This is a genomic window from Leptolyngbya sp. FACHB-671, assembly GCF_014695745.1.
In the GTDB taxonomy this organism is placed as follows: domain Bacteria; phylum Cyanobacteriota; class Cyanobacteriia; order Elainellales; family Elainellaceae; genus JAAUTN01.
Genome location: NZ_JACJOV010000153.1, coordinates 1 through 228,004 on the forward strand (window position 1 = coordinate 1; position 228,004 = coordinate 228,004).

Here is a 228,004-nt window from a genome sequence, read left to right on the forward strand (position 1 = left end):
TTGCAAAAGACCTCTCCGTTACCAGAAACGCCCTTGGAGATTGGGGATAGGATTTGAACACTATCCTAGAGAAGTTGGCTTCTCACTCAAGTCGTGCAACTTCGTGTCGCACTACGGAAAATTTCTACCTATCCACCTCTCTGAGGGATCTTAGATAGCAATTTTCATTCTATTAATAGTTGTGCTGCTTGCGCCCAGTTTATTGAGTACTCGTACTGAAGGACATGAAAGACATCACAGAAAGACTCAATGACTATCGGGAATGCAGCCGACATATTTGGAACACTTACTTCCGTTTTCTGAAAGAAGGTGATTCGTTGTTTTGGTCCGTGGAAGAAGAATTGTTCAATCAGATGGTGCTGTCCCAGATCAGTGAGCCACCTGTTCGTCTCAGACCAACATGGAGAAACAAAGAGCCGATACCATATCTTCGCATTGTTCCAACTTCACACTGCGGCTCGCCAGTAATGATAAACCGAGTGGGAGATGGGGGGTATTGGGATGATCCAGTAAACATGGTTAACCCCGAAGAAGTTGATCTAAGATTCCTTGAGTTCTTCGACTTTGCTGCCCCGCAAGGTTATCGCGATTGGAAACACTATCGAGCACGAATTCAGCGTTTTACAACACAGAAACACCTTGAAGGACGTGACTTGCTTATTGACGCTTCGTATGTGAATGTTTTCTATACAGGTGAATGAAGCAAGCGAAACATATCAAAAGCATCACAACAACGCTGTTGCAGTGGACTAATAAGATGGCTCAATATTACGACAGAAGTTGTCAGCCGCCGCTGAACAGCAACGTTATACCGCTCGGTTTCCTGGCGCGAAAAGTATCAAAGCTACTTGTAGAATATTGAGAATTATTCTAAATATGGATATCGCCACAAATATTGCATTCATAGGCGCGCTGTTTACATTTTTTGCTGCAATCCTCACAGCACTTGTTAGCTTTTTTCGTGAGCGATCTGAGAGAGAGAAATGGAGGAGAAGTTTAGAGTTTGAAAGAGTTAAATGGGAAAGGACTATAGAATTAGAACGCGAAAAGTGGCAAAAGACTATCGAACTTGAGGAACGACATATCAGGCATGAAGAAAATAAATGGGTCTTAGAACTCAATAGTCAGCGAGAACTGGAGCTGTATAAGATGAGACTTCGTACATATCCTGAAATCTTTGTGATGCTTGAACAAATATCCCACTATCGCATCAACGAAATCGATGAAACTGAAGCTAGAGAACTTGCAGAAAAATTAAATAAGTGGGGATATAGTGATGCGGGTCTTTGCATGTCACCGGATACAAGAGAAGCTGTCTTCGCTCTTCGAAGGAGAATCGGTAAGTACTTGCAGAAGGAAATAAGTGCTAAAGATTTAACCAAAGGACCACGCACAGATCTAATTGAGTTGATGAGACTCGATTTAAATCATGGTTCGCTATGGCGAGAATTTGAGACATTAACAGGTAGAAACCTTGCGGAAATGCAAAAATTTATTGAGAAAGAGGCTTGATCTGTAGGGACATCATAACAATTCCGTTGCACACCGACCGAATCAAGGTTTTTAATGAATCAGAGAGGTTGCTCGCAGCAGGTGAACGGGGTCGTTAGCTTGCTTGGGTCGTTGGCTGGGGTAGAGCAGTCAACTTGTCTTACTAGTTTTTAGGATTAAGTAGCTGTAACTCTTCTGTGGCGCGGCAATATATCTCATCCAGTTTAGAAATAGAATGGAGCTTAGTTTCTGATCTGGCAGATGGAGAGGTAAACCCAAATGGTACAAACACCATCTAAAACACTGACATTGGCAGAGTTTTTACAGTTACCAGAAACGAAACCTGCGAGTGAATATATTGATGGTCAAGTTATTCAGAAACCAATGCCCCAAGGGAAACATAGTGTTATTCAAGGGGAGCTTGTACCTGCTATCAACGGAGTAGTTAAGTCTAAGCGTATTGCTCGTGCATTTCCTGAGCTACGCTGTACCTTTAGCGGCCGTTCAACTGTTCCTGATATTGCAGTTTTTCTTTGGAACCGAATTCCTCGTGATGAGAATGGAGAGGTTGCTAACACGTTTTCTGCTGCACCAGATTGGACAATTGAAATCTTGTCTCCTGATCAAAGCCAAACAAAAGTAACGAAGAATATTCTTCATTGTCTGCGGCATGGAACCCAAGCAGGTTGGTTGATCGATCCAGATGAACAAACCGTGTTTGTCTATCGTCCCAAGCAAGAACCTGAAGTGTTGGATGAGGCAGATGAGGTTGTTCCTGTACCATCGTTTGCAAGTGAGTTACAGCTTACAGTCAAAGGTTTGTTTGCTTGGTTATTGGAATAAAACTTGAGTAGTTGCCAGTCAGCTAACACCTGCTGGAGCAGACTAACAAAACTTGGTCAGCCTGAGGCTCGACTGCTAGAGCGATCGCCTCAGTTTCTCCAATATCCAAGTTCATTGTTTAGTGCTTCAACAGGGATGCGCTTACGATAATACGGTTAAGAATTCCTGCTTTGTCCGTGTTGACTCAAGAGGCTAATCTGGAAACGTCGAGTCTTCGCTATAGGAAGTAGAAGTATGGGACTTTTTGATCAGATTGTGAGTGCGATCGATAATCCTAATCAACAGGCTAATCCGTCACAGCTTGGCAGCATTATCAATACAGTGCAGCAACTGTCGAATAATCAGGGCGTTGATTCATCGCAGACTCAAACCTTGTTGTCTACTGTGGGCGGGTATGTCCGTTCAGCACTCCAACAGCAGCAGGCAGCAGGCGGACGGTCAAATGCTGAAGCGATTGTGAATCAATATAGCGGCACTTCTCCCAATGCAGCAGCGGTTCAAGCACTGTTTTCACCGGCCCAACAGCAGCAGGTAGCTCAAGCTATTTCCCAAAAAACAGGGATTAACGCTGAGACAATTTTGGCAATGCTGCCGACGCTGATTCCGATTGTGCTTCAGCTTCTGCAAAGTGGAGCAAATAAGCAGGGTTCCCAGGCAAGTGGCGGGGGTGCTAACTCGGTTTTGAGTACGTTTTTAGATAGTGATGGCGATCGCGACGTAGACATTGGCGATGCCATCTCACTAGCAAGCCAATTCCTCAATCGTCGTTGAAGAAACTGACCTGAAGAGGTGCTTTAGTCAGGCAATGGAAAAGGTTTCCAGGGAATCCATTTTGACCAGAGGCTAGCCAGAGTGCCGTCGTGGAGCAGAGTTGTCAGGGTTTGGGCGATCGCCCCATGCAGTCCAGGTTGCCTTGGACGAACGGCAATGCCAAACGGCACCTGGGTTGGAATGCTAAAGGCAATTCGCAGCGATAGGTCTTCTTCAGCAGCAACGAGTAGCACCAGTTCATCATCGATCAGGGCATCAATTTTGCCCTGACGTAATGCCTCTAGCATTTCGGGCAGAACTTTGTCGCTGCCAGGAAAAGGAACAATCTGAACATTGGGAAAGGTTTCGGCTAGAGCCAAATTTGTGCTGTCTGCCAAACCGCCAACACGCAGCCCTGCCAGATCTGTTGGAGAAGTGGCGGCACTGTCGGCTCTGACAATCACTGCTTCGTCAAAGATGCCGTAGGGCTGAGTGAAATCTGCCCAAGCTTTGCGTTCTGGCGTGACTGCCTGGTTAAACCAGACAACATCGTATTTTCCGGTTTGCAGGCTGGGATAAAAGTCTGCCATTGGTAAATTAAACCAGACAGGTTCTAGCCCGAGCTTTTGGCAAACGGCACGAGCGACATCCGGTTCATATCCTAAGCGCTGATCGCCGTTCACACAGCTCATCGGACGAGCATCAAAATTACTGGCGGCGATCGCCAACTGCCCCGGTCGAACCGTACTGAAACCCATCTGCTCACCCCACTGCTTACTAGATCAGAATTCTTGCCTGTTGCTCTGAAGGGAAGCGTGACTGAAGCTACAATCCCTCAATTCGCATCTTGTTATAACAGGCTTCTGAAGATTTTCATCCAGGGGTAGCGCTAATGAGCCGTGAACCGATTCAGATCAGTCAGGAGCAAATCGATCGCTTTCAAGAAGACGGTTTTTTGGTGGTCGAAAATCTAATTGACGCGGATTTGGTCAAGCGGCTGGGCGATCGCCTTGATCCTCTATTTCATGGCAACTTTGAGACGGGTATTTATCCCGACGAGTGGCACTGGCGACCGGGTCTGAGCCTACCTGACGTGACTCGTGAAATCTGTAATGCCTGGAAAAGCGATCTGGCGATCGCCAGCGTTGCCCTCTCTGTCGAAATTGGGCGACTCGCCGCAACTTTAGCGGGTTGGTCTGGTGCCCGCATCGGTCAAGATAGCGTCTGGGTCAAGCCTCCCGGAGCCAAAGAAGTTTCTCTGCATCAAGACGCGACTTACATCAGCTACATTGAGCCAACCGAGATGATCACCTGCTGGATTGCGCTAGACGACACCAGCGCCGATATTGGCACGATTGAGTACGTGCCTGGTTCTCACAAATGGGGCTCAGTGACTGAGCTAGGAGAATTTCACGCACCCACAAGTCACTATCGCTCGGCAATGGAACGGGCAGCGGCAGCGGTAGGGGTGAGCAATCCTCAAGTTGTGCCGATTGAAATTTCAGCAGGAAGCTGCGTGATTCATCACGGCAAAATCTGGCACGGGTCTGGCAAAAACTATCGCAGCGATCGCGTCAGACGCAGCTTGGGCGTTCACACGCTTAGCTCTGAGGCACGGTTTCAGCCGACGGGTGCGGGCTACATTTACGGACGCTACAAGCGAGTCGGGGAAACCACGATGGATGAAAACTTCTTCCCTATTCTTTGGACTCGTGACGGTTACCGCACTGCTTTCTTATCTGACTACTGCGAAGATGCGATCGCCGCTTCTAGAACTCCCTCAGTTGTCGGTGCCCTCTTGTAGAACATCAATCAGAGGGGGAAAGAGTTCACTCCGCAAGCTGAGGGCAGTGATGCTGGGGCTACGGAGGCTAACCCAGACACTACAGTCTGCATCCGATGCGGTGACGATAACTGCATCGTGACGCGCTAACCTGCAAGCGTAATGATATAGTCGCGCTCGATGCTCAATCCCTACGGTGTGCAGCCGATAAAACAATTCGCTCCGGAAGTACATCCCGTGCTGAATCTTATCGTTAAACCAAAACTTGAAGGGAGAGATAGCTCCTTCGTCTAAAACTGGAGGCAACACAATAGAGATTTTCTGTTTTTTCTAGCGGTGTAATCTGTGAAAGCAAAACCCGACGAGACAGTCAACCAACAGGTGAAATACTCTGACTTATGCTTGAGCAAATCCGATAGAACACAGCTTTTGCAATGAATTATTCTTATTAGTAAATGATTGTTAACAGATGTACATGTTCAGTATAAATGCCTAGTTAGGGTTTTGGGTGAAATTTTCAAATAGCTAGAAGGGATTCCTTTAAAGTTGTCGCTGTTGCCAAAGCTGATCAACGGTAACAAAGCGATAACCTGCTTGCAATAAGCGAGGAATAATTTGAGCGGCGATCGCTGCCACATCCACTCCTCCATGATGCCCATCGTGCAGCACGATTACCGATCCGTTGCAAGTTTGTTGTAACACTCGCTGAATCACAACTTCAACTCCGGGCTGCACCCAATCTTCTGGCACAACGCTCCACATCACGGGGCGGTAGTTCCATTGCCGCAGGTATGTCAGCGTTTGGGGGGTAAACAGCCCATTCGGCGGGCGAACATCTCGAATCTGCCGCTGTACGTAGGACATTTCCAGCTGGCAGGCATGGGCGATCGCCATCTGGGTTTGTTCCAGGCTTTGTTTCAGTTCAAGCGCAGATAAGCGGGGAAAGGAACGATGCGTATAGCCATGCAGACCGAGCCAGTGACCGCGCTGATAAGTGGCTCGTGCAATCTCAGGGGAATGATTGACACAAACCCCTAACCAAAAGAAACTTGCAGGAATTTGATAATGATCCAACACCTCAAGCAGTTGTGGCGTGTGTTGAGGGTGAGGGCCATCGTCAAAACTGAGGGCGATCGCTGGAGAAGTCGCGCTTCCAGCCCACAGACAACCTGGAAAAGTTGGACTTAAAACCTGATAGATAAAGGGTAAGAATGGGGCAAGAGGCATAAACCTTAGCTTACACCGCCTCAGCTTGCATAGCTGGTAGAACAGTAAGTCTGACGTGCCCAAGCAGATTGAACAAGTGAAGTCAAAACATCTCTGCTGATCGGCTTGACTAGAAACCCATCGACTCCCGGATTTTCTTCTTGGTGCACCCAGCTTGGCGCATTGCAGTCTGTCAGCGCCACAATGGTAGTTTCGCAAGTGTTGGCGGCATCTCGCAGGTCTTTCACCAAAGCCTGTGACCAGTTTTGTCCATCTCCTGCCAAAATGACCAGGTAAGGAGACATCTGGCTAACTTTTGCGACAACCTGATCTATAGAACTTGCAAAGACCATAGGACAACTTAGATGCTCCAGTAACGCCTGTAGCATCTGAAGATCATCAGAGGGCCGACCTAATATTAGGACATAATTTTGTGATGATTTCATACTAAATCCGGTACGCTACAAAAAATATAGCTGGCAGTCCGGTCATCGATTTCCTTCTAGTAAATGCATAGAAATCCCTCGGTTAATCTGTTATAGCCAAATATTCCATACTTCACAGCTTTTGTTTTTTTTAGCTATTGAGAAGATCATTTTCAAGCTATTTTTCAAAATATTTCAACGAAGAAATATTTTTTAGAATTTAGTTCAGATAAATACATCAATTGCCACATATCAGGAGTTCGAAAGTATCGAATGTTTCTGTGAGGACGCAGTATTTGAGCAAAACCTCCGGTCCATTCGGACCTATCTGCTGAATGTTAGCCTCCTGAAACTGTTGGGGCGACAATTTGAACTTTTCATACCTCTTCATAACCGCCACGTTACAAAAATTCTGCTTGGCGTTTAAGAAACTCTTCAAAGGATAAAATCCAAACCTGCAACTATCTATTAGGGTTATTAGGATTTCATTAAATTTACCTTTTGGAACTCATCCCATTATTAGAAGTTACATAAATATAGCGATGAATTTCCGTATTTCCTCCTAAAGGCATACGCGATAATTAGGATTGCTGATGTTTTATTTGGAGCGAAACTACTGCCATCAGAACCAATATTCCTCCCCAAATTTGCAAGACTGATAGCGTTTGCCCTAGTCCAATCCAGGCAAAAATAGCAGCGGCTAGAGGCTCCAGGGTAGCAGCGATCGCCCCTCGCTCTGACTGCACCTGTTCAATTCCCCAGCAGTAGAGGGAAAAGGGAATTAGGGTGCCACCAATGCCAACGAATAAAACACTCCATAAATGGTCTGGGACAAAAAGCGCTTCTGGCACTCCTTGGGTGAACTGAAACGCAATCCAAAATAAGCTCGAAACCGTGAAGGCTCGAAACATCACGCCTACAGCACCGTAGGTGGCAACAACAGATTCGCTCAGCAGAGTGTAGGAAGCAAAGAACAGCGCACTCAGACAAGCCATGAATAGCCCCAATCCGTCTAGCTCAAAGTCTCCGGCTGGCAGTTCTGAAATTAGGACAACCCCGGCGATCGCTGCAATCAACGCGATTGTCACAGATAGAGCAGGCGCTTTTCGGTTCTTAAGCATTGCCCAAACTACAATCAGCGCTGGGGCCGTGTATTGAATCACCACGGCGATCGCCACTGCTAAGCGCTCAATTGCAATGTAATAAGCAAGCGTAACCAAAGCTAACGATATCCCTAACGCCAAAATCTGCCAGTTGCCTAACTTGGGTCGAGGTTGCCATTGATGGACAATTCCCAAACCGATAGCGGCGATGACAGACCGCAACATGGCTAGCTCAAGCGGGCTGACTCCTGCTTGAAACAAACTACTAGCAACAGTTGCAGCGATCGCTCAAAGCACTGCCGCCAAAGCAATTGCCGCGAAACCAACCGTAGCCTGAGACAGCTTAAAAGCGAGAGAAGATTTTGGCATGAGCCCTAGAAGTAACAGAGAAATAACCGAGTGAACCAGAATCACTCTGGTGGGTGATACAGCGGTGGGAGGTGCGATCGCCCCTTGGCACACTAGGCTGAAGCAAATTAAAGAACAGTCAGGAATCCGCCCCTATGAAGAGCGATCGGTGAATCTCCTGGCAAATAGCCCCGTGTCAAGGAATTTCTGCAATGACCTATTCAATCAGTCAGTTCAAGACGATGCTCCACAATCTTGGCTATAGCCTCGGTCCAGACGGACTTAACGGCAATCACGGCAATCTGCTTGATTTGTATACCGAAGCAGCCGTTCGAGAATTTCAGGCTCAGTTTGGCTTACCGATTACCGGAAAGGTCGATCAGCCAACTTGTGAAAGAGCCAGACAGCTGATCCGCAACTTACAGCACAGCCTTAATCTGACCATCAATGCCCAACTTCCAATCAACGAATTTTATGGTCCCCGAATGATTCGAGCAGTGATGCAATTTCAGCAGGCACATGATATGCCGATGACAGGTATTGCTGGGTCAACGGTTCGCCAAAAGCTAAACGAAGAGGTGAAGAAACTGCTGCGACAACGAGTCTGTGTTGTAGAGGGGTGGGTGAGTGAAGGGGTAACAGGGTAAGTAGCTCTTGTAGTCTGGGTTAGCAAAGCACAATCCATACTGCTAGCAAGTCTTAGTCCCTGGAGCTAACCGAGAAACTAAGCTGTACCTTCCGCCAGCTTTGCCAGCGTTTCTAAATTCGGTATTTCTAAATCTGGCTGACTGCTGGCTGGCAGCGTTGCACCAAACCCTGCTTGGTCATTGCGACGATTGACCCAGACGGTTGATAATCCCAACGCTTTGGCAGGCACGATATCGTGATAAATGCTTTGCGCGACGTGCAAAATCTTGTCACGCGGAATGCCTGTTTTCTCAAACGCAAATTCAAAATTGTGCGTTGAAGGCTTATAGCTTTTGGCTTGAAAAGCCGTAATCACAAAATCAAACGGGACGCCTAAACGTTTTGCCGTGAAGGCAAACAGATCGTCATCAATATTAGAAATAATTACCAATTTAAACTGTTGCTTTAAACGTTTTAGTGCATCAATGCTATCTGGGAAAGGCTGCCAGTTTTGAATAGAATCAGCCAAACAATTAAGCTGGTCTGAAGTCGGAGCAAAGCCCAACTTCTCGCCAAACTGCTGCATCACCTGTCCAAGAACACTGCGGTAGGACTGATATTCTCCTGCTTCAATTTCTCCTTCTAACTGAGCAAAAAGCTCCAGAATTTGAGAGTCATCTATCTCAAATTGGTATGCAGCTAGAACAGGCTTGATTGCCTCCAAAATTCCCTGTTCCCAATTAATAATAGTTCCGTAGCAATCAAACGTTAATGCTTCATACTGGCTAAAATCCAGCATCGTGACACCCCCATTATTTTGAATTCTTGGCTTCCAGTTCTTGCAGGTATTTAACTAAAGTTTCGCCATCGGCAGTACTGTGATCTTGAGCAATCTGCTGGGCTAAAGCCGCATCTCCACAATAAATTGCTTTCACCATCGATTGGTGCTGGTCGGCGATCTCTGACAGATCAAATTTCAGCAGCGTATTGCAGGCGGTAATGTAAAGCCGGATCTGCTGCTCAATAATTTTGTATTGCTCTTGCAAACGTCGATGTTCTGTTAACTGAATGATGGTTTTATGAATTGCAAAATCAAATTCATTAACTGCGTTGCGATCGCCCCGTTGAGCCGCATCCACTAACTGTTGAAAAGACCGATTGAGCAGAATTGCTTTCTCTGGTGTGATCGCCAGAGCCGCCAGACGTGCCGCCAACCCTTCTAGCCCACTTCGCAGCGTGTAAAGCTCCCAGGCATCTTGCGATCGCAGTGGTGGTACCAGCCAACCCTTGTAAGGAAGCTGTACCACCAAATTTTCGTAAGTAAGCTGCTGTAGCGCCGATCGCACCGTTCCTCGACTCAGGTCAAGCGCTTCAGCTAGTTGAGTTTCGATTAGCCGATGCCCGGGTGGAAAGGAACCACTGAGAATCTGCTGACGAATCACATCCGCAGCTTGGTGATCAAGGCTGCGTGGAGTCACGGTCAAGGAGGAGGACGATTTGGCTTCCACAAACAAAGTCTTAAATGGGTTCATCACAGAATAAAAGACTGAGTTACAGATTGTCAATTGTATATTGTTAACAATCTACAATTGAAGAAGTAATTAGATGTTTTGGCGATCGCCGTCTAAATTTAGAACCTAGAGCCAATTTGGAGACATCTAGTTTGTTGTCCAGCTAGCGTAGGGGCTTAGCATTCGGCAGATGAACCCCGGAATAGACCCGGAGACTTTGCCCGAATGCTAAGCCCCCACAGGGGGACTCTCCACTGTTACCAAATTAGAGATTAGGAACGAGAAATCCGTAAGGCTCAGGAAACACTAACTATCCTTCTCGCACTTGGCTTTGCGCGATCTGCTGCTGTAATTGTGCTTCACTCAGAGCTGGTTCCTTGCAACTCAAGCCCTGACACACCAGTCCTACTGCCTGTTGAGGCAAATTGGTTTCCAACATGTAAACCACCGTAGGGCTGTACTGCCTGATCAGCGCCTCAATTTGCTCATCAGTAGTACGAACCAGAGTGTAATTGCGATACCAGTCAAGCGCTGTGAACAGGGTCGGACAAGCCTGGGGCGAACGGCTCATGATGCCACCAAATGCTTGAAGTGCCTGTTCAGCCCGATCGAGATACTGCAAGTCTTCGGTTCGCAGGGCAAGTCGTACCAGGTTGGCGATCGCCACTCCATTGGCAGACGGGGTAGCGTTATCGTCAAAGCTGCGTTCTCGCACAACTAAATCACTGCTAGCATCCGTGTTGTAATACCCTCCTAGTTCAACGCTCCAGAGGAAGCTGTCAAATTCTGTTTGGAGTTTAACGGCGTGGGTGAGGTAGGAGGATTGCGGGTTAGGGAGGGCTTGGGTGGCTTGATCAAGGTCGAGTAGAGCTTTGATGAATAGGGCGTAGTCTTCGGACTGAGCTAAGACTGCTGGTTTGCCGTTGTAGTTGAGCCGCTGGAAGCGATCGCCCACCCGTTGATGATTCAAAATAAAATTGGCTGCTTGACTCGCCAATTTCAAGTAATCCGGCTTTTGTAAAACCGCTGCGGCTCTTGCCAGTCCTGAGATCATCAGGCTGTTCCAGGCAACGATCATTTTGGTATCTGTCACTGAGGGAATGCGTCCTGCCCAGTTTTGGGATTTGGCTTCCTGGTTGTTTTGAGCAGGCGGGAAGGTAATTACGGTTTCCGGCAGTGCGCCATAGCGGACGGCAAACAGCTTCTTCAGAATTAGCTCTGTCGTGTCGCTGAGTTGTCCCGGTTGGCGACGTTGCAATACATTTTGTCCTTCGAAGTTGCCATCGGCAGTGACGGTGAACTGCTCTGCTAGTTCATTCAGTTCTGCTTCAACGAGCAATTCTGATAGGTCCTGGTAGTGCCAGACGTAAAACGCGCCTTCCTCTGGTTCTACATCAGAGGGAGTGACGAAGCTGTCAGCATCCTGAGCAGCGTAGAAATAGCCTTGAGGGGAAGTCATTTCTCGCTTCAGCCATTCAACGGTTTGGGCGATCGCCCGTTCAAAAGCGGGTTCCTCAAACCCAGCCCTCCAAAGGTTTGCTAGATACTCAACAATCTGCCCATTGTCGTAGAGCATCTTTTCAAAATGGGGCACTGTCCAGGTCGAGTCAACGGTATAGCGATGAAATCCGCCCGCAACGTGATCAAAAATTCCACCTAGGGCCAGGTCTAGCCCACGCTGCTGACAGGCTGTGGCTGCATCATATCTAGAGTTAGCAAAATGAAACCGCACGACCCGCAAAGCTGCTTCGGCATAGGGAACCATTGGAAAACTGTTACCCATACCTCTAGAGCTAAGAATTCCAGCGCTGTACTCCAACCCTAGCCGCAGCAAATCTTTTCCGAGTTCACCTGCCGCTGACTGCACCGCCGCACTCTGTAGATTCGCCAGAATTTCTGCTTTAACAGACTCTACTTTCTCCGTCTCGCTGTCATAAAAGCGGCGGATGGCTTGAAGCACCTGAAGGAATCCCGGTCGCCCGTACTTTGCCTCTAGTGGAAAGTAAGTGCCCCCATAAAAAGGCACGAGATCGCCTGGAGTGAGAAATATATTTAACGGCCAGCCACCTTGCCCAACCATCATTTGCAGTGCTTGCATGTAGATGCTGTCGAGGTCGGGACGCTCTTCCCGGTCTACCTTGATTGGTAGAAAGTTGGCATTCATATAGTCAGCGATCGCCTCATCCGAAAACGCCTCGCCCTCCATCACCGTGCACCAGTGGCAGCTAGAGTAGCCAATGGACAAGAAGATCGGTTTGTTTTCTCCCTTTGCCGTCTCTAGGGCTTCATCGTCCCAAGACCACCAGTTAATTGGATTTTCGGCATGTTTGCGAAGGTAGAGGCTCTGTGCCTGAGCAAGACGATTTGGCATGGGGGCAGTTAGAACTCGTCAGGGGTATCTTTTCCGAGTCTAAGGAATTTGACCCAATTCAACATGCATCCAACTTTGCTTGACACTATCCCTTTAAATTAGGCATTATGGTTAACTGGTTGTTTACTTGCTCGGATCAGGTTCTTCAAAGCTTTAAAACTGGTGTTTAGCTGAGAGATATAAGCCAGTTACCTGTACGGCATCCATTAGGACGAATTTTATGGCTTACGCAATTATCGAGACGGGCGGCAAACAGTTACGGGTTGAGCCGGGTCGCTTTTACGATGTCGAACGGCTTGCAGTTGACGAAGACGAGCAGGTCACGATTGAGCAAGTTCTGTTTATTGATCAGGACGGAGATGCTTCGGTGGGTCAGCCTCTAGTTGAGGGTGCCACAGTAGAAGCAACTGTGCTACGTCATCTTCGGGATCGCAAAATCATCGTTTACAAGATGCGTCCCAAGAAGAAAACCCGCAAAAAGCAAGGACATCGTCAAGAACTAACCCGCTTGATGATTCACTCCATCAGCTTGAATGGTTCTGTCATCGCAGGTGACAGTCCAAAGGCAACTTCTTCTAAAGAGACTGCTTCTAAGAGCGCTGAAGTTGAAGCAGATGCAGCAGAGGAAGAGGCACAGGATTCAGAATCCTGATCGCCCTTTAGTCTCTGATTTGCTTCACGGGAAACTGGTTCGCCAGTTAAGCTTAAGTTAGATAAATACGTGTAGATAGCGATCGCAGGAACGATTATGGCTCATAAGAAAGGAACAGGTAGTACCCGTAACGGTCGTGACTCTAATGCTCAACGCCTGGGGGTCAAGCGCTATGGCGGACAGGTTGTCAGAGCAGGAAACATCTTAGTGCGCCAACGGGGCACTAAAGTTCATCCGGGTTCAAACGTAGGTCGAGGCAACGACGACACGCTGTTTGCTTTGATTGATGGAGTCGTCACATTTGAGCGTCGGGGTAAGAACCGCAAGAAGGTAAGCGTTTACCCAGTTGCAGTTTCCGAACCCGCAGCAGTATCAGCATAGGCTCGCGTAGTAAATACACTCGCGTAGCAAATACAATTTGATCAGGTCCGAGTCTGTCATGTCCTTTCATGGCGGACTCGGACTTTTTTATAGGTTGATGGCGATCGCTAAAATTCATTACATTTATGCAAACTATCCGGATGGGAAAGTGAAGGGCAAGAATTCAGGAATTTATGGGTGAAATCCTGAATCTTCATTTACCTCTACCCGAACAAAAATGTTTGCAAACTTTGTCAGCAGCGCTTTGCGGAACGACCTAGATGCCAATCTTGAATTTTGTGTACGCAATGCCCTAGCAACCGGAAAACTGTCTCCTGCTACCCATGCTTACATTCAGCAAGTAAGTGGCACAGCCAATTTGACAAGGCGCGATCGCACACTTCTAGCTATCTTGAAAGATGCAATCCGAGACGGTTGTGTGCAGCAGGTAGAACCAAATACTCAACCTTAATACTCAGCCCTAGTGTTTCACTTTCCACATACAGCTTGAAATCAAATTCGTAGTGATATGAGCCACAATGGGAACCAGCAAGTTTCCTGTTTCTAGAGCGCTGATTCCCAGTACGCCCCCAATAACTGCCGCCCAAATGACGTAAGCCCACTGCTGTGAACCGCTGTAGTGAAGCACTCCAAAACAAATGCTAGAAACAAAAACCCCAAAAGAATTTAGCCCGATCGCAGGCAACATCACTCCACGAAACAGCAATTCCTCGCTTAAACCGGGCAGCAACCCCAGCCAGATCAAATCAAACCAAATTAATGGTTTAAGCACCAATTCTAGATAATAATCGGCACTCTTTTGATAGCTAGACCAGAGGCGATAAACAATCGCACTAGCGGTCGTGATCCCCAATCCTATCCCCAATCCTATCAGTAAGGCATTGACAGATAGATTTACCGCTAACAGGGAAACAGAGTCAAATAGTAGCCACAGTCGGGCGACAAGCAACAAAATGATAGCTGTCACCGCCATTGCTACCAGGATTTGCACACGGGTTAGAGACTCTACAGTTGGCTCTTGAGGAAGCTGCTCAGTCACAATAGATAGAAAAATTAAGAAAGTTGAGTGCTTACAAAGATAGAGTTTGCGAAGAACGTCTTTTCTATTTCAAATCTATTTCAAACGAAATCTATTTGAAGCAAAATCGCTCAACCCAATGACTTTACTCGCAGTACTCGCAAGATAGCGCAAGATCAGCCAGTTGGGACTCAAAACCAGGATTCAGAAAGTTTTCTTCTTAGCAATTTTTCGATCTGTTACGGGTATCTGTTACGGGTAATAGACCTACTTTTCAAAGCAGCTCTATTGAGCCCATTTGAGGTTGTAAGGCAGCGGGGCTGATGCCAGCTCGATGGGACACCAGTACACCTAATGCTTCCAGATAAGAATTGACCTGAAGGGCTGAAATTCCTAAAGCGTCTGGATAAGACTGCATTCGAGTTTTGTTATCGTGAACTGCAATGATCTGGGCAGTGTGACTCAGACTGAGAACAGCGCTGCCACCACAGGCACTCGACGGAACAATCAGTGCATCCACCTGATCTGCCCACAGGTGATCGGGTTGAGCTAACGATTGGGCTGAAGATTTCACAAACTGTGGGGCACGACTCAGACCCACTAAAACGCAAGGTAGGAAGGTGTAACCCAACTCCTCGGCGGCTGAGCGCGGAGATAGCTTTGGGTCAAGCGGCAGAGGAGAAAGGGCCGGAGCATGGGCACAAGGGATTTGAAAGGTTCGTACTACCAGATGACTAATCACTGCCTCTGCACCTGCCAGGGGATCAACGCCCTGACCGTGACGATAGGCTTGCAGGGCTTCACTTCCTGTGTCATCGGGAAACCGAGCAACGACGGCGATCGCCTCTGCACCTGCCTGTTTGATCAACTTCTCGGTCGCCCGCAGCAGGCTATCTGGACGCTGAATTGTGCCCCAAGTTGCACCAGAGGCAGCCTGACGTAGCTCAACCCCCAATGGCATATCAGTCACAACATAATCAGTCAGAGATAGACCCAGTGTGGCTCTAGCGGCATCCGCAACCTGGAGGTGCCTTAGCCGCAATTCTGGTTCAATTTCCTGATCCAAAACCAACCCTACTCGGTTTTGATGGACGGGTCGCAATCCCCAGTTGCCTGCTGCAAATTGATCTAGCCCATATCCTTCTACATAGAAGGCGTTGGGTAATGGATAGTAAAGCTGTGCGCCATTGAGGACGTTAGGGTGAGTGATCAGGCGATCGCTGACCTGGGCGATCGCCCGAGCCACGGGCAGCGCATCCCCTGCGTATCCCCCAATAGATGCCCCGATCCCCGTCGGAACAATTAAAACAGTCGTATACAAACGCTGGCTCAAACAATCAGCCCTGTTGCGCTAGAGTTACATCCTCTGTCGTGACAACTGCTTCAACCCGTACCTTTTGGGTTTCTACATCTACAGCCGTCACAGCCCAACGCAGCGGCTCTCCCCGCCTTTGCAGCTCAGCCTCAATAGCTCGATGCATTTCAACAGGCGATTCTTGAATCGCAACCTCGGCGTCAATAAAATGAGTCGTCATATAGCTAGATCAACTGAATGAACTGAATTGAAAGATGAGTGAGTCAGCCGAGCCAATTATTGTCGAACGGTTACTCACTGTCAAATGTCGTTTACCGTCCGTGTGCCATCAAGTAGCGATCAAACAGTCGGTCTACGACTGGTGATAGCAACTTATAGCAGCTACTTGCGCTGTTGAAACTGGCCAAACTGGAGGTGATAGACGACCTCTTCTTTTTCGGTCTCAATTTTTAGATCAGAACGAGGATAAGCTACACACAGCAGCGCATAGCCCTGCTCTCGGATCTCAGGACTGATGCCCATGCCGTCGCTTTGGTCTACCATTCCTTCCAAAATTTGAGCTGCGCAGGTCGTACAGACTCCTGCACTGCAAGAATAGGGCAAATCTAGCCCTGAAGCCTGAGCAGCTTCCAAAATAGTTTGATTTTCGGGCACTGTCAGGGTTTTAGTTGCGCCTTGGTGGTGAATCTCGACAGTATGCGTCTTAGTCATAAATCATTAAATGGTCAGATTGAATCTTGCCTGTTGGTTGCGTCTTTAAACTGCGGCTTCTCTATTCTTTCACGGAATTTCCAAGACTTGTCTTTATAATCCGTCCGTTAGGGTTTTAGACCTGGGGTTTTAGACTCGCATAAGCCAAGAATAGGCTGACTTAAATTTCAGCTCTTATGAACTTATAAATCTTGATTTTTTTGATAAAGAGTTCCACCAAAGAGTAGTCAAGAACGATTTGGCAGGCATATAATTCGGGCAAGTCGTAAGTAACTTTAGAGCGATTAACAGCCTATATTCTTGCTTTTTTCTCTAGAAGCAGGCTTTTTTTCGCGAATTATCTCGCATTTCAGCCAGGACTCAATACCGTGAAAGGATGAAGCCGACTTGGCTTGGTTCGCTCGAACGGTAGAGGGAGTTAGAGCTTTATTCTGCTTAAACTAATAGTTAAGTTATAAGCTCCAGCCGAGGTAGTTTAACGTCCTTCGAGTCCATTCATTCTATCGTGATGCTGCCCTACAAACATTCTAAGCTTCGTGTTCTTGTTGCTGATGACCATGAACTTGTGCGTTTTAGCCTAAAGCTGGCGCTACAAAGACAGCCTCATATTGAGTTAGTCGGTCTGGCTAGCAATGGTCAGGAGGCGATCGAGATGGTACAACAGCATCGACCCAATGTGGTAATTCTCGATCTCCAAATGCCGATTATGGATGGTCTAAGTGCCTCTAACCACATTAAAAGTCTGTATCCCAATGTCCAGATCCTTGCTTATTCATCAGTGAAAGATCCACAGGTGGAGGTGATGATTCAAACTGCTAAAATTGATGCCTTTTGTGAGAAGGCAGTACCGATTCAAGAGCTAGTTGATGTTGTTAATCAACTGGGTGAACGCGCTATTAATCGTTAACGCAGGGTCAAAAATATTAGAAAAGCACCATACTCTGCTTAAATCTTTCAGCCTAAGGTTTGAAGGCTAAACTTCTTCAAATTTTAAGGTAGTGTCCTTGAAGCATCAGGCGCGATCGCATTACAAGGCAGAAGTTATTTTGCTTGCTCTCTATATACCTGCGCTAATTCGTTAATTGATTCAAATTGATACTGTTCCTAGCAAAGCTGCATATTTTGGAGCCTAACTCGCGTAAACGGGTTAACCTCCAAAATATGCGGCTTTAAGCTTTAAGGGGAATTGAAATAACCTGAATTACGTTAATTAAGCTCACTTTCAGGAAAAGTTCGTTTGAATTCGTCAATCAGGTCGTCGATCTCTTCAAGTGCCTGATTAACGTCAATTCTCAACGTGCCTAAGTCTGGCTGTTCTAACAATCTCAGCAGAGATTCACGCTTACTTTCAATTAGCTTGATTCTTTCACGAAGGGTTTGGGGGTCTAACATCGATACTATTCTCCGCTGATGCTGTTCTGGGAATAAGTTGGATGCTTCTTTGAAAGAAGAACCTTTGGTAAAGGGCGATCGCCACATCAGGTTCCTAAGAAATCACATCCAGTGGTCATTGTAGCTGGGTTGCATTCATCCCGTCATTCAGAGACGATGAACAAGTGCATGGCAAACAACCGCTGAATTTATCTTAGGCTGCGAACTTACTAATTATGTTGCGTCAAGTTTCTCTAGGAACGTTAGGTTTAATTGTGGGCGGTATTTTATCTGTTACGGGGTTTGTGGCCTATTTCTCAGCCAATGCCACTCTAAATCTAGTTGGCTTCTTTTACGGCATTCCAATTTTGTTAGGCGGACTGGCGCTCAAAGCTGCTGAGCTAAAGCCTGTGCCGCTTGTTACTGCCTCACCGTCCGTTGTGGCATTACGAGAACAGCAGGCTACCTCGACTCAAAATCAGATTCGCAAAGATGTGACTCGCTTTCGCTATGGGCAAGAAGCGCATCTAGATAGCTCTCTGGAGCATTTAGGACTCAGTCCCACGGATGAAGAACGGCCTGTTCTCGAACGTTTGCGAGAGGAAGACATGGCAGGAGCCTATGCGCTGATTCTAGAGTTTGAGTCGCCGCTGATTTCGTTTGAAACTTGGCAGAAAAAGCAAGACAAGATGGAGCGTTTTTTTGGGCCGGGCTTACGGGTTGAGCTAACCCAGCCAGAGGAGGAACGGGTCGATGTAGCGCTCGTTGCTGCGACAGCCGAGCCCCCCACCCAGGCATAGTCTACTTCTCTAGACGCACTACGTACCATTGGAGAAATTCGTCTGGGCCGACATCCAGTTCACAAGAGGTTTCCATCAGGTATTGAGCCTGCGCGTCTACGCTATCGAACCGCTGTAAGTCTCTAGGCAAGTCGTCCTGCCGCTGTGCCAAAACTCCTTTGAGTTTTTCAAGTAGCTCTGCTGGCGTAAAAAACTGTTCAGGCTGGTTGGTTTCCAGTACGACATATGCGTCTTCCTGATACATGATTGGGTCTGGCATCTTGGCTCCTCTAAACTTCGAGGGTGTTCTTTAAAAATTTTGAGACGTGAAAACGAATCTTTCACGTCTCAAAATTTTTGTGGCTTCATCAATGCCTACTCATCTTCTGCAAAGACGTAGCGGTAGAGATCTTTGGGGTCAGGTTCGGGGCTATCCAATCCAAACTGCACCGCCTCTTCGATCGTTGCTTGAATGCGGCGATCGATTTCCTTTAGCTCGTCCTGATTAACCAAATTTTGCTCGATCAGGTGTGCAGCAAGTTTCTTGATCGGGTCGCGCGAAAACCAAAACTCTTTCTCGGCTTTAGAGCGCAGTTCGTCTGGATCTGCCAGGGAGTGTCCGCGAAAACGGTAGGTGAGCGCTTCGATCAGCGTCGGCCCTTCGCCAGCACGGGCACGAGCAACCGCCTCTTGAGCGACAGCCCGCACCGCCAAAACATCCATACCGTCTACTTCCACCCCGTGCATTCCAAACACGCTAGCTTTTTTGTAGATCTCTGGCTGGGAAGTGGCTCGTTCGTGAGCCATGCCGATCGCCCACTTGTTGTTTTCCACCACGTATAAGATCGGCAACTTCCACAAAGCCGCCATATTCAGGCATTCAAAAAATTGACCGTTGTTGGCTGCACCGTCGCCAAAAAAGCAAGCTGTTACCTGATCAGCCGTGCGATCGCCCAACGCCTCTTTTCTATATTTAGATTGAAAAGCTGCGCCTGTAGCGACAGGAATTCCCTCAGCCACAAAAGCGTAGCCGCCTAGCAGGTTGTGTTCAGCAGAAAACAGGTGCATCGACCCGCCCCGACCTTTACTACAACCCGTCACTTTGCCAAATAGCTCAGCCATGATCTCACGGGGCGGAACTCCAGCACTGAGAGCATGAACGTGTTCTCGGTAGGTGCCGCAGACGTAATCATCTGAGCGCATCGACTTGATTACACCCGTCGAGACTGCTTCCTGCCCGTTGTACAAGTGGACGAACCCAAACATTTTGCCCCGATAGTACATTTCGGCGCACTTATCCTCAAAGGTGCGCCCTAAAACCATATCTTCGTAGAGCCGCAGTCCTTCGTCACGGGTTACAGAGGTTGAAGCAGCCGAAATAACTGGTAATGTTCGTTCTTGAACCATTGATTTACAGTATCCTCGCGGAATAGCGCATTAATTCTTTATACCCTGACGGGTGGCTGATTTTAGAATGGGGATTAGAGGCTGAGGATTTAGGTGAAGAGTTGCGTGACCATCCTTCATTCGCGACATTTCTCTATCTTTCTCGATGTGCAATCTTCGTTTATATGCAATCCTCATTTATGTGCAATTTTAACTAGCCCTGCTCCCTAACCCCAAACCCCCAAGCCCCAAAAATCCAAGTTAACATCCCAACTGGGTAAAACTTATGTTAAATTTAGCCGTTTTTTGACTATGCTGAGGAGTAAATTTCTGCAAACGATGCCAGTTATGATAGTGACACTATCCTGATGGCACGTGATGCCCGTTTTAAAGGCATGTAGTGGTTGCTGATGGCTTGGATGCGATACCTTTATCTGATCGAGTTGCTCGTTGCTGGGGAAGTGGACTGTGCGAATTCCGCTCGACTATTACCGAATACTAGGCTTACCGATTCAGGCCACTGCTGAACAGTTGCGGCAGGCTCACCGCGATCGCGCGCTCCAGCTTCCTCGCCGGGAATATTCAGAGGCGGCGATCGCTGCCCGCAAGCAGCTTTTGGATGAGGCTTATGCCGTCTTGTCTGACTCCGACCAGCGGCGCGATTATGATGCAGGCTTTTTGGCAAAATCCTACGATTTGGAAGCGGGCAGAGTTGATGCGGCTGATGGGAATGTCGGGGGAACAGCGATCGCCACTGACCCTACTGCTGACCCTTACACTCCCAGCATTGAGATTCAAGACAGTGAACTGGTTGGCGCTCTGCTCATCTTGCTTGAGCTAGGCGAATATGAATTGGTGCTAAAGCTAGGTCGTCCTTACCTTAGCAGCGGCAGCGTTCCCCTTAAGAATGGACGGTTTGGCGAGCCCGATATCGTTTTAGCTGACATTGTGTTGACGGTTGCCTTCGCTTGCCTGGAACTAGGGCGAGAACAGTGGCAGCAAGGGCAATACGAAAATGCTGCAGAGTCACTTGAAACGGGACAGGAACTTTTGCTGCGAGAGGGCGTTTTTGCCAGCGTCCGGGGGGAAATGCAGTCTGACTTATTCAAGTTGCGCCCCTATCGCATCTTAGAGTTGTTAGCCCTGCCAGAGCATCACGAAACCGAGCGACGACAGGGGCTGAAGCTGCTGCGCGACATGCTGCAAGATCGAGGCGGCATTGATGGCACGGGTGACGACCAGTCAGGGCTAAACATTGACGACTTCCTGCGGTTTGTCCAGCAGTTGCGCGGCTATCTGACGGCAACTGAGCAGCAAACGCTATTTGAAGCCGAAGCACGTCGTCCTTCCGCAGTAGCCACCTACTTAGCAGTCTACGCATTGCTAGCAAGAGGATTTGCCCAACGTCAGCCCGCTTTGATTCGTCGAGCCAAGCTGATGCTCATTCGCCTGGGTGCCCGACAGGATGTGCATCTAGAGCAAGCGGTCTGTGCGCTGCTGCTGGGGCAAACTGAAGAAGCTAGCCGCGCTCTAGAACTGAGCCAGGAATATGAGTCGCTAGCCTTCATTCGCGAACATTCTCAAGGGTCCCCTGACTTACTGCCAGGGCTGTGTCTGTACGGCGAACGCTGGCTACAAAACGAAGTCTTTCCCCACTTTCGTGACCTGGCACGACAGCAAGCCTCCTTAAAGGATTACTTTGCCGATGAGCAGGTGCAGGCTTACCTGGAGGAATTGCCCAATGAGCCAGAACCCGCAAACCAGTGGACATCGGTTAAGACGGCTACTGTACCTTCCTATAGACAAACACCTGTCGGGCAGGCAGGCAGTATCTCTGATATTCGGACACGCACTGTTGGGCAAACAGTAGGGCAAACGGTAGGGCAGAATAGCATTTCGACTGCTACACCTGCGGCGACTGCGACCATCGACTCTAAAGCAGCCTACGCGGAGACAGGTACGAATGGGACAACGATGCCAGCAGCAGAGCGGGTTTCACAACTCTCACCAGACGCAAAAAACGGAAACGCCACTGCGAATGGGGGCAAGGGAGGGCGACCCCTTACGGGCATTGCTTCGCGATCGCCTTCTACCCCTAACCCTGCTGAGCGGAAGCGAGGGCTAATTTCAAATGGACTTTCATCCACTGAAGCAGAACTAACTCCAGCCCGCCGGATAGGAGGTAATCGCCGTCCCAAACTCGATCGCCTGCTATTCATCGCCGCGATTGGGCTGTTGAGTTTTGTTATTCTGGGATTTTTGCTTAGCCGAGTTTATGGCTTGCTGTTCAACCGAGGTCCCTCATTACAGGGAGAGCAGCTTCAAATCCAGATCAGTCAGCCACCCGTACCCATTCCAGAAGTAACGGCTGAAGCGCAAACGCCGAATGATCCGAATGCGCCGATGACTGAGGAAGTCGCCCAACAGGTGATTGCGACTTGGCTATCCACCAAGTCGCAGGCTCGTGGCTCAGACTATGCGATTGATCAACTCAGTCAGATCCTGACGGGAGAAGCGCTATCTCAACAGCAATACTTTGCGGAGGAACTACGGCAAACTAGCTCATATTGGGAATATGAGCATGAGATTGTCTCAGTACAGGTTGAGGGAGCCGAACAGAGTGGAGTCGGAAGCGCAACCGAAGGCGCAACCGAAGGAGAATCTAGTGCTACACCTGATGCATCCGCGGTCGGCAGCGCCAGCCCAACCGACACCGTTCCAGCGAGTAGTGCCAGTTCAGCCGAAGCTCAGATCGTGGCAGAGGTGTCTGAGGTCGGCGAGCTTTATCAGAACGGTCGGGTTAACCTCAGCCAATCCTATGACAGCACGGTGCGGGTACGTTATGACCTGGTACGCCAGCCAGAAGGATGGCGGATCGAAAGTATTGAGCAGCTTTGATTCGCGGGGCTTTTCTGAGTAAGCTACTTTGTAGCTGATATTCTGTATCTTTTACACGGCATGACAGATACCCTGTTTCAGGCTTACGTTCCGCTGCTGTTTTGGACTGGACTAGGGTTACTGTTATTTCGCTTTTTGCCTGATTCGCTGCCCCGTTTTTTGGGACGCAGCCTTTATTGGGTTGGTATTCCACTAGAAATTCTGGCTCTAGCACGGCAGACCAACTTTGCCGATCAGATTGGCTTAGCACCCCTGGCAACGATCGCCATTCTAATCTGCGGGTTAGTTTTAGCCTGGACTAGTCTTCAGATTGTCAGAAAAACTGCCTCTAACACGCGTTTGAATAGCGGTGAAACGGATGCTCCTGTACAGGAGGCGATCGCAGAAAAATCTCTACACGCGATCGCCACTTCCTCTATTACTGAACAACCCGCCGTCAATTTTTGGGAAGCGCGATCGCGTCAAGGCAGCTTCATTCTGTCATCCATGTTTGGTAATACAGGCTTTGTGGGACTGGCGATCGCCCCTGCTTTTGTCTCAGAGGATTATTTGGGCTGGATTGTGTTTTACAGCATTACCCACAATGTAGTCGGCACCTATGGAATCGGCGTGTTTCTGGCAAGCTATTTTGGGCGATCGGTGCATCAAATTAGTTGGCGCACCCTGGTTCGAGATATCTTAACCGTGCCGTCGCTCTGGGCATTCACAGTGGGATATCTGACTCGTGCGGTCGAGTTACCTTCCATCCTGGAGTCAGGGCTGCATTCCTGTATTTGGGTAATTATTCCAACCGCGCTGCTGCTGATGGGGATGCGGCTAAGCCAGCTTCAGGGGTGGAACAGTTTACGGCTAGCACTGGTGCCAGCCGTTCTTAAAGTGTTTGTAGTTCCGAGTTTAGTCGGTTTAGTCGCTACGCTAGCTGGATTGCCAGCCGAGCCACGACTCGCACTGGTGCTGATGTCAGGAATGCCAACAGCCTTTGCCGGTTTAATCTTGGCTGAGGAATATGAACTCAATCGCGATCTGATTGCGAGCAGCATTGTTCTAACAACAATTATGCTGTTTGTGACGATCCCCATTTGGCTATTTTTATTTGGCGATCGCCCTATTTTCTAAAGCAATCGAAACCTTAAACGTAACGATCTATGACAGAAGTTTATCGTGATCCCGTTCAGATAAACTTTCCTAACTAAGCGATTATGCCAAGTTAGGGTCGGGTTAATCTGAAGGTATAGCAGGAGACAGAAACTCCATTTATCAAGCTACAGACCAAACACAGATCTATTTCATGCATTAGCGCTTCAGCACCATTTTGCTGAGATTAGGTTTCTGTCAGGCTATTTAATTTGCAGTTAGGTTTGCTTCGTTTCAAATAGGCAGTGAAATAAATTCCTGCCTCACTTTCTGTACCCATTTTATTTAGAACGGGAGTGAGCATCCTATGAACCAAAGAGTATTTTCTGGCTCACGAAATGTGGCGATCGTCGGTCCCTATCTCAGCGGTAAAACCACACTATTAGAGAGTTTGCTATCAGTAACGGGAGCAATTTCTCGCAAAGGCAGGGTGGTTGATGGCAACACCGTCGGAGATAGCACTGCTGAAGCCCGCGATCGCCAGATGACTGTAGAAATTAATGCCGCCAGTACTGAGTACGGCGGCATTCGTTTTACGTTCCTCGATTGTCCAGGTTCGGTTGAATTTGCTCAAGAAACTTACAATGCTTTGATTGGTGTGGATGCAGCAGTCGTTGTGTGTGAACCCGATTGCGATCGCGTTCTCAACCTTTCCCCCCTATTTCAATTTTTAGACGATTGGGAAATCCCCCACCTGATTTTCCTCAACAAAATGGATCGCGCCCACTCCAACATTGCCGAAGTGCTTCAGGCATTGCAGTCAGTTTCCAGCCGTCCATTGGTGCTGCACCAGTATCCAATCAAGCAGGGTGAGCAGATTACGGGCTTCATTGATTTGGTGAGCGAACAGGCTTACCAATATCATCCCGGTGCCCCTGCCGATCCAGTGCCGTTACCCGATGCCCTTAAAGAGCAGGAACGGGCAGCCCGTACTGAAATGCTGGAGACTCTGGCAAACTTTGACGATCACCTCTTAGAAGAACTCTTAGAAGAAATTGACCCACCCCAGGAAGAAATCTGGCAAGACCTGAAGATGGAACTGGGCGCAGACCTGATCGTGCCTGTGTTTGTCGGCATGGCAGAGCAAGATTTTGGCGTGCGGCCACTACTGGATGCCCTACTGCGTGAAGCCCCTGCCCCCGAAGCAACCACTAAACGGCGGGGCATCACGATCGCTGGAGCCAATCCATTAGCACAAGTGCTCAAAACCTACTGCACTCCCCAGGGCGGCAAGCTCTCTCTCGTCCGAGTTTGGCAGGGCACTATCAGTGATGGGGCAGTTCTTAACGGGGTACGAGTTGGCGGCATCTATCAGTTGATGGGACAGCAGCAACAAAGCCTAACCGAAGCAGCAGCAGGGGCGATCGTGGCGCTGGGTCGTTTGGAAGGCATTAAAACTGGGGATACGATCAGTACTGAGGCTCAACTAGCCAATGCTTTGCCTAAAGCAGAACGAATTGACCCGGTCTATGCTCTAGCGCTGACTCCAGAAAAACGCAGCGACGAGGTAAAGCTGAGCAGTGCGATCAACAAACTGGTGGAGGAAGATCCCTCTCTGGTGTGGGAGCAGCACGGCGATACGCATGAGGTGATTCTCTGGGGACAAGGTGACATTCACCTGCTGGTGGCGCTCGATCGGCTACGGCGCAAGTATGGCTTGCCGCTCTCAACCCATCTGCCTCAGGTGCCCTACAAGGAAACGATTCGGCGATCGGCTGCCTCGGTGCATGGTCGCTATAAGCACCAAACGGGCGGTCACGGGCAATTTGGCGATGTCTACTTGGAAATCAAGCCGCTGGAAAGAGGTGAAGGGTTTAATTTTAATGAAACGATTGTTGGTGGAGTCGTGCCTAGACAGTACATTCCTGGGGTGGAAATGGGAGTGCGGGAATATTTGGCGCACGGTCCACTAGGCTTCCCAGTGGTGGATGTAGCAGTGACGTTGACGAATGGTTCCTATCACTCGGTAGACAGTTCTGAGCAGGCGTTTAAGCAGGCGGCTCGAATTGCTATGCAGGAAGGATTGCGACGGTGTGAACCCGCTTTGTTAGAACCTGTGGTGGCGATCGCCATCTCCGTTCCTACCGACTTCACCTCCAACGTGCTGCGCCTGATCACCACCCGCCGGGGACAAATTTTAGGCTACGAGGCTAAACCCAACTGGCTCAGTTGGGATGAAGTATCTGCCTACCTGCCCCAAGCTGAAATGCATGACCTGATTGTAGAATTGCGATCGCTCACCCAGGGCGTTGGTTCTTTCCGCTGGCAGTTTGCCCACCTCCAGGAAGTACCCGATAAATTGATGGATCGAGTACTAGCAAAGAGTGGCAACGGCAACGGTAAGACAAATGGGAATGACAACGGTAACCACTAGTAAGGTTCAAGAGTCTTGTGGGATGGACATCCTGCTCATCCAAATCGAGCAGTTACCTTCTTATTTCTCTCGTTACCAGCCCGGAGCTTGGTAACCCAATTCAGAAGCTCCAGATTCCTTTGACTAAGAGAAACTGGAGCTTCCTCCATTAATCGGCAAGGGTTCATTCGGGCTGCGATGCTCCAACGAGCGATCGCCAAGGCAATTCAAGAAAGGAACCATTGTACAACCGTTAATGCTTGGTAGGGGCGAACGGCCGTTCGCCCTTGAATTAGGGCTGCAATGTTTTCTGAAAAAGCTGTTGCACTTTTTCCCAGGCATCAGCAGCGGCTTCAGGATTGTAGCTACCCCGCTGATCGCAAAAGAAACCATGATCAGCACCCGGATAGCGAAACACCTGATGAGCAATGCCGTGCTTCTGTAGCTCTACCTCAACCTGATCGACCTGCTCAACCGGAATGCTGGCATCTTCCATGCCAAAAAAGGCGTAAAGGGTGCCATTGATTTCAGCAGTGCGACTGACTGTCGGAGCACCCCCACCTGGGGTAATTGTGGTCACCCCTGCCCCATAAAAGGAAGCTGTTGCTTTAATATCGGGCAGCGTTGCTGCCAAGTAAGCCACATGCCCACCAAAGCAAAACCCGATACAGCCGATCGCCTCCGACTTAACTTGAGGCAGCGTTTTCAAATAATCGATCGTTGCCTGAATGTCTGCCAGTAACTCTGTCGCTTTGGTCTTGTCTTTATATCCTCTACCGACTTGAATCGCTTCGGCGGTGTAGCCCGTTTCAAAATTGGGTTTGAGGCGTTGATAGAGAGCGGGGGCGATCGCCACATATCCTAATCGAGCAAACCGCTCCGTCACATCGCGAATGTGGCTGTTTACCCCAAAAATCTCCTGCAATACAATCACCGCCGGAAACGAACCCATTCCAACTGGCTCAGCCTGATGTGCTGAAATCTTTAAACCTTGACTTTGGACTTCCGTGTGAGAAGTCCGAATTTCTACACTGGTCATGGCATCTCCTACCTGCGTCATGGGAATCTAGAATAGAAGTGGCTCCACGTCTGCTCTCCTTGAAACAGGCGCTACTGCCTCAAAAATGAACATCCCAACCAGCAGGAATTGAGCATTACCCAAAACCACCTGTTTAGGGGGCTCAACTGGATGAGGTATTTATTCAACAACAGAGGTACGCTGGTTTACAAATCCCTTGTTCATTAGCTGCATTTTGCCGTAAATAGCTTTTGCAGCTTGAATCCACTCCTAAAATAAACCCCTTCTTACTCACAAGAATAGTAAGAAGTTAAGTAAGAATTACGATATCAAGCTTGCAGTGGTAGGGCGTTTCACTCTACTTCCCAAGCTCCTCGGAGGCTCTGCGATGGTTCAATTTCACATTCAGCCCGACAGCGAAATTCCGGCATCAACCCAACTCTACAACCAGATTCGGTTTGCGATCGCCTCACGGCAGTTTCCGCCTGGTCATCGTTTGCCTAGCACCCGCCAGTTGGCAATGCAAACCGGGCTACACCGCAACACAATCAGCAAAGTCTATCGCCAGCTTGAAGAATCAGGCGTAGTCGATGCTCAGGCAGGCTCAGGAATTTACGTGCGGGCACAAGGAGACGAGGGTGGCGCAAAATCCCGCTCTCCCATCTTGGAGCAACATCCACAAGCCCACAAGCTAGTGCAAAAAAGCCTGGATGATCTATTGACTCAAGGTTGCTCTTTGAGCCAGGCAAGAGAGTTATTTTTGGCAGAAATTGATTGGCGGCTGCGCTGTAGCGCCAGAGTGCTAGTCACAGCTCCCAGCCAAGACATCGGCGCAGGGGAACTGATGGTTAGAGAACTAGAGCAAGCCCTGAAGATTCCAGTGCAGCTTGTTCCCCTAGAGGAGTTGGGTCAGATTCTAGACCAGGCACGATCGGGGACAGTCGTCACCAGTCGCTATTTCATCGGAGAAGCAGAGGCGATCGCTGCCCCCAAGTCAGTCCGGGTCATTCCGGTAGATATTTACGATTACGGCAAAGAGCTGCACCTGCTGAGAGGCTTACCCAAAGATAGCTGCATCGGTCTGGTAAGTCTCAGTTCAGGTATTTTACGGGCAGCAGAGGTGATCCTCTACAGTCTACGAGGCGATGAATTGCTGGTCATGACTGCCCAGGCAGAAGATGCCTACAAGCTAAAAGCAGTGGTTCGCAGTGCCCAAGTCATCATCAGTGACCAGGCAAGCTTTGAGACGGTGAAAGCGGCTGTCCAGTCAAGCCGAGAGGATATCATCCGACCACCTCAGCTAATCTGCTGCGACAACTACATCGGCACAAAATCCATCAACCTGCTGAAGCGAGAGCTAGGTCTAGAGTGAAGCAAACTTGGGTGGGAGTGAGGGCGATCGCCACGCTTATCGTAGTCCTGACATTTACAGTTGCTCAGGCTCAGCAATCCTGCGACTCTAGCTATCCAAGTGTCTGCATTGCGCCTGCACCACCCGACCTGGACTGTAGCGATATTCCCCATCGTCGCTTTGAGGTACGCCTCCCGGCTCCACACAGGTTTGACAGCGACCTGGATGGAATCGGCTGTGAGCAAGACTAGGTAGGGGCGAACGGCTGTTCGCCCTCCCAAGCTAGAGAATAATTCCCTTCCTAAAAATGTCCTAAGCAGGTGTTGCCGAGCTATTGGGCAGTTTCAGAAACTCTCTCACATGACGTAAGTAAGTTTCTGGATCTTCCAGCATCGGAAAGTGGGAAGTCTCAGGCATAACAATCTGCTCTACCTTGTTGCTCAGAGCAGCCGCCTGTCTACCCATTTCTGCTGGAATAATCTGGTCATATTGCCCTGAGATAATTAGCGTCGGTACGGTTAAACGAGCAAACTCTTGAGGCATTACCTCAGTCGCCTTTTTGCTCACCGCCGTGTAGACTGTCCCGATCGCTGCCTCGTAGTCTGCCATCAGAAAGTCTTCCAAGAAAGCGCGGCTAACTACATCAGGCAAAGAGCGATGCAGGAAACGCGCCATAAACAGGCGGTTCACAAATGGAATTTTAGCTAGCCAAGACGGGCGAAAACTAACAACATATCCGCCGAATTTATAGAAAGCGTTAAACGCTTTTTCGTCATACTCAAAGATACCGCTACAAGTCAGAATGGCTCGCTCAACCCGCTCTGGATAAAGGTTGAGGAAGAAAACGGCAACCGATGAACCCGTTGAATGAGCGTTGAGAAAAACTCGCTCAAGCCCCAAAGCATCCAGCAACAAAGCCAGGTCTTCTGCGTAACTTTCTAGCTCATAGCCCAGATCTGTCACTGATGGAACAGAGGGAGAAGGCAGGCGCGATCGCCCAAACCCTCGCATGTCGTACAGTAAGCAGTCAAACTGTTCGACCAACTTTTGGGCTGTACTTTCCCAATAGCGCCCCGAACCCGCCCAGCCGTGAATAAAAACCATCACAGGCTTAGTCGAAGCAGCAGTCCGTTCTGATTTGGTAATCCACTCGTAGTAGTGTGCAACCCCACGAATCTCGATATAAGACATTTTGAAATTTTGAACTGATCCTCATCCTCTATTCAAACAGGTTTGAGGCTCAGTATGACGTTCTAATGAGGTTCTATGCTGACTCTGGTTTGGGCAGAGAGGAAGGATGCAGCAACAGCTCAGCGGTGGAGCGTTTTTCGACCATCTCGCGAGTGATCGTACATCGAGTTACGTCCTTGCGAGAGGGCAGTTCGTACATCACTTCCAGCATCAGTTCTTCGACGATGCCGCGTAGCGCTCTGGCTCCGGTTTTACGACGATAGGCTTCTTTGGCGATCGCCTTCACCGCTTCAATCTTAAACTCCAGATGCACATTGTCCATCTTCAGCAGCTTTTGATACTGCTTCACCAGAGCATTTCGGGGCTCAGTCAAGATTGCAGCCAAAGCTTCCTCATCCAGCGGATCAACTACCGCTACGACGGGGACTCGTCCAATAAACTCTGGGATCATGCCAAACTTAACCAGATCTTCCGGTTCAAGATGCTGAAGCACATCTGCCGCTCGTTTCTCTTTGGGCTGGCTTTCACCCGGCTGAATAAAGCCCATCGACTTTTTGCCGATCCGCTGTTCAACGGCTTTGTCTAATCCAACAAAGGCACCGCCACAGATAAACAGAATGTTACTCGTATCAATCTGAATGCAGTCCTGATAAGGATGCTTGCGTCCACCTTGAGGAGGCACATTGGCGATCGTGCCTTCCAGCATCTTCAGCAACGCCTGCTGTACCCCTTCACCAGAGACATCACGAGTAATTGAAGGATTCTCACTCTTGCGGGCAATCTTATCAATTTCATCAATGTAGATAATGCCACGCTGCGCTTCTTCCACGTCCAGATCAGCGACCTGTAGCAGACGCAGGAGAATATTTTCTACATCTTCACCGACATATCCAGCTTCGGTCAGCGTTGTAGCATCTGCAACCGCAAAAGGAACATCGAGAATTTCTGCCAACGTCTGCGCCAAAAGCGTCTTTCCGCAGCCCGTCGGACCAATCAATAAAATGTTAGATTTTTGCAGCTCTACAGAATCATCTGCTTTGCTGCTGCCCTTTGCTTGAACAAAGCTAAGCCGTTTGTAATGGTTGTAAACTGCAACGGATAAAACCTTCTTAGCTTCATCCTGACCAATTACATGCTCGTCTAAATGCTTTTTGATCTCTCTGGGCTTAGGAATTTGATTGAGAGAAATGTTAGCTGAACGGGCCTGCCGCTTTTCGGGCTGCTGTTCCCTTCGCGGAGTAGGTTGAGGAACCGCTGAACTGGAGTCAAACAGTTCCTCATCCAGAATCTCGTTACAGAGATCTACGCACTCATCGCAAATGTAGACTCCTGGACCAGCAATCAATTTGCGGACTTGCTCCTGCGACTTACCACAGAAGGAACATTTGAGATGAGAGTCGTATTTAGACATAGTCGCCTCTTATTTCAATGCAGTAACAGTCTCTCTCGCTGCAGGCAGGTTCTGCCGAGAGATAACTTGATCGATTAGACCGTAGTCTTTAGCCTCTGCTGCTGACATGAAAAAGTCGCGTTCCGTATCAGCCTCAATTTTGTCGAAGGGTTGACCCGTGTGATGAGCCAACAACTCATTGAGCTTGCGCTTATGGTAAAGGATTTCCCTTGCCTGGATCTCGATGTCAACTGCTTGCCCCTGTGCTCCACCAAGAGGTTGGTGAATCATAATGCGAGAACTGGGAAGCGATAGACGCTTGCCTGCTGCACCGCCTGTCAGGAGAAATGCGCCCATACTGGCAGCCAGACCAAAACAGATCGTAACAACGTCAGGGCGAACTTGCTGCATCGTGTCATAAATCGCCATACCTGCAGTTACAGAACCACCCGGAGAGTTGATATAGAGTTGAATATCTTTCTCGGGATCTTCAGCATCCAGGAACAGCAGTTGCGCCACGATGGAATCAGCAACCTCGTCATTGACCTGAGTTCCTAGAAACACGATGCGCTCTCGCAGCAGTCGTGAATAGATGTCAAACGCCCGTTCACCTCGACCAGATTGCTCGACCACCATCGGAATCACAGAATCGATTTCTGGTGATCGAGTGCTGGTTAAAAGAGGATCGGAGAACTGAGATACAAGCATATAGAAGTAAGGCAGCGGTAGGTGATGTGATCAACACTAGGCAAATGAACGAGCAGAAATCGGACTTAGAGGGGTTCGATCGCCAGGTCGCCTATATTCGCCATTATGCCTCAACTAACCTGGGACTGACTGGAAAATCGGCAGAGGCGATTCAAAGGCTATTTAGATTTTGCTTTAGAAGCCTTGCCTGTCTTACCTGCTGCACCTTCGTCCTCAGCTGCTGAGTCAGTATTTGTTGCGGCTTCTTCCGCTTCTGCCTCGTCTGTTACGACTTCAGCAGTTGTATCCACGGTTGTCGGACTGCCTGAAACAGCTCTTTCTTCAGACTGCTCATCAGATGATTCTGCATCTGATTCTAGTGCGGTTTGCGCTGCTTCTAGGGTATCCGCATCTGCATCTGATTCAAGCGTCTCAGGAGGCGTTAATGACCCTTCTGGAACCAGCTCAACGGTAGCATTCTCTTCTAGCCAGGACAGAATCTTCTCTCTCAGCAAGTCATCTTCGACCGACTGCCGAAGCCGATCCATATCAATGTCTTGAGTCTGGTCAGCATATTGCTCCAGGATCTCATCGACCTTTGCTACTACCTCTGCTTCCTCAACCTTAATAGACTCGCGCTTGGCGACTTCTCCCAAAGCAAGCGTTCGCTGAATGCGAGCGATCGCATCAGGGCGCGATCGCTCCCGTAACTGCGGAATCACTTCCTTCGTCATCAGTCGCTTAACGTCTAATCCCTGATTGCTCAACTGCATCGCAGTCTGAGTGATCATGTAATCCACTTCCTGCTTCGTCAGAGTTTCAGGAATTTCAACTTCAATGTGCTTGACTAACTCATCAAGCAACGCCTGCTCTTTGTTTGCCTTGGTCTTTTGCTCAGCTTCCTGCTTGAACCGAGATTCCAGAGATTCTCGCCACTCAGTCAGGGTTTCAAAATCGCTTACATCCTGAGCAAAATCATCATCTAGCTCGGGCAATTCTTTCTCTTTCAGTTCCTTCAAGGTGATAGTAAACACCGCTGCTTTACCCGCCAAATCTTGCTGCGGATAGTCGTCAGGGAAGGTAACAGAAACATCCTTTGTCTCTTCCAGGCTCATACCAATGATGCCATCTACAAAGCCTGCAATGAATTTGCCTTCCACAAGCTCAATTTGGAAATCTTCAGCACTGCCACCCGGAATTTCAGCAGATTCGGCTTCGACTTCCTCGCCCGTCAGCCGCCCTTTGAAATCAACAACTGCTACGTCTCCGGTTTGCGCTGCCCGTCCATCTACAGGCACTAGCGTTGCAGATTGGTTACGGTAATTTTCTAGTACCTCATCAACCCGCTCTGAGGCATAAGTTACTTCTTCTGCCTTGACTTGCAGCCCTTTGTACTGGCTAAGTGTCACTTCTGGCGGTACATCTACCACTGCAGAGAAAACGAGAGCAGAACCTGGCTCAAATTGGCTGACCAACTCTTCAAACGAGGAACGAAGTTGGAAATTGCCGAGCGCCTCAATTTTTTCCTGCTCGATTGCCTGCTTGAGGCTATTTTCAATCAACTCCTCAATTGCAGCGGCTTTGAGTCGGCTAGAGCCAAATCGTTGAACTAAGACCTGGCGCGGCACTTTACCTTTACGGAACCCAGGAATGTTTGCAGCACGGGTGAACTCTTGCAGGGTTTTTTCGTAAGCCTGCTTTGACATTTCGGGGGGAATTTCAATCTCTAGACCAACCTGGCTAGCGGGAAGCTTTTCCTGAGTAACTTTCATCGAACCTCTTATGGCACAGTTGCAAGGATGCTGAAAACAGTTCAGCGCTGCTGCAATTAGCTATGTTAGCTGATCCTGAACAGACATAAATGTCGCAGGGACAAATCTCATTAACTCATTACACCTTAACTCTAGTAGCATCCTCACTTCTGTCATCAGGGTACTCTGCCAAAAAATTTCAATTACCAGGGAAATCCACTTACATTTATTCACATTTGTTAAGACTGATGCTCGATCCGCTATGATTCAGAAAATATTTTACTTTCTGATGCCCTTTCAAAGGGTTGATTTTTAGAAATAAAATTTTACAAAAGCCTTCTTCAGCTTGAATCGCTTCTACCTTGTCAAAAATTTTTATCTTTAAGAATCTTGCGGGTTACTTACTGTCGGTCTACAAAGCAGTAAAGCTTTTTCTCAGAATTTGTACAGGTACCTGCAATTCAGTAAGCACTTCGAGATCTAGACCGTTCGCATCATTTCGCCTTGAACAGGCTTGAACTGCAGATTCTTTTCTAAAAGCTTGGAATTACAGCTACATCACTTGGAGGAAGTTAACTTGCCACAAACTTATCGAGTTGCAATTTTGGGGGCAACTGGAGCGGTCGGAACTGAACTGTTGCAACTATTGGAAAGCCGCAACTTTCCGATCGCCCACCTGAAACTATTAGCCTCTCCCCGCTCTGCCGGACAAAAACTGTCCTTTAAGGGAGAAGAGCTAGAGGTTGAGGCAGTAAGCGATCGCGCTTTTGATGGCGTTGATCTAGTTTTGGCCTCAGCCGGAGGCTCTATTTCTAAAGCTTGGGCAGAGAAGGCGATCGCCGCTGGAGCAGTAATGATCGACAACTCTAGTGCCTTTCGGATGCAGCCTGACGTACCCCTGGTTGTGCCAGAGGTCAACCCAGCAGCAGTTGCCTCCCATCAGGGCATTATTGCCAACCCCAATTGCAGCACCATTTTGATGAACGTCGCCGTCTACCCGCTACATCAGGTTCAACCTGTGCGGCGAATTGTTGTCTCGACCTACCAGTCCGCAAGTGGAGCCGGCGCACGCGCCATGGAGGAGGTCAAGCAGCAAGCTCAAGCAATCTTGCGGGGAGAGGAGCCTGTTACCGAAATTTTTCCGTATCCTCTCGCTTTCAACTTGTTTCCTCACAATACGCCGATTAACCAGCAGGGCTATTGTGAAGAAGAGATGAAGATGGTCAACGAAACTCGAAAAATCTTCGATGCCCCAGATTTACGGGTGACTGCTACCTGCATTCGGGTACCCGTTTTGCGAGCCCATTCGGAAGCGATTAATCTAGAATTTGACCAACCTTTTAGCGTTGCTGAGGCAAGAGAAATTCTGAGCCAAGCACCAGGTGTCAAACTAGTAGAAGATTGGCAGGCAAATTACTTCCCGATGCCAGCAGAAGCATCAGGGAAAGATGACGTTTTGGTCGGACGTATCCGGCAAGATATCTCCCATCCCTGTGCATTAGAGCTTTGGCTCAGCGGCGACCAGATCCGCAAAGGAGCAGCGCTCAATGCAGTGCAAATTGCCGAACTTTTAGTCGCTCAAAACCTGCTGCCGTCGGTGCAGCGCGAATTTGTAGGGTTTAGGGGATAGGAGTTGGGGTTTGGAGATGTTTCTACTTGAGTTCCCTTGTAAATCTCCTGCCCTGAATACCCCAATAGTTGAGGAGTGAGTCTGAGTGTGAGCAATTTTGGTAGGGTTTTGACGGCGATGATTACGCCGTTTAAGGCAGATGGCAGCGTGGACTATGCTGTAGCTGAAGCGTTGGCAGCGCATCTGGTAAACCACGGCACAGATAGTTTAGTGATATGTGGCACCACGGGCGAGTCACCTACGCTAAGCTGGGACGAAGAGTATGAGTTGTTTAAGGTTGTTCAACAAGCAACCGCAGGAAAAGCTAAGATAATAGCAGGGACGGGTTCAAATTCTACTCAAGAAGCGATCGCAGCTACCCAAAAAGCAGATAAGCTAGGTCTGGATGGGTCATTGCAAGTTGTTCCTTACTACAACAAGCCACCGCAAGCTGGGCTATATCAACACTTTCGGGCGATCGCTGAGGCAACCCCTGATTTGCCAATTATTTTGTACAACATCCCCGGTCGAACTGGACAAAATCTCCTTCCTGAAACCGTCGCTCGTCTGGCTGAAATCCCAAATATCATTGCAGTCAAGGAAGCGAGCGGAAATCTCGACCAGGTTAGCCAGGTACGGCGATTGACACCCGCAGAATTTAGCATTTACAGTGGCGATGACTCCCTTACCTTGCCGATGTTGGCAGTTGGCGGACAAGGGGTGATCAGTGTTGCTAGCCACTTGGTGGGCGACCTACTCCAGCAGATGATCCAATCCTTCGCAAACGGTCAAAGTCAAACTGCAATTCAAATTCATCTGCAACTTTTCCCTCTGTTTAAGGTTCTCTTTGCTACGACCAATCCCATTCCTGTAAAAGCTGCACTGAGGCTACAGGGCTGGCAGGTTGGCACTACCCGTCTACCGTTAGACGATGATTCGAATGAGATTGAGTCGCTGCTTCAGCCGGTGATGCATGAGCTGGCTCTATTGCAGGCTGATCGACGAACTAGTCAAATTGCCTAATCAAGTTTTCCGACAACTAAATAGCCCCGCTTAATTGTCATAGATACAGAGACTAGCTCATCATCCGGCTTGTCTACACCACTGTTGAACCTTAGCAACTGAGTCGTTTTGTGCAACTTAATGCACCGTCAGTATCGCTAATTCCTATACAAACTTCAGCGCCATACAAATTCTTCAAAACCTGTTCTTAAGGACCTACATGAGTCAAACCGAATCTTCAACAGCCCTTAAAATTATTCCTCTGGGCGGCCTACATGAAATTGGCAAAAATACCTGCGTATTTGAAATCAACGATGAAATCGTTTTGCTCGATGCAGGGCTCGCATTTCCGACAGATGGAATGCATGGGGTGAACATTGTTCTGCCTGACATGACCTATTTGCGTGAAAATCGCCACAAGATTAAGGGCATGATTGTCACCCACGGTCATGAGGACCACATTGGTGGTATTCCGTTTCACCTCAAGCAGTTTGACGTGCCGGTGATCTATGGACCTCGGCTAGCAATGGCTTTGCTAGAAGGCAAGTTAGAAGAAGCAGGAGTCAGCGATCGCACCGAGCTAAGAACAGTTCGCCCACGCGACATGGTGCGAATTGGTAATTCCTTCTTTGTTGAGTACATTCGCAACACTCACTCGATCGCCGACAGCTTCACGGTCGCTCTACACACCCCCGTCGGTGTAGTCATTCACACAGGAGACTTTAAGATTGACCACACCCCCGTTGATGGCGAGTTTTTCGACTTTCAAAGGCTCGCCGAGCATGGTGAAAAGGGTGTCCTTTGCCTAATCAGCGACTCAACTAACTCTGAAATACCCGGCAGCACTCCTTCTGAGCGATCGGTATTTCCCAACCTCGATCGTGTCTTTAATCAAGCAAAGGGACGGCTGCTGGTCACGACCTTTGCCTCATCCGTGCATCGCGTCAACATGATTTTGGAATTGGCGAAGAAGCATAAGCGGGTCGTCTCTGTCATCGGTCGCTCGATGCTGAATGTGATTGCTCATGCCCGCAACCTTGGCTATATCAAGTGTGAAGATGACCTGTTTGTGCCGCTCAACATGGTCAACAAGCTGCCTGACGATCAGGTGCTAATCCTCACGACTGGCTCTCAAGGTGAGCCAATGGCTGCGATGACGCGCATCGCTAATCAGGAGCACCGTCAGGTGAAGATCCGTAAGGGCGACACGGTTGTCTTCTCTGCTAACCCAATTCCTGGCAACACAATCGCAGTAGTCAACACTATTGACAAGCTGATGATGCAGGGAGCCAACGTTGTCTATGGTCGCGACAAAGGCATTCACGTCTCTGGTCATGGTGCGCAGGAAGACCAGAAGCTGATGATTGCGCTCACCCGTCCTAAATTCTTCTTGCCAGTTCACGGTGAGCATCGGATGCTGGTCAAGCATTCGGAGACCGCTCAGAGCATGGGCATTCCAGCAGAGAATATGGTCATTATCAACAACGGCGACGTTGTTGAGCTAACTCCTGAGAGCATTGGCATTGGTGGCAAGGTTCCCTCTGGCATCGAATTGGTAGATGCTTCCCGCTCTGGTGTGGTGCATGAGCGTGTTCTTAAAGAGCGTCAGCAGCTAGCCGAAGATGGGATCGTCACCGTAGCGGCGGCTGTCGGCTGGGAAGGTAAGCTAATTGCGAGACCGGAAGTTCACCTACGGGGCGTGGTTACGTCTGTAGAAAAGTCCCGACTGGAGAAGGCGATCGTGCAGACGATTGAGGCTCTGTTGAGCGATCGCTGGAAAGAATTTATTCACAGTTTTGGCGATGGCGAAATCGACGTAGACTGGACAAAACTTCAGGCTCAGATCGAAACTGAACTGCGGCGACTGCTTCGCAAAGAGCTTCAGAGCAACCCACTTCTGGTATTTTTGATGCAAAGCCCAACCGCATCCTCTAGACCAGCCAAACGAGAAAGAGAAACCGCCAAAGTCGCTTCATAGCGAACCTAATACCGGACAAATACAAATACTAGATAAAAAAAGGAGGTGGGGCAAAGCTCCACCTCCTTTTTTTATCCTAATCTGGAGTGATTGGCACTATACCTACTAGGCAATACTCTATCAAGCCTTCGTGAACTTCCTGAGATTCCCTTCTTCAGTCAGTAAAAGATGGGTGATATCACTCACTCAAAATCAGTTTGAGTTGGGCATGATGATCGCGTCACCCACAGGAATCCCAATTCCGTCTCTCCATTGGAATTAAGGAAGGCACAATGAAGGAATCAAACTCTTCTACTCAAAGCAGTCCTGAGCAAAGCATTTTTCTTCCAGGTTGGGTTTGGCTACCCGAAGCCGATTCTAGTCAGTCACAACACTCTACTCATGCAATCGAGATCTCCGCTCCTACTACAGAACTACTGCCAAACGCCAACAATAAGATTGACCTGTTCAAACCACTGAGGCAGTGGCTCGACCAGATCGAAATTCAGAACTCTAAACTAGCGCACCTGATTTGCAAACTGATCCCCGCCCAGTGCCCTTTTGAACGTGATGTTGTGTTGTTTGGGCGTAAGCTCCTACATATTCCACCCATGTGCAAACTCAACCCAGTTTATGAGCAGGTGGTGAGTCTGCGCTTCCGTGCGTTGTGCTATCTAGCTGACGAATGTGGTGAAGACGTAACACCGTATTGCTGAAATAGGGTTGAGTTAAAGGACGCTTGAAGATTCTGTATCACCGCTGGTTTGCTCTGCACTAGGTAGCTCTAAACAGTAACCCGCCCCGTAAACCGTTTTGATGTAGCGGGGATGGCGGGGATCAGGCTCCAATTTTGTTCTTAGATGTCGAACATGAACTCGAATGGTTTCAATATCATCATCTGGGTCATAGCCCCAAACTTCCCTCAGAATTTCGCTAGGAGACACCGTTTGTCCATGGCGCTGAAGCAAGCAGTGTAACAGTTCAAATTCTAGGTGCGTTAGCTTGACAGTTTTGTCAAACCAAATCGCTTCAAGTCTTTCAGGTACTAAGGTAAGAGAACCATAGCTGAGAATCTCACTGTGCTTAGCAGCCTGGGGAATGCGATCGGTTCGTCGCAGCAGCGCTCTGACCCGTGCCAGCATCTCTTCAACTTCAAAAGGCTTGGTCAAGTAGTCATCTGCGCCCGCATTAAACCCTTCAACTTTATCTCGGGTCTGTCCTAGCGCAGTCAACATTAATACAGGGATGTCAGCAGTACGCTCATCACGACGGAGACGTTGGCAGACTGTGAAACCATCTACTTTAGGCAGCATTAGATCTAGCATGATCAGGTCTGGCAGGAGCTGTAGCGCCAAGGCCTGACCTTTAATGCCATCTGATGCTTGACTGACATCATAACCAGCCATTTCCAGGTTGACTGCGACTAATTCTGAAATTGCAGGGTCATCGTCGATGACGAGTATCCGAGGCATCATTAAATAATTGCGATGGGTGGTTTTTTGTAAACTGATCCAGAGACTTATGTAGGAAAAAGAAGATTCCTGTACAGATTATAAGCAAGGATTCTAAATTCTTTCTGAGGAATATGGACCTAACTTAAAAGTTTTGATTTTCTAATAGAAGGATCTTGCTTCACTGTGCTTTTAGTTCCTGAGAGTGGTAACGATGGTAGTGTAGGCGATCAGATTTGAAGAAGCGACACCTCAGACAAATCTGAGGTGAGACAGCAGCAAATTCTAGACTCAGGCAGAGACCTCGTCAACTCGTATACAGATAAGCTAGAAACTGGAACACCAAACTCCAGACGATGTTGAGGTAAGTTTTTGATCCTATTGATTGCATCTGCTTTGGCTCTAATGGGAGCGCTAGCCTACTGGTCTAAGCTGCGCCATGCAATTCATGAAGCTCCTCAACTTCATAAGCAATTTAGAAGTGATGACAGAGAACTGGAGATTGTACAGAATGATCCTGTTCAGGCTGATCTACTTGCACAACCTGAACAGACAGGGGGCACTGTCGTTTCTGTCATCGTTCCAGCTTACAACGAGGTTGAGAATATTCAGGACTGCCTCACCTCTATTTTAGACAGTACGGTACTCTCGGCTGAAGCTTTGGATGTTTGGGTTGTAGATGACCAGTCTACAGATGAGACGTTTGCGATCGCTCATTCTCTCCAACAGCAGCGCCAAGATCCCCGACTCAAGGTGCTAGCCGGACAGCCTAAACCAGAAGGGGAAGTATGGGTAGGGAAAAACTGGGCTTGCACTCAGGCAGCAGAGCAATCCAAGGGGAAGTTTTTACTGTTTTTAGATGCAGATGTTCGGCTCAAGTCAGGAGCGATTGAAACGGCCCTTTATGCAGCTCAGCAGGAAGAAATTGATCTGTTGAGCTGTGGTCCCGCAATTATTTGCGGCTGTCTAGCGGAGTGGTTGGTGCAACCGCTAATTATCAGCACGATTCTGGTTGGATTTAACTTTCAGGCAGTCAATGCTCCCGAAACTGAGACAGCTTTTGCGGCTGGGCCATTCATGTTTTTTCGGCGCTCTGCCTACGAGAAAATTGGTGGACATCGAGCTGTTGCAGGTGAGGTAGTCGAAGATGTGGAGCTATCGCGGCGGGTTAAATCAAGCGGACTGAAACTGCGCTATCTATTGGGATCAGAGCTAGCTGCTGTGCGAATGTATCGCTCCTGGAATGCGCTGTGGGAGGGCTGGACGAAAAATCTGTATGCGGGTTCTGGGCGTAATTTGGGCGCAATGCTTTCCTTTATTGCCCTAATTTTGTTGGTTTGCACAGTGCCTTGGGCAGTGCTGCTGGTTGCGCTGGTGAAGTTTCTTTGGGTAGGTTTGAGTATTAGGGAAGGACTGGCGATCGCCCTCTCTGTCATCACGATCGGTTTGCAGTACGATGTGCGACGACGCAGTGCGACGGTTTCTCAAATTCCGCCACGTTACTGGTGGTTGACTGGGGTGGGAGGAGCGCTGGTGGGGGCGATCGCCCTCGGCTCTATCATCAAAACTGAAACAGGATGGGGATGGACTTGGCGAGGCAGGTCTTTGAAGCAAATTTAGGAGATCGGATCTAAATTCAACTCCTCATTCATAGAGTGAACCCAATTCGGCGATCGGATTCAACGCCTTGAGCCCTTCTTGAATCGCCCTCAGCACGTCCACGTCTGGAATTTTGTAGATTTCCGGCAGAAGCTTTAGTTCCTAAACCTGTTCTTTTTGAGCTTGGGCATTTAGCGCATATTCCTTAAAACGCTCTAAATCTGCCTGAATGGTGGACTCGACAACGCGTCCCAAAAAGAGGTTGTCCATCAGTCGCCCTAGCCAACCCGGAATTGCGTAGGCGACGGTTAGCTTCACGATGCTGCTGTCGCCCCGGTCATAAAAGCGGATTGCGCCTCGGTTGGGCAAGCCATCAACTGATTCCCACTCGATGATCTGGTGGGGTATGACTTTGAGAATTCGCGAAAGCCAGCTGAATTCCAAACCACCTGTGGCGAGTTTCCAGCGTGACAATTCGGGATTATCATCCAGTACTTTGACGGAATCGATCCATTTCATCCAGCGGGGCATTTGCTCCAGGTCAGACCAGAGACTCCACACCAATTCCATCGGTGTTTCTACTTCAACCTGGACGCTGTGTTCTAACCATTCAGGCATAGGGGGGAGGGAATGAAGGATGGGGGATGAAGGATGAAAGGCAACTGAAGATTCGGAACTAGAAGCTGTCGGCAGCGGGGAATTTTCAGTTCGGCACTTTCAAATTTTATGGTTCCAGAATTGCTTTTGCGGCTTGCCGACCTGAAATCGTTGCCCCTTCCATGCTATCGATGTAGTCTTGCTGGGTGTAACTGCCCGCAAGGAAGAAGTTAGAGATGGGAGTTTTTTGGGCTGGGCGATAAGGGTCCATACCGGGTGCTTCGCGGTAGAGCGATTGGGCTAGCTTGACGACACTATACCAGGTCATGTTTAGCTCGCGGGAGGAGGGGAAGAGGTCATGCACCTGTTTAAGGACGTGTTGGGCGATCGCTTCATTATTCTGCTTGATGAAGGGGTCACCCGGAGTTAATACCACCTGCAACAAGGAACCCTGACCTTCGCGGTAGTAATCTCCGGGGCTGGTCAGTGCCATATCTGCAAAGCAGGAAAAATCTGCGTCCGGCGTGTACAGCAAGTTGTCCATCCCAGCGGCATGGTCAAGCTGCTTGCGTTCAGCGTCGTTGTGCAGTTCTGTCACCCAGCCGTCAAAGCGAAGCTGCACTGTCGCGACTGGCACAGCATCTAATTTATAAATGTTGTCAAACTCAGACCACTGTCGCCACTCAGAAGGCAAAAGCCGTTGAATCCCAGGTACATCACAGGCGCAAACATATTTGTCGGCGGTGATTGTTTCCTGTTCTTCTCCTTTGGCAATAACCAAACCAGTCACTCGCGTCTGTGCGCCTTCTCCTTCAAATAAAATCTGTCGTACACTTCGGCGGGTATGGATTTTGGTGCCTCGTGCTTCTAAATAGTCAATGATGGGTTTGTGCAAATATTCGTAGGGTGACCCTTCCAGCATTCGCAAGATTGAGGCTTCCGTCTTGGCAGCAAAGAACTGGAAGATGGTCAGCATACAGCGAGCAGAAATGTTTTCGGTGTCGATGAAGCCCAGCGCATAGGCGATCGGATTCCACATGCGCTTGAGGCTGCCGTTAGAGCCACCGTGACTGCGAAACCAGTCGGCAAAACTGACTCTGTCGAGGTCACGAATGGTTTTCATTGCGCCATCAAAGTCAATCAAGCCGCGCACGAGGGGACTGGTACCGAGGGCGATCGCATTCTGAGCCTTGTCTTGAAGCGAAAGCTGGGAGGTCGTGAAAAATGCCTTTAACCCGTTGAACGGTGCCCCGGTGATGAAGCGAAAGTCTAACGCTCCGGTTTGCCCGCCCCGGTTTACAAAGGTATGGGTATGTTCTTTGAGGCGTAAGTTGGCGATCGCCCCTACCTTTTCCATCAGCGCAAACAGGTTGTAATAGCAGCCAAAGAAGACATGCAGCCCCATTTCAATATGGTTGCCGTCTGAGTCCACCCAGCTTCCGACTTTGCCGCCAACAAAGGGGCGTGATTCAAAAATTTCTACCTCATGCCCGGCATCTACTAAATCAATGGCAGTCGCCATGCCTGCCAGACCTGCTCCAACGATCGCAACTCGCATTCTGTTCATCTTTAAGATTCCTTTACATAGTGTAGTGGAAATGGGGATTAGGGATTAGGGCTTGGGAGGCGGGTCAGGAAAGAGGGGGTGCAGGTAGCGGGTTAGTAGGGTTTTGGTTTCGGACATGACTTGTTGGCGAAAGGCTTCGGTTTGGGTAAGGGAGAGAATTTGAAGTGACCCAGCAGTTTCGACGCTAATCAAGGCTACTAGTCTGATCTGTTCGGGGGAAAGGGTGGATTGCCTTGCAGCCAGAAACTTCTCCAGGTGTAGGGCAATTTCGGAGTCGAGCCGTTTGTCTAACTTCTGCAAGTCTGGTGATAGGCGCGTTTGAGCGAATACGACCTGATACCCTGGCTGAGTAATGTAAAACTGCTCGAAATCGTCAACTGCCTCGTTAATTACTTGAGTTAAGGGCAAATGCGACAGAGCGGGATCAAACGCTTCTGCCAAAACTTTTCGTAGCTGCTCAGCGTAGGATTCGGCTAGGGCGTAGAGAATGGCGGACTTGTCTGGGAAGAAGCGGTAAAGGGAGCCGATTGAGGTGCTAGCTCGGGTGGCGATCGCCTCCGTAGAGGCTTTCTCATAGCCCACTTCGGCAAAGACCTGCGCCGCTGCTTCTAAAATACGGTTAAACCGTTCCTGACTGCGAGTTTGCCGAGGTAAATGGCGCAAGGATTCGGAGCCAGGTGACGGCGGAGTGGTCATGCCAAAATTTTGTGCTCATAAAAATCGTGAGGATTTTTCACGTTCTCAGCATATCACAAACATGAGAAATCCTCACGATCTAATTCTCGCTCCTCTAGTTCTCAGCCAATCCCTTTACGGGTAAGCCTAAGAACTAGGGGAACGGTATTTCTACACGAAAAATTTATTCTGAAAGCTACCCAGGTTCAATTTTAATAAGCCAAACTAGGGGCGATCTATACCTATATTTTGGTGCTCACTTGTCACTATGAAGAAAAGCCAACCTGCACGTTACAGCACACCCGATCGCCAAGCTGCAACTCGCTCTCGGCAAAATATTACTGCGTTTGCTTATCTTGCCGGTGTATTTGTAGTGGGCGTAGTTGTGATTTTATTTGTTCAAGGGCGATTGGTAATTGGGGGCGTGCCCTCGGGCATCATTATGGAATTTTTACAGGATGACCTTGCTCGTTCGGCTTACTTCAGCGGCAACAGCACAGCACTCCACGATCGCTTGGATGAGATAGGCATCGAGGAAGCAATGAAAGATTATTACCGTCCCCAAATTTCCGATGAGGTGGTACTAGATCAACATATCCACCAAATTTTGTATGACCGCACGGGCTATGTCGGTGAAGACTATCAGGTCAATGGCGGAGTTTTGGTGTTAAAGGACGATTAGAGACACGTGGGCGCTAACCACACGCCAGCCCTCAGGAGTTCTGAGCCAGGTTTGGCTTTGTCGCCCAATTTTGTCGGAGCCTTGCCGTTGAAATTCAGTGTTTGCAGTTGCAAAGTCTCGTCCGTATGTGGTGATCACCGTGTTTTTTAAGGTGCGACTAAGATTAGCATCAGGGCGATTAGCGCGGAAGGTGGCGATCGCCTCATAACCATACAAATTCTCAGCTACACCATAGCGAATAGTGTGAGCGCTATTCCAAAACAACTCATCTAATACAGCTACATTATTGCTAACAAGAGCAGCTTCATAGCGTTGAAAGGCTGCCGTCACTTCTGCAACCACTTCAGGGAGATTGATTTGCATGAATCCTTAAGGGTGAAAGTGATGACTAAAATATCATCATTCCTGTTTATAGATAGAACTGTGTGAACCGATTTTGATTAGTCAGAATCGATTCACGCAGGAAGTGTTCTCAGAAAGTGTTCTAACGGTGCACAGTGCTCATGTCAGAGTAGCGATCGCCCGCTGCCACACCTTTTGGCGCAACTGCATCTATTCGCTTTAAATCATCAGCAGTGAGTGTAATCTCTGTAGCTCCGGCATTCTCTTCCAGATATTGCCGCCGTTTTGTGCCCGGAATGGGAACAATATCATCGCCTTGCGCCAGCAGCCATGCCAGGGCAAGCTGGCTGGGGGTGACACCTTTTTCCTGAGCGATCGCCTTCACCTGCTCCACCACTTGCAGATTTTTCTGGAAATTCTCGCCTTGAAAGCGAGGTGCTTGTCTGCGGTAATCATCTTCTGCCAGATCTTCAAGACGACTGATTTGCCCTGAGAGAAAACCGCGACCGAGCGGGCTGTAGGGCACAAAGCCTATACCTAACTCACGAATGGTTGGTAAGATCTCATCTTCAGGGTCACGGCTCCAAAGTGAGTATTCAGTTTGCAATGCGCTGATCGGATGCACTGTTTGAGCACGTCGAATTGTAGCTGGAGCGGCTTCAGAGAGTCCCAAATATCTCACTTTGCCTTGCTTCACCAGTTCTGCCATTGCGCCAACCGTATCTTCAATGGGAACCGTTGAGTCAACCCGGTGCTGATAATAAAGGTCAATCACATCTACGCCCAGTCGCTTTAATGAAGCATCACACGCCTGACGCACATACTCTGGCTTGCCGCTAATGCCTCCCCAACCACCGTCTTCAGTGCGAACATTACCAAACTTGGTTGCGAGGATAACCTGATCGCGGCGGTCTTGGAGAGCTCTACCCACAAGCTTTTCATTGGTGAACGGGCCATACATATCGGCAGTGTCAATGAAAGTGACACCCAGGTCAATCGCACGATGAAGAGTGGCGATCGCTTCTTCTTCATCGCGTCCGCTATAAAACTCTGACATGCCCATGCAGCCGAGTCCGAGTTCTGAAACAGTGAGTCCTTGATTACCTAATTTGCGAGTTTTCATTGTTATGTTCCTATTATTTTCCTAATCGTTATGTTCCTAACTGACTCAACAACTGACTCAATTAATTAGTGCAGTACCACTAGTCCAGTTAACGTTTCACTCAGTTGCCAAAGTTTAGTTTGAGCTTCGCAATCATAGGCTTGAGCGATCGCTTGCTCCATATCTTTCTGGTCAAAATATTTGCCTGTCATGCCTTCCAATTCTGGTGCAGTCGCAACGTAGACCACAGCATCTGCACCTGACTGTACGGTGCCCCAAGCTGAGTCAAACATCTCACGCACCATTTTGGTATCGAGACGTGATCCGGGATGTAGGCTATTGACTGTAACTTGTTCAGGCTTAAGCTGTTCAGCTAGATCAACAGTAAACATGATGAGTGCAAGTTTGCTCTGACAATAGGCTCGCATCGGGTCATACTGTCGCACCATCATGACATCATCAAAGTTGATAGGGCTTTGCCCTACAGAGGCAACATTGACAATTCGAGCAGGTGTTGTGCGGCGTAAACTGGGCAACAGCAAATGAGTCAGCAGGAAAGGGGCGAGATAATTCACTGCAAAGCGCAACTCATGACTATCCTAGCTTAATTCACGAGTGATATCTGTGCGTTTACCTGCACCTATTCCAGCGTTGTTGATGAGAACATCTAGCTGCTCATGATCAGACTGTACTGCTTCTGATAGCTGTCTCACTTCGGCAAGGGAGGACAAATCTGCCGCGTAATATTTCAGTTTGTTGTTTCCTGTTGCCGACTGAATCTCATGAAGTACAGATTCTGCCCGTTCTTGGTTGCGCCCGTGAAGCAGAACAGTTGCACCCATTTGGGCTAAATCATGAGCGGTTTGTTTACCAATGCCATCCGTTGCTCCAGTAATCAGAATTGTTTGATCGGCGATCGCCTTCATCTTTTATCCTCTTCTACAAACGTATTCAGCATATTCAGGCGTTAGGTAGTTCGCTGTTTCAATGGTGAATCCAGCATCAGTCAACATACGTTCAAGAATCCAGCCAAAGGTGGTGTATTCTTCACGAACGTGAGTGGCAAAATCTTGAGCAGTCCAACCTTCACCTGGAGGCTTTGCAACACGTTGAATCCAAGCATCAATGTGGATTTGATATTCCGCTGGATGAAATGAAAACACAGTGTCCCACAGATAAAAGGTGCCATTCTGTTTGAGCATGTTAGCCATGCGGAGAAATGCCACCATCTTCCAAAAATCTGGCAAGTGGTGTAAAGCGGCTTGGGTGACGATGACATCTACTGGAGCAGCGTGTTCGTAAGTTAAAAACCCACCATGATGAAATTCGATGCGGCTCAAAACGTTTGCCAGTTGTGCTTTTTGTCGAGCGAAGGTGAGCATTGAATGAGAAACATCAATTGCATAAACATGGGCACCTGCGACGCCGCTTGAATTGCAAAAGTCCCCGTTCCACAACCAAAGTCAATTACAGTTTGCCCTGTTGAAATGCCTAACTGCGTGACTAACTGTTGTTCCTCCTCCACACTTGAAGAAGTTTGATTGCGGTCATAGGTTGCAACTTGAGTCATATCCTCAAAGTCAGTACCGGCCTGCTGTATGTCGTTGTAATACCAAGCGGGATGGTCTGTCATGGGAATTTATTGAGTGAATTAACGTTCTTGCTCTGTAGGACGAATCAAGATCTCATTTACGTTAACGTGGGGTGGTTGCGTTACGGCATAGGCGATCGCCGCTGCAATATCCTCACTTTCTAGGGTTCTCACTGAACCGTAAAACTGGCGTGCCCGCTCCTTTGCGCTCGGATTAGTAATATGTTGTGGTAGTTCCGTTGCCACCAGTCCAGGTTCAATGATTGTGACCCGAATGTTGTTCTGATAAACTTCCTTTCGCAATGATTCTGAAAATGCTCCAACCGCCCATTTGGTAGCGTTATAGACACCCGTCCCGGCATTGGCAAATCGACCTGCTACGGATGAGATATTTACAATATGTCCTGCCCCCTGCGCTTTCATGATTGGCAAAACAGCATGAGTGGCATACATCAACCCCAGCACATTGATGTTGATCATGCGTCGCCAGTCTTCGGTGTTTGCTCCATCAATCATGCCTAGCAGCATTACCCCTGCATTGTTAACGAGGATATCAACCCTGCCATATTCGGCATGAATTTTTTGCACCATTGCTTTCACCTGTGCTTCGTCTGATACATCTGCGGTGATGGATAAAACTTCTCCACCCTGGTCAAGAATACGCTTCGCTAAAGCTTCCAGGCGATCGCTTCGTCGGGCGGCGATCGCCACCGTTGCTCCCACATCGGCTAATGCCAGTGCCGTTGCCTCACCAATTCCCGAAGAAGCACCAGTCACGATCGCAACTTTACCCGCTAGTTTGTCGGACATCTATTTCTCCTAATGGCTCTATTAATGAATGGGTAACCAAGTTAATGGCTTGTGAACAGCTAGTTGTGAGGTTCCTCTTTATCCCGTTCAGCAAATACTTCTCCCGCTGCAGCAATCCCACTTAGAGCAGCAGGAAATCCGGCGTACACTGCCATTTGCATCAGCACTTCAATCACTTCTTCGCGGCTGCATCCTACATTCAAAGCGCCATGAATGTGAACTTTGAGTTGAGGATGGGCATTGCCTAGCGCAGCCAGAGCAGCGATCGCAGCAATTTCTCTGGACTTCAAATCTAATCCCGGACGGGAGTAAATATCCCCAAACGGAAACTCAATAATGTAACGCCCTAGATCGGGAGCAATCTGCTGCAAGCTCTCAATCACGCAATCGCCTGCTGTCCCATCTATCTCTTTGAGCTTACTTAAACCTCGCTCAAATCGACTAGCTTCTGATGACGGTTGAGGTGATTGCTGAGACAACTGTTGAAAAGACACCATAGCTGGATACCCCAATAAAGTGTTCACCCTTTCACAAGCACTGAAAAGCTCGCGATTTATCTCTTTGCCGTTCTACAACGCTTACGTTAACGTCATACTTTGGGTACAAGACAAACCCTGAAAAATTCAACAGGAAAAGTTCGGCGAAAAGACTTCTCTACGTCAAGTTAGACTAACAGGTGAAAAACCTACTGACTCTCACTATGCTCATCGATCCATTTTTGGATACGAGTGATGTTGGTCTGTAGCTCAGAGCGAAAACGGGTCAAGCCTTCCATCTTTTCATCCGTTTCCCGCAGATGGGCATTGAGAATTTCCACAATCTTGCGTTTGCCGCTCAGCCGAGTAGGATCTTCAAAGTAAAGTGGAATCACTGTACTGATTTCTTCCAGGCTCAGCCCCAAACCCTTGAGGTTGTGAATCGTTTGCAGTCGAGATAGCTCAGCTTCGGTGTAATATCGAAACCCCGTCCCTTCGCGCTCACTTGGCCCAAGTAACCCCAGGCTTTCGTAATAGCGAATCGTGCGAGGCGTAACGCCAGCCCGTTCTGCAAGTTCTCCTATCCGCATCTTTTCGTTCACGATTTATTTGTATCACAACCTTGACGTTAACGTCAACTTGCTGTCAGGATTGAATCCTATAGGGGTGCGATCGCTCAAGCAGCCAACCTAAGCAAATTTTATGTTTTAGCATTGCTAGGATAATGAACATACCTGCTCTCAGGAGGCATGGCTACGATGACCATCGCATCCCAAAAAATGACGCTTGAGGAATACCTCAACTACGACGATGGTACGGACACTCAGTATGAACTAGAGGATGGGGAACTAGTTGTAATGCCGCCAGAGAGCGATTTGAATCGACGAATTGCATCCTTGTTATTTGCTTTTTTCCTACAACAAAACATTCCTCCCTATCGGTTAAGGATTGGAACCGAGATTGTAGTTAGCGGTTCAAGAGCAACAACCCGTTTCCCCGATCTGATGATGCTGTCAGAAGAGTTAGCAGCAGCATTGGAGGACGCACGCCGATCGACTGTAATGCCCGATATGCCTCCCCCGACGTTAGTTGTCGAGGTAGTGAGTCCGGGACAGGGAAATCGAGACTACCGCTACAAGCGATCGGAGTATGCAGCACGAGGTATTTCAGAATATTGGATTGTTGACCCAGCGCAGCAACGAGTCACAATTTTGGAATGGGTAGAAGGGCTGTACGAAGAGAAGGTGTATGAAGGAAATGTTCCGATCGCCTCTCCTCTTCTGGGAACCTTGGAACTTACTGCTGCACAGGTTCTTCAAGGACGTTAAATTTGCGATCGCGATCGCTCCGCTTCATTTGGGAATACTGAGTGTGTTAAGGCATAGTAAATCTCCTGATAGTGTAGAGAACCCGGCACGTCCGGGTTTTTCATTGGAATGTAAGCTCGGCTAATCGCACCATTTAACTGCAGGTGAAGGATTACTGCCAGTCTGATTGTTTCGACTTCCCGCTCCTTAGAATAAGAAAAACCCCTTTGTATAGGGAGGAAGCTGGGATGAGTGTAGCGATCTCCAGATGGACCCTAGACGAGTACCACCGCATGATTGAGGTCGGACTTCTGGAGCACCGACAGGTAGAGTTATTAAACGGAGAAATCGTTGAAATGTCGATTATCAGTCGGAACGTGTGCTAACGGCTGGAACAATTAACCCGTTAACGTTTCTAGAAGTTGAAATTTCAGTCCAGCAGTTGTTAGAGGGATGACCTTTTTGGTATCAGGATCCCTTTTGGTTTTGCGATCGCAACCGTCCCACCAGAAAGTCCCGTTCCTTCAAATGTTTGGTTTTGCGACCACTCACTCGCTTACGCCACATCCTGAAACTTGACGCTTTCATCTTTTGCCGCATCAGTGCAATCACTTCTTTTTCTGATAGCCCAAACTGGTATTCGATCGCCTCAAATGGGGTGCGGTCTTCCCATGCCATCTCAATAATGCGATCAATCGTTTCAGAATCAAGACTGGGAAAATCCATATCAGTATCAACAGATGTTTGTATCTCTAGATTTAGCCTAACGCGGTTTAGATGGCGATCGCATTTACACTTTGTCTACTAAACAATCAAAAACTACCCCAATTCTTACAAAGCAATTTTTTGATTCTAGGTATATAAATTTACTTCATACTGAAAAACCGTAATTCCTCGCATAGCAAACTGAATCTATTAAAAGTAGAACTGAAGAACGTTTAGAGGACATTTTCATGAAAAAGCTACTTTTAATTGGCGGAATTGCTCTGTATAGTTTAACTCTAAGCCTACCCACCATGGCTCAAGATGTAGAAGTGTATGAGCATGAAGACGGAAGCGTAACAGCTGTAGATAGTGACGGTAATGCAGCTCATGTTGATGCAGAGGGTAGTACCACTGCTGTAGATGGCGAGGGGAATGTGGTTCACGAAGACGTAGACGGTAGCACCACCGTAATTGACAGCGAAGGTAACGCTGTCTATGTAGATGAAGAAGGCAACGCCGTTTACATGGACGAAGAAGGCAACTCGACAGTCTTTGTAGAAGAGTAATACCGTTTCTGCAAAAACAAGTTAAAGAAGGAAGGGCACCCCGCTTCATGGAGTGCCCTTCCTTCTTTAGCTCTAATTTTTGGAAGTGGTATGAGACAAAATCTCTAAATAGGCTTTCACGGTATCCGATAACCCCATCTCTAAAGCCTCTGCCATCAGCGCATGACCAATTGATACTTCTAACACATTGGGCACAAGTTCACAGAACTTGCCCAGATTCTCTAGGTTCAAATCATGTCCTGCATTAATGCCCAACCCAGCTTCTAGAGCGGCTTTAGCTGCATCGATGTATTTGGGCAGGATTGCATCTGCTTGCCCCTCTCGAAAGGCAGTGGCATACGGTTCGGTGTACAGTTCAACCCGATCAGCCCCAATTTTTTTAGCTTGCGCCATGGGTGCAGGGTCAGCATCCATGAACAAGCTGACGCGAATGTTATTGTCTTTCAATTGCTGAATGATAGGAATGAGGCGATCGCTATCTCGCGTTAGATCCCAACCATGATCCGACGTTGCCTGATCGGGTGAATCGGGCACGAGCGTACACTGATCTGGCTTAACGCGACGGACAATATCCATGAAGGGCGGTTCCAGCGGATTCCCTTCAATGTTGTATTCCGCCTGCGGATAGTGCTGGCTTAACAGTTCCGATAAATCATCCACATCCGAAGGACGAATATGGCGCTGGTCAGGACGGGGGTGCACCGTAACGCCATAGGCACCTGCATCCAACACAATTCTCGCCGCTTTCACAACGCTGGGAATACCAATGTTTCGTGAGTTTCGCAGTAGGGCAACTCGATTGAGGTTAACGCTGAGATCGGTCATGGATGTCCGCAAAGGTATTTTTTTTCATCATCATAGTTTTTTCAACTTTACTCAATCTTGTAGGAACGGGGAAGCGCCCCCAGTGGGGGCGCTTCCCCGTTTCATTTTTGACCATTCATCTCAGACGGTGGTTGAGGTTTTAGCAAGCTGATGTAGAGATATAATCCGAGTCCAATCAGGGTGACGCTACCAAATAGAAAAACTTGAAATGCGGTCGCTGCGGCAATTCCCTGGGCGGGTTCATAACCAAACAAGTTTAGCGTGAACGCATAAGCATACTGATAGGTGCCAACGTAACCCGGAGCCGAGGGAATTAGCGTACTCAGGCTGGTTACACCCAGGATGGTTAGAATTTGCTGCCACGCTAGCGAAACCTGAACGGACCTCAAGATTGACCACAATGCTAGCCCTTCTAATAGCCAAATCACTAGGGAGAGGCTGATTGCTTTGCTAAAGCTGGAGGTACGGCGAACGCTTAAGCCTTTGCGAAAGCTTTGAACGCGGCTGGTGATGGCAGGTGGGAATCGGGTTAGCCATTTCACTCCATAACCTCTGCCCAACAGCCAAAGCAAAAGGAAAATACTGCAAAAGGTCAACATACCTGTAATTGACAGGGTGTTAAGCAGAACAGGCTGGTTGGGAATGAAGGCTCGGCCTAAAATCAGGCAGGAGACAACGACTAACCCATCTAGCACGCGCTCCAAGAGAATGGAGGCAGCGATCGCTGATCGAGAAACCCGATGTCGCCTTCCAACAAAATCCGCCCGAAAAATTTCGCCTAATCGAGCAGGCAAAAGGTTGTTAGCGGCATAGCCAATCAGCAAGGCTGTTCCCACCTTGCGAAAGGAAAATGCCTTAACGTCTTGAAGGAGAGTTTGCCAGCGAACTATTCTCACAACCATGCTAATGCTGTAGCAGCCTAAAGCCACCATCAGCCACCCCTCGTGTGACTGGGAGAGAATCCTGCTAACTTCGGTTAAACTCGTCTGACGGAGGGCTAGCCACAAAAAGAGCGCTCCAAACAGAAGCCCCAATGTGCCCCGCACCCAGGTGCGCCAGTGTTTTTTGGTTGAGAAGGATTGCATTCTCACGCGAACCACAAAAATCCATTCTCAAAACCCTACCTTGCTGAGATGCAGGAAGTCTACTAATCACTCAGTTGATCTGCTCAAACGTGAATTTAGTATGGCGCTGTCGAACTGACTTGACCAAGCATCTGGCTACTTCAAATAAAAACAAATTTGAGTGTCACTACAAAGGCAAATGCCAGGAGAACTCCCCACAGTAAAAATAGAAAAATAGAGAGGGGGTATACCACATCGTCTTCTGCCTGCTGGCTGTAGGTAAACGGCAGAAATGCAAGGTGATTTAGATGTTCGAGATATTGTTCCTTATCTGGATGCTGAGTAGTGCAGGCTTTAGAGAAGGAGCCCTCCACTAAACAGACCAGGTTGCTGATTCGCTGAGCCAGACGAAATTCTAGACGAGAACCGGGCATTCCCACGTTCGTCTGATAAATCTCCAAATTCATGGGCATGGCAACTGAAGCTAGTTGAACCATGATGGCGATCGCCACCACAGTTTTCAGTAACCAGGCTTTCCAGGCTTTAGCCTGTCTCAACATTTGGATCAGAACTGCCACTAGCGGAATCAAAAGCAAGTGTACCGACGTGACGTGATATCTAGCAGCCCAGGCTGAGTCCCCGTGCCAGAAGACAAATCGGCTATAGGCTACCAGGTGCAAACCCAGATTGACGGTCACAGTAACTAGATACCACTGAATGTAAGGAGTCAGCTTCTTCCAAAACACCACTGCCAAAACCAAACAGGGCAGCAGCAGCGGGTCGTAGATAAAGATGCTTTTTGACAGGGAAATCAGGGGCCCGAGAATGCCGACATGCGGATCATTAATCAGTGGGTATCCGTCAGGCAAATCGGGTAGTCCGTTCCAGGCGGGGTCGGTCGTCAGTTGCTGTTGCTCAATGCTCTTGCCCGTAGCAAATAGGCTGCCATAGCGGAAGTAGTCCATGATGCGACCTAGCAGCACAAAGGGAATAAAGCCTGCCACCCACAGCCCTAACCCACGCAGCACTTTGGTAAAGTCACGTCGCCTGTAAGCCAAACATCCGGCAAGAAACAGAGCTACAGTTAACCCGTGAATGATGCTGGTAATGCGGATGAGAACTGTGCCGCCCAGAGCCAAACCACTGAGAAAGGCGAGCAGAGGGCGATCGCGCAAAACATAAGACAGAGCCGCGCCATACCCCAACGTCACCAGCAATAACACCTGATTGTTGTGCTGATGCACCTGAGCATAGTGCAATATCGTGGTACCTAGAAACCAGGCGATCGCAGCCAAAGCCGCTGTGCGTTGCTTAAAGCCAAACAGTTTGATCAGCCAGTAGCAGGCAGCAACAGCAGCGACGTTCAGAGGCACAAAAATCAGGAAATTGACCGCCCAATCTCGCATCGTCTTCTGATCGACGATGGGCAACAAATGGTGTAACTGCGTTCCCACCCAATCACCGGGCAACATCAGGATGGATTGCCCTTCCTCATAAGCGATATACCGCTTGCCATCAACCCCCATGACCCCAAACCGGATGTCACCCCGCACACTAGGCGTATCGTCTGGAGATACTTGAATCTCCTCCGTACCCGTCCACCAGGCATGAGCCATCTGAAGCCGCAGGTCGGTGTCCAAGGTGCCGAGAGTGCCGGAATTAACCACCGCCGTCCACAGCAAAGCGATCAAAAGAATGCTGCTAATTGTTTCTTTGAGAAATTTCATGAAATGGTGCCCCCAATCGTGAGAACTGTTCATGCTTTATGGAGAAATGCCAGGTAGGAATCTTGCATCCCTAGCTAACTTCCGTATCGTTTAACAGGTTTATTAATTGACAGATAAGTATAGATTCCCAGCCCCACCAGCGTGACCAAACCAAACAAAAACACCTGAAAGGCGGTTGCCGCTGCAATTCCCTGAGCCGGATCGTAGCCAAATAGCCCCAGAGTAAAGGAATAGGAATATTGATAGGTGCCGACAAACCCAGGAGCCGAGGGAATCAGCGTACTCAGGCTCGTCACTCCAATCATCAAAAGCATTGCCTGCCATCCCAAGGAGACATTGACCGACTTCAGCACGCACCATAGCGTGATTCCTTCTAGCAACCACACCAGGAGCGATAGCCGGACTGCTCGCCCAAAGCTAGAGCCTGGTCGAACGCTTAATCCCTGACGGAAACTTTGGAGCCGAGTAGCGATCGCCGACGGCAAGGGCAACCGCCCCACTCCTTCACCGCGTCCCACCACCCAAATCACGGCAAAAATGCCGCCAAAGAGCAGTCCCCCTGCGATCGTCAGCGTATCTAGCAAGACTACCGATTGAGCAAACAGGACTCTTCCCAGTAGCATACACAGCACTACGACCAGCCCATCTAGAACGCGCTCAACCAGGATGGAGCCAGCGATCGCCGTTCGCGACAGTTGATAGCGTCGTCCTACAAAGTTGGCTCGAAAGATTTCTCCCAGCCGAGCCGGAAAGATATTGTTTGCTGCATACCCAACTAGAAGGGCAATTCCCACAGCGGCAAACGGCAGGACTTTTACCTCACGTAGGAGCGATCGCCACCGCATAATTCTCACGACCATATTCATCGCGTAGAAGGTCACGGCAGCGATTAACCAATTCCCATGTGACTGAGCAAAAACGGTCGCCACTTTTTCCAGGCTGGTTTGGCGAAACGCTAACCACAGAAAAACAGCTCCAAACAAGAGTCCTACGACCCCCCGAATCCAGCTACGCCACTGTTGGACTTGTTGCTTAGCCATGATGAAACTGTTCCAAAATCTGTCTCGCCTGAATCAGCGGGTAAGCGAGATAAACCATCCGCTTGGCTTCACGACGACCCCGTGCTACCGAGTCAAGAATTAACCCACAGGTCAAGCTCAGAAATGCCAGCAGCATAATCGAAGCCGCCAAAATCGCGGTCGGGAAGCGAGGCACCAGCCCAGTTTCCAGGAATGTTTTGACAATGGGAATAGCCAGGATTAAAGACAGGACTGCTAGTCCCAGAAAGATCAGCGTAAAAAATAGAAAGGGGTGGACCTCTTTAAACAACAGCAACGCCGTGCCCAAAATTCGCCACCCGTCGGTAAAGGTCTTAAGTTTGCTGGTCGAACCTGGAGGACGAGAGCCATAGCGAGTCGGCACTTCAGCAAACGGCATTTTCAATTCCAGGGCATGAATCGTAAATTCTGTTTCAATCTCAAACCCACTCGATAAAGCCGGGAACGACTTAACGTAGCGTCTGGAAAAGACTCGATAGCCAGACAGCATATCGGTAAACTTTGCCCCAAATAGCATTCGCACGAAAGAGGTCAAAAACAGATTGCCACCCCGGTGTCCGCGCCGGTAAGCCGCTACATCTTCAGGCGCAATCCGACGCGCCCCAACAACCATATCCAGGTTTTCGGTCAGCAATCGATCCACCAAATGCCTTATCGCTGCCGCCTCATAGGTATTGTCTCCGTCAGCAATCACGTAAATATCGGCATCAATATCCGCAAACATGCGGCGAACCACATTGCCCTTACCCGGCTGTGGCTCATAGCGGACAAAGGCTCCTGCTTTTGAGGCTTGCTCTGCCGTATCGTCGGTTGAACGATTGTCGTACACATAAACCTCAGATTCGGGCAGGGCTGCCTGAAATTCTGAAACGACGCGAGCAATGGTCAGGGTTTCGTTTCGACAGGGTAATAAAACAGCGATTCTGTAGCCTTTTAGCGAAGACGTTTGGGCTTCAGCAATTTGGTCTAGCATGGCTTTGAATTCCTTCAGGTGAAAGTCATTTAGAACAGGTCTGTTGCCAACCCAATTCCTGCTCTAGGGTTTGGGTTTCCCCTGGAGGAACAGTGCGTTCATTCATGAAGTAGACTTCCAGGGTTTGAATTTGTTGGGAAGCGCTGTGGTTGGCATTCCAGCTTTGGCAGAGGTACTGACCGTAACCGGGATAAAGCTTTTCACCGATCGCCCGATTGAGATTAATGAAATAGGTACGCCACTGCATGTTTTGGTAAATCTCACTGCGAGTGGCAAGGCTCGGTTTTTCCCAATTCACGGGTGCGTTTCTAAAAATATCGACCTCGCTACCGTCGGCTAATTGAGCTGGAATCACATGCCAGCCATCATCTCTGGGCGGACTGGGCGCAAAGATACTCCACGACTGGTCAAGGCGAGTGATGCGTCCTACGATTTCGGTTCTGTGCCAGGTTCTCCGTTTGAAGGCATCAGGCGCGTAGCTGCTGAGGTTCCATAAGAAGGTGTAAAACAGCAGCACCAGCACAATCGCACTGATCGCTCGTGAGGGACGCAGCGTCAGCGGGCGAAACTTGAAGGGTTTGGTGAAATTGCCTGCAAATTTGCGGTTGGTGGCGATCGCCTCATAAAACCTATTTCCCGCAGCCTTTAATGGACTTAGAGAAAGAACAGGCGCAAGCCAACCCAACACCGGAGACAGGCTAACCACATAGATAATGCCTTCAAACTTAAAGCGGCGATTGCCCATCCAGTCCACGATTACCCAGGAGTTTTGCGCCTGCATATCAGCGTGAATGCTAGGGTCATCTTGTGCCATTAGCAGAGGCGTGCCTGGCAGCACCAAAAAGGTGCGAAGCAGATAAACCACCTTTTTGCAGAAACCACAGTCTGCGTCGTAATAAATCTGTAGCCCCTGGCGTTCTGGAGTAGAAATGCGCTTCTGCCAGCGGTTCCAGGTTTCGCTGGGAATGAATGCTAGCCAGCTAAAGCAACTGAGGAAGGGAAAAATTCCCAGATTCAGGGTTAGCCCAAAGCCGATGTGCAATGAGATGAAGGTGATAATGGCAAGATTGCGAAAGAAGTTGGTGCGAAAGGGAAAGAAAATCAGCAGTGGCCCGAACCATTCCAAAATCATCGTGGAATGGGTAAACAGGCTCAGCAGCGGACGAAAGTTGAGCAAAAATGCGCCAAACGGGGTGACGTATTGGTCATAGCTGAGCGCATAGTAAACCGCGCTGCCATCCAGCCAAACGGAACTTTTTGCCTTAATCAGCGCCGAGAAGATGTAAATGAAACACTGCTGCACAATCAGGGCAACAGTTGCTCCTGTGAGAATGCGTTCTGGTAGCCGTTCTTTTGAAGTGTTGAGGGCGCTGTCAATGGAGTAGCAAGCACCGAGCGGCAAAAACATTGCCCAAAACATCAGGGCCCGGAGGACATCATCGGCGGCAAAAATCAGAGCAGGGTTGCGGTTGTGCAGCGAGATCAACAGCACCCAGGAGGCGATTGCGGCGATGCGAGTGCGGTAGCCGACCAGCATCAGCAGGGCAAAGAAACCCGCTAGCAAAAACAGAAATCCTTGAAACAGAGGCGCGCCGCTAAGTGCATGAATTGACCAGTAGCCAGTTCGGGCAACTTCCTGAAGGAGCGATCGCGGCAGCACACCCGCGTCTGAGTAGTGAGCCGCCAGATCACCCGCTCGAATCGCCAAATCTGCCAGCAGAATTACCGCTAAACCCATGCGAAACAGGGCAAGCGATCGCAAATCCAACCCAAACATTTCCTCAAGCTTTTTATAAAAAACAGGTTTAGATTTAGGTGAGCTAAAGGTCATAAACATTGCACCTCAATCAAGGATGTTTTAGGGATTTGCAAAAGGAAGCGAAATTAACGATTAATCTGTTTTTTGTCTGGCGATCGCCAAGCTGACTTTTCTAAATCAATCGGCTCTGAGCGGACGGATGCTGTGCCCCTTTGAGTCGAATGGGTCTGTCCCACACCCGTTGGAGAAGAATTCGCAGCTCTCTGCAAGCTCTTAGATTTTTTTCCTGGCAGCCATCGGGTCAACTGATGCTTAATTACTCGCAGGCGATGACGTAGCGTCGGCAACCGTTGCAGATACACCAGGCGACGCACCATACACGCCAGTCGTCCTCTCAAGCTCATGCCAAAACTGAAAACCGCTGCCGCATCTGTGCCGAGCGTGATCATTTCGCCTAAATGCAGATAGCGGAACAGCTTAGGGCGACGATTTTGCAGGATTGCCCAGAGGTTTTTAGCAGCGCAGTCTGCCTGCTGGTATGCCACCTGTGCAGTCGCGGGCACCTGCTGCCCTCGCGCATTTCGCACATCTGCCAGGTCGCCCAGGACAAACACTTCGGGATAACCCTGAAGCTGAAGGGTAGGATGCGCGATTAACTGATCTTGTGAGTTGCGATCGCACTCCAGGTTGCGAATCCACTCAATTGGCTGATTTCCGGTTGTCCAAAGCACCAGATCTATCCCTATCCGGCTCGCCTCACCTTGCGTCTTGACAGCAATCCAATCTGCACCAATTTCAGCAATGGAAGTGTGCAAATCAACCTGAACTCCCTTTGCACCAAGAGTCCGATAGGCGGTGATGCGGCTGGCGCGTGAAAAAGATTTGAGAATGTCATCGCCGCGATCGATCAGGCGAATTTGCCCCCGTTTTTGCAAGCGATCGGCTAGCTTGCCTGCTAACTCCACACCGCTAGGTCCGCCACCCACGATCGCAATCCGAATTTGCTGTCGCTCAGAGGCTTCCAAAAATCGAAGCTGTTCCCGCAAATGTTGAGCATCAGCTAATGTGCGAAATGGATAGGCATGTTCTGCTGCACCAGGAATAGCTCCCAGGTCAGTCTCTTTGCCGACTGCCAGCACCAGATAGTCGTAAGTCAGTGATTTCCCCGATTGAAGCTTGACTCGCCGTTCCCCTAAATCAACCGTTTCCACCGTGTCTCGGCGATGTTTCACATGGGTTCCCTGCAACAGGCTGTGAAATGAGGGTGCAATTTCCCACTGTTGAAGTTCACCTGTAACTAGCTCATACATCAGCGGCGTAAACAGAAAGTGCTGTTTGGGGTCAACCAGCGTCACCCGACATTTCTTCAAACCTGAGAACCGTTGCAAATACAAAGCGGTATAAAGACCCCCAAAACCGCCTCCAAGGATGCAAATATGCGTATTTGGGTTGAGCATGGAGATCTCCTCGATTTCAAGTTTTAGAGATGTCTTTCAGCGATCGCATCCAGGACGGGTTCAAGTTGCTGCGCTAGCTCTTGCGATCGCAGGTTACGAGCATCCTGATTCAGGTGATAGTGCGTATCGGCAAACAGGCTAGAGTCAGTTTGCAGGTTCAAAGAGTCTGGGTTGTAAAGCACAGGAGCAATTTCAGCTAGCGCGGTGGCGGTTTCTTGGACGTTTTCAAGCGTTTCAGCATCTTGACTGGCGTAGATCCAGGGCAAACCCAACACTAGAGTTGCGTCCTTGCTTTCAACCTGCTGGCGAAATTGGGAAATCTGCTCCAGAGCATGATCGGAAACGGTGTCTTTGATCCGCATTTGCCACCAGGAGGAATTGGTGCGCTGCTTTAGCGCGGTGGGGTCACCATTCGCAGAAATCGGATCGGAGTAGTAGCCCCGCATTTCGCCGTACTGCGCCACATCCCAGGTCGATTTGGTGACGGCTCGCAGGGTGGGAACTCCCAACAGCAGGGCATCATGAGTCAGTTGTTTGAGCGGAATGTCTCCTAAACCGGGCTGTCCGATCGCCATGCCGAATGCACCAGAGCGATCGCCCAAACCGTCCTCATCCAGCAAAATCAGGTACTCAGGAATCAGCAGCACCACATCTCCAGGTTGAATTACATCCATCACACTGGGCAGCAGCACGTTCAAACCAATTGGCCCGTCTAAGCCCAGGTTGATCACCGGAATCCCCAATTCCTGCTGCATCAGTTCTGCATCGACGGTGTAGTGAGCGCCAGAGCCGCCCAGAATGATTACTCGTTGGGGAGCTTCGACTTCAGCAGCGATCGCCATTTTGCGCTCATACATCATCCGCAGCCAACTCAACTCGCCGCCATAGCGAACGTTGTAGAGATAGCCAATTGACCAGGCTAAACCCGCTGCTAAAATCCAGGTTGCAAAGCTAAGCTGCTTTCTCATGGGTTTAAAAGTCACTGTCTAAAAGTCAAAGTAGATGAATTCAGACGGAGCATTCGCTGCCAGCAAAATCGTCAAAGCCAGCAAAATTCTCGACATCCAAGGCGACAGCAGCAGGTCATATTCCCCTCGTTTTTGCCAGACGGCAACATGTTCAAACAGCAATACCCCAGTTGCCAAAGCCAGAGTCAGGAGTAACGCGCTGCCTTCGTTGAAACTGAAAGAGGCGATCGCCCCACCTAAATTGGAGAACGAATAAGTGAATGGATTAACCAGCGTTTGCAGCTTTTGCCCCAGTCGCCCGATATCAGTTTCCATGAAAAACAGACAGCCGAGAATCACAGAGCCGAAGGTCAGTGCCCAAGAGATAAACTGCGGCGTAGGAAAGTACTGTCCAACAAAGCGGTAGAAAGGACGACCGGCATACCTCAAAACCAGCAATAATAGCCCGTGATAAGCGCCCCAAATGATAAAGTTCCACGCTGCACCGTGCCAGAAGCCCGAAAGGGTAAAAGTGATAAACAGGAAAAATGCCGCCCAGTGTTTTTTAGAACCCATCAGCGGCAAAAACACATAGTCCCGAAACCAGGTACTCAAGGTAACGTGCCAGCGTCGCCAAAACTCATTAATGCTCTGTGAGGTATAGGGTGCAAGAAAGTTAATCGCCAGCCGCACGCCCACAATTCGAGCCAACCCCAGCGCAATAAAGCTATATCCAGCAAAGTCAAAGTAGATTCTGAGGGTAAATAAATAGGCAGAAAACCAGACGAGCCATGCGTTAGCGGTTTCTTCTAAGTTAATGAATGGGGAAATGTTATCTGCCAAAACAAACTTCATAAACAGACCTAACGCCAACCAGCGGAAGCCTGCCTCAAAATTGTCGGCGGTGAACTTAAACCGAAAAGACTCAATCTGAGGAAGCAGGTCTGACCGTCGCTCAATCGGACCAGCAACCACTTGCGGAAAGAATGAGACAAAGTTGACGTAGTCGATAAACCCTAATGACTGCTTGCGTTTGCTGGTGTAGGAATCGACGACAAACGCCACCATTTGAAAGGTGTAAAACGACAGCCCAGGCGGAATTGACCCTAATCCGGGAATGCTTTTGTCTTGCCAGGAAGACGCGATCGCCGGAGCCACCAGCCCAACCACATCTTCAACAAAGAAGTTGAGGTATTTGAAATACGCCAGAATGGCTATGTCAAACCCAATTACAGCAGTGGCGATCGCCTTTGCCTGCCATCCCTGACGGCTAAACATCAGCCGCACCATCAGATAGTTAAAGACAATCTCAAACGAAAAGATAACAAAGCTAGAGGTGCTGGCATTCACAAAAAGCGTAAGCGACAGCGCCATCAATCCAATGCTGTCAAACACCCCTCGCCAGAGGTTAAGCTGCTTGCCGACATAGCGCACTGCAAAGAATGCTGACCCAACCAGCAACAAAACCCACCAAAAGGAGAATTCAGAGAAGTTCAATCGACTTCCTCCCCAATCTCAAAAATTATCGGCTTACACTTATTTCAATCCAAATCTCTTCTGTAACTTGCGCTTAGAAACCACCGTGTAAACGCAAGTTATTCTGGTCCTCACGGACCTGCGCGTAACACAGCTACAGCTATTTCCCGCGTCCCCACAGACTCCATTTCCCAACAGTTTCTTTAGTGGGCTGAACGGGTGTTTCTGGTTCAGATGCGATCGCTCCTGGAGCAATGTTCATTTCCTGCACCAGATAGGTAGCGGCTTTCTGAATTGTGGGATAGTCCCAAAGCAGGGTTGAAGGCAGGTCTACACCGAGCCAATCCTCCATATCACCCACAATCGTCACGGAGTCGATCGAGTCCAGCCCATAACGGGTTAAAGGTTCCTCAACTTTGATCGACGGGGCGGAAAGTGAAAGCTGCTTTGCCAACTGATTGACGATCCAGGTTTGAATCGTCTCAATGGCGATCGCCTCACTATTCTCCTGAGCCAGATCCGCTTGAACCAATACATCACTGGGCTTGGAGCTGGAGTTCTGTAATTGCATGAATAGGATTCTCCTGAACTTCTGATTTAGCTAGTTGAAAAGGAACAATCGAAAACATCCGATCTTCGGCATAAAGCTTGAGCAACTCCTGGGCGATCGGCTCATCGTCCAGGCGGGGCGGCAAGTCTAGAGCGGGGTTAACCGCTACCAACAGCCTTCGCAAGCTCAGCACCAACCATCTGCCATTGGCAAAAAACTCACCTAACGTTTTGCGGTTATGCAACCACATGTGAACGCAGGCAGCAGCAGCATGGAGGGTGCAATACTTTTTCGCCAGTTCAAACGACTCCGGCGACTGGTCGTGACCATGTTCAAAGGCAGCAGTTCCCAGGAAATCATCCTGTGCGTTTAACTCTGCTAAAACAGCGTGAGTTAACGCTTCTATCTGCTCTAAAACTTCTGGTTCTAAGTCGGGCGGTTCGAGTGCCTGAAGCTGCTCCAAAGCGATTTCCAGTCCTTGAAGCACATCATCTGCACCTCGACTAAATAGCTCTAGCCGCTCTGGAGCAAATTGGGGAACAGGCTGATCGAGCGTGAATGTGGTTTGTAGGCGGGTGGCGATCGCCTCCATACTCTGAGCATCCCGCCGCGCACGGAATTTGGCTAAATGCCGTCGTTGCAGGATCAGAGAATGCAAATTCACAATGCTGCTGCCGTCAAATACGCTGATAATCGCGTTGTCCCGCATCACCTTTTGGAAAATGCCAAAGTCATGTTCCTCACGCATGTAATAGCGTGCGCCCAACACCACCGAGACATCCTGCACCATCTTCTCTAGCGTCACGGTGACAAAATACTTCACCACTGCCGACCAAACGCTGAACTGTTCTGGAACAACGTGAAACCCTCTGCCTGCGCCGATATTGGCACAGTCGCAAATCAAAATATCTAGAAAAGCGTCTACTAGAGTGCGGCGAGGATGGGGAATATCAAATACGGTTTTACCATACAGTTGCCGCCCTAATGTGAACTTCAGGGTTGTTCTGAGCGCAGTATCGGCTGCTCCTTGAGAGAATGCGGCACACAGAGCGCGAGTAATCTGAAACCCTTTAAGCGCCAGCTCTAGCCCGACTCCTTCTTTACCCAATCGCATCTTTTCGGGAATAAAGCAGTCATCAAAACAGATACCGCTCATGTCAGAGCCGCGAATTCCGTGAGTTTTAATCTTGGGTAAATTGCTATAGGTTGCTGGATCAAGCTCTGCTTTCTTCACCATGAACAAAGACAGGCTGCGGCTTCCTGCTTCTGCATCCGTTTTCGCCAATACGAAAGTGACTCCAGAAATAGTGGCGCGATTGATTGGCCACTTCTCACCATTCAACAAATAACCACCGGGAACTTTAGTTGCGGTTACATCGCCAGCGAGGAGATCACTCCCGTGTGCCCGCTCAGAATAGGAAAGACACATTGCCCCACTCATGTCTTTCATAAACTGGGCTAGCTCTTGCTTTTGCTCATCCGTCCCTGCCATCCAGGTGAGAAATGACCAAAACAGAGTGGTGAAAGAAATGGAAGTGGTCAAGTCACGCCGCGACATGACTCGCACAAAGGCGATGAATTCCTCAAAGGAGGTAAATTCTCCGCCACAGTTCGTTGGGATGTAGTAGTGATGCAGTTTCCAGTTATAAAGCCAGGTCAACTCGGCTTCAGGAAAGGCTTCGAGTTCGTCCAGCTCAATCACCTGCTTAAACGACATCACGCTTTCTGGATTACAGGGATCGCCCAGATCGCGCTCCAGTTCTTCAGCGAGCCAATATTGTTTGAGTGGATGCATTGATCTTTCCGGTGGATGCATTGATCTCTCCAACCCAGGATGAGGAGCAAAGGATGAGGAACAAAACTTCGAGAACTTGAGATTTCAGGTGAAACGTTGCCAGGGAGGTGACAGGATTTTGAAACTTTTAGGCCTTAGCAACTTGCACTTGCTCTAGCAGCGAACTGACATCGCCCTGCAAGTTTCTGAAGCTGGCTCGAATTTGCGGGTTTTCGCTCCAGTCTTCTAGCACGTCGAGCGTTCCGGCTAAGAAGCTAGTCCGGCAGGCACGACGCTGAATCTTGCCGCTGGAGGTTTTGAGAATATTTCCAGGCTTGGCTAGCACAACTGCATAAACCTGAAGCTCATGCTGTTCGGCGATCGCCTGTCGAATTTCGCCAATCACCTGATCAAAATCAATGTTTTGCTGCTGCCGTTCCACCTCTTGCACCACAACCAGCCGTTCTTCTCCGTCTATCTCAGTGGAGAATGCCGCACCGTAGTCAGGGCGCAAAGCCGGATGGAGTTGCTGAACCGTCCACTCAATATCCTGGGGATAGTGGTTTGTGCCCCGAATGATAATCAGGTCTTTGATCCGTCCCGTGACAAACAGTTCTCCGTCTTGAAGGAAGCCGAGGTCGCCCGTTCGTAAAAACGGACCTTCCTGGGAATCCGCAATCTGAGCGCGGAAGGTGCGATCGCTTTCCTCAGGACGCTGCCAGTAGCCCTTTGCCACACCAGCGTCAGCCACCCAAATTTCGCCCACCTCGTTTGGGGCACAGCGAGCCAGCGTATCGGGGTTCACAATCGCAATCTGAGTTTCACAGACCTGACGACCGCAGCCTGCAACGATTCGCACCACGTCCTGTTCATCTGAGGCTTCAACAATCCGATTGCGTTCCAGTGCGGCTGGGTCAAGCACACAAACCACAGGTTCCGAGGGGCGTGGACTGGTGGTCACAAGTAGAGTTGCCTCTGCCAATCCGTAGGCAGGCGCAAACGCATCCCATCGGAAGCCACTGGGTTCGAAATATTCAAAGAACTGCCGTAAAACCCTTGGGTTAATCGGTTCGGCTGCATTTCCTGCCGCTCGCCAACTGCTTAAATCTAAGGCATCTCGCTGTTCGAGCTTGACCCGTCGAATGCACTGCTCATAGGCAAAGTTTGGAGCCTGACTGTGAGTCGCCCGATACCGCGAAATCGCCTGAAGCCAGCGAACCGGTTGCTTAATAAAGGCAAACGGAGACATCACATAGCAGGGAGTGCCGTTGTAAAGCGGTTGGATCAACCCTTCGACCAAGCCATAGTCATGGAAGTAGGGCATCCAGGTGACTGAAACGCTGTCTGAGTCGTACCCACAGGCTCTCTGCAAATAAGCCGAATGATGCATCACATTCCTGTGCGTAATCATCACTCCTTTTGGCGTGGACGTTGAGCCAGAGGTGTATTGCAGGTAAGCAATATCATCGCTGTTAATCGCTGGCTCTTGCCAGGATGCGGCTAGCTGCAGATCAACCTGTTCAGTGTCGATCCAGCGTATTGTGGAAAATTCAGGAAACTCCAGCCCTGCTTCCTCGAAAATCGAAAGAATTCGGGCATTCGTCAGAACAACTGTCGCTTGAGCGTCTTGAACGATGGCTCGCAGTCGAGGCAAGGTTCGCTTCAGCCGACCCGCATCCGGCGGCGGCACCGGAATCGCAATTACGCCACCATAGAGGCATCCTAGAAATGCCGCCATTACTTCTAATCCTTGTGGGTAGAGCAATAGCGCCCTTTCTCCTGATGCATTTTGCTGTTGCAGGAGAGCCGCGATCGCCCTTGCCTGACGATCGAGATCGGCATAGCTCAAGGTGGAACTTTCAGTTTTTCCGTCCGTCAGAAAGGTGTAGGCTAGCCGTTCCGGTTGTTCAACAGACCTCCATCTAAGCAGTTGAACTAATGTATCAAGCTTGACTAAATGGTGAGGTAAACACTGAGTCATGTTTTCAACTCCGGGTCAGGAGAGGTGTAATTCTGAAAAGCTCAAGGTTGAATCCGTACAGGAAGTTACGAGTTCAGTCAGCAGCAGACCTGGAACTCGGCTATTGATCTAATGGGACCGAAAGAATTCTGAATCGCCTCTTAGCGAAGTGGCGAACTTTATTTGAATGTCAGAATAATTACATAGGTAGAATTATCCTGAAAAGTGTCAATCAGTATTTTTACTAAAACAACAAATTCGCATCTACCTAAAAATCAAACTTTGCTGTATTGCATCCTATTCAGTGATTGATGTAGAAGGCATCACGCAATTTTGATAAAGCTTCAGCTTCTATAAAGCTTTTGTGTAGTAGAAGTTAGTAGCCTTCTTTTACTTAAAAGTTCGGCTACATTGGTTAACCCCTATTTTTGAGAAATTTGTAGCGGTAGCAGACTTTCCCTATCTCAGGGCAGGAAATTTTCCTCTCGGATCAGGATAAGATTGGCAATAATCGTGATCCCCGCTGATCACCAATCATTTCTTGGAACTGATTGCAATTGTCTTAAGCTTTTCCTGACTCTGAGGTTTTATGAAGAAGTTTTTGTCTCGCTTTCTGGCTCTGGCTCTGGTGCTGGTAATTGGTTTGATGGGCTGCACCTCCGCTCCCGCTGGGTTGACCGGAAATTACCGTGAAGATACGCTGGCTCTGGTCAACAGCCTAAGAACAGCAATCGAACTACCCGATGGTTCTCCTAACAAGGCGATCGCCCAGACAGAAGCACGGCAAAGAATCAACGACTTCGCCTCCCGCTATCGCCGGGATAACTCCGTAACCAAGCTCAGTTCCTTTACAACCATGCGGACAGCGCTGAACTCCCTAGCTGGACACTACAGCTCCTACCCCAACCGTCCAGTTCCCGAAAAGTTAAGAAAGCGCTTGGAGCAAGAATTTGCTCAGGTAGAAGCTGCACTTCGCCGCGAATCATAGCGAAGCTATTTGATTGATTAACTCTTTGATTGATTAAACAGATAGAGCCTGAGGGAATATCCTTCAGGCTCTAATTTTTTGAGGTTGCTATCTGAACGTGTGAATTACGTAGGGGTGCACCGCAGCGCGCCCCTACAGAAAGAATGGATATCTGGTGAACCATCCCCACTCAGCAAAATCAAATTTCTTTAAATTGTTCGAGACCGTCTACTAAATCTTCAAGGGCTTTGAAAGCAATGAATCTTCGATCGCGCTAGATTCTGACTTTGATTCAGGCTGTAAAATTTCAGTCAAGATTGAGGCAGGGCGTTGACGATGAGGCCAGGCAAAAGCATGACGGAAAGCCGCTTCCTGGCAAGCCTGTAGCTGATCAAAGCCAATCACATCATGGGTCAGCAGGCTCTCATACTCAAACGGTAAACGCATGTTGTGCAATCCAGCGTTATCCGTACAGATAGCGATATCGACTCCGGCTTCAAAGCAGCGATCGAAAACCAACTTAAGTTGATGAATGCTCTCTAAAGTCCCCGTTTTTAAGTAGGTCGTGGGGCAAACTTCCAAGCATTGTCCTCGCTCAGCAATTTCACCTAATAGCTCGGGATGCAGCAGCGGAATCTGAATACCGTGCCCAATACGCATTAGGTAGGGCAAAAGTTCAGGGTAACAACCTTCGCTGGTTTCATAGAGATGTCCGGTGGTGTTTAGCCCAAGCGATCGCGCATAGTCATACAGTTCCACAAATTCACCGAGTCGATCGGCATAGTGGGCATCTCCACCCGCCAGGTCAATACCGCAAACGTATTGCTTCATCTGGGCAGCGAGATCGGCGATCGCCCGATTTACTTCATAGGGCAAGCGGGAGTGCATACACAAGATCTGGCTGGTCACGATCGGGTAATCGCCCAACTGACTTGCCCGCCCCACAATTTCCACAATTTGAGTCATTTGATCAATTCGCTCAGACTGACTCAACTGATCCGAGGTGCGGAGATAAGGCGTGTAGCGCAACTCCAGATAAGCCAAATTCTCAAAAATGTACGCTCCCCGCATTAACCGATAGACAAAATAAGGCAGCGTTTCGTCCGTCTGGACGCTCTCCACCAGCGTGTGCAGCTCCAGATATTCATCTAAAGTATTGCGAGGACGGGTGTAGAATTCCTCAAAAGCACCATATTCATCAAACTGTTGAGCCAGGTCAGGGCGGTTGCGCTGAAAATACCGCCACAACACGCGGGGCACAACAGAGCCACCTAAGTGGCGATGTAGCTCAGCATATAAAGCCACAGAAACCTCTCTTCGTGAAAGTTGACAGTAGTGACATCCACTGCTGATAATTGTAGTTTGTGTGAACTTTAGAAACTGATAGACCCTTGGCTAACGTCGTAGTAATCGGGGCCCAATGGGGCGATGAAGGAAAAGGCAAAATCACGGACTTGCTCAGTAAGTCCGCAGATGTCGTGGTTCGCTATCAAGGCGGTGTCAACGCTGGACACACCGTCGTGGTTAAAGATCAGACCTTTAAGCTGCACCTGATTCCCTCTGGCATCCTCTACCCCGACACGGAATGCATCATTGGTTCGGGTACGGTGATCGATCCGAGGGGGCTGATCGAGGAGCTAGATCAGCTAGAAGCGCTAAATATTTCTACAGAAAATCTACTGATTTCCGAAACAGCTCACGTCACGATGCCCTATCATCGACTGCTCGATCAGGCTTCTGAAGAGCGTCGCGGTAGTTACAGAATTGGCACAACGGGACGGGGAATTGGCCCTACCTATGCTGATAAGTCTGAGCGAACTGGCATTCGCGTGATTGACCTGATGGATTCAGAAGGTCTGAAAGAGCAGTTGCGCTGGACGATTAGCCACAAAAACGTCATTTTAGAAAAGCTCTATGAACTGCCGCCGCTGGATGCTGACGCGGTGATTGCAGAATATTTGGGCTATGCTGAACGACTGTGCCCTCACGTAGTTGATAGCTCTCTCAAAATCTACGACGCGGTACGAAAGCGTCGCAACATCTTGTTTGAAGGGGCACAGGGGACTTTGCTGGATCTAGATCACGGCACTTATCCCTATGTCACGTCTTCAAACCCGGTAGCCGGTGGAGCCTGCGTTGGGTCTGGCGTTGGGCCAACTATGATCGACCGCGTGATTGGCGTTGCCAAGGCCTACACAACACGAGTTGGAGAAGGACCCTTTCCCACAGAGCTAAATGGCAGAATGGGAGAGTTGCTGTGCGATCGCGGCGCAGAATTTGGCACTACCACCGGGCGCAAACGTCGCTGTGGCTGGTTTGATGCAGTTATTGGTCGCTACGCCGTCCGAATCAACGGTTTGGATTGTCTCGCAGTCACCAAATTGGATGTGCTGGACGAGCTAGAGGAAATTAATGTCTGCGTTGCTTACGAAATCGATGGGCAGCGCTGTCACGACTTTCCCAGCAATGCTCGCGACTTTGCCCGCTGCCAGCCGATCTACAAAACGCTTCCAGGTTGGAAACAGTCAACCGACCACTGCCGATCGCTGGATGACTTGCCGCGTCAAGCGCTTGACTACCTCAAGTTTCTAGCGGAACTGATGGAAGTACCGATCGCCATTGTGTCTCTGGGAGCCAGTCGCGATCAGACGATCATCGTCGAAGATCCGATCCACGGGCCCAAGCGGGCACTGCTTTACAGCAATGGTACCGTTCAAACAGCCCAAGTCTAAAGTTGGTGTCAGGCAGGAACTAGACCAGAATTAGTCTTGTTTTGGCTGCTCAAGTTTCCAGTTCGGATTGCCCAGTGTTCGGATTGCTAGTGTTCGGATTGCCCAGTTTCAGATTGCCAGTGTTCGGATTGCTCAATTTACAGTCATAGACCCAGTTAGGTTACTCGTATGGAACTCACAATTGAATGTCAAAAGCGTGCCCCCGGTAGCAAAGCAGGGGCACTTCGGCGCGAGGGACGGATGCCAGCCGTGCTTTACGGTCATCAAGGGGCAGAATCCGTTTCGCTAACCCTCGATGCCAAAGATGCCGAAACGCTGGTCAGAAAAGCTTCTCTCAACAACACCTTGATTCAAGTGAAGATCCCTGACCTGCCCTGGAGCGGTAAGGCGCTGCTGCGGGAAGTACAAACTCACCCCTGGCGCAGATCGATCTATCACATTAGCTTCTTCTCCATTGCGGCTCAGTCCAGTGTTGAAGTTACCGTACCCATCAACTTTGTGGGCGAAGCCGTTGGCGTGAGAATGGGCGGTGGCGCTTTGGATACAGTTTTAACTGAATTGCAGGTGCAGTGTGACCCCGAGGCCATTCCAGAAACGATTGAAGTAGATGTAACTGACTTTCAGGTTGGTGATTCAATCCATGTGAATGAATTAAAGCTGCCCAAAGGGGTTGAGGCCGTGGGTGAGCCAGATCGAGTTGTTGTTTCCGTGTTAGCTGGACGTACCTCGTCTGATGACGATGCAGATGAGACTGCTTCAGCTTCCGAATAGGATGACAAGCGATCGCCAATTGACCTAAATTAGTCACTTAGCCAGGGAATTGTCCCTGGCTTTTTAGTTGCAGCCCATTTTTCAACTTCAACTTCTAAACTACCTGCCAACCCTATGTCCGATTCCAAGCTCCCGCCCGTGATTCAGCAGATGATGCAGCCCAGTTTTTACCCGCATTCGGTGCAGGAGCCAATTCAACTCATCCAAACGCACATTTCCTATGTGCTGCTGACGGGAGAATATGCCTACAAGCTTAAAAAACCAATCAATTTTGGCTTTCTAGACTTTTCTACCCTCGAACAGCGCCACCACTTTTGCTTGGAGGAACAGCGGCTCAACCAGCGCGGCGCACCAGGGATCTACCTAGAAGTTCTACCTATTAGTCAGATTGGGGAAGAACTTCACTTAGGCAATGAACAGCAGCCTGTAGAGTACACCTTGAAAATGCGGCAGTTTCCCCAGGAGACGCTACTGAACTCCATGTTTGACCAGGGCAAGCTGACCGAGGAATTGTTGGTGGAGTTGGCAAAGGCGATCGCCACCTTTCACGCCAACTCGCCCACCAGCGACTACGTCCGTAAATTTGGTGAAGTTTCTCAGGTGCGGCAGGCCTTTGACGAAAACTACGAGCAAACCGAACGCTACATCGGCGTTGCTCAAACTCAGAAGCAGTTTGACGAAACCAAAACCTACACCGATCGCTTCTTCCAGGAGCAGCAAGATCTGTTTGTCAAACGAATGCAGCAGGACAAAATTCGCGAATGTCACGGTGATTTGCACCTGGGCAACATCAGCTTCTGGCAAAACAAACTCTTCTTATTTGACTGCATCGAATTCAACGAGCCATTTCGCTTCGTTGATGTGATGTATGACGTTGCTTACATTGTTATGGACCTGGCGGTCAGGCAGCGTCCCGACCTGGGCGCGCTATTCCTCAATACCTATGTTGAGCAAACAGGCGACTGGGAAGGACTGCGCGTGTTGCCCATCTACATCAGCCGTCAGACCTACGTGCGGGCAAAGATCACTTGCTTTTTGCTAGACGACCCCGCCGTTCCTGATGCAGCCAAGCAAAAAGCCAAAGAAACCGCAGCACTCTACTATCATCTGGCTTGGGAGAATGCCCACCCTCAGCAGGGTAAATTAATTCTGATGTCAGGTCTGTCAGGCTCCGGGAAGAGTACTACAGCTCGACTTCTGGCGCGTAAACTCGGTGCGGTCCACCTTCGCTCTGATGCAGTCCGAAAGCATCTAGGTGGCATTCCGCTGCACCAGAAGGGTAGCGATGACCTGTACACCGCAGAAATGACGCAAAAAACCTACGGGCGATTGCTGGAGTTGGGAGTTCAGCTTGCAGCTCAAGGCTATTCTGTGATTTTAGATGCCAAGTATGACCGTCAGACACTGAGGGCAGAGGCGATCGCCCAATCCGAGACGCATCAAATTCCCCTACAAATCTTTCACTGTGACGCTCCCCTGGAAGTGCTGCGAACCCGCCTTCAGCAGCGCACCGGAGATATCGCCGATGCCACAGCCGATTTACTAGCTCAACAGCAGCTAGAACCTTTTACCGAAGCTGAACACCCCTACGTGACGCGGTTGGACACAACCCAGGATGTTGAGAAACAGTTGGGGTTAGGGTCCGATACGAAATCCGTTTCGTAAAGAAGCACTATTTGGTGTACGGGCGAAGCATTCGGCAAAAGAATTGTGCTTCAATGGCAGGGATTGTGACCGAATGCTTCGCCCCTATCGCTACCGCTACTCTACAGACGGATTTGGTATGAGATCTAGAACTACTGGTAGAGGTTGTATTCCCTACTCTAACTTCTCCCCGCTCAAGACGAACATTGGATCAACCGCAGCAAAAACCTGGTGATTGCCCTTTGTTTCCAGGCGATTGACCGCAGACTGCACGACTTCGATATTTCGGACGTGCAGTTCTGCTAGGCTCTCTGAGATGGCGTAAAGAGTTTCAAAATTGGTTGCTGTTGCGACGATTCGACCCTGAGGGCGCAAATAATCCCAAGCAGCTTTCAAAATTTCTTTGACGGGGCGACCACCTTCTACGCAAACGCAATGGGGTGCATAAGCCAGATCTTTAAGGCATTCTGGGGCACTCCCTTCGATTACGTCTACGTTTTGGACGGCAAAGCGATCGCAATTTCGACGAATTAAATTGGCAACCTCCTCATCTCGCTCGATCGCAAGAATGCGCCCTTTGGGACACAGCAGCCCAACCTCTATGGGAATTGTCCCGGTTCCTGCTCCGATGTCCCACAGCACCGCATTGGGACGCAGACGCAAATGAGAAATCATCAGCAGTCGAATTTCTCGCTTGCTCATCGGAATTCCTGGCAGACGTTCAAATAAATCATCTGGAATGCCAGGAGTGCAGTAGGGCCAGGGGGATGGGGACATGCAAGTAGGGGAGGTTGAAGAACTTTGAGACGCTTCAAGGATAGCTTGCTGTGCCTCAAGCCATAGCCATCACAACTTCACGACTTTTAGGGTATCAAGATTGGGGTCAGCGCATCCGGTGATCACTCCCCCCGCCGCCATCACTTGCTGAAGATAGGCAATCGCCCCTTCTGTAATCTCTTCACCAGGCAGCAAGACGGGGATGCCGGGAGGATAAGGGCAGACAATTTCAGCGCTGATGTGACCGATCGTATGGGCGATCGCCAGGGTTTCAGTTGGGGCAAAGAAGGCTTGCCGGGGAGAAATCGGGGATTGGGAATTGGGGATTAAACTTTGCTTCAAAGGTTGATTTTTCGTTCGCGTCACGGACGAAAAATCAACCTTTTCAATCGGCTTTAAAACACGCCCTACAAGTTGGGCTGATGGGGAGGCGTGTTGAGAAGACAGTTGGTTGAATGCGTTTATCAACTGCTCGATGTCTGAGGCGGTGTTGCCCAGGCTGATAATGAAGGTGAGGTGCTGAAAGGAAGGTAGCTCTGCGGTAACGCCCAGCTGTTGATGCAAGATTTCGTCTGCTGCAAAGCCGGTTAGCCCTAAGCCTGTAGTCGTCACCGTGAGGCGAGTTGGATCAAGAGCAACAAAGCCAGGAGTCAGTCCTGCTGATTCTGCGCCTAAAACAGACAATCCAGAAATTTGACTCAGTTGCGTTCTGGCTTGGTGTGCCAGGGCTAGCGTCTGAGTCATCAGCTGCTTGCCCTGAGTCGCCATTTGCTGTCGAGCGGCATCGAGTGAGGCTAGCAAGAGATAACTGGGGCTGGTGGATTGGACAAGCTGTAGCGTTTGGCTGAGGCGATCGCCATCCACCCGCGTTCCCTGAACATGCAGCATTGCCGCCTGAGTCATCGCGCCCAACAGCTTATGGGTAGACTGCACGACCAGGTCTGCTCCGGCGGACAGGGCTGAAATCGGCAGGTCTGGGTGAAAGCCAAAATGAGCACCGTGTGCTTCATCAACTAATAGCGGAATGCCATGCTGACGAACCACTTGGGCGATCGCCCGAATATCTCCACAAACACCGTAGTACGTTGGGTAAACCACCAATACTGCTTTTACATCTGGATGTTGTTTGAGTGTATGAGCTACGGAATCGGGTGTGATGCTATGAGCGATCCCCAGTTGGGGATCATAATCTGGCTCCACAAAAATCGGGATTGCACCAGATAGAACCAGTGCGGCGATCGCCGAGCGATGCACGTTGCGAGGTAGCACAATCTTTTCGCCTGATTTGCACACAGCTAGAATGGCTGCCTCAAGTCCGCAAGTAGAACCGTTTGCCAAAAACCAGGTACGGTCTGCCCCAAACGCTTCAGCAGCCAGTTCTTGAGCCTGCCCGATTACGCCTTCTGGTGAAAACAAGTTGTCTAAATCTGGCAGCTCAGGTAAGTCGGCTTGAAATACTGCTGTTCCCAGTAAATCTGCAAGAGGCTGAGCGATGCCCTGTCCCCGTTTGTGTCCAGGTGTATAAAAGGGAGCGTGAGCCCGGTGAGCCTGGACGCGCAGCGCTTCAAGCAAAGGCATTGCAGTTTGATCGAGCATTTTACAGTTCAACAAATTTGAAATATAGCTTCACCCTAGAGGAGTGTTTTTGGAGGAGATTTGGGCGTTTTCCGTGATTTTCCCGAGGGCGTGAAAGCTGATCTGTTACTACCATATTTGCGATTCCCATATCTATTGGGCTCAAACAAGCTCAGTAAATTTGACCTTTGCAGAGGGCGATCGCAGTGACGAGGGATGGATGTTCGCAAACTTTATAATCCCGCGCCGATTAGTCGCCGTTTTGAATCCTCGTCGTAGCGTTAGAGCAAGGTTCGGATTAACAATCGCCGCGATCGCCCTAATTTTTTCGATGTTGGCTAGCCTAACCATTGGGCAAACTGCTACCCAGCAGATCGAACAGGATGCTGGACAAGATTTGGCATATTTGGCTTACCAGATGGCAGACCGACTTGATAGTGGCATGTTTGAGCGCTATCGAGATATTCAAATCGTTGCCACGATTGACACGATTCGGGATTCTAATTCCCCAATCACGGCAAAACGGTTACTCCTAGAAAAACTGCAAAGCACCTATCCTGCTTACTCCTGGATTGGACTGACCAACCCTCAAGGCACGGTTGAGGTCAGCACAGGTGGACTTCTAGAGGGTGCAGATGTCTCAGAACGACCCTGGTTCATCAGTGGGAAACTTGATACTTTCGTCGGCGATGTGCATGAAGCCGTACTTTTAGCGAGCTTGCTGCCGAACCCGACTAAAGATACGTTGCGTTTTGTTGATTTCGCCGTACCGGTTGATGATCTCCAAGGAAAACCCCTTGGCGTTCTTGCAGCTCACCTAAATTGGGCATGGGCAGAAGATTTAAAGAATGCTCTATCCCGCAATTTGCGAAGCCAAGAGCAGGATTTACTCGTACTCCGAGAGGATGGGGTCGTTTTGCTTGGCCCCACCGAATTGGTTGACCAGAAATTGGATTATTTGAAAAGCTTTCAAGAGGCGACTCTGGCGAAAACAGGCTACCTGAGCGAGGTTTGGCCCGACCATCAGTCTTACATTACTGGCTTTACCGCCAGCACCGGCTATCGCGAATATGAAGGGTTGAATTGGGTTGTGCTGGTACGGCAAAAGACCGACTTAGCATTCGCTCCAGCTCATCGGCTACAGCGTCAGATTCTATTTTGGAATTTGGGACTAGGTAGTTTAGTCGCTGTTTTAGGTTGGTTTATAGCAGATTACATTACTAAACCCATGTGGGCGATCGCCCATGCCGCTAACCGGATTCGGCGGGGTGACGCGAGAGTGCTTATTCCCGTTGTGCGGGGGCAAGACGAGATCGCAAATTTCTCTCAGTCGCTTAACCGATTGGTCTATGAACTGACTCAAAAAGAACGCGAACTGAAACTGAGCAATGAGCGACTAAAGCAGGAACTCGTTGAACGGCGACAGGTTGAAAAATCGCTGAGACTGAGTGAGGAAAAGTTTAGCCAACTTGCAGAAAATATCGACGAAGCTTTCTGGATCTGCTCGGCTGACGGCAGTGAGGTTATTTATGTCAGTCCTGCCTATGAACAGATTTGTGGTTACTCCTGTGAAATGGCATACCGAAACCCCAGAATTTGGTACGACAGCATTCATCCAGAAGATCGCGAAAAGGTAACGCCTGACTTTAGCCGTGAATCGCTGGGTAACTACGATGAGGAATATCGACTGATCCACCCGGACGGTTCGGTTGTGTGGATTCGAGATCAGGCTTTTCCGGTCTATGACGAGCAGGGCCAAGTCTACCGGGTTGTTGGAATTACCGAAAATATCACAGAGCGCAAGCGAGCCGCAGAAACTTGCCAACAGCTAGAGCAGGAACGGGAACTGAGCGAACTGAAATCTCACTTTATTGCGATCGCCTCCCATGAGCTGCGTACGCCTCTATCCGTCATATCCATGTCGTTAGACCTGTTGCAGCAACCCAGCCTAAACATGACCGAAGAGAAAAAACAGCGATATTGCGATCGCATGGATAATGCTGTCAAGCGGCTCACCCAAATTCTGGATGATGTTTTGTTGGTCGCTAGAGCTGAGGCAGGAAAGTTAGGATTTGCTCCGGCTTCCCTAAATCTGGTTCAGTTTTGCCACGACTTGACGGAGGAAATTCAACTGAATGCAGGCGGCCAACACGATCTGGTATTTGTCTGTCAGGAGCAGATGGATCAGGTCTGGATGGATCAAAACTTGCTGAATCACCTGTTGACTAACTTGCTGCTGAATGCGGTGAAGTACTCTCCTGAGGGAGGCAAGATTGACTTTGAACTGAGCCATCAGCAGGGAAACGCCATCTTTCAAATTCGAGATCAAGGCATTGGCATTCCCGAGGCAGATCAGGCAAGGCTATTTACAGCCTTCTACCGATGCAGCAATACGGGCAAGCTTCCCGGTACAGGGCTTGGACTGGCGATCGTGAAGGAAGCCGTTGAACTGCACGGAGGAAAGATTTCCGTCTCCAGTATGGTTGGCAAAGGAACAACCTTCACCGTTTCGATTCCCATCTTGCCGAGTGCAAGTTAGGAATGACTAAATCTCCTGCATAAATGGTGGTGGTGCGGCTAAGCCGTACCACCATTCATGCTTCAAAGAGTGATTCATCCAGGAAGTCTACTGAACCCTGTTTGAAATTTCCGATTGTTGGGTCTGGACAAGCCCCACAACTGCTTATCTGAGGTATGTTGGGTTGCTATAGGATGGCTTTAGTCCCAACCTATCGACCTACGTTACCAAGGACAAGACTTGTATGACTGGCTCTGTCAATCCTCCAGGTTCACCTGAGTTACTTAATGACAGTGGCGTTTTGCCAGAGAGTGAAGGAGTGATTTTACAGCGAGGCGGAGAAGAGTTGGCGCTCGAAAAAGTGGGCGATCGCTTCACCGTGCGTCCCATCCCAAACCGCTCTTTGACAGAATTGGCGCGTCAGGTCGGGGCAGTGGCAGCTTTACCTGTGCCATCTGGTCGGCTGATTGAGCTTCAGATTGCACCCGATCAGCTGGATCGAGCTATGCAAATCGCACGAACCTCAGAAGATGTTTCCTTTGCCAGCCACGTCTATCACGTCCAAAACAACCCAAGCACAAGAATTTATTTAACCGACCAAATCACAATTCAGTTTGCAACCCAGATGGATGGGGCGGGTGCACGGGCGATCGCCACCTCCTTAGGACTTGAGCTAGAACAGCCAGTCGCCGGAATTCCCAACACTTACGTCTTTCAGGTCACGCAGCAGGCTCCAGCCAATCCGGTAAAGCTAGCGAATCAACTGATGCGCCGCGCCGACGTACTGACCGCAGAGCCTAACGTCGTCATCAAGACCCAAAAGCTATATCGCCCTAGCGACAGCCAATACCCCAAACAGTGGTACTTGCAGAACAACGGTGGCTCCCGTGACCTCACCGCCAGCTCCCACATTGCAGCAGAAGCAGCCTGGGACATCACTCGCGGAGTCCGCTCGATTGTCGTCGCTGTTGCCGATGATGGCTTTGACCTGAACCATCCTGACTTTCAGGGCAAGGGCAAAATCGTTGCACCGAGAGACCTGAAGCGAAAAGACTTCCTGCCTATGCCCGAAGAGCAGCAGGAAAATCATGGGACTTCCTGTGCGGGGGTGGCGATCGCTGAAGAAAACGGAGAAGGCATCGTCGGTGTGGCTCCTGGCTGCGCCTTCATGCCCATTCGCACAACAGGTTTTTTGGATGACGACGCGGTCGAACAATTGTTTAACTGGGCCTTAAACAACGGAGCTTCGGTAATTTCCTGTAGCTGGGGTTCCAGTGCCGTCTACTTTCCCCTTTCTCTACGTCAGCGGGCGGCAATTACACGAGCTGCAACAGAAGGGCGCGACGGTAAAGGCTGTGTCATCGTCTTTGCGGCAGGAAATGCCAACCGCCCCGTTTCCGGTGAAATCAACGAGCAGGGCTGGACGCGAAATTTGCTGCGCGGGGTTACACCCTGGCTCAGCGGCTTCGCAGTGCATCCCGATGTGATTGCAGTTGCAGCCACCACCAGCACAGGCAAAAAAGCCGTCTACAGCAATTGGGGCACCAACATCTCAGTAGCTGCGCCTAGCAACAATGCTTCTCCCGTGATTTGGTTCCAGGAAGCCGGATTTGTCAATACTGCCCCTCCAGTCTCAGGCAATTTGCTGGGTAAAGGCGTATTTACCAGCGATCGCCTTGGCTCTGCAGGTTACGACCCTACTGGCTTCACCCAAACCTTTGGCGGCACCTCCAGCGCTTGTCCTGTCGTCGCTGGCGTAGCGGCCCTGGTACTGTCTGCAAACCCTAACCTGACCGCACGAGAAGTGAGGCAAATCTTACAGGAAACGGCTGATAAATTAGTTGATCCAGATCCAGACCCACAGCTTGGGTTGCAGAAGGGTACCTACGACACCAACGGGCATTCACAGTGGTTTGGCTACGGTAAAGTGAATGCTTTCAAAGCAGTACAGGCAGCCCAACGACGCGCAGCAGCACCGCTCACCGCTTCCCGTCGAATTCAGCAGCAAAATTCCAACGCTTTCAACATTCCTGACTTTAACCTACAGGGCATTGCCAGTCCCATTCAGGTTTCTGAGTCTGGTCTGGTTAGAGATGTCCAAGTTTATGTGGATGTTGAGCACACCTTCCTGGGCGACCTAGAAATCAGCCTAATTGCTCCCAGCGGTCAAACGGTGCTACTGCAAAACCGCACCCTGGGGCGTAGAACCCGCCTTCAAGCCACTTATTCACTTCAAACTACCGCAGCTTTGAGCCAACTCCTAAACCGCTCAGCAACGGGCCGCTGGCAGCTCCGAGTAGTCGATCATGCTCAACTCAATACAGGTCGATTGAACAGTTGGCAAATCACGCTGGGAGTCTAGGAAGAGAGACTAAGGGTTTAGACAATTGGCTCTTGTAGGATGGGCTAGCAAAGCGTAACCCATGCTATTGAAAGACTTAGCCCAAACCCAAAACTTACCTTCCTAGCCAAAAGCTGAAAGCATCTCTGCCTCGGCTTCCGTTGCTTCTCCAGCAAGGGCTCTGAGTGCAGCTTCCAGATCAGCCGTAAAACGCTTGGCACCTTGCTTTGCAGCACCCTGGACGTAATTAGCGACCTTCAGCGGCTTGCCAATCTGAATCTTCACATTACAGCCCCGGGTGGGAAAGGCTTCCCCGTAATCCAGGGCGATCGGAACGACCTGTACGCCCAGCCCAGGCTGACTCATTTCTGCCTGAATTGCTAATCTCCCTAAACCTGGCTTCAGCGGGTGAAGCTGACCGTCTCTAAAAATGCCACCCTCTGGAAAAATCACCAGCATTTCGCCGTTCTGTAAAACCTCTACGCCATGACGCAAGCTGGCGACGGTTGGACGCTTTGTATTAACTGGAAAGCCCCCTAACCGACGGATAAACCAACCCTGAATGCCTTTAACTTCGTCAGCGGTCACCATGAATCGTAGATCTCGTCCGGTTACAGTGCGACCCGTCGCGTAGGGCACCATAATTGCGTCCCACCGCGCCCGATGGGTCGGAGCTAGAATCACAGGGCCCGTTATCGGCAAGTTTTCTTGCCCAGTCACCTCGATTTTGCCGAAGTAGAAGGGCAGCACAATTCGACGCGCCAGCGGGTAGACCAGGGGGGTTAGCCAGGGTGAGAAGCGCGAATCAATCGCATTTTGGGGCGTTGCAGTATCTACGGCGGTGTCTACAGAGCTTTTGACGGATTCCAAGAAGGAGTTGAACAAAACCATAGAGATTAACAGGATGTCAGGGGCACTGGAAGTGTCGTTATGTACACCATAAGCCGCCCAAAATGGCTTGTCTTCTTGCTGAGGGACAGTTCTGAGGCTGTCCTGGAATAAGACCGCCGACAGAGCAGAATACACCTCTCACGTTGAGTATATAGAAATCTTGGCTATACCCTCCTATAGAGGGATGACAAAAGTACTTTTCTCTCTAAACAGTTTCTATCGACGTTGAGCAAACCAGGCTTGAAGCTGTTGCCGACAGGTCGATTCTAAAATTCCACCTAGTACGGGCAATCGGTGGTTGGAGCAGGCACTATCGGGTAGGTTTGCAACGGTGCGAACTGCCCCCGTTTTAGGATCGTCTGCGCCATAAACGAGCTTGCCTAAGCGGGCTTGCACGATCGCCCCGGCACACATAGGGCAAGGCTCCAGAGTGACATAGAGAGTACAGCGGTTCAGATGCCAGGTTTGCAATTGCTGTCCGGCAATTCGCAAAGCCAGAATTTCAGCGTGGGCAGTAGGGTCATGATCGCGTTCACGACGATTTTCTGCTTCGGCAATCAGGCGATCGCCCTCTACAATCACTGCCCCCACGGGTACTTCACCCGCATCTCCAGCAGCAGCAGCAAGGGCGATCGCCCGACTCATCCAGCGATAGTGAACCTGATATTCGGGATGATCAATCAGCGGCGGCGGAATCTCAAGCGCCATTTAGTTTTGTACTAGCAGCGGGTCTAGCTTTCCCTGAGTGTCTAGCTCATACAGGTCATCACAGCCGCCAACATGCTGGTCGTTGATGAAGATTTGGGGTACGGTGCGCCGTCCGTTGGCGCGTTCCCCCATTCTGACCCTGGCGGCTCCGTTGCCGTCAATTTTATATTCGGTGTAGTTAACTCCTTTCCACCAGAGCAGCATTTTGGCGCGAATGCAGTAGGGGCAGGTCTGCCAGGTGTAGATTTCGACGTGAGCCTTGACCCGTTCAGGATGGCGACCCAAAAGCGCGTTTAGAGAATCCAGCATATTGAGGGCATTAAAGGACGTTAAAAAGATTTAGCTTACTTCCATAGGATATCGGCATGGTGGCGAATATGGTCTTCCATAAACGTGCTGATGAAGTAGTAGCCGTGATCGTATCTTTCCTGCATCCGCAAAATTAGAGGTTGTCCGGCTTTGGCACAGGCTTGCTCAAAGACGTGGGGTAAAAGCTGCTTTTCCAAGAACGGATCGGCTGTGCCTTGGTCGATTAGGATAGGGCGATTTGACGCAGCAGTAAGGACAAGTTCACTGGCATCGTAAACCCGCCAGCCTTCCTGATCGGGACCGAGGTAGTTGGTGAATGCTTTTTGTCCCCAAGGGCACTGCATCGGCGCGGCAATTGGGGCAAAGGCAGAAACAGAACGGTAGCGATCGCCATTCCTCAACGCGCAAACCAGTGCGCCATGTCCACCCATCGAATGCCCAAAAATGCCCTGACGATCTTCTTGAACTGGAAAATGGGCGGCGATTAAAGCCGGAAGTTCGTCCACGACGTAACTATACATGCGGTAGTGCGATCGCCAGGGTTCCGTAGTTGCGTCTACATAAAAGCCTGCGCCTGTGCCAAAATCCCAATCGTCATCTTCACCAGGAATGTTTGCCCCACGTGGGCTGGTGTCGGGAGCAACGAGGAGCAGTCCATGTTTGGCGGCGAATTGCTGTGCGCCTGCCTTGACCATAAAGTTTTCCTCGGTGCAGGTAAGTCCTGACAGGAAATACAGCACCGGCACAAACTCAGTTTTTGCTTGAGGCGGCTGATAGACCGAAAATTTCATTTCCCCCTGACAAACTTCGGAGGGGTGGCTGTAAAAGCCGACGGTGCCGCCAAAACAGGTGTGCTGGCTAAGCAACTGAGGAGGGGTGGAAACTGGCATAGCTTAAGAGTGAAGTTGAGAGGGAATTGCAAGAACCGAAGTGAGGGCGATCGCAGCACTGGCATTCTAATATCAATTCACTCGTCAATTTACCGCTCGTTACAGCAAACTAGCCATAAGTTGCGCTAGATGCTAACTTTGTGTGCAAACGCATCGGGCGATCGCCATGAAATTCCACAACTTTGCCTCTCTGACGCTGTTTGCCGCGCTTTTTTGGGTCGTACCTGCCAAAGCCGAAAATCTGCAACACGTCCAGCAGTTGATGTCTACCCGCGAGTGTCAAAGCTGTGACCTGAGCCGAGCCGGATTGGTGTTTTCTAACCTATCAGCAGTAGATTTGAGCCAAGCGAACCTGAGTCTCGCTAACTTAAATCAGGCAAACTTGAGCGGCTCCAATCTGGCAAATACAGACTTGTCTGGGGCTGTTTTGGTCAGGGCAAATCTCAGCGGGGCTGACCTGAGCGGGGCAAATTTGGCAGGCGCGGATCTGCGAGAAGCTTACCTGTACGGAGCAAACCTGGAAGGAGCCAATCTGGAAGGCGCGATTTTGCAAGGGGCGATCGGGCTGCCTGAGGAATTAATTGGGGCCCAGCAGTTTTATAGCTGGGGCATTGCAGAATTTCAGCGGGGCAACTTTAGCGGAGCGATCGACTATTACAACCAGGCATTAACCAAAGAACCTGATTTCTCGGCAGTTTATCTAGCGCGAAGCCTTGCTCGCTATCGGTTAGGCGATGAAGAAGGAGCGATCGCCGATGCCAACCGAGCCGAACAGCTCTTTGCCACCGAAGGCAACGAAAGCGGCAGACTCGCCTCCGTGCAAGTAGCTGAAGGCATCGTAGAAGCGCAAGAAGCCCTCGAAGAAGCAAACAATCGCGGTCGCGGCGGTGGCGGTGGTTTCATCAGATTTATCGGAGGGCTGGCTAGTATGCTCCTCCAATTTGGCTTATAGCTGACCCTTCTCTCTTAGGTAAAGGGGATTATGCTGGAGTTTCTATCAACACCGCTGGAGTGATACTGCCAACACAACGGTATAGGCAGAGAAACTATTCACCAAAGATGCTTTGTAACAGCGGCTGTTATAAAACCTTCTGATGACAACTTAAGCGAATTAGGGCGCAAGACATAGCTCTTGCGCCCTAATTTGCTTTTTGGCCTGCCATGAGAAAATTTAGTGTCAAGGTTATTGCAACAATTGTTTGCATTATGTTACATTCCTTTACATAAGGTTAAGCAAACGGGGAATACGACATGGCTCCTGGACAAGTGATTGAAGAAGGCGGACGGGCAAACGTTTACGCAGTTGAACCCAAAATGTATGTCGATGACACGCAGCGGTTTGGCTTCAACGAATATGCAGAGAAGCTCAATGGACGGCTAGCCATGATTGGTTTTACCTCAGCGCTGATTATAGAAGCGACCACAGGACATGGTGTCCTTAGCTGGCTAACTAATTTCTAGTTGAGCCGCTGATATTTTTGAGACTAGGCAGGTAAACCGTAGTATTTTGGAGAACTATTCTGAAAACCGATTTTGATTTTCCTAACAAGTATTTAGTTGGACCTGTCGTATTTAGACCTGATTTCAACGCTCAAGCGGAAGTATTGGACATCAACCAGGCATGGTCACTGTTCTTTACGGCCGGGCAAGAGGACAAGGTATTGGGCTTCAATACCGAGGCAGGTCAATTCTTCACCAATCTATTGCTGGCGATCGCCACAGCTGGAATTTTGTGGGCTTCCTTGTTCAACAACGTGGTCTAAAGAATCGAGCAGCGCCTTCTGTTTAGTTGAAACTAACTTCCTTCGGTCAGCTTTTTGGGCAGAGACGCTGTATTCCAGCGCTTTTGCCCAAATTTTTTTAAGCAATGGGCTAGCAGTCAGCAACTAATCTTTGAGATAGAGCCACCTTTGTTGCAAGAATGCTGCGTCCCTAGACTTTGGATTTTTCTAGATCCTCTTGGTTGGAGCGAGAGGTCGTGGAGTTTTGCGGAGGCTGGCTGCTAGCGAATAACAAACCTTGCCAGTTGAAAGCACTCTTCACGTAACTGCTGCCAATGATGCTGAGAAACATCACATAGCCTACTGCTTGTGCCAAGTAAAGCTTTTGGGTGTAGCCCAGGAATGCTTTAAGCAGTACTCCCGGAAATTGGCGATCGGGCAAGACGTGTGAAGCGTCCCAAATCTGTGGACCTAGAATGCAAGATGGACCGGGGCTAAAGCAAAGCGGCACAAAGTTAGGATTGACCTGAACCAAATTCACTACTGCTGCATCTAAATGGCGGAGGACAGAGACAACCAGTCCAGACACGATTAACAGCAACATCACGCCTAAAATTTGGAAGAAGCGACGGAGGTTGATTTTGATGCCCAGGCTAAACAGCATTACACCGATCGCCACTGCGGTGACTAACCCTCCGATCGCCCCCAGCACTGCCATCCAACCTTGCTGAAACTGAGCATTAATAAACAGCGCAACTTCAAATCCTTCTTGCACAACGGCGATCGTCGTTAACCCAAAGACAGCCCAACCTGCATGATCTGTCTTTTGCAGTGCTTTTGTTACCGACTGCTCGACTTCTCCCTTCAGAGAACCGGATTGGCGGGTCATCCAGATTAGCATCCAGCTTAGGAGAGCGATCGCCCACAGCCCAAAAAAGCCTTCTAGCAGCGGCTTCACTACTGGAGCATAGGATTGATTGGCAGACTCAACCGCCAGCACCAGTCCGGTAAACAGCACACCCACTATGATGCTGGCGACGATTCCAAATCCCACGCCGCTATAGACCCAGGGATTGAGCCGCTCCTGGTTTGCTTTCCTTAAATAAGCCAGGACAATACCAATTACCAGGGCAGCTTCCACCCCTTCGCGTAAGGTAATGACAAAGGTAGGCAGAGCAGCACTAAAGTTCATAACTGATTTGTATTGATATCTATATCTGGATATTTAGTAATAGAGATGCGTTAAGTCATCCATTAAATGAGGTTAGCCACTCACTTTTCAAGCCTAGCCTATTGTTCACTGACATGAGTCATTCGTAGGAAGGACGCTAACTTCTTGGACTAGCCGAGTCCCCTCGTTACATCTGGCTAGCTTCGTCACTCGTTAGGCTAGCCTCGTCCGTCGCTAAGCTGGCCTCACTACTTACTAGACGGACTTCCCCCGCCACTAGGCTAGCCTCGCTGCCTACTAGGCTAGCCTCGCTGCCTACTAGGTCAGCCTGACTGCTCACCGGACTAGCTTCATTGCCCGCCAGGCTGGACTCACCCATCACCAGCTAGCCTCGCTACTCACCCAGGTCACCTCACTATTTGCTTTGCTGGGCTAGCTTGAGGCTGAGCAGTTCCAGGGAAAAGACATCACTGCTTTAGAGAATCTGTGGGTTAGAAGCGCGAATCTCGTAGCGGGCGTTTCGCGAAACGCCCCTACCGGGGAATAGCTATTTCTGAATCTCTACGCCAATGCCGGGATTATGAGAAGAGATTCTCAATGGCGAATTTCGACATTCATCACGTAATGTCCAAGCTGGACCTTGCCCGACCACAGCTCATATTCCACCCGCAAATGGTGGGGCAGTTCACCACCGATCAGCTTCAAACTGCGGGTAAAGTTTCGCAGGCGCAACTGTTCATTGCCACTCGTGTCACCTTGCAGCCAGTAGCGGCTGATGCCGTAAACCCCCTGTTCCCAGAAGTGGCGATAGCTAAACTGACCGTTTCCCTGCATCGTCATGATCACGCGATAGGGAGAAATTTCTAGCCAGAGCAGCCGAGGTGTTTGGTTGCCCGATAAAGTTGCCACTTCAGGTGTGATTTCAGACGAAGTTCTTGGAAGTGGCATATCGGCCCGCTCCTGCACCCAAGGCTCCGTCAACAGCAGGTGAAACTGTTCGTTTTCTCTCTGATAGAGGGTTGCCGACGTTTCCAGTACTGACCAGAGGGGCAAATCCAAAGCCGTAAACGAAAGACAAACAGGTCTAGGATGGTGGCTGAGCATGTTTTTGGGGGCAAGAAAACGGTAGGATGGCTAGCGCCACTCCATGTCAGTGTATCTAATGGCAACTGCGACTATTACGTTGAATCATTACGAAAATCACCATTCTCTGACGATCGCCCCACCCAGTTCTGGATTATCGCTCCAGGGACAGGTTCAAATCCCAGGAGATAAGTCCATTTCGCATCGATCGCTGATGCTGGGGGCGATCGCTCAGGGAGAAACTCAAATCCGGGGTTTGCTCTTGGGGGAAGACCCGCACAGCACTGCTGCCTGTTTTCGAGCAATGGGCGCGGAAATCTCAGAGCTTAATTCTGAACTGGTGACGGTTCAGGGAATTGGTCTAGGACAGCTTCAGGAGCCAAAGGATGTACTGGATGCAGGCAATTCCGGCACGACAATACGACTGATGATGGGCATTCTGGCATCCCATGCAGAGCGATTTTTTACGGTAACGGGGGATGCGTCGCTGCGATCGCGCCCCATGTCTCGCGTTATTCAGCCTTTGCAGCAAATGGGCGCACAAATCTGGCACCGCTCTGGCGGATTAGCACCACTGGCAATTCAAGGACAGGCGTTGAAGCCAATTCACTACCATTCCCCGATCGCCTCAGCCCAGGTGAAATCTTGCGTTCTGCTAGCAGGACTAATGGCAGAAGGGGAAACAACCGTCACCGAACCTGCCCTATCTCGCGATCACAGCGAACGAATGCTGCGGGCATTTGGGGCAACGGTGAAGGTTGATCTAGAAACCTGTAGCGCAACGGTGACAGGACAGGCAAAACTGCAAGGGCAGACGGTGGTTGTGCCGGGAGACATTAGCTCTGCTGCCTTCTGGATGGTCGCTGCTGCGATCGTCCCTGGTTCTGAGTTGCTGATTCAAAATGTGGGAATCAATCCCACCCGTACCGGAATCCTGGAAGCGCTGAGCCAGATGGAAGCCGATGTCACTCTGGAGAATCAGCGTACTGTCACAGGTGAACCCGTTGCCGACGTGCGCGTGCGCCACAGTTCCCTCAAAGCCTGCACGATCGCAGGAGATCTAATCCCCCGCCTGATTGACGAAATTCCGATTCTGGCAGTCGCGGCTATATTTGCTCAGGGCACAACTGTGATCCGCGATGCCGCAGAGCTGCGGGTCAAGGAAAGCGATCGCCTCTCCGTCATGGCTACCCAACTCAGCCGCATGGGAGCCAAAATCACCGAGTTACCGGACGGTTTAGAAATCACAGGCGGAACATCTTTAGTTGGGGCTGAAGTGGATAGCTATACTGACCATCGGATTGCAATGAGTCTGGCGGTCGCCGCCCTCACTGCCACAGGCACCACCACCATCCAACGTGCTGAAGCTGCTGCTATTTCCTATCCCGACTTCACGGTGACGTTGCAGCGGGTTGTGAGTTAGTGGCGATCGCCCCTTTTCCCTAATGTTTCAGCACGATTCGATATCGTGCTTTTCCAGCCTTTAAATGCTCCATTGCTTCATTCACTTGGCTAAAAGGGAAGGTCTCGGTGACAGGTTCAATCCCATGACGAGCAGCAAAATCGAGCATTCTTGCGATGGTAGTGGGGCTACCCAAAGGACTACCCGATAGAGATTTTTGACCCATAATTAGAGGGAAAGCAACTGCCTGAATCGCATTGGGCACAACTCCAACAAAATGCAGTCGCCCTTTGGGACGTAGCACATTGACATACATTCCCCAATCGAGATCCACATTCACCGTTGAGAGAATGAAATCAAATGAATTAGCGGCCGACTCGATCGCTTTCTGATCACGGGAATTAACAAAGTGAGAAGCTCCCATTTCACGAGCTTCAGCCTCCTTATCAGGATTTGTTGAAAAAGCAGTAACATCACAGCCCCAAGCTTACAGAAATCGCAGTGCTATGTGTCCTAACCCGCCAATGCCAATCACTGCAACTTTATCAGTCGGCTTCACATCAAATTGAACAATCGGGTTAAAGACAGTAATGCCACCACAGAATAGCGGCCCGACCTTTGCTGGATCAATTCCTTCTGGTAATGGCGTGACCCATTCTTCATGGGCACGGACTTTGTCGGCAAACCCTCCATATCGACCGACTATGGTTTGCTCTGCAGTTAAGCACAAGTTGTAATTGCCAGACATGCACCACTCACAGTGCATACAGGAATGGGAAAACCAGCCTAAACCTACTCGCTGACCGACCTTAACGGTTTTGGCGCGATCGCCCACCGCCGCGATCGTTCCTACCACTTCATGACCAGGAATCAGGGGATATTGACTCACTCCCCAATCGTTCTTCAGCATACTCAAGTCGCTATGGCAGATCCCACAATATTCAACATCAATTTCTACTTCTTCGTCTCTCAGGACACCTGGATCATATTCAAATGGCTCCAGCTTTCCACCTATTGTCTGGGCTGCGTAAGCGTGAATCATGCTTATCTCCTTTTTGAGTGAATCCAGACTAGATTGTCACTCCAGTGAGCCGAGAACTTGCTTAAGGGAAACGAAAGTTTGAGCGTACTCTCAACCATTCAAGTATTAGTTCTGGCTGTTCAGGTTATGATCACTTCGGTTCTGTCAGTAAGGACACGGCGTTGAAGTATTGGCGGGAAACACTGGCAGTCGCGCAGCGAATTTTGACTGAGTTGGGCAGGCGGAGGCGATCGCTAATTTTCTGGGCAATTTTTCCAGTCTCCGTGCTGCTGTTAAACGGCTACATTCTGGCAGAGCGGGCACAGCTTTCAACTGGGGATGCGTTTGAGCGGGCGGCTCCGGCAACATTGGTGGGAGCGGCACTGTTTTTTAGCTGTTTGGGTGGAAGTGTCGCCACGGTTGTTTCTGAGCGAGAGCAACACACGTTGAAGCGGCTATTCATCTCGCCTCTTAGCGGCACGTCTTATTTCCTAGGAATTTTTCTGGCTCATAGCTGTATTGGAATTGGGCAAAGTCTGCTGGTGTACGCGATCGCCGCTCTCTTAGGTGCAGAGTTCAACGGGTCGTGGGGATTGGCGATCGCTATCATTCTGCTTAGCATTGCCGCTTATGTCGGAGTCGGGTTTATTCTTGGTACTCAATTTGCTCGTCGCACTGAAGATGTGAATGCCCTGGTTGCAACCTTTGGCGTGCCGCTGCTGATTTTGGGAGGGGCATTCTTGCCGCCGGAGTTGTTCCCAGAAACACTGTTAGAAATTGCTGAATTTAATCCGATCTACCACATGAATTTGGCTTTGACGGGTGTTTCTGCAATTGGTGATGGCATAAGCGAAATTTCCTTCCACTTCTGGTTTTTGGTGATTTTTGCAGTGCTGATGGTGGCTGGTGGTTGGCTAGCCTATCGGCGAATGGTTTGGCGAGAAAGGAGACTTTAGCATCTGTGCTGCAAATTCAACATCTCAACAAACGCTATGGCGATCGCCCCGTTCTGCAAGACCTGAACCTATCAATCCACGCAGGCGAAATCTATGGATTGTTGGGTCCCAATGGCGCAGGCAAAACCACCACGATTAACATCATCTGTAATCTGTTGCAGGCAGACAGCGGAGTCGTTAAAGTTGGCGGACGAACAGTTTCAGAAGTAACAAAGAAACTGATTGGCGTTGCGCCTCAGGAAAATCTGCTCTATCGCAGTCTTACCTGTGCCGAAAATCTCAACTTTTTTGCTCAGATTTATGGACTCTCTCGCACACAGCGGCGACAGCAGGTGCAAGATTGCCTCGAAGCGGTGAATTTGAGCGATCGCGCCAACAGTCCAGCAGAAACACTCAGCGGCGGAATGCAGCGAAGACTGAGTATGGCGATCGCCCTCGTCCACCGCCCCAAGCTGGTCATTCTAGACGAACCCACAACTGGATTAGACATTGAAGCCCGCTACGAAATTTGGGAACTGATTCGCCAGCTTAAGGGACAGGGAATCACCGTCCTACTAACCACACACCTGTTAGACGAAGCAGAACGGCTGTGTCAGCGCATTGGCATTCTTAAAGGTGGTCAACTGATGGCAGAAGGCACCCTGGAGGAGTTGCAGCAGTCTATTCCCGCTAAGGAAGTTGTGGTGGTGCAAACAGACCAGGAAGAAGAGGCGATCGCTCGTGCCCGTGAATCCGGCTTCACCCCTCGACGCTATGGCAGCGATCTCGCCTTCTGGCTACCAGAATCACTGGAACTACAAGAAATCCTCGATCGCTTTGCCGGCATTCCGCTGGAATCCGTTTCCCGCTATCCAGTAAAGCTAGAACACATCTATCTCGAAATCACTCAACCTGAACGAAACCAGGAGTTTTTTATTCCTGAAGAGATTCCCGATCCTTGGGTTGTGTAGCCTCAACCCGTCACTCCTTTACACATCTCTAATCCAAGCACTTAGGATAAAGAAGGTTGATTGGCTTGGAGAATAATTGGGGCAATGGATTGGCAGGAAGTTTCAGGAAATTGGATTCTGGTGCCCTCTCGACCGACGGCGATTGTGCATTTTCTGGGGGGCGCATTTGTAGCGGCAGCTCCTCAAGTCACCTATCGCTGGCTGCTGGAAAACTTGGCGCGTCAGGGCTACGCCATTGTTGCGACCCCGTTTGTGAACACGATGGATCACACAGCGATCGCCCGCCAGGTCTTGCAAAACTTCATCGTCGCTCAGGACTATCTGCAAACCAACGTCTTCAAAAAGCGTTATCAGCCCGTTTATGGCATTGGTCACAGCATGGGCTGCAAGCTGCATTTGCTGATCGGTAGTCTCTATCCGCAGGAACGAGCTGGGAATATTTTGATCTCGTTTAACAACTTTCCAGCAAGGCGATCGATCCCGTTAGTTGAGCAATTTACTCAGTTCTCACCTGCCTTTGCGGTTGAGTTTGTTCCTTCTCCTGAGGAAACTAACCAATTGATTGAGCGGCAATATCAGGTGCGGCGTAACTTACTAATCAAGTTCAACAACGACGACATTGATCAAACTAAAGATTTGACGGAAGCTTTGCTCAATCGCTTTCCTGACATGACTGCTCTAAAAATTCTCAAAGGCAGTCACCTGACTCCCTTGGGGCAAGAAGTTGGCTGGCAAACTGGCTCTATATTCACGCCATTGGATGCGATCGGTCAGCTTTTTAAGCAAGAAGTTTATCGGGATTTGAACCAGCTTAGAGATGCAATTTTGCTCTGGCTTAATCCCTTATCAGTTAGAAGTTGAGGGAGTTTACACTCGTTGCCAACCTTACTATCAAAGGTTCCTGTTCTCTCCTATTGACCTATGACTCAAGCGACTCAGCAAGGAAAGAGTCCTTTTCCCAGCTTTACTTACCGAGAAGCTTTTAAGCATTTGGGAATAACCGAGCTAAAGCGATGGGAAATGACAGCAGAACCAGTCCCCATCAGTGATTTCTTTCGTAAGCGGTTGGAGCGGCTGCAGCGGTTTGACCTTGAAAGCCTAGAAGTATCTAAAACGCTGCTCATTGATGCCATCTGTGAAGAAGGATTGGAGGGCTATGAGCGATTGAAGGTGTGGAAGGGGGCTTATCTGGAAGGGGCAACAGTTTGCGGCAATGTGGACTACCTGATTGCTGAGCGACGAGCCTATCTGGAAGCTCCCTTTGGATGCGTCATTGAGGCTAAGAAGGATGACTTCGAGCAAGGCGCTGCCCAGTGCTTGGTAGAAATGCACACTTGCCAAGGGGTGAACCGTCAGATGGAGCGGCATATGGATATCTACGGTATTGTCACCAATGGTGAGGGGTGGAAGTTTTACCAGCTAGCATCCAGGGGTGAAGTGTCTGAATCGTTGCTGTATGGTATTGGTGAAATGTCGATTTTGCTCGGACTGTTGCGGATGTTCTTTGGACTGTGCGATCGCAACTTGCATTCTAGTGTTTGAGCATTGAGCGAGTCTTGATGCAAAATACCTCAGAGGAAACCTAACTCCTCCCACAGTTTTTGACACTCCTTCACCAGCGGAATGCCTAGCTCGGTTGCTAACGCCAACGCCTGCTCACAATACTCTCGCGCCACGTCAGCCTCACCCAGTTTTTGATGCAGTTCTGTCAAATTTTTCAAAGCCTCGGCTTCGTTAGCCTTATCGCCAATTTCTCTAAAAACTGCCAAGGCTGCAAGGGAGTTTTCTAGTGCTTCTGGATACTGCTGTAATTTAATTTGCGTTTCTCCCCAACCCATTAAGGCAACACCTTTACCCTGTCTGTAGCCAATCTCTGTAGAAATGGTGAGATATTGCTGGTAGAGGGCGATCGCCTGCTCATATTGCCCTAGTGAATCGTAGGCATTCCCTAGATTGCCTAACGCAACACCTTCGCCCTGTCTATAGCCAATCTCTGTAGAAATGGTGAGATATTGCTGGTAGAGGGCGATCGCCTGCTCATATTGCCCTAAAGAAAGATATGCACTCCCCAGATTGCCTAACATAATGCCTTCGCCCTCTCTATCGCCGATCTCTGTAGAAATGGTGAGAGATTGCTGGTAGAGGGTGATTGCCTGCTCATACTGCCCTAGAGAAAGATACGCATTCCCTAAATTGCCTAATCCACTGCCTTCGCCCTCTCTATCGCCAATCTCTGTAGAAATGGTGAGAGATTGCTGGTAGAGGGTGATTGCCTGCTCATACTGCCCTAGAGAAAGATACGCATTCCCCAAATTACCCAATGCCCATCCTTCTTCCTGGCAATTACTTTTTGCTTGAGCGATGTCTAACAGCTTCCTGAAAAGCGGAATCTGCTCTCGATAGTAGCCCCAGGTTCCTAGCTGCCAGCAAAAATAATTATCAGTAGGTGTATTTAACTTAATCCAAGCAATTAAAGTTACGGCATTCCAGTCTTTTACTTTGCAGTAGTGTTCGAAGGCTTCTAAGTAGCCGCGCACGGTTTCGATGCGTTCGGTGTTCGAGGGTGAAATGTAAGCAGTGAGCCAGAGACAGGCAGCGGTGCGTTCCGCGGTTTCCCAGATGGAAGAATTGGCTTTGAGTTGGGCGTAAGCGCTGTCGCGGATTAGGTTGTGCTGTTGAATCAAGAGTTGTCCAGCCTGAATGTCGATGTCTTCGACCAGATTGCGCGATTTGAGGGTGGTGAGGGCAGCGGTGCGGTCGGAGTCTGAGACATCTTCCAGCATTTGCAGATAAAACGATTCGGCAACGGGGCGACGAAAGACGGCGCAGTGCTGAAGCATTTGGCGGGGCAGGTCGGGCAGTTGTTGAATCGTTTGACTCACCCACTGACGCGCTCGCTGTTCCTGGCTTTGGCGCAGGGTTGAGGAGGGTTGGCGCGGGTTGTGTGGTTGGCAGTTGTAATACTCCGTCCAATATTTGGTGATGCTGCCGCCAAACAAGCGGCTACGGATGTCGCCTACAATCATTTTGAGGATCAGCGGGTGTCCTTGAAAGTAGCTGGCGATCGCACAAACATAGTCACACTCAGTATCAGTAGATGGCGTAATGCCATAGTTGCGGAGCAGGTCAAGCCAGTGGTCAGCTTCCAGTCCGCGCAGGGAATATTCGTGCCAAAGCTGGTCGTAGCGGTAGATTCGGTCTACCAGGTCGGTGGGGAGAGCCTGGGAAGTGAGAACCAGGCGGCTCTGGCTGCGGGGCGAGTTGAGCAGTTGCCCAAAAAACTCGACCCAGACGGCATCGGCAAACTGGTAAGAGCCATCGCTAGACTGGCGCAGCAGATATTCTAGCGAGTCAAGCTGAAGCCAGTAGGGACGCTGCTCTAACGCTTTGAGCAGGTAGGGCAAAATTTGTTCGTCGGGCAACTGTTGGGCAGTGTCGTCACCGATCGCCTGCAAAATGGCGATCGCCCCTCGTGTAAAGTCGGTAGACGGCGTACCAATGTCAAAGGAAATTCGGTGAAACTTGATTTCGGGCGGTAGGAAGAGGCGATCGCTCGTGCCATCAGCCCCATTCACCATCAGATCTGCCGCTAATTTTTCAGCCAGGGCAGTTTTGCCAATGCCCGTCATCCCATGAATGATTAACAGACGGCATCCGGCAACTAGAGCGTCGGTGAGGTCAGCGACAATTTCCGCTCGTCCCGTCCAGGTTTCCGCCTTATAGGTAGAAAACGTAGGGGCGAACGGCCGTTCGCCCCTACCCAATGCTCGTTCGCTCGTACCCAATGCCCGTTCGCCCGTACCGATGGCAGGCGTGAGTAGTGGAGGAGTGGGGGCGATCGCCTCTTTTTCTAAAGGCACCCCCTCAGACTTTTTTGCCTGAAGCGTCTCCACGGCTCGACGAATTCCTTGCACAACATTGAGAAAGGCTTCATCTCGGTCATCCCACTTGGTGACGGGCTTGGCATCTCTGGGCAGCACTTGCAGCTTACTAAACGGGCTGTCTTGCCAATCACAGGGCTTCAGAATGATCGGAATCACTCGTGCGCTGCCCTCATCGTGGCGCTGCACTGCTCGCTGCATCTCCAGGTCATAGCAATAGTTTGAGGCGACGAAGCGAGGTGTAATCAGCAGCAGAATAATGTCTGCGGTTTCGAGCTGGTGTTTGATTTCAGCATCCCACTCGGCCCCGGCTTCAATAGCGCGATCGTGCCACACTCCAATCTTGCCCTGACGTTTTAAGTTAGCCAGGTGAATGTCCAGTTCTTCTCGCAACTCTTCATCTTTGTGAGAGTAAGAGATGAACACCTGAAGGGGCGGGGGCACCGATGAGGTCATGAGTCGCATTTCGGAGGGGTTGCCATCAGTATATTCAACTCGACATTCAACTCAAAGACGGCAGCAATTAGGACGGATGGGCGACGTTTCTAATTTAAAGCTGCAAGTTTTCAGCTCAAAGAGCGACATTTCTAGTTCTAAGCTGCAAGTTTCTGGTTTTGAGCTGCAAGTTTTCAGTTCAAAGAGCGATCGCTTCTGTTCAAAACAGGATTGTTCCTACTTAAAACAAGAAATGTCCTGTTTGAGACGAGATTGCTCCTACTTAAAACAGCATCATTCCTACTTCAAACAAGAAACGTCCTGTTTGAGACGAGATTGCTCCTATCTAAAATAAGACAGGTCGAGTTTAAAGGGCGATCGCCCCCTCTTACTCGCTAATCTGCGATCGCGTTACATCTAGAGTTTCTCGGATGCAGGCTCTCAAGTCTGCCTCTTCGCCTCGACCTTCTAGCTGACAGATACGAGCCATTGCTAATCGGATTAAAGCATCCTGGTGATCGCCTCGTTGCCACTGCTCTCTCAAGTCTTCCAGCGTTTTTTCGTAGGCGGTCGAGATTGCACGTTGGATTGCTGTGCTTCGGCAGCGGCAGTTTCAGCAGCTTGTTGCTTTCGCTCAGCTTCGGCGGCGGCAGTTTCAGCCTGTTGCTGAGTTTGTTGAGCCTGGGCAGCCAAAGTTTGAGCAGCTTTAGCCTTTTCTTGTGCTTCAGTTTCGCGTTCTACCGCAGCCTGCAAGTCCTGGTTTGCCTGATTTGCGGCATCAACCGCTTGCTGTTGTTTTGCCTCTGCTAATCGGAGGTTTCTGATTGCGCGATTGGTTTCGGTTTCCAGGTCAGCTTTCTCTTGTCGCAGGGCTGAAATTTCGGAGCGGGTTGTTTCTATCTGTTGCTGGGCGCGGATTCCGGTTGTGGTGGCGATCGCCAGCATCACTCCCATCACGCCAGCCCCCACACCCACCATCAGCTTTGTTCTGCGAATTGCATTCTCAGCCTGACGGCTTTTTGTAATGTAGTTCTTGTGTTGTTCAGTCGGTTGTGGTGCTTTGCCGTCAGATTCTTTCAACCACTGCTCTGCTGCCGCCAGACCGCCGCCGCGCAACAGCAATCCATCATTGCGTCCTCCGTCGTCCCACTCGATCGCTTTTACCAAGAGACGAGTATGAGTCCGCACATGATCTAAATCTGTGTCTACAGCCTTGATTAGGGTCTCAAAGGCGTAGTCGAAGTCATCTTCTTCTCGAAAAAACAGCCAGTTATGCTTCTGTAGCGCTTCGTGTACCCGCTCAATGGCAAATCCTTCTCGCCGCACAATCGGAAACAGACGTTTGTTCAGCTTGGCAGCATGTTCAACTTCTTGATAGCAAATCTTAGAAGCAACTGAATCGGGACTGATTACAAAAATAAAGGTATCAGCTCCCTCAATTCCGGCTTCAATTTCCTTCCACCACTCAGCCGTAACAGGAATATCTTCCCAATCGACCCAGGTATCTCGCTGGCTCTGGCTCAAAGCCTGATGAAGCGTGCGAACGAATTCTTTGTCTCTACGGGAATAGGAAATAAAAATATCCGCCATACTGCTCTCCAGAATAGCGTGGGGCTTAGAACGAAACTACGAGGACGCTATCTTGGAATTCGGGAAAATTCACAAATTTTCCCGAAAAGCGGAATTTCAGCCAGTGGAGAGGGGCTAGGAGCTAGGGGTTGAGGGACAGGGCAGGAGGTACGTCTTTATCCTTCATTTCCCATCCTTCGGATAAACTCTAGCGGTAGCCCGTCCGCATCTGCGATAAACGTGACCTCATAGACGCGATCGCCAATCATTTGCTGCGTCGGTTTGAGCAAAACCTTCAAAGGCTGAACCTGCTCAGACTCCTGCGCTGCACCTGAAAATTTGGTTTGCAAATTCTCCAACCACTGAGGCAAATCCTCAACCGTTTCGGTCAGGTCAAACGAAAGGTGATAGTAGCCTGTGTAATGCTCGTCCTCAAACGCATCCGCAGCAGGACGGGGACGAGGCACCTGCAATAGCTCAACGCGACCATTCAACCCTTCCATCCAGCAAGCCAGCGTAATACCCGCCGTGAACCGTTCGCAAACGGTGAAACCTAATAGCTCGTAGAAGGCGATCGCTTTATAAATATCAGCCGTGCGAATAGAAGCGTGGTGCATTCACTCAAACAAACGGAAATAGGGATACCTTACAGGCGCGCCAGGTTCTTTTTCCAGGTCAAAGTTGATCACATCCCAGCAGGGGTTTTCCTTAGGGTCAGGACTGAATTCTACGGGCAGACCATAGAGCCGTGGACGAGACGAGTCAGACTGCCCCCGCCAGGGAGCGCTGCGCTCCAGGTAGGTGCTAATCAAGTCTTGATAGCGTTGGGCGATGATTACTTTGGTGGCTCGGTAGCCCTGCGTGTAGAGGCGATCGAGCGCTTCGTGAATTTCAAAGCGGATGCCATCGGGGTGGGTGTGTTGCCGATACCATTCGTTGTTCCACTGTCGCCAGTGCCGTCCAGACTGAAGATGAACTAGCTCTGTCGTCTTAGGATCTGCCTCAAATGCGCCGTGTCGCTGACACAAGTAGGTATCGGTCAACGTCAATGCCGGAATCGTCTGTCTACAGTGAGGGCACTGAATTTCAGGTCCGAAGATTGGGTACTGTAGGGCCGGATTGATCATGAAATTGTAGGCAGCATGTTCGCTATGTACCAGTGCCAGTGGCCTTATTATAACTGGGGGGTTGCGCCCTCAATGCCCATTCTAGGGGCATTAGACTCAAAAGTTACTAATCCTTCTGCATGATATGACTTCATCGATACCCTTTTGGGCACCTCCTGATTTATCTCAAGCGGCTTTCGTTGCCCCCACTGCAACAGTTGTGGGGAATGTAGAGATAGCTGCTGGCGCAAGCATTTGGTATGGGGCGGTGCTGCGTGGGGATGTGGAACGAATTGTGATTGGCAAATGCACGAATGTGCAGGACGGAGCCGTTTTGCATAACGATCCGGGGCAACCGACGATTTTGCACGACTATGTGACGGTTGGGCATCGGGCAGTAATTCATGGGGCTGAGATCGAGCAGGGCTGTTTGATTGGCATTGGAGCAATCTTGCTGAATGGGGTGCGAGTGGGAGCAGGTAGCATTATCGGGGCAGGTTCAGTAGTGACAAAAGATGTGCCGCCGCGATCGCTCGTCGTCGGGGTTCCTGCAAAAATTTTTCGCCCAGTTTCCGAGGAAGAAGCCGCCGATTTAATCGAACATGCCCGGAAATACGAGCAGCTAGCGCTGGTTCACGCAGGCAAAGGAACAAATCTGGGATTCGTATTGCAAACAAATATGAAAAAAGAACTGGAAAATTGAGCCAATTCAGCGCAGAATAATGTTAAAGATGAGATTTGTTTATAAATCTTTAGGGGAGGATCTCGAACATGGATATTGATTGGCGCGTTCTAGTTGTTTTTTCTCCAGTTCTGCTAGCTGCTGGCTGGGCTGTTTTTAACATTGGGCAAGCGGCTCTCAAACAGTTTCAGGGCTTTTTTGACAAGCAGGCTTGAGCTTAACGCATCTGCCTTACGACGCTCTGTCGCAAGTAAAGCGATGGGTAACTCGCTCTGGAAGCCAAACTGGAAGCCAGAGCTTGTTGTGGAGTGGGCATCTTGCCTGCTTAATTGGACGGCAAGATATCCAATCTCACAAGAAGTTTAAAAAAGTTGCACGTTGCTTAGGTAAGTAGTTTAGGGAAGGGAGGTGATCCTGGCGATCGCCTCCCTCTTTTTTGAAGCTTCGCTTAGGCTGGCGATCGCCTCAATCCTAATCGCCAAAATTAGAATGGAGGAAGCCCTCCATAACAAATAGTTTCAATTAAAAATGCGTACTCCAACCTGGTTAGGCGCAACCCTCGCCGCAACGATAGGGTTCGCTGCAATCCTCAGCCCTACTGCTCAGGCAGTCCAACTTTCAGATGGCAGAGTTTATTTTGAGCGCCCCCCCAGCCTGGTCGATTCAGGGACGACTCGAAATCGCGTTTCTGCCTATAACCCCACCTACTACTTCACCTTGGAAGTGCCCCAGGATGCGGGTGAGCCTCTAGGACGAATAGAAATTGCTCAACAAGATGCCAGCAACTTTGTCCGCAGGGTTGAATTTGAGCCGGAAGATAGCCGCGCCTTCATTGGAACACGGGGCGATCGCGGCGAAGCCTTGACCTTGGGCAATGTAACAGCAGACGAGGGAAACCAAACAGTCTCCATTACCTTTGACCCGCCTGTGCCTCCTGGAACTGTAGTCACACTTGGCTTGAAGGTAGAAAGAAATCCTCGCAGTGAAGGCGTTTACCTATTTGGTGTAACGGCCTTTCCGTCAGGTGAGGCCGCTTATGGACAATTCCTGGGCTATGGACGGTTCAACTTCTACGAAGCCGGCGGCTCATTGCCGTTTTCATGGCGTTAATTCATCTAGGGAAACAGGGGAGGCAGGGCAAAGCTCTGCCTCCCTTGCTATAGAGCAATACCTCAGGCATCAATCGCCCCACCACAGGAACTTCCGGCTCCGGCAGTGCAACCAAAGCAGTGAGAACCCGTGACAATTTCGCGCTGGGCTAAAAGCTTGAGGTCAAAATCGCGAATGTGGGGTCGTTGTCCGGGCGGCTGGCACTCTAAATCCAGCATTTGGTTAAAGTCGCAGTCAAACAGCCTGCCATCCCAGGAAACCGAGAGAGTATTGCGGCACATCAAACCTGCAACAGTCGCGGGGTTGTAAGCATTCACTAGCACTTCCATATAGCGCTGCAAATTGCCGGACTGCTCCAGCCATTCCAGGAAACGGGAGATTGGCATATTGTTGAGGGCAATCAAGCGATCGAACCGAACGCCGTGATTTTTCTCTAGTCCAGCTTTCCACTCCTGTTCCATCTTTGCCTGGTTGCCTGTCAAAAATGCCCCCGCAGGGTTAGACATCAAAGTCAGCCGTCGCTGTGGATCGCCATTGCCATAACCGACTGCATTGAGCCGCCGCAATGCTTCGATTGATTTCTCAAACGTGCCGTCTCCTCGCTGAGCATCTGTGTTGAACTTGCGGTAGTGCGGCAACGAGCAAACAATTTCAACGCCTCGTTCAGCAAACCATTCTGGTAGGTCGTGCATTCGGGGCAGAAGTAGCACCGTGAGGTTACAGCGATCGATGACGTGCTTACCACGGGCAACACATTCCTCAACTAGATAGCGAAAGTGAGGATTTAGCTCCGGTGCGCCGCCCGTAAGGTCAACGGTGTGAGCCTCAGTTTGGTCAAGCGCCCGCAGGCAAGCGTCTACCGTGTCTCGATCCATGTTTTCCTGAACTCGGTCTGGCCCAGCATCAACGTGGCAGTGGCGACAGGTCATGTTGCACAGCTTGCCAACGTTGATCTGAAAAATTTCCAGCCGAGCCGGACGAAATGACCGAATTCCTTGGCTGGCTAGCGTTTTTGCAAAATCTCCATGATGCGGTGTGTGAGACAAATCAACGGCTGCTAACCGCTCGATTTGGTATTGGGGACTGGAGAGGGGCGATCGCCGCCGATACAGCGAAGTAGTCGGTTTAGCCCCCGCTTCTACGCCTTCCAACTCCTCTACTGATTCAGATTGCACCTCAACCATCAAAAACCGCTCCCACTTCAATTTCATCGAAATTCCCTGGAATTACGGTGACTAGCAAGCCCACCCTAGCCCCTAGTCCCCAGCCCCTAACCCTTACATCGCCGCCTGCTTCACATGGTCAAGCATCTGTAACCCATGAATTAGAGATGCGCCGCCCCGAATTGCCGTAGCAACATGCACCGCCTCGGTCATTTGCTCCAAATCTGACCCCTGCTGCAAGCATTCCTTGCTGTAGGCATCAATGCAGTAAGGACATTGCACCGTGTGAGCAACTGCTAAGGCAATCAGCGCTTTCTCTCTAACAGACAAAGCCCCATCTGCAAAAACGGCACCATAGTAGGCAAAAAACTTTTCTGCTAGCTCTGGACTGCCTTCGCCAATTTGACCAAAGTGGGGCAGATGCTCCGGTTTGTAATATTGCTCCATTGTTTTGTTCTAAGCCGCTCAGGGTATTGGATAAATCCTTCTTTAGTGTATAGTCCCCTTCCCCATTGCCCCGGACTTAGCTCCAACGCTTAAGCATTCTTTCTATTACTGTTGAGCCACCCAAACTGCGACGGCCGTTCCCTGATAATCTTGATGGTCGAGGCGCAAAACAATCAGCAGCACATCAGAAATGCTAATAATTTCCTGTTGAGAGTTTGACTTGTTGATTAGATTAGGTGGATTTGCCATTGTTGTTTCAAGACTTTCAGCCTTTGGTGGCGATCGCCACCACCCCTGCTTCGGTTAAGCGACTGCGCCCAATCTGTCAGGTGACCAATGCAGTCCTTTGGGTGCCAGATTCTCTGCAACATCTGGAAGCGGTACAGGTTTACAGCGGTTCCCTGAGCGCTCATTTAGAAACGTTGTGGTCAGAGCATCGCAGCTTTGTTTTTGGTTTAGCGACAGGGGCAGTTGTACGTCTGATTGCGCCGCTATTGCAGCACAAATCGACTGATCCGGCTGTGGTCGTGGTTGACGAAACGGGCAAATTTGTCATTAGCCTATGCAGTGGACATCAGGGTGGTGCCGATCGCCTCACCCAATTAATTGCCTTACAGATAGGTGCAACTCCTGTGTTGACTGGGGCGGCAAACGGCGCTGGGTTGCCTGGAATCGACGTATTAGGAATTCCCTGGGGCTGGCACCGGGGCGAGGGTGACTGGACGGGGGTAAGTGCAGCGATCGCCCGTCAGGAACCAATTCAAGTCATTCAGGAAGCTGGATCAACCCTGTGGCAGTCCCATTTGCCCGAACCTCATCCCTTCCAGTTTGGCTTCCCTGAACATACGGCTGAAGTCAAAGAAGACCTCCCCGCAGCCAAAGCCAGAGTGTGGATTAGTCCCATTCAACGCAAATTTTCCTCAGAATCCGACTTGCCCAAAGTGCAGTGGCATCCCCGCGTGCTGTGGGTGGGTATCGGCTGTGAACGAGGCACCTCTCGCCAATTGATCGAAACCGCGATTCAGCAAGTATTGCAAGCAAATCACCTGGCAGAAGGGGCGATCGCCGGAATTGCCACCATCGACCTGAAAGCCGATGAGGTAGGGTTAGTAGAACTTTGCCGCGATCGCCACTTCCCCCTCCGTTGCTTCACCGCCGAGCAACTTCGCACTGTCCAAGTCCCGACTCCTTCAGCCGTTGTTGAGGCAGAAGTGGGGACTCCGAGCGTAGCGGAAGCAGCGGCGGTTTTAGGGGCTAGCCCCTCTCTTTCCCCCTCTCTCCGCGTCTCCAAGCAAATTGTTCGCGCTGAAAACCAACCTGGAGCGGTGACGGTGGCGATCGCCCAGTCCGAGCAGGAATATATTGGGCGAACGGGAAAGCTCTGGCTAGTCGGTACAGGTCCAGGTCAGCTTGACCAAATCACTCCAGCGGCGCAAATGGCGATCGCTCAAGCAGACGTGGTGATTGGCTACACGCTCTATGTGGAGTTGGTGTCGTCTTTGCTGCGACCAGGACAAATTATCGAAGCACTGCCGATTACGCAAGAGCGACAGCGGGCTAAGCGGGCGATCGCTTTAGCAGACTGGGGGTTGACGGTTGCAGTGATTTCGTCGGGCGACTGCGGCATCTATGGCATGGCAGGACTGGTGCTAGAGGAATTGCGATCGCTCTCTTGGGACGGCAAAACACCCGCCGTACAAGTTTTTCCAGGAATTACAGCCCTACAAGCAGCAGCTTCGCGAGTCGGCGCACCGCTCATGCATGACTTTTGTGCAATCAGTCTCAGTGATCTACTCACCCCCTGGGAAGTGATTGAACAGCGTTTGACGGCTGCGGCTCAGGCAGACTTTGTTACAGCACTTTACAATCCGCGATCGCAAACTCGTACAGAGCAAATTGCGATCGCTCAACAAATCTTTTTAAAACATCGAGACCCCGATACTCCCGTCGCCCTTATCCGTTCCGCGTACCGACAAGACGAACACATCACATTAACAACGCTCGCCCACTTCCTGGAAGCCTCCATCGATATGCTAACCACTGTTCTCATTGGCAATCAAAGCAGCCGCGTCTACGCCGACTGGATGATTACCCCACGGGGTTACTTGGGGTTTTCGCAGACAGAGATCTAACTGAGTGTAGATGTAGGAACGGGTCAAATTTGAGCCAATGGTCTAAGACCTATTTGTGCCTGTTGAAATGCAGATTCATTGCAGTTCACCAACTCAAATGGCTCTTACACTATCACTTCTGAAATTAACGAGGAGTTTATATGCGTTTGACTCGTTTTAACTTATCTGCATTGCGTCCAGTTCGTTTTCTGGTAATCGCTTTTGCTTGTGTTTTGATGATGTTTTCCTATGCTTATCCTGCCCACAGTAAGCCTTTAACATTAGATAGCTCAAGCCGTCCTGACCAGGGCGAAGAGCCACTAAATGAAATTTACGGAGATTCAGAAGATGCCCTACGGGGAGGTGTGCTTTCCGGAGAAGCAACTCGTGAGAAAGCAAACGAGGGAATCAACGAAGTTCAGGGTTCAGCGAATCAGGAAAATATGTACACCCCTGAAAATGCGAACGCTGACACGGTAGAAGATAAACTCAAGCGGGGCTTAGAGAAGCTGACCAACCGCGACTAAGTAGATATTAACTAGTTCTACACAATCAGGCACCTAATTCAGCTAAGCAGGGTCGTACAAGCATTAAGCCCATTTACTGGTTATTTCTGCCCTAGCACATTAACCAGTAAGTCTATTTAGCTTAAGCATGGTGCGATCGCTGCTTTAACGAAATTAGTCTTACCAGTTTCCTCACATTAGACTACGTCTACTCTTACTAAACAAGGGGCTTTAGTCCCCTTGTTTTATTTTCTGTTTAAGAAATTGCATATATTGCCACCTATATAAATAGCAGCTAACAATATTTCTCCAAAAAGAACTGTAGATGGAAGGGCACCCCACTCGGCGGGGGTGCCCTTCCACCTACAGTTCTAGTTTTTGGAATTGGTATAACAGAGCATACAAATTATTGTCAGAGTCTCTCTAGAGTCAGAGAAAATTAAACCAAAAACAAGATATGAATGTGACCTTTGCTAGAGGGAACAGCCGCTCTTATATTCGTAACCTTTATCAGGTAACCAGAAAAGTTGTTCTTCCTGCACTGAAAAAGTAGCAGGAAAACTGTAAAGCAGCTTCATCTGTCAAAAAGGCTACTAGCTAACGGTTAGTGGCTTAATTGTCAGTTGAAGTAATTGACTAAAGCAATAGACATTCTGAGTCGAGCAAGCGATCGCTTCTTTATCTCATGAAAACCTTGTAAAAAGAAGCATTATGCCCTTTGTTTGATCCACTCAGCGTGTCGTTAGCGCGATAAGGAGCATTTCGTGAATAGACTATTTTCAATTTTCAAAAAGTTAAGGTTGCGGCAGATTGTATCCGTTCTCATTGTGGGAGCAGCGTTATTTTTGACTACCGCCTGCAACACTGGCAATATGCAAGGTGCGCGTCCCCAAAATCCTCCAGTTCAACTAGGCGGAAACAACAACCCTCATAAGGGTGGCGGAGACGGCTATACAAACTATCGCATGAGTAACGATCCCGCAGTTAATCAGAAAAACAGACAGGGCGATCGCGCCAGCTTGCCTTTTAGCTTTGATCAGCTTCTAGCAAGCAACGGCGTTGGAAGCAACGCTTCTGACTTGCTGTACCCCGGTGCAGGTGCAACAGAAACTAAGAATTCTGATATTGGGCCAGTAGATTCAGACATTTTGAAAAGAGACGCTCAGCAGGTTCCCGCTCGTCGTCAGCTCAGCATCGATCGCAGTGATCCAAACGCAAAGATTTTGGAAAGAACGGAAGAAGCATTTAAGGATGCTTCTGAGTTTCTAACTGACATGGGTGAATCTGCAACTGAACAGCCTGAAATGCAGCGCAACCCTGCTTTTAATCGATAAATCCGACCAATAAGCTGATCGATAAGCCCGAATTTACAAGTTCGATGACTATCAATTCAAACAATTCAAATTGAAGTTCGAATTGCTTGAATCGAAATTCAAATCCCCAAACCCAATATGAACGGAGCAATTTTCATGAATAAAGCATTTTCTTGGCTAAAGCGTAACCAATTGGTGCGAGCTTTAGTCGTAGTCTTAGCAGGTGTTTCTATGCTGTTAAGCACAGCTTGCAGCAGTGGCCCCAACATACCCAAGGTATCTGGTGAAGGTTCCTACACCGGCAATGCTCCTCAAATGGAGATTTACAAACGAGTTCAGCCCAATGAAGGCGGCATGAACGAGTACAGCAACGTTGATCCCCGTGCTAACACCACCCGAGCTGATGCAAAAGCTAAAGGTCTGGTCGATAATGCAGAGCGCAATATTCAGCGCGGATTTGATGACGTTAGAGAAGCTCCTGAGGTGCTGGGTGGCTACGTCAAAGAGGGAGGCCGTAACCTTGGCGAACAGGCTAGACAAACGACCAATGAGCTTCAACAAGGTGCTAGAGAAGGCAGCCGCAACTTGCGTCGCAATGCTGCTGAAGCCCGTGAAGGCGCAGGCAATGTTGTTCAAGATGCAAAAGGTAGAACCAATGAAGCTGTTAGAGGTACGCAGCGTGCATTGGATGATGCTTCTAACAAGCTTGACAGTCGTGCATAGATAGCAACTTAGGTTGCGATCGCGGGCATTGTTTCTGCCTGTAGACTTAAGCGTAGGGACATTGTCCCTGCGCTTACTTTAATTTGTCGGAGGAGCCTAAAATGATCAGCCCTTTTTTGCTCAGCCGCGTATTGCTGCAATTTGGAGATGACTCCAGCAACTTGCTGGGGCAGATGTCAGCCGTTGCCTTCACACCCGATGGTAGTCTTTGGGTCGGTTCTGATGAACTGACAACGATTGAGCGTTTGTTTCCCATTGATCACCATGTGTTTAGTAAGCATCAGTCAGTGGCGATCAGTAATTTTGTTGACCTATTTGACCAGGATAGTGAGATCGATATTGAAGGCTTAGACTATAGTGAACCCTACCTTTGGTTCACAGGTTCCCACAGCACCAAGCGCAAGAAAGCGAAAGGAAAAAATCTTGAAAAAGATATCCGCAAACTATCAAAAGTTAAAACTGAACTAAACCGTTATTTGATTGCTCGCATTCCGTTTTCCGAAGGAGAGCTACACAAATCTTGTCCCCACCCAACTAATTCTAAGAAAACTTATACAGCTGCCTGTCTTCAAAAAACAGATGATGGCAATATCCTAACTGAAGCGTTGAAAGAAGACAGCCATTTAGGACCATTCTTCTCACCCTGTATCCCTTCAAAAGAAAACGGGTTTGACATTGAAGGATTAGCAGTTCATGGACACAAAATCTTTTTAGGATTAAGAGGCCCCGTTCTGCAACAATGGGCAATCATCTTAGAAATAGAAGTTGAGGAAACAGAACCAGGAATCCTTACTTTGAAAAAAATTGGTAAAGATAAGCAGCTTTATAAGAAACACTTTATCAATCTCAAGGGTTTAGGCATTCGAGAGCTGTGCTTTCAGGGCAGAGATTTACTAATCTTGGCAGGCCCAACAATGAGCATTGAAGGAGCGATGCGAGTCTATCGCCTCAAACATGCATTGAACCATTCCAGCGATAGCCTATCAAGCTTGGACACAGGAGAGCTAGAGATAGAGTTTGATCTTCCTTTTACCCTGGAAACCGATCATGCTGAGGGTCTGTCACTTCTCCCCTGTTTTAGTCAGTCTAACGGGCTGTTAATTGTTTATGACTCACCTGACCCTAGGAGAAAAGCTACTTCGGATTCTATCTTTGTTGATATTTTTAGGCTGAAGAAACAGTAGCTGCGCAGGTTAATAGAGTTAATTAGGGACAATCTCGATTCTCTTCTTCTCCATTCGGCATAACGGTGTGACACAGAATGGCTTGCCTGAGGGAATTCTTGCTAACATCTGCACCGCGCAGGTTAGCGTAATTTAGATTAGTACCGTTGAGGTTAATGTTATCCATATTTGCATTGATCAAAACAGTGCGAGTCAGATTTGCATTACTTAAATCCGCATCAGTCAAGCTAGCTTCTTCTAGAATAGAAGCCCTCATATCAATATTCGTTAGGATTGCTCGCTCTAGTTCTGCACCCTTCAGGTTTGAGTACCTCAAATTTGCATCTCTTAGAGAAATTTGGTTCAGAATTGCTCGAATCAAGATGGTGTTATTGAGATCTGCCCTATCTGCTTGTGCATTTTCCAGGAAAGCACTTTCCATTCGAGCAGCCTCAAGACTAGCATCTGTTAAATTTGCCTGTTGCAAATTTGCGCCTCTTAAATTTGCGCCTCTCAGGTTTGCTTCTGACAGGTTAGTTGCTTTTAATACGGCCGCTGAGAGATTAGCTCGTATCAGCGCTGCACGACTCAAGTTAGCCCTACTCAAATTTGTTTCGGAAAGGTCCGCTCGTTGCAGATTTGCTTCTTCTAAACTTGCTCTAGCTAAAACAGAATCCTGCAGATTTGCCTCAGTTAAATTAGCTCTATCTAAATCGATATTAGGTAAGTTGACTGCAATTAATTCAACTCTGCTGAAGTCCATGCCTTCCAAGTCAATTAAGGCTTGATTACGAGCAATTAAATTGGCTTCAGCCAAAAACTGTAGAAGTCGTCCTTTGCTTTGACCACTAAGCTGATGCAAGGTTGCGATCGCTCTAGCTCTAGCTAAGTTTTGAGCGTTCTTTGCGGTTACTGCGTTCTGCTCTGCTGATGTAAATAAATTTGTAATTTGGTCAAAATACGCAGCTAAAACTGATTGTTCTCGTCTGAGATTAACCTGGTGATTGGCGTAGGATATAGTGCCAATCAGAAGTAGAAAAAGGAGCAATAATTGCACAAATCGATTTCTGTCATACTTCAAATCTAATTTGCGCCAAATTTCCATAAACCAATTTCGAGCTTTCATTGAGGTTTGAAGGGCTGGCTTAAGTGCCTGCAAAGGTTGTAACAATTCGATTGGTCAGGATAGGATATAGCTCAAATAAGATCATGCCTAACACAAATAAATTGAATAAATGGAACCATGAAAAGTGCTTGCCTGCTAATTGAATCTGAGGACGTTCTGAGGCGTTAGCATTAATGGCTGCAGTGAGGCAAAACATTAAAGGTAAGAAAAGTGCCAGGGTAAATCGATTGCCGCTAGCAATGGGAATATACCAAGCATAGAGCAATGTGTAAGCAGTGAAGTAGCTAAAGTAAAAGAAGAGAAGAAATACTTGGCTTTTAGTGATTTTTAGGCTGCGGAGATTTGCCAGAGTGGTAAGTAGGGCGATCGCCAAATAAATGACTAAATACTTAAAGTATCCGTAGGAATCCTTAGCAACTACTATAACTTTATTCAAACCGTCAAAAAGCCGTTCAAAAATGTCTGAAGCGGTATGTTCCTGTAAATACTTCTCTAGACTAGGAATTTGCTCAGGCGGCATTTCGGGCCAGCCTTTTCCATCTCCATAAGCTCTGGTTCCCTGCTTTGCCTCATTCCAAGAATCGTACCAAATATAAAAAGTCGAATTGACGTTATAAAAGTAATGTCCAAAAACTCTTTGGCTGGTGCTGATATAAGGATAAATAGTCAGTAAAAAACAAAAAATTACTAAGGCAAGACTGAGAATACGTAGCAGGAAATTATTTTTGACCTCATTAAAGCTAAAAGTTTTATTTCTTAAATTGCTATAAAACAAATAAATAGATTGCGCTAGAAAAGCCAATACAAATAATGCCAGTCCGGGTAGAATTGAAGCTTTGGTAAGGTGGGTAATGCCCATTAAAACTCCGGTTGCTATTCCCAATTTCCAGCTTGGTTTCTTTAGCATCCAAGCCATAAGTAGGAATCCGCAAAAGCTAAGAAAATAAAACAAAATTTCAGCTTGAAAGTAGGCTGCTCTAAACAGAAATACTGTGAAAGCGGTGATCAACAGCAAATTTATTGCTTGTAAGCGTGAAAAAAATCTCTGAAAGATCAGAAAAAGGCACGGCAGAATTGCAACAGACAGGGCAATATTGAAATATTTACCACGGGTAAAAGCTTCGTTTTCTGTGAGGTTGGGGTCGTAAACAAGTGACTGCAAAAAAGGGTAGACTGGCATTCGATTGCGTCCACCTACAAAGTTATAGTTGGTTTCATATAGACTTCGGGTATAGCTTAAATAAGCCTCCTGATCGACACGCGTAATGTCTAAATTGATTCGCTTTGAATGCTCTACTGCACTGTAGATATAGAATACTAGAAGCAATAGCGTCAGACCCACAATGCAAATTCTTTTGAGTGAGTCGATGGGCTGTGATTTCATCTTAGTTTGCTTAAATTGATGCCTGACTGTGTTGCTGCTAATAAAAGACAATCGCCGCCATTAAAGAAGCTAACGAAATAAATTGTATTTAAGAATGCAATAGATTGCCCGAAAGCCGTCCCGCCAACCAATTTTCTTACCGTCTTTATACATCCGACCATAGTAAGAAATTCCCACTTCGTAAATTCGGCATCCTTTTTTGGCAATTTTTGCTGTAATCTCAGGCTCAAATCCAAACCGATCTTCTTCAATTTTCACAGATTGAATGATTTCACGGCGAAAAGCCTTGTAACACGTTTCCATATCGGTCAGGTTGATATTGGTAAACATGTTGGACAGCGTGGTCAAAAATTTGTTGCCGACCATATGCCAATAGTAGAGAACCCGGTGAGGTCCGCCTCCAGCAAAACGAGAGCCATACACCACATCTGCTTTATCTTCCAGAATAGGATTGATCAGCAGAGGATATTCTTGAGGATCGTACTCTAAGTCTGCATCTTGAATGATAACGATATCCCCTGTTGCCACGCTAAATCCGCTGCGTAATGCAGCCCCTTTGCCAAAGTTTGCTGGGTGGTAGATAACTTTATTGACCTGGGATTCAATTTCAGAAATCAATAGTTCTCTCGTGCCATCAGTTGAATAATCATCAACGATAATGATTTCGCAGTTTTGTATGGGAGATGCTTTGACTGCTTTAACAACCGTTTGAATTGTTTTTACTTCGTTAAAGCAAGGAATAACAACACTGAGTTTCATGGATTTGAACAGAGCTTGCTGATGGTTTTAATGGATTTTGATGGCATCAAATAGAATTTATTTGGAACTATTTTTCGAGAAAAATGTTTGATGATTTGGTCACTTTTTGAATTGTGCCAGCGCTTAGAAAATATACTCCCAAACGGTCAGATTATCAATTGCTGAAGTTCAAAGCTCTGGCTACATCCGGGCGTGAAGCAGGTAACATATCGTAGGGGTAGGATGCTGTTAGCTACTCCTGAGTCCTTTTCCGGTAGCTTCACGGTTGGAAGGCTGAGGATAAGGACATTTCGTTCCTGAATTAGGTGCCCTCTCCTCATTTCCTCTCAATGGAGTTTTAGATCGTGACTAAGAAAAGAAAGTCTACCCTGCTGCTGTTGTCGGGAGCAGCGATCGCCCTAGTTGCAGGAGGAATTGGTGCCTACTGGCTATTAGCTCGTCGCTTACCTGCGGGAGGGCTACCCGTGGGCATGGATGTGTTGCCACAAACCGCCTTAATGACGCTTTCCTTTTCCACCGATGAATCGCAGTGGCGCACCCTGCGACAGTTTGGCACGGACGAAACTCAGACTTCGCTCAACCAAACTCTGGCAGACCTGCGCGATCGCCTGCTAACCGCTAACGGCTATGACTATGAGCGCGACATCCAACCCTGGGTAGGAGACGAAATCACCGTCGCATTTTTGTCAGCGCAAAGTCCAGTCGTTGAGGGGGAGGAGTCGGAGGAATCGGAGGAATCGGAACCACCAATTCTACAGCCCCAGGAAGATCCTCAAACTGCTGTGATGATTCTACCGATCGAAGATCCGGCGCGGGCTCAGCAAATTCTCACGGAACCCAAATCTGAACAAGGCGCAACCCTGAGTGAACGCGACTATCAGGGCGTGCAAGTTCGGGAGTTTGAGAGCGCAGGTGAAACCTATTCTGCTGCTGTGTTAGACAATCGGCTACTGGTGATTACCACAGCAGGTGACGCAATCGAGCAGGTGATCGACACCTCAAAGGGAGGAGCCTCTGTCGCTCAGACTCCTGGATTTAACCAGGCGTTGCGGCAGATTGTAGCCCCGCAGCCGTTTGCACGGATTTATGTGAATGCACCCGCTGCCAGGGCGATCGCCTCTGCGGGTTCACCGCAGGCATTGCCACCTCAAAACCTGACTCCGCTACAAAACAACCGAGGTATTGCCGCAACCGTCACCCTTGAGTCAGAGGGACTGCGCTTTCAGGGAATTGCCTGGTTAGATCCGGACAGTGAGACGGTCTACGAGGTGAAAAATGGAGACGACAAGTTACCGGACTTGCTCCCAGCAGAAACGCTGCTGATGGCATCAGGTGGAAATTTGCAGCGGTTTTGGCAAGACTACAGCCAGCGGGCTGAGATGAATCCAATTAGCCCCCTCAGTCCAGAAAATCTGCGGACAGGGTTAAACAATCTGACCGGGTTAGATCTGGAAGAAGACTTAATTTCCTGGATGGGGGGAGAATTTTCTCTGTCCGTGATAGAAATACCAAATAGCACAGAACCGCCCGCTGAGCCCGGAACCGTGGGCACCAGAGCAGGGGTGCTAATCATGGTGAAAGCGAGCGATCGCGCTGCTGCCGATGCAACGCTAGCCGAACTTGACGAAGTAGTAGGCGATCGCTATCGTTTTCAAGTCCAGGAAACAGACATTGAGGGACAGCCCGTGGTGCAGTGGACTTCTCCCCTGAGCGGACTGACCATTACCCGTGGTTGGCTCGAAGGAGATGTAGCATTTCTGGCATTTGGGGCAAACTTGGCTCAGACCATCTTGCCGCAGCCAGACGCTTCCCTGGTGGCGAGCCAACCTTTTGAGCAATCGGTTGACCTGGAGTTTGATCCCAACAACGGACACTTTTTTGTGAATGTCAATCGCCTGCTCAGCGAAGATAGCCCTGTTCCCGTCCCCAATTTGCCCCCAGCCAACGAAGCGTTTATTCAAGCAATTCGGGCGATCGGCGTGACTGCTGCAATTCAAGATCGACACAGCACCCGCTATGATGTCCGTGTTCTCCTGGACAAGACAGACCGCCCAAGTGAATTGCCCGCCCCATCTGTTCCGCCAGCTTCCCCCAGTCCCGAAAGCCCTTAAACAATTCAAACCCCTTAACCCCATACCCCATACTCTCCTGGCATGAGCAGCCCCACTGCAACTCTATTAATTTCCTGTCCTGATCAAAAAGGACTGGTGGCAAAAATTGCGAACTTCATCTATTCCAACGGTGGCAATATCATTCATGCTGACCAGCACACCGATTTTGCAGCGGGGCTGTTTCTGACGCGGATCGAGTGGCAGTTAGAAGGGTTTAATTTGCCGCGTGACCTGATCGGTCCAGCATTTAACGCGATCGCCCAACCGTTACAAGCAAACTGGCAACTTCAGTTTTCCGATGCCGTTCCCCGCATTGCGATTTGGGTCAGCCGCCAAGATCATTGCCTGTATGACCTGATTTGGCGACAGCGATCAGGAGAACTGACAGCTGAAATTCCGCTGGTGATGAGCAACCACCCACAGATGGAGGCGATCGCCCAGCAATTTGATATCGACTATTACCACATTCCAATTACCAAAGAAACCAAAATCGAGCAGGAAGCCCGCCAGCTAGAACTATTGCACCAATATCGAATTGACCTCGTCGTGCTGGCAAAATATATGCAAATTCTTAGCCCAGACTTCATTGCTCAATTTCCCAAAGTGATCAACATTCACCATTCCTTTTTACCTGCCTTTGCTGGAGCAAATCCTTATCAAAGAGCTTACGAACGCGGAGTCAAAATTATCGGAGCCACTGCCCACTACGTCACCCAAGATTTAGACGAAGGTCCAATTATTGAGCAAGATGTTGTCCAAGTCAGCCACCGTGACGAAGTCACCGACCTGATTCGCAAAGGCAAAGACTTGGAACGAATCGTCCTCGCCAGAGCCGTCCGACTCCACCTGCAAAACCGCGTCCTCGTCTACGGCAACCGCACTGTCGTCTTCGCCTAATCCCCAACCCTTAATCCCCGATCCCTTTCATGCCAACTAAACCCACCCGCGTCTGCATTATCCTCGGAACTCGCCCGGAAGCGATCAAGCTTGCCCCGGTAATTCAGCAGTTTCGGCGATCGCCTGCCTTTGACACTCAGGTCGTCCTCACCGGACAGCACAAAGAAATGGTGCAGCAGGTGATGCAGTTGTTTGACCTGACTGCCGATCACGATCTAGACATCATGCAGCATCAGCAAACGCTTACCGATATCACCTGTCGCAGTTTGCGCGGACTGGAAACTTTGTTTCAGCAGATTCAGCCCCAAATCGTGTTAGTCCAAGGCGATACCACGACAGCGTTTGCAGCGGCGATCGCCGCCTTCTACCAAAAAATTCCAGTAGGGCACGTCGAAGCTGGGCTACGTACCGATGATCTATACAACCCATACCCAGAGGAAGCAAACCGTCGCCTGATTTCCCAGGTAACTCAGCTTCACTTTGCGCCGACTACGCTCTCCGTCGAACATCTAAAGCGATCTGGCGTGGTTGGCGACATTCACCACACGGGCAACACCGTGATCGATGCGCTGCTGTCAATGGCAGAACGGCAGCCTGCCTGCCCCATTCCTAATCTGGACTGGAGCCAATATCGCACCCTGCTTGCAACCGTACATCGGCGCGAAAACTGGGGCGAACCGCTCAAGGATATTGCCCAAAGCTTCTTGCAGATTCTCGACAAGTTTCCCGATACGGCTTTGCTATTGCCTTTGCATCGCAATCCAACCGTGCGAGAGCCGCTACAGGCGATGCTGGGCAGTCACCCCAGAGTATTTCTGACTGAGCCGCTTGATTATGCCGAATTGGTGGGAGCGATTCAGCGCTGCTATCTGCTGCTCACTGACTCTGGTGGATTACAAGAAGAAGCCCCCAGCCTGGGTAAGCCCGTACTGGTGCTACGGGAAACGACCGAACGACCAGAGGCGATCGCCGCTGGCACTGCCCAACTTGTCGGCACCGATCCCCAGCAAGTCGTCACTACTGCTATGAAACTGCTCAGCGATTCCGATGCCTACCAAACGATGGCAACCGCTGTAAACCCCTTCGGAGACGGTCACGCAGCAGAGCGAATTTTAGACATTGTAGAAAACTACTTTGACTAAGCAAATAAAAAAGCCTGCACGAACAGGCTTTGACTAATAAGAATTAGAAACAGAAGTAGGGCAATTAGCCAGCTTAGGTACTTAAAGTCAGCTAACTGCCCATAACTGATTATTCCGCTTCTGCCAGCTTTACTTTGGTTGCCAAACCAATTGCTTGTAAAAACCGGATCGTCATCCAGGTCATGTCAATTTCCCACCACTTCAAGCCATGACGGGCAGAGTATTGAAAAGCGTGGTGGTTGTTGTGCCAGCCTTCACCGTAGGTGAGTAGAGCGACCCACCAGCAGTTGGTAGAGCGATCGCCCGACTCATAGGTGCGATAGCCAAACTTATGAGTTGCACTATTTACAAACCAGGTGCAGTGATAGACCACAACCAGCCGCAAGAAGACTCCCCAAACGACAAAAGGCCAGCCTCCAATCAAGTAAAGAATCGCACCAAAAACGATCTGAATCGGCAGAAAATACTTATCTAAAAACTGGTAAACCGGATCATCAGCGATATCTTTTGTATATCGAGCAACTTCTTGTTTTGCGGGTATTTCATGCAGCATCCAGCTCATGTGGCTCCACCAAAACCCCTTACTAGAATTGTGGTGATCCAATTCCTGGTCAGAGTGAATGTGGTGGTGGCGATGCAGCCCAATCCATTCAATTGGGCCACCTTCAAGCGATAAGCTACCAAAAAAAACCAGCAAATACTCTAGCCATTTAGGAGTCTGGAAGCTGCGGTGTGTCACCAAGCGGTGCCATCCCAGCGTGATTCCTAAACCGCCGGTAACCCAGTGTAAAAACACTGCAAGACCGACCGCAGACCAGCTAAAGTTGCTGGGAAGGAAGGCAAACAGCGCTCCAAAGTGAATCACTGCCATAAAAAAGACAACGGGCCAGGTAATACGAGGTTCGGTTGATGTTGCAATAGTCATGCAGTAATCTCAGTATGAATTTTGCAGCCCAATCTGCGCGACAATAATTTCCGTGAGCCTTGGGAAAGCAAGTGCTAACAGTAATGCCAGCATTGCTTCAGGTGGAACACGGACATCTTCTCCCAAGATTGGGGGGACAAGACATTGAACCTCCGGCAGAAATCAGATGGCAGGCTTAGAAAATCCCTGAATTCAACCCATTTTTGCGAGGAGGTTAACCATGAACAGCGTTGAACAGCTGCGACGAGCAGAACAGGCACTATTCCAGATTTTTTCTGGAATTGACGCTCAGGTCAAGAAAAACCTGAAGCGAGTGCTAACTGCCCTGCGTCATCATCGGGTTGGAGTCCATCACTTTGCCGGAGTGACGGGCTATGGACACGACGACCTGGGGCGGCAAATCCTGGATCAGGTGTTTGCCGAAGTCATGGGTGCTGAAGCTGCTGCTGTGAGAGTGCAGTTTGTTTCAGGCACTCATGCGATCGCCTCTGCCCTTTATGGAGTTCTCCGTCCCGGAGACGAGATGCTAGCCGTAGCAGGTGCCCCCTATGACACTTTAGAAGAAGTCATTGGGTTAAGGGGGCAAGGTCAAGGTTCTCTAAAGGAATTTGGCATCTCTTACCGTCAATTAGAGCTAACAGCGGAGGGAACGCTCAACTGGCAGGAGTTAGAACATGCGGTACAGGAAAATACCCGTCTGGTATTAATTCAACGCTCGTGCGGCTATTCCTGGCGGCAGAGTTTAGCGATCGCCGACATCGAAAAAATCGTTCACCTGGTCAAGCAGCAAAATCCAAACACGGTCTGCTTTGTCGATAACTGCTACGGCGAATTTATCGAAGACCGAGAGCCACCAGCAGTCGGGGCAGACCTGATCGCCGGATCGCTGATTAAAAATCCAGGCGGCACAATCGTGACCGCAGGAGGCTACGTCGCAGGACGGGCAGACTTGGTAGAAGCTGCCACTTGTCGGCTCACGGCTCCTGGCATCGGCAGCGCCGGGGGAGCCACCTTTGACCAAAATCGACTGCTGTTTCAGGGGCTATTTCTAGCACCGCAAATGGTAGGGGAGGCAATGAAGGGCAATCATCTAACCGCCTACGTGTTTGAGCAGTTGGGCTATCCGGTGAATCCCCTGCCCTTTGCACCACGTCGTGATGTGATTCAAGCAGTGCAGTTGGGTTCTCCAGAGAAGTTGATTGCTTTTTGTGCGGCAATCCAGCAGCATTCCCCTATCGGTTCCTATCTCAGCCCTGTTCCTGCCGAAATGCCCGGTTACGAGAGCCAGTTAGTGATGGCAGGTGGTACCTTCATTGACGGCAGCACGTCTGAATTCTCGGCAGATGGACCGTTGCGGGAACCTTACACGGTCTTTAGTCAGGGCGGAACGCACTGGACGCACGTGGCGATCGCTCTAGAAGCTGCGATCGAAGCGGTTGGAGTTGCTTAAGACTCTCGGTCAAACAAAGCTTTGATTGCTTGTAAATTCCTCGTCCAGTGAGCAACTACGGTGTAAACCCTAATTACATCCAGGGCTAGCAAATTAAACTGAAGAATCTAGGCTCCTCTAGCTTGAGGCTGTCCTCAGGTAGTTACACCGTTTCTACAAAAACAAGCTACAGATGGAAGGGCACCCCGCGAAGCGGGGTGCCCTTCCATCTGTAGCTCTAAATTTTGGAAGTGGTATTACTTGTAATATGTGAGCAGGTTGTCACGGGTAAGTAATTTCAAGTGGGAATATGATATGGCAGATAAAAATGAAGATAACGTCGAGCAGTTTCTTTATCCCCGGGCGCGTTTTCGGGGAGAATTTTCTCCTGAGCATCTAGCATTCGATGCTAATTTGCAAGAATTTGCCCAACGGGTGGCTCTTATTTGTGGCTTAGAAACGGGAGGAAAGGTGCCGCCAGAAGATGCATACAATCAAATCAAGCAGCTTTGGCAAGAACTAAAAAAATCTAAAGGCAGTCTGTTAGATGAGCCAAAGCCACCCAAACCCGAGTTGCCGCCAGAGGAATAAAGCATTTTTTGATTGGTTTACCTTTAAGCAAGAATGATGAGCGATCGCCTACTCAACTCAGGGTCCATTGCCCTGAACTACGTACTTAACGGTAGTTAAGGTTTCTAAGCTAATTAATCCTCGGCGATGTCCCTTCTGGTTAGACACTCCTAGTGAGATCGGGTTGCCGGGCTTTGGATTGCGCCTAAATCGCGGTGAAGCATTGATGTAAGTCATGGCGCTGTTGATACCCAAAGCAAACTGGCGGCTCTCTTGGTAAGACTCAGTAGCTAGGCAGTCAGCATGACCACTACTGTGCTGATTGATCCAGGCGATCGCCGTCTCCAGACCATCCACCACCTTAAAGGCGATCGTTCTATTCAAATAAGCTCGTCCCCACTCGGCGGGTTCCACCAGAGCTAGTTCTGGGAAATGGGCAGCCAGTTCTGCGTCACCCTTGATTTTGAAACCCTTTTCTTTCAGGCTATGCCAGAGCGTGGTTAGAGATGAGGCTTTATGTCCCCGATGAATTAGCACCTTCTCGATCGCATTCACCGGGTCGGGGTCACTTTGATGGCTGTCTAGAATCATCCAACGGGCCATATCTATGCCGCCTGAAGGCGACCAGTAGAGACAGCAATTGCCGATTGCAGTTTTTAGGACAGGAGCCGTTGCCTGCCGAATCACCTGCTGCACCAGGCTAGACCGACCGTAGGGAATAACCAAATTGATGTACTGATCTTGCGTCACCAATTCCCGAAGGGGATCGCCCTGATCAGCAGGAAGTAGCTTCAAAGCGTCTCGCGGCAAACCCGCATCTTCGATCGCATCTTGTAAAATCTCAGCAATCACCTGATTGGAGTGGCTTGCCTCACTGCCACCCTTGAGAATCAGACTGTTTCCCGTGCGAATACATAGACCCGCGGCGATCGCCGCCAATTCTGGAAAAGCCTCATAGATCAGTGCAATCACTCCCAAAGGCATAAGCTGACAGTAAGTTTGGCACTGATCGACCTGAAAAGGTGTGTTTAGCACCTGCTGGATTGGGTCAGATAGCTCTCCCAACCGCTGCAAAATCTGTACTGCCGTCTGAAGCCGCTCTGGAGTCAGCTTTAACCAATCCAAAATGAGTTCTGGCACAGCCATTTCCCGGCTGGCTTCTAGGTCTAGAGTGTTTGCCTCTAGAATGTCGTCCTGTCGCTCATTAAAAGCCTTTGCCATTCCCTGAAGGGCACGGCTACGGTCTGCTCCCCTCTTCGTCGCTAAGACCAGAGAAGACTGGTAAGCGGAAAGAGCGGTCGTCACTACGTCAGATGAAGAATTCAAGGAATTCACTACCATCAACTAACGCCTGCAAGCTATCCAAAGCATAAATACAAGCAGCACAGAGAGAAAAAGGGCTGCAATGACTCGAAACGTGATGCTTGTACTGAGGGGTGACTGCAAGGTGGTGATCAGCAGAAGGAAAACCAATCCAAAAATGATCGCCAGAGTCAGCGATAAATAGCCTCTGCCCAAACTGGAGTGTGCCATGCTCCACTGGTGTCCAGACCAACGCCAAGCTCGTTTATAGGGGTAATTGGTGGAAAGCTGCTCAATTACATAGCCACCTTCCTGTACTACAAATATTTGCTGACAGCGATTGCAGCCAAACGCCTCAGTTAGGGTGATCGGGGTAAGCCGACCACGGCGGCGGCAGGGGCAAGGATAGTCAGAGTTCAGGTCAATCTTGTGATTCTTCTGAGATTGCACAAGCAGCGGCGGCGCGAGGTGTTTTTAGAATTAGGAATACTAAAGCGATCGATTGCCAGGAGTAGCTAATTACCTATCCTTGACGGCTGGGACAGAAACCTATCGGGCACTTGAAGTTGACCTCATCAGAGATAATAACTGCTGATTGGGTTCAGTCAGTTCGATTCTAACACTCCTGAATTTAGCTCAAAACCCATCTGACTTTGCAGTAGGCACAATCTTTCGATACGAGTAAGTCCTTCTTCACAAACTAAGTTTGGAAGCAGCTTACAGACTCGAAAGTTCTTTGAAGCGGGTAACGCGATTCGAACGCGCGACATTCACCTTGGCAAGGTGACGCTCTACCACTGAGCTATACCCGCAAAATTAGACTTTATGTATAGTCCCAGAATCCAAGCAGTTTGTCAAGCAACTTAGGGAGTAGAAGCTAGGGGGCTAGGGGTTGAGGCAATTAGAAGAGATGAGAAAGGATAAACAAAAATGCTTTTCTTGCCCTAGCCCCCAACTCCTAGCCCATTCCTATTACCCTTGCTCTGCTGTTTCAGGGGCGATCGCACTCTTCAGCGAAGCAGGTAGAGTTTGAGGATTGGCGCTACCCGAAAGCCCATTGCCATAGAGGTCAGGGTTTACAGTTTTTACCTGATGCATGAGACTGGCCATCTCGATCGCATTCATGGCATAATCCCAACCCTTGTTGCTCTTGATTCCAGCGCGCTCTAGCGCTTGCTGCATCGTGTCAGCAGTCAAGATGCCAAAAATCACCGGAACCCCCGTCTGGAAACCAGCCGCCGCAATTCCTTTAGACACTTCTGCCGCAACATAGTCAAAATGAGGAGTCTGCCCACGAATCACAGCTCCCAGGCAGATTACAGCATCATAACGGTGAGTTAAAGCAAGCTGACGTGCCACCAACGGCACCTCAAAGCTACCTGGAACCCAAATGTAATCAACCTGCGTCCCCTGCGGATCAGGGTCAATGCCATGCCGCTTTAGACAATCCTGACAACCTGACAACAATTTGCCAGTGATCAAGTCGTTAAAGCGACCAATGACGATCGCAAATCGCCAAGACTCTGCCTGGGTAAAACTACCCTCAAAAACTGCCATGTTTTCTCGCTAACGGGAATAAATCGACTCTTCTCCAGCTTAAACCACTAGATAGTTGAGTCCACCCACCAAAAATACCAGCACTACCCAAACTATTGAACCTAGCAAGATCAGCCGCTTAGACTGCTCCCAGTTGCGAGGGGATGCATAGGCAACTGGAACCCCAATAATCATTGCAAAAGACATTAGTACTAGGGCTGTTAGTGCAATCTGAAATAAAATTGACATCGTTTTCTCCCAACTTTTTTCCCAATAAAAGCGAGGCTATGTGCATTTCAGGTGAACCCACCCCCAGCGCTGAACTAGCCCTGAGTAGTAAGCTATCAGAAATTGACACCCCGAAACAGTTCTCTGGCAAGATTGGAGTGAAAGGGAGTAGCGAAAGGTCAGAGTCTCTACTTCCTAACGCCCCTAGTGCCCAATTCCTAGCCCCAAGCCCCCTATGGATCTCATTCTCTGCCACACGACTGCAGACTTCGACACATTAGGGGCAGCGATCGGTTTATCTCGATTGCTGGCGGGAGCCAGGGTGGTGCTGACTGGAGGCGCTCACCCCACAGTGCGAGAGTTTTTGGCACTGCACCGAGATGAATATGCCTTAATTGAGCGGCGAGCGGTGCGGGAAGACCAAGTTCGAACGCTGACCGTGGTGGATACGCAATGGCGCGATCGCTTGGGCAAGGCGGCTGAGTGGCTTGACCTACCAGACGTAGACATTACAGTTTATGACCATCACCAAGATGCAGTAGGGGACATTGCTACAAAGAAGCGTTACGTCGAAGCAGTTGGCGCAACCGCAACTCTAATCGCCGAGCAGCTTCAGGCAGCTCAAATCAGCCTGACATCAGCAGAAGCAACGGTGATGGCGCTGGGAATTCATGTCGATACCGGATCGCTGACCTTTGACCATACGACCGTGCGAGATGCGGCAGCGCTGACCTGGCTGATGGGTCAGGGGGCAAATCTGAGAGCGATCGCCGAATATGTTGAGCCAGGTCTATCCCCCCAGCTTCAAGATTTGCTCACCATCGCTCTGGACCGGATTCAGGTTGAAACAATTCGAGGAATTGCGATCGCCTCACTGCTATTGCCTCAGGAAGGATATGTACAGGGTTTGTCTCAACTGGCGTCCCACCTGGTAGACCTGACTGAAACTAACATTTTGCTGCTGGCAGTTTGCTTTCCCATTACGGATGGTGAGAAGCGACTGAATATTATTGCTCGATTACACGGCAGCCCTTCAGCAGCGTCTCAACTTGAGGGGATCAATTTAGGCAAGCTGCTCGAGCCCTTGGGTGGGGGTGGACATTCCAGAGCAGCGGCTGCAACCTTGAGAACTTCTGGGCCTGAAGTGGTTCTCGCACACCTAATAGAGCAGATCAAGGCAGAAATTCCCCATCCGCCCACTGCCAGAGAACTGATGTCATCGCCCGTTCGCACGATTCGTCCGGAAACGACGATCGCTGAAGCTCAGCGGATTTTGCTGCGATACGGGCATTCTGGGCTGTCAGTTGTGGATGAGCAAGACCAGTTAGTTGGAGTTATTTCTCGTCGTGACATTGACCTTGCCCTGCATCACGGCTTTAGTCACGCTCCCGTGAAAGGCTACATGGCGACTAACCTGAAAACGATCGACCCCGACACGCCTCTATCAGAAATTCAGTCCCTCATGGTGACTTATGACGTAGGGCGGCTACCCGTTCTAGATCACCAGCAGCTTGTGGGCATTGTGACACGCACGGATGTGTTGCGGCAGTTGCAGCAGGATGGGGAGCAAGGGGTTGGGGATTGGGAGTTGGGGATTGGGCAAAGGGGGAAGGGCGATCTCTCCGAGTTCCCTGTACGAGGTCGTCGTTTGGTCAGGTCTTGTCCGCTACCGGAGGTGGTAAAAGGTTGGCTGCGCGATCGCCTCACTCCATCCCTCTGGGAAGTGTTAGCAGCAACAGCCAGATTGGCGGAACAGCGGGGGTGGCAGCTTTATCTAGTGGGCGGTGCAGTGCGTGATCTGTTGTTGGCACCTGAGAAGGGGCTGCTGATTCAAGACATTGATCTGGTCGTCGATGGTTTTCATCGGACAGCAGATGAAGCGGCTGGTGTGGAGTTGGCTCGGGATTTGCGGCAGACGTACCCTGAAGCGCGACTGCAAATTCACGGTCGGTTTCAGACAGCGGCGCTGCTGTGGCACGATGATTCCCAGCTTGACTCTCTGTGGATTGATATCGCTACCGCTCGAACGGAATTTTACCCCTATCCGGCAGCAAATCCAGAGGTCGAAGCCAGTTCGATTCGCCAGGATCTCTACCGTCGAGACTTCACGATCAATGCGATGGCGATCCGGTTAACGGCTCCTCGCTCTGGCGAACTGCTCGATTTTTTTGGCGGATTGCTAGATTTGCAGGCACAGCAAATTCGCGTGCTGCACACTAATAGTTTCATCGAAGACCCAACGCGGATTTTTCGGGCAGTGCGGTTTGCGGTGCGGCTGGGTTTCCAGATTGATCCCCAAACGGAAGGCTATATTCGCCATGCGATCGCCAGCGGCATTTACCAGCGCGTTCAGACAGAAGTTGATAAAACGCCTGCTCTACAGACTCGATTAAAACAAGAGCTAAAGTACATTCTGCAAGCACCGTATTGGAAAGCCGCAATTCAAATGCTGTCTGAGTTAGAGGCGCTTCAGTGCATTCACCCCGATTTGCAGTTAAGCGATCGCCTCTGGAAACAGCTTCAACTAGCAGATCGCTGGCTCAATCGGTTTGATCTCGCAGCCTCGCTAGAACACTGGCAGGTGCTTTTGGAAGTTTTGCTGATGGCACTTGATCCAGCCGACCGGGGAAAAGTCGCAGAAAACTTGCAGCTTTCAGCAGACAGTATTCAACGGCTCCGGCAGTTGGATCAGGTTGAAGCAGCGCTAGCGACTTTGCCAAACCTTGAGCGACCCAGTCAGGTGGTACAGCAGTTGCGTCAGTACGATTGGTCAACGCTGTTGCTGGTGGCAATCGCCAGTCCTCACTCGATTCGTAAAATCATCTGGCGCTATCGCACGACTTGGGCACAGATGAAAGCACCCCTAGATGGCAATGATCTTAAAGCTTTGGGTTACAAGCCGGGTCAGCAGTTCAAAGAAATTCTAGAAGCGCTGTTGCTGGCAACACTAGATGGAATGGTCGGCGATCGCGACCAGGCTGTTGCTTTTCTAGCAGAGCATTTTCCCCAGTAGTCCTTACGATCCCCGGCAAGCGCACTACTTTTCCCGAAGGCGGTAGTATAAGTTGAAGAATTTAAACTAGTATCCTCACTTCGTCTTGCTTATGAATTTGGCGGCTGGAGCAGTTCTGCAGAGCGGCAAGTATATTGTCCAATCTGTCTCAAGTCAGGGCGATGACCCGGTTTATCAGTCCGTCCACGCTGGGCTAGACCAGACCGTCATCCTGCAAACGCTGTCTGAGGAAGCTAATGCAGACCCGGAGCAACAGCAACAGTTTCTAACTGCTGCTAGACAGTTCGCTCATTGCACCAATCCTCATCTAGTTCGCCTGCTGGATGTATTTCAAGAAGACACCGTGCCGTTTGCGGTACTGGAATGTGTACTGGGACAAACACTCGCAGACCAGCTACAGTCAAACCAAACACTTTCGGAAGCTGTTGCTGTTCGCTACATTCGCCAAGTTGCCTCTGCTCTACAAGCATTGCATCGGCAGGGTTTGGTTCACCAGCGGGTAAAGCCACAAAATATCGTGCTGAAATCCGAAACGGATGAGGCAGTGCTGACGGGTTTTCGAATCGTAGATCAGGTGCGATCGCCCCTGATAAAATTTCCTGAAACGAACTCCTCCTCGACACCCGCTGATGGAGCAGCAGAGGCTTTTTTACCGCCACCTGATCCCAGCACCGATATTCAGGCGCTGACAACTACGCTCTACTATTTGCTGACGGGTCAACATCCTGCAACTCGAACGGTTGATTTCGTCTCATTCAACCAGACGACGCTCGACCAAAGTTCTTTAATCGCACTGCGGCAACTACATCCTCAACTCAGCCCCGGTGTTGAACAGGCAATTTTGAAAGGGTTACAGCCTGCCCACCTGCGTCCTCAGTCCGTTAGCGAGTGGTTAGACATTCTTGACAATCTGCACCCCGAGCCGCTGATTCTTGAAGCCTTTGAACCTGTTGATAGTCTCTCTTCCTTACCGGAAGTAGCTCAGACCAATGGGCATTCTTTAGAACACGCTCTTGTGGACGCACCTGCTGAAACCAGCCAGGACGATCGCCCCCCATCTTCAGAGCCGATCCTGCCCCAGTTTGACGATCTGGCAGCGGGTTTGACCAGAGTGCCTGCGATCGTTTCACGCCCGATTGCGCCAGAGAAGCCTCAACCCGTACATAAACCCATGCGTTGGTTGCCAGTTGCAATGCTAGTAACAGCGGCGATCGCAGGCATTGGCGGAGCAGGACTTGGATTAGCCCTGCGACTGGACGCACCAGGAGACACAAGCAGTGGCACAACCGGGTTTGGTCGAGATCAAACCTTTCCAGCCATTGAAGACTGGCCAGGTGCAGACACTTACGACTTTGAATCGGATGTTGATATTCCAGTGGAAAGGCGACCCTCTGCTAGCGGCAACCCAACTGATTACGGGATTGAAAACTTCACGCCTGAATATGACCCAGAATACGATCCGGAGTACGACGCGGAATACAATCCGGAGCCCGAACCAGAGCCTTTGCCAGTGGAAGAGCCAACGTTAACGGAGGAGCCAACGTTAACCGAGTCCGAACCACCTCCAAAAGTTGAGGCGCTGCGAGAACCCGTCGAATCGTTCGAGCCGCTAGACATTGCTCCTTTACCGACAGAACCTTCCGCCTCGCCTGACCCCAACCTTTATCCTTCAGTAGATTCCAATCGCGGTCCTAATGTTCGCTCAGTTTCGCCTCCACCCGCTGCGATCGCCCCAACGCCATTACCTGATCCAGAGCCGCCTATAACGGTGCCATGAGGCAGTTGAGGTTAGGGGTTGAAGATTAGGGGAACTTCCAGGAAAACATTAGATTTTGGCGTGCTTAATTTGATACATTAGTACTATATACCTCTAACATTGAGGTTGATGGGCGGTTTGCTGCGGAATCCATTCCCTGACTGCAAACCCTGGTTAGACTGTACAAATTAAGCATTCGATCGAAGAATTTCAGGTCTAGCAAGCGGCTGTTTGCTCTGACAGACAAGCTGAATTTCTGATGAACCGTGGCGATCGCCCCTACTCCACAAATAGAGTAAATTGCTCTATAAACTACATGAAAAGTCCTAGATATAGCGGTTAAAATCCGTTACTCTAAACTCAACCCTGATGGCTTGAGAAACTATGTCCTTTGTTGGCTTACATATTCACAGCGATTACAGCCTGCTAGATGGAGCTAGCCAGTTGCCCAAACTGCTGGACCGGGTGGTGGAGCTGGGAATGCCTGCGATCGCCCTCACTGACCACGGTGTCATGTATGGGGCGATCGAGCTAATCAAAGTTTGCCGCAGCAAAGGAGTCACGCCCATCGTCGGCAACGAGATGTACGTGATTAACGGCGACATCACCAAGCAAGAACGCCGCCCTCGTTATCATCAGGTCGTGTTGGCAAAAAACACGCAGGGCTACAAAAACTTAGTTAAACTCACCACCGTTTCTCACCTGCAAGGCGTTCAGGGAAAGGGCATCTTCTCTCGCCCCTGCATCAACAAAGAACTGTTGGAGCAATATCGCGAAGGACTGATCGTTACGAGTGCTTGTCTGGGTGGTGAAGTACCGCAGGCAATCATGCAGGGCAGACCAGAAATCGCCCGCCGAGTAGCGCAGTGGTACAAGGATCTGTTTGGCGAAGACTACTACCTGGAAATTCAGGATCACGGCTCCCAGGAAGATCGCATCGTTAACGTTGAGATTATTAAAATTGCCCGTGAGCTAGATATCAAAATCATTGCTACAAATGATTCTCACTACATCTCCTGCTTTGACGTAGAGGCACACGATGCGCTGCTCTGCATCCAAACAGGCAAGCTGATTACCGAAGATAAGCGGTTGCGCTATAGCGGCACGGAATACCTCAAGTCAGCCGATGAGATGCGGCAGCTATTTCGCGATCACCTGCCCGATGAGGTGATTGAAGAGGCGATCGCCACCACCTTAGAAGTTGCCGAAAAGATCGAACCTTACGAAGGGCTGTTAGGCGAACCGCGCATTCCCGACTATCCCGTTCCATCAGGACACACAGCCGACACATATCTCGAAGAAGTCACCTGGAAAGGACTGCTCGAACGCCGCAACTGCACCTCTCGTGACGAGATCGATCCTGTCTACCGGGAGCGGCTGGAATATGAGCTGAAAATGATGCAGCAAATGGGATTTTCCACCTACTTTTTGGTGGTGTGGGACTACATCAAATTCGCCCGAGATCACCGCATTCCCGTTGGTCCGGGACGGGGTTCTGCCGCTGGCTCTCTGGTCGCCTATGCGTTGCGAATCACCAACATTGACCCTGTACATCACGGCTTGCTGTTCGAGCGATTCCTCAATCCAGAGCGGAAGTCTATGCCTGATATTGACACCGACTTCTGCATCGATCGCCGGGATGAAGTAATCCGCTACGTCACCGAAAAATACGGCACAGAGCGGGTTGCTCAAATCATCACCTACAACCGCATGACCTCCAAAGCCGTGCTAAAGGACGTAGCGCGGGTGCTGGACATTCCCTACGGTGATGCAGACCGAATGGCAAAAATGATCCCGGTTGTGCGCGGGAAACCCACCAAGTTAGCGGTGATGGTGTCCGAGCAAACACCCGCCCCGGAATTCAAAGAGAAATACGAAAAAGATCCCCAGGTACGTCACTGGCTGGACATGGCGATGCGGATTGAGGGCACCAACAAGAGCGTCGGCATTCACGCAGCCGGAGTCGTCATCTCAGCAGACCCGCTAGATGAAATTGTGCCCCTCCAGCGCAATGCCGATGGAGCGGTGTTCACCCAATATTTCATGGAAGATATTGAATCTCTGGGTCTACTCAAAATGGACTTTCTGGGACTCAAAAACCTGACCATGATCCAGAAGGCGGTGGACTTAATTGAACAGACCCACAAAAAGGCGATCGACCTGGACAATCTACCCATGAGTGACCCCGCAAGCTATCAACTGCTGGCGAAGGGTGCATTAGAAGGGATATTTCAGCTTGAATCGTCTGGAATGCGGCAAATTGTCCGAGATCTGAAGCCTTCTGGCTTAGAAGATATTTCCTCAGTACTGGCACTCTATCGTCCAGGACCACTTGATGCAGGACTAATTCCCCGGTTTATCAATCGCAAACACGGGCGTGAAAAAATTGACTACCCGCACCACATCCTGGAACCCATTCTGAACGAAACCTACGGAATCATGGTCTACCAGGAACAGATCATGAAAATTGCTCAGGATATGGGGGGATATTCACTGGGGCAAGCTGACCTGTTGCGTCGAGCAATGGGGAAAAAGAAAGTCTCGGAGATGCAAAAACACCGCGAGATTTTTGTTGATGGGTCAGCCAAGAACGGAGTCAAACCCAAAATCGCGGAAGAACTGTTTGACCAAATGGTGCTGTTTGCGGAGTATTGCTTTAACAAAAGCCACTCAACCGCCTATGGCTACGTCACCTTCCAAACAGCGTACCTGAAGGCAAACTATCCGGTCGAATACATGGCAGCGCTGCTGACTTGTAACAGCGGCGACCAGGATAAAGTGCAGAAGTACCTTAGCACCTGCATTTCAATGGGCATTGAAGTGGAGCCACCCCACATCAACCGCTCTGGAGTGGACTTTACTCCCTTAGCAAACAGCATTTTGTTTGGACTATCGGCAGTGCGAAATGTCGGACAGGGGGCGATCGAATGCATCTTAGCGGTACGAGAGCAGGGCGGCCCATTTGAGTCGTTAGCGGATTTGTGCGATCGCATCACCTGCCCCGAAGACCCCAATATCGACCCTCGTGCAGTCAACCGCCGCGCCCTAGAAGCCTTGATTCAATGTGGAGCGCTGGACTGCTTCACCCCCAACCGCAACCAGTTGACCCACGACCTCGACTATGTGTTGGACTGGGCCCAATCCCGTGCCAAAGATCGAGCGATCGGTCAAGGCAATTTGTTTGACATGCTGGGCGACACCTCAGCCAGCGGCATCAATTTTGAAGCAGTTCCCAAAGCCTCACCCGTCGAGGACTTCCCGCCCCAGGAAAAGTTAAAGCTAGAAAAAGAGCTATTGGGATTCTACATTTCCGATCATCCACTCAAGTCGGTTCAGCAAGCGGCTAAAGTTCTGGCTCCGATCAACCTGAGCGATCTGGGCGAACTGCCTGATAACGTGATGCTGAGTGCGATCGCCATGATTTCCTCGATTAAGCCCGTGACAACCAAGAAGGGCGATCGCATGGCTATTCTCGTGCTGGAAGACCTGACTGGGCAAGCCGAAGCCGTGGTCTTCCCCAAATCCTTTGAGCGCATTGGCAACTACCTGATCGTTGATGCTCGCCTGATGGTCTGGGGCAAAGTCGATCGCCGTGACGACCGTGCCCAACTGATCATCGAAGACGCAGAACCAGTCGAAGCCGTGCAAATGGTAATGGTCGAGCTAGACTGCCAGCAAGCTAGAGACGGGCAAGAACAGTATCGCCTCAAGTCCATTTTGCTAGACCAGGCACCTGAGGAATCTAAGGCAAAAGTCCCGGTGGTGGCGATCGTCACCGATAACCACCAGCGCCAATTCGTCCGCCTCGGTTCCCGATTCCGCGTCCAAGACCCCAGTGCAACCGTCAATGCCCTAAAACAAGCCAACTTTGAGCGAGTCTGGACATCTGCTCTAACTGCAGAGTTGTCCTAGCTAGAGTGCTAATACTGACTGGATGAACTAGCAAAACATTTGGATGAATATTGTTCCGGCAATTATAGTCTCTCTAAAAATTTGAACTTTTGTATCTAGTGATGCCGCACTGGGTGAAGCTAGTTTTCAAGGTCATTCCTGAACCAGTAAACCTAGAATAATCCAGCTGCAATTGTTAGCTACATACAGCGATCGCTATTCCCACAGATAACGTCTCAAGTTGGAATAAGCGATCGCACTTTCAGAGAGAAACTACTCCTCTTCGTATTCCTCTTCCTCACTGTCCTCCTCTTCGTATTCCTCTTCCTCGTATTCCTCTTCTTCCTCGCTGTCCTCTTCGTATTCCTCTTCTTCCTCAGATTCTTCTTCGCTGTCTTCTTCCTCGCTGTCCTCTTCCTCGTATTCTTCTTCGCTTTCTTCCTCCTCGCCTTCCCCTTCTTCGCTTTCGCTGTCAATGGTGAAGTTATAGTCTTCGTCGATTGCGTAGTTTTGGCAGAGGGAATCTAGCTCTTCAAGGAATTCGTCGGATTCTTCAATGGTTAGGTCAAAGTTGAGGATGCTAACGGTGTAGGCTTCTTCGTCTTCCTCTTCCTCATAGTCAAAGTAATAGTCTTCCTCGCTCTCTACATAGCTCTGACAAAGCTGGTCCAGGTCTTCAATAAATCCCTCTGAGTCACCAGTGCGAATGTAAAAGTCCTGGAGCAGCAATGAATTTTCATCTGCAAAAACCGATTCTTCGTCTTCCCACTCAGTACTAAAGTCTAGGTCGCTGACAGATTTGATAATCCATGAATCGTGAGCATTGTAGTCTTGATGAATGATGTAACGATAGGGAATATAGCAATAGCCGCGATCGCCCCATTCCGGTCCCCAAGAGTTACGGATAATAAACATTTGGTCTTTATCGGAATAGCCAACACAGAGCATGGCGTGCCATCCATGTGTTTCGCGCACATTGTCTGACTGCTTGGGTAGTGGCACGCGTCCCCGATTGGTCGTAGCACCATCAAATGACTCAAAGGTATTGAGGGCAAAAACGATAGGATAGCCCTCTGCCAAAGTATGTCGCCACAAATCCAGGTCGGTTTCAATAAACTCCGACTCAGTGATTGTGAAGTAGGCTGCATGTTCATAAGCTTCCGAGCTAGGTTTTTCGCAGAGTAAGCTCTCGTCGTTGGGCCAAATCTCCTCTGAACAAGCGCCATGCTCAATCAAACTATTAATGGCGCAGTACATCTGGGTTCCAGCATCTTCGATATCGCCACCCATCTGCACCCTAGCGTTGTAGTAAACAAACAAGCGGCTCACATCTCCCGAATCACCCAAATCTCGTTTGGCGAGATATTCGTATGCTCCAACGAAAGCATTGGCAACACAGCTATTGCCAATCTGTTCTTCAACATCGGTCATATGTTTGCGGAGATCGACCCTGGGTGGTAGCTGCTCCTGCTCAAAGCGCCCAGTGTGATGATATTTTGCATCCTGAGGGCGCTGTCCAGCGCGATAACCTCCAATGCGACGGCGACGCTGCTGTGTTATCACGGTTGCTCCTTTGGCGTTGCCCTAAGCTAGATGGGTTTTGCTATTAGGATTCCCGCCCAGGTAACATTTTTTACGAAAGATTGCTGTGGTTCACGCAAAATACACCTAACCAGCTCTTGTTTTTTCTTACTCCACCTATTTCCTTCCCAGTCAAAAGTTAGGTACTAAAAATCAGGGATGCACGCCGCGACGCGGGGTGCATCCCTGATCTTGTAATGGGAATAGGGATAAATCCGGTTAAGTTAAGCTCAACCAAGCGCGATCGCTCTTTCGCCAGTAGTGAGAAAAACGTCTAGGAGAACGGCTGTCTGTGGCTGGATAAACTTCAGGATAGGTAATCAGATTGGTGTATTTCAGCAACTCATCCTGCCAGGACTTGATCAGGTGGTTTGGTGTTTCAGTGGTGACAATTTCATTGGCTTGATGGTCAGTGACGAGTTGCCGCAAAGTCGCTACGGTTTCTCCTTTGTAGATTTCGATGTTGGGAATTTCTAGAAGCGATTCGTAGATGAATTGCACCCGATGTTTGGCGATCGCCCACTGCTTCAAGTAATTCACATCAAACACATACACCTTCGGGGCATCAGCGTAGTCTTGTACCATCTGATGCTGGGGATTCAAGCCGTCTTCGTTAAACCAAATTAAAGCAGGCATAGATTATCGATAGCTCCCAGAAGTGCGGCTCCGTTCCGGCTGATATTCACTACCAAATAGCTGTTCCGAAAGTTCCTCGTAGGAATAGTTGAATGGATCGCCTTTACGTGGGTCACCAGACAGCACAGATCCGGCGTAGCGCTCCAGGTTTTCTCGGTTGAAGATGTAGGGCTTGTGAGAAAAAGTGGAAGCGACCCACTGCCAGGAAAGATGGTTGCTGGCAAAATCACCGTCAATCAGCAGACCATACATCCAGTCTGCACCTACCCGCCAGGAAACACGGCGAAAGTGGACGATGTAGCTTGCCAGATACATCCGAGCATGGTTGTGCAAATATCCCGTTTCCTTCAGCATGGCGATGAAGGTATCCATTGAAGGAATGCCTGTTTCACCGCTGGCAATGTCTTCGGGTAGCGTGGTTTGGTGATGGCGCATGGAGACCTTGGGCTTTTCCATGTCCTTGAGGATACGATCGCCCTCCTCCTCATAAACCAGATGAAAAAATGCCCGCCACGCTAATTCTGAGACGAATTTTTCCACTGAGTTAGATTTGCCGTGCCTCAGTGCCCATTGCCGTACTTCTTCCAGTTCTATGCAGCCCCGACTAATGTAAGGAGAGAGCCGTCCCACCTCTCCGTCTAAAAAGTTCCGCTGCTTGCCGTATTTCTCAAGCTGAAACTGCTCTAATCTTTCTAGACCCGCCGATCGCCCACCCGGGTGAGGAGCTAAAACACCCGTATTCTCAAGGAAAGAGAACTCAGCTTGCAGATAATCTGCGATCGCCTCTCTCCCCTCCAAATCTGTCCTTAACCGCTTCATTGTTAAGTTTTGTGTATTACTCTCATGATTCTAACTCAAGCTTCCCTAAACAGTCCCAGCACAACCAGCCAGAGGCGCGTTCCTCTAAAACCTGCTGGTATGATGGCAAGCTAATTCACAGCGGCAAGGTGGAATTAGCGATCGATGATCCAGGGCTGCTGTATGGTGCTACTGCCTTTACAACGCTGCGAGTTTATCGGCAGTCTCTAGATGATCCGTTAACGAGCTGGAAAGGACACTGCGATCGCCTCCAATCAACCCTCCAAGCTTTTGGCTGGAAGTCTCCCAACTGGCAGCGAGTCCGTTACGGAGCAGAAATCTTGCTCTCATCTTTTCCGGTGCTGCGAATTACTCTGTTCCTAGATGGACGCGAATGGATTACCGGACGCACTTTGCCTGAAAACTTGGCGCTTTTGCAAAAGAACGGAGCGATTGCTTGGCTGTCTCCGCCAGAAACGAACCGCTCTCTTACACGTCACAAAACGGGTAACTATCTTGCTCCTTGGTTAGCGCGGCAGGCAGCACAGCATCATGGAGCACAGGAAGCCATTTTGGTTGATTTCAACGGAAATTGGCTCGAATCTAGCACTGGAAATCTTTGGGGATGGGGGCAAGGCTGCTGGTGGACCCCGCCTCTGGAGTCAGGAATTTTGCCAGGATTGATGCGATCGCAACTCATTTCCTGGCTCAAGTGCCAAAATGAGAATATTAGAGAGGAACCTTGGGGTGAAGAGTTGGTGTCAAGTTTTGAGGCGATCGCCTACAGCAACAGCGTAGTACAGGTTGTCCCAATCCACACCGTTCTCTCTTCTACAGGTAATCTGACCTATGACCCCAAACATCAGGCACTTCAGCAGTTGCAACAGCTATTTTCAGCGAGCAACGCGCAGATTCCTGATATACGTTAATATTAGTTAACAATAATTAAATCTAAAAATCGTTTTCGCATCACAATCACAAATTAGTAGGAGGATACGCCTCAGTGAATAAGCGGTGGAGAAACGCGGGACTGTACGCACTTTTAGTAGTAGTGGTGCTTTTCCTGGCAACAGCATTGTTTGACCGGCAGCCCCAAACTAGAGAAACGTGGCGCTACAGCCCCCAATTCATCAACGAAGTCCAGGCAGGCCGCGTTGAGAAGGTGATTATCAGTTCTGATCGGTCCAAGGCGCAAGTGACTGCTCAAGACGGTAGCAAGATCATGGTGAACTTGCCTAACGATCCAGAGTTGCTCAACATTTTGACCGAGAACGATGTAGACATTTCAGTCTCCCCCCAAACAGACGATCGCGTTTGGGTAAGAGTACTGAGTACGCTGCTGATTCCGTTCTTGCTGCTAGTTGTACTGTTCTTTGTGTTGCGACGTGCCCAAAACGGCCCTGGCAGTCAGGCAATGAACTTTGGTAAATCCAAAGCCAGAGTTCAAATGGAGCCGCAGACCCAGGTTACCTTCGGTGACGTAGCTGGCATTGAGCAGGCAAAGCTAGAACTCAGTGAAGTTGTGGACTTCTTGAAGAATGCTGACCGCTTTACCGCTGTTGGCGCAAAAATTCCTAAAGGTGTACTGCTAGTCGGACCCCCTGGAACAGGTAAAACCCTTCTAGCAAAAGCTGTGGCTGGAGAGGCAGGCGTTCCTTTCTTCTCGATCTCTGGTTCTGAGTTCGTAGAAATGTTCGTGGGTGTTGGTGCTTCCCGCGTACGTGACCTATTTGAACAAGCCAAAGCGAACGCACCCTGTATCGTATTCATTGATGAAATTGATGCAGTCGGTCGTCAGCGTGGTGCTGGTTTGGGTGGCGGCAACGATGAGCGGGAACAGACCCTCAACCAGTTGCTAACTGAGATGGATGGCTTTGAAGGTAACACTGGCATCATCATCATTGCTGCAACAAACCGCCCTGACGTATTGGATTCTGCTCTGCTGCGTCCAGGACGCTTTGACCGCCAAGTTGTGGTCGATCGCCCTGACTATGCCGGACGTTTGGAAATTCTCAACGTTCACGCTCGTGGCAAGACCCTTTCTAAGGACGTGGATTTAGAGAAAATTGCTCGTCGGACTCCTGGCTTTACTGGAGCTGACTTGGCAAACCTGTTAAACGAGGCTGCAATCTTGGCAGCCCGCCGCAACCTGACCGAGATCTCAATGGATGAGGTCAACGACGCAATCGATCGTGTTCTGGCTGGTCCAGAGAAGAAGGATCGCGTGATGAGCGAAAAGCGCAAGTCCTTAGTGGCTTACCACGAAGCCGGACACGCACTAGTCGGCGCACTGATGCCTGACTACGATCCGGTACAGAAAATCAGCATTATTCCTCGTGGTCGTGCTGGTGGTTTGACCTGGTTCACACCTAGCGAAGACCGGATGGACTCTGGCTTGTATTCTCGCTCCTATCTGCAAAACCAGATGGCAGTGGCTCTAGGCGGTCGGATCGCTGAAGAAATCATCTTCGGTGAAGAAGAAGTGACGACAGGTGCTTCTAATGACCTCCAGCAGGTAGCACGAGTAGCCCGTCAAATGGTCATGCGCTTTGGTATGAGCGATCGCCTCGGACCTGTCGCTCTAGGTCGTCAGCAAGGCAACATGTTCCTGGGAAGAGATATCGCCTCTGAGCGTGACTTCTCTGAAGAAACAGCCGCCGCTGTCGATGACGAAGTGCGGAACCTGGTCGATCAAGCTTACCGCCGATCCAAAGCGGTTCTAGTTGACAACCGACATGTGCTAAATAGCTTGGCAGAAATGCTGATCGAGCGGGAAACTGTAGATGCTGAAGAACTTCAGGATCTATTAGCAACCAGCGATGTGAAAGTAGCAGCGATCGCCTAGATAAGCTCTAGCATCTAACGAGATAGCATTACTTCAGTGCTAAATGAAAAGCGGGGTGCGTTTGTAACGCACCCCGCTTTTTTGCATAAGCTTTGAAACAGTTGCACATCACATCTTCAGCAAATATTCATTGTCACCGACCTGCAACCTGAACCGCTTCAGAATGGACAGAATCAGAAGTCGTACAAGATGAGCGATGCACCGTCAAAACAGAACAAGGCGCATGATGCAAAACGTAGTTGCTGACGCTACCCATGAGCAACTCAGTTAAACCCGATCGCCCTCGCCGTCCCAATACGATTAAGTCAGCATCCCAATTTCTTGCCAGAGTACAGATCGTGACACCAGGGTTACCAGCATTCTGAGTGAACTCTGTGGGAACGCCTTGGGAGATCGCCTCCTCTGCTCGTAGCTTCAGGAAGTCAATTCCCTCTTGCTTATAAGCTTCCCACTGATGTTGGTAAACATCCAACGCCTCACTATGAATTCCTGGGTAGTACTCTAAACCGTAGAAACCAGGGAAAACGGGGCTGCCATCCTCATCGCTAGACAAAACGTGGAGCAACATCAGACAAGCGTTAGCCTGTTTTGCCAGAGACACTGCCTTTTCAAGCACCGATGCACTCATGTCAGACTTGTCTAGCGCAACCAGAATCTTGTGAAACATATCGTTTCCTCCAACGTCCCGATACTTTCGTTATAGGAGAACAAGTTGGAGATGTTGTGAGGAAGACTAAAAAATTAACCGCTCTAGTCTCTAGCGCTTAGCTTATTTCTACGAGACTCTAGCACCAGAGGAATTGCAATCCACGCGACCAGAACCAACAGCGCAACAATCGTAAACTGAGCCGCCCAACCTACTAACTGGTCAAGTGGAATCAAACGACCTGCAAAGTAGGAGAGGCTGACAGTGACAGAAGCCCAAGTTGCTGCACCAGCAAAGTTGCAGAGAAAGAACTGGTAGTAAGGCATTCGGGCAATACCGGCTAGCGGTCCAGCAAAAATTCTCAAGATTGCAATAAATCGCCCTAAAAAGACAGCTTTGCCTGCGTTCTGGCTGAACTGATTGCGGACTTCTTCCAGTTGCGCTTCTTCGATCCGAAAGATACGTCCTAAACGGGTGATGAGCGACCAACCGCCATAAAAGCCCAGCCAATAGCCACAGCTATCTCCAATTACAGCTCCAGCGATCGCACTCCCCAACACAAGCCAATAATTTAGTTCGCCACTGCCAGCCAAAAATCCACCAACCAGGGTAATTGTTTCCCCAGGGATCGGAATTCCGGCATTTTCCAGCATAATCCCGAGAAAAACTGACCAATAGCCGTATTGATGTGCGATTTCCTTTACGGTTTCCAGCGATATCAGCTCAAAAGACATGCAATACAGCCTTCACAAAGTTTTATGAACCTCTCTCATGATCTTGGCTTATGCCAGAGGATTGTGTCAATCAACCGAATTACAGGAATTTCACGCCATTTTGACTGCTTCAGATTCAGGTTCGTAAATCCGATGAGCAGCGTTGGACGAAATCGTTAAATCCATAATGGGCTGATTGGTCAAACAAAGCCAGTGGCAGGCAAACAAATCAGGAGATTGAACGCCCAGACTGGCAATCGCTGGAGCCGCCGGAAACGGCAACAAGCGGTCAAAGCAGATTGCTTCTCCTCGAAAGCCAAACTGAATGAGATAGGTCGCAGGTGGAGCAGAGAGCGATCGCAACAGCCGCTGACCCAACCGGTAAAGCGACTGCCGCCAACGGTCTGATAAATGCAGTGGTTGAAAAAAGGCAGATGATGAAGCTACTTCAGCCCCTCCAGATTCAGTACCGATCGCTTCTGCATAGAGCGTTCCCTTTGCCGTCAACACGATAGGCAGCCAAAACTGCCCTGTGCCTGTTGAATAACCCAACTGCTCAACATGCTGTCGCATATCTGAAATGTTTCGGCAAGCACGATATATCTCGCGTCCCGCAAATGCGACGGAGTCAGGCAGTTTCAAAGTCAGTGGACAAATCCGATCAGCTTGATCTAAAGAGAAATTCTGTAAAGACGCTGCTGAGAGAGTTTCTACCGTAACACGAACTGAGCTAGAGGGATCAGCTGGAAAGGCGGCGATCGCCTGCTTCAGCGCAGCTATCCCTTGACCCAGTTCTATAGAAGTCTCAATCCATTCCTGTTGATCTGCAGCGTCAACCAGAATTAGAACTCGCGCCACTAGACATTGCCAAAGGAGGGAATTGACTTAGCGCTAGCACCAATCCGAGGAAAGCTAGGCAGATCAATCTGGCTAGAACGACGGCTTCTCACCGCCAGGCGATAGCTAACACTTTGCAGTTCAGCATGAAGCTGGCGATTTTCTCGCTGGATTCGAGCCACCTTTTCTCTCACTGGAATCATCCGTTCAGCAAACTTTTGCCGATAGATATTCGGTAGCTCTTGCACCACCTGTTCGAGCATTCGAGAGCGATCGTTTAACTCCTGAACAGACTGTCGCAGTTGATAAATCTCGCTATCTCGATCCGAGATTTGCTCCTGATAAAACGTCACCTGTTGCTCAACGCCCTGAAGCTGTTCTCGCAGCGCTCGCATTTCTGCTTGATGGCGTTCAGAAACTTCGGGACTGGGCATAAAGCCCGTATTGCCTTTAACCAAACGAAACAGCTCTTGAGAAAGTTGTTGCACAAGCTGATCGCGCATTTGCAACTCTTCGCGCAGGCTAGCTGCTTCGGCTTGAAGATCGGGATTAGGAGTGTGGGAGTAAGTCACGTTACGGCTCCGATAGGCTCAATCAAATTTTGTTCCCAACGGCGGGGGGGAGAAGCGCGGCGGATGTCTCGCCAAATTGCTGTTGCAGCTAATGTACCATCTGCGACGGCAATTGACACCTGGTTTAAACCGTCTTTTAAATCTCCAACCGCAAAAATGCGAGAATGTGAAGTTCGGCACATCGAATCTGTTACCAGATTGTTGCCTTTCCACTGAAGCTCCAGCCCTTTCAGGTACTCATTGTAAAAGTGAGAACCCATCGCTACTAGCCCAGTTTGTAACTCGACCGTAGAGCTATCTGCTAGCTCTACGCCGGTCATCTCGTGGTCGTGTCCTAAGAAGCGGCGAATTGGCGTTTCAACCAGCGGATAGCCGTAATCCTTGAGCTTTTGCCGCATTTCAGGATTCACCTCTGTCAAACCCTGCGTGAACACGGTGATGTAAGGGGTAAACCAATTCAGCACGAAGGCAGTGTTAATGGCAGCTTCAGTGTTTACAAACAAGCCACATTTGAGATCGGCAATTTCATACCCATCGCAAATCATGCAAACGTGCAGGTTATAGCCTGCATAGTCGTACACGTTTTGCATGTCTTCAAGCTGCGGCAGGTGGTCGATCAGTCCGCTAGCCGCAATTAAATATTTGGAACGAAACACAGGATAAATGCTGTCTTGCTTACCCAGTTTGACCTTGACGGCAAAGGTATCTCCTTCATCCTGTACATCTTCGACGAAGCCTCGCAGGTGGTCGCCCCCCAATGAGAGCAGATGGTCTTGCCCTTGCTGCAAAAGATCCCGTCCAGGTGTAGTTGGCGGTAAGCCCAGATAATTTCGCAATTCCTGCATCCAGAAAGAACGTCCTCGCCCTTTTTCGATGACAAGACAAGAAAGCCGATAGCGCTGAAGGTAGATTGCAGCGGACAGCCCACCCGCCCCGCCGCCTACGATAATCACGTCGTAGAGATGGTTTGACCGCTCATCCAGGTTCTTTTTAGAAAGTTTCATGGCTCACCTGATTCGCTGAACACTAAAACGGAGGAAGGGTATCCTTCCTCCAGCCTAGCGCTTGAAACTTAATCACTCTTGATCTGGGAAGGATTCAGATGACCTGACTATATCTTCGAGTGGGCTTGTAGGTAGCTAGAAGCAGCGAGTTAAGTGATTAAACTTCGGCGGCGATCGCCTCTTCAACTTCCGCAGCAGGCACTTCATGCTTGGTGGTGAGATAGCGAATCACTTCATCACTCAAACGCATTGCTCGTTCCAAAATCGCAACTGCTTCGCCAGGAGCTTTGTAATTCATTTGAATATAGACTCCTTCCCGCTGCTTTTGGATTTCGTAAGCCAAACGCCGTCTACCTCGATGCTGGGTTTCAACATCCTGCGCTCCCTGCTCCCGCAGCAGGCTTTGGTACTTCTCAATCGCCTGATCGGTTAGCTCATCTCCCAGATCAGAACGCAGAATATACATGGTTTCATAGATATAGTTCATGTCGATAATCTCCTTGTGGACTAGTGGCTTCTGGTTGCAAAATTGACCCGGCTGGGGAAAATGGAGGAGTAGGTAAGCTTACTTACCTCGTCACATTTACCTCGTTCCATTAGGCTTTTCGACCAGAAGCAAGGAATTACGATCATATCCTAGTTGTTACCAATCTACCCACATCTGCTTTATTGATCGACTGATTAACTCGTCAAAATTTTTAGATATTCATTAATTTACTGACTATGGCGCAGCGCTACGTCCGAATTCAGACTTTAGCAGGGAAACTTTACTATGGCTTATTGCACCTCGATCGACGGGTGCAAGTGTTAGATGCTCCCCCTTGGCTGAAAGGACAGCCAACAGACCAGGAGATAGCGCCAGAGGACTATCAGCTTTTAGCTCCCTGTGCGCCCTCAAAGATTGTCGCAGTTGGCAAGAACTACATGAAGCACGCTGCCGAAATGGGAGGAGAAGTACCCAAAGAGCCGCTGTTATTTATGAAGCCATCTACCGCTATCACGGCACCAGAATCCCTGATTCACTATCCTCCTCAGTCCCAACGGGTAGACTATGAAGGAGAATTGGCGCTGGTGATTGGCGATCGCTGTGTAGATTGCACGGCTGAAGCGGCTCAGTCCAAAATTTGGGGCTACACTATCGCCAATGATGTGACCGCACGAGACTTGCAGAAGCGGGACGGGCAATGGACAAGAGCTAAAGGCTTTGATACTTTCTGTCCGCTAGGACCGTGGATCGTGCGAGAGCTAAGTGTAGGCGCACAGCTCCAAACTTTTCTAAATGAAGATCCTGACCCCGTGCAGTCTGCATTAACCAGCGAAATGGTATTTGCTCCTAATGTTTTAGTGTCATACATTAGCCAAGTGATGACTTTGCTGCCTGGAGATGTGGTACTAACTGGAACACCAGAAGGCATTGGGCCCTTGCAAATTGGCGATCGCGTCCGTATTGAAATTGAAGGAATTGGCTGTCTGGAGAATACCGTTGCGGTCCGACAACCCAGCGAAATGACAATCAGTTAAGTGATACTGATCCAAAAGTAATATCTGGATTCCAAATAGAGCAGTTGAATTTTCGACCTCCTGATAGAAGTCATAAAACTACTGGCTAAATAATCTAGTAGATGTGTCCGCGCTGTGGTTTAGTTGCTTTGGAAATTCCGAGCCAGTTCTAGATCACACTGCAAAAGGACGCGTGTATAACATAAACGACCTCCTCCAGCTAATTGCTGGAGGAGGTTTATTTCTCTAAGAGCCAGAGTTTCGCCCTACCTCTCTTTCTTGTCCTAACCGAAGTGGATAGCACTATAAACCCAAGTCAACAGCGATCCGGTGGGCACAGGCAAAACCAGAAAAAGCAACCGCGTTTAAGCCTTGCCCTGGGAAGGTGCTGTCACCCACACAGTAAAGTCCGGGGACGGCAGTACGATTAAATGGCATGCCTAACAATCCCAGCAACTTGCGGGTAGGAATGGGGCCATAAGTACCATCATCTCGTCCTAAAAAGCGTCGATGAGTGCGTGGAGTTCCCGCCTCTTGATAATCCAGCGCAGCAGACAATCCAGGAAATAGTTTTTCTAAGCGACTGACAATCTGGTCTGCCACCTTGTCTTTTTTTTGCTGATATTCGCTGGGAGACAAGCCCTGCCAGTCTTCAATCCAGCTTGGCGTAAAGGTATGCAGAATGTGATGCCCAGATGGAGCCAAATCGGGGTCAAGCAGGGTTGGAATAGACAGAAAAATGGTTCCTTCTGCATCTTCCATGCGGCTCCAATCTTCTAGCAAAATGTGGTGGCACTCTGTACCAGGAGGCAGCACATCTGCCTTTACACCTAAATGCAAACTGAAGAAGCTGGGGGATTTTTGATAGCGCTGCTGCCATTTTTGCTCGGCACGGGGCATATCTGACTTGGGCAACAGTTTTTCAAAGGTATCCCAACGAGTGGCATTGGAAACAATTCGTGTTGCCCGATAGACCTGCCCAGACGCTAAGCGAACGGCGATCGCCCGCCCTTTTTCGCGAATGATTTCTGTCACTCTGGCTTTGTACTGAATCTGACTACCGGCTTTTTCCAGTCCTTCTACCAGCTTTTGAGCAATCTGACCGACTCCACCTTTGGGATAATTGATGCCGCCATAGTGGCGATCGGAAAACACCATGCCCGCGTTAATCATGGGAGTTAGGTCTGCCGGAACCACCGACCAACAGTAACACTCCATGTCAATAAACTTGAGCAACTCCGGATCTTGAATATAGCGACGGGCAAGATCACCCACATTTTGGGGTAAATACTTCACCAAGCCTAAACAAGCAAACGGATGCTGAAAAAACACCCGCGTCAGGTAGCGAGGCTCTTCAAGCGACAGCAGATCCATTGCGTTCAGACAGTTAAATACCTTCCAGCATTCATCGTAAAACTGACGAATGCCCTGCTGCTCATGGGGAAATCGAGCAGTTAATTCTTGCAAAAACTTCTCATAGTCTCGGTGAACTTTTAGCTCTAGCTGATCCGGCAAATGGTACTGAATCTGTACCGGATCGGGGATTGTTTCTAAGCTGACCCCCACTGCCTCTAAGGCGCGAGTCAAGAGGTTTGTGGTTCCCTGTTTGCCAAAACCAAAAATCATTGATGCGCCAACATCAAAACGATAGCCCGAGCGCTCAAAATAGCCCGCACTACCTCCTGGAATTACGTAGCGCTCTAGCACTAACACCTTCGCACCCTTAGCCGCTAGCTGGGTTGCAGTGACTAGTCCACCAATTCCGGAGCCAATTACGATCACATCAAAACTGTCTGCCGAATTAACCTTTGCGTCCACTCTTGCAGTTGTCGGGGCGTGAGAATCTTGAGACGTGGATGGATGTGCAGCAGTAGATTGCTCATAAGGTTCAGAAGTAGCAGGCATAAAGGCAGTTGGAGTAAGGCGTTTAGCTGAAAAATCCTACTCTTCAGTGTATCCCACTCTGGATTGCTTGATTTGCCAGGATTCTAGCGTCGGATTCTGGAACAGGATGATAGACAAAAAAAAGGGGGATTAGTCTGCTGACCAACCCCACCTGCCGATCCTTTGAGAGGAGAACACTGAAAACAATATAAGCTTATTGAAAATCAATGTCAACACTAATGCAAAAGACTTTCAATAAGCCTGCTTTTTCTAAGGGCATGCTGGCTGGGCTGACTAGATAGATGGACTTTGTGGAAGCTAGCAAGTTTGAGCAATGCTGAATATTGCCTCACAAGAACAGAGTATGATTAGGGCAAATTTCTGCATAACTACCGTCATTTTTTCTGGCAATGGCTCCCCAACTGCGCGTTCACGTTCCACCTCACCCGCTGATTAGACACTGGCTAGCTGTTGCTCGTGATGAATCGACTCCCTCCGTTCTCTTTCGCAGCGCTATGACTGAACTGGGGCGCTGGTTGACCTACGAAGCAATTCGCGATTGGCTACCTATTGTGGAAACAACGGTGCAAACTCCGCTTGCGTCCTGCCCAGCAACGTTTATTAATCCAGAAATTCCAGTTGCGGTGGTGCCTATTCTACGTGCTGGGTTAGCTCTTTTGGAGGGAGCACAGGCGTTGTTGCCGCTTGCTTCGGTTTATCACCTCGGTCTGGTGCGGAATGAGGAAACGCTGGAAGCAACCTGCTATTTAAACAAGCTCCCAGAGCAATTTGCACCCCAAACCCGAATTCTGGTTAGCGAGCCGATGCTGGCAACGGGCGGAAGCAGTCTGGCAGCAATGGCTGAGTTGGTAAAACGGGGAGCCGACCCAGAACTAGTGCGTATTATTTCGGTGGTCACAGCACCTACAGCTTTACAAAAACTGGGTGCTGCTTATCCAGGATTGAATATTTATGCAGCCACAATTGACGAAGGGCTAAACGACAAGGGCTACATTGTTCCCGGGTTGGGAGATGCAGGCGATCGCACCTTTGGCACCTAAATATTCATGCTCAAACCTAGATCAACATAGGTAAAGATAGAATTTTCTTCTGAGCCTAAACGTCAGCATTGTAGGCAACTTTTTGGTGGGCAACCTCCTCTTCTAGCGAGTAAGCTGTGAGGGAGTCATCAGAGATCACTCCGAGTTTCTTTCAGTGGTTAATTATGAGTCAGCGTGATAGTTTTCTTGGCGGGTTTTTACTAGGAACTGTTGTCGGCGGTGTAGTAGGTGGCGTCTTAGGCGCAGTGGTTAGCTCTAAGCTCACCCAGGACGAAACCTCATCTGAGGATTTTCCTAAGCTTAAAAATAAAGCAGTCCGCAGGCGTCCATTTAGCCCTCCCACTGAGCAGAGCATTGAAGCGGCCCGCCGTGGATTAGAAGGCAAAATTGCTGAACTGAATGAGGCAATTGATGATGTGCGTCAGCAACTCAGTAGCACCAACGGTATGCCTAAGCATGAGGGAGGAGAGCGGGCGATCGCCAGAGATTAGGAGCAACAAGAAGAGATGAAGGATGAGGTGAAATACTTTTCTCCCCTCGCCCCTAACCCCCGCTCTAACCCTTCCTGCCAAGCTACTTGAACTTCAGAGTTGTACTGATTGATTCATCCTGAGGCTACAGGTATCCGTTAGACTGAATTCATGTCTAGGTTATTCATACCTTTAGCCAACAAGTTCCTATAGCTTAGGAAAGCGCAGTATCCATGACTGACCCAATTACTCTGATTGCCGAGCCGATAAGTATCTTCTTGAGAATCTATATCGCTCTACTGTTCATTCGCATCCTGTTGAGTTGGTTTCCTACCATCAACTGGATGAATCCTCCATTTTCTATTCTCAGTCAATTGACCGACCCTTACCTCAACGTCTTTCGCTCTTTTATTCCCCCGCTGGGTGGCATCGATCTGTCCCCAATGCTTGCTATTTTTCTGCTTGGTTTTGTTGCTCAAGCAGTCACAGGATTGGCAGGTGGCGGACAACTAGCAATGTACTAGTTAACGCTTCAGAGCAAACAATTCACAGCAAACGCGAACAGGGGTCTGGCAGTGCCAAACCCCTGTTTGCTATTTATTACTCCCTTCCCGCTTGAAGATTAGGTACTAAAAACTATCGTCGAACCTTGCCAACAAAGCCAGATGCTTTGAACTGCTCTAGCTTCAGCGGTGTGGGCTGATTGGCCGCAACGGTGACACGCAGTTCAAAGTCACTCGCTCCTGGAGGGACCTCCTCAATGGAGCCAAGCCGCGTGCGGTTCTGCATTACGGGGTTGTTATTGGCATCATAGATACGCCCGAAAATATCGGCATTGAGAACGGGCTTACCTGAGTCGTTCTGAGCCTTGCCAGTGATGATAAAGCAATTTGCTGCTCGACTCGCGCCTCCTGGCGTGACGGTTCCTTCTGCGATATCGGCGGGGCATTCGTGATAAGACAAATCAGACAATTTAATCTGAGTAAGTGCCCACGCAGCAGGAGTTGAAACCCAGCTCAGCAGCCAAATACAGCAAGATACAATAGCAACAATTAGTACTCGGGACTGCATAGACTTAACCTTAAAGTTCAAATATATGAAGTGATCTAACATTTCTCAGCTTAGCGTGAATTGATTTGAGAAACGCTGGAAGGGCAGCAATAAATCATCCTAAAGAGGAGCATACTGGAAGACTTTGCAGTTTATAAATTCGTTAAGTTAGAGTTAATCATCCTAATTTGAGATGAACGCTGGATGTTTGTTTTTTTACATTGAAGTCAGCCCAAGGAAAAGTCATAGGCACTGTGCCTAACATTTGCATCTACTCAATATTTGTGTCTAGTATTTGCTATGACCAAAGCCGAAATTGAAGCCGTCTTAAAAGCAGCTTTTGGCAAGTGTGAGGCTGCCGGATATCCACTTGAGGCTGAACAAAAGCAAATTCTTTTGGCGGCGGCGATCGCCCTGAGCCAAAGTCAGTCGGCAGGGACAGCTTCACAGAACGGTAGTAGCGAAACAGACTCCCCCCCAATTGAGCCCGAGAATCCGCTGAATGAGCTAACGCCTGAGCAGCGAACAGCTTTGTTGCAATTTATCCAGATGCAAGAGCAAGAGGGAATTCCCTGGAAGGTGCAACTGCTAAACGATTGGCTGGAGGGGCGTGAGTCAGGGGCAATTCAATTTATTCGCGATTTGTATGGACCGCAATGGTTAGAGCAAGTGCAGCCTTTCCACGTCGCGGAGTATGCAGAAACCGCTGTATCGCTGAAACTGGGCGATCGCATCGAAGTGTCTAACAATCTCTGGGAATGGGTGCAGGAAGAGGGCCCCTGCAGCCGAGAGTGGTTTGGCTGCACAGTGATTCACGTCAGCCAAGCTTCTGATAGCAACGGCATCATGCCTGCAAGCTATAGCACCTACACAAACTGCATGATTCGCTTTGACAACGGCATGGAATACGAAATCCAGGGTGTTTACGAATGGAATCGATATAACTGGCGCTGGCTGAAATAGGAAAGACGAGGATAAACTCAGACCTCAAAACTCAAAACTTCTTTCAATGCTCGCCGCATCACCTCCACAGGAACAGGTTGACCGAGCCAAAGTTGGAGAGCAGCAGCCCCTTGCTGTATCAGCATTTCCAAACCATCAATGGCGATCGCTCCTTGTTTCTCAGCGAGCTGCAAGAAGGTTGTAGGGCGTGGTGTATAAATCAGGTCATAGGCGATCGTCTCTACTCTTAGCAACTTCATCTCATCCAGCGTTAACGGAGAGGCATCGTTGTGAGGGTGCATTCCAATCGGCGTTGTGTTGATCAGCAGATCTGCCTGGGGCAGCAGTTGGGGCAGTTCCTCCCAGAGATGAACAGAAAGCGTAGGAGAAAGGGGAGAATTCGCCCAATCACGATGAAAGGCCTCGAGCTTTTGGCGATCGCGTCCCACCACCTGCATTTGGGTACAGCCAAGTTGGGCACAGCCTGCGACAACGGCTCTGGCGGCTCCACCATTTCCCAAAACAACGGCGATATTTTGGTTCCAGTGCCGCTGGTGGATGTAGAGGGGAGCTAGAAATCCGGTTACGTCGGTGTTAGTGCCGCCCCAGCCTCGCTCAGTGCGGTAGACCGTGTTAACGGCTCCGACTGCTTGAGCAATCTCAGAAATTTCTGACAGAAATGGTATGACTGCCTGCTTGTGGGGAATAGTGACGTTAAAGCCCTGCACTCCAGTTGCAGCAAAGCCTGCGATCGCCTGCTCTAGATATTCGGGCGGCACCGGAAAGGGCAAATAAGCATAGTCAGCTTCCAAATGGGCGATCGCGGCATTGTGCATGACCGGGGATAGCGAGTGAGCGATCGGGTAGCCAATTACCCCTAACAATTTCGTTGTTGCCGTGATCCTTGTATTTTTAGCCATAGGAAGATTAACCTAAAAGTTTAGGGTCTTGATGCCGATCTAAGATTCTGTGTAAGAATCATTAAACATGCACGTTGAGCTACCATGCTAGGGACGTTACTGGGTGGGCGATACAAACTCATCACCGCATTGGGAGCTGGCGGATTTGGTCAAACTTATCTCGCAGAGGACATTCAGCATCCCGGTGGTTTGCGCTGCGTCATTAAGCATTTTAAGCCCGCTAGTCGAGACAGCAAGTTTCTTGAAGTAGCTCGTCGCCTGTTTGATACCGAAGTTGGGGCCCTTGGCAAACTGGGACAACACGACCAGATTCCTGAGCTGTTGGGCTTTTTCGAGGAAAATCGAGAATTCTACCTGGTTCAAGAATTCATTGATGGACATCCGCTGAGCGAAGAAATTTCTCGTGCTAGCCGTTTGAATGAAGCAGAAGTCGTTGCCTTACTCAAAGATGTGCTGGGCGTGCTGGAGTTTATCCACAAAAATCAGGTCATCCATCGCGACATCAAACCTGGCAACCTGATTCGACGACGACAAGACGGCAAAATTGTCTTGATCGATTTTGGAGCCGTCAAAGAGATTCGCACTCAAATTCAGGGCGAGTCAGGACAGACAGGTTTCACGGTCGGCATTGGTACTCAAGGTTACACACCGGGCGAACAGCTTTTAGGTAAACCTCGTTTTAGCAGCGACATTTACGCATTGGGTGTCACTGCAATTCAGGCAGTAACGGGCTTGCAGCCTTCCCAACTGCCCGAAGACCCAGAAACTTCCGAACTGATTTGGGAAGATTACGCCAGCATTAGCCCCGGCTTAGCGTTTATTCTCAGTCAAATGGTGCGACACCACTTTAGCAAGCGCTACCAGTCTGCGAGTGAGGTGCTGTGGGCGCTAGATCGGCTATCTGAGTTGCCTACAGACCTGACTTCCACGCCACAAGCCTTACTGCCATCAATGCTCATGCCAGAAGCGATGATGCGTGAGCAAACGATGCTGGCACCAGCAGAAACTTTGACACAGCGAGTTAAGTTGGGGTTAAAAGTGGTGGCGATCGCTACCCTCGCTATCACCAGTATGGTTCTGGGTGCCCGAGAAATGGGTTGGCTCCAGAATCCAGAAATTGCGGCTTTTGACCAGATGACGCGGCTTCGCAAAGATGCCCCACCAGACCCTCGGCTGCTGGTCGTTGCCATTACTGAAGCCGATCTTCAAGCGCTAGGGCGACCTACCCCTTCCGATGCCTCTGTGACTCAGGTATTGCAAACCCTACAGGGTTATCAACCTCGTGTGATAGGGCTTGATCTATATCGGGAGCTTCCTCAAGAACCCGGACATCAAGAGCTATTGCAAGTACTGCAGCAGTCTGACGATATTATCGCCATTACTAAACTGGGCACCTCTGAAGCAGATTACATTCCGCCTCCGCCGGGTGTGCCTGAAGAGCGAGTTGGATTTAATGATTTCGCGATCGACAACGATGATGTCATCCGTCGGCATTTACTGATCGGCAGCAACGAGCAAGGAGTATATTACTCTTTTGGACTGCGATTAGCCTTTAAGTATTTGGCAGCAGAAAATATCGAGCCTCGTCCAAGTGAAGCTAACTCTGACAATATGCAGTTGGGCAATACAGTATTTCTGCCCCTAGAACCGACGGCAGGTGGCTATCAGAAAGCGGACTGGGGTGGCTATCAGGTGATGCTGAACTACCGTGCTGCGACAAATGTAGCTAGACAAGTTTCTTTCACTGATGTGATGAACGGCAAAATCGAGCCGGACTGGGTTCGCGGCAAAATTGTGTTGATCGGCACAACTGCTCCCAGCGGCAAAGATTTGTTTAATACGCCCTACAGTGCCGTGCGTCAGACTGACTATCGAATGCCAGGAGTCATCGTTCATGCTCAAATGGTCAGTCAAATTCTTAGTGCTGCGATGGACGGGCAACAGCCTTTTTGGTACTGGCCGGATTGGCTGGAGATGATCTGGGTAGCAGGTTGGGCGATCGCGGGTGGCTGTGTTGCCTGGATGGTTCGCCATCCCGTGAGTTTAGGCGTAAGCAGCGTCGGGATGCTGATCGTGCTCACCGGAACGGCACTGTTTATCTTTGTCATTGGTGGCTGGGTGCCCGTTGTGGCTCCTGCGATCGCCTTGGTGTCCACCATTAGCGTAGTAACTGTTTATCGCAGCTACAAACCTCAGCCGCCGCTGATTCAAACTAAAGTAATGTGGCAAACGATAGAGACGAGAACGTTGCCCCGGGGGAGGGGCTAGGTTCTATTTCCCATGCGTCGGGCAGGGAGGTGCTGAGATACTGCGATCGAGCCATCCGGCAGCTTGCTGTAGTCTAAGCAAGGACTCTTCGGACTGGTCGCTGAGCAGGTATACCAGAGCGATCGCCGCCTGTTCTGCGGCTCTTGCCTTGCGGTTTGACTTCAGCCGATGCCAGTCATTGGGGGCGATCGCCAGCCGTTCTGCTAGTGCTTGCGCCAGTTCTAACGTACTCAACTCCGACACGTTGCCCGTTTTGGCAGTGGATAGGGGAGAAAACTGAATCGAATGAAGCGGTGAGTCAGGCATACTATTCATGAGCTAACTGTCCCTACTCTACTACGCCAGCATGAAGCCGTCCCAAGATTCTCCTTCACCATCTCCCGATGAGACTGACGATCGGGAATTTGAGCAAACATTAGCTGAGGTGGAGCGATCGCTACAAGCTCTAAAAGCCCGCTATGCTCAAGTTAAAGCCGACCAACAGCGGCAGCTTCAGCTTCAGCAACGGCTCAGTCAAACACAGCGAGAACTCAAGCAAATCCGTTCACGAGAGCTAAAAGCTGAGCTTCTGCAAATCCAACAACAGCTAGAGGAATTAGAAGTTGCGCTAGAAAGCCAGCTCTTTTCCTGGAACGGGCTAAAGGAGGTATTTTGGCAGGCAGTCCGATTTGGTGGGCTGGGAATTGTTGTAGGTTGGCTGCTTAGATACTTTGCTGAGTAAGTCTGGGGTTAAACGGCGATCGCCCGTCCTGCCAAAATCGCAACAGCAGCTGACAGGTTGTCGATATTTACAGGCTTCGGCAAATAGCCACTAAACCCTGCTTCTAGGGCACGGGCACGTTCTTCATGCCCTGCGAGTGCTGTGACGGCGATCGCCAAAGTTTGCTTGCCCCGACGTGCGTCTAGATCTTTAACCTGACGAAGCAGGTCATAGCCCGTTGTACAGGGCATTAAAATATCGCTAACCACTACATCTGGCTGATGCTGCTCAACGGCATCCATCGCCTCATCTGCCGAAGCTGCCACAATTACCTCTGCTCCATCTTCTTCTAAGACAAGGGCAAACAGGCACCGGGTATCTGGATCGTCGTCTACAATCAACAACCGCAGCCCATTCAGCAACGGCACATTTTGAGAGGTTGGTTCACGAACACTGAAATCGTCCCTGATAGGCAATGTCATTAGTTGCTCTACCCTTTTCAAGCTACACGGTTGAAAGGCTAGGTGGAACCAAAGCGTGAATTAGCAAACACTAATAACTCGCTCGATTGTGGAGTTAACTTGCTTAGAGAGACATGCAACAATACACCGATAAAAAGCTCTACGATTCAGGTAGAACTTTTATCTGTACTTAGGCTTAGAAACTGCACGATATCCATGCAGAACCTTTGCACCAGTTTTCTATGACGGCTCTACTCATTCAAGTTGACTCAAAAATCTCCCACCTGATGCATTAACGAACTTTCAGCTAAAACTTATTTAAGACAAGGTGTAATAAGACTTACAGCAAACAAAATGCTTTCTAAAAGACTAACCCTACACTCATATCTGCTGGCTTGGATGAACCTGGATGAGAGAGAACAACAGAACCGCTCTTTATATTCATACAGTCACAAACCGGAATAAGCAGAAATGAGTACTAGTAAGCCTGAGCAACTTTTTCAAACCTAACATCGGTAATACGATACCAGTCGACTGTGCACTTGTCTGTTCATCTGCGTACATATAGCAGCTCAAGCATGGGGCGATCGCCCCAACTAGACGAGCTTATTTAAGACGAATTCCTCTTAAGTCCTAATAGCCGATTAAACTCACCGCTAATCACGTTGTAGCACTCGCAGGACTTCTCTCTAAGCCGTTCCCGATTGAGAATCGTGATCTTGCCTCGGCTATAGCTGATGATTCCCTGCTCTTGCAAACTTCCCGCAGCCACGGTAACGCTAGCTCGGCGGGTTCCCAGCATTTGCGAAATAAACTCCTGGGTCAGCGGTAGCTCATCTGCTTCCAAGGAATCTTGAACAGATAGCAACCAGCGTCCCAACCGTTCGTCGATAGTGTGTAAACGGTTGCAAACCGCATTCTGTGAAACCTGAGTGAGCAATGCCTGGGTGTAGAGCAACACCAGCCTTTGCAGATATTCGCCCCGTTCAAATTCAGGTTTAAAGATATCGGCATCTAGCCTCGTTCCAGTGCCAGGAAGCTGCACGATTGCTTGGTAGACAGTTGCTTTACCGCCCAAAACAATAGGCAAACCAATTACGCCCTCAGCACCTACCAGCCCAACTTCAACGGTTGCTCCATCTTCCATCGTCGCAACGAGGGAAACCATCGCATTATTGGGAAAGTAAACTGCGCTAGGAGTTTCACCTGGCTCATAGAGGATTTTTCTCAACGGAAGCTGAACCTGCTCCAGGTGAGGTAAGAGGCGCTGATAGTCTTCATCAGGCAGGGCAGCCAGTAAGTGATTCTTGGGTTTATTGAAAATTTCAGGCTCAGACATTGGGCGTTTCTAAACTAAGCCTTACTTAAAAAGAGAATGGCAGGCAGTATACAGGGAGAAACATACTATGAAAAACATTACCGTTTTTCCATCTCTCAAGGTTAAGGATCATTTTTCAGTCACTTCCGCTCAGCTAAACAGAGAATTACCACACTAATTCTGTACACAGATTATTGATTAGGGGCGTAAACCTGTCTGTTCGGTAACGTACTCTGAAACTCGGAGTAAAATCGCTCTTTAACGAAAGAATGCTTGCATTTTCTAGCTTTTTCATTTTTCACACCTGCCGCTCCTCCCAGGAAGCAGTTCTTGCATTTGCCACAGAACTTTAGCTCTCTGAGGCAATATGAGAAAAGGAATTTGCGTTCTTTTCCAAATTCACCATTCTTCTAACCTTGTGATTTCCGCCATGACGACTCAACGCATTGCAACACTCTTAAAAACCGGGCAGCCTGACGAAGCGGTCAAAATTCAGGGCTGGGTGCGAACTAAGCGGGAATTGAAAGGGTTTTCCTTTGTTGAGGTGAATGATGGCTCCTCTCTGGCTAGCCTTCAGGTCGTGATCAATCAAGATTTGCCGGATTATGCCGAAGTGGTTCGGCGGTTGAATACGGGCGCTGCTTTAGAAGTATCGGGAGTGTTGGTGCCATCTCCGGGCAAAGGTCAACGGATTGAGATGAAGGCAGAAAGCGTCACCGTTCAAGGGGAAGCCGATCCAGAAACCTATCCGTTGCAGAAAAAGCGCCATTCGTTTGAGTTTTTGCGAACAATGGGACATTTGCGATCGCGCACCAACACGATTGGAGCTGTACTGCGGGTTCGCAATGCCTGTGCTGCCGCCATTCACCAGTTCTTTCAAGAGCGAGGCTTTCTGTGGATTCACACGCCAATCATTACTGCAAATGACTGTGAAGGAGCAGGAGAACTGTTCACCGTCACAAGCTTGGATTTACAGAAAGTGCCTCTGACCAAGGATCAGAAAGTAGACTTTAGCCAGGACTTCTTTGGCAGACAGGCTTATCTCACCGTTAGCGGACAGCTTCAGGTCGAGGCAATGGCGCTGGCGTTCTCCAATGTTTACACGTTTGGCCCAACTTTCCGAGCCGAAAACTCGAATACATCACGCCACCTGGCAGAGTTTTGGATGGTCGAGCCAGAGATGGCTTTCTGCGACTTGGAAGGCAACATGAACCTGGCAGAAGACTTTCTCAAACACATCTTTAAGTATGTGCTGGAAGCTTGCCCAGAAGATATGGAGTTCTTTAACCAGCGGATTGATGACTCAGTGCTGGCGACAGCAGACAATATTATCAACAACGAGTTTGAGCGAATTACTTATACAGAGGCGATCGCCCTACTAGAAAAAAGCGATCGTACCTTTGAGTATCCCGTTTCCTGGGGTTTGGACTTGCAGTCCGAACACGAGCGCTACCTGGCAGAAGAGCTATTCAAAAAGCCGCTCATCGTGACGGACTACCCTACGGAAATCAAAGCTTTTTACATGCGCCTCAGCGACGATGAGAAGACCGTCAGAGCAATGGACGTGTTAGCTCCTAAGATCGGCGAAATCATTGGCGGCTCTCAACGGGAAGAGCGTTTTGACGTGCTGGAACGGAGGATTCAAGCGCAGGGCATGAATCCTGAAGACCTCTGGTGGTATCTTGACCTACGCCGCTATGGCACAGTGCCCCATGCCGGATTTGGCTTAGGCTTTGAGCGGGTTGTGCAGTTCATGACGGGGATGAGCAACATCCGTGACGTGATTCCTTTTCCCAGAACTCCGCTTAGCGCCGAATTTTAGACACATTCCGCTGGTACTCAAGTTAGCAAAAAAAGGCTTAACCCTCTCCCATTTTTTTCTAACTCTCGTGATACCCAATAGCAAAGGGGCGCACAGTGTGCGCCCCTTTGCTATTGATGAATTGTTAACTAAACTTGGCAGGAATAATTACATCAAGCCCAGTTGAGAGAGGATGCCCTGACCAGTCACATATTCGGTAGCCAAACCCACGACGAAACCAATCATTGCCAAGCGACCGTTCCAAGTTTCAGCAAACCGGGTAAATCCAAACTTAGGCTCTTGAGCTTCCATGACAGCAATCCTCAGTTAAGTCAACTCTTGTAAATAGAAGTTAACACGGAAGTTCTTGGAGTTGCAATATTTCTTTACAAAAGGGATTGTTAAGTAAGGGGCTAGGGACTGGGGGCTAGGGCATATTTCCTTCTACTTACCTTTGTTGCCGAGTCTTTGCAAGTTTTTACCTGTTCCTAAGCTGGGCTTGGGAACTACGGAGGCAGAGTCTTCAGAAGGGGCTTTAGCGCTCCCCTAGCCCCTAGCCCCTGCCCCCTAACCCCTTAGCTCAACACCCAATTCACCAACGTCCGAACCGGGAAACCCGTAGCTCCGGGGTTGTTGTAGCCATTTTCCTTTTCCTTCCACACAGGCCCAGCGATGTCTAGATGGGCCCAGGGGGTTTCTTTAACGAATTGTTTGAGGAAGAGGGCGGCTGTGATTGCGCCTCCAGCACGCGGGCCAGTATTTTTCATATCGGCTACAACAGACTTTAAGCCGTCGAAGTATTTTTCTTCCATAGGCATTCGCCAAAACTTTTCGCCAGAACGTTCGGCGGCTTGGGTAAGCTGGGTGGCGATCGCCTCATCTTCGCTCCACAACCCGCCAATATCATCACCGAGTGCAACAATGCAGGCTCCGGTTAGGGTTGCCAGATCGATAATGGCATCTACGCCTAGCTTTTCGGCAAACACCAGCGCATCTGCCAGGGTCAAACGGCCCTCAGCGTCAGTGTTATTGACTTCAATGGTTTTGCCATTAGAGGCAGTGAGAATGTCGCCGGGGCGCATAGCCCGACCACTGATCATGTTCTCGGTTACAGCACTAATGAAGTGAACTTCAACATCGGGCTTAATCTGCCCGATCGCCTTTGCAGCACCGAGCGTTGCGGCGGCCCCACCCATGTCGGTCTTCATCATTTCTACACCGCTGCCTGGTCCTTTGATGTTGAGCCCACCAGAGTCAAAGGTCAGCCCTTTGCCGACGATCGCCAGTTTGCGGCGGGGTGTTCCCTCAGGGCGATAGGTGAGGTGGATAAATTTAGGCGGCAGGTCAGAAGCTTGAGCAACGCCCAAAAAAGAACCCATCCCTAACTTCTCGCAGTCTTCTCGCTCAAGAATCTGTAGCTCTAAGCCAAATTCGTTAGCGATCGCCGCTGCGGTTTCTGCCATGACAATGGGGTTAACGATGTTGGCTGGGGCTGCCACCAGTTCCCTAGCGAGAATGACACCTAAGGCTATCTGGCGGGCACGGGTAATCGCCTCATCCTGACCGTTAAAGCCAAGCAGATCGATTTGCTCAAGCGGAGGAGCTTTGTCTTTATCTTCGTCTGACTTAAAGCGATTGTCCTGGTGCAGGGTGAGCTCGATTCCCTCGGCGATCGCCTGGGCACTTACTGCCGCATCGCTATTCCACAGAGGCAGACTTAACCCCACTGTTTTGCTTTTTTCTTTCTTCGCCAAGCGAACGGTAGCTGCGGCAGCTCGACGCAGACTTTCCAGCTTCAACGATTCGGGTTTACCTAAACCTAATACTGCAACCTTGCGAATGGGGCTACCTGCGCCGACTCGGGTCACTGCGCTGCTGCCTTCTTTTCCTTTAAACTCGGCTTCTCCAATCAGTTCGGTTAAGGTGCCGGACAGCTTGGTATCTAGCTCTGCCAGATCGCCCGTCAAATCTACAGCATCCTCAAACAAACCAATGACCAGCAAATCTCCAGACCAACTTAAGCGTGGCCTATCTGTCCCTAGAAGATTCATTTCTCCCGCTACCTGAAAGCATCAATACGTCCAGTATTGCTCAATTTTGATTTGACCTGAGTTTGGGCTGCATCAGGAGGAGGACGATCGCTGCCTAAAGACGGTCACAATCAATTAAGGATTGTTATCATGCTGTGAAAGACAGAAAGATCCTTGAGACGCTAGCAGTCATTCAATCTAGGAATTGCAGGTTTAGCCAGACTTCATGCTAAAGCAACGTAAGAATCAGGTTTTCTTAGCTGTTGGCGCAGGGCTGGCAGCTTTAACTATGGGTGCCACTTTCTCTGCATCCAGATTGAGCGATTTAGTCTTAGAGCAACCCCTGGTCAAGCAATGGTTTGTCACCGAGCAGGCAACCGGTGAACTGGATTTGAGCCAGGATACAACCTCCGCTGTGTTGCCCCTGGTGTCAGTATCAGTGACAGAACGGGCTGCTCAGCTAGAGAAAATCGCGAGCGGTTCCCCTTCGCCCGATCGCAATCGAGCACGGTATCTTCTCGCCAGTGACTTGATTCAGCAGGGACAGGCAGGGTCTGCGCTTCCTTGGCTAGAAGATCTGGAGCAAGACTATGCTGCTCTGGCACCGCAGATTCTCTACAAGCGGGCGCAAGCACACACGGCAAGCGGCAATCCGGCAGCAGCAACAGCAATGTGGCAGCAGCTTTGGACGGAATATCCTGATGATCCGGTTACAGCGGAGGCGTTATTTGCGCTGGGGCAGAGTGACCCGCAGTACTGGGATCAGGCGATCGCCAAATTCCCTGCTCACCCCCGCAGCATTGAAATTGCTAAAACTCGCCTCAGCCAAAACCCAAACCAGCTTTCAATGCTGTTGGTTCTGGCGAAGCATGGGCATTACTTACCCGAAATTACTTCCATTTTGGATCGGTTGGTGAATGAGTACGGTAGCCAGCTTCAACCGGAAGACTGGGAGGCGATCGCCTTTGCCTATTGGGAAAATGGTTACTACGGCAGCGCTGGCTCAGCCTACGCCAAAGCGCCTCGCACTTCCCTAAATGCCTACCGGACTGGGCGCGGTGCCCAGTTAGGAGAACGCTACTCTGATGCACTCAAAGCTTACTACCAGCTAACGCAAGAATTTCCTGATGCTGACGAAACCGCAACCGCTCTGATTAAAATGGCAGAGCTAACTGACAAGCCACAGGATGCCTTAATTTACCTGGATACTGTGATTGAGCGTTTTCCTGACCGCGCTGCCGAAGCACTCGCAGAAAGGGCAGACGTGTTGGAGGCAATGCAAAGCCCTGAGTCTGCAAGTCAGGCACGGCAGTCTATCTTGACTCAGTACAGCAATTCTGAGGCAGCCGCAGAACTGCGCTGGAAGCAGGCAGAACGAGCAGCGACAGCAGGCGATGCCCGAACAGCATGGGAATGGGCACGGCAAATCGTCACCGAAAATGGCGACAGCGAATTAGCCCCTGAAGCTGCTTACTGGGTAGGCAAATGGGCAATTCAGATGGGTCAGCAGGCAGAAGCAAACAAAGCTTTTGAGTATGTCCTGACGCACTATCCTGGGTCTTATTATGCATGGCGATCGGCATCCACACTGGGTTGGGATGTAGGCGACTTCACCACCGTGCGGCAACAGATTCCGCAGGTGGTCAAACCGATTAGCCAACCTGTCCCACCTGCCGGGTCAGCCGCGCTGCAAGAGCTTTATCGTCTGGGACAATACCGCGATGCCTGGTCAATTTGGCAAGTTGAATTTGACAACCCAGTACAGCCTACCGTTGCTCAACAATTCACTGATGGGTTAATGCGTCTTGGCGTGGGAGACAATCTAGACGGCATTTTCATGGTTTCTAGCCTAGAGTGGCGCGAAAAGCCAGAGGAAGAGCTTGAATATCAGGCACTCAAGCGTCAGACAGGCTACTGGCAAGCACTTTACCCTTTTCCATTTTTAGAACCGATCAATTCGTGGTCACAGCAGCGGCAGCTTAATCCGATGCTGGTGACCGCTTTAATTCGGCAAGAGTCTCGATTTGAGCCCAAAATTGAATCCGTGGCGGGTGCAGTTGGGCTAATGCAGGTGATGCCAGATACGGCAGACTGGGTTGCTTCGCAAATTGGCTTGCAAGATTACACGATGAGTGACCCCAACGACAACATCTCTCTGGGCACCTGGTATCTGGACTATACCCATCGGGAGTACGACAACAATTCCCTATTTGCGGTCGCCAGCTACAATGCTGGACCGGGAAGTGTTGCCGATTGGATCGATCGCTTTGGCTTTAGCGACCCTGATGTATTTGTTGAACAGATTCCCTTCCCCGAAACGAAGGGTTACGTCGAATCCGTATTTGAAAACTACTGGAACTATTTACGCCTCTATAACCCAGAGGTTTCCCAACGTTTGGCTCAGTATTCTGAAGAACACGCCGAGACAGTCGGCTTTCTACCCGAGTAGCCCGATCGCAGTTTTCAACCATTGGGTTCAACTATTGGGCTAGTTACCAAAATTAGGCGAGAAGGCAAGGCTTCACCCTGCCTTCTCTCTTAACTCTTATGAATAACTCCGTTACGTGGGGGACAAAACATAGGGTTCATCGTAAGGAAAGAGAGGATAAATCAGGACAGGTTGAAGATGCCCGATCGGTATAAATGCAGTCAAAAAAGACTAGAGCGTCTGAACCTGTTTGAAAGCCGCCTAACCTCACTGTCCACCCTTCAGGGCGAACTCTTTGTCGCAACTCTCGAACTGTCAGGTAATACCTGATTTCGTCATCATTGTTCAAAGTTCTCCAGAGTTCATAAACATAATTATCTTCCCGCCCATTTGCAACCTGAAAATCTTCTGTAGTTTGCAGGTTAGGCAGAGACTCGCAGGCAATATCATTCCCATCAAAGTCTAGGGCTTGCAATCCTGTTAACACGAAATAAGATTGAGCCGCTTCTTGAGTCAAAAAGTTTCTACAGGTTACGTCTTGAGATTTGGCTGGAGAAACTCCAAACAGGCATAAAACTGGAGCTAATAGTGCGATCGCCGAAATGCTGCTGAGCTTAAACATACAAACATACTCCTCCTAGCTACTGTTTAGAAAAGCTATGCTATTCAGGGGTTACGTTCACTCTTCGCTAAAACAAGAATCACAAAAAACAGGTTAGTTAACATCACCTATCAAGGTGAAATCAACAATACCTATTTTCTGCTACTGCAAGTCTGAAGAGTCTTAAAGAAAATAATTTTGAGGAGGGCGATCGCTCAGAAAACTACCCTTCTATAGACATTGGATAGCGGAATCTGCAATGGAACTGTAACCAGATACAGTACTGCATCCAGTTGCTCATACTCAGTCATCAGCCATTGATTGTTTGCAGTTTTTGAGCAATGTTCCACATGCACTTTGTACTGATCCACCAAGACGTACTCTCGAAAGCTAGCTAAAGTCCTGTAAAACTCAAATTTTTCGCCTCGATCGTAATTTTTCGTGGAATCGGACAAAACTTCGACAATTAGCAAGGGATTTGTAATAGTGTCTTTGCGTCCTTCTACAAAGGACAATTCTCCTTCAACAACGATGACATCTGGATAGGTATACATCCCCTTGCGAGGAATCCAGAGCCTCATATCGCTGATGAAAATGTCATAGTCTTGCTCAGTTAAGGCAAGGCTTAAAGCAGAACCAAAATTAACCTTGATGCGATTGTGGTTTGGTGTTCCCCCTGCCATCGGAAAAATTTGCCCATTACAATATTCGCTCCTGAACTCAGCAGTTTCCTCAAGCGCTAAATATTCTTCCGGCGAATAGTGAGGCTGTTCTTTCGCTTGCATAAAGTATAGAAGCGTCGTTCTGCACCCAGTTTATCTTTTAGTCCAAACTAGCTGTTGCAAAAAAAGGTGAGACAGAAACAAGCGCATCCGACCTATATCAATTTATTGGTTGCTGTAGTGCTGACCTTTACCACGAGCAAGATGAAACTTGCTTTTAGGCTGAGCGTAGTAGCGGAGCTTGTAGCCCGTGGCGTTGCTGAAGCTGATGCATGTGGTTAAACAACTGCCAGCAATATTGCTCTGGCAGACCGCAAGTGACAGCGCCCCGTAGCACCACGTTGAAATACCAGTCATTTGGAGCAAGCTCTTCAGTTAGCTTCTCTAAAACAACGTAGGTGCGAACATTCTCATATTGCTGACCTTGATGATGAATGGTCACAATTTCGTGCTGATAGCCTTCTTCACGTAAATCTAGGCGATCGCTCAACCGCTGCGGCAATCGGTACAAAACGCCTTCCACAAATGCAGTTGGGTCTTTAACCACATCTAAAACGCCGCAGTTTCTTAAACGTGATTGGCGAAAAAAGCCCAACCGATAGCCTCTTAGCGTAGCAGCCCCAATCACATGAGCGTGAACATTTTCACCGAGCGATCGCTTCAAATCTACCGGACACATGCAGGAGCCGTAGGCAAAATAATAGAACATTGGCTCTCGGAATGGTTCTGAAATCATTGCCTGAACAAAACGGGGCTGAGCAGGTACTCCTGTCATGGTTACAAATCTCATGGGTTAACCACTTTTAACCTGTGATTGTAACAGAGCAAATTCTAAATTACCACCTATCCCGACGTGCAAACCGTAGATTAAAGTTCTAACAGATTGAGTGATTGCCAAGCGCTATCTCTTTAAGAGCAGCTATCGAACTATGATTTTTTTTTCACAGTTCGATGAGCATAAAGAGGTTAAGAGCAATTTCTCTACCGAGTGGGTCGTCGTCTCTGCAAAAACTCAGGAATATCCAAACCAGGTTTGTTCTTGGGTTCAGAAAGCGTGGTTGGAGGTGCAGGGGTGATGGGGGGAGCGCTAACACTCCGTTTTAGAGTTGTCACTCTAGAGGTAGGTGCAGCCTGGGGCTCAGCCGAGAAACCCGTTGCAATCACCGTAATCCGAACTTCACCCTGAAGGCGATCGTCAATCACCGCCCCGAAAATGATGTTTGCATTGGGATCAACTGCCTCGTAAATGATCTCCGCTGCCGAATTGACCTCGTGCAGCGTCAAATCAGAGCCGCCCGTGATATTGAACACGACCCCTCGCGCCCCATCAATTGAGGATTCGAGCAGTGGCGAGGAAATTGCGGTCATTGCGGCTTCTCTAGCCCTAGACTTGCCGGAGCCAACCCCAATGCCCATTAGCGCAGAGCCTGCATCCGCCATCACTGCCCGCACATCGGCAAAGTCAACGTTGACTAACCCTGGAACCGTGATGATGTCTGAGATGCCTTGAACACCCTGACGCAAAATGTCATCTGCAACCCGAAATGCTTCCTGCACGGGGGTCTGCTCTGAGATCACCGACAGCAGCTTATCGTTGGGGATCATAATCAGCGTATCGACTCTGCTCTGCAGAGCTGCAATCCCTTCGTCTGCTTGACTGGTACGCCGTCTACCCTCAAAAGTAAAGGGACGGGTCACCACGCCGACGGTCAAAGCTCCAATCTCTTTTGCGACTTCTGCAACAATGGGGGCTGCGCCGGTGCCTGTTCCGCCACCCATGCCAGCCGTAATAAACACCAAGTCAGCATGTTCTAGCGCCGAAGCAACCTCATCTCGTGATTCTTCGGCTGCCTTTTGCCCAATTGCCGGATTGCCGCCAGCACCCAATCCACGAGTTAGCTTTTGCCCAACTTGAAGTCGATTGTGGGTAGATGCATTAACCAATGCCTGAGCATCTGTATTAATCGACCAAAACTCTACACCCGCGACCTCACTGGCAATCATTCGGTTTACGGCGTTGCAACCACCACCGCCGACCCCGATCACTTTGATTCTGGCTATGCTGCTCGGCACGATCTCATCGCTCCTGGATTCCTCTCCCAGCACGGCTCTGGCATCGCGGACCTGACTTAAGTGTAGCCCAGAGTTGGTAAAAGGATTTGAAGTGTTCATTGATACTGGAAGAGTAAATTGATTTCATTTACTAAAAACTGCATGGGTGACAAATCACTAACTGCTAAAGCGATAGGGCTTAAGAATAAGCAATTCAGTGACCTTCTACCCGTAAACTTATGAGCCTAGATGGGCAGAACTCAAAAGACTCAGTAATTTAATCTATTTGAGAAGCGCTTCAACCGTGTATAGCTGAGGCTCAACTTTACCTACTCGCCAACTCTAGTCAACTATAGGGTAAGTTGCTTGAAAAACCAATAATACACAATAGCTGGAGTAAATAGGAGTTTAACTAAATCCAAAAGTTAGAAATCTACTTCTGGGTGCATTCCCCAGAGGAATATGCAAGCATCAATGGGTCCGTCCATTCATTTCAACCCGTTGTGAAATTGCTCTAGCGAAAAGTTTGAGATTACTGCTTTACAAGAATAGGTTGAGGGGAAGCGCGATCGCCCAAAGCTCAAGCTGTTGAATGAATCAAACGCTGCCAAAATAGCAATAATCTCAGAATGAGCAACCACAAAAATTAGGGAGAACTAGATGCTGTTGTGTCCTCTGGCACAGCGCTAGTTTCAATCATGTGGAGAGAAGGATTATCAGGATTTCTCAGGTCAATATAATCAATCTGACTAGTATTTACAGTTTCTGGAAGTTCACGCATTTGGTTTAAGGCATTCAGTTGCTTTGGAAACTGGGAACTGTATGAACCCAAATGCACCATTCCTAGATCTGTCTTGAGAATCAAGTTAGCTGGATCTCGCCAATCAATTTCAAGAACTGCAACTGGGCTACGGCTGACCTGCTGATAAAGTTTTGACCACTCAGCAAGATACTGGCGGGGCATTCCTACAACTCTCAAGCTTGGCAGCGGTGATTGGTTTGATCCGCTGTAGTTTGCTAGGGGCATAGATACCCCCGTTTCATCGAGTAGTTTGATCTGGGTTGCCCCTGGCAAAACGGTTGACTGTGCGGATTGCTCAGGGGAGTTGGCTAAACCAGCAGTATCCGAATCGGGTTCTAACAAAACTGCAACAGGACGACGCTCCTGAACTTGCACAGTCAGTCCGGGAGGAAACAGATGGCGAGTTATCGTCGCATCGGCAATGAATGCCTGAGACTTTAGCTGAGCTGCTAGTGCCTGTGGCTGTAACTGCAAGAGATGTTGAGGATAGGCAACCGGTAAGAGCGCCTGAACTGCCTCTTCAGAGAGAAACTCGTTACCATCGATCGCAATTTGTTCAGGCACCCGAATTGTCCAGGTAGGTAAGGTGACTCCCCAAACTAATCCGCTTGCCAATCCGCTGACTGCCAGTGTTCGCCAGCCAGCCTGCACAACCTTCAAACGGCGCTGACGGCGTAGTTTTTGCCGTCGTTCTGTTAATTCTGTTCGAGAAACGGATGCAATGTTAGTCATCGCTATCGGGCAGGGGGATAAAGTAGAAGACCAATTTTTTATGAATGCATGATACCAACTCCTTCTGAAGAATCAATTCCCGTCGATTGGTTCGGCTTGAAGCTGGCGTAAGTTCTGCTGAAGGTGATTTCCCCATTGAATTGCCAGGGACAAATCGGTGAAAGGAATGCGAATTGGCTCAGCGCTATCCGATCGCTCAAATTCCAAAGCAACTTTGCGGCTCTTTTGAGGCGGTGTTTCTAAATCGACAGACTGATTGTCTACCCAGAGGCGAATGGCGCGAATCTGCTTCAGCGAAAAGGTTTGCAGGTTAACAGGAGCTTTGCGAGTCGGCTTGCCCCAGGTCAAGGTGCTGCCATTTTGCCCTAGCACTGAATAGATATCGTATTTGGCACGTTCAAACTGCTCTGCCCAAACTCGGTAAGCTTCTAATTTCTGATATTCATTCCAGCCCGCCCAGGCTAACCCGATAAAAACCGCCAGTAAGGGCAGCCAAAGAAGTCCTCTTGTCATAACTTTTTACCTGATTCAACACGATATTGAAAGCAACTTTTAGCAACGTTTTTTAGCAATGTTCAACCTCTATTAGAGGGGGCTTGAGCTATCTTGGTGGATAACTGATGCTGCGGCGAAGCGGATTCTATGAAAAGGCTTTTTCTAACTGGCTTGTTTTTGGTGGGGCTGTTTTTTGCGCTGGCGAGTTTTCCCGGTCTGGCAAACAAGGGTGAATACGAGTCCATTGTGCTGGATTTTCGGGATGATTTGCAGGCAGGGCAAATTGAGCGTGAGTTGGGGGCGATCGCCCAGCAGTTCAACGCCACCCCTCAACTCAACAGCATTTTCTCAGAGCAGGATAACGTCTATGTCGTGGAGGGCGATCGCCAACTGCTAAAACGGCTGAGACGCTCAGATCTAAAGCAGTATACCGAATCGATTGAGCCAAACTATATCTACTCCACTCAAGACATTCCCAACGATCCCGATTACGCCAAGCAGTGGAATTTCCTTAATATCAACATCGAATCCGCTTGGGATGAGACTAAGGGGGCTGGCGTAACGGTGGCTGTAATTGACACCGGAGTCAGCCAGGTTCCCGACCTCCGCAGCACTAAGTTTGTCGCAGGTTACGATTTTGTCAACGACAGAGCAGAAGCCGCAGATGACAACGGTCATGGCACTCACGTTGCTGGCACGATCGCCCAGTCCACCAATAATGGCTATGGCGTAGCCGGGATCGCTTACGAAGCCAGCATCATGCCGCTAAAAGTATTGGCTGCCTCTGGCGGTGGCACGGTTGCCGACATTGCCGAAGCGATTCGATTTGCCGCAGATCACAACGCCGACGTGATTAATATGAGCCTGGGCGGCGGCGGTGACACTGACCTGATGCGAGAGGCGATCGACTATGCACACGGCAAGGGCGTTGTGGTTGTTGCTGCCGCAGGTAATGCAAGCAGTAACTCTGCCTCGTATCCAGCCCGTTATCCCAATGTAATTGCCGTTTCGGCGCTGGATTCTACCGGAGTCAAAGCACCCTATTCTAACTTCGGAGCTGGGGTAGACATTGCTGCTCCCGGTGGTTCCACAGGCGGCACTAACCCGGCGGGTGGAGTGCTTCAACAAACCATTGATCCCGAAACTGGAGAAGCTGTTTTTCGCGCCTTCCAGGGCACTAGCATGGCTTCCCCTCACGTCGCTGGCGTTGCGGCACTGGTGAAAGCATCTGGGGTTGAAAGTCCCGATGAGATTGCTCAAGTGTTGAAGCAGTCTGCCAGAGTGATTCAGGGAGATGAGCTAAACCACTTTGGTGCGGGACAGCTTGATGCTGCTGCTGCTGTAAAGCTGGCGCAAAAAGGACAAATTAACTTCCGCGACTTTTTCCGTTGGCTACGTGAGAATGGCTACCTCAACCTGCGCTTCTGGTTTGACGGCGGTGTAGTGACGCTGTTGCCCAAGATTGGTATGGTGTTGGGGTCTTACCTGCTGGCATGGTTCCTGAGAAACTATCTGCCGATTTTTAGCTTCTCGCTAGGAAGTGGACTGGTTGCCGGTAGTGCTGGACTGTTCTTTTTACGCGGACTGTATGTGTTTGACGCGCCGCAGTTCCCCTTCCGCATTCTGGGTAGCTCGATTCCGGAACTGGGCGGAGCAATTCAGGGTAGCAGTTTGCTAAACCCGATCTTTGCCAGTGTGCTAATTCCGCTGGTGCTGGTAGCTCTGTTGTTGGGTAGCGCACAGTGGAAATGGTTTGCTGTAGGTTCTGCCCTTGGGGTGGCCTCTTGTCTTGCTATCAGTGCTATTGTTTCGCCAGAAGTCCTTTGGCTGGGAAGTGGAGCGATCGCCCGTAGCTATCTGATCGTGAATGCTCTCCTCTGCTTTGGACTGGCATACCTGGGATCAAAAGCGGAGACGCAGTCAGCATGAGCATTACAGTAGAAGGGATTATGCAAAAGTCAGAAATGGGCACAGGCACCTGGGCTTTAGTGACAGGAGATGGAGACTCTTACGAAATTCACCAAGGCGCACCCAAAGACCTCTTGCAACCTGGCTTACAGGTCAAAGTCGAAGGGCAGGTGCGGAATGATGTCATGACGACCGCCATGATTGGACCTGTTTTAGAAGTGAAAAGTTTTGAAGTGGTGAGCTAGAAGATACGCGCTCACAGTTCAGTTCTTGAGCAAAAGGGCTTGGGGTTGCCAAGCCCTTAAGATTTAGCGAATTGGGAAAGTCACAAAAATATCTCGTCTCACCAGCACTTCTGCGGGTGCTTCGGGGTCGTAGTAGGATGCGCCGAGCCCAAACGGATTGTAGGGAGATGGCTGAGCGGTCGAGCCGCAGGCAGGGGAAAAGAAATTGAACGGTGATTCTGCGACAGAGGGTACTGCCGCAAGTTCTACTCCCATAGCTGTAGCGATCGCCGTCGCTCGATTTCGAGCATCACTAATGGCGTCTTGATAAACATCCTGCTCCAGTTCCGTGCAGTCGTTGACGGAATATTGAACACTCAGATTTTGCAGGAAGATTTCTTCACTGTCAGCGATCGCCTCATTTACCCCATCCACCGCTTGCTTAATCTGTTCTTGACTAGGCGCGTCCAAATCAAAAGATACAGAGCCTCGATCGGTGGTGTAAGGATAAACATTCGGGCTACCAGGTACGATCGAGACCTCAATAGATTCAGATGGAATGCCTGCTGCAACCAACGCATCTACAACGGGTTGGAGTTGGGTCTCGGTAAGGGTAGGTGGGTCTCCCGGTGTAGCCTGTGCTTGCAGTGAAGGGGGTGCTTGAGCAGAGGTATCGTTAAACAGCAGTAATCCTTCCTCTGGAACAGCATAGGGATCATAGTTTGTGAAAGAAAACTCAACTTCAGCAATATCTGCTGGAGCGCTTGCCTCTCCCTGACCTAAAACCATGAGCGCCTGCTGGTCTTCGTTCACAGGAGGGTAGAAAAGCTGGGCTACTTGGTCATCTACTGCCCCAGGTTCTTGTTCCACGTTGGGTGACAACGATTGGGTAGCAGCCTGGCTAAGAGAAGGTGCTGCAATCCAGGTGAGGGTGGCGATCGCCATTGATACTAGCGGTGAGGGGGCCATTTTTCTGCTCAAAGCTAAGTCTCCTTAGTGAGTAACACTGCTGCACATCGCAAAAATTCGCACTGCACTGTCTGACGATACACCGTTAACTAGCCGCTCTTCGAGAATTTGTGGCTTGAAATAATAACGTTTTTCTAACAAAGAGCTACATCACAAAGGGGCTACAGACGCAGGATACCCCTCTATCTGTCGGCTCAATTTCTGAGATTGATATAACAACTTACCCCAGAAAGATTTACGTCAAGCAATTCTAAATCAGCAATCTTCAATAAGACCGATTGCTGTGAGAACTTCTATCCAGACAATAAGGAAAACAGTTAAGAAGTATTAATTGGAGCCAATTCATGACAGAGAATTTTAAGAAGGGCGATCACGTCGAGTGGAAAACTTCTCAAGGGAAAACAACGGGCGAGGTGAAGAAGAAGCTAACCTCGGAAACCGATATTAAAGGGCATCACGTTGCTGCTTCTAAAGATAATCCTGAGTATCTGGTTGAGAGCGATAAATCTGGCAAAGAGGCGGCTCATAAACCCGAATCACTGAAAAAGATTGATGACTAGGAGCAGAGTGATGGCAGGCGATCGCAAAGCAACCATCGACGAGTTTCAATCCGTCGTAAATATGTCCCCCAAGGAGCTGGAGTCCTGGCTTAAAACAGAGGACTCCAAGGCAGTAGGGCAAAAAGATGGCAACAAAGAGTCAACTGGACACAAATCGGGTCGGCACATCATTGAACTGCTGCAAGTAGAGGGGGATGACTACACAGAGGACGATCTAGCACAAATGAAGCGGGTGATTAGCTATGTTCACCGCCATTCCGCTCAGCGACCGTCCGGTGATGTTACGGATACACGCTGGCGCTATTCCTTGATGAACTGGGGACATGATCCGCTGAAATGAATCTGCTGAGACGCGATGTATCGCGTCTCTCGGAGTTCTATGGCGATCGCCCCAAAAATCGCTCTAGCCCTCCGCCCTGCATCTCAAACATACTCCTCATCGTGATAATAAGAATGCTGTTAACGTGCAGATATTGAGCTTGAAGCAGTGCCATTTCCCAACTTAATGAACTAATTCTGCAAACTAATTCTGCAAATGTTTGAATGAATTTTGAATTAGCATAATTGTTGGTGAATATGAAAATATTAGCTTTCTCTAAAACCAATCTAAATTAAAGCTTCTAATAGGCTGCTCCCTAAATAGATGTAAGCTGCAACGATCGCCGCACCACTTATCAGTAATGCAATTAAAAAATATCTATATCTGACTTTAGTTAAACCTACAGCATAGCTCACAATATCTTGTGAGAGAGGCATGATTAAAATTATGTAGAAGATGCTTTGGCGACTTTTAAGTCGCCTCATAAATTTATCCAGTTCCTCTAGATTCTTCTTACCAATGAAACGGCTTGCAACTCCACGACCGAGTTTTCTAGAGATCCAATAATTAATGCTGCACCCAATCAGAGTAGCGACATAACTTAGAATAAAGCCAGTTTCCTTGCCAAATAAAGCTCCCCCTACAACAAAGAGAGAGCTTCCACTAAAAGGGGCAAGAATTAAACTCAGTGAACATAGAACAATAAAAATTAAAGGTGCCCAGGCTCCTGTTTCTTTAATAAAATGTTGGGCGTTTTCTAAGCCTATTGCTCGTAGAGCCAAAGCCATCAAAGCATAGACAATTGCAATAAATAATAAGGCTAAGAAAACTTTTTTAAGCTGCAGCTTAATTTGCATGGTAAAGACCTGATCTAACGAAGAGTTTGAAGTTGCTTTATGGATGAATGCCCTCAAAAAAATGCTTCAGGCTCAATTCATTAACAGAGAACTCTTGATCAACTTAGTAATAGAATCTACGAATCGTCAAGTTAAGATAAAGACTTTGGAAGTCAAGACAAAGGACTCAATTGATTGCGTGGAGCCAGTTGTGTATCTGGCATATTCCTTTGTGGCAAATAATTTAATTAATGGGATACCAGAAACATCGGCTCAAATCATCCTTGGGGGCGGTGCAAGATGGTGTCAGATAAGTTTCGGCGGCAGCTTCGGCAAGAAGCGGTAGGTTGGCTGGCGAATGGCGTGATTGATCAAGCTCAGCATCAGCGGTTGTCAGAGCTTTACGAATTTGACCGTCTGGATACAGCCGCCCGCGATCGCTTCATTGTCATCCTGGTTGGTCTGGGCAGCATCTTGCTGGGGCTAGGGATCATCACCTTTGTGGCAGCAAACTGGCAAGCCATTCCACGTGAACTGAAAGTAGCAATGCTGTTGGTTCTATTTGTTGGCATCAATGCGCTGGGATTTTATCTGTGGAAGCAGCCTTTGAGCCTGTCCCCTGGTAGAGAACAGGCACAGCAGCGTGTTGGGCAGGGGCTATTGCTCCTGGGGGCGCTGATTTTGGGCGCGAATATGGCGCTGATGGGACAAATTTTTCATCATAGCGGTTCAGCCTACGCCCTATGCCTGATTTGGGGATTGGGTGTAGTCGCGATGGCCTATAGTCTGCGCCTTGTTTCCCTTGGAACTCTGGCAATTTTGCTGATGGGAATTGGCTACTGGCTGGGCATCCAGGAATTGTTTAGTGTAGGTGTGCTACCTGCCTTGGGATTGGTGATGCAAAACATGCCGATCATTGCTGGGGTGCTGTTTGTGCCGCTGGCTTATCGGTGCCGCTCTGGAGTCTTATTTGGGTTGGCAGCGATCGCCGTCATCTCTTCTTTTCTAGTCATCCTTATGGATCTGAGTTGGCTGTTTCCTAATGCACAGGGTGCTATGGGAGCGATTGCCTTCACTTTACCGGCTGCGTTGCTGTGGAGCTATGACGACGCAATCTGGCAGCGTCCCTGGCAAAGACTAGCTTCCTTGCCACGTCCTAAGCCGTTTCGAGCGATCGCCCAACCCATGGCGCTGATTTATCTGAGTGGCTTGGTTTACCTGATGTCTTACCACTTCTGGTGGACTGAAGGTGGCAATCAGGCTGCTGCCTCGCCCCAGTCTCAACTAACTGGTAATGGACTACCGCTATTGCTTAACCCTAATCTGCTCTTTCTAATTGGACTAACACTGGTGCAGTGGTTCTACCGAGGCAAGCCAGAGCAACGTACTAACTACTGGCGGCTGACTCAGAATGACGGGGTGATGCTGGTATTTTTGCTCGTCATTGCTTGTATATCGTTATGGCATTGGAATGTTTCGCCGATCATGGCGATCGCTACCCTCGCCTTTAACCTCCTACTGTTTTTGCTAGCTGCCGGATGCCTGCGCGAAGGCTTAGCGGAGGGGCAACGTCGCCTATTTTGGAGCGGCATCGTGCTGCTGACACTGCAAGTTCTTAGCCGCACATTGGAATACAACACCGGGCTATTGCTGAAATCGCTGGTATTTTTGCTCTGCGGCGTTGCCGTCATCCTGGTTGGGCTGTGGTTTGAGCGGCATATGCGTGTGTTGAAACGTCCAATCCTCCCCGACACTTCATCATCGGAGCAAGCGTCATGACTACTCACAACGTTCCAGGTTGGCGGTTTTGGTTGCCATTAGCGGCTCAGGTCGCTCTGATTTTGGCAGTTCCAGCGCAGGCAGTTTACACGCAGTTCGCAGGCAGAACGGCAATTCTACAAACGGTTCCGGTTGATCCTTATGATTTGCTACGTGGATATTATGTAACGCTGAGCTACGACATCTCCAGGCTTGAAACCCTACAAAACTTGCCTGGTGGAGAAATTTTAGCTACTCCAAATTGGTCAGCCCAAACTCCCTCTTTATTTGAATCTGGGTTGCCCTTTTATGTCGTGTTGCAGCCTGCTCCAGACTCCGATTCGCAATCTGCGGCAACCAGTTCATTGCCCCAACCCTGGCAGCCTGTGCGGATTAGTGGCGATCGCCCCACCAACTTACCCTCCAACCAAATTGCCCTACAGGGAAACTATCGACGCGGCAGCATTTCCTATGGACTAGAAGCGTACTATATTCCTGAAGATCAGCGGATTGAGATTAATGAACGAATCAACCAGTCTGGGCAACCAGGCGAAGCACAAGCCTTTGTCGTAGAGGTAAAAGTAGATGCCCAGGGGCAAGCAGTGCCCATCAGCGTGTGGGTAGGCGATCAGAATTATAAGTTTTGAGTCTTCCTCACCCAAAGCTGATCATTCAAAACTCAAAACCACTCTCTTTGCTTTGCTTCTAGCTACTCTGCTTCTAACGGTCTACGCAGTGGGTTTGCTATCATTAATCTTCTTTTATCTCTCCCAATGGGGAGGATTGGTTAATGGAGGACGCTAAAAAAGCGAAGGACCAAATTCTGCATGTGCTGAAGCTACAGGGCGCACAAACAGCGACTGCTCTGGCTGATGAGCTACAGGTATCACCGATGGCAATTCGGCAGCACCTTCAGACCTTAAAAGCAGAACAGTGGGTGACTTATCGCGAGGAACGTCGTCCAATGGGGCGACCCGTCAAGCTATGGCAATTAACCGAGCAGTCAGCCGATCGCTTTCCCAATCGGCACGCTGACCTGATGGTAGATTTGCTCCGCAGCATTCAAACGGTGTTTGGCTCTGATGGGGTGGATAGGTTAGTGACGGAGCGCAGCCAGCGGCAAATTCAAACTTACCAATCTAAGCTGACTGATTTGGTGGCTGAGCAGAATTGGCAACACCAGGTGAAAGCGATCGCCCAGCTTCGCACCCAGGAAGGCTACATGGCAGAAGTGATCGATCAGCCCGATGGCAGCCTTTTGCTAGTTGAAAACCATTGTCCCATCTGCACTGCTGCCCAAACCTGCCAAAAGCTGTGTGGAGCAGAATTAGAGGTATTTAAGGCAATTTTGGGAGAGGCAATCGCCATTGAGCGAGTTGAGCATATTTTGCAGGGCGATCGCCGCTGTGCCTATTGGGTAGGGCTGAGGGATCAAGGACGAGGAAATACCTCTTTCCCTAATCCTTAGCCCCTCATCAGTTCACCCTTGGTAAAAACGGCAGACGCATATACGCTCCTAGCGGATCGTTGAGCGCTTTTAGGGTTTCCAGGTCGGCTCTTAGCTTTTGAAGTTCTAGAGAAAGCGGGTCGCTTGGTGTTGCAGCACGAGTTATCTGGTCGTTGATTCGACTGCTGAACAGTTGACCAAAGAATTGCTCACCAAAGCTGGGATATTTGGGATATTCCTCTAGCCGCCAGTCATCTCCCAAGTCGGCTTCTTCAACGGCCGCCTGAATTGCGGCATCTAGCCCACCCAATTCATCTACCAGTCCTAACCGCTCTGCGGCAACACCAGACCAGACTCGTCCCTGAGCAATTTCGGCAAGCTGCTGTCGAGGAATGGGACGAGATTCTTCAATTTTGTCGAGGAAGCGATCGTAGAGCCGATCGACAATTTGCTGCCCGATCGCCAGTTCTGCTTCTGTTTTAGGACGGGCGATCGTCTCGTAATCGGCATACTGTCCGGTCTTCACTACGTCCCAGGTGATACCGTTTTGGTTAGCAAGTTCCTGCACGTTAGGCAATAGTCCAAACACGCCGATCGAGCCGGTAATCGTATTGGGTGAGGCAAAAATTTGACCGCCATAGGTAGCAATCATGTAGCCACCAGAGGCAGCAAAGCTACCCATTGAGACAATGACGGGTTTTGCTTCTTGCGCCAAAAATACTTCTCGCGCAATCTGTTCAGAGGCAGTGGCACTTCCACCCGGACTGTTAATCCGCAATACGATCGCTTTTACTTCGTCGTCTTTACGCAGTTCTCGAAGCTGTCTGGAAAGGCGATCGCCCCCCACCTGACCTGCACTCCCTTCACCGCTGACGATATCGCCCTCTGCAACTACAAGCGCCACTTGGTTGTCGCCTCCAGCATCCTCGTCGGCCGCAAGCACATCAGCATAAGTGGGTAGAGCAATGTGGCGGAATGTTTCTCCTTCCCCTTCCCCTTCTCCCTCTGATTCACCCGTTAGTTTTCGTAACTCTGTCACAATTTCATCGAAATAGCTGACCCGGTCAACCAAGCCTGCCTCTTGAGCCTCATCGGCTAGCAGTAGCCCTTGATTGTTGGCGATCGCCTGAAGCTGTTGAGAAGTAATTCCCTGACTTTCGGAGGTAGCAGCAAGAAACTCACTCCACAAATCAGCCAGCAGTTGTTGGGTTTGTTCCCGCTCTTCAGGGCTTCTGCTAGTGCGGATAAACGGCTCCACTGCCGACTTATAGCGCCCCACGCGCAAGACCTGAATGCCAACACCGTATTTTTCCAAAGCTCCTGCAAAAAATGTAGTTTCTGCCCTGAACCCGTTTAGCTCCATCAGTCCACTGGGACTAAGGGCAACCGTATCTGCTACAGAGCCAAGATAATAGTCTTGTTCTGCCCAAGCTTCTGAATAGGCAAAAATTGGTTTTCCAGACTCGTGAAATGTTTGCAGTGCCTCTCGCACTTCTCGCAATGTGGCGAACCCAGAGCCAAGCCCAGTGGCATTCACATTGCCCGTAAGATATAGTCCGACGATGCGGTCATCTGTAGCAGCCTTCTCCAACGCATTCAAAACATTGCGGAGTGACACCGTTTCTGGAGTACCGTCTGATAAAACCCCTTGAATAACCGTGTTGGCATCAGAAACCGGGCTGGAATCTGTGATCTCCGTAGACAGGTCGAGAACTAAGATGGAATCTTTTTCTACAGTCGGTCCAGCACTTCGAGAGGCAGTGGCGATCGCACTGATGATAAATAGGAGTCCTCCAAGTCCCAGCGTCACAAACAGAATTAGTCCAACGAAGCTAGCAAAGGTGTATTTGAGAAAGTCGCGCATGAGGGGAGTGGGAATTAGGGATTAGGGGTTGGGGATTGTGGAGTTGGAATTTTAATGGGTATTTGAGGGTTAGTACAAACGCAATTCCATCACGTCTCTATGGAGGGTAGTCAACCAAAACGGAATTGAGGCTAGATCTAGTTTAGAGTTTGGATTTAGAACTGTTGGAAATTCAACTAAATTCCCTAACCTCCAAACCTAATCCCTCATTCCCAAACTTTGCAGAACACCAGGATTCCCTAAATCTCTCAATGTAGAACTGCCTGTGCAAAAGAGAACGGTAGTAAGTTCTGCAATTAACAGCTTGACTAGCTCATGCAGTGCATCTTCTGATTCTGAGGCGGCTTGCAAAAAAGGCAGGGCTAGCCCAGCTAAGTCTGCTCCAAGGGCGATCGCCTTAGCTGCATCCAGTCCATTCCGCAATCCGCCAGAGGCAATCAGGGGAATGGTGGGGGCGATCGCCCGAATTCCAACAATGCACTCTGCCGTTGGCAGTCCCCAATTGGCGAATGTTTCTCCTAGTCGTCGCTGCTGAGCATCCTTTGCCCGCTCACTTTCCACCTTTGCCCAGGATGTTCCTCCGGCTCCGGCTACATCAATTGCACTAATCCCTGCATCAATCAATCTTTCCGCCATTTTTGCGGAGATGCCGTTGCCGACTTCTTTCGCAATCACAGGCACGGGCAGCTTTTGACAAAGTTGCGCAATTTTGGCAAACAGTCCGCGAAAGTTAGTATCTCCACTGGTTTGGACTGCTTCTTGAAGCGGATTGAGATGCAGTACCAGGGCATCGGCTTCTAGCCAGTCGATCGCCCGCTGGCATTCCTCTAACCCGTAGCTGTAGTTGAGCTGAACAGCTCCCAGGTTAGCAAATAGGAGAATGTCAGGGGCAAGCGATCGCACCGCAAAAGTTGGCTTCACTTGCGGATTTTCGATCGCTACTCGTTGCGACCCCACTCCCATCGCCAGCTTGTAATGCTGCGCCACTTCTGCCAATCGGTAGTTAATCCGTTGGGCAAGCTCAGTTCCCCCCGTCATGGAAGAGATCAGTAGGGGCGCACCCAGCGACTTTCCTAAGAAAGTAGTTGTCAGGTCAATTTCATTCAGATCTAACTCTGGCAAACAACAGTGAGTAAACCGATAGCGCTCCAGCCCAGTCGTAGTTTGGTGAAACTGCACATCCTCTTCCAGGCAAACCCTTAAGTGGTCTGCTTTGCGTCCCTGAGTTAAAGCTGCATCCTCTAAGATGTTTCCGTTGTGATTTGCTGTTTGATTGATTGAAGAATTTATAGTTGAACTCACAGTGCTTGAACCAGCCGCTAATATGCCACTGATATTTTGCTAAAAAGTGGCACCATGACTTTTAGTAATTTGCATAACTTTGCTTAACGGTACAGCTAATCGAAAGAATTTGCGGCACAAGCGGTGGCGATCGCCCATATTAACAACGCAATAGGCTTTGTGTAGGGACGTTTCGCGAATCGCGAAACGTCCCTACACCCATTGAAATGCCCTGAATGTTTAGTCTGCTGGCATCAGCTTATGCAAACCAAGGTTGAGCTTTGATCGGCAAGGAGAAGTCTGCTTCAGGCAGGCTTTTTGACAAACTCAAGATAGTCAAAGCGAGCATACTCACCCCCATCTCGAATACCTTCCAGCTTAAATGTCTCTCCCTCCTTTAGTTGCACAGAACCTAAATTACGTCGCACAAAGCTAGACGAGCTTGCTTTATTGCTAGACAAATTCTGGTCAAAGCTCAGAGTAAAATCCTTTGCGGCAAAGTCTAGCTTGAGGGTAGAACGACCATCATTTTCGTCGAAATAGCCCATCACAACGTCATAGGTACCAGAACTGCCCTTAAACGTTTGGCTCAAGCTGCCTTTTGTCCCGGTTAGTTTAACTAGTTTTTGAGCGGAAGCCGAAGACAAGCTTTCAGCTGAGTAGCCTGATTTGGACATATTCTCAGCCTCATAGCGCAAGCTACTTGATGGAGAAGGACTGGGAACTGGACTAGGTGTTGGATTGGGTACTGGTGTAGGAGTTGGCAGGGGTGCAGGCGCAGGAGTGTTGCCAGGACGCGTCTGTAGGCTCTCAGCGCGACGAGCATCTTTCCACACTTGCTGTCCAAACCAGCTTAAATTATCTGGCATTGAACCACTAGAACTAAAGTTAGCTTTGTGTCCCCCACCACCAGTGGTCAGGTCAAAGGCATCGCCTCCCTGCCAAGCCCAGGCAAAGCGTCCCACCTCTCGCTTTTGAACAACCGGCAAAACACCACTCACTGTCTCCTTAAATCTGCCTGAGCTACCGTTTTCAGCACCATATTCCCCCACAACCAGGGCAAGTCCTTTGGCGTGAACTCGGTCAATGAAATCATCCATTTTTGCTTGAGTGTTCGTCTTCCACTGGTCGTATGTGTGCAGGGAAAAAACTGTGTTTTTGTCCGGATCAACAGATAACAGTTTTTGTCCTAAAGAAAGAATGGCAGATTTGCTTTCACTCACAGGGCTACTGTTCCAGGAACCGCTGTCTTGCCCCCAAGACCAACCATCTACAACGATCGGGTTATCAAAGCCAGTAGAGCGAATTGCTTTGATCACGGTAGTGTTTTGCTGTACATATTTGCTCACTGCGCTGGAGCTGCCGCTGTCAGAGCCTCCAGGTTCATTAGAAACGTTGAGCCAGACGTAGGGATTGTCTTTGTATTTGCTGGCTAATCCTTTATGCCAGTTGACCAGCTTGTTCAATTCATCTGAGCTGTACCATTTCCCGGTGCGTTCGTGCGGTTCAATCATCACCACAATGCGCTGACTGGTGAATTTCTCGACGATCGCATCAATGGTGCCGTTTTCAGCATAGGTTTGTTTGTTGTCCAAACCGAGCTGACGAACATTTAATCGAATTGAGTTAAATCCCCAACGTTTAATGTTGTCTACCTGTTCAGGTGTTTTGCCAGGCCATCCATAGCCTGGTCCGTTAATGTTGACCCCTTTGGCAATAAACTCACGTCCGTTTGGGTCATAGATTTTGGTGCCAACCACCCTAAAGTCATTTGAGGAGTCTGACCTACCGGCTGGAGTGGTTGCAGCAGCAGCAAATCTTTGAGATGAGGTTTGGCTCGTAGAAGCCATGAAAGAATCGCTGGAACGTTGTCTGTGTATTGATGGTGAGTATTTTGGAGTACTCAAGGGGGATGCTGTAATGTCTGGTGATGCAGTTCCTAAAGGTTGCTGGTTCTTCTGTCCAAAACCTTTGCTGGATTGCATGTTGAGCTCCTATTGATGATTAGATTGTTGGAATGTTGTGTAATGAGCAGGCTAAAGCTGAGCAACTGAGGTTAAGTTCGGTACTCAAAACATCTGCAAAACATGTGTCTTTACAGACTGCTGCAACAAAGCACAGCAATTTAGCCGTGAAATATCGGGTTCAGCACTGTTTCTGGTAGATGGGCTGAACAGAATTGGAGGTTTTGGAAGTGCAAGGAGAAATGGCGATCGCCACCTCCCTTATTTCCACCCTCACTAAAGCTGAATTAGACGCAAAACACCGGCTCCTGAAACCTTAATTTCAGGTAGATTCCCCATCAGGAGCCACTGATAGATGAGTGATGAATGTGCTGAAAACTTTCGCAGAATCGCCGTTTGGGTTCAGAGTATAGAACTCAAGTACAGGACTGGTTAGAATTTGCTCGAATCTTTCTTGGACAAGCAATCTTTGAACTTGCAAAGATGTGATACATGCCATCTCCACAAAAGCTATTGAGCATTAGTCATGTTTAACCAAGAAGTATTGGTTGGTAAACGATTGTGCCTAGACCTGGCGGATGCATTGAAAGAATGGGTATTCAATTTCACCCTTAGAGGTTAGATGCGTTATACACGTCTAACGTTATATTCTACCCATGTAAATAATGTCAAGGATTGCCAAAAATGAGTGATATTTAGAGTTAGCAGGAACTTTCTTGATGCTCTGTTCGTCTACCTAATTGATATGATTCGTTCAACAACAAAATGATGTGAACGAGTTGCCAAAACTTTTTGTTTTTTGGGAACAATTATCTTGTTAATTTAGACAGACGAGATAGCTTCTCACACTCACCTATTCGAGCGGTAATTAGCTGCGAGTGATTAATTCCACTGCATCGCGCCCATCAATTTCTTGTAGATAAACTTTCACCTGTTCTTCTTTGGCGGTAGGCAATTTTTTTCCAGTGAAATCAGGGTGAATTGGTAGCTCTCGATGCCCGCGATCAACCAGTACTGCCAGCCAAATTGCTTCTGGTCTACCGTAATCATTTACTGCATTTAACGCCGCCCGAATGGTTCGCCCTTTGAAGATCACGTCATCAACTAACACAACGGTTTTGCCCGACAAATCAAAGGGAAGCTCCGTTTTTGCAGGTGTGCGTACTCCAATGGTGTCTAAGTCATCCCGATAGAAGGTAATATCTATTGCACCAACGGGAACTTCCACCTGTTCCAGGACTTCAATTTGTCGAGCTAGCGTTTCTGCCAGTGGTACGCCTTTAGTGTGGATCCCTAACAGCATGAGTTTCGACAAATCTCCAGCCCGTTCAACAATTTGAGAGGCTAGCCGAGTCAGGGTACGACGCAGTTCGTCGGCGGAGAGAATTTCAACAACTTCTGGGGGCATGGGGTCAGGGATTAGGAGTTGGGAAGGCTGATTATTTTAGCAATCTTCTGACAGCCAAGCTCCTGCTTCTGACAGCCAAGGTTGCTCGTTGCAGATGCCAATCGAGATTATCGTGGGATTGGCTAAAGGCGATCGCCCCCAAATCCACTCAGTTATTCCAAGAAATATTAAGATAAGATCATTACGGCTTCTTTACAGCACCCGATCCCGATCGACTAGGAAAACTTTGTTAAGAAGCTATTAAGCGCAGCTTATCTCTTATTCAATCTCTCTGGAATTCTCTTATGACTCTGCCGATTCGCAATGTTGCCATCATTGCTCACGTTGATCATGGCAAAACAACTCTAGTTGATGCGCTGCTCAAGCAGTCTGGCACATTTCGCGAAGGGGAAGAGGTTCCAGACTGCGTCATGGACTCCAACACCCTGGAACGGGAGCGGGGCATCACCATTCTGTCAAAAAATACAGCCGTTCGTTTCAAGGAAACGCTGATCAACATTGTAGACACCCCTGGTCACGCTGACTTTGGTGGCGAAGTGGAGCGCGTGTTGGGCATGGTAGACGGCTGCATCCTGATCGTGGATGCCAACGAAGGCCCAATGCCTCAAACCCGATTTGTGTTGAAAAAGGCTCTGGAAAAGGGCTTGCGCCCAATTGTGGTGGTGAATAAAATTGACCGTCCCCAAGCTGACCCGCATGGGGCGATCGACAAAGTGCTGGATCTGTTCCTGGAGTTGGGTGCAGATGACGACCAGTGCGATTTCCCTTACCTGTTTGCTTCTGGGCTAGAAGGCTACGCCAAAAACACTCTGGAAGAGGAAGGCGTAGACATGCAGCCCATGTTTGAGGCAATTTTGCAGTACGTCCCCGCTCCGGTTGGCGATCCGGCGAAGCCTTTGCAGCTTCAGGTGACGACGCTGGACTATTCAGAATATCTGGGTCGGATCATCATCGGCAAAATTCACAACGGCACCATCCAGGCAGGTCAGCAGGCGGCACTCGTGACTGAAACGGGTGAAGTCGTCAAGGCAAAAGTGACGAAGCTACTGGGCTTTGATGGACTCAAGCGAATTGAATTGCAAGAAGCTTCGGCAGGCAACATCGTTGCGGTCGCTGGGTTTGCCAATGCCAACATCGGCGAAACAATTACCTGCCCGAATGAGCCACAGGCTTTGCCGCTGATCAAAGTGGATGAGCCAACTCTGCAAATGACCTTCTCAGTGAACGATTCGCCGTTTGCGGGACAAGAGGGAACTTACGTTACGTCTCGTCAGGTGCGCGATCGCCTCTTCCGTGAGCTTGAAACTAACGTTGCCCTGCGGGTTGAAGAAACTGACTCTCCAGACAAAATTGCGGTTGCGGGTCGAGGTGAACTTCACTTAGGTATCTTGATCGAAACCATGCGGCGAGAAGGCTACGAGTTTCAGGTTTCTCAGCCACAGGTCATTTACCGCGAGGTCAACGGTCAGCCCTGTGAGCCATTTGAGCTACTTGTGCTAGACGTTCCTGAAGATGGAGTTGGTGGCTGTATCGAGCGTCTGGGTCAGCGTCGAGGCGAAATGCAGGACATGCAGGTGGGCGGCAACGGTCGCACTCAGCTAGAGTTTGTCATCCCGGCGCGAGGCTTGATTGGCTTCCGGGGCGAATTTATGCGCCTGACTCGTGGCGACGGCATCATGAGCCACAGCTTCCTCGACTATCGTCCGCTCTCTGGCGATGTGGATACTCGCCGCAACGGCGTGCTGATTTCCTTCGAGGAAGGCGTTTCCACTTTCTACGCGATGAAAAACGCTGAGGATCGGGGCGTATTCTTTATCTCACCTGGAACCAAGGTCTACAAAGGCATGATTATCGGTGAGAACAACCGTCCTCAAGACCTGGAAATCAACGTTTGCAAAACCAAACAGCTGACTAACCATCGCGCCTCTGGCGGTGAAGAACTGGTGCAGCTTCAGACTCCGGTCGACATGAGCCTGGAACGCGCGCTGGAATATATCGGTCCCGACGAACTGCTGGAAGTCACTCCAGAGTCAATTCGTCTGCGGAAGATGTCTAAGAAGCTAGCGAAGCGCTAAAAATCAGTCGATAGACTTTGTGAAGCGGGCAAGATGCCCGCTTTTTTATTTGGCGCTGTTCCCTACAAGGTTTGGCAGGAGGTTGAAGAGATCGTGTTTTCGAGGCTCTAACCTCTTGCAGTTGAGCAGCTAGTAGTACGCACAGCGAATCTCAAGCGTTGGGTTACGCTTTGCTCCACCCAACCTACGCGATGATTTTTGTCAGTCAATTAGAGAAGAGAGCAGCTCCATATACCGCAGTCCTATATTCCTTTGAGGAATTCCTTGAACCAGCGATTTCGTCGGAGGTAGAGGAATAGAGCGATCGCCGCTCCCAAAACAACAATCAAAATAATGGGTTACCAGTCAGGTTGGAGTTGCTCAGCGGTGGAGTAACTGCTGTTCTGCTCGTTTAGGATAAAAGGTCTGATAAACAGAATAGAGAGGAATCCAATCAGGAGCGAAACCGCAAACGAGAATGAAGCCGATGTTTTTCGGGGCGATCGCTGGGGTGCCTGGGAGGATATTAATGGAACAGGCTCAGTAGGTATTTGACTGGGGAGTGGTGGAATCGAAGGACTGACTGATGGTGGCAAAGGAACTGGAGGAATGCGTTCTGATGGTAAAGTCGTCTCTTGCTGCGATCGCTCCAACTTCTGTTTCAGCTCCTCTATGGTTTGCTTGAACTCCTGATTACTAGCCTGAAGTTCTTCCCGCTCCCGCTGAATTTGATCTCGTTCCTTCTCGACTTCCTCCAATTCCTTTTGCGCCTTGGCGGTGTCCTTCAGGACGGTGGTGAGCAGCACCGGGGCAGTTAACCCAGAGTAGAAGGCAGCCCATCGAGTCGATGGCTCCAGCACCCAGGCGATGAATCCGCCCACGATCAGAAAAGGGATGGAAAAGATCAGATAGCCCCACGACCAGCGAAATACGGGCTGCGATCCAGATTATAGAGCCTCAAAGCTTCTGGAGCGGCTGCCCCAACGCAACCAATCCAAAAATTGGGGTCAATGTTCATGAGTTTGGGCGGCAGGTAACTGAATTGCCCTGATCATATTCTTTGACAACAAAAAGACCTAGCATCGCTGCCAGGTCGAGAGTGTAGTTCTTGCAAGGAATTTCCAATGACACATCGAAAACGTGAGTTTATGGTTCCCAGACTGCAAGGCTAACTCACAGCGAGCGCCCACAAAAAAACCTGACATTGCTGCCAGGTCTAGAGAGAAAACCCATGACAAATCAAAAACGTAAGCTTATGGTTCCCAACCCGTGTTGCGCCTAACATTGTCAAAGCAGAAGAATAGTCGTCTCTAAATTGAGAAACGGCTTCGATTTGCGTCAACGATCATTTGCTCAAACTCGAATAGATTGGGGTTGGAGGCGTTTACGGTGGCGCGTAGCCAGTGAACGTTGGGGGAGCCGAAGGTTTCAACACGGGTGAAGTTCTCCAATGGCGGAATTCCTTCATGGGTGAAGTGCAGCAGCGGTTTGTCAATTCGAAAGTAGTGGCTGTCTCCGTGAACCAGAACCACTTGCCCCCGAAAGTTAAAGGTTTCAGTTTCTAAAGCGCTAAGGAAATCGTTGAAGCCGGTGCGTTTAGCTGGCTCTAGCTCAAAGTTTGGGTTTGCCTGGATGATTAACATAATGCCGCGATCGCCATTTTGCTTGGACAACGTAAAAGCCTCCTGCATCCAAGCTAAATTGGCTGTATTCCGTTCCCAATATTCAGCATCGCCCTCTGGTGTGCGTCCAAAGCCGTTGTTGCTTCCTGTCACATTTAGCCCGACAAACAGCACGTCACCATAGCTCCAGCGCACATTCTCTCGGAACTTCGCAAATTGGGAATTTTCGCTTTGTCGAGTCAGATGCAGCGTTCGTTTGCCCAAACTCTGGTTGCCTTGAGTAAACAGGTCACGAAATTTTTCCAGTCGTTCAAGCGGGTCATAGCTGCCATTGCTTTCGCGGTAGCAGTCCGTCCATTCGTTATCCCCAGGGACGTAAATCAAAGGCAGTTCAAACCGATCAAATAGTTGCTTACGTTGGGCAAATACTTCATCACTACACAAATCAGTACCGCTCTTGAAGTCGCCATCATGCACCACAAATCTGGAATCTGATTGGTTAATCTGGTCAGTCAAATTGCCAAATTTCTCAATCTGGTCATTGTCATAAGGCAAATCGCCAATCAACGCAAAAGAAAATCCCTCACCTTTCTGACTAAGCGATGGGTGAGCAACTGCCCACAGTCCCAAACTGATCACCAAAGTAGATAAAAAAGCAATTAGAAAAGCCTGTGGGCGCATTTGACCTCCTAAAGCCATATGACAAGCTGCATGACTCCTATTTAGTCATAGCCAAAGAACTTTAGGGAAAGGTTATGCAAATGCAGAACTTGAGAGACTTGAACTTTGAGGGACTTAAACCTTGAAGACTGGGACAACGCAAAACCCAACGTCAGATGCGCTAGTGTAAAAACAGAGCCTCACACTAGAAGCTTTGAATCATAGATAAAAAGCCTTGAACGATATAGAGGAGTCCCATGAGTCAGACGATTACCCCACCTCCCACAGAACTGAGTAATCCTGAGCTTCGCCCGTCGAGTGCGAAAGTGGCGATCGCCCCTCCTCCTGGTTTTTTCTCTGGCGAGTTTGTGCAGGAAACGCTGGCACTCACGCGGCGGCTATTTATTCAACTTCAGCGACGACCCAGCACCCTGATTGCCGGAATCATTCAACCTTTGATGTGGCTAGTGCTATTTGGCGCACTGTTCCAAAACGTTCCTCAGGGATTATTTGGTGAAAGTGCCAATTATGGGCAGTTCTTGGGCGCAGGAATCATTGTCTTTACCGCCTTTGGTGGAGCGCTAAACGCCGGACTGCCAGTCATGTTCGACCGCGAGTTTGGTTTCCTTAATCGGCTGCTGGTCGCTCCCTTGGCTTCGCGTTTTTCCATCGTTTTGGCATCGGCAATTTTTATTGCGACGCTAAGCATGGTGCAGACGGTTTCGATCGTTGCCCTTAGCGCATTTCTCGGTGCAGGCTTGCCAAATCCGCTGGGTCTAGGACTGGTAGTGGCGATCGTGCTGATGCTGGTGCTGGGTGTAACGGCATTGAGCCTGGGGCTAGCGTTTGCGCTACCGGGGCACATTGAGCTCATTGCCGTGATTTTTGTCACGAACTTGCCGCTACTGTTTGCCAGTACTGCTTTAGCACCGATAGAGTTTATGCCAGGTTGGTTACAGACGGTGGCTAGCCTGAATCCACTCACTTACGCGATTGAACCAATCCGCTATATCTATGTCCACAGCGATTGGTCGTTAAATAGCATCATTCTTCATGCTCCATTTGCAGAGGTGACCTTGGGAATGGCGCTGATTGTGCTGCTGGGTTTTGATGCGATCGCCCTCCTCAGCATCCGTTCCCTGCTTCGCCGTTCTTTTGCTTGATTTTCCTGACTTTCTCAAATTGGGCGATCGAATTTGAGCAAGTTGCCAGAGTGAATCATCCAATTGGGAGCAAGTTCTCATCAATTTCCGTCTTGAATAGTGTTGACCAAACAATTTGGTATTTGAGCTTAGTTCTATGAAGACTGCATTTCTGATGACACTCCTGCGTTCTACTTCTGCTGTGCTGATGGCTGTGGGAATTGTGGCTACAGCATCCCTCCAACCGACTGTGGCTCAAACGGTTGACCAGTTAGACAACTCTCTGAGTGGAGATGGCGACAGTTCTGATCCTTTCTCAGGCAGGGGCAACCAGTCTGGTAGTCTGCTTGACCTGATCCACCGGGTCACCCTAGGGAATGATCGCACTCCGTCTGAATACAACTCGACGCAGCAAGAAAACCTGGGGACTGCAGCTACAGACTTTCGCACTCGACAACTAGAACTTTTGCGCCAGCAAAACCAAAATCAGCCTGGAACCCAAGAATCTAGCGAGACTCCAGCGGAAAGCAACTAGGGCTCAACGCTCCTATACACTTACTGTCGCCGTCTCCCACCTTCCACCCTTGCATCTCCCCTTCTATGGCACAGATAGACGACGTGCTGAACTTTTGGTTTGCCGACCCTCAAACGGGACTGGCTAACTATGATCAATGGCGCAAGGTCTGGTTTATTAAGAATGCGGCGTTTGATCAGCAGGTGCGCGATCGCTTCCTCACCACCTACGAACAAGCAGCAGTAGATCAACTTGACCACTGGCAAGATTCCCCCACTGGCTGTCTAGCATTAATCCTGGTGCTAGATCAGTTTCCCCGAAATATGTTTCGCCGCGATCCCAGGGCTTTTGCGACTGATTCAAAAGCTGTGGAGACAACGCAAAGGGCGATCGCCAGAGAATTTCACCAGCAGCTAAAACCGCTCCAGCAGCTTTTTCTCTACCTGCCGCTAGAACACAGCGAAAACTTAGATCCCCAAAACCATTGCGTTGCTCTGTTTCACAAACTCGTCACAGACCATCCAGAGTTGGGCAAAGAGTTTGAAGATACCTATTCTTACGCAGTCCGGCATCAGGCAATAGTCGAACGCTTTGGACGGTTTCCCCACCGCAACGAAATTTTGGGACGAGAAACCACACCCGAAGAAGCAGAGTTTCTGAAAGAACCTGGTTCTTCTTTCTGAGCTAATGGCACTAAATCCTGAATTCTTCTACTTCATACGCAAGCGCGTCGGTTTGGATGTGTTGTACCACACAATCTCGCTAACCCGTATGGAGGAGGGCAAAGAGAGCATTCAGTGAGACGGTAATAAATGTCGCTAAATGCGATTCGCTCTTCCCACAGGACACATCTCAAACTGTCCCACACTTAGCCATTTGATTAAGCTATTTTTCCAGTTCTCCAAAACGCTGAAATGATTGTTATCACCCGATCTCCGGTCTATCTATTAGAATCAGGTGGGATAAAGCTCACTGGCACAATCACAGAACTTCAACCACCTTCTCCTCAGAACTGAGGTTTCCGAAGAATAATAGTTTTATACCCAACAGGGAGTTTGCACAGTCTCTCTGGAGATTCCAAGCTAATCAGAATCCTCGTAGGTAATTCATGAAATCCTCTATCCGCCGTTCTATTGCTGCCCTTGCCATTGCTGCATCTACTGCAATGGGTAGCATTGCGATTCCCTCTAGCCCAGCGATCGCCGTCACCTTTGAGCAGCAAGAAGTTAACCAAACAGAATTCCTCGCAGTCGCCGCCCCCCGCACTTCTGCTGGCACTTCCCACTACCTCGTCGTCATGCGGCAGAGAAGCAATGCCCGTCCCTGCTGGGGTGTGTCAGGCTCAAACCCAACCATTGTTGACCCACTCTGGCTTAACTTTGACTTCACCGGAATCTGCGGTCGTAGCCTAGATAGCAACGGCTACTCTCTTCGTGCCGCAGGTGAAGATTTGGGCTTGCAGTACAGCCTTCGCGTCGTCAACCGAAGCGGTGATCTGACCTTGGTCGCTGCACCCAACCGCCCAGGTGGACAGCAAATCGAAATCGCTAAAGCAAACGGCACAACTACTGGCTTTGCCAAGCTTAACCTCAACCCAGGCTGGCGCTTTGCTGAGCGCTCGTTCCAGGGAAGAGGCACAGGACACATCTACATTGCCACAGATACCCCACTTGCTCAGCTGACTACTCCGGGTACAGGCACTCCCGGCACAGGCACTCCTGGTACAGGTACCCCAGGCACGGGCACTCCTGGCACGGGCACTCCCGGCACAGGCACTCCTGGCACGGGCACTCCCGGCACAGGCACTCCTGGTACAGGTACCCCAGGCACGGGCACTCCTGGCACGGGTACAACCTTCCGTGATGTTGCGGGCGACACCTATGCGAACGAAATTCAGCGAGCTGTCAACGTTGGTTTCATCTCAGGTTTCTCTGAAGACAACACCTTCCGGCCACGTTCTCCTCTGACCCGTGAGCAGCTTGTCTCACTGGTTCTAGAATCGCTGGATCGAGTACCTAATCTTAATCTGACCATTCCTACCCAAACCAGCAGCAGACCTTATCCAGATGTAGATGCGTCTCGTTGGAGTGCCGCTAAGATTCAGTTTGCTCGTGCTAACAACATCATCAGCGGCTACGAAGACGGTACTTTCCGTCCTACCCAACCTGTTACACGGGCTGAAATGATTGCAGTACTGAGCAGAGCCGCTCAATACGGTCAAAACCTGCAAGGACGCGGTACTCAGCTCCAATCGCAGCAACCCAGAACCTTCTCTGATACTTCTGGACACTGGGCTGCTCAAGTGATCAGCCAGATGTCGGGTTACTGCGGCGTTGCCTCTCCAGTGAATGAGACGGGAACTGCCTTTAGTCCCAATAGTCAAGCACTGCGTAACTACGCTGCTGCTGCCACCTTGCGGATGTACAACTGTCTCTCTGGACAGCAGCCTCAAACACAGCCACCTCAAGGCGGAACTGGACAGCAAACCCAGCCGACGCCGACCCCAGGTGGAACTGGACAGCAAACCCAGCCGACGCCGACCCCAGGCGGAACCCGACAGTAAGTGAGCTGGCGTTAGGTAGCGTCCTCTAAATGCTACCTTGCAGAGTTCAAATTGCTCCGGATGGCAGAGTCGAGTCCAGGAAAAGGAAAAATTAGGGGCAAAGCATTTTGCCCCTCTGATTCTCTTAAAACTTACGCAATCCTCCATAGAACAAGGGCTTAAAACTCTTGTTAGTATGGCGATCGCTTAACTTTTACTTGTGTAAGTCCTGTCTCCTAATCTGCATTGGTTCTCAGCATCCAGACGATGTCCCTCAACCTTCTGCTTAGCAAAGGCACAAAATCTACCTGGATGTCGTCATTCTGATAGATCGGGCTTTGGTTCTCCCCTCACTCAATTCACCTAAATTAAAACAACCAAGGAAACTTAAATGAAAAAGTGCATCCCAGTTCTATTGCTCGGTGTCGCCCTTGCGGCTGGTGCTCTTCCTGCTCAGGCTCAGGATGCTGTGCCTGCTGCACCTCTGTCTGTTGAACAATCGCAAGATTTGACAACGACTGCGCAGGATTTTGTCGATAACCTGGTAGCAGGTGACTACAACGCTGCGCTTCAGATGTATGACCCTGCTGTGAGAACGAGCATCACCACCGACACTCTGCGTCAGGGTTGGGAAGAAGCCATTGCTGCAAATGGAGCATTCCAGCGCGTTGTTGGTGTTGAAACCCAGGCACTAGAAGAGTCCGCAGACGGTTCTTACATTGCGATCGTCACGACCGAATTTGAGAACGGCACGGTTGATTTTCTCGTAAACTTCACGGGCCAAAATCAGATTGTTAGCATTTTCCCAGTGGCTGAATAGAGCGTTCTAGACGAGCCAGAATCTATCTAAAACGGGGTGTTGGAATGACCTTTACGGATTCCAGCACCCCGTTTTAATAGCTGCTTTAATCAAAATTCGTTAGGATGCCATCAGTAGATATTCGCAAGAACTCAATAATTTCTCAGTTGGCTGGTGTTTCTTTAGGAATGGCTGCTGAAACTCTTTATGGAATTTCAAATTAAGGCTCCGTTTGAACCGACAGGCGACCAACCGACGGCGATCGCTCAACTCGTATCAAGCATCAATGCAGGGCACCGCTTCCAAACCCTGCGTGGCGCAACTGGAACAGGCAAAACCCATACAATGGCACGGGTGATTGAAAAAGTGGGTCGCCCGACGCTCGTGTTGGCGCACAATAAAACGCTAGCAGCGCAACTTTGTAATGAGCTACGCGAGTTTTTCCCAGACAACGCAGTTGAGTACTTCATCAGCTATTACGACTACTATCAGCCCGAAGCCTACATTCCCGTTACTGACACCTACATTGCCAAGACTGCTTCAATCAACGACGAGATTGACATGCTGCGGCACTCGGCAACGCGATCGCTGTTTGAACGGCAAGATGTGATTGTCGTCGCTTCGATTAGCTGCATTTATGGTTTGGGAATTCCCTCGGAATACCTCAAAGCCTCGATTCCGTTTCGAGTGGGCATGGAGGTTGATCAGCGGCAGGTTTTGCGCGATCTGGCATCAGTGCAGTACGAGCGAAATGACTTGGACGTGGGGCGCGGCAAGTTTCGGGTCAAGGGCGATGTGCTAGAAATTGGCCCAGCCTATGAAGATCGCCTGATCCGGATTGAGTTTTTTGGCGACGAAATTGACGCAATTCGCTACATCGACCCCATCACGGGCGAAACGTTGCAAAGCATGGAAGCGCTGAACGTCTATCCGGCTCGTCACTTTGTCACGCCGGATGAGCGGCTGGAAGTGGCCTGTGACGCGATTCAGCAGGAATTGCGCGATCGCTTGGAAGAACTAGAAAAAGACAACAAGTTGCTAGAAGCACAGCGGCTCGAACAGCGCACTCGCTACGACCTGGAGATGCTGCGTGAGGTCGGCTACTGCAACGGCGTTGAGAACTACGCTCGTCATTTGGCAGGACGCATTCCGGGGTCGCCGCCAGAGTGTTTGCTCGACTATTTTCCTGATGATTGGTTGCTGGTGATCGACGAGTCTCACGTCTCAATTCCGCAAATTCGAGCGATGTACAATGGCGATCGCGCCCGCAAACTCGTCCTGATTGAACACGGATTTCGCCTGCCTAGTGCCGCCGATAACCGTCCACTCAAAGCTGAGGAATTCTGGGACAAGGTCAAGCAGTGCGTATTCGTTTCCGCGACTCCTGGCGATTGGGAAGTAGAAATCTCTGAAGATCGCGTGATCGAGCAGGTAATTCGCCCAACTGGAGTAGTCGATCCCGAAATATTTGTACGCCCTAGCGAAGGGCAAATTGACGATCTGCTGGGTGAAATCCAGACGCGCATCAGCCGCTCAGAGCGCACCCTGGTGACGACTCTGACTAAGCGAATGGCGGAAGACCTAACCGAATACCTCCAGGAACGGGGCATTCGAGTTCGCTATCTGCATTCTGAAATCAACTCGATTGAGCGCATCGAGATTCTGCAAGACTTGCGCGAGGGAGTCTTTGACGTGCTCATCGGAGTGAACCTGCTGCGGGAAGGTCTGGACTTACCGGAGGTGTCGCTGGTAGCGATCCTTGATGCTGATAAGGAAGGATTTTTGCGGGCAGAGCGATCGCTTATTCAAACCATCGGTCGCGCCGCTCGTCACGTTCAAGGGCAGGCTATTCTTTACGCTGACAATCTTACAGACAGCATGGCCAAGGCAATTAGCACGACAGAACGTCGCCGCGAAATCCAGATAGAGTACAACATCAAGCACAACATCACGCCGCAGCCCATCGTCAAAAGGCAGCGAAATTCGATCCTCTCTTTTCTAGAAGTCTCCCGACGGCTGAATGCTCAAGAGCTAGAGGTTGCCTACGAACATGCTGACGATCTGCCGCTAGAAAACATTCCGGAACTGATTACCCAGCTTGAAAGTCAGATGAAAGATGCAGCCAAGCGGCTGGAGTTTGAAGAAGCAGCTAAGTTGCGCGATCGCATCAAGCACCTGCGCGATAAACTCTTGGGCAAACACTGAAGCCACTCCCGACTGAAATTGATATCTTGTTCGAGGTTGATATTTTCTACGTGGTGCTTGCCAGGTCTAAAAGCATGGTCGATTTGACAGTAGCCATTCCCACCTACAACGGTGCCCAGCGTTTGCCAGATGTACTAGAAGCACTGAAATCCCAAACGGGCACTGAGGCTTTTACCTGGGAAGTCCTCGTCGTTGACAACAACAGTCGCGACACAACAGCCGAAGTCGTCAAAGTCTATCAACAAGACAGCCCTTACCCAGTCCGCTACTGTCTTGAAGCCATGCAGGGAGCTGGCTTCGCCCGCAAACGCGCCATTCAGGAAGCTCAAAGTGAACTAATCGGCTTCCTGGATGACGATAATATTCCCCAGGCAAACTGGATTGCTGCCGCCTACGCTTTCGCTCAAGAACATCCAACCGCAGGAGCGATCGCCAGTCGAATTCAAGGAGAGTTTGAGGTCGAACCACCCGAAGAGTTCAACCGCCTTTTGTCCTTCTTGGCGCTAACCGAACGCGGACCTGATCCGCTAATTTATGAACCTGCCAAAAAAGTGCTGCCCCCCTCGGCTGGGCTAGTTATCCGCAAACAGGCATGGATAGAAAACGTGCCCGATCGCCTGATCCTAAACGGTAGAGTTGATGGCAACATGCTGACTGCCGAAGATTTGGAGATGCTTTCCTACATCCAGCGATCGGGCTGGGAAATTTGGTACAACCCAGCAATGCAGGTGCGCCACAAAATTCCTAAGCAGCGACTAGAGCGGGAATACTTAATTCCATTCTTTCGCGGCATTGGCTTGAGCCGCTACGTTACTCGAATGCTCAGCGTTAAACCCTGGCAGCGATCGCCCGCCCTGATTGCCTACACACTCAACGATATTCGCAAAATCACCTTACATCTGCTCAAACACCGCACGAAAGTCAAAACTGACCTCGTTGCAGCCTGCGAATTAGAGCTATTTACTAGCAGCTTAATCAGTCCTCTTTATTTGTGGAGAAAAGGCTATTTAAGCTCTAAGAAAACATAAAATTTAGCAAGAATAGGCAGTTTGTATTACGAGAGTTACTAAGTTAATATAACTACGAAGGTAGGCGGGGATGGGGATGCAAGTCGATTTTACGGTGGCTATACCAACCTACAATGGCGCAAAGCGGTTGCCTATCTTGTTGGAAAGATTGCGATCGCAAATCAACCCCGACCAAATCCACTGGGAAATCCTGATCGTTGACAACAACAGCACCGACGAAACCGCGCAAATTATTCAAAACTATCAATCAAACTGGAACCAAAATTTCCCCCTCAGATATTCCTTTGAACCGGAGCAGGGAGCCGCTTTTGCCAGACACCGCGCTGTACACGAAGCAAAAGCAGACCTAATTGGCTTCCTGGATGACGACAATTTACCTGATTCTAATTGGCTTTCAGCCTCCTATTCCTTTAGCCGAAAATACCCGAAAGCAGGAGCTTACAGCGGTCAAATTCACGGTGACTTTGAAGTGGAGCCACCCGCAGATTTCAACCAGATTCAGGCTTTTCTGGCAATTCGAGAGCATGGTCCGAACCCTAGCCGTTTTGATCCCGATAAACTTCAACTCCCTCCGGCGGCCTCGTTAGTCGTCCGTAAGCAAGCCTGGAACGACGTTCCACCCCGCCCAAACTTAACCGGCAAGCTACCTGGCTTATTTATCCAGGGTGACGATTATGAGCCGTTGCTTTACATGCACAAAGCTGGCTGGGAAATTTGGTATAACCCCGACATGCACACCTATCACCAAATCCCGCGTCAGCGCTTTGAAAGAAGCTATCTGCTGATGCTGGCTCGTGGGTGCGGTTTGGCTACTTATCAATTGCGAATGATCAATGCTACGCCCCAGCAGGCACCGCTAATTTTCACCAAAACTTTGATTGGAAATCTGCGGCGAATGCTCATGCACCTGCTTAAATATCGGGGGAAACTTAAAACTGAGCTCATTCCAGCATTTGAAATGGCATTCTACCGAGGCAGTTTAGAAAGTACGTTCTTCTCTTTCAGAAAACCTCAAAATAAATAGCTATATGACATGCCTTTAATATCCGTTGTTATTCCAGCCTATAACGCTGAGAAAACCATTAAAAGCACCGTTGAATCAGTTCTAAATCAGAGCTTCTCATATCTTGAGCTGATTGTGATTAACGATGGGTCTAAAGACTCAACGCTTGATATTCTTTCTAATATTAATGATTCTCGCCTTAAAGTTTTTTCTCATTCAAATTCTGGTCCCCAAATCAGCCGTAATCGCGGCATCAAGGAAGCTACTGGTGAATATATTTCCTTCCTGGATGCGGATGACTTATGGACACCCGATAAGCTTGAGTCTCAATTCAACGCACTTCAGGCTAACCTCGAAGCGGCTGTTGCCTATAGCTGGACAGACTGGATAGATGAGAGCGATCGCTTCCTCCGTCGAGGCACTCATATCAGTGCTACAGGCGATGTATTTGCCAAATTACTGCTCATTGACTTTGTAGAAAGTGGTTCCAATCCTCTCATTCGCCGCCATGCTTTAGAGGCGGTTGGTAGTTTCGATGAAGCTCTTGTTGGGGGGCAAGACTGGGACATGTGGCTGCGTCTATCAGCTAAATTTTCTTTCACCGTTGTCTCATCGCCTCAAATTTTGTATCGTAAATATCCCAACTCCAACTCATGGTCCAACAACGTAGAGAGACAAGAAATCGGTTTCAAGCGAGTTATCGAGAAAGCACTTTCCGAAGCTCCTGATTCGGTAAAGCGCTATCAGAAAGATATCATTTCTAATCGCTACAAATGCCTGATTGTGGATGCTTTAGAAAGACCCGCGGGCAGAAAACGTGCTCTAACAACCGCTAGATTTCTTTGGATTGCTCTAAAGAATGATCCGTCTTTACTTCGTGCAAGAGTTTTAGCTAAAGTCGTTTTGAAAACTGCCTTGGTAGGAGTACTGTCCGATCGCCAAGCACAAGCTTTGTTCAATAAATTAGGCAACCTTTCTGATGTGAAAGCGCTGCACGGGTATTTGCGATTAGATCCGTCTTAAATCAGGGAAAAATGTCTGAGGAGTTAGCATCAGATGCCGCTTATATCCGTAGTGATTCCAGTGTACAACGGCGAGAAAACGATTAAAGAAACCGTAGGGTCGGTTTTAAATCAGACCTTCTCAAACTTTGAACTAATTGTCATTAATGACGGTTCTCAAGATTTAACTTTAGAAATTCTTTCCAATATTTCAGATTCACGCCTCAAAGTTCTCTCCTATTCCAATGCTGGGTTAGCGGCTAGTAGAAATCGTGGCATTGAACAGGCTTCTGGCGAATATATTTCTTTTATTGATGCAGACGATCTCTGGACAGCAGACAAGCTAGAGGCTCAACTCAAGGCACTACAAGCAAATCCTCAAGCGAGTGTTGCCTACAGCTGGACAAACTGGATTGATGAATCAAATCAATTTCTGCGATCGGGCGGACACATTCTGGCAAGCGGTCAGGTTTATACAAAATTATTAATTAGAGACTTTGTTGAAAGCGGCTCCAATCCATTAATTCGTAAGCAGGCTTTAGACACGGTAGGCGGGTTTGATGGCTCCGTTCCTGGCGTTGAAGATTGGGATATGTGGCTTCGTTTGGCTGCACGTTATGAGTTCGTCGCAGTTCCGTCTCCTCAAATTCTGTATCGAATTTCTGCAAATTCCATGTCTACAAACGTGTGGAAAATGGAGAAATCGAGTTTGCGGGTGATTGAAAAAGCTTTTGCTGAAGCAAGTCAATCTTCAGAACTGGATTCTTCAACTGCCTTAAAGCGAAAAGTTTTAGGGAGTCGCTATCAATACTTGACTTTGAAAGCTTTAGAAGGCAATTTAGAGCGACGCAAAGGGTTAACTTCGGTGAGATTTTTTGGGATGGCGATCGCCAACGATCCTACCTGGTTAAAAAGACCCAAACTAATGGCAATTATTCTATTCAAAATCATGGTAGCTACCCTGCTGCCTCAATACCAAACCAGAAGGCTGTTAACAGCTATTAGAGCCTTACGCCAAAATCAAGCGCCTGCTTGATTCTACTGTTTGGTGCTGGTTTCCACATGAAGCTGCGCAATTTGAAGTATGTCTCGTGTAAGCGAGACATACTTCAAATTGCGCAGCCTTAAAGAGAACGGGTATAAGCTTTAATACGCCTGGAAGACTCCGCGCAATTCACCTGCCCGGTTCATCTGAGTGTGGAGGTCTACGTATAAGTTGCCGCTTGATAAAGCCTGTAGTTGTTCCTGAGTGAGCGTATATTCACCGGAGAATCTACCCTTTAGCTGACTCGCATCAGGAGTAACATCTAGAGCGTACTGAAATGCTCCGTTGGTAGTAGATTCGCCCTGGTGAATGTGGACTCCAGAAGTGATGTTTGGATTGGGTGGATCGAGGGGATCTGTTGCATAATCCCTTAAAGCGCTGGACAGGTTGCTAAAGTCTCCTTTTACGATTAGGCGATCGCCTACCAAAACTGCCCCTGCTGCACCAAAAGCCGAAGAAGATGGAGCTGTTGGCGCAATCACATTGTTTTTATTCAGAACAGCAACGTAGCGCATAATTGGGCCAGCGGTTGTATTTTGAGCCATAAGGATATCGTCGGTTTCACGCAGATTTGCCACTAGCTGCTGATTGATCAAATCAAGATTTGAAGCCTGGAATGCTTGAGGCGTGCTAATAGCAGAATTGCTAAAAGATGGCGTTGAGGAAAGGTTGATGAGCAATACGCAAGCGACTACACCAAGGAGAAAGTTGAATAGAATCTGTCTTTTCCTGTTCATTGTTTGCCTAGCTGAGAAGTGATGGATTCAGCTAGTAATACGAACTTAAAGACGAGATGGATGCATGGAGATTTAGGGCTTCATTAGTGCATGTCATAGCCAAACAGATTGGGATCAACATCGCCTAACTTCAAGTCCGCCAGTCCATATTCTGCCCAACGCCGCTCAACCATTGCCGCTGTGTCAGCGTCAGATTCCAGTGGAGCACCCCATGCATGATCGGTTTCTGGCGGAATTTTGGTTGTTGCATCAATGCCCATGCGTCCGCCCAGTCCAATCTTTTCGCTGGCAAAGTCTAGAGTATCAAAGGGCGTTTCAGGCAAAATGAATACGTCTCGCACCGGATCGACTTTTGAGGTAATTGCCCATACCACCTGTCGGGGATCGCGGATATTGATGTCTTTATCCACCACGATCACGAATTTGGTGTAAGTGAATTGGGGCAAAGCGCTCCAGAAGGCGAGTGCAGCGCGACGAGCCTGCCCCGGATAGGCTTTGTCAATGGAGATGATTGCTGCTTTGTAGCTCAATGCTTCCATTGGTAGGAAGAAATCTACGATTTCGGAGACTTGCTGCCGCAAGATAGGTGTGTAGATGCGGTTGAGGGCGATCGCCATCATTGCTTCTTCCTTAGGCGGGCGACCGCTAAACGTCGTCAGGTAAATCGGATCTTTGCGGTGGGTGACGCAATGAAACCGCACCAAAGGCGAATCTTCAACGCCACCGTAGTAGCCCATGTGATCACCAAACGGACCATCTGGCAGCATTTCGCCAGGTGTAATCGTGCCTTCCAAAACAAACTCTGAATCAGCTGGCACTTCCAGATCAACGGTTTTACATTTTGCTAAATTTACGCCAGAGCCGCCATAGAGTCCTGCAAACAGCCACTCCGACAGGTCTACTGGAATCGGGGTGGCGGCTGCCATGATAATTAGGGGATCAACCCCGAGGGCGATCGCCACTTCCAGTTTTTTACCCCGTTCCGCTGCCTTTCGCAGATGCCTTGCTCCGCCCCGCACCGATAGCCAGTGGACGGTCATCGTATTTTTAGACTGGAGCTGAAGTCGATACACACCGACATTAGGAATTCCTGTCTCGCAGTCTTTTGTAATCACCAGTCCCAGCGTGATGATCTTTCCCGCATCGCCAGAATAGGGACGAATCATTGGAATCTGATTCAAATCCAACTCTTCACCCTTGACCACAACCTGGTGGCAGGGGGGCAGTAGATCTCGCCCTGGCTTGGCTTTTACCACGTCGAATAGAACTTTGCCAAACTCGATCGCCTGAGAAATTTTCTTGGGTGGCTTAGGCTGCTGCAACATACCCAGCTTTTTGCCTAAATCCTCCAACTCTTCAGGACGCTCCATCTTCATAGCCCAGCAGATGCGCTCGACCGTGCCCATCACATTGACCGCAACGGAGTAGGGAGAGCCTTTCACATTCTCAAACAGCAGTGCTGGGCCGCCCCGCTGCAACATGCGGTTGGCAATTTCAGCAATTTCTAAATCAGGATCAACCGACGCCTTGATCCGGCGCAGTTGCCCCCGCTGTTCAATCTGTTTGAGGAATTCTCGTAAGTCTCTCGCCATGATGAAGCAATGTAAAGCATCTGCTCTCATTATGAGGCTTCTAGCACCAGAGGGCGGTGAGACTTCTTAAAATAGAACGGCAAAGCTGTAAGCCATAAACCTTAAAAGCTGGCTGTCAAACAGTAATCTTGAAAGATTAGCCCAACTATTTCTCTAACCCCTAGCCAGTATGACGAGTGCCGAACCCCTGCTTCAGGTTGAGGATGTCTACGCCGGATACATTCAGGATCTCGACATCCTTCAGGGTGTGAATTTCAAAATTTATCCAGGTGAATTGGTCGCGGTGATTGGACCCAACGGGGCAGGAAAGTCTACGCTGGCGAAAACGATTTTTGGCTTACTGACTCCGCACCGAGGCAAGATCAACTTCAAAAGCGAAAATATTGCGGGTTTGAAGTCTAACCAAATTGTGCAACGCGGCATGTGCTACGTGCCCCAGATCGCCAATGTGTTCCCCTCGCTGACGGTTGAAGAAAACCTGGAAATGGGGGCATTCACTCGTAGCACATCGCTAAAACCGTTGAAACAGCAAATTTTTGACACGTTTCCAATTTTGGCTGAGCGGCGGCGACAGCGAGCTGGCACCCTTTCTGGTGGCGAACGGCAGCAGCTTGCAATGGGGCGGGCATTGATGCTGCAACCAGATCTACTATTGCTAGATGAACCGTCTGCGGCTCTTTCTCCCCTGCTGGTTAACAGCGTGTTTGAGCGGATTCAGCAGATTAACCAGACAGGAACGGCGATCGTACTGGTTGAGCAGAACGCTCGAAAAGCTTTGGCAATGGCAGATCGAGGTTATGTCCTTGATACAGGGCGCGATCGCTTTGAAGGACCTGGTCCTGACCTGCTCAATGATCCAAAAGTCGGTGAACTCTACCTGGGCGCAACGACTGCTCATTAAATTCCATTAATGTCGCGTACCGTGCTTCAGATCAACTCTGACCACTTGCAAACTATCTTTGCTCACGCCGAACGCACTTACCCTGAAGAGTGCTGTGGGTTGCTGTTGGGTCAGGTTGAGCCTCAAGCTTCGGCGAGTCAAACTGAAACTCATAGGCTGGTAGAAGTTTGGGCGACCGAGAACACCTGGAATGCTGAGGCGGAAGCTGAAATGCGGGCGATTGCCCCTGAAACCGCTACTCATCCCCTCACCAAAGACCGTCGCTACTGGATTGATCCCAAAGAAATGCTAGAGGCGCAGCGCTACGCCCGCAGCAAGAATTTAGATATCGTGGGAATCTATCATTCTCATACAGACCACGCAGCAGTGCCTTCAGAGTGCGATCGCCTCTGCGCCTGGTCACACTACTCGTATCTGATTGTTTCCGTCCAGCAAGGCAATGTCCAAGACGTTCTATCCTGGAGATTGGACGAGAAACGACAGTTTCAATCCGAAGAAATTTTGACTGTCGCCCCCACAAGCTCGTAAAATTCCATTCTCTACAGTTCGCTAGTTCTAACCGTTCGCCCTTTTACTGATCACCACTGTCTTCTGCCATTGCCATGCTAAATCCCAATCTGGAGCAAATCCAGCTCGACCGAGACGAATATGAACGCTATTCCCGTCACCTGATCCTGCCAGAAGTAGGATTAGAGGGACAGAAGCGGTTAAAAGCTGCCAGCGTACTGTGCATCGGCACGGGCGGTTTAGGCTCACCGTTGCTGCTGTACCTTGCCGCCGCTGGAATTGGGCGCATCGGCATCGTCGATTTTGATGTAGTCGATCACTCCAACCTTCAGCGTCAGGTGATTCACGGCACGTCCTGGGTTGGTAAGCCCAAAATTGAATCCGCTAAAGCACGAATTTTAGAAATTAACCCCGCTTGCCAGGTCGATCTTCACGAAGTTCGCCTTTCTTCTGAAAACGCGCTGGACATTGTTGCCCCCTACGACATTGTGGTAGATGGCACCGACAACTTCCCAACGCGCTACCTGGTTAACGATGCCTGCGTTCTGCTAGACAAACCCAATGTTTACGGCTCGATCTTCCGCTTTGAGGGTCAGGCAACAGTGTTTAACTACGAGGGCGGACCCAACTACCGCGATCTCTACCCCGAACCACCACCACCTGGACTGGTGCCTTCTTGCGCTGAGGGCGGCGTGTTAGGGATTCTGCCGGGAATCATCGGCGTAATTCAGGCAACTGAGACAGTCAAAATCATTTTGGGACAGGGCAGAACCCTGAGCGGACGGCTGTTGCTGTACAACTCACTGGATATGACCTTCCGGGAGCTAAGGCTACGTCCAAACCCTGTGCGCCCCGTAATCGAAAAACTAATTGACTACGAAGAATTTTGCGGTATCCCCCAAGCCCAAGCAGCAGAAGCGGAGGAAAAAGCAGGTATGTCAGAAATGAGCGTGACGGAGTTGAAGCAACTGCTCGACAGCGACGCAAATGACTTTGTACTGCTGGATGTTCGCAATCCCCACGAATATGAGATTGCCAAAATTCCCGGTTCAGTCCTAGTTCCCCTACCAGAGATCGAAAATGGTGACGGAGTCGCCAAAGTCAAAGAATTGCTCAACGGTCATCGGTTGATTGCTCATTGCAAGATGGGCGGTCGTTCTGCCAAGGCGCTGGCGATTCTCAAGGAATCTGGAATTGAAGGAACCAATGTTGCAGGAGGCATCACTGCCTGGAGTCGGGAAGTTGATCCTTCCGTCCCAGAGTATTAAGCAAATCTCCAAAGGCTCACCTTGAGTATGGCGATCGCTCAGTCTCAGCCTCCAGTTTTTTGGAAGCTGCTGATTGTTGAGAATGGGCTGGCGATCGCCCTCAAACCTCTAATGGGTGGCCCTTCTGACCAGGTGCAGCACTGGGTTGGAACTCAGTTCCCAGTGATTGTAGTCGGGGTGGCGATCGCTTTCCTTGCTGCTACCTTCCGTGTATTTATCAGCAGACCTCAAAGCCATCAGTTGGTGAAACCATAAGAACCACCGATTTAATTACTCCCTTCCTGGTTAAAGATTAGGTACTAAAAGATTCAGGGATGCCCCTCTCGTTAAGCGAGGGGCATCCCTGAATCTTTTAGTGTGAAAGAAGTAGGTTACTTAAGTTAGGAATCAACAGTGGGGTAGAATCAAGTTTCTCCAAATTCATAGGGCAGCAATGCTAGCAGCTTTACTTTATGGTCAGGAAGATTTACGGCTAGAGCAGGTAGCTGACCCAACTCCGACAGCGGGTGAGGTCGTGATTCAGGTGACAGCAGCAACCACCTGTGGCACTGATCTAAAAGTTTGGCGCAGAGGCGGACACGCCAAAATGCTGAAACCCCCAACGCTGTTTGGGCATGAAGCAGCCGGACGGATTGTGGCTTTGGGAGAAGGCGTAACGGGTTGGAAAGTGGGCGATCACGTCGTTGCCAACAACTCCGCCCCTTGCATGACCTGCTTTTTCTGTCAGCGTCGAGAATATTCCCTTTGCGCCAACCTCACCTTCAACAACGGCACCTTTGCGGAGTACTTAAAAATTCCAGCGGCGATCGTACAGCACAACCTTCTGCCTATCCCGGAAGGCATGTCTGACAAACTAGCTGCCATGACCGAACCGCTTGCCTGTGTCCTGCACGGGGTTGCTCGTTCCAATGTGAAACCTGGCGATCGGGTCGTAGTTTTAGGTGATGGGGCGATCGGCTTAATGTTTGTCGCAGCCCTGATGCAGCAGTCTGCCAAAGTGTTTTTGTTTGGTGGTAACGACCAGCGGCTTAAGGTTGGCGCAAAATTTGGTGCCGTTCAAACCTTCAACTATCGCTCAATTCCAGATGTACCTGCTGTAGTACATGACTTGACCGACGGGTGGGGAGCTGATGTCGTGATTGAAGCAACTGGAGTACCTAGCGTTTGGGAAATGGCGATCGCCTGCGCCCGTCCTGGTGCTACAGTCAACCTCTTCGGCGGTTGCCCTCGTGACACGACTATTAGCGTTAACACGGAGCAGCTTCACTACAGCGAACTTACCCTAAAAGGTGTTTTTCACAACACGCCCGAATACGTCCGAGCCGCCCTAGCTTTTCTATCTAGTCAGGTTCCTTTTGATCTACTTGTCAGTGAAAGTCAGCCACTTCAACAGCTAGAAAAAGTTTTTCAGGACATGAAAGACCGCAGAGTGATCAAAGTTGCGATTGAACCGGGCGCTACCGAAGCATAAGTTTTCTTCCACAGGAGAATCTTTATTTCAATTTAATAAGTAGCTGCTTGTTTCTAAGGTATAAAAGTTAGATTCGGTTGGGGTGATAGTACTGAAATTTATCAAGCTCAATTTTTAGGAGCAAAACAGTGGCTGAAACAGAGTGGTTTACGCCTCACAGCTCAAAGGAACTGTTTCACACCTATGATAAATCCCAAGCTACAGGCTACTTAGACAATCAAATTACTGTCGGGAAGCAGTTCAACATCAAGCTGAAAACCGCCAGGGTAACGAAGAATTATGATGAGGAATTATCTCTCGGCGATGGTAAAGATAATGACCTACTTATCCTTTCCAACACCCATTTAGAAGGACAACCTAAAATTCAGCGCATCCACTACTACGAAAACAATGTGGAGCGTGGCAAAGTTTTGGATGATTTTCCATCTGAAGTTATCTTTTCCTGCAATAGCTATCAGGAAGGAACCCTCCTCGTCGGAATAGAGATTTTAGAGATTGACGATCTAGACAGTGACCAGCGCAGCAAGCTAAAAGGCTTTTTTCAAGAAACTGCAATCACTAAAGCTAGTCAGGTTTTTCCAATCATTTTTCCGTATGTCAAGGTTGGTGCTAAGGTCGCCGGAGGACTTTGGCAACTGTTTAGCAAACCTAATCAAAAGCCTTATTCAGGAGTTTTAGAAGAAGACGTTTGCCTATATGCATCAGGCAGAATCACTGCTAACACGAATAGTGAAGAGAGTCCTTTGCGCTACGGAAAATATACCCTTGTCAGTAAAGCAATCGATGGAATTCAATACGAATTAGATCGGTACAAGCTACAGCTAAAAAGCGAACCCGACAAGGTAGAAAAAGATTTAGCATACGCCGTTTTATCGCTTGAAGAAGGAATAGCTTCTAGTGAAGATTTTGAAACTCCTACTCGTGTTGCAACGTTATTAGCAGAGATTAACGGCAATGACTCAGAAAGAGTAAGCAGCTCAATTGATTACTTTGGTAAGAAACTTGAGCCATATTGGAATTTCAAAGACCTTGAGACTTATCTAAATCTTCTGGAGCGCGAAAGAAGTCGAGAGGTACTTTCTCCTCAAGAAACAAAGTTGAAAGAAGAAATTTCCAGACAACCTGCCCTACAGCGCTTTCTGTCATTTTTACCTGAACGATCGGGCGATCGCCCCTAATTCACCTTTAACCTGTCTTTAATCCACTGCCCTAAATTCAAAAGTCTTTGCAGCTGTTAGAGGTGATTCAAAGTTTAAAGATTCTGTTTACTCCAAGTTCATCTTCAAAGCAACGATTTGAATGCCCAAACAATTCTGGTAAAAGCTGACTGTAAAAGTACAGCTACTTTCTGCTATGAGCACAATTTTGTCACTGACAGCCTGAATTTCACCTGCACTCCCCCACTTGTGTAACAGCGAAGTGGGAATGCTATCTTTATAAATTTTTTGCTTGCACAGCCTCCTTGTAGTTAAGCACTTTGGAGAGAATTTAATTCCTGAGTTGGCATCAAAGCCTCCATTTTCAAGCTTCCCTTCACACACTCTTCAAGCTTCTACGGTGTTCAAGTCGGCAAAAATCGACCAAAACTGAATTAGAGCCTTTTTGTATCTACACCCCATCGCTACTGTGCAAACTCCCACTCTTACCTCATCCCCTTCGCTCAACATGAGTAATTCGATCGCAGAGATTCCGTTTGTTGACCTGACACTTCAGCATCAGCCAATTCAACCTCAACTAGAAGATGCGATCTTGAACGTTGCACGACGGGGCGATTACGTCATGGGCAAAGCCGTGACGGAATTTGAATCTAATTTTGCGACTGCTTGTGGAGCTAAGTACGGCGTTGGGGTCGCCTGCGGCACGGATGCGATCGCTTTAGGTCTACAGGCTTGTGGCATTGGGCAGGGAGACGAAGTGATCTTACCTGCCAATACATTTGTCGCTACCCTAATTGGAGTTCTACGCAGCGGCGCAACGCCCATTTTAGTAGATTGCGATCCAGAGACAGCTCTACTTGACCTGATAGCAGCCGAGAAAGCGATTACACCGAAGACACGAGCCATTGTTCCAGTTCACCTATATGGTCAGATGGTTTCCCCAAGCCAATTGTTGGACTTAGCTAGCAGTTATGACTTGCTAATTTTTGAAGATGCGGCACAGGCACACTTAGCTGAGCGTGAAGGATATCGGGCGGGGTCTGTAGGGATTGCGGCTGCATTTAGCTTTTATCCCAGCAAAAACTTGGGAGCGATGGGAGATGGGGGAATGCTAGTCACCCAAGAACAATTGGTCGCTCAAACCATGCAGTCTTTGCGCAATTACGGCGCGCCGCGCAAGTACTACCACACTGACTACGGCACCAACAGTCGTCTAGATACTCTGCAAGCAGCTGTGTTGAACGTTAAGCTGCCCCATCTGCCGCTGTGGAATGGCGATCGCAACCAAATTGGACAACATTACGATGCGCTACTCAGCCCATTGCGATCGCAAGGTATCGTCCCCATCAAGAATTTAAGCGACGGTGGACACGTCTACCATCTTTACGTGGTGCGCATCACTGAAGATTGCCCTATCGATCGTTCTACTCTTCAAACAGAGCTTGCAGCACGAGGCATTCAAACCGGAATTCACTACCCTCTGCCCTGTCATCTTCAACCTGCTTTCCAATATTTAGGTTATAAATTGGGTGACTTTCCTCATGCCGAGGGGCTATGTGAGCAAATTCTCTCGCTGCCTATGTACCCCGGTCTTAGCAACAGCCAAGTGAATCAAGTCATTAACGCAATTGAGGAGTTAATCAAAACTCCTGCACCGTTAGTCTTTCATCCCCCCGTTCAACCTCATAGTTCACTGGTTCCAGGATAAGCTATGCAAATCAGGCATCAACTTCCCCTACCGATCGGACGCTATGCCCTCAGTGGAGCTGTACTGGGGTTACTGCTGCTCATGTATGTCCCCCTGCTACTCCACTGGGTTAATGGGTGGCTCAACAAAAGTATCAGCATTGAGCACGAATATTTTAGCCACGGCTTGATCGGTCTACCCTTTGCAGCCTATCTGGCTTGGAGCAACCGCAACCGCTGGCAGCAATCATCTGACACGCCCCATTTAGCTGGAATCGTTCTGTTGCTGCTAGGAGTTGCCTGTTATCGGAGCAACCTGACTGACTTAATCAATCTTTCCTTACCTATCATTTTGACGGGGCTTTGTCTCTGGCTGAAGGGAATGCCAGGATTACGACTCCAAGCATTTCCCCTACTGCTCGTATTTCTAGCAACTCCAACCGAAATTCCTTACCTATTAGCGCCTTACACTCTACCGCTGCAAAGCTTCATAGCCGGGACAGCAGGCTTTATTCTGCAACAAATTGGTATGGATGTTAGGGTTGACCAAATTTATCTCTTCGTCAACAATCGCATCGTTGAAGTTGCTCCTTATTGTGCTGGGTTAAAGATGCTGTTCACAAGCCTCTATGTAGGTTTGCTTCTGCTTCATTGGACAGGCGCTTTAGCTTCTCGTGCCAAGACATTCTGGTTTTTCGCGGGAATCATTTTTGTTAGCGTTAGTGCCAATATTTTTCGCAATACGTTGCTGACCTTCTTTCATGGCACTGGTAGGGAACAGGCTTTCGCATGGCTGCATGAAGGGTGGGGAGGTGATCTCTACTCGGCTGCAATGCTGGGACTGTTAGTTTTTCTGTTGAGAGGGATTGAAGCCTGGATTCCTGATGATTCTGATATCGTCGATGCTGCAGAATCTTAAGCTTACCGATTTGGCCAGATATGCCGGAATATGAACTTATTAGGTTAATTTTGAGCTATGTTGTCCCTTTCCAAGACTTCCCCGCGATCGCAGCTTCTCAGAATGCTAGTAATTCTGTTTATTTTGGCGATCGCTGCTATTCCTGCCATTTCCACTTACTTCACAGGGAGTTGGGTTTGGAAAGGTTTACCCGAAGTTCCAAGATTAGAGCAGCTTAGAGCAATTGAGCAAGAAGGGCTTGTTTTACCTGAATGGCAAACTCTTAACCAGGAAACCGTTGAGATTGGCGGACAAGATTGGTCAGTCCAGGCGATCGCTCCTACCAATCAAGTTGTTACTGAAACTAGCTCTCAAGCACCTATATTTCTCATGCTGCGCCCTCAGACTTGGCAGCGCGACCAACCGCAGGTAGAGTGGATGGATATTAATGGGGTGCAACGGTGGACTGCGGATTCAAAGCGTCAGATCAAATTTGAAGCGCAAATACCGTCAGGACAGCTCTCTGATAGCAGTTCAATAAAATCTGCTCAAGTTGAGGCTCGCTTTTTGAGAGGCTGGAACCAGAGACAAACCTATGCAGTTTTGCAATGGTACGCCTGGTCAGATGGTGGTAATCCGGCTCCTAGCCACTGGTTTTGGGCTGATCAACGCTCTCAATGGCGTAATCGCCATCGAATGCCCTGGGTTGCAGTCAGCATTCTGATTCCGATTCAGCCTTTAGGGGATATTGAGCAAGTTAGAACCTTGGCAATCACTTTAGGTCAAACTGTGCAGTCAGCGCTTATGCAGAACGCTTTGAGTGCGGAATCATGATTCAGGCAACTGTGGTTGTTGAAGTCTGACAACTCAGGAACCAAGACCATGCGAACCAGTCTTTTGATGCAACACTCTAAATCTTTCTAGTTTATAAACCTACAAGCTCATAGCTGGAGCCTAATCCTGTTAAGACCCATGCCTCAAGTCTTACCTTATCAACCTATTCGTCGTTTTACTGCCCTGGCGTTTGTTGGCTTATACTCTTTAGCCTCAGTTCTTTCAAGCGCTGTTTTGTTCTGGGTCATTGACTCTAGCACTTCCTCCCTTGTCGCACTCGGTCAAACTCAATCTGAGCAGCCGTCTACCAGTGCTGATCCGGATGCTGAAGAACTTTTAGAGGAAGCAAGAGAGCGGCTCATAGACCGTGGAGAAATTCTAAATCCGGATCCTGAAACTGATTCAGGCGTCCCGCTCAATCAACTCTCCCCCGAATTTGATGCCTACCGTCTTGGACCAGGAGATGCAGTTGCTGCAACTTTACCCTTCTATCCAGAGCTTAACTTTCAAGTAACGCTTGACCTAGAAGGTAACGTTATCGTCCCTTTGGCGGGCGTACTTTCCTTGAAAGGGTTAACTCTTCAACAAGCTACAGATAGAATTCAAACAGCTTTAAATCGCTACGTCATCAACCCTCAGGTTGATTTGATTTTAACGACCCAACGTCCTGTTGAAGTTACCATCACCGGCGAAGTCGTTAGACCAGGGGTTTATCCTTTAGCAGCGCCTCAACTTACAACGGCTCTGCTCTCGGCTGGAGGCACAACTCGACTAGCTGATTTGAGAACGGTCAGAGTTCGACGTACCTTGACAGATGGATCGGTAGTTGAACAGAATATTGATCTCTACACCCCCTTACGAGAAGCTAATGGTGTTCCGGATGTAAGGTTAGCGGATGGCGATTCAATTATTATTCCAACCCTGACATCGGATGCGATCGCCGATTACGATCGAAACCTCATCGCCCGTTCCACGATCTCTCAACAGCAAATCGTCGTCCGTGTTCTAAATTACTCGGCCGGAGGAAGGGCAGTACCCGGAGCCATCAGTAGCATTACTCTACCCAGCAGCAGTCACTTCCTGGATGCTCTAACTACTATTGGCGTCAGTCCAAGCACCGCAGACCTAGGTGAAGTTGCCCTAGTTCGATTTGACCCTGAACAAGGCAGAGCGATCAGCCAAGAGTTGGATGCGAAAGAAGCTCTATTAGGAAATGCATCCCAAGATCCCCCCCTTGAAAACAACGACGTTATTGTCGTAGGTCGAAACTTTGTGAGTCGTATTACCTATGCGCTTAATACTGTCACGCAACCTTTCCGAGATGTTCTAGGATTCCTACTATTTTTTGATTCACTAGCTGATGGAGCGAACGACCTATTCGGTCCTGGCGACGATGATGACAACTAGAGCCATCTTCTATTCCTGATGCTAGAGTTTAATGACCCAAAGCTTGTTTAACCGTTTCGATTCTTTCCTACTGCCATGACCCCTCCCCTCGTCAAACGTTATCTCGTAGCTCTGGATCGGCACAAATGGGCTGGACTTGCAGGCTTTCTTGTCGTCCTTGGCTTATCGGGTGTCGCTGCTCTCCAGCCAGAACCTCCTGTTAGCCATGTAGCCGAGGGTGTTCTAACCTATAGTTCTCCCCCTGTCACTTTCTCTACAACGGGTACAGCCCTACAGCAGCAGGGGCAAGCTCTGACGGGGAGAATGCTACTGTCTGATTACGTAGTCGGTTATGCAGAAGAGCAATTAACTGCACAGCAGGTGGAGCTTTCTCGTGAGGAGATTCGGCAGAATGCTATCGTCCAGGTCAATCCTGAGGAGGAAGGGGAAGACGCTGTATTCCAGGTATTGGTGTCTTACCAGTCTTCTGACAAGGAATTGGCAGAGCAAACTGCCAACCTCCTGATGGAGGCAATGGTTGAGCAAAGCCGTCTATTTAATACACAGCAGCTCAGTAACGTCATTGATAACCTGAATCAGCTGTTGGGAGAGGTTAGTGGAGACCTGAGAACCGCTGAGCAGAACTTGGAGAGATATGTTCGCGAAGAAGGCCCGGCGATTCAAGCAGCTCAGGACGGAGCTTTAATTGGCGGAATTACAGGTAGCCAGCAACAGCAGCGCCAGATTCGCTTGACGTTGCAAGGCATTGATGCCCAAATTCGGAGTTTGCAAGGCAGATTAGGACTCTCTCCTGATCAGGCGTATGCTTCTTCTGCTCTCAGTGCTGACCCGATTATTGCCAACTTGCGGACGCTAATATACCAAAATGAGACTCAGATGTCGATTTTGAGTCAGCGCCTTCGGGCTGAACACCCAGATATGGTGGCGTTGCGAAATCAGCAGCAGGCCTATGATCAGTTACTTAGACAGCGGGTTGCAGAGGTGATTGGTGGCAATAACATTGCAGCCCCTCTACCGACCAGCCAAATCAGGCAGGACAGCAGCCTTGACCCAGCAAGACAACAGTTAGCAAACACTTTAGTAGGGTTACAGACGCAGCGAGATACGTTGCAGCAACAGCTTGCTGCTGTGACTGCTTCAGAACAAGAGTTGAGGCAGGAGTACACTAGCATTCCTAACAAACAGCTTGAGCAAGCACGACTTCAGCAAGAAGTGGCTCTGACCAAATCGTTCTATGACCAAATTCAAGCTAGGTTAGAAGACGCTACGATTGCTGAGAAAGAAACAGTTGGTAACTTAGTCATTGCTCAACCTGCACAACCTGGACTGGTTGAGGATCAAGGACGCAATAGTGTAGTAATTTTGGCGGTAGGAGCCTTTGTAGGTCTCCTGGTTGGTGGTGGTTTGGTGCTGCTGCTGGACTCCCTGGACGCAACGTTCCATACGCTTCAAGATTTGCAGGCATCTTTGCGGCAGCAAGAAGTGCCGATTTTGGGCTTGCTGCCTGCTATCCCTGATGAGGGAGATGGGTTGCCTTTGGTCGTTAATGCTAACTCTCCCTATATTGAACCTTACGAACGATTCCGTGGAAATCTCCGACGAGCTGCTGGTGGAAGAGCCCTGAAGATGGTTTTACTGACCAGTACGCTGAATGGTGAAGGTAAGACAGTCAGCGCTTACAATTTGGCGATCGCCTCTGCAAGAGCAGGCAAACGAACCCTCCTAATCGAAGCAGATTTGCGATCGCCTTCCCAGGCTAAGTCTTTGAAAGTAGTACCAGACCCAGAAAGTGTGGTCGAACCGCTACGCTACTACGGTCACTTGAGCGATTGCATTCGACTGGTGCCAGAGATCGAGAATCTTTACATCCTGCCTAGTCCGGGTGCCCAAAGCCAAGCAGCGGCTATTCTAGAGTCAACTGAAATGCGACGGGTGCTAGAAGATGTCCGAGGTCGATTTGATCTGGTTATTCTAGATACGCCCGCGTTGAGCCGATACAATGATGCTTTGCTGCTAGAGCCTTACGCTGATGGCATGGTTCTCGTGACTCGCCCAGGTTACACCGAAGACGGAGTCTTGGCTGAGGCAATCGAACAGTTTATGGATTCTGATGATGTACGCTTCTTGGGCGCGATCATTAACGGAGCGGATATCCCTGTGCAGATGCCTCAAACCCCATCTGACCTAGATGGACAGTTTGTGGTAGAGGATATGGAGAATCAGGAAGACTTTGAGAGAGTAGGCAGTCGTTCGAGAGAGCTTTGAAATACTGCTGAATTAACTTGATAGATATGCAAAACCGTGTAGCAGCCAAGCGACACGGTTTTGTTTTGCTCAGTCTCTTGAGCGTTTGTGCATAGCACTACCAATTCATCACAATCAAACTAAGAAGAGGCTATAGATGGAAGGGCACCCCGCTAAGTGGGGTGCTCTTCCATCTATAGCTCTAATTTTTGGGATTGGTATTAGCATCCCGTACTTTACCGGATGGCAACTTGTCTAGAAAAAACAAGAATAAATCTAAAGATATTTAAAGCAGCCTCGACTTAACTTATGCAGTTTTCCTCTGCCTTAAACGCTCAAAGCCCTATTTCTTCTTCTATACAATTTCTCAAGTTTCGTAACCAATATCATTCCTGTCATATCCACGTACCCGACTCAGAGCGTTGTTTGGCTGCGATTTTCTTCGACCAGGCTTATTACAGTTTTTTTAAATTTGAGAAAGACCAAAACCGAGCTAGTCAAGTTGCTAACAGGCTGAATCATCGAGGCGATACGAGTGTAATTACTGAAACTCCAAAGGGTTATGCAATTTGGATTTTGGAGCCAGAAGCTAAGCCATCCCAGCTTTTACAAGCTGTGCACAGCAGACTAAGACAGTCACAGCGATCGCTCCAACAAAAGCAGTCCTACAATATTTTGACCTCTCGCAGCCAGTATCGCCCTTGTCACATTCGCGTGCCCGACCTAGACAAACCCCTTGCAGCAATCGCCTTTAACGGCAACTACTACAGCCTGTTTAAGGTAGTTGAAGATGTTAAACAAGCTAAGCAGCTGATCATTCGCCTGAGCCACCGTGGAGATGCAACCGTAATTACAAAATCTGTGAAAGGGTATGGGCTTTGGGTTCTGGAACCTGAAGGTTATGTTGATTAACGAAGACTCTAATCGATAGCTTGAATCGATAGCTTGTCCTCTCTAAAGATCATCAAAAACAAAGAATGGGGTGAAGCCTATCTTCACCCCATTCTTTATAAATTACTGAATTTGGATTAAAGGTCTTTTTCGCCCAGCTCACGAGTCATGTAATCGAAGGGCTGATCCAGAAATCCTGTATCTTCGACACCAGTAGCAGCAATCTGCTCCTTAACAATCTCCTTCATAATTTGAATGCCGTTCACAGTTGGGCCAATCGGTACTCCCAAGGAATTATAAGTTTCTCGCAGCCCTTGCAAAACACGCTCATCTAGCACATCCATGCTGCCTGCAACCAGCGCGTAGCTAGCATAGCGCAGGTAGTAGTCCATATCGCGCAGACATGCTGCATAGCGACGAGTGGTGTAAGCATTTCCACCCGGACGAATTAGCTCAGGAATTTCTTCAAACAGCCGTGACCCTGCCTGCTTGACAATAGCAGCAGCGTTAGAGTTAATGACCGCAGCCGCCTGAACCCGTGCCATGCCTGTATCAAAATAAGACTTTAGGGTATCAAGCGCATTACGGTCTAGATAGCGACCTGTAATGTCATAGTTTTCAATCAGGCTCGTCACTGCATCACGCATGAACTCAGTCTCCCAATGATTCTTATACTTAAACGCAGGTTTATATATTCCAAGGTTCAGGATAAAGTGTATCACGCTGAGTTTGGCGTAACCGAGGCTGAATCTAGGATTGAGCAGGTTCCGATTGTTAAATTTTGTAGCGGGCGATCGCCATCCCTTCTCAACTTAATCCTGCAACTAAAAATTACGAATTAGACGTAAAGCCGAAACTTTTCAGGCAGAAATGCAGCCGTATCAGCCCATTGCCTCCCAAAACTTCAGATTCCCAGTCGATTTACATCTTTTGCTTCCCTTTTAGTTAAATCAGTCCAAAAACTTAGCACTTGTTTTGGCAACGAGCCACATTTTGTAGCTTTCGATACAAAATGTGGCTAATCGTGTTTCTAGGATGATTCAGGTGTAACAAAGCTCAATTGATACAGGGCACATCGTCTTCAGCAAAGCTAGCTCTGATACGGATTTCAGCGCTGTTTAAGGAGATACTGACCTTAATTTTTGAGTCAACCCAGTGCTGCAAAGCTTTCATCTTCAGCCCTAAACTAGGTTCCCCTGCACAGATAGCTTTGCTTACCTGGTACTCGTCCCACACTGTATTTTTGCCAGACCATCTTCTCTCCCCATTGAGATAGCCCAGAAACAAGGAGTAATTCATGGCACAGACCCCGCAAGACGTCTTGAGTTGGATTAAAGACCAAGACATTAAAATGGTTGACCTGAAGTTTATTGACATGCCAGGAATCTGGCAACACCTGACGGTTTACCATGACCAAATCGACGAAAGCAGTTTTACCGATGGTGTGCCTTTTGATGGCTCCAGCATCCGGGGTTGGAAGGCAATTAACGAGTCAGACATGACGATGGTGCTTGACCCCAAAACTGCCTGGATTGATCCCTTCATGAAGGAGCCAACCCTGAGCGTCATCTGTAGCATCAAGGAACCCAGAACTGGAGAACCTTACTCACGCTGCCCTCGCGTGATTGCTCAGAAAGCAGTAGATTACTTGCAAGCCACAGGCATTGGCGATACGGCCTTTTTTGGTCCTGAAGCAGAATTCTTCATCTTTGATGATGTTCGCTTTGACCAAAACGAACACTCCAGCTACTACTACGTCGATTCGATCGAAGGACGTTGGAATACTGGTCGTATAGAAGAGGGCGGGAACCTTGCCTACAAACCCCGCTACAAAGAAGGCTATTTCCCAGTTCCTCCCACCGATACGTCTCAAGATTTGCGGACGGAAATGTTGCTGACGATGGCAAAGTGTGGCGTACCCGTTGAGAAGCAGCACCACGAAGTCGCGACCGGCGGACAATGTGAGCTGGGCATCAAGTTTGACACCCTGGTCAACTCTGCTGATAACTTGATGATCTATAAGTACTGTATCAAGAACGTCGCTCGGAAGTACGGCAAAACCGTGACCTTCATGCCTAAGCCGCTATTTAACGATAACGGTTCTGGAATGCACACTCACCAGTCAATTTGGAAAGGTGGGCAGCCTCTCTTTGCGGGTGATGGCTATGCAGGCTTGAGCCAGATGGCGCTTCATTACATCGGCGGCATCCTCAAGCATGCTCCCGCACTGCTAGCATTTACGAATCCTACAACCAACTCTTACAAGCGATTGGTGCCTGGTTTTGAGGCTCCGGTGAACCTGGCTTATTCCCAAGGAAACCGCTCAGCTTCCGTTCGGATTCCTCTATCAGGAACCAATCCTAAAGCAAAGCGTTTGGAATTCCGTTGCCCTGATGCAACGTCCAACCCTTATTTGGCGTTTGCGGCAATGCTTTGTGCAGGAATTGACGGCATCAAGAACCAGATTGACCCCGGTGCTTCTCTGGATGTGGACATCTACGACCTCAGCCCAGAAGAATTGGCGAAGATTCCTTCTACCCCTGGTTCTTTGCTGGATGCGCTCAAGGCGCTGGAAGCAGACCACGACTTCTTGCTGGCCAGCGGTGCCTTTACAGAAGACTTCATCACGAACTGGATTGAGTATAAGTTGGACAATGAGGTGAACCCCATGCGCCTACGTCCTCATCCTTATGAGTTTGCGCTCTATTACGATTGCTAAGTAGAGTAGTCAAATAAATTAGCTCGATTTGGTACGCGGAGAAACGGGAAAGTTTTCCAAAAGAAAGCTTTCCCGTTTTTTGTTTGTGAGGGTGAAGCAATATTACGTGATTTAGGTTAAGCGACCCCTTTAAAGTTTTGAGATTGCTCTCTACAAGCTCTCTAGAATAAAGATAAAGGGCTGCAAAGATAACTTGAATGGCTTCTTTTGCTGATCTACCAACGGCTGGTACCGTTTTGCCTGAGCTTACCCACCTACCTGAGTCGGAGGCACGTTTGTGAAGAACTTTCAAAAGCTTCAAGTAGAACAGCAACAGGCAGAAAAATTGGTTACCCAGTTAAGGGCATCAGGGATTGATTCAGGTTTATAGAAATGGCACTCAGTATTCTTCAACGCAACAATGTCAAAGTTTTGGGAGATGGGGAAGAAACTCTAATTCTTGCTCATGGGTTTGGCTCTGACCAGACGGCGTGGCGATATCAGATTCCAGAGCTTCAGACTCGTTACCGAATTGTTTTATTTGACCATGTGGGAGCTGGTAAGTCTGATTTCAATGCTTACAGTCCACGTCGCTACAGCAGTCTCTATGGCTATGCGGAGGATTTGTTAGATCTGTGCGCTGCACTCAAGCTGAATCAATGTAGTTTGGTAGGGCATTCCGCTAGCGGGATGGTGAGTTTGTTGGCTGCACTGATCGAGCCGGATCGATTTAGCAAGTTGATTTTTATTAGTGCGTCTCCACGCTACTTGAATGATGTGGGATATGTGGGTGGATTTGAGCAGTCTGACCTGGATGCACTTTATGCAGCTATGTCTTCTAATTACTATGCTTGGGCGAGTGGGTTTGCACCGATCGCCATGGGCAACCCAGATAAACCAGAGCTAGCCACTGAATTTGCCAATACGCTAGCTGCAATTCGTCCAGACATCGCCCAAGCTATAGCACGGATGATTTTTCAGTCGGATCATCGAGCAGATTTGCCAAAGCTAAAGGTACCGACTTTCATCTTGCAATCTAGCGATGATGTTGCTGTGCCCACGCAAGTCGGGCAGTATATGGCAGCAAATATTCCTAAAAGTCAGTATATTCCTATTGATGCGACTGGGCATTTGCCGCATCTCAGTGCGCCTGATACGGTTTCTAAGGCGATCGCCACATGTTTGTCAAGCTGAACCCAAACCTACATTTCCAGTGGCTGCTGTCTCGGCTGCGGCTACATCATCCTGACTGGCTACCCACTTTTCGACCCTTTCTGGCGGCGTTGTGTTCGCTACTTGTAGGATTGGGCATGTTGGAGGGCTGGGGAACGGTACGCTTGCTGTCGCTGGTGCTGCTGCTTGTTTGTGCCATGTTACCCCTGTCAGGGTTGATCGTGATTGCAGGGGTGGCGATCGCCCTGATCGGTACAGCGTTGATAAGCAGCAACGGACTGCTCACTCGCCATTTACTTGAGCCGATCAGCGTTGCAGTGTTTGGCACCGTCGTTGGGCAGTTTCTTCGCAGGGTTGAGTGGAAACTAGCCTCTCAGCAAATTTTAGAATCCCTGACTCAGCCTAAAGAAAATGGAACGGCTGAAACGTTAATCGGTACAGCAGTATCTTTGTTGCAAGACTTTACTGGAGCTGATGCGGCAATCGCCCTGCGTCAACTTGATTTAGTTACGGCCGAGGCACTGGTTTGCTTACCTCGGACTGCTCTGCCCAACCAACTGACCAACCCTGCTCTATTTACGGCTGCTCTAGAGCAAAACCGCAGCCTGTTCCATTCAAACTATCCAGCAGTTGAGGGTGCTTCGCATGTGCTGCTGGCTCAGGGGGTGCGATCGCTAGCAATCTTGCCCCTACAGGGTTCCGACAATCTACGAGGAGCGATTCTGCTAATCTGGCATCGTCAGACCAACCTCTCAGACGATCTGCAACAATTTACTGCATCCCTTCTGAGCGAACTGCGAACGCTGCTTCAGTTTTGTGACACCACCCTACGCCTCGACAAACTGCAAGCGCGATTTGGAGCCATGCTAGAAACCATTCACCAGGGGGTGGTGTTTATGGATGAAAGCGGTGAACAAAGTTGGCTTAATCAGGCGGCGGCTGAACAGTTAGGGTTACCGCCCGGGGCGATCGATCCACCCATGATTGCTCAAGCAATGGCGACCTTGCGAACCCAAGCAAGCAATACCGCCGAAATTACCGCTCAGGGAGCGAAGCTGTTTAGCCAACCCCAAGCAACAATTCGCAACTGGAACTGGATCTTCGACTACCCCCAGCCCAAAGTCCTGAGTGTTTCCAGCACACCAACGCGGGTGCGCGATGTACCGGGTCGTCTGTGGCTGTTTGACGATATCACCGAGCAATATCTAGCTCAAAAAGAACTATTAGAGCGAACTCAAGAACTTTCTCAAACCAATACCAAACTAGAGCTTGCCAAAGTCGAGGCTGAGGCAGCCACCCGTGCCAAGAGCTTATTTCTAGCCAACATGAGCCACGAAATTCGTACACCGATGAACGCCATCATCGGTATGACCGAACTGTTGCTCGATACACGACTGATTCCCCGTCAACGAGAGTTTTTAGAGACGATTTACCAGAGCAGCAACACGCTACTCACTATCATTAACGACATTCTGGACTTCTCCAAAATGGAGTCTGGCAAACTGGAGCTAGAACATCAGCCTTTTGACTTGCGGATGTGCGTCGAATCCTCTCTTGATTTGTTAGCGTCCAAAGCGGCAGAACAAGGATTGGAGTTAGCCTACTGGGTTCATCCCCAAGCCCCAAATCGTCTTCTAGGAGACACTACGCGACTCCAGCAAATTCTCGTCAACCTGCTCAGTAATGCCGTCAAATTTACCAAGACCGGAGAAATAGTCGTCTCCGTCACCCCTTTCCCTGATCCTCACCCCCAAACCTCCAATCCGCAACCTCTCCACAAAATCCTGTTTACCGTAAAAGATACTGGAATTGGCATTCCTGCCGATCGAATGCACCACTTATTTAAATCCTTTAGTCAGGTTGATGCTTCAATTACTCGTCAGTATGGCGGCACGGGGCTGGGGCTAGCGATTAGCAACCAGCTTAGCGAAATGATGGGAGGGCAGATGTGGGTAGAGAGTGGTGGCAAGCTGGCAGGAAATCCACCGCTCCAGTGGAACCCGCCGTGGAAAGAACAGCCTTTGCAGCAACAACACTTAGAGTCTCCACTGCTAGCGGAACAGGGTTCAACTTTTTATTTCACCATTACTGCCGCCGCCGATTCTAACTCGTCTCCTACGTCTGATACTGATATTGCTCAGCTTCAGCCGGAGCTTACAGGCAAACAGGTTTTAGTGGTGGATGATAGCCCCATCAATCGCCAAATCCTAACTCTACAAGCCCAGTCTTGGGGAATGGTTGTTCATGCCGTTGCGTCCGCTAGAGAGGCATTGTCCCTTCTGGGAGCAAAACAGCCTTTTGATTTGGCAATCTTGGATATGCAAATGCCTCAAATGGATGGTTTGACATTGGGTGAGATGATTCGGCAGCAGACCCCGTATCAGCATTTGCCACTGGTGCTACTGACTTCGATGGGTAAGCCGGACAACATGGCAGCGGCAGCGGTTGAGTTTGCTGCTTGCTTGACCAAACCCGTGAAACAGTCGCAGCTTTACAATACTTTGCTCCGCGTTTTGGGGACACAACCTATCGTGATTAAGCCATCTCAGGGGACGTTGGAGATTGACCCGCACTTAGCAGAGCAGTATCCGCTGAAGATTTTGCTGGCTGAAGATAATTTGGTAAACCAAAAAGTGGCCTTACTCATGCTGCAACGGTTGGGATATAAGGCAGACGTGGTGAGTAATGGCTTAGAAGCGTTAAAAGCATTGCAAGATCAGAAGTACGATCTGGTGCTAATGGATGTGCAAATGCCAGAGATGGATGGATTGGAGGCGACGCGCTCTATTCGTCAGAACTATTTACTAGAACGATGCCCTCGAATTGTGGCGATGACGGCAAACGCAATGCGGGGCGATCGCGAAGAATGTTTACAGTCTGGCATGGATGACTACATTAGCAAGCCGATTCAGATGCAAGACCTGCTCAGGGTGTTAACTCAACAGCAGGGTTCAACTCATGTTCTGCCTGCTGTTCTGCCTGTCTCTGAGCCCACGATTGACGCGAAGGTACTGCAATCTTTTCGAGCAATGGCAGGGGAGCAAAGTGCAGCCATTTTGACGGAACTGATTGATTGCTATTTAGAGGAAGCCCCAAAACTCATAGAAGAAATTGATGCGGCGATCGCCCACTCTGATGAGATCACTTTGCGCCGTGCTGCCCATACGCTAAAAGCTAACAGTGCAACCTTGGGAGCGATCGCCTTCTCCAACGCCTGTAAAGAATTAGAACTATTAGGACGCAACTGTAGTCCTGACAATCGCTCCAAAGGGCATTCTGAAAACGGCTCAAATTTTAATGTGAACGACTGTTTAGCACAGGGTGGCGACCAGGCTACTCGGCTAAAGATAGACTATGAACAAGTCAAATCCGCCTTACAGCTCGAACGCCACCAGGAGCAGGCAACATGACTGTGACAGCAACGTCTGAACCACCCCTAGTGCTGGTCATAGACGACGACAAGCTGACTCGGCTAGAACTACGTTTGGCAATGACTCAAGCTGGGTATCGAGTTGCCGAAGCAACGGACGGCAAAGAGGGTTTAGCCATTTTTGAGCAAACTCGTCCGGCAATTGTGCTGCTTGACGCATTGATGCCTGTGATGGATGGCTTTGACTGCTGTCGCCAGCTTCGGGAAATGGAGACTGAGGATATTCCTATCTTGATGATTACCAGCCTGGAAAATCAAGAATCGGTAGACTATGCCTTTGAAGTCGGCGCGACGGATTACATCACTAAACCCATCCACTGGGCAGTGCTGCGACAGCGGGTGCGACGGTTGATTAGGGCTCACCAAAACACCCAGGAATTAAAGCGACAGAATTTGCGATCGCAGCTCTTTGCTGACATCACCGTCAAGATTCGCCAATCGCTTCGTCTCAGCGAAATTTTGCAGACTACCGTGACGGAGGTACAAAAAATTCTGCAAGCGGATCGGGTGCTGATCTACAAGCTGGAACGCCAAAGTAGCAGAGGCATCACGGAAGCTGTGGGGGCTGGGTGTGAGTCTGTTTTAGCTAAAACACTCTACCCCAGACCGCTATCTGCGGATTTTCAGAAACACTATCAGCAGGGGAAATTTTGGGCAATTGATGATGTTGAGACAGGCGACGTACCCCCTGACTTGATTGAATGGTTGCACCAGTTTCAGGTCAAAGCGAAATTAGTAGTGCCAATCCTCTTGAAAGATGAACTATGGGGACTCCTGGTTGTGCATCACTGTAGCAGCCTCAGAGTCTGGAGCAGCTTTGAAATTGAGCTACTGCAGCAGTTGGCAAACCAGGTGGGAATTGCCTTGACACAGGTGCGACTGCTAGAGCAAGAAAGACACCAGCGTCAGGAGCTAGCCCGCTCGAATGCCGAGCTAGAGCAGTTTGCCTATGTTGCTTCCCACGACTTGCAAGAGCCGCTGCGAATGGTGGCTAGCTATGTTCAGCTTTTGGAGCGACGATATCAAGATCAGCTTGACCAGAATGCCCGCGACTTTATTGCTTATGCGGTGGATGGTACAGTTCGGATGCAGGAGTTGATTCAAGCACTGCTTAGCTATTCTCGCATTGGCACACGCGGCAAGGAGTTTCGCCTCACTGACTGCAACAGTGCCCTTGATCGGGCCTTAGAAAATCTGAGGCTGGCGATCGCCGAAACCGAAGCTGTGATCACCCATGATCCGCTGCCTGAACTGATGGCAGACTCGATTCAGCTCAGCCAGCTCTTTCAGAATCTATTAGGTAATGCACTTAAATTTCGCAGCGATCGCCCCCCAGTCATTCACATTGGCGCTGTTCAAAAGGAGGAGTTATGGCTATTCTCCGTGCAGGACAATGGGATTGGTATGGAAACCAAATATGGCGATCGCATCTTTGCCATCTTCCAGCGGTTGCACAGCCGCACCAAATATCCCGGCTCCGGGATTGGACTCGCCATCAGCAAAAAGATCGTAGAGCGTCACGGAGGGCAAATTTGGGTAGAGTCTACGCCTGGAGAGGGCACCACCTTTTACTTCACCATTCCCGTGGGCGATCAGGCGACCGTTTAACCCTCAACCCCTTCAACGCCGCGTTGCTCAATCGTTTTTCTAGCTTTTTCAGCACGGGTTGCGGCTTCTGCCATGACTTCCGGCATATTCTCCAGCATTTCTCCCGGATAGTTTTCCAGAACTTTGGTGGAGAGAGAAATCCGCCGCTTCACATCATCCAGGTCAATAATCACTGCTTTGATCGGCTGACCGACTTCAAACCCAGCATTGAGTGAGGCAACATAGTTCTTACTCACCTGATTGATGTGAATCAAGCCCGTCATGCCGTCAAAGTCTACGAACAAACCAAACGGCTTGATACCAACGATTTTGCCCTCTACAAGCTCACCAATTGCAAGCTGACCCAGACTTGCCGCTTGGGCAGCCTGTCGCTGAGAAACCACTAGCTTTTTGCGGCTAGGGTCAATTTCCAGAAAGGCAACGGTCAGTGCTTTGCCGACTAAAGATTCCAAGTTATCGCGTTCAATCAGGTGCGATCGCGGAATGAATCCGCGTAGCCCCAGCACATCCACCGTTACGCCGCCTTTATTCAGCCCATTTACCCGCGCCTGCACGGTCTTGCCGCTCTCTTGCATCTCGGCAAACTGCTGCCAGAGCTGCTTAATCTGCATCTGCCGAATCGAGAGCGTTACCTGCCCCTCAGCATTTTGCTCCTTAATAATCATGAACTCCCGCTCTTCATGCAGCGGCAGCGTTTCAGCCAGGTCAGTAACCCGTCTGATAGAAACTTCTTCTAAGGGCAAAAATGCTGCGGATTTGCCGCCAATGTCAACATAAACGCCATCGCTCTCGTAGCTATAAGCTTTACCACGCACCACCTGTCCTGATTGGAACTGGTAGTCGTGCTGTTCGAGGGCTTTGGCAAAGTCGTCAGAGGAAAAGGACAAGTCAGCCTCCTGGAAACCGATCAGTCATTAAATTTGCTAGAGGAGCATTCACTGAGTGTGAGTCACCACAAGCAATTGAGTCTTTTCAATATAATCAATTCTTGACGGATTCGGCAGGGAGTCTTTACGCAAAAAGTGAGGCGATCGCACCCCATATTTCTCTGGCTTATGCTAGCCCTACTAATTCATCTTGACAGGCTCGTCAGCGACGAGAGTTAAACTGTCATTTTAGTAGCGCGATCGCCCCTCTTAATTCTTATCCTCCTCATTTGCGTCTGCTCAGCCTTCTTTCAGAAAAAACGATTGGCGCAACTGTGTTAAGAAGTCTGAAATTTCGGCGGCTAGCCACTCTTGCTCAGCTCGGCGGGTTGCAGGCCCAAAAAGATATTGGTTTGCTCCCTCATGGAGTACAAGCCGACTTCTGTGTGGAGAGTGATTCTGATAGTGATAAGGAATTGCCTCCACACTAGCTCCGGTTAAAGCAGCTGTTGAACCAAACTGTCGATCGCCAAAGTTCAAGCACTTCCAGCTTATACAGAAGGATTGAGGATTAATTTCTAGCTGTCTATATCCTGCAACACCAAAAAGTAAGGAGATTAGCAACAGATAACCGATAGGACAGGAAAGTACGATAAAGAAGATAACTGCCAAGTCTCCTACAATTATCATCTCGATAGTTAGCATCAATATCAGAAATATAAAAAATCCTTGTATAACCCGAACACCGAGCATGGAGAGCAATCCGGCTGGTGGAATTTCAATAATTAAGCGATCGGGAGTGCGATCGACCCGAATGCGGCTACGCTCTAGCTCTTTCAATTCTTCAATGGTGATGGGGGATGGAGGTAGAGATAGAGGTGTTGCTTGCTGTTGCAGTTGTGGAAGTGGTCGAGAAATCTGTCGCTTTTGTTGCAAAACAGCTAGTGCTTCTTCGGCTGAATGAAACCGATCTTTTACAGTAGGCTCCAGCATTTTTTCTAGCCAGTCAGCGAATTGCTTAGAGACTTGAATGCGATCGCGGAACAAAATTCGCATTCTCTGCTGAGGTAAGTCCGCAGGCGATCGATGAGTCAGCAAAAACAATAGAGTTGCTCCCAAGCCATACAAATCTGAGGCAAAAAAGGCTTGACCACGAAACTGTTCTGGCGGCATATAGCCAAACGTGCCCACAAATGTGTTTGCAGTTAGTGTATTTCGATAAGCCGATTGCACCGTGCCAAAATCAACCAGAAAGACCCGACCATCTACTCGACGAATGATGTTTTGCGGTTTGATATCACGATGAATGACAGGTGGAGTTAGCCAATGCAAATAGTTGAAAATTTCTAAAATTTGAGCGGCGATCGCTCTCACTTCTACTTCGTTGGTACGCCAACCTTGACTAACCAGAGCAGCAAGCGATTCCCCTTCTGCCAATTGTTGAACTAAGTAAAACAGGCGATCGTCCGGTAGATCAACTTGAAAATGATTGAGATATTCTGGAATTGCTGCATGACGCAGACTCTTCAAAACGTTGACTTCTCGCTCAAACAGTTCTAGTGCTTTCCAATCGGTTAAATGATTCAAGGAGAGCACTTTAATTGCAACATTGCCACCTGAAATTAAATCTTCAGCTTTGTAAGTTATTCCGGTTCCGCCCTGACCCAAAACAGAGGCTATTTGATAGCGATCGCCGATTACGTGTCCGGGTTGATGCAGCTGTTTCACAACCTTAGCTCCCAGCAGTTTAATCGACTCTAACTTGCTAACAACACTAAGAGGTAGCCCTGGAAGTAAACTAGCTACGGTATCGATAGACAGCTTGTACTAGATACTAATTGCTCTGACTTATTCCACGCATACTCTAGCACTCGTAAGTTGTAAACAAAACACAGCTCACTCAGTGAGAATGTTTTTAGTAGGGATACAGGAAAGGTACTTAAGTTATGGCACAGGCTGCAATTCCAGTTATTGTCAACGGGGCGCTGGGAAAGATGGGGCGCGAGACCGTGAAGGCGATCGCCCAATCCGACGACTTGGTGTTACTAGGCGCAATCTCTCGCAATCCCCAATATGCGGGTCAGGATATCGGAGAGATCATCGGCTACGGCGAATTGGAAGTGCCCGTGATGCCAGATTTGCAGTCGATGCTGGCATTTGTCGCACAGGAACAGCAGCCAGGGGTGATGGTCGATTTCACACATCCCAGCGTGGTGTATGACAATATTCGGTCAGCGATCGCCTATGGTGTTCGTCCCGTCGTCGGTACTACAGGTCTAAGTGCTGAGCAACTCAACGAACTGGCAGAGTTCGCCGACAAGTCCAGCATGGGCTGTGCGATTATTCCGAACTTCTCGATTGGTATGGTGCTGCTCCAGCAGGCAGCAATGCAAGCCTCCCAGTATTTTGACCACGTTGAAATTATCGAACTGCACCACAACCAAAAAGCTGATGCCCCCAGCGGGACGGCAATCCAAACTGCCCAACTGCTGTCAGAGTTTGGCAAGCCCTACAACCCGCCTAGCGTCAAGGAAACAGAAAAGATGCCAGGTGCCAGAGGTAGCGTCACCGAAGACGGCATTCGGATTCACAGTATTCGTTTGCCTGGTTTAATTGCTCATCAAGAGGTGATTTTTGGTGCGCCGGGACAGATTTATACGCTGCGCCATGATACGAGCGATCGCGCCTGCTACATGCCCGGAGTTCTGCTGTCGATTCGCAAAGTGATTCAGCTTAAATCTCTAGTCTACGGGTTAGAGAAATTGCTTTAAATAAAAAAATGCCCGACCCCATAAGCCCCCAGGGTCGGGCATTCCACCTGTAAGGACGCTTTCCTAACCAGAAAAACCAAAACAACTTGATTGCCCCCTAAGTTGCTCAGCCTTTCCGAATGCGTTCTTCAGAAGTAATCTAATTCTCAGCTTTTCGAGCGCAAAGAGCGTCCCAGCAACTACGGAACTTTTGCCCCAATGAACTTGAAGATTCAGTCCAAAAATTCCGTACATTTACCTTGACTTTTACAAATTTCTCATAAAAGCTTCCCACACCCCCTCAAGGGAGAGCTGATAGTGAAATCAACGCTATGAGCATCACGCAAATGTTAGGCTCGATTCAGTGTCATACTTCTCTTGATTCGATTGAGCATCTTCAACCTTCCATGCTGATTCCTCTAACCCGCAAAAAATTTGAAGAGCTAATTCCCATGGTTGCAACGACGGAGCAATATCGTTATTGCTGGGGCAAAGCTCCAGATTTTCTCAGGCGTTTGCTGATTTCAGTCGCAGCAATAGTGGCTGTAGTGACTCTCGACGTTCTTTTGGGAGCAGGGTTTGGCATTGTCCTATTTATTGCAGGTGTAACGGCTGGCTTTTATTGGCTATGGAGTCCAGTTTATTGGGCTAGCCGCCGCAATATTGAGTGCCGCCGCTATCAGTACAGCGGCTTCTTGCAGGCTGAAGTGATGGATGTGTTCATTACAGAAGATTTGATTGGCGAAGAGGAAACGGTCAACAACCGAGGTGACCTGGTCATTGTTGAGAACCGGGAGCGCCGCCTCAACCTGGCAGTGGGGGATGAAAGCGGCTTTGTCACAAAGCTTCAGGTGCCGCTTCAGCGCAGCCATCGCGTGATTCGATCAGGCGACATTGCCGAAATGATGGTGTTTTCCAACCGCCCTGATCTCAGCCGCATTTCCAAAGTTTCAGATCTCTACTTCCCTGACTACGAGCTTTGGGTGAGCGACTACCCTTACCTACGTCGAGATTCTTTCATAGAAGTTAGCCGCAAACTGCGCCGTCAAAGAGGGGCTTACGGTTACTAGGGCATGAGTTACTAGGGCATAAATTAACCTAACCTAGCCCATCTCCCTCTTTGCCATACGCTTGCCAGGCTAAGTCAACTAGCCCATTCATGATTGCCGCTGCCACTACCGCGCTGCCTTTGCGTCCCTCAATCCGAATGTGAGGAATCAAGGAATCCTTAAGCCGCTCTTCTGCTACATCTACGCCAACGAAGCCTGCGGGAGTACCAATTACTAGAGCAGGTTTGATTTCTTCTGCCTCGATCAGATTCACAAGAGCGGTAAGAGCAGTTTGAGCCTGACCAATGACAAAGATGGCTTCGGGGTATCGCCTTGCCAAAGTTTCGATGCCCCAAGCGACACGGGTTTTGTCACGCTGAGGGCGAGTCAGCGTCTCCATGCTGCAATAAACAGGATTCGCAAAGGTGTTTTGAATGTTGGGAGTGATGCCTACCTGCACCATCGGCACATCCACCACAATTGTGCTGCGGGCAGCTAGAGCCGCCGCTCCTGCCTGAAGCGCCTGCTCGGAGAACCGAATTAAAGATTTGTACTCAAAGTCAGCCGTCGTGTAAATTACTCGCCGCACAATTTCATATTCTGACGGCGAGAAGACGTGATCTCCTATTTCGCGGTCAATAATTTGCAGGCTTTGAGCATCGGTGGCGTGCCATTCCATCGCTATCCTGGATTACGCTGGTCATAACTTAGCTTACTAGTAAGCTGGCAAACATTCGCTCACTTTGCCAATCATCTCAAGTTTCAGAGGCAGAGGAAGCGTTAATGATAGGAGAAAGGTAAGCAACAAGCGCTCCCAAAGCAAAGCCTGCAATGTTGCGGACAATCGGCAACCAGTCAGTAGTGCGGGTGATTACTGGTCCGAGTCCAAAGGCGATGAAGAGGATGCCCCAGAGCGGAGAAAAGATGAGCGCCCATTGCCACGCAAAAACCTGATTAGGCTGACGAGATTGAGCCGCGAAACCAAAAACGACTCCACCAACGACGGAAGTAATTAGGGTTAAAATCCACTGCTCTCTGGGCAAACCCGGCACCACCCGACAGCCATTTTGACGCAGACAGGTTTCGATCGAACCGAGAGCGTCGAGAATGGAACTGTCTTCCCCGTTTTCTCGGACAAAGAACTGGTTGCCGTAGCGGGTTTGCAACTCAATCCAGAAGGTGCGGGGCAACAAATCGTAGAGGTCATCGCCAACGCTAAAGTTAAGCAGGTTGCCGCCGCGAGCGTCTGCGACCAGCAAAACGCTTCTGTCATCTAACTGCCAAAAATCTTTGACGGCACGACCGGGAGTGCGATCGAACTGGGTCAGCACGCGTAGCTTCCAGCCTGTCTCTGCCTCAAAGCTGTTTAACTCTGCATCGAGTTGCTCCTCCTGGATGCTAGTGAGGGAGTTTGCCAGGTCGATGATGTTGGTGGAGGTATCGGGCAACAGTTCAGGATTGTCGTAAGCCAGCGCAGCAGGGGCGATCGCCCAACTCGAAAGGATCAGCAAAAACGCACTGACACAGGTGAGAAATTTAGCGGCAGGTTTGGGCAGATAGAAATTTAGCATCGACGGTTCTGGCTCAACCCTAATAAAGAGAAATGTTAATAAGTGACCCTGAATTTCAGGATTCGATGAGAAATTCTTTACACTTATTTACTTAATCTAATACCAATGTCGTCCAGGATGCAAAGCGATCGCCATAAATCTCATCTGCGATTCATCTCCTGCAAGCTAATCGGACACCCTGGCAAAGACGCTAATCGGTAGATCTCTGCAAATCTCTGCCTGAATAGTAGCGGGGCTGCGCCGCTACTATTCACGCTTCACAAAGTAATTTAGGCAGGAAATCTAATCTTCAGGCTGGGTTGTGGAACTTTGCTTTCGCAGATAAGCAGAGTTTCTGCTAATTCGTTGAATTTCCTCTAGTTCGCTTTGGCTCTCAGGCGGGAGATCAAAGTCCTGCTGATCGTTCCAGTTCTCCTCTGGTTCCGCACTGTAGACATCCTCGCGCTGAGCATAGTCCTGGCGATAGCTGTTGTCTAGCTCTAAAGCGCTTCTAGAACTGGCAGACAGTCGCTCCGGACGACGGGAAGGGCGCTGAAACACCTTCCAGGCAGCTTTAACGCCCGCAAAAACGCCGCGTGTGGTTACTTGCGCCTGTCGAGCGCCTTGCCGAACGCCACTAATGCTTTGATTAACCTGCTGGACGACTTGTCCTGCATTCTGGACTCCTTCACTGACCTCGTCCGTTAAATCACTGATTTCCAGCCCTGTTAGCCGAATTGCTTCTAGAGTCGGCGGCAGTTCACGACTAAGGGTATCAAATAATTTTTCGGCACTGCGGGCTGCCCGTGCCAACTCACGCAAAGCTGGCAGTGCCACGATGAGCACCGCAGTGAGGCTAACTGCTACAAGCAGAATAGATAGCCCTAACCAAAATAGGGGATCAACCACAAGTCTTTGCCTACATCAAGCTGTCGTGAGCGGTGGGTTGAGGTTCGACGACCCGATCTTCGGCTGGACCGATTTCCTGGCGTTCGCGCTGACTGGCTTCTACTCCAGCGGCGATCGCCTCTCGCAGTCGAGTCAAGGTGCCATCCCAGTTTCGCAATGCGGTTTCTGAGAGTCGGTCTGCCTGAAGCTGCACACTGGTCGAAAGGTCTTCTGCTAATTCTGGTAGGGCATCCGCAGATTTTTTCAGCAATTGCCGCGTTTCTCGACCCGTTCGCGGAGCCATAAGCAACCCTGTCACTGCGCCGACCGCAGCCCCTAACAGTACGCCTCCCAAAAATGACCCCGATGATCCAGAGCGATTATCTGACATCGTTTCGTTCCTATTTCAAAATTGATCGTAGATTCGCGAATTTCACTATATTACTGGCCCTATTGCAACATCATAGAAGTTGAGCACAGAAATCGGCTGATTGCAGCAATACAGAGCTAATTTGCTGATTTGCTAAGCTTGCCAGATTGGATTAACGGCGCAAGTAGGGCGATCGCCGAGAGGAAAGAAAGCGCGATCGCCCCAGCCATGCCTTTTGCCCTAACCTCACCCATCCCAAAATCTGCTGAAGCTGCCGAAGCTGAGGCTGTAGCTGTTGGTAGCTGCGTCGCAACTGATAAATTCCCGTTTGCCCACTGCCAATCCCCTGAGGTGCACCATACAAAACTGCATACGTGCTGCGTTCAGCCGCCGTCAGCGTAGATGTCACCTTTGCCAAAAATCGTCTTAGCCGCCAAATTCTCCAGGCTGCAAAGAGACAACACGAAGCAATCAGGCAATTAAGCGTTACAACGACCATCACCATTTCTAAATCCTCTCGTCGTTGGGTAGTTTGCAGGCAACAAAGGCAGCATGAGCATTGGGCAAGTCATAGTTGCCGTAGCAACGCATAACTTGAACCTGAAAACCAACTTGACGAAGTTGTTCAGCCACTTCTGTCGCCTCATATAACCGCAAACGATGAACCTCATCATCCCTTCTGTAGTGTTCTTCCTGATGTTCTTTCAGCTTACGCAGAGTGATGATTCGTCGGGTTAGGACTGTTTGCTCCTCCTGCTTTTCAACTAGAACGATCCAATCCTCTCCTTCAGTGAAACTTTTGGTGATGGTTCCTTGTGCAACCTGTCCTAGCTCTGCAACATCAAAAATAAATACACCTGCTGGAGCCAGCGCGTTGTAAACCCGTTGAAAAAGTTGAATCAGCTTTGTGCGAGTGTTGTTTGGATCAAATAAGTAATTCAAACATTCGCCGATAGAGACAACAGCATGGCAATCAGGAATGTCTGCCTCAAACAGCGACTCAACTCGAAATTCAGCATTTGGAACCCGAGTACGAGCCAAAGCAACCATCGACTCGGAAATGTCGATTCCAAGGACCCGATAACGAGCTGCTGTGAATTCTAAAGCTGAAAGCCCACTACCACAGCCCAAGTCCACGATTAGTCCGTCATGGATATTGTGTTTTGCCAGGATACTGAGTATGCCAGGGGCAGATTTCAGGGCATAGTCGTTGTGCCCAACATCATGAATGTATGCAAGGTCTTTCCTGTACCATTCCACAATTTCGTTTTGGCAAGATAGTTTGAATGATTGGCGATCGCACCTTTCCCCACAGCGATTGGGTCGATTCTACTAGAACTTAAATTACAGCAGGTTGAACAAATTGCAGATTCTTTCTAAAGGCACAGGTCTATTCAACAAAACGGGAATTGGGTATGCAATCATGCCAGAGGGTGAAGTGGTCAAGAACCGCTCAAACTTAGGATCTAAAGTTTATCGGGAGGAAGCTTGATGGTTCAGTCATCATCCCCTACAACGCTCTACGTGAACCCTGCCAGTGGCAATGACAACGCGGCAGGCAGTCAAGCTGCTCCTTATAAGACGATTACCCGTGCCCTCCAGCGAGCTACATCTGGCACGAGAATTCAACTAACAACAGGAACCTACAATGCTGCTAGTGGTGAGCAATTCCCCCTGGTGATTCCCGCTGGCGTGACCGTCGTGGGCAACGAAGCGCAAAAGGGACGGGGCATTGTGCTGGATGGTAGCGGTGAATTTAACAGCCCCACCTTTGCCCGCCAAAATGTGATGATTCGCCCGGAGAATGGGGCGCAGCTTAGGGGCGTGATTGTGACCAATCGGGCACAGCG

217 protein-coding genes, 1 tRNA gene and 2 pseudogenes (1 of these 220 cut by a window edge) are annotated in these 228,004 nt (G+C 49.3%); 103 read left to right on the forward strand and 117 right to left on the reverse strand.

The window, feature by feature from the left end; translation table 11 throughout:
* Positions 1-224: 224 nt before the first annotated feature.
* From H6F93_RS25310 to H6F93_RS25325, 4 genes are all read left to right on the forward strand, one after another.
* Positions 225-701 (forward strand): hypothetical protein, encoded by a 477-nt coding sequence (locus tag H6F93_RS25310; RefSeq protein ID WP_190686997.1) that lies wholly within the window; start codon positions 225-227, stop codon positions 699-701.
* Positions 702-876: 175 nt separating this feature from the next.
* Entirely contained in the window at positions 877-1,512 is a 636-nt protein-coding gene (locus H6F93_RS25315; RefSeq protein ID WP_190687000.1) for a hypothetical protein, read from the forward strand.
* A gap of 258 nt (positions 1,513-1,770) precedes the next feature.
* Positions 1,771-2,334 carry a Uma2 family endonuclease gene (locus tag H6F93_RS25320; RefSeq protein WP_190687003.1) on the forward strand — a complete coding sequence of 188 codons (564 nt, stop codon included), beginning with the start codon at positions 1,771-1,773 and terminating at the stop codon, positions 2,332-2,334.
* A gap of 234 nt (positions 2,335-2,568) precedes the next feature.
* The gene (locus tag H6F93_RS25325; protein ID WP_190687007.1) at positions 2,569-3,105 is read left to right on the forward strand and encodes a DUF937 domain-containing protein; all 537 of its coding nucleotides are present in this window, start codon (positions 2,569-2,571) and stop codon (positions 3,103-3,105) included.
* Between the two features lie 23 nt (positions 3,106-3,128).
* Here H6F93_RS25325 and H6F93_RS25330 read toward each other — a convergent pair whose 3' ends face one another.
* Entirely contained in the window at positions 3,129-3,842 is a 714-nt protein-coding gene (locus H6F93_RS25330) for a substrate-binding periplasmic protein (RefSeq protein ID WP_190646135.1), read from the reverse strand.
* A 134-nt stretch (positions 3,843-3,976) separates the two neighbouring features.
* On the opposite strand from H6F93_RS25330, the gene H6F93_RS25335 reads away from it, so the two are divergent.
* Positions 3,977-4,888, forward strand: coding sequence for a phytanoyl-CoA dioxygenase family protein (locus tag H6F93_RS25335; protein WP_190687009.1), 912 nt, complete (start codon positions 3,977-3,979; stop codon positions 4,886-4,888).
* On the opposite strand, the gene H6F93_RS25340 is transcribed toward H6F93_RS25335, so the two are convergent.
* The 4 genes from H6F93_RS25340 to H6F93_RS35450 form a co-directional block, all read right to left on the reverse strand.
* Positions 4,865-5,176 (reverse strand): hypothetical protein, encoded by a 312-nt coding sequence (locus H6F93_RS25340; protein WP_190646133.1) that lies wholly within the window; start codon positions 5,174-5,176, stop codon positions 4,865-4,867. The genes H6F93_RS25335 and H6F93_RS25340 overlap by 24 nt on opposite strands.
* Before the next feature lie 231 nt (positions 5,177-5,407).
* On the reverse strand, positions 5,408-6,094 hold the full coding sequence (locus H6F93_RS25345; protein WP_190687011.1) for a polysaccharide deacetylase family protein: 687 nt from the start codon (positions 6,092-6,094) through the stop codon (positions 5,408-5,410).
* Positions 6,095-6,114: 20 nt separating this feature from the next.
* On the reverse strand, positions 6,115-6,426 hold the full coding sequence (locus H6F93_RS25350) for a response regulator (RefSeq protein ID WP_190687013.1): 312 nt from the start codon (positions 6,424-6,426) through the stop codon (positions 6,115-6,117).
* 653 nt (positions 6,427-7,079) lie between these two features.
* Complete coding sequence (locus H6F93_RS35450) at positions 7,080-7,886, reverse strand: EamA family transporter (RefSeq protein WP_347277363.1); 807 nt, start codon at positions 7,884-7,886, stop codon at positions 7,080-7,082.
* A gap of 133 nt (positions 7,887-8,019) precedes the next feature.
* Between H6F93_RS35450 and H6F93_RS25360 the strand changes: the two genes are divergently transcribed.
* Complete coding sequence (locus H6F93_RS25360) at positions 8,020-8,214, forward strand: hypothetical protein (protein ID WP_190687015.1); 195 nt, start codon at positions 8,020-8,022, stop codon at positions 8,212-8,214.
* Positions 8,162-8,596: a peptidoglycan-binding domain-containing protein gene (locus tag H6F93_RS25365; RefSeq protein WP_190687017.1), complete on the forward strand. Its 435-nt coding sequence runs from the start codon at positions 8,162-8,164 to the stop codon at positions 8,594-8,596. Before H6F93_RS25360 ends, H6F93_RS25365 begins: the two co-directional genes overlap by 53 nt.
* A gap of 77 nt (positions 8,597-8,673) precedes the next feature.
* On the opposite strand, the gene H6F93_RS25370 is transcribed toward H6F93_RS25365, so the two are convergent.
* The 3 genes from H6F93_RS25370 to H6F93_RS25380 form a co-directional block, all read right to left on the reverse strand.
* A complete protein-coding gene (locus H6F93_RS25370) occupies positions 8,674-9,375 on the reverse strand; it encodes a haloacid dehalogenase type II (RefSeq protein ID WP_190687021.1) in 702 nt (233 codons plus the stop codon).
* A gap of 13 nt (positions 9,376-9,388) precedes the next feature.
* Entirely contained in the window at positions 9,389-10,108 is a 720-nt protein-coding gene (locus H6F93_RS25375; RefSeq protein ID WP_190688041.1) for a GntR family transcriptional regulator, read from the reverse strand.
* Positions 10,109-10,397: 289 nt separating this feature from the next.
* On the reverse strand, positions 10,398-12,458 hold the full coding sequence (locus tag H6F93_RS25380; protein WP_190687024.1) for a thioredoxin domain-containing protein: 2,061 nt from the start codon (positions 12,456-12,458) through the stop codon (positions 10,398-10,400).
* Positions 12,459-12,678: 220 nt separating this feature from the next.
* On the opposite strand from H6F93_RS25380, the gene rplU reads away from it, so the two are divergent.
* The 3 genes from rplU (at position 12,679) to H6F93_RS25395 (ending at position 13,942) form a co-directional block, all read left to right on the forward strand.
* Positions 12,679-13,110 carry a 50S ribosomal protein L21 gene (gene rplU / locus H6F93_RS25385; protein WP_190646126.1) on the forward strand — a complete coding sequence of 144 codons (432 nt, stop codon included), beginning with the start codon at positions 12,679-12,681 and terminating at the stop codon, positions 13,108-13,110.
* 96 nt (positions 13,111-13,206) lie between these two features.
* The gene (rpmA, locus tag H6F93_RS25390) at positions 13,207-13,491 is read left to right on the forward strand and encodes a 50S ribosomal protein L27 (protein WP_190646125.1); all 285 of its coding nucleotides are present in this window, start codon (positions 13,207-13,209) and stop codon (positions 13,489-13,491) included.
* Between the two features lie 217 nt (positions 13,492-13,708).
* Positions 13,709-13,942 carry a hypothetical protein gene (locus tag H6F93_RS25395; RefSeq protein ID WP_190687028.1) on the forward strand — a complete coding sequence of 78 codons (234 nt, stop codon included), beginning with the start codon at positions 13,709-13,711 and terminating at the stop codon, positions 13,940-13,942.
* A 9-nt stretch (positions 13,943-13,951) separates the two neighbouring features.
* Here H6F93_RS25395 and H6F93_RS25400 read toward each other — a convergent pair whose 3' ends face one another.
* The 4 genes from H6F93_RS25400 to H6F93_RS25415 form a co-directional block, all read right to left on the reverse strand.
* Positions 13,952-14,530, reverse strand: a complete 579-nt coding sequence (locus tag H6F93_RS25400) for a CPBP family intramembrane glutamic endopeptidase (protein WP_190646123.1) — start codon at positions 14,528-14,530, stop codon at positions 13,952-13,954.
* Between the two features lie 253 nt (positions 14,531-14,783).
* Positions 14,784-15,842: a DUF3326 domain-containing protein gene (locus H6F93_RS25405; protein WP_190687031.1), complete on the reverse strand. Its 1,059-nt coding sequence runs from the start codon at positions 15,840-15,842 to the stop codon at positions 14,784-14,786.
* Between the two features lie 4 nt (positions 15,843-15,846).
* Positions 15,847-16,044, reverse strand: a complete 198-nt coding sequence (locus H6F93_RS25410; RefSeq protein WP_190687034.1) for a DUF8621 family protein — start codon at positions 16,042-16,044, stop codon at positions 15,847-15,849.
* A gap of 161 nt (positions 16,045-16,205) precedes the next feature.
* Complete coding sequence (locus tag H6F93_RS25415) at positions 16,206-16,535, reverse strand: 2Fe-2S iron-sulfur cluster-binding protein (RefSeq protein WP_190687037.1); 330 nt, start codon at positions 16,533-16,535, stop codon at positions 16,206-16,208.
* Between the two features lie 508 nt (positions 16,536-17,043).
* Here H6F93_RS25415 and H6F93_RS25420 point away from each other — a divergent pair.
* Positions 17,044-17,442: a response regulator gene (locus H6F93_RS25420; RefSeq protein ID WP_190646119.1), complete on the forward strand. Its 399-nt coding sequence runs from the start codon at positions 17,044-17,046 to the stop codon at positions 17,440-17,442.
* 299 nt (positions 17,443-17,741) lie between these two features.
* On the opposite strand, the gene H6F93_RS25425 is transcribed toward H6F93_RS25420, so the two are convergent.
* On the reverse strand, positions 17,742-17,927 hold the full coding sequence (locus tag H6F93_RS25425) for a hypothetical protein (RefSeq protein ID WP_190646118.1): 186 nt from the start codon (positions 17,925-17,927) through the stop codon (positions 17,742-17,744).
* 215 nt (positions 17,928-18,142) lie between these two features.
* Here H6F93_RS25425 and H6F93_RS25430 point away from each other — a divergent pair, with 215 nt between their 5' ends.
* Complete coding sequence (locus tag H6F93_RS25430) at positions 18,143-18,706, forward strand: DUF2854 domain-containing protein (RefSeq protein ID WP_190687040.1); 564 nt, start codon at positions 18,143-18,145, stop codon at positions 18,704-18,706.
* Position 18,707: 1 nt separating this feature from the next.
* Here the strand turns inward: H6F93_RS25430 and H6F93_RS25435 are convergent, their stop codons facing one another.
* Together H6F93_RS25435 and pdhA are read right to left on the reverse strand one after the other, a co-directional pair.
* Complete coding sequence (locus H6F93_RS25435) at positions 18,708-18,965, reverse strand: CRR7 family NDH-1 assembly protein (RefSeq protein ID WP_190646116.1); 258 nt, start codon at positions 18,963-18,965, stop codon at positions 18,708-18,710.
* Positions 18,966-19,060: 95 nt separating this feature from the next.
* On the reverse strand, positions 19,061-20,092 hold the full coding sequence (pdhA, locus tag H6F93_RS25440; protein ID WP_190646115.1) for a pyruvate dehydrogenase (acetyl-transferring) E1 component subunit alpha: 1,032 nt from the start codon (positions 20,090-20,092) through the stop codon (positions 19,061-19,063).
* 447 nt (positions 20,093-20,539) lie between these two features.
* On the opposite strand from pdhA, the gene H6F93_RS25445 reads away from it, so the two are divergent.
* The 3 genes from H6F93_RS25445 (at position 20,540) to H6F93_RS25455 (ending at position 26,477) form a co-directional block, all read left to right on the forward strand.
* Positions 20,540-22,969, forward strand: a complete 2,430-nt coding sequence (locus H6F93_RS25445) for an IMS domain-containing protein (protein ID WP_190646114.1) — start codon at positions 20,540-20,542, stop codon at positions 22,967-22,969.
* Between the two features lie 60 nt (positions 22,970-23,029).
* On the forward strand, positions 23,030-24,085 hold the full coding sequence (locus H6F93_RS25450; protein WP_190687043.1) for an AEC family transporter: 1,056 nt from the start codon (positions 23,030-23,032) through the stop codon (positions 24,083-24,085).
* Positions 24,086-24,410: 325 nt separating this feature from the next.
* Entirely contained in the window at positions 24,411-26,477 is a 2,067-nt protein-coding gene (locus H6F93_RS25455; protein ID WP_190687046.1) for an elongation factor G, read from the forward strand.
* A gap of 271 nt (positions 26,478-26,748) precedes the next feature.
* Here the strand turns inward: H6F93_RS25455 and H6F93_RS25460 are convergent, their stop codons facing one another.
* Positions 26,749-27,516 carry a dienelactone hydrolase family protein gene (locus tag H6F93_RS25460; protein ID WP_242043615.1) on the reverse strand — a complete coding sequence of 256 codons (768 nt, stop codon included), beginning with the start codon at positions 27,514-27,516 and terminating at the stop codon, positions 26,749-26,751.
* Positions 27,517-27,862: 346 nt separating this feature from the next.
* Here H6F93_RS25460 and plmA point away from each other — a divergent pair, with 346 nt between their 5' ends.
* Together plmA and H6F93_RS25470 are read left to right on the forward strand one after the other, a co-directional pair.
* On the forward strand, positions 27,863-28,846 hold the full coding sequence (plmA, locus tag H6F93_RS25465; RefSeq protein ID WP_190646111.1) for a transcriptional regulator PlmA: 984 nt from the start codon (positions 27,863-27,865) through the stop codon (positions 28,844-28,846).
* Positions 28,843-29,076, forward strand: coding sequence for a hypothetical protein (locus H6F93_RS25470; protein WP_199314036.1), 234 nt, complete (start codon positions 28,843-28,845; stop codon positions 29,074-29,076). The genes plmA and H6F93_RS25470 overlap by 4 nt, the downstream gene beginning before the upstream one ends.
* A 61-nt stretch (positions 29,077-29,137) precedes the next feature.
* Here the strand turns inward: H6F93_RS25470 and H6F93_RS25475 are convergent, their stop codons facing one another.
* The 4 genes from H6F93_RS25475 to tig all read right to left on the reverse strand — a co-directional run bounded on the left by H6F93_RS25475 (position 29,138) and on the right by tig (position 33,865).
* Positions 29,138-30,016, reverse strand: coding sequence for an alpha/beta fold hydrolase (locus H6F93_RS25475; protein WP_190687052.1), 879 nt, complete (start codon positions 30,014-30,016; stop codon positions 29,138-29,140).
* Between the two features lie 73 nt (positions 30,017-30,089).
* Positions 30,090-31,427 (reverse strand): ATP-dependent protease ATP-binding subunit ClpX, encoded by a 1,338-nt coding sequence (gene clpX / locus H6F93_RS25480; protein ID WP_190687055.1) that lies wholly within the window; start codon positions 31,425-31,427, stop codon positions 30,090-30,092.
* A gap of 9 nt (positions 31,428-31,436) precedes the next feature.
* The gene (gene clpP, locus H6F93_RS25485) at positions 31,437-32,114 is read right to left on the reverse strand and encodes an ATP-dependent Clp endopeptidase proteolytic subunit ClpP (protein WP_190646108.1); all 678 of its coding nucleotides are present in this window, start codon (positions 32,112-32,114) and stop codon (positions 31,437-31,439) included.
* 158 nt (positions 32,115-32,272) lie between these two features.
* A complete protein-coding gene (gene tig, locus H6F93_RS25490; protein WP_190646107.1) occupies positions 32,273-33,865 on the reverse strand; it encodes a trigger factor in 1,593 nt (530 codons plus the stop codon).
* A 556-nt stretch (positions 33,866-34,421) separates the two neighbouring features.
* Between tig and H6F93_RS25495 the strand changes: the two genes are divergently transcribed.
* The 4 genes from H6F93_RS25495 (at position 34,422) to H6F93_RS25510 (ending at position 39,128) form a co-directional block, all read left to right on the forward strand.
* A complete protein-coding gene (locus H6F93_RS25495) occupies positions 34,422-35,474 on the forward strand; it encodes an aspartate-semialdehyde dehydrogenase (RefSeq protein WP_190646326.1) in 1,053 nt (350 codons plus the stop codon).
* Positions 35,475-35,561: 87 nt separating this feature from the next.
* Positions 35,562-36,476, forward strand: coding sequence for a 4-hydroxy-tetrahydrodipicolinate synthase (dapA, locus tag H6F93_RS25500; RefSeq protein WP_190646106.1), 915 nt, complete (start codon positions 35,562-35,564; stop codon positions 36,474-36,476).
* 199 nt (positions 36,477-36,675) lie between these two features.
* The gene (locus H6F93_RS25505; RefSeq protein WP_190646105.1) at positions 36,676-38,433 is read left to right on the forward strand and encodes a ribonuclease J; all 1,758 of its coding nucleotides are present in this window, start codon (positions 36,676-36,678) and stop codon (positions 38,431-38,433) included.
* Between the two features lie 272 nt (positions 38,434-38,705).
* Positions 38,706-39,128, forward strand: coding sequence for a Mo-dependent nitrogenase C-terminal domain-containing protein (locus H6F93_RS25510; RefSeq protein ID WP_190687058.1), 423 nt, complete (start codon positions 38,706-38,708; stop codon positions 39,126-39,128).
* Between the two features lie 12 nt (positions 39,129-39,140).
* Here H6F93_RS25510 and rpaA read toward each other — a convergent pair whose 3' ends face one another.
* Positions 39,141-39,884 (reverse strand): two component system response regulator RpaA, encoded by a 744-nt coding sequence (gene rpaA / locus H6F93_RS25515; RefSeq protein WP_190646325.1) that lies wholly within the window; start codon positions 39,882-39,884, stop codon positions 39,141-39,143.
* A gap of 351 nt (positions 39,885-40,235) precedes the next feature.
* Here rpaA and H6F93_RS25520 point away from each other — a divergent pair, with 351 nt between their 5' ends.
* Positions 40,236-41,483: a glycosyltransferase family 2 protein gene (locus tag H6F93_RS25520; protein ID WP_199314038.1), complete on the forward strand. Its 1,248-nt coding sequence runs from the start codon at positions 40,236-40,238 to the stop codon at positions 41,481-41,483.
* Between the two features lie 141 nt (positions 41,484-41,624).
* On the opposite strand, the gene H6F93_RS25525 is transcribed toward H6F93_RS25520, so the two are convergent.
* The 3 genes from H6F93_RS25525 to H6F93_RS25535 all read right to left on the reverse strand — a co-directional run bounded on the left by H6F93_RS25525 (position 41,625) and on the right by H6F93_RS25535 (position 44,322).
* Positions 41,625-42,080 (reverse strand): SRPBCC family protein, encoded by a 456-nt coding sequence (locus tag H6F93_RS25525; protein WP_190644181.1) that lies wholly within the window; start codon positions 42,078-42,080, stop codon positions 41,625-41,627.
* A gap of 106 nt (positions 42,081-42,186) precedes the next feature.
* Positions 42,187-43,626: a 9,9'-di-cis-zeta-carotene desaturase gene (gene zds / locus H6F93_RS25530; RefSeq protein ID WP_524538014.1), complete on the reverse strand. Its 1,440-nt coding sequence runs from the start codon at positions 43,624-43,626 to the stop codon at positions 42,187-42,189.
* A 45-nt stretch (positions 43,627-43,671) separates the two neighbouring features.
* On the reverse strand, positions 43,672-44,322 hold the full coding sequence (locus tag H6F93_RS25535) for a TetR/AcrR family transcriptional regulator (protein WP_190687060.1): 651 nt from the start codon (positions 44,320-44,322) through the stop codon (positions 43,672-43,674).
* 247 nt (positions 44,323-44,569) lie between these two features.
* Between H6F93_RS25535 and H6F93_RS25540 the strand changes: the two genes are divergently transcribed.
* The gene (locus H6F93_RS25540; RefSeq protein ID WP_190644179.1) at positions 44,570-44,983 is read left to right on the forward strand and encodes a hypothetical protein; all 414 of its coding nucleotides are present in this window, start codon (positions 44,570-44,572) and stop codon (positions 44,981-44,983) included.
* Here the strand turns inward: H6F93_RS25540 and hpxZ are convergent.
* The 8 genes and pseudogenes from hpxZ to H6F93_RS25575 all read right to left on the reverse strand — a co-directional run bounded on the left by hpxZ (position 44,969) and on the right by H6F93_RS25575 (position 49,906).
* Positions 44,969-45,346: an oxalurate catabolism protein HpxZ gene (gene hpxZ, locus H6F93_RS25545; protein WP_190687063.1), complete on the reverse strand. Its 378-nt coding sequence runs from the start codon at positions 45,344-45,346 to the stop codon at positions 44,969-44,971. The genes H6F93_RS25540 and hpxZ overlap by 15 nt on opposite strands.
* A 121-nt stretch (positions 45,347-45,467) precedes the next feature.
* Positions 45,468-46,448 carry an aldo/keto reductase gene (locus H6F93_RS25550; RefSeq protein WP_190687066.1) on the reverse strand — a complete coding sequence of 327 codons (981 nt, stop codon included), beginning with the start codon at positions 46,446-46,448 and terminating at the stop codon, positions 45,468-45,470.
* A gap of 65 nt (positions 46,449-46,513) precedes the next feature.
* Positions 46,514-47,353, reverse strand: a pseudogene (locus H6F93_RS34250) (SDR family NAD(P)-dependent oxidoreductase).
* 3 nt (positions 47,354-47,356) lie between these two features.
* On the reverse strand, positions 47,357-47,809 hold the full coding sequence (locus H6F93_RS33525; RefSeq protein WP_199314042.1) for a class I SAM-dependent methyltransferase: 453 nt from the start codon (positions 47,807-47,809) through the stop codon (positions 47,357-47,359).
* Complete coding sequence (locus tag H6F93_RS33530) at positions 47,764-48,060, reverse strand: class I SAM-dependent methyltransferase (protein ID WP_199314043.1); 297 nt, start codon at positions 48,058-48,060, stop codon at positions 47,764-47,766. The genes H6F93_RS33525 and H6F93_RS33530 overlap by 46 nt, the downstream gene beginning before the upstream one ends.
* Before the next feature lie 18 nt (positions 48,061-48,078).
* Entirely contained in the window at positions 48,079-48,828 is a 750-nt protein-coding gene (locus tag H6F93_RS25565; protein ID WP_190687069.1) for an SDR family NAD(P)-dependent oxidoreductase, read from the reverse strand.
* A 59-nt stretch (positions 48,829-48,887) separates the two neighbouring features.
* A complete protein-coding gene (locus H6F93_RS25570; protein WP_190687073.1) occupies positions 48,888-49,325 on the reverse strand; it encodes a carboxymuconolactone decarboxylase family protein in 438 nt (145 codons plus the stop codon).
* A gap of 188 nt (positions 49,326-49,513) precedes the next feature.
* The gene (locus H6F93_RS25575; RefSeq protein ID WP_524538015.1) at positions 49,514-49,906 is read right to left on the reverse strand and encodes a MerR family transcriptional regulator; all 393 of its coding nucleotides are present in this window, start codon (positions 49,904-49,906) and stop codon (positions 49,514-49,516) included.
* Between the two features lie 147 nt (positions 49,907-50,053).
* On the opposite strand from H6F93_RS25575, the gene H6F93_RS25580 reads away from it, so the two are divergent.
* Entirely contained in the window at positions 50,054-50,632 is a 579-nt protein-coding gene (locus H6F93_RS25580) for a Uma2 family endonuclease (RefSeq protein ID WP_524538016.1), read from the forward strand.
* Between the two features lie 447 nt (positions 50,633-51,079).
* Here H6F93_RS25580 and H6F93_RS25585 read toward each other — a convergent pair whose 3' ends face one another.
* Positions 51,080-51,337, reverse strand: a complete 258-nt coding sequence (locus H6F93_RS25585; protein ID WP_190644172.1) for a TIGR03643 family protein — start codon at positions 51,335-51,337, stop codon at positions 51,080-51,082.
* Between the two features lie 227 nt (positions 51,338-51,564).
* Here H6F93_RS25585 and H6F93_RS25590 point away from each other — a divergent pair, with 227 nt between their 5' ends.
* Complete coding sequence (locus tag H6F93_RS25590) at positions 51,565-51,882, forward strand: hypothetical protein (RefSeq protein WP_190687076.1); 318 nt, start codon at positions 51,565-51,567, stop codon at positions 51,880-51,882.
* Between the two features lie 72 nt (positions 51,883-51,954).
* Here H6F93_RS25590 and H6F93_RS25595 read toward each other — a convergent pair whose 3' ends face one another.
* From H6F93_RS25595 to H6F93_RS25650, 12 genes are all read right to left on the reverse strand, one after another.
* The gene (locus tag H6F93_RS25595) at positions 51,955-52,707 is read right to left on the reverse strand and encodes a pyridoxine 5'-phosphate synthase (protein ID WP_190687079.1); all 753 of its coding nucleotides are present in this window, start codon (positions 52,705-52,707) and stop codon (positions 51,955-51,957) included.
* A gap of 101 nt (positions 52,708-52,808) precedes the next feature.
* The gene (locus tag H6F93_RS25600) at positions 52,809-53,792 is read right to left on the reverse strand and encodes a lysylphosphatidylglycerol synthase transmembrane domain-containing protein (RefSeq protein WP_190687082.1); all 984 of its coding nucleotides are present in this window, start codon (positions 53,790-53,792) and stop codon (positions 52,809-52,811) included.
* 140 nt (positions 53,793-53,932) lie between these two features.
* Positions 53,933-55,498 carry a glycosyltransferase family protein gene (locus H6F93_RS25605; protein WP_190687085.1) on the reverse strand — a complete coding sequence of 522 codons (1,566 nt, stop codon included), beginning with the start codon at positions 55,496-55,498 and terminating at the stop codon, positions 53,933-53,935.
* 74 nt (positions 55,499-55,572) lie between these two features.
* Entirely contained in the window at positions 55,573-56,538 is a 966-nt protein-coding gene (locus H6F93_RS25610; RefSeq protein ID WP_190687088.1) for a lysylphosphatidylglycerol synthase transmembrane domain-containing protein, read from the reverse strand.
* Positions 56,531-57,529, reverse strand: coding sequence for a glycosyltransferase family 2 protein (locus H6F93_RS25615; protein ID WP_190687091.1), 999 nt, complete (start codon positions 57,527-57,529; stop codon positions 56,531-56,533). The genes H6F93_RS25610 and H6F93_RS25615 overlap by 8 nt, the downstream gene beginning before the upstream one ends.
* Before the next feature lie 25 nt (positions 57,530-57,554).
* Positions 57,555-59,360, reverse strand: coding sequence for a DCC1-like thiol-disulfide oxidoreductase family protein (locus tag H6F93_RS25620; protein ID WP_190687094.1), 1,806 nt, complete (start codon positions 59,358-59,360; stop codon positions 57,555-57,557).
* A gap of 53 nt (positions 59,361-59,413) precedes the next feature.
* Positions 59,414-60,745: an NAD(P)/FAD-dependent oxidoreductase gene (locus tag H6F93_RS25625; protein ID WP_190687097.1), complete on the reverse strand. Its 1,332-nt coding sequence runs from the start codon at positions 60,743-60,745 to the stop codon at positions 59,414-59,416.
* Positions 60,746-60,768: 23 nt separating this feature from the next.
* On the reverse strand, positions 60,769-61,713 hold the full coding sequence (locus H6F93_RS25630) for a hypothetical protein (protein WP_190687099.1): 945 nt from the start codon (positions 61,711-61,713) through the stop codon (positions 60,769-60,771).
* A gap of 18 nt (positions 61,714-61,731) precedes the next feature.
* Positions 61,732-63,189 (reverse strand): MBOAT family O-acyltransferase, encoded by a 1,458-nt coding sequence (locus H6F93_RS25635; RefSeq protein WP_190687103.1) that lies wholly within the window; start codon positions 63,187-63,189, stop codon positions 61,732-61,734.
* 139 nt (positions 63,190-63,328) lie between these two features.
* Entirely contained in the window at positions 63,329-63,739 is a 411-nt protein-coding gene (locus H6F93_RS25640) for an acyl carrier protein (RefSeq protein WP_190644161.1), read from the reverse strand.
* Positions 63,705-65,513, reverse strand: coding sequence for an acyl-CoA dehydrogenase family protein (locus H6F93_RS25645; protein ID WP_190687106.1), 1,809 nt, complete (start codon positions 65,511-65,513; stop codon positions 63,705-63,707). The genes H6F93_RS25640 and H6F93_RS25645 overlap by 35 nt, the downstream gene beginning before the upstream one ends.
* A gap of 127 nt (positions 65,514-65,640) precedes the next feature.
* Complete coding sequence (locus H6F93_RS25650; RefSeq protein ID WP_190687109.1) at positions 65,641-67,473, reverse strand: fatty acyl-AMP ligase; 1,833 nt, start codon at positions 67,471-67,473, stop codon at positions 65,641-65,643.
* A 568-nt stretch (positions 67,474-68,041) separates the two neighbouring features.
* Here H6F93_RS25650 and psb27 point away from each other — a divergent pair.
* On the forward strand, positions 68,042-68,440 hold the full coding sequence (gene psb27 / locus H6F93_RS25655; RefSeq protein ID WP_190644158.1) for a photosystem II protein Psb27: 399 nt from the start codon (positions 68,042-68,044) through the stop codon (positions 68,438-68,440).
* Between the two features lie 210 nt (positions 68,441-68,650).
* Here the strand turns inward: psb27 and H6F93_RS25660 are convergent, their stop codons facing one another.
* Positions 68,651-69,724 (reverse strand): amidohydrolase family protein, encoded by a 1,074-nt coding sequence (locus H6F93_RS25660; protein ID WP_190687112.1) that lies wholly within the window; start codon positions 69,722-69,724, stop codon positions 68,651-68,653.
* Between the two features lie 86 nt (positions 69,725-69,810).
* Here H6F93_RS25660 and H6F93_RS25665 point away from each other — a divergent pair, with 86 nt between their 5' ends.
* The 3 genes from H6F93_RS25665 to H6F93_RS25675 all read left to right on the forward strand — a co-directional run bounded on the left by H6F93_RS25665 (position 69,811) and on the right by H6F93_RS25675 (position 73,587).
* Entirely contained in the window at positions 69,811-71,151 is a 1,341-nt protein-coding gene (locus H6F93_RS25665; RefSeq protein ID WP_190687115.1) for an adenylosuccinate synthase, read from the forward strand.
* A 168-nt stretch (positions 71,152-71,319) separates the two neighbouring features.
* A complete protein-coding gene (locus H6F93_RS25670) occupies positions 71,320-71,922 on the forward strand; it encodes a 50S ribosomal protein L25/general stress protein Ctc (RefSeq protein WP_190644155.1) in 603 nt (200 codons plus the stop codon).
* Between the two features lie 114 nt (positions 71,923-72,036).
* Positions 72,037-73,587, forward strand: a complete 1,551-nt coding sequence (locus H6F93_RS25675; RefSeq protein ID WP_190687118.1) for a bifunctional aminoglycoside phosphotransferase/ATP-binding protein — start codon at positions 72,037-72,039, stop codon at positions 73,585-73,587.
* Between the two features lie 153 nt (positions 73,588-73,740).
* Here H6F93_RS25675 and cbiT read toward each other — a convergent pair whose 3' ends face one another.
* On the reverse strand, positions 73,741-74,343 hold the full coding sequence (cbiT, locus tag H6F93_RS25680; protein ID WP_190644153.1) for a precorrin-6Y C5,15-methyltransferase subunit CbiT: 603 nt from the start codon (positions 74,341-74,343) through the stop codon (positions 73,741-73,743).
* Between the two features lie 69 nt (positions 74,344-74,412).
* Positions 74,413-75,939, reverse strand: coding sequence for an aminotransferase class I/II-fold pyridoxal phosphate-dependent enzyme (locus H6F93_RS25685; RefSeq protein ID WP_190687121.1), 1,527 nt, complete (start codon positions 75,937-75,939; stop codon positions 74,413-74,415).
* 160 nt (positions 75,940-76,099) lie between these two features.
* Between H6F93_RS25685 and H6F93_RS25690 the strand changes: the two genes are divergently transcribed.
* Both H6F93_RS25690 and H6F93_RS25695 read left to right on the forward strand, forming a co-directional pair.
* Positions 76,100-78,457 carry a sensor histidine kinase gene (locus H6F93_RS25690; RefSeq protein WP_190687126.1) on the forward strand — a complete coding sequence of 786 codons (2,358 nt, stop codon included), beginning with the start codon at positions 76,100-76,102 and terminating at the stop codon, positions 78,455-78,457.
* Between the two features lie 223 nt (positions 78,458-78,680).
* Positions 78,681-80,798: a S8 family serine peptidase gene (locus H6F93_RS25695; protein ID WP_190687129.1), complete on the forward strand. Its 2,118-nt coding sequence runs from the start codon at positions 78,681-78,683 to the stop codon at positions 80,796-80,798.
* A gap of 102 nt (positions 80,799-80,900) precedes the next feature.
* Here the strand turns inward: H6F93_RS25695 and H6F93_RS25700 are convergent, their stop codons facing one another.
* The 4 genes from H6F93_RS25700 to fghA form a co-directional block, all read right to left on the reverse strand.
* Positions 80,901-81,803: a lysophospholipid acyltransferase family protein gene (locus H6F93_RS25700; protein ID WP_347277356.1), complete on the reverse strand. Its 903-nt coding sequence runs from the start codon at positions 81,801-81,803 to the stop codon at positions 80,901-80,903.
* Positions 81,804-81,884: 81 nt separating this feature from the next.
* Positions 81,885-82,376: a tRNA adenosine(34) deaminase TadA gene (gene tadA, locus H6F93_RS25705; RefSeq protein WP_190687132.1), complete on the reverse strand. Its 492-nt coding sequence runs from the start codon at positions 82,374-82,376 to the stop codon at positions 81,885-81,887.
* Positions 82,377-82,685 (reverse strand): glutaredoxin 3, encoded by a 309-nt coding sequence (gene grxC / locus H6F93_RS25710; protein ID WP_190687135.1) that lies wholly within the window; start codon positions 82,683-82,685, stop codon positions 82,377-82,379.
* Positions 82,686-82,720: 35 nt separating this feature from the next.
* Positions 82,721-83,575: an S-formylglutathione hydrolase gene (gene fghA, locus H6F93_RS25715; RefSeq protein WP_190687139.1), complete on the reverse strand. Its 855-nt coding sequence runs from the start codon at positions 83,573-83,575 to the stop codon at positions 82,721-82,723.
* Positions 83,576-83,717: 142 nt separating this feature from the next.
* On the opposite strand from fghA, the gene H6F93_RS25720 reads away from it, so the two are divergent.
* The 3 genes from H6F93_RS25720 (at position 83,718) to H6F93_RS25730 (ending at position 85,338) form a co-directional block, all read left to right on the forward strand.
* On the forward strand, positions 83,718-84,527 hold the full coding sequence (locus H6F93_RS25720; RefSeq protein ID WP_199314044.1) for a pentapeptide repeat-containing protein: 810 nt from the start codon (positions 83,718-83,720) through the stop codon (positions 84,525-84,527).
* Between the two features lie 299 nt (positions 84,528-84,826).
* Positions 84,827-85,036 carry a CAB/ELIP/HLIP family chlorophyll-binding protein gene (locus H6F93_RS25725; protein WP_190645273.1) on the forward strand — a complete coding sequence of 70 codons (210 nt, stop codon included), beginning with the start codon at positions 84,827-84,829 and terminating at the stop codon, positions 85,034-85,036.
* Between the two features lie 143 nt (positions 85,037-85,179).
* Positions 85,180-85,338 (forward strand): hypothetical protein, encoded by a 159-nt coding sequence (locus tag H6F93_RS25730; RefSeq protein ID WP_242043616.1) that lies wholly within the window; start codon positions 85,180-85,182, stop codon positions 85,336-85,338.
* Positions 85,339-85,507: 169 nt separating this feature from the next.
* On the opposite strand, the gene H6F93_RS25735 is transcribed toward H6F93_RS25730, so the two are convergent.
* The 3 genes from H6F93_RS25735 to H6F93_RS25745 form a co-directional block, all read right to left on the reverse strand.
* Positions 85,508-86,488 carry an FTR1 family iron permease gene (locus H6F93_RS25735; protein WP_190687143.1) on the reverse strand — a complete coding sequence of 327 codons (981 nt, stop codon included), beginning with the start codon at positions 86,486-86,488 and terminating at the stop codon, positions 85,508-85,510.
* A 166-nt stretch (positions 86,489-86,654) separates the two neighbouring features.
* On the reverse strand, positions 86,655-86,846 hold the full coding sequence (locus H6F93_RS25740; RefSeq protein ID WP_190687146.1) for a hypothetical protein: 192 nt from the start codon (positions 86,844-86,846) through the stop codon (positions 86,655-86,657).
* 215 nt (positions 86,847-87,061) lie between these two features.
* The gene (locus H6F93_RS25745; protein WP_190645269.1) at positions 87,062-87,571 is read right to left on the reverse strand and encodes a hypothetical protein; all 510 of its coding nucleotides are present in this window, start codon (positions 87,569-87,571) and stop codon (positions 87,062-87,064) included.
* A gap of 58 nt (positions 87,572-87,629) precedes the next feature.
* On the opposite strand from H6F93_RS25745, the gene aroA reads away from it, so the two are divergent.
* Positions 87,630-88,973 (forward strand): 3-phosphoshikimate 1-carboxyvinyltransferase, encoded by a 1,344-nt coding sequence (gene aroA / locus H6F93_RS25750; RefSeq protein ID WP_190687150.1) that lies wholly within the window; start codon positions 87,630-87,632, stop codon positions 88,971-88,973.
* 19 nt (positions 88,974-88,992) lie between these two features.
* On the opposite strand, the pseudogene H6F93_RS35935 reads toward aroA, so the two are convergent.
* Together H6F93_RS35935 and H6F93_RS35940 are read right to left on the reverse strand one after the other, a co-directional pair.
* Positions 88,993-89,427, reverse strand: a pseudogene (locus H6F93_RS35935) (zinc-binding dehydrogenase); the annotation flags it as partial.
* A gap of 12 nt (positions 89,428-89,439) precedes the next feature.
* Entirely contained in the window at positions 89,440-89,994 is a 555-nt protein-coding gene (locus tag H6F93_RS35940; RefSeq protein WP_242043617.1) for an alcohol dehydrogenase catalytic domain-containing protein, read from the reverse strand.
* Positions 89,995-90,155: 161 nt separating this feature from the next.
* Between H6F93_RS35940 and H6F93_RS25760 the strand changes: the two genes are divergently transcribed.
* From H6F93_RS25760 to H6F93_RS25775, 4 genes are read left to right on the forward strand one after another with little or no spacing between them, the layout of a single operon-like run.
* Entirely contained in the window at positions 90,156-90,929 is a 774-nt protein-coding gene (locus H6F93_RS25760; RefSeq protein ID WP_190645266.1) for an ABC transporter permease, read from the forward strand.
* Positions 90,930-90,934: 5 nt separating this feature from the next.
* The gene (locus H6F93_RS25765; protein ID WP_190687153.1) at positions 90,935-91,879 is read left to right on the forward strand and encodes an ATP-binding cassette domain-containing protein; all 945 of its coding nucleotides are present in this window, start codon (positions 90,935-90,937) and stop codon (positions 91,877-91,879) included.
* Positions 91,880-91,939: 60 nt separating this feature from the next.
* Positions 91,940-92,740 carry a DUF1350 family protein gene (locus H6F93_RS25770; protein WP_524538017.1) on the forward strand — a complete coding sequence of 267 codons (801 nt, stop codon included), beginning with the start codon at positions 91,940-91,942 and terminating at the stop codon, positions 92,738-92,740.
* A gap of 60 nt (positions 92,741-92,800) precedes the next feature.
* Positions 92,801-93,421: a hypothetical protein gene (locus H6F93_RS25775; RefSeq protein WP_190687157.1), complete on the forward strand. Its 621-nt coding sequence runs from the start codon at positions 92,801-92,803 to the stop codon at positions 93,419-93,421.
* Positions 93,422-93,450: 29 nt separating this feature from the next.
* On the opposite strand, the gene H6F93_RS25780 is transcribed toward H6F93_RS25775, so the two are convergent.
* The 5 genes from H6F93_RS25780 to H6F93_RS25800 all read right to left on the reverse strand — a co-directional run bounded on the left by H6F93_RS25780 (position 93,451) and on the right by H6F93_RS25800 (position 98,891).
* Complete coding sequence (locus tag H6F93_RS25780) at positions 93,451-96,216, reverse strand: tetratricopeptide repeat protein (protein ID WP_242043618.1); 2,766 nt, start codon at positions 96,214-96,216, stop codon at positions 93,451-93,453.
* Between the two features lie 367 nt (positions 96,217-96,583).
* Positions 96,584-96,739 (reverse strand): hypothetical protein, encoded by a 156-nt coding sequence (locus H6F93_RS25785; protein ID WP_190687165.1) that lies wholly within the window; start codon positions 96,737-96,739, stop codon positions 96,584-96,586.
* On the reverse strand, positions 96,736-97,785 hold the full coding sequence (locus H6F93_RS25790; RefSeq protein WP_190687168.1) for a toll/interleukin-1 receptor domain-containing protein: 1,050 nt from the start codon (positions 97,783-97,785) through the stop codon (positions 96,736-96,738). Before H6F93_RS25790 ends, H6F93_RS25785 begins: the two co-directional genes overlap by 4 nt.
* 155 nt (positions 97,786-97,940) lie before the next feature.
* Positions 97,941-98,381, reverse strand: coding sequence for a VOC family protein (locus tag H6F93_RS25795; RefSeq protein ID WP_190687171.1), 441 nt, complete (start codon positions 98,379-98,381; stop codon positions 97,941-97,943).
* The gene (locus H6F93_RS25800) at positions 98,382-98,891 is read right to left on the reverse strand and encodes a TIGR02652 family protein (protein ID WP_190645257.1); all 510 of its coding nucleotides are present in this window, start codon (positions 98,889-98,891) and stop codon (positions 98,382-98,384) included.
* A 124-nt stretch (positions 98,892-99,015) separates the two neighbouring features.
* On the opposite strand from H6F93_RS25800, the gene H6F93_RS25805 reads away from it, so the two are divergent.
* The 3 genes from H6F93_RS25805 to H6F93_RS25815 all read left to right on the forward strand — a co-directional run bounded on the left by H6F93_RS25805 (position 99,016) and on the right by H6F93_RS25815 (position 100,662).
* On the forward strand, positions 99,016-99,573 hold the full coding sequence (locus H6F93_RS25805) for a gamma carbonic anhydrase family protein (protein ID WP_190687174.1): 558 nt from the start codon (positions 99,016-99,018) through the stop codon (positions 99,571-99,573).
* A gap of 68 nt (positions 99,574-99,641) precedes the next feature.
* Positions 99,642-99,767, forward strand: a complete 126-nt coding sequence (locus H6F93_RS25810; protein ID WP_199314045.1) for a photosystem II protein Y — start codon at positions 99,642-99,644, stop codon at positions 99,765-99,767.
* Between the two features lie 313 nt (positions 99,768-100,080).
* Complete coding sequence (locus H6F93_RS25815; RefSeq protein ID WP_190687177.1) at positions 100,081-100,662, forward strand: DUF2808 domain-containing protein; 582 nt, start codon at positions 100,081-100,083, stop codon at positions 100,660-100,662.
* Between the two features lie 62 nt (positions 100,663-100,724).
* Here H6F93_RS25815 and arsS read toward each other — a convergent pair whose 3' ends face one another.
* The 3 genes from arsS to H6F93_RS25830 all read right to left on the reverse strand — a co-directional run bounded on the left by arsS (position 100,725) and on the right by H6F93_RS25830 (position 102,521).
* Positions 100,725-101,873 (reverse strand): arsenosugar biosynthesis radical SAM (seleno)protein ArsS, encoded by a 1,149-nt coding sequence (gene arsS, locus H6F93_RS25820; protein ID WP_242043619.1) that lies wholly within the window; start codon positions 101,871-101,873, stop codon positions 100,725-100,727.
* Between the two features lie 66 nt (positions 101,874-101,939).
* Entirely contained in the window at positions 101,940-102,272 is a 333-nt protein-coding gene (locus H6F93_RS25825; protein ID WP_190687179.1) for an arsenosugar biosynthesis-associated peroxidase-like protein, read from the reverse strand.
* A 105-nt stretch (positions 102,273-102,377) separates the two neighbouring features.
* Positions 102,378-102,521 carry a hypothetical protein gene (locus tag H6F93_RS25830; protein ID WP_190687184.1) on the reverse strand — a complete coding sequence of 48 codons (144 nt, stop codon included), beginning with the start codon at positions 102,519-102,521 and terminating at the stop codon, positions 102,378-102,380.
* Here H6F93_RS25830 and cobJ point away from each other — a divergent pair.
* The 5 genes from cobJ to H6F93_RS25855 all read left to right on the forward strand — a co-directional run bounded on the left by cobJ (position 102,521) and on the right by H6F93_RS25855 (position 108,109).
* Complete coding sequence (cobJ, locus tag H6F93_RS25835) at positions 102,521-104,404, forward strand: precorrin-3B C(17)-methyltransferase (RefSeq protein WP_242043620.1); 1,884 nt, start codon at positions 102,521-102,523, stop codon at positions 104,402-104,404. The genes H6F93_RS25830 and cobJ overlap by 1 nt on opposite strands.
* A gap of 140 nt (positions 104,405-104,544) precedes the next feature.
* Entirely contained in the window at positions 104,545-104,910 is a 366-nt protein-coding gene (locus tag H6F93_RS25840; protein WP_190687187.1) for a YtxH domain-containing protein, read from the forward strand.
* Positions 104,911-105,653: 743 nt separating this feature from the next.
* Entirely contained in the window at positions 105,654-106,223 is a 570-nt protein-coding gene (locus H6F93_RS25845) for a DUF6658 family protein (protein ID WP_190687190.1), read from the forward strand.
* A gap of 135 nt (positions 106,224-106,358) precedes the next feature.
* Positions 106,359-106,925 (forward strand): hypothetical protein, encoded by a 567-nt coding sequence (locus H6F93_RS25850; RefSeq protein ID WP_190687193.1) that lies wholly within the window; start codon positions 106,359-106,361, stop codon positions 106,923-106,925.
* Positions 106,926-107,026: 101 nt separating this feature from the next.
* On the forward strand, positions 107,027-108,109 hold the full coding sequence (locus H6F93_RS25855) for a DUF3616 domain-containing protein (RefSeq protein ID WP_190687196.1): 1,083 nt from the start codon (positions 107,027-107,029) through the stop codon (positions 108,107-108,109).
* Between the two features lie 22 nt (positions 108,110-108,131).
* Here the strand turns inward: H6F93_RS25855 and H6F93_RS25860 are convergent, their stop codons facing one another.
* From H6F93_RS25860 to H6F93_RS25870, 3 genes are all read right to left on the reverse strand, one after another.
* Positions 108,132-109,214 carry a pentapeptide repeat-containing protein gene (locus H6F93_RS25860; RefSeq protein ID WP_190687199.1) on the reverse strand — a complete coding sequence of 361 codons (1,083 nt, stop codon included), beginning with the start codon at positions 109,212-109,214 and terminating at the stop codon, positions 108,132-108,134.
* 19 nt (positions 109,215-109,233) lie between these two features.
* Positions 109,234-110,556, reverse strand: coding sequence for an LTA synthase family protein (locus tag H6F93_RS25865; protein WP_190687204.1), 1,323 nt, complete (start codon positions 110,554-110,556; stop codon positions 109,234-109,236).
* A gap of 111 nt (positions 110,557-110,667) precedes the next feature.
* On the reverse strand, positions 110,668-111,357 hold the full coding sequence (locus H6F93_RS25870) for a glycosyltransferase family 2 protein (protein ID WP_190687207.1): 690 nt from the start codon (positions 111,355-111,357) through the stop codon (positions 110,668-110,670).
* A gap of 344 nt (positions 111,358-111,701) precedes the next feature.
* On the opposite strand from H6F93_RS25870, the gene H6F93_RS25875 reads away from it, so the two are divergent.
* From H6F93_RS25875 to wecB, 3 genes are read left to right on the forward strand one after another with little or no spacing between them, the layout of a single operon-like run.
* Positions 111,702-113,468, forward strand: coding sequence for a DUF3352 domain-containing protein (locus H6F93_RS25875; protein WP_190687210.1), 1,767 nt, complete (start codon positions 111,702-111,704; stop codon positions 113,466-113,468).
* A 42-nt stretch (positions 113,469-113,510) separates the two neighbouring features.
* The gene (gene purU, locus H6F93_RS25880) at positions 113,511-114,365 is read left to right on the forward strand and encodes a formyltetrahydrofolate deformylase (RefSeq protein WP_190687213.1); all 855 of its coding nucleotides are present in this window, start codon (positions 113,511-113,513) and stop codon (positions 114,363-114,365) included.
* 29 nt (positions 114,366-114,394) lie between these two features.
* Positions 114,395-115,507, forward strand: coding sequence for a non-hydrolyzing UDP-N-acetylglucosamine 2-epimerase (gene wecB / locus H6F93_RS25885; protein ID WP_190687216.1), 1,113 nt, complete (start codon positions 114,395-114,397; stop codon positions 115,505-115,507).
* A 109-nt stretch (positions 115,508-115,616) separates the two neighbouring features.
* Here the strand turns inward: wecB and H6F93_RS25890 are convergent, their stop codons facing one another.
* Complete coding sequence (locus H6F93_RS25890; protein WP_190645243.1) at positions 115,617-116,432, reverse strand: acyl-CoA desaturase; 816 nt, start codon at positions 116,430-116,432, stop codon at positions 115,617-115,619.
* Between the two features lie 220 nt (positions 116,433-116,652).
* Between H6F93_RS25890 and H6F93_RS25895 the strand changes: the two genes are divergently transcribed.
* Complete coding sequence (locus H6F93_RS25895; RefSeq protein ID WP_190687219.1) at positions 116,653-117,882, forward strand: methionine gamma-lyase family protein; 1,230 nt, start codon at positions 116,653-116,655, stop codon at positions 117,880-117,882.
* A 294-nt stretch (positions 117,883-118,176) separates the two neighbouring features.
* Positions 118,177-118,452, forward strand: coding sequence for a DUF7219 family protein (locus H6F93_RS25900; protein WP_190645241.1), 276 nt, complete (start codon positions 118,177-118,179; stop codon positions 118,450-118,452).
* 57 nt (positions 118,453-118,509) lie between these two features.
* Here the strand turns inward: H6F93_RS25900 and H6F93_RS25905 are convergent, their stop codons facing one another.
* The 5 genes from H6F93_RS25905 to psbZ form a co-directional block, all read right to left on the reverse strand.
* Positions 118,510-119,772 (reverse strand): glutamate-5-semialdehyde dehydrogenase, encoded by a 1,263-nt coding sequence (locus tag H6F93_RS25905; protein ID WP_190645240.1) that lies wholly within the window; start codon positions 119,770-119,772, stop codon positions 118,510-118,512.
* Between the two features lie 3 nt (positions 119,773-119,775).
* Positions 119,776-120,183, reverse strand: a complete 408-nt coding sequence (locus H6F93_RS25910; protein WP_190645239.1) for a hypothetical protein — start codon at positions 120,181-120,183, stop codon at positions 119,776-119,778.
* Between the two features lie 290 nt (positions 120,184-120,473).
* A tRNA-Gly gene (locus H6F93_RS25915) sits at positions 120,474-120,545 on the reverse strand.
* Positions 120,546-120,705: 160 nt separating this feature from the next.
* Complete coding sequence (ribH, locus tag H6F93_RS25920; protein ID WP_190687222.1) at positions 120,706-121,290, reverse strand: 6,7-dimethyl-8-ribityllumazine synthase; 585 nt, start codon at positions 121,288-121,290, stop codon at positions 120,706-120,708.
* Positions 121,291-121,329: 39 nt separating this feature from the next.
* The gene (gene psbZ, locus H6F93_RS25925) at positions 121,330-121,518 is read right to left on the reverse strand and encodes a photosystem II reaction center protein PsbZ (protein ID WP_190645237.1); all 189 of its coding nucleotides are present in this window, start codon (positions 121,516-121,518) and stop codon (positions 121,330-121,332) included.
* Positions 121,519-121,732: 214 nt separating this feature from the next.
* Between psbZ and H6F93_RS25930 the strand changes: the two genes are divergently transcribed.
* The 3 genes from H6F93_RS25930 to H6F93_RS25940 all read left to right on the forward strand — a co-directional run bounded on the left by H6F93_RS25930 (position 121,733) and on the right by H6F93_RS25940 (position 130,178).
* A complete protein-coding gene (locus tag H6F93_RS25930) occupies positions 121,733-124,510 on the forward strand; it encodes a CBS domain-containing protein (protein WP_190687235.1) in 2,778 nt (925 codons plus the stop codon).
* Between the two features lie 91 nt (positions 124,511-124,601).
* Positions 124,602-126,287, forward strand: coding sequence for a protein kinase domain-containing protein (locus H6F93_RS25935; RefSeq protein ID WP_242043633.1), 1,686 nt, complete (start codon positions 124,602-124,604; stop codon positions 126,285-126,287).
* A 363-nt stretch (positions 126,288-126,650) separates the two neighbouring features.
* Complete coding sequence (locus H6F93_RS25940; protein ID WP_190687241.1) at positions 126,651-130,178, forward strand: DNA polymerase III subunit alpha; 3,528 nt, start codon at positions 126,651-126,653, stop codon at positions 130,176-130,178.
* Positions 130,179-130,430: 252 nt separating this feature from the next.
* On the opposite strand, the gene H6F93_RS25945 is transcribed toward H6F93_RS25940, so the two are convergent.
* The 3 genes from H6F93_RS25945 to H6F93_RS25955 form a co-directional block, all read right to left on the reverse strand.
* Positions 130,431-131,720, reverse strand: a complete 1,290-nt coding sequence (locus H6F93_RS25945) for a C1 family peptidase (protein ID WP_190687243.1) — start codon at positions 131,718-131,720, stop codon at positions 130,431-130,433.
* Positions 131,721-131,957: 237 nt separating this feature from the next.
* Positions 131,958-132,374, reverse strand: a complete 417-nt coding sequence (locus H6F93_RS25950; protein ID WP_190687245.1) for a hypothetical protein — start codon at positions 132,372-132,374, stop codon at positions 131,958-131,960.
* 3 nt (positions 132,375-132,377) lie between these two features.
* Positions 132,378-133,193, reverse strand: a complete 816-nt coding sequence (locus H6F93_RS25955) for an FAD-binding domain-containing protein (RefSeq protein ID WP_190687247.1) — start codon at positions 133,191-133,193, stop codon at positions 132,378-132,380.
* A gap of 11 nt (positions 133,194-133,204) precedes the next feature.
* On the opposite strand from H6F93_RS25955, the gene H6F93_RS25960 reads away from it, so the two are divergent.
* Together H6F93_RS25960 and ftsH3 are read left to right on the forward strand one after the other, a co-directional pair.
* Positions 133,205-134,101 (forward strand): aminotransferase class IV, encoded by an 897-nt coding sequence (locus tag H6F93_RS25960; protein WP_190687249.1) that lies wholly within the window; start codon positions 133,205-133,207, stop codon positions 134,099-134,101.
* A 74-nt stretch (positions 134,102-134,175) separates the two neighbouring features.
* Complete coding sequence (ftsH3, locus tag H6F93_RS25965) at positions 134,176-136,017, forward strand: ATP-dependent zinc metalloprotease FtsH3 (protein WP_190687265.1); 1,842 nt, start codon at positions 134,176-134,178, stop codon at positions 136,015-136,017.
* A gap of 133 nt (positions 136,018-136,150) precedes the next feature.
* Here the strand turns inward: ftsH3 and H6F93_RS25970 are convergent, their stop codons facing one another.
* The 6 genes from H6F93_RS25970 to rpsF form a co-directional block, all read right to left on the reverse strand.
* A complete protein-coding gene (locus H6F93_RS25970; RefSeq protein WP_190687268.1) occupies positions 136,151-136,684 on the reverse strand; it encodes a universal stress protein in 534 nt (177 codons plus the stop codon).
* An 83-nt stretch (positions 136,685-136,767) separates the two neighbouring features.
* On the reverse strand, positions 136,768-137,397 hold the full coding sequence (locus H6F93_RS25975; RefSeq protein WP_190687271.1) for a DedA family protein: 630 nt from the start codon (positions 137,395-137,397) through the stop codon (positions 136,768-136,770).
* A gap of 90 nt (positions 137,398-137,487) precedes the next feature.
* Entirely contained in the window at positions 137,488-138,234 is a 747-nt protein-coding gene (locus tag H6F93_RS25980; RefSeq protein WP_190687274.1) for a hypothetical protein, read from the reverse strand.
* Complete coding sequence (locus H6F93_RS25985) at positions 138,234-138,785, reverse strand: Npun_F5560 family protein (RefSeq protein WP_190687277.1); 552 nt, start codon at positions 138,783-138,785, stop codon at positions 138,234-138,236. Before H6F93_RS25985 ends, H6F93_RS25980 begins: the two co-directional genes overlap by 1 nt.
* Entirely contained in the window at positions 138,782-139,789 is a 1,008-nt protein-coding gene (locus tag H6F93_RS25990) for an NAD(P)/FAD-dependent oxidoreductase (protein ID WP_190687280.1), read from the reverse strand. The genes H6F93_RS25985 and H6F93_RS25990 overlap by 4 nt, the downstream gene beginning before the upstream one ends.
* 157 nt (positions 139,790-139,946) lie before the next feature.
* Entirely contained in the window at positions 139,947-140,276 is a 330-nt protein-coding gene (rpsF, locus tag H6F93_RS25995) for a 30S ribosomal protein S6 (RefSeq protein WP_190645223.1), read from the reverse strand.
* Positions 140,277-140,512: 236 nt separating this feature from the next.
* On the opposite strand from rpsF, the gene H6F93_RS26000 reads away from it, so the two are divergent.
* Positions 140,513-141,310, forward strand: coding sequence for a fumarylacetoacetate hydrolase family protein (locus tag H6F93_RS26000; RefSeq protein WP_190687282.1), 798 nt, complete (start codon positions 140,513-140,515; stop codon positions 141,308-141,310).
* A 282-nt stretch (positions 141,311-141,592) separates the two neighbouring features.
* On the opposite strand, the gene crtH is transcribed toward H6F93_RS26000, so the two are convergent.
* A complete protein-coding gene (gene crtH / locus H6F93_RS26005; RefSeq protein ID WP_190687286.1) occupies positions 141,593-143,194 on the reverse strand; it encodes a carotenoid isomerase in 1,602 nt (533 codons plus the stop codon).
* A gap of 389 nt (positions 143,195-143,583) precedes the next feature.
* Between crtH and upp the strand changes: the two genes are divergently transcribed.
* The 3 genes from upp to H6F93_RS26020 all read left to right on the forward strand — a co-directional run bounded on the left by upp (position 143,584) and on the right by H6F93_RS26020 (position 145,228).
* Positions 143,584-144,234, forward strand: a complete 651-nt coding sequence (upp, locus tag H6F93_RS26010; protein ID WP_190645220.1) for a uracil phosphoribosyltransferase — start codon at positions 143,584-143,586, stop codon at positions 144,232-144,234.
* Positions 144,235-144,398: 164 nt separating this feature from the next.
* Complete coding sequence (locus H6F93_RS26015) at positions 144,399-144,725, forward strand: ssl2009 family thylakoid membrane protein (RefSeq protein ID WP_190687289.1); 327 nt, start codon at positions 144,399-144,401, stop codon at positions 144,723-144,725.
* Positions 144,726-144,937: 212 nt separating this feature from the next.
* Positions 144,938-145,228: a YggT family protein gene (locus H6F93_RS26020; protein ID WP_190645218.1), complete on the forward strand. Its 291-nt coding sequence runs from the start codon at positions 144,938-144,940 to the stop codon at positions 145,226-145,228.
* Positions 145,229-145,340: 112 nt separating this feature from the next.
* On the opposite strand, the gene H6F93_RS26025 is transcribed toward H6F93_RS26020, so the two are convergent.
* Entirely contained in the window at positions 145,341-145,775 is a 435-nt protein-coding gene (locus tag H6F93_RS26025) for a hypothetical protein (protein WP_190645217.1), read from the reverse strand.
* 279 nt (positions 145,776-146,054) lie between these two features.
* Here H6F93_RS26025 and H6F93_RS26030 point away from each other — a divergent pair, with 279 nt between their 5' ends.
* The gene (locus H6F93_RS26030; protein ID WP_190687292.1) at positions 146,055-146,717 is read left to right on the forward strand and encodes a hypothetical protein; all 663 of its coding nucleotides are present in this window, start codon (positions 146,055-146,057) and stop codon (positions 146,715-146,717) included.
* Between the two features lie 17 nt (positions 146,718-146,734).
* On the opposite strand, the gene H6F93_RS26035 is transcribed toward H6F93_RS26030, so the two are convergent.
* Positions 146,735-147,616, reverse strand: coding sequence for a shikimate dehydrogenase (locus H6F93_RS26035; RefSeq protein ID WP_190687295.1), 882 nt, complete (start codon positions 147,614-147,616; stop codon positions 146,735-146,737).
* A gap of 84 nt (positions 147,617-147,700) precedes the next feature.
* Between H6F93_RS26035 and H6F93_RS26040 the strand changes: the two genes are divergently transcribed.
* On the forward strand, positions 147,701-149,884 hold the full coding sequence (locus tag H6F93_RS26040) for a CHASE2 domain-containing protein (RefSeq protein WP_190687298.1): 2,184 nt from the start codon (positions 147,701-147,703) through the stop codon (positions 149,882-149,884).
* 3 nt (positions 149,885-149,887) lie between these two features.
* Here H6F93_RS26040 and H6F93_RS26045 read toward each other — a convergent pair whose 3' ends face one another.
* Complete coding sequence (locus tag H6F93_RS26045) at positions 149,888-150,199, reverse strand: DUF6439 family protein (protein WP_524538018.1); 312 nt, start codon at positions 150,197-150,199, stop codon at positions 149,888-149,890.
* A gap of 31 nt (positions 150,200-150,230) precedes the next feature.
* On the opposite strand from H6F93_RS26045, the gene H6F93_RS26050 reads away from it, so the two are divergent.
* On the forward strand, positions 150,231-150,605 hold the full coding sequence (locus H6F93_RS26050) for a sll0565 family protein (protein WP_190645213.1): 375 nt from the start codon (positions 150,231-150,233) through the stop codon (positions 150,603-150,605).
* Positions 150,606-150,613: 8 nt separating this feature from the next.
* Here the strand turns inward: H6F93_RS26050 and H6F93_RS26055 are convergent, their stop codons facing one another.
* On the reverse strand, positions 150,614-151,066 hold the full coding sequence (locus tag H6F93_RS26055) for a response regulator (RefSeq protein WP_190645212.1): 453 nt from the start codon (positions 151,064-151,066) through the stop codon (positions 150,614-150,616).
* A 589-nt stretch (positions 151,067-151,655) separates the two neighbouring features.
* A complete protein-coding gene (locus tag H6F93_RS26060) occupies positions 151,656-152,384 on the reverse strand; it encodes a Crp/Fnr family transcriptional regulator (RefSeq protein ID WP_190687300.1) in 729 nt (242 codons plus the stop codon).
* Positions 152,385-152,793: 409 nt separating this feature from the next.
* Between H6F93_RS26060 and asnS the strand changes: the two genes are divergently transcribed.
* A complete protein-coding gene (asnS, locus tag H6F93_RS26065) occupies positions 152,794-154,185 on the forward strand; it encodes an asparagine--tRNA ligase (RefSeq protein WP_190645210.1) in 1,392 nt (463 codons plus the stop codon).
* Between the two features lie 147 nt (positions 154,186-154,332).
* Here the strand turns inward: asnS and H6F93_RS26070 are convergent, their stop codons facing one another.
* Together H6F93_RS26070 and H6F93_RS26075 are read right to left on the reverse strand one after the other, a co-directional pair.
* Complete coding sequence (locus H6F93_RS26070) at positions 154,333-154,476, reverse strand: CAB/ELIP/HLIP family chlorophyll-binding protein (RefSeq protein WP_190645209.1); 144 nt, start codon at positions 154,474-154,476, stop codon at positions 154,333-154,335.
* Positions 154,477-154,739: 263 nt separating this feature from the next.
* A complete protein-coding gene (locus tag H6F93_RS26075) occupies positions 154,740-156,215 on the reverse strand; it encodes a leucyl aminopeptidase (protein ID WP_190687303.1) in 1,476 nt (491 codons plus the stop codon).
* A 205-nt stretch (positions 156,216-156,420) separates the two neighbouring features.
* On the opposite strand from H6F93_RS26075, the gene H6F93_RS26080 reads away from it, so the two are divergent.
* Positions 156,421-158,643, forward strand: coding sequence for a lytic transglycosylase domain-containing protein (locus H6F93_RS26080; RefSeq protein ID WP_190687306.1), 2,223 nt, complete (start codon positions 156,421-156,423; stop codon positions 158,641-158,643).
* A 136-nt stretch (positions 158,644-158,779) separates the two neighbouring features.
* On the opposite strand, the gene H6F93_RS26085 is transcribed toward H6F93_RS26080, so the two are convergent.
* The 7 genes from H6F93_RS26085 to H6F93_RS26115 form a co-directional block, all read right to left on the reverse strand.
* On the reverse strand, positions 158,780-159,244 hold the full coding sequence (locus H6F93_RS26085; protein WP_190687309.1) for a hypothetical protein: 465 nt from the start codon (positions 159,242-159,244) through the stop codon (positions 158,780-158,782).
* A 194-nt stretch (positions 159,245-159,438) separates the two neighbouring features.
* Positions 159,439-160,008 carry a Uma2 family endonuclease gene (locus tag H6F93_RS26090; protein ID WP_190687312.1) on the reverse strand — a complete coding sequence of 190 codons (570 nt, stop codon included), beginning with the start codon at positions 160,006-160,008 and terminating at the stop codon, positions 159,439-159,441.
* 154 nt (positions 160,009-160,162) lie between these two features.
* Positions 160,163-160,735, reverse strand: coding sequence for a gamma-glutamylcyclotransferase (locus H6F93_RS26095; RefSeq protein ID WP_190687315.1), 573 nt, complete (start codon positions 160,733-160,735; stop codon positions 160,163-160,165).
* A 191-nt stretch (positions 160,736-160,926) separates the two neighbouring features.
* Positions 160,927-162,117, reverse strand: a complete 1,191-nt coding sequence (ftsZ, locus tag H6F93_RS26100; RefSeq protein ID WP_190645204.1) for a cell division protein FtsZ — start codon at positions 162,115-162,117, stop codon at positions 160,927-160,929.
* A gap of 368 nt (positions 162,118-162,485) precedes the next feature.
* Positions 162,486-162,638, reverse strand: a complete 153-nt coding sequence (locus H6F93_RS26105; protein ID WP_190687320.1) for a hypothetical protein — start codon at positions 162,636-162,638, stop codon at positions 162,486-162,488.
* A gap of 5 nt (positions 162,639-162,643) precedes the next feature.
* Positions 162,644-163,531 (reverse strand): cell division protein FtsQ/DivIB, encoded by an 888-nt coding sequence (locus tag H6F93_RS26110; protein ID WP_190687323.1) that lies wholly within the window; start codon positions 163,529-163,531, stop codon positions 162,644-162,646.
* 72 nt (positions 163,532-163,603) lie between these two features.
* The gene (locus H6F93_RS26115; RefSeq protein ID WP_190687326.1) at positions 163,604-164,044 is read right to left on the reverse strand and encodes a hypothetical protein; all 441 of its coding nucleotides are present in this window, start codon (positions 164,042-164,044) and stop codon (positions 163,604-163,606) included.
* A gap of 129 nt (positions 164,045-164,173) precedes the next feature.
* On the opposite strand from H6F93_RS26115, the gene H6F93_RS26120 reads away from it, so the two are divergent.
* Together H6F93_RS26120 and H6F93_RS26125 are read left to right on the forward strand one after the other, a co-directional pair.
* Entirely contained in the window at positions 164,174-165,955 is a 1,782-nt protein-coding gene (locus H6F93_RS26120) for a S8 family peptidase (RefSeq protein WP_190687328.1), read from the forward strand.
* A complete protein-coding gene (locus H6F93_RS26125; RefSeq protein ID WP_190645200.1) occupies positions 165,952-166,179 on the forward strand; it encodes a hypothetical protein in 228 nt (75 codons plus the stop codon). The genes H6F93_RS26120 and H6F93_RS26125 overlap by 4 nt, the downstream gene beginning before the upstream one ends.
* Before the next feature lie 63 nt (positions 166,180-166,242).
* Here H6F93_RS26125 and H6F93_RS26130 read toward each other — a convergent pair whose 3' ends face one another.
* The gene (locus H6F93_RS26130) at positions 166,243-167,139 is read right to left on the reverse strand and encodes an SIMPL domain-containing protein (protein ID WP_190687331.1); all 897 of its coding nucleotides are present in this window, start codon (positions 167,137-167,139) and stop codon (positions 166,243-166,245) included.
* Positions 167,140-167,471: 332 nt separating this feature from the next.
* Here H6F93_RS26130 and H6F93_RS26135 point away from each other — a divergent pair, with 332 nt between their 5' ends.
* On the forward strand, positions 167,472-167,687 hold the full coding sequence (locus H6F93_RS26135; protein ID WP_190687334.1) for a hypervirulence associated TUDOR domain-containing protein: 216 nt from the start codon (positions 167,472-167,474) through the stop codon (positions 167,685-167,687).
* Positions 167,680-168,027, forward strand: a complete 348-nt coding sequence (locus tag H6F93_RS26140; protein WP_242043621.1) for a DUF3140 domain-containing protein — start codon at positions 167,680-167,682, stop codon at positions 168,025-168,027. Before H6F93_RS26135 ends, H6F93_RS26140 begins: the two co-directional genes overlap by 8 nt.
* Before the next feature lie 266 nt (positions 168,028-168,293).
* Here the strand turns inward: H6F93_RS26140 and H6F93_RS26145 are convergent, their stop codons facing one another.
* Positions 168,294-168,863, reverse strand: coding sequence for a TVP38/TMEM64 family protein (locus tag H6F93_RS26145; protein WP_190645197.1), 570 nt, complete (start codon positions 168,861-168,863; stop codon positions 168,294-168,296).
* 279 nt (positions 168,864-169,142) lie between these two features.
* On the opposite strand from H6F93_RS26145, the gene H6F93_RS26150 reads away from it, so the two are divergent.
* The 3 genes from H6F93_RS26150 (at position 169,143) to H6F93_RS26160 (ending at position 172,068) form a co-directional block, all read left to right on the forward strand.
* A complete protein-coding gene (locus H6F93_RS26150) occupies positions 169,143-170,621 on the forward strand; it encodes a DUF2157 domain-containing protein (RefSeq protein WP_190645196.1) in 1,479 nt (492 codons plus the stop codon).
* Entirely contained in the window at positions 170,618-171,247 is a 630-nt protein-coding gene (locus tag H6F93_RS26155) for a GDYXXLXY domain-containing protein (RefSeq protein ID WP_190687337.1), read from the forward strand. The genes H6F93_RS26150 and H6F93_RS26155 overlap by 4 nt, the downstream gene beginning before the upstream one ends.
* 143 nt (positions 171,248-171,390) lie before the next feature.
* Positions 171,391-172,068, forward strand: coding sequence for a helix-turn-helix transcriptional regulator (locus tag H6F93_RS26160; protein ID WP_190687341.1), 678 nt, complete (start codon positions 171,391-171,393; stop codon positions 172,066-172,068).
* Positions 172,069-172,075: 7 nt separating this feature from the next.
* Here H6F93_RS26160 and sppA read toward each other — a convergent pair whose 3' ends face one another.
* The 4 genes from sppA to pyrR form a co-directional block, all read right to left on the reverse strand.
* Positions 172,076-173,911 carry a signal peptide peptidase SppA gene (sppA, locus tag H6F93_RS26165; RefSeq protein WP_190645193.1) on the reverse strand — a complete coding sequence of 612 codons (1,836 nt, stop codon included), beginning with the start codon at positions 173,909-173,911 and terminating at the stop codon, positions 172,076-172,078.
* Positions 173,912-174,109: 198 nt separating this feature from the next.
* Positions 174,110-175,213: a type 2 isopentenyl-diphosphate Delta-isomerase gene (fni, locus tag H6F93_RS26170; RefSeq protein ID WP_524538019.1), complete on the reverse strand. Its 1,104-nt coding sequence runs from the start codon at positions 175,211-175,213 to the stop codon at positions 174,110-174,112.
* A 284-nt stretch (positions 175,214-175,497) separates the two neighbouring features.
* Positions 175,498-177,042, reverse strand: coding sequence for a glycoside hydrolase family 5 protein (locus H6F93_RS26175; RefSeq protein WP_190687343.1), 1,545 nt, complete (start codon positions 177,040-177,042; stop codon positions 175,498-175,500).
* 982 nt (positions 177,043-178,024) lie between these two features.
* The gene (gene pyrR, locus H6F93_RS26180; RefSeq protein WP_190687346.1) at positions 178,025-178,564 is read right to left on the reverse strand and encodes a bifunctional pyr operon transcriptional regulator/uracil phosphoribosyltransferase PyrR; all 540 of its coding nucleotides are present in this window, start codon (positions 178,562-178,564) and stop codon (positions 178,025-178,027) included.
* Between the two features lie 284 nt (positions 178,565-178,848).
* On the opposite strand from pyrR, the gene typA reads away from it, so the two are divergent.
* Positions 178,849-180,639 carry a translational GTPase TypA gene (gene typA, locus H6F93_RS26185; protein WP_190645189.1) on the forward strand — a complete coding sequence of 597 codons (1,791 nt, stop codon included), beginning with the start codon at positions 178,849-178,851 and terminating at the stop codon, positions 180,637-180,639.
* Positions 180,640-180,977: 338 nt separating this feature from the next.
* Here the strand turns inward: typA and H6F93_RS26190 are convergent, their stop codons facing one another.
* Together H6F93_RS26190 and H6F93_RS26195 are read right to left on the reverse strand one after the other, a co-directional pair.
* Positions 180,978-181,499 (reverse strand): hypothetical protein, encoded by a 522-nt coding sequence (locus H6F93_RS26190; RefSeq protein ID WP_190687349.1) that lies wholly within the window; start codon positions 181,497-181,499, stop codon positions 180,978-180,980.
* Positions 181,500-181,928: 429 nt separating this feature from the next.
* Positions 181,929-182,939: a metallophosphoesterase family protein gene (locus H6F93_RS26195; protein ID WP_199314047.1), complete on the reverse strand. Its 1,011-nt coding sequence runs from the start codon at positions 182,937-182,939 to the stop codon at positions 181,929-181,931.
* Between the two features lie 218 nt (positions 182,940-183,157).
* On the opposite strand from H6F93_RS26195, the gene H6F93_RS26200 reads away from it, so the two are divergent.
* From H6F93_RS26200 to H6F93_RS26245, 10 genes are all read left to right on the forward strand, one after another.
* A complete protein-coding gene (locus tag H6F93_RS26200) occupies positions 183,158-184,063 on the forward strand; it encodes an ABC transporter permease (RefSeq protein WP_190687354.1) in 906 nt (301 codons plus the stop codon).
* 136 nt (positions 184,064-184,199) lie between these two features.
* Positions 184,200-184,577, forward strand: a complete 378-nt coding sequence (locus tag H6F93_RS26205; protein ID WP_190687357.1) for a hypothetical protein — start codon at positions 184,200-184,202, stop codon at positions 184,575-184,577.
* Positions 184,578-184,642: 65 nt separating this feature from the next.
* Positions 184,643-185,239, forward strand: coding sequence for a DUF924 family protein (locus H6F93_RS26210; protein WP_190687361.1), 597 nt, complete (start codon positions 184,643-184,645; stop codon positions 185,237-185,239).
* Between the two features lie 425 nt (positions 185,240-185,664).
* Positions 185,665-187,119: a DUF3747 domain-containing protein gene (locus H6F93_RS26215; protein WP_190687364.1), complete on the forward strand. Its 1,455-nt coding sequence runs from the start codon at positions 185,665-185,667 to the stop codon at positions 187,117-187,119.
* Positions 187,120-187,489: 370 nt separating this feature from the next.
* Positions 187,490-187,918 (forward strand): DUF3887 domain-containing protein, encoded by a 429-nt coding sequence (locus H6F93_RS26220; protein ID WP_190645179.1) that lies wholly within the window; start codon positions 187,490-187,492, stop codon positions 187,916-187,918.
* Positions 187,919-188,104: 186 nt separating this feature from the next.
* Positions 188,105-190,102 carry an excinuclease ABC subunit UvrB gene (gene uvrB, locus H6F93_RS26225; RefSeq protein ID WP_190687368.1) on the forward strand — a complete coding sequence of 666 codons (1,998 nt, stop codon included), beginning with the start codon at positions 188,105-188,107 and terminating at the stop codon, positions 190,100-190,102.
* Between the two features lie 74 nt (positions 190,103-190,176).
* Entirely contained in the window at positions 190,177-191,130 is a 954-nt protein-coding gene (hpsE, locus tag H6F93_RS26230) for a hormogonium polysaccharide biosynthesis glycosyltransferase HpsE (RefSeq protein ID WP_190645177.1), read from the forward strand.
* Between the two features lie 76 nt (positions 191,131-191,206).
* Positions 191,207-192,154 carry a hormogonium polysaccharide biosynthesis glycosyltransferase HpsE gene (gene hpsE, locus H6F93_RS26235; RefSeq protein WP_190687373.1) on the forward strand — a complete coding sequence of 316 codons (948 nt, stop codon included), beginning with the start codon at positions 191,207-191,209 and terminating at the stop codon, positions 192,152-192,154.
* Positions 192,155-192,163: 9 nt separating this feature from the next.
* A complete protein-coding gene (locus H6F93_RS26240) occupies positions 192,164-193,156 on the forward strand; it encodes a glycosyltransferase (protein WP_190687377.1) in 993 nt (330 codons plus the stop codon).
* A gap of 33 nt (positions 193,157-193,189) precedes the next feature.
* Complete coding sequence (locus H6F93_RS26245; protein ID WP_190687380.1) at positions 193,190-194,170, forward strand: glycosyltransferase; 981 nt, start codon at positions 193,190-193,192, stop codon at positions 194,168-194,170.
* Positions 194,171-194,280: 110 nt separating this feature from the next.
* On the opposite strand, the gene H6F93_RS26250 is transcribed toward H6F93_RS26245, so the two are convergent.
* Together H6F93_RS26250 and H6F93_RS26255 are read right to left on the reverse strand one after the other, a co-directional pair.
* Positions 194,281-194,916 (reverse strand): CHRD domain-containing protein, encoded by a 636-nt coding sequence (locus H6F93_RS26250; RefSeq protein ID WP_190645173.1) that lies wholly within the window; start codon positions 194,914-194,916, stop codon positions 194,281-194,283.
* Between the two features lie 83 nt (positions 194,917-194,999).
* Positions 195,000-196,508, reverse strand: coding sequence for a UbiD family decarboxylase (locus H6F93_RS26255; RefSeq protein ID WP_190687382.1), 1,509 nt, complete (start codon positions 196,506-196,508; stop codon positions 195,000-195,002).
* Between the two features lie 169 nt (positions 196,509-196,677).
* Here H6F93_RS26255 and H6F93_RS26260 point away from each other — a divergent pair, with 169 nt between their 5' ends.
* The 12 genes from H6F93_RS26260 to H6F93_RS33535 all read left to right on the forward strand — a co-directional run bounded on the left by H6F93_RS26260 (position 196,678) and on the right by H6F93_RS33535 (position 209,793).
* Positions 196,678-197,409, forward strand: coding sequence for an ABC transporter ATP-binding protein (locus tag H6F93_RS26260; protein WP_190645172.1), 732 nt, complete (start codon positions 196,678-196,680; stop codon positions 197,407-197,409).
* A gap of 9 nt (positions 197,410-197,418) precedes the next feature.
* On the forward strand, positions 197,419-197,937 hold the full coding sequence (locus H6F93_RS26265) for a M67 family metallopeptidase (protein WP_190687384.1): 519 nt from the start codon (positions 197,419-197,421) through the stop codon (positions 197,935-197,937).
* A 74-nt stretch (positions 197,938-198,011) separates the two neighbouring features.
* Positions 198,012-199,184 carry a molybdopterin-synthase adenylyltransferase MoeB gene (moeB, locus tag H6F93_RS26270; protein WP_190687386.1) on the forward strand — a complete coding sequence of 391 codons (1,173 nt, stop codon included), beginning with the start codon at positions 198,012-198,014 and terminating at the stop codon, positions 199,182-199,184.
* A 27-nt stretch (positions 199,185-199,211) separates the two neighbouring features.
* Positions 199,212-199,439: a hypothetical protein gene (locus H6F93_RS26275; RefSeq protein WP_190687389.1), complete on the forward strand. Its 228-nt coding sequence runs from the start codon at positions 199,212-199,214 to the stop codon at positions 199,437-199,439.
* A 178-nt stretch (positions 199,440-199,617) separates the two neighbouring features.
* Positions 199,618-200,655 (forward strand): zinc-dependent alcohol dehydrogenase, encoded by a 1,038-nt coding sequence (locus H6F93_RS26280; RefSeq protein ID WP_190687391.1) that lies wholly within the window; start codon positions 199,618-199,620, stop codon positions 200,653-200,655.
* Positions 200,656-200,783: 128 nt separating this feature from the next.
* The gene (locus tag H6F93_RS26285; RefSeq protein ID WP_190687394.1) at positions 200,784-201,833 is read left to right on the forward strand and encodes a hypothetical protein; all 1,050 of its coding nucleotides are present in this window, start codon (positions 200,784-200,786) and stop codon (positions 201,831-201,833) included.
* A 448-nt stretch (positions 201,834-202,281) separates the two neighbouring features.
* Positions 202,282-203,520, forward strand: coding sequence for a DegT/DnrJ/EryC1/StrS family aminotransferase (locus H6F93_RS26290; RefSeq protein WP_524538020.1), 1,239 nt, complete (start codon positions 202,282-202,284; stop codon positions 203,518-203,520).
* A gap of 3 nt (positions 203,521-203,523) precedes the next feature.
* Positions 203,524-204,417, forward strand: coding sequence for a cyanoexosortase B (gene crtB, locus H6F93_RS26295; protein WP_190687396.1), 894 nt, complete (start codon positions 203,524-203,526; stop codon positions 204,415-204,417).
* Between the two features lie 57 nt (positions 204,418-204,474).
* Positions 204,475-205,230 carry a cyanoexosortase B system-associated protein gene (locus H6F93_RS26300; protein ID WP_190645166.1) on the forward strand — a complete coding sequence of 252 codons (756 nt, stop codon included), beginning with the start codon at positions 204,475-204,477 and terminating at the stop codon, positions 205,228-205,230.
* 138 nt (positions 205,231-205,368) lie between these two features.
* Entirely contained in the window at positions 205,369-206,637 is a 1,269-nt protein-coding gene (locus H6F93_RS26305; protein WP_190645165.1) for a polysaccharide biosynthesis/export family protein, read from the forward strand.
* A 75-nt stretch (positions 206,638-206,712) separates the two neighbouring features.
* Positions 206,713-208,902, forward strand: a complete 2,190-nt coding sequence (locus H6F93_RS26310) for a GumC family protein (RefSeq protein WP_190645164.1) — start codon at positions 206,713-206,715, stop codon at positions 208,900-208,902.
* A 288-nt stretch (positions 208,903-209,190) separates the two neighbouring features.
* On the forward strand, positions 209,191-209,793 hold the full coding sequence (locus tag H6F93_RS33535) for a hypothetical protein (RefSeq protein WP_199314049.1): 603 nt from the start codon (positions 209,191-209,193) through the stop codon (positions 209,791-209,793).
* A 116-nt stretch (positions 209,794-209,909) separates the two neighbouring features.
* On the opposite strand, the gene apcB is transcribed toward H6F93_RS33535, so the two are convergent.
* A complete protein-coding gene (gene apcB / locus H6F93_RS26320) occupies positions 209,910-210,419 on the reverse strand; it encodes an allophycocyanin subunit beta (protein ID WP_190645163.1) in 510 nt (169 codons plus the stop codon).
* A gap of 650 nt (positions 210,420-211,069) precedes the next feature.
* Between apcB and glnA the strand changes: the two genes are divergently transcribed.
* From glnA to H6F93_RS26340, 4 genes are all read left to right on the forward strand, one after another.
* Complete coding sequence (gene glnA, locus H6F93_RS26325) at positions 211,070-212,491, forward strand: type I glutamate--ammonia ligase (protein WP_190645162.1); 1,422 nt, start codon at positions 211,070-211,072, stop codon at positions 212,489-212,491.
* A 372-nt stretch (positions 212,492-212,863) separates the two neighbouring features.
* Positions 212,864-213,664, forward strand: a complete 801-nt coding sequence (locus tag H6F93_RS26330; RefSeq protein WP_190687399.1) for an alpha/beta fold hydrolase — start codon at positions 212,864-212,866, stop codon at positions 213,662-213,664.
* On the forward strand, positions 213,649-217,053 hold the full coding sequence (locus H6F93_RS26335; protein WP_199314051.1) for a response regulator: 3,405 nt from the start codon (positions 213,649-213,651) through the stop codon (positions 217,051-217,053). The genes H6F93_RS26330 and H6F93_RS26335 overlap by 16 nt, the downstream gene beginning before the upstream one ends.
* Entirely contained in the window at positions 217,050-218,681 is a 1,632-nt protein-coding gene (locus H6F93_RS26340; RefSeq protein WP_190687404.1) for an ATP-binding protein, read from the forward strand. Before H6F93_RS26335 ends, H6F93_RS26340 begins: the two co-directional genes overlap by 4 nt.
* Here H6F93_RS26340 and H6F93_RS26345 read toward each other — a convergent pair.
* Positions 218,678-219,568, reverse strand: coding sequence for a S1 RNA-binding domain-containing protein (locus tag H6F93_RS26345; protein ID WP_199314052.1), 891 nt, complete (start codon positions 219,566-219,568; stop codon positions 218,678-218,680). The genes H6F93_RS26340 and H6F93_RS26345 overlap by 4 nt on opposite strands.
* Before the next feature lie 279 nt (positions 219,569-219,847).
* Positions 219,848-221,275, reverse strand: coding sequence for a protein kinase domain-containing protein (locus tag H6F93_RS26350; RefSeq protein WP_190687407.1), 1,428 nt, complete (start codon positions 221,273-221,275; stop codon positions 219,848-219,850).
* A gap of 218 nt (positions 221,276-221,493) precedes the next feature.
* Here H6F93_RS26350 and dapB point away from each other — a divergent pair, with 218 nt between their 5' ends.
* Together dapB and H6F93_RS26360 are read left to right on the forward strand one after the other, a co-directional pair.
* On the forward strand, positions 221,494-222,318 hold the full coding sequence (gene dapB / locus H6F93_RS26355) for a 4-hydroxy-tetrahydrodipicolinate reductase (RefSeq protein ID WP_190687409.1): 825 nt from the start codon (positions 221,494-221,496) through the stop codon (positions 222,316-222,318).
* A gap of 311 nt (positions 222,319-222,629) precedes the next feature.
* A complete protein-coding gene (locus H6F93_RS26360) occupies positions 222,630-223,367 on the forward strand; it encodes a DUF8619 family protein (protein ID WP_242042487.1) in 738 nt (245 codons plus the stop codon).
* Between the two features lie 28 nt (positions 223,368-223,395).
* Here the strand turns inward: H6F93_RS26360 and H6F93_RS26365 are convergent, their stop codons facing one another.
* From H6F93_RS26365 to H6F93_RS26390, 6 genes are all read right to left on the reverse strand, one after another.
* The gene (locus H6F93_RS26365; protein ID WP_190645155.1) at positions 223,396-224,025 is read right to left on the reverse strand and encodes a precorrin-8X methylmutase; all 630 of its coding nucleotides are present in this window, start codon (positions 224,023-224,025) and stop codon (positions 223,396-223,398) included.
* A 76-nt stretch (positions 224,026-224,101) separates the two neighbouring features.
* Positions 224,102-224,917: a TPM domain-containing protein gene (locus tag H6F93_RS26370; RefSeq protein ID WP_190645154.1), complete on the reverse strand. Its 816-nt coding sequence runs from the start codon at positions 224,915-224,917 to the stop codon at positions 224,102-224,104.
* A 282-nt stretch (positions 224,918-225,199) separates the two neighbouring features.
* The gene (locus H6F93_RS34265) at positions 225,200-225,805 is read right to left on the reverse strand and encodes a DUF948 domain-containing protein (RefSeq protein ID WP_347277357.1); all 606 of its coding nucleotides are present in this window, start codon (positions 225,803-225,805) and stop codon (positions 225,200-225,202) included.
* Between the two features lie 10 nt (positions 225,806-225,815).
* A complete protein-coding gene (locus H6F93_RS26380) occupies positions 225,816-226,175 on the reverse strand; it encodes a YtxH domain-containing protein (RefSeq protein ID WP_190687411.1) in 360 nt (119 codons plus the stop codon).
* 151 nt (positions 226,176-226,326) lie between these two features.
* A complete protein-coding gene (locus H6F93_RS26385; RefSeq protein WP_190645152.1) occupies positions 226,327-226,659 on the reverse strand; it encodes a hypothetical protein in 333 nt (110 codons plus the stop codon).
* A 2-nt stretch (positions 226,660-226,661) separates the two neighbouring features.
* Entirely contained in the window at positions 226,662-227,414 is a 753-nt protein-coding gene (locus H6F93_RS26390; RefSeq protein ID WP_524538021.1) for a class I SAM-dependent methyltransferase, read from the reverse strand.
* A 231-nt stretch (positions 227,415-227,645) separates the two neighbouring features.
* On the opposite strand from H6F93_RS26390, the gene H6F93_RS26395 reads away from it, so the two are divergent.
* Positions 227,646-228,004, forward strand: partial view of an N-acetylmuramoyl-L-alanine amidase gene (locus H6F93_RS26395; RefSeq protein ID WP_190687413.1) — the beginning only. 2,800 nt of this gene lie beyond the right edge of the window; 359 of the gene's 3,159 nt are visible here — the first part of the coding sequence; it begins with the start codon at positions 227,646-227,648; the stop codon falls past the right edge of the window.

What these genes read in the sequence shown, in the direction of transcription:
- H6F93_RS26385 (WP_190645152.1), bottom strand. Translation starts at nt 226,659, where the DNA reads ATGGTGATGGTCGTTGTAACGCTTAATTGCCTGATTGCTTCGTGTTGT.
- H6F93_RS25805 (WP_190687174.1), top strand. Translation starts at nt 99,016, where the DNA reads ATGACTTCATCGATACCCTTTTGGGCACCTCCTGATTTATCTCAAGCG.
- hpxZ (WP_190687063.1), bottom strand. Translation starts at nt 45,346, where the DNA reads ATGCAAATCAATCTCCCTGAAGTGGTTGCAGAAGTGACGGCAGCCTTT.
- H6F93_RS26255 (WP_190687382.1), bottom strand. Translation starts at nt 196,508, where the DNA reads ATGGCGAGAGACTTACGAGAATTCCTCAAACAGATTGAACAGCGGGGG.
- H6F93_RS25605 (WP_190687085.1), bottom strand. Translation starts at nt 55,498, where the DNA reads ATGAAATTTCTCAAAGAAACAATTAGCAGCATTCTTTTGATCGCTTTG.
- sppA (WP_190645193.1), bottom strand. Translation starts at nt 173,911, where the DNA reads ATGCGCGACTTTCTCAAATACACCTTTGCTAGCTTCGTTGGACTAATT.
- H6F93_RS25905 (WP_190645240.1), bottom strand. Translation starts at nt 119,772, where the DNA reads ATGGTAGTGAATTCCTTGAATTCTTCATCTGACGTAGTGACGACCGCT.
- H6F93_RS25540 (WP_190644179.1), top strand. Translation starts at nt 44,570, where the DNA reads ATGAAGAAAAGCCAACCTGCACGTTACAGCACACCCGATCGCCAAGCT.
- H6F93_RS26205 (WP_190687357.1), top strand. Translation starts at nt 184,200, where the DNA reads ATGAAGACTGCATTTCTGATGACACTCCTGCGTTCTACTTCTGCTGTG.
- H6F93_RS25990 (WP_190687280.1), bottom strand. Translation starts at nt 139,789, where the DNA reads ATGAAACTTTCTAAAAAGAACCTGGATGAGCGGTCAAACCATCTCTAC.
- H6F93_RS25510 (WP_190687058.1), top strand. Translation starts at nt 38,706, where the DNA reads ATGAAGGAATCAAACTCTTCTACTCAAAGCAGTCCTGAGCAAAGCATT.
- pdhA (WP_190646115.1), bottom strand. Translation starts at nt 20,092, where the DNA reads ATGGTTCAAGAACGAACATTACCAGTTATTTCGGCTGCTTCAACCTCT.
- H6F93_RS25315 (WP_190687000.1), top strand. Translation starts at nt 877, where the DNA reads ATGGATATCGCCACAAATATTGCATTCATAGGCGCGCTGTTTACATTT.
- H6F93_RS25850 (WP_190687193.1), top strand. Translation starts at nt 106,359, where the DNA reads ATGAATAAAGCATTTTCTTGGCTAAAGCGTAACCAATTGGTGCGAGCT.
- H6F93_RS25320 (WP_190687003.1), top strand. Translation starts at nt 1,771, where the DNA reads ATGGTACAAACACCATCTAAAACACTGACATTGGCAGAGTTTTTACAG.
- H6F93_RS25370 (WP_190687021.1), bottom strand. Translation starts at nt 9,375, where the DNA reads ATGCTGGATTTTAGCCAGTATGAAGCATTAACGTTTGATTGCTACGGA.
- H6F93_RS26075 (WP_190687303.1), bottom strand. Translation starts at nt 156,215, where the DNA reads ATGAATCTTCTAGGGACAGATAGGCCACGCTTAAGTTGGTCTGGAGAT.
- H6F93_RS25970 (WP_190687268.1), bottom strand. Translation starts at nt 136,684, where the DNA reads ATGTTTCACAAGATTCTGGTTGCGCTAGACAAGTCTGACATGAGTGCA.
- H6F93_RS25695 (WP_190687129.1), top strand. Translation starts at nt 78,681, where the DNA reads ATGACTGGCTCTGTCAATCCTCCAGGTTCACCTGAGTTACTTAATGAC.
- H6F93_RS26275 (WP_190687389.1), top strand. Translation starts at nt 199,212, where the DNA reads ATGGCGATCGCTCAGTCTCAGCCTCCAGTTTTTTGGAAGCTGCTGATT.
- H6F93_RS26280 (WP_190687391.1), top strand. Translation starts at nt 199,618, where the DNA reads ATGCTAGCAGCTTTACTTTATGGTCAGGAAGATTTACGGCTAGAGCAG.
- H6F93_RS25950 (WP_190687245.1), bottom strand. Translation starts at nt 132,374, where the DNA reads ATGCCTGCTTTAATTTGGTTTAACGAAGACGGCTTGAATCCCCAGCAT.
- tig (WP_190646107.1), bottom strand. Translation starts at nt 33,865, where the DNA reads ATGAAAGTTACTCAGGAAAAGCTTCCCGCTAGCCAGGTTGGTCTAGAG.
- H6F93_RS26260 (WP_190645172.1), top strand. Translation starts at nt 196,678, where the DNA reads ATGACGAGTGCCGAACCCCTGCTTCAGGTTGAGGATGTCTACGCCGGA.
- dapB (WP_190687409.1), top strand. Translation starts at nt 221,494, where the DNA reads ATGGCACAGGCTGCAATTCCAGTTATTGTCAACGGGGCGCTGGGAAAG.
- H6F93_RS26090 (WP_190687312.1), bottom strand. Translation starts at nt 160,008, where the DNA reads ATGCAAGCGAAAGAACAGCCTCACTATTCGCCGGAAGAATATTTAGCG.
- H6F93_RS25615 (WP_190687091.1), bottom strand. Translation starts at nt 57,529, where the DNA reads ATGCTAGACCAAATTGCTGAAGCCCAAACGTCTTCGCTAAAAGGCTAC.
- H6F93_RS25645 (WP_190687106.1), bottom strand. Translation starts at nt 65,513, where the DNA reads ATGCATCCACTCAAACAATATTGGCTCGCTGAAGAACTGGAGCGCGAT.
- H6F93_RS25525 (WP_190644181.1), bottom strand. Translation starts at nt 42,080, where the DNA reads ATGCCTGAATGGTTAGAACACAGCGTCCAGGTTGAAGTAGAAACACCG.
- H6F93_RS26245 (WP_190687380.1), top strand. Translation starts at nt 193,190, where the DNA reads ATGCCGCTTATATCCGTAGTGATTCCAGTGTACAACGGCGAGAAAACG.
- H6F93_RS25585 (WP_190644172.1), bottom strand. Translation starts at nt 51,337, where the DNA reads ATGGATTTTCCCAGTCTTGATTCTGAAACGATTGATCGCATTATTGAG.
- H6F93_RS26035 (WP_190687295.1), bottom strand. Translation starts at nt 147,616, where the DNA reads ATGGCTAAAAATACAAGGATCACGGCAACAACGAAATTGTTAGGGGTA.
- H6F93_RS25475 (WP_190687052.1), bottom strand. Translation starts at nt 30,016, where the DNA reads ATGTCTTATATCGAGATTCGTGGGGTTGCACACTACTACGAGTGGATT.
- H6F93_RS26095 (WP_190687315.1), bottom strand. Translation starts at nt 160,735, where the DNA reads ATGAGATTTGTAACCATGACAGGAGTACCTGCTCAGCCCCGTTTTGTT.
- H6F93_RS25810 (WP_199314045.1), top strand. Translation starts at nt 99,642, where the DNA reads ATGGATATTGATTGGCGCGTTCTAGTTGTTTTTTCTCCAGTTCTGCTA.
- H6F93_RS25930 (WP_190687235.1), top strand. Translation starts at nt 121,733, where the DNA reads ATGGATCTCATTCTCTGCCACACGACTGCAGACTTCGACACATTAGGG.
- H6F93_RS26310 (WP_190645164.1), top strand. Translation starts at nt 206,713, where the DNA reads ATGACCCCTCCCCTCGTCAAACGTTATCTCGTAGCTCTGGATCGGCAC.
- moeB (WP_190687386.1), top strand. Translation starts at nt 198,012, where the DNA reads ATGCTAAATCCCAATCTGGAGCAAATCCAGCTCGACCGAGACGAATAT.
- H6F93_RS25425 (WP_190646118.1), bottom strand. Translation starts at nt 17,927, where the DNA reads ATGTTAGACCCCCAAACCCTTCGTGAAAGAATCAAGCTAATTGAAAGT.
- H6F93_RS25775 (WP_190687157.1), top strand. Translation starts at nt 92,801, where the DNA reads ATGACTCAAGCGACTCAGCAAGGAAAGAGTCCTTTTCCCAGCTTTACT.
- H6F93_RS26340 (WP_190687404.1), top strand. Translation starts at nt 217,050, where the DNA reads ATGACTGTGACAGCAACGTCTGAACCACCCCTAGTGCTGGTCATAGAC.
- H6F93_RS26195 (WP_199314047.1), bottom strand. Translation starts at nt 182,939, where the DNA reads ATGGCTTTAGGAGGTCAAATGCGCCCACAGGCTTTTCTAATTGCTTTT.
- psb27 (WP_190644158.1), top strand. Translation starts at nt 68,042, where the DNA reads ATGAAGAAGTTTTTGTCTCGCTTTCTGGCTCTGGCTCTGGTGCTGGTA.
- H6F93_RS25795 (WP_190687171.1), bottom strand. Translation starts at nt 98,381, where the DNA reads ATGCACCACGCTTCTATTCGCACGGCTGATATTTATAAAGCGATCGCC.
- H6F93_RS25740 (WP_190687146.1), bottom strand. Translation starts at nt 86,846, where the DNA reads ATGGGTGAGTCCAGCCTGGCGGGCAATGAAGCTAGTCCGGTGAGCAGT.
- wecB (WP_190687216.1), top strand. Translation starts at nt 114,395, where the DNA reads ATGCCAACTAAACCCACCCGCGTCTGCATTATCCTCGGAACTCGCCCG.
- arsS (WP_242043619.1), bottom strand. Translation starts at nt 101,873, where the DNA reads ATGAAATTGAAGTGGGAGCGGTTTTTGATGGTTGAGGTGCAATCTGAA.
- H6F93_RS25625 (WP_190687097.1), bottom strand. Translation starts at nt 60,745, where the DNA reads ATGCTCAACCCAAATACGCATATTTGCATCCTTGGAGGCGGTTTTGGG.
- H6F93_RS25590 (WP_190687076.1), top strand. Translation starts at nt 51,565, where the DNA reads ATGAAAAAGCTACTTTTAATTGGCGGAATTGCTCTGTATAGTTTAACT.
- H6F93_RS25375 (WP_190688041.1), bottom strand. Translation starts at nt 10,108, where the DNA reads ATGAACCCATTTAAGACTTTGTTTGTGGAAGCCAAATCGTCCTCCTCC.
- H6F93_RS25345 (WP_190687011.1), bottom strand. Translation starts at nt 6,094, where the DNA reads ATGCCTCTTGCCCCATTCTTACCCTTTATCTATCAGGTTTTAAGTCCA.
- H6F93_RS26305 (WP_190645165.1), top strand. Translation starts at nt 205,369, where the DNA reads ATGCCTCAAGTCTTACCTTATCAACCTATTCGTCGTTTTACTGCCCTG.
- H6F93_RS25890 (WP_190645243.1), bottom strand. Translation starts at nt 116,432, where the DNA reads ATGACTATTGCAACATCAACCGAACCTCGTATTACCTGGCCCGTTGTC.
- H6F93_RS26135 (WP_190687334.1), top strand. Translation starts at nt 167,472, where the DNA reads ATGACAGAGAATTTTAAGAAGGGCGATCACGTCGAGTGGAAAACTTCT.
- clpP (WP_190646108.1), bottom strand. Translation starts at nt 32,114, where the DNA reads ATGCTTGTATCTCAGTTCTCCGATCCTCTTTTAACCAGCACTCGATCA.
- H6F93_RS25675 (WP_190687118.1), top strand. Translation starts at nt 72,037, where the DNA reads ATGTCCGATTCCAAGCTCCCGCCCGTGATTCAGCAGATGATGCAGCCC.
- H6F93_RS26055 (WP_190645212.1), bottom strand. Translation starts at nt 151,066, where the DNA reads ATGACATTGCCTATCAGGGACGATTTCAGTGTTCGTGAACCAACCTCT.
- H6F93_RS25830 (WP_190687184.1), bottom strand. Translation starts at nt 102,521, where the DNA reads ATGGCAAATCCACCTAATCTAATCAACAAGTCAAACTCTCAACAGGAA.
- H6F93_RS25410 (WP_190687034.1), bottom strand. Translation starts at nt 16,044, where the DNA reads ATGACGACTCATTTTATTGACGCCGAGGTTGCGATTCAAGAATCGCCT.
- H6F93_RS25735 (WP_190687143.1), bottom strand. Translation starts at nt 86,488, where the DNA reads ATGAACTTTAGTGCTGCTCTGCCTACCTTTGTCATTACCTTACGCGAA.
- H6F93_RS26335 (WP_199314051.1), top strand. Translation starts at nt 213,649, where the DNA reads ATGTTTGTCAAGCTGAACCCAAACCTACATTTCCAGTGGCTGCTGTCT.
- H6F93_RS25780 (WP_242043618.1), bottom strand. Translation starts at nt 96,216, where the DNA reads ATGACCTCATCGGTGCCCCCGCCCCTTCAGGTGTTCATCTCTTACTCT.
- H6F93_RS26085 (WP_190687309.1), bottom strand. Translation starts at nt 159,244, where the DNA reads ATGTTTAAGCTCAGCAGCATTTCGGCGATCGCACTATTAGCTCCAGTT.
- H6F93_RS25790 (WP_190687168.1), bottom strand. Translation starts at nt 97,785, where the DNA reads ATGGCGGATATTTTTATTTCCTATTCCCGTAGAGACAAAGAATTCGTT.
- upp (WP_190645220.1), top strand. Translation starts at nt 143,584, where the DNA reads ATGGCTCCCCAACTGCGCGTTCACGTTCCACCTCACCCGCTGATTAGA.
- apcB (WP_190645163.1), bottom strand. Translation starts at nt 210,419, where the DNA reads ATGCGTGATGCAGTGACGAGCCTGATTGAAAACTATGACATTACAGGT.
- H6F93_RS25725 (WP_190645273.1), top strand. Translation starts at nt 84,827, where the DNA reads ATGGCTCCTGGACAAGTGATTGAAGAAGGCGGACGGGCAAACGTTTAC.
- H6F93_RS25310 (WP_190686997.1), top strand. Translation starts at nt 225, where the DNA reads ATGAAAGACATCACAGAAAGACTCAATGACTATCGGGAATGCAGCCGA.
- H6F93_RS25975 (WP_190687271.1), bottom strand. Translation starts at nt 137,397, where the DNA reads ATGTCTTTTGAGCTGATATCGCTGGAAACCGTAAAGGAAATCGCACAT.
- crtH (WP_190687286.1), bottom strand. Translation starts at nt 143,194, where the DNA reads ATGCCTGCTACTTCTGAACCTTATGAGCAATCTACTGCTGCACATCCA.
- H6F93_RS25955 (WP_190687247.1), bottom strand. Translation starts at nt 133,193, where the DNA reads ATGAAGCGGTTAAGGACAGATTTGGAGGGGAGAGAGGCGATCGCAGAT.
- H6F93_RS26050 (WP_190645213.1), top strand. Translation starts at nt 150,231, where the DNA reads ATGAAGCCGTCCCAAGATTCTCCTTCACCATCTCCCGATGAGACTGAC.
- H6F93_RS26220 (WP_190645179.1), top strand. Translation starts at nt 187,490, where the DNA reads ATGAAAAAGTGCATCCCAGTTCTATTGCTCGGTGTCGCCCTTGCGGCT.
- H6F93_RS25860 (WP_190687199.1), bottom strand. Translation starts at nt 109,214, where the DNA reads ATGAAAGCTCGAAATTGGTTTATGGAAATTTGGCGCAAATTAGATTTG.
- aroA (WP_190687150.1), top strand. Translation starts at nt 87,630, where the DNA reads ATGGCAACTGCGACTATTACGTTGAATCATTACGAAAATCACCATTCT.
- H6F93_RS26115 (WP_190687326.1), bottom strand. Translation starts at nt 164,044, where the DNA reads ATGACAAGAGGACTTCTTTGGCTGCCCTTACTGGCGGTTTTTATCGGG.
- H6F93_RS25815 (WP_190687177.1), top strand. Translation starts at nt 100,081, where the DNA reads ATGCGTACTCCAACCTGGTTAGGCGCAACCCTCGCCGCAACGATAGGG.
- uvrB (WP_190687368.1), top strand. Translation starts at nt 188,105, where the DNA reads ATGGAATTTCAAATTAAGGCTCCGTTTGAACCGACAGGCGACCAACCG.
- H6F93_RS25650 (WP_190687109.1), bottom strand. Translation starts at nt 67,473, where the DNA reads ATGACTCAGTGTTTACCTCACCATTTAGTCAAGCTTGATACATTAGTT.
- H6F93_RS26365 (WP_190645155.1), bottom strand. Translation starts at nt 224,025, where the DNA reads ATGGAATGGCACGCCACCGATGCTCAAAGCCTGCAAATTATTGACCGC.
- H6F93_RS25855 (WP_190687196.1), top strand. Translation starts at nt 107,027, where the DNA reads ATGATCAGCCCTTTTTTGCTCAGCCGCGTATTGCTGCAATTTGGAGAT.
- H6F93_RS26000 (WP_190687282.1), top strand. Translation starts at nt 140,513, where the DNA reads ATGGCGCAGCGCTACGTCCGAATTCAGACTTTAGCAGGGAAACTTTAC.
- H6F93_RS26125 (WP_190645200.1), top strand. Translation starts at nt 165,952, where the DNA reads ATGAGCATTACAGTAGAAGGGATTATGCAAAAGTCAGAAATGGGCACA.
- zds (WP_524538014.1), bottom strand. Translation starts at nt 43,626, where the DNA reads ATGAACAGAATGCGAGTTGCGATCGTTGGAGCAGGTCTGGCAGGCATG.
- H6F93_RS26080 (WP_190687306.1), top strand. Translation starts at nt 156,421, where the DNA reads ATGCTAAAGCAACGTAAGAATCAGGTTTTCTTAGCTGTTGGCGCAGGG.
- H6F93_RS25430 (WP_190687040.1), top strand. Translation starts at nt 18,143, where the DNA reads ATGTTGCGTCAAGTTTCTCTAGGAACGTTAGGTTTAATTGTGGGCGGT.
- H6F93_RS25505 (WP_190646105.1), top strand. Translation starts at nt 36,676, where the DNA reads ATGAGTCAAACCGAATCTTCAACAGCCCTTAAAATTATTCCTCTGGGC.
- H6F93_RS25415 (WP_190687037.1), bottom strand. Translation starts at nt 16,535, where the DNA reads ATGACTAAGACGCATACTGTCGAGATTCACCACCAAGGCGCAACTAAA.
- H6F93_RS25640 (WP_190644161.1), bottom strand. Translation starts at nt 63,739, where the DNA reads ATGCAATTACAGAACTCCAGCTCCAAGCCCAGTGATGTATTGGTTCAA.
- H6F93_RS26045 (WP_524538018.1), bottom strand. Translation starts at nt 150,199, where the DNA reads ATGAATAGTATGCCTGACTCACCGCTTCATTCGATTCAGTTTTCTCCC.
- pyrR (WP_190687346.1), bottom strand. Translation starts at nt 178,564, where the DNA reads ATGCCCCCAGAAGTTGTTGAAATTCTCTCCGCCGACGAACTGCGTCGT.
- H6F93_RS25395 (WP_190687028.1), top strand. Translation starts at nt 13,709, where the DNA reads ATGTTTGCAAACTTTGTCAGCAGCGCTTTGCGGAACGACCTAGATGCC.
- fghA (WP_190687139.1), bottom strand. Translation starts at nt 83,575, where the DNA reads ATGCCAGTTTCCACCCCTCCTCAGTTGCTTAGCCAGCACACCTGTTTT.
- rpmA (WP_190646125.1), top strand. Translation starts at nt 13,207, where the DNA reads ATGGCTCATAAGAAAGGAACAGGTAGTACCCGTAACGGTCGTGACTCT.
- H6F93_RS25620 (WP_190687094.1), bottom strand. Translation starts at nt 59,360, where the DNA reads ATGACCTTTAGCTCACCTAAATCTAAACCTGTTTTTTATAAAAAGCTT.
- H6F93_RS26250 (WP_190645173.1), bottom strand. Translation starts at nt 194,916, where the DNA reads ATGAACAGGAAAAGACAGATTCTATTCAACTTTCTCCTTGGTGTAGTC.
- H6F93_RS25595 (WP_190687079.1), bottom strand. Translation starts at nt 52,707, where the DNA reads ATGACCGATCTCAGCGTTAACCTCAATCGAGTTGCCCTACTGCGAAAC.
- H6F93_RS25550 (WP_190687066.1), bottom strand. Translation starts at nt 46,448, where the DNA reads ATGAAAACTCGCAAATTAGGTAATCAAGGACTCACTGTTTCAGAACTC.
- H6F93_RS25870 (WP_190687207.1), bottom strand. Translation starts at nt 111,357, where the DNA reads ATGAAACTCAGTGTTGTTATTCCTTGCTTTAACGAAGTAAAAACAATT.
- typA (WP_190645189.1), top strand. Translation starts at nt 178,849, where the DNA reads ATGACTCTGCCGATTCGCAATGTTGCCATCATTGCTCACGTTGATCAT.
- crtB (WP_190687396.1), top strand. Translation starts at nt 203,524, where the DNA reads ATGCAAATCAGGCATCAACTTCCCCTACCGATCGGACGCTATGCCCTC.
- H6F93_RS26210 (WP_190687361.1), top strand. Translation starts at nt 184,643, where the DNA reads ATGGCACAGATAGACGACGTGCTGAACTTTTGGTTTGCCGACCCTCAA.
- H6F93_RS26015 (WP_190687289.1), top strand. Translation starts at nt 144,399, where the DNA reads ATGAGTCAGCGTGATAGTTTTCTTGGCGGGTTTTTACTAGGAACTGTT.
- H6F93_RS25935 (WP_242043633.1), top strand. Translation starts at nt 124,602, where the DNA reads ATGAATTTGGCGGCTGGAGCAGTTCTGCAGAGCGGCAAGTATATTGTC.
- H6F93_RS33535 (WP_199314049.1), top strand. Translation starts at nt 209,191, where the DNA reads ATGCAGTTTTCCTCTGCCTTAAACGCTCAAAGCCCTATTTCTTCTTCT.
- H6F93_RS25420 (WP_190646119.1), top strand. Translation starts at nt 17,044, where the DNA reads ATGCTGCCCTACAAACATTCTAAGCTTCGTGTTCTTGTTGCTGATGAC.
- H6F93_RS25455 (WP_190687046.1), top strand. Translation starts at nt 24,411, where the DNA reads ATGAACCAAAGAGTATTTTCTGGCTCACGAAATGTGGCGATCGTCGGT.
- H6F93_RS26215 (WP_190687364.1), top strand. Translation starts at nt 185,665, where the DNA reads ATGAAATCCTCTATCCGCCGTTCTATTGCTGCCCTTGCCATTGCTGCA.
- H6F93_RS33530 (WP_199314043.1), bottom strand. Translation starts at nt 48,060, where the DNA reads ATGACAGACCATCCCGCTTGGTATTACAACGACATACAGCAGGCCGGT.
- H6F93_RS26240 (WP_190687377.1), top strand. Translation starts at nt 192,164, where the DNA reads ATGCCTTTAATATCCGTTGTTATTCCAGCCTATAACGCTGAGAAAACC.
- glnA (WP_190645162.1), top strand. Translation starts at nt 211,070, where the DNA reads ATGGCACAGACCCCGCAAGACGTCTTGAGTTGGATTAAAGACCAAGAC.
- H6F93_RS25900 (WP_190645241.1), top strand. Translation starts at nt 118,177, where the DNA reads ATGGCAGATAAAAATGAAGATAACGTCGAGCAGTTTCTTTATCCCCGG.
- H6F93_RS26265 (WP_190687384.1), top strand. Translation starts at nt 197,419, where the DNA reads ATGTCGCGTACCGTGCTTCAGATCAACTCTGACCACTTGCAAACTATC.
- H6F93_RS26360 (WP_242042487.1), top strand. Translation starts at nt 222,630, where the DNA reads ATGAGCATCACGCAAATGTTAGGCTCGATTCAGTGTCATACTTCTCTT.
- H6F93_RS26145 (WP_190645197.1), bottom strand. Translation starts at nt 168,863, where the DNA reads ATGCAAATTAAGCTGCAGCTTAAAAAAGTTTTCTTAGCCTTATTATTT.
- ribH (WP_190687222.1), bottom strand. Translation starts at nt 121,290, where the DNA reads ATGGCAGTTTTTGAGGGTAGTTTTACCCAGGCAGAGTCTTGGCGATTT.
- H6F93_RS26120 (WP_190687328.1), top strand. Translation starts at nt 164,174, where the DNA reads ATGAAAAGGCTTTTTCTAACTGGCTTGTTTTTGGTGGGGCTGTTTTTT.
- ftsZ (WP_190645204.1), bottom strand. Translation starts at nt 162,117, where the DNA reads ATGAACACTTCAAATCCTTTTACCAACTCTGGGCTACACTTAAGTCAG.
- hpsE (WP_190645177.1), top strand. Translation starts at nt 190,177, where the DNA reads ATGGTCGATTTGACAGTAGCCATTCCCACCTACAACGGTGCCCAGCGT.
- H6F93_RS26155 (WP_190687337.1), top strand. Translation starts at nt 170,618, where the DNA reads ATGACTACTCACAACGTTCCAGGTTGGCGGTTTTGGTTGCCATTAGCG.
- H6F93_RS25365 (WP_190687017.1), top strand. Translation starts at nt 8,162, where the DNA reads ATGACCTATTCAATCAGTCAGTTCAAGACGATGCTCCACAATCTTGGC.
- H6F93_RS25450 (WP_190687043.1), top strand. Translation starts at nt 23,030, where the DNA reads ATGACAGATACCCTGTTTCAGGCTTACGTTCCGCTGCTGTTTTGGACT.
- H6F93_RS26200 (WP_190687354.1), top strand. Translation starts at nt 183,158, where the DNA reads ATGAGTCAGACGATTACCCCACCTCCCACAGAACTGAGTAATCCTGAG.
- H6F93_RS26025 (WP_190645217.1), bottom strand. Translation starts at nt 145,775, where the DNA reads ATGCAGTCCCGAGTACTAATTGTTGCTATTGTATCTTGCTGTATTTGG.
- H6F93_RS25330 (WP_190646135.1), bottom strand. Translation starts at nt 3,842, where the DNA reads ATGGGTTTCAGTACGGTTCGACCGGGGCAGTTGGCGATCGCCGCCAGT.
- grxC (WP_190687135.1), bottom strand. Translation starts at nt 82,685, where the DNA reads ATGCTGGATTCTCTAAACGCGCTTTTGGGTCGCCATCCTGAACGGGTC.
- plmA (WP_190646111.1), top strand. Translation starts at nt 27,863, where the DNA reads ATGGTTCAATTTCACATTCAGCCCGACAGCGAAATTCCGGCATCAACC.
- H6F93_RS25800 (WP_190645257.1), bottom strand. Translation starts at nt 98,891, where the DNA reads ATGATCAATCCGGCCCTACAGTACCCAATCTTCGGACCTGAAATTCAG.
- cbiT (WP_190644153.1), bottom strand. Translation starts at nt 74,343, where the DNA reads ATGTCCCCATCCCCCTGGCCCTACTGCACTCCTGGCATTCCAGATGAT.
- rplU (WP_190646126.1), top strand. Translation starts at nt 12,679, where the DNA reads ATGGCTTACGCAATTATCGAGACGGGCGGCAAACAGTTACGGGTTGAG.
- H6F93_RS26300 (WP_190645166.1), top strand. Translation starts at nt 204,475, where the DNA reads ATGTTGTCCCTTTCCAAGACTTCCCCGCGATCGCAGCTTCTCAGAATG.
- H6F93_RS25380 (WP_190687024.1), bottom strand. Translation starts at nt 12,458, where the DNA reads ATGCCAAATCGTCTTGCTCAGGCACAGAGCCTCTACCTTCGCAAACAT.
- H6F93_RS25335 (WP_190687009.1), top strand. Translation starts at nt 3,977, where the DNA reads ATGAGCCGTGAACCGATTCAGATCAGTCAGGAGCAAATCGATCGCTTT.
- rpaA (WP_190646325.1), bottom strand. Translation starts at nt 39,884, where the DNA reads ATGCCTCGGATACTCGTCATCGACGATGACCCTGCAATTTCAGAATTA.
- H6F93_RS25570 (WP_190687073.1), bottom strand. Translation starts at nt 49,325, where the DNA reads ATGGTGTCTTTTCAACAGTTGTCTCAGCAATCACCTCAACCGTCATCA.
- H6F93_RS25685 (WP_190687121.1), bottom strand. Translation starts at nt 75,939, where the DNA reads ATGCTCGATCAAACTGCAATGCCTTTGCTTGAAGCGCTGCGCGTCCAG.
- H6F93_RS25535 (WP_190687060.1), bottom strand. Translation starts at nt 44,322, where the DNA reads ATGACCACTCCGCCGTCACCTGGCTCCGAATCCTTGCGCCATTTACCT.
- H6F93_RS26160 (WP_190687341.1), top strand. Translation starts at nt 171,391, where the DNA reads ATGGAGGACGCTAAAAAAGCGAAGGACCAAATTCTGCATGTGCTGAAG.
- H6F93_RS25460 (WP_242043615.1), bottom strand. Translation starts at nt 27,516, where the DNA reads ATGACGCAGGTAGGAGATGCCATGACCAGTGTAGAAATTCGGACTTCT.
- H6F93_RS26070 (WP_190645209.1), bottom strand. Translation starts at nt 154,476, where the DNA reads ATGGAAGCTCAAGAGCCTAAGTTTGGATTTACCCGGTTTGCTGAAACT.
- asnS (WP_190645210.1), top strand. Translation starts at nt 152,794, where the DNA reads ATGACGACTCAACGCATTGCAACACTCTTAAAAACCGGGCAGCCTGAC.
- H6F93_RS26060 (WP_190687300.1), bottom strand. Translation starts at nt 152,384, where the DNA reads ATGTCTGAGCCTGAAATTTTCAATAAACCCAAGAATCACTTACTGGCT.
- H6F93_RS25580 (WP_524538016.1), top strand. Translation starts at nt 50,054, where the DNA reads ATGGCTACGATGACCATCGCATCCCAAAAAATGACGCTTGAGGAATAC.
- H6F93_RS25435 (WP_190646116.1), bottom strand. Translation starts at nt 18,965, where the DNA reads ATGCCAGACCCAATCATGTATCAGGAAGACGCATATGTCGTACTGGAA.
- H6F93_RS26150 (WP_190645196.1), top strand. Translation starts at nt 169,143, where the DNA reads ATGGTGTCAGATAAGTTTCGGCGGCAGCTTCGGCAAGAAGCGGTAGGT.
- H6F93_RS26020 (WP_190645218.1), top strand. Translation starts at nt 144,938, where the DNA reads ATGACTGACCCAATTACTCTGATTGCCGAGCCGATAAGTATCTTCTTG.
- H6F93_RS35940 (WP_242043617.1), bottom strand. Translation starts at nt 89,994, where the DNA reads ATGATTCACGCTTACGCAGCCCAGACAATAGGTGGAAAGCTGGAGCCA.
- clpX (WP_190687055.1), bottom strand. Translation starts at nt 31,427, where the DNA reads ATGTCTAAATACGACTCTCATCTCAAATGTTCCTTCTGTGGTAAGTCG.
- purU (WP_190687213.1), top strand. Translation starts at nt 113,511, where the DNA reads ATGAGCAGCCCCACTGCAACTCTATTAATTTCCTGTCCTGATCAAAAA.
- H6F93_RS26040 (WP_190687298.1), top strand. Translation starts at nt 147,701, where the DNA reads ATGCTAGGGACGTTACTGGGTGGGCGATACAAACTCATCACCGCATTG.
- H6F93_RS25630 (WP_190687099.1), bottom strand. Translation starts at nt 61,713, where the DNA reads ATGAGAAAGCAGCTTAGCTTTGCAACCTGGATTTTAGCAGCGGGTTTA.
- H6F93_RS26030 (WP_190687292.1), top strand. Translation starts at nt 146,055, where the DNA reads ATGACCAAAGCCGAAATTGAAGCCGTCTTAAAAGCAGCTTTTGGCAAG.
- H6F93_RS33525 (WP_199314042.1), bottom strand. Translation starts at nt 47,809, where the DNA reads ATGCTCACCTTCGCTCGACAAAAAGCACAACTGGCAAACGTTTTGAGC.
- tadA (WP_190687132.1), bottom strand. Translation starts at nt 82,376, where the DNA reads ATGGCGCTTGAGATTCCGCCGCCGCTGATTGATCATCCCGAATATCAG.
- H6F93_RS26330 (WP_190687399.1), top strand. Translation starts at nt 212,864, where the DNA reads ATGGCACTCAGTATTCTTCAACGCAACAATGTCAAAGTTTTGGGAGAT.
- rpsF (WP_190645223.1), bottom strand. Translation starts at nt 140,276, where the DNA reads ATGAACTATATCTATGAAACCATGTATATTCTGCGTTCTGATCTGGGA.
- H6F93_RS26110 (WP_190687323.1), bottom strand. Translation starts at nt 163,531, where the DNA reads ATGACTAACATTGCATCCGTTTCTCGAACAGAATTAACAGAACGACGG.
- H6F93_RS26380 (WP_190687411.1), bottom strand. Translation starts at nt 226,175, where the DNA reads ATGTCAGATAATCGCTCTGGATCATCGGGGTCATTTTTGGGAGGCGTA.
- H6F93_RS25565 (WP_190687069.1), bottom strand. Translation starts at nt 48,828, where the DNA reads ATGTCCGACAAACTAGCGGGTAAAGTTGCGATCGTGACTGGTGCTTCT.
- H6F93_RS26175 (WP_190687343.1), bottom strand. Translation starts at nt 177,042, where the DNA reads ATGGCTTCTACGAGCCAAACCTCATCTCAAAGATTTGCTGCTGCTGCA.
- H6F93_RS25670 (WP_190644155.1), top strand. Translation starts at nt 71,320, where the DNA reads ATGGAACTCACAATTGAATGTCAAAAGCGTGCCCCCGGTAGCAAAGCA.
- H6F93_RS25610 (WP_190687088.1), bottom strand. Translation starts at nt 56,538, where the DNA reads ATGGCTAAGCAACAAGTCCAACAGTGGCGTAGCTGGATTCGGGGGGTC.
- H6F93_RS26370 (WP_190645154.1), bottom strand. Translation starts at nt 224,917, where the DNA reads ATGCTAAATTTCTATCTGCCCAAACCTGCCGCTAAATTTCTCACCTGT.
- H6F93_RS25895 (WP_190687219.1), top strand. Translation starts at nt 116,653, where the DNA reads ATGAACAGCGTTGAACAGCTGCGACGAGCAGAACAGGCACTATTCCAG.
- psbZ (WP_190645237.1), bottom strand. Translation starts at nt 121,518, where the DNA reads ATGTCAATTTTATTTCAGATTGCACTAACAGCCCTAGTACTAATGTCT.
- H6F93_RS25600 (WP_190687082.1), bottom strand. Translation starts at nt 53,792, where the DNA reads ATGCAATCCTTCTCAACCAAAAAACACTGGCGCACCTGGGTGCGGGGC.
- H6F93_RS25350 (WP_190687013.1), bottom strand. Translation starts at nt 6,426, where the DNA reads ATGGTCTTTGCAAGTTCTATAGATCAGGTTGTCGCAAAAGTTAGCCAG.
- H6F93_RS25840 (WP_190687187.1), top strand. Translation starts at nt 104,545, where the DNA reads ATGCGTTTGACTCGTTTTAACTTATCTGCATTGCGTCCAGTTCGTTTT.
- hpsE (WP_190687373.1), top strand. Translation starts at nt 191,207, where the DNA reads ATGCAAGTCGATTTTACGGTGGCTATACCAACCTACAATGGCGCAAAG.
- H6F93_RS25325 (WP_190687007.1), top strand. Translation starts at nt 2,569, where the DNA reads ATGGGACTTTTTGATCAGATTGTGAGTGCGATCGATAATCCTAATCAA.
- H6F93_RS26140 (WP_242043621.1), top strand. Translation starts at nt 167,680, where the DNA reads ATGACTAGGAGCAGAGTGATGGCAGGCGATCGCAAAGCAACCATCGAC.
- H6F93_RS25745 (WP_190645269.1), bottom strand. Translation starts at nt 87,571, where the DNA reads ATGCTCAGCCACCATCCTAGACCTGTTTGTCTTTCGTTTACGGCTTTG.
- H6F93_RS25825 (WP_190687179.1), bottom strand. Translation starts at nt 102,272, where the DNA reads ATGGAGCAATATTACAAACCGGAGCATCTGCCCCACTTTGGTCAAATT.
- H6F93_RS25940 (WP_190687241.1), top strand. Translation starts at nt 126,651, where the DNA reads ATGTCCTTTGTTGGCTTACATATTCACAGCGATTACAGCCTGCTAGAT.